This is a genomic window from Caballeronia hypogeia, from assembly GCF_001544875.2.
Taxonomy (GTDB): domain Bacteria; phylum Pseudomonadota; class Gammaproteobacteria; order Burkholderiales; family Burkholderiaceae; genus Caballeronia; species Caballeronia hypogeia.
Genome location: NZ_FCOA02000005.1, coordinates 1 through 230686 on the forward strand (window position 1 = coordinate 1; position 230686 = coordinate 230686).

Below are 230686 nucleotides of genomic sequence, written 5' to 3' on the forward strand. Positions count from 1 at the left end.
TACGGTGCTCGATGCTTGCCCATTTTGGCACCCCCTTTTTCCAAAGGATAGGTGTCCGTTTTGGCGGGTCAATCTCAAAGACAGGCGTCCGCACTCGCTTGAGTTCAGTGGTGGAAGACTTGGGCGATGAAGGTCGCACCCAGGAAGGTACCGGCGTTTGCGATAAGCGAAACGAGCACGATTCTCCAGCCGAGTTGGCGGAAAGCCGGGACGTCCTTTGCAATCGACAAGCCAGCGAACGTGAGCATCGGCGGTGTGGAGGCGAGGAAGTTGACTTTGCCAGTGATGGCAATCATCTGTGCCGCCCACGGACAAGCCGGGGACGTCAGAAACATCGCGATGAGCGAAATCCAACAGACGGCGGGCACCTTCCGGCCGGTGACACTGCTGAGGAATTGGCCGACTGCCACGCATGCGACGATGATGGCCATGCCGGGCAGAGCAACGAGCGGACTGGTCTTATAAAGAAGCAAGTCGCTGACGAGTGAGAGGGCCGCAACCACGAGCCATGCTCCCCAGCGTTCCATGCCGGAGAGCTCGCTATGCGACTCACCTACAGCCTCACTAGCAGGACCAGTCGCTGGCGCGGACGCTTTGGTGGTCCGCCCGAGAATCGGTTCCATCACCTTGTAGCCCCGCACCGCCAACGGCAGCGAGATAAACAAGGTGAAATACGTGCCGACCACCGAGGTGATGAGGTTACTCGCGGCGGCAAACGTCGCAACTGTCTTCGCAACTTCCGGGCTCTGCTGTGCCGCAATAGCCCCAGCTGCCGCAGCCATCATGCTGCCGGAGCCAACGCCCGCGCCCATTGCCAGCGCAATGGGGTCGAAGATGTTCAGACTGGTGACGAGACCGGCGAAGATTGCGATGAAAACTGCGCCGAAGACTGTGCCGGTCAGGTACTCGGCGAGCACGCCTCGGCCTTCTGGTGAATCCATTCCGTATTTCTCACCGATGATGGCAAGACTTGGCTCCCGACCGACCGAAAAGGTTGCACCGATGGCCTCGCGCTTGATACCCAAGAGCAGCGCGATGGGCAAGCCCATGAGAATCGTGCCCACAAAGTGGCCGAGTTCTTGGAAGCCCAGCGACCAGCCTGCACGCGCGATTTCAGGCAGCGAATTGCCCACAAGAAGACCAAGTTTCGCAATAAAGAGCATCAGCCCTGCCTGCAGCACAGCGGCCGACTTGAACTGGAGTGCGGTATCAAGTTTCAACGGACCGGGCATATAAGGTCTTGCCAGACCAACCGCTGCGCCCATGAGAATTGCCCATACCATCGGCAACAAGACGACTTTACCTGGTCCGAGTTTGAAGGACACAGAGCCAATGAGGCCGGCAACAACGATGATGACAAGGGCATAGAGGTACAGCTTTGCGTAGCCAGAAAGGGCGGTGCGCGTTGGCACAGAGGTCAGAGTCTCAGTAGTCATGCTCGCTCAGATTGAATTTGGTCGTGTGGAATCGCACCTCGGGCTTTTCCTGTCACCCTTAATTCAATCTTCACCGTGCCAAAAAGCCATGGCGTGAGTCCGGCTCGGAGAGTTGTTCTGATTTTTAGAACAGTTGTGCGGCAAATGTGTACGCCAGCCGTTTTTGGCGATGGCATTCTGTCTTTTGTTATACATGCGCTTAAAAGCGCGGCTCGACCACAACTAAACGCAAGTGAGACCTGCCTCATGACTTCCTTCGTGCCGTCCAGCTTCCCGGTCAACTACAGCACGGTGCACAAGCCGTCCGTCGTGTCGTCAAAGGGCATCGTTGCGAGTCAGGTCTACGACGCTTCCGCCGCTGGAGTCGCAATCCTCGCAGCGGGTGGCAACGCGGTCGACGCGGCGGTCGCCACTGCATTCGCGCTCGCCGTGGTCGAGCCATGGAATTCGGGACTGGGCGGGATTGGCTTCGCTCTCGTGCACCGCGTTGAGCAAGCTCGCGCATCGTCGATTCATTTTGGTCCGGTCGCTCCTATGGCCGTGTCGCCGGACCTTTTCCCGTTGACCGGGCGCCCCGGGAACGACATTTTTCCGTGGCCGCAGGTCGAAAACGACGCAAACGCTCATGGCCCCAAGTCTTTCTGTTTGCCTACAGCTGTCGCGGGTTACGGCACCATGCTGGAGCGTTTCGGCACGATGCCACTGAGGGACGTGTTGCAGCCGGCCATTGAACTGGCCAAGCGAGGTCTTGCGCTCGACTGGTTCACGACGTTGATGCTCGCGCAGGCGGCCCCGCTGCTTCGTAAGTACGAAACGAGTGCACAGCTTTTTCTGCGTGACGGGCTGCCTCCGGTGCCTCCATATCAGGGGGTTCCAGGCTTCCTGAAGCTTGGCAATTTGACGAGCACACTTGAGCGCATCGCCCAAGACGGATGGAGAGACTTCTATCAGGGTGGGCTAGCGGCGGACATCGTCGCAGACATCGCATCTATGGGCGGGGTCATCTCGAATGCGGAGTTGGCGAAGTACGAGCCTGAGATACGAGATTGCTTGAGCATCGATTGGAAGGGAAGCCAGATTCAGCTCTCGAGCGGCCTTACTGCAGGCCCAACCCTCGCGGATACGTTTGAGCGGTTGAAGGACGACAGACTTCCTGACGAGCGTGGCAATCCTTCGGGTGCTTGGTACCTCAAACTGGCCAAGGCGTTGAAGGCCGCTTACGCACAGCGCTTGGAGTCGGCCGGCGACGATGAGCCGAAGGGCTTGGGCTGCACGACTCACATCAGCGTCAGTGATGCCACCGGCAACATGGTCTCCATGACCAGCACGCTTCTGTCGTCCATGGGTAGCCGCGTGACGTTGCCGAAAACCGGGTTCGTCATGAATAACGGGCTCCTGTGGTTCGACCCTCGTCCCGGGAACGCCAACTCCGTAGGTCCGGCAAAGCGCCCGCTGACTAATATGTGCCCCGCCATCGTGGCGAGGGAAGGGAAGCCCATTATCGTTGGAGGCGCAGCTGGGGGGCGAAGAATCATGGCCTCGGTCGCGCAGCTTCTTCTTTTCGTTCATGACCTCGGTATGGATGTGGAGCGTGCCGGACACTGGCCGCGAATCGATGTGTCGGGACCAGACCTTGTCAGCATTGACCGTCGATTGCCGAGCAGTGTCGTTGAAGTCCTGTCCGAGCTCGGTGACACGGAGGTGGTTGACCACGATGTCTTGCCAATCAACTTCGCAAGGCCCAGCATCATTGATGGCAGAGACCTGACGCAGGCTGTGGGCATCAGCGACGTTCGCTCACCGTGGTCTGCGGCGCTGGCGCCGTCTGTCGAATAGACAGACGCGGCGCAACTGGGTTAGCTTGGGTTAGCCCAATTCGCTTGTCGCTCGGGTCCGCAATGCAACGTCGTCATCCATCGAAGGGAGCAGCTATGCATAACCCCATTGCGGCGACGATTGTCGACTCGAACCCCCGTCGTCCGTTCTGGGCGCTGTATGGCTGGGCGACCGTTGTCACAGTCGGCGCGAGCCTCATTGGGACTGTCACCATCGACCTCGGGATTGGAAAGGTGATGTTGCTCCCGATGGTGTGGGCAATCATCGCCGGGGGTGCGCTTGGACTTGCACGCCGGTATCTACCTCCTTTGCTGCAACTGAGCGATGACTTGCAGCATCTGGCAGCCGCGGTATTGCAGCCCTCGCTACTGCTCTTCGTCGCGAAGCTTGGCCTGATGGTGGGAGGGTCATTGCCAAAACTTGCCGCATCAGGATGGGCGCTGGTCTTCCAGGAGTTGGGCCATTTCGCAGGTACGGTTCTCCTTGGGCTTCCATTGGCGCTGATGCTTGGCATCAAAAGAGAAGCCATCGGCGCGACCTTCTCGGTAGGAAGGGAACCGAGCCTTGCGATTATCGGCGAACGCTATGGGATGGCTTCGCCGGAAGGCCGTGGGGTCTTAGCTGAGTACCTGACAGGAACGCTCTTCGGCGCGGTCTTCCTCACGATATTTGCCGGGGCACTGACGAGTCTGAATATATTCGACCCAAAAGCGCTGGCGATGGGTGCCGGAGTTGGGTCTAGCTCGATGATGGCGTCGGCGGCCGGCGCCATTGCCGCACAACAGACCCCCGATGTCGCCAAGGACGTTCTGACGTTTGCTGCAGCCAGCAATCTGCTCACAATCACGCTTGGAACGTTCTTTACCCTCTTCATTTCGTTGCCAATTGCGACGACTGCCTATCGGTACTTGGAACCAGTAATCGGACGGACGACTTCAGCAAGCGACAGTAATTCGAGCGTGGACAATGTCCGAGACTCTCTCGCGATGGTCCGCCTTACGGACCTTCAAAAGTACGTTTCGTGGATTGTGCTCGGAATTCTGACCTTGGCAACGAACCAAATCCTGCACGGGACGCCGCTTCTAAACGATGTCTTCGGGCTTGCACTCATCTTCGTCATCGTGGGTATTTGCGAGGTCGCATCACGATTTACGGGCGGCAAACTACCAGCGGTATGCACCGTGTCGCTGCTTGCAATGGCTTTGACATCACCTGCATCGCCATTGGCGGCTCAAGTCATTGGCGTGACGAACAACCTCGACTTTCTCGCCTTTGCACCACCGTTGCTCGCCTTCGCGGGATTGTCGCTGGCAAAGGATGTCCCCGCTTTCAGACGCCTTGGATGGCGAATCGTGCTCGTTTCATTTGTGGCGAACGCTGGAAGCTTTATTGGCGCGACCCTCATCGCGCACTTCATTGGTGGGCACTGACGCGACCGAATGTCATCTGCTCACAGGCGGGCCGGTCCATCTAGAACATGGGCAAGGCTGGTGAAGATTTCCAGACTAGATTTGCGAAGCGCTTCATTGTGCCCAACCAAACCAACGCACCGTTCGCGTATGACTCGGTGTACATCTTCGTGGACGCGATGAAACGCGAGAACTCAACCGACCCTGCGAAGGTTCTCTCAGCGATGCCGTCGCCGGACTATACCGGCGTGACGAGCGAGACACAGTTCGACGCTCACGGTGACCTTTTGCATGGCGTAGTCTCGATGTATGACTACAAGGCGGGCAAGAAGACGTTGGTAAGCAAGATTACGATGTGATGGCGACCGCCTCAGTTGTTGCAAAGTCGACGATGCGCAAGCATCGTGTAGGAGGTGGACTGGCTCCAGCCGGGTGGCTGCCTTGTCCTCGCCGCTGGGCCCTGTCCGCAATGGAGCCCAGTACATAGCACTTTCGCCTTGGAGTTGCATCCGTCTATGCGTCGGTCTAGCCTGACGAAGTATTACCGAAACCGCCTCACGTAGTCTTGCAGTTCTCGAAAATCGCGGGTTTCGCGAAGCGCAGGCTCTGAAGCCCCGATTACTTCAAGAACCGAGCCGAGGTCGGGCGGCGGATAGTATCGTTTGTCAGCCACGGCGTCGAGAAGCGCTAGCCCCTGCCTTGGGAATAGCCTTCCGATTTCTGCCGTTTTGAATTCCCTTATCACCTGATGCGGAGTGCGGATAGGAATCAGCCATCCTTTGACTAGCTCAAATGCCTCTGGAAAATGCGGACCTGCAGCGATTGCCACCCGAGCGAGAAGGCTCGAGATAGCTTCAGTAGCCAACCCAGTACTCTTCGGCCATATACGTTCGAGATAGGGTTTAGCACGGGTCATCCAGTATTCGCCGCGCTGCTCCGCAGCGCTTGTGAGAGCACGGAGGAGCGTACGAGCACATGCTTCGAGCCCTTCTTCCGGCAACGCTCGCGTCGCGGTTCGTAGTTCCACGCGAGTGAAGACGGCCGAAGGCTCAAGAGATGAGAGCGTCAGCAGCGACGCGTAGTTGACGCGACCCTCTCCAAGCTCCGCGAACTTAAGCGCGGTCTGCAAGAAGGACTTCTTCAATTTCAAGAGTAACGGAGCGAAAAGACGAGGTCTCCAAAGAAAGCCGACCCACGCTCTACGGGCTTCAGTCGCCGACACCTCCCAATCAAACAGCGGTAGTAAGTTCTCGGTGGTCCACGCTTCGTCGACACGCAACAGCGCGACAGCATGAGAAGCAAGAATCAGCCGGCCATGCCGAAATCGAACGTTTGAGGTGTCGCAGAGCATTCTCAGTAATCTTTCGAATGCAGATGGAAGCGTCTGTTTGTCTTCTGGCTTATTCGCAAACCACCAGTTGAACAGCGCAATCGTGACGTGTCCGACCGGGTGATTGATGGCCCTGAATACAGGGTCGTCGTCGTTCACAAGGTCTTTGTCGTCGGCCAGCAAGACGCATCGCTCGCAAACGCCGAAGAAGCGGTCTTGATGCACGCGCAAATCCTTGCCAATTTCCTGCAGCCACCACGTCACTTCATTCGCTAAGGCAGAAAGTGTGTCGCGAGGCATTGTTTCGACGCACCGCGCCAATTGCTTCCAAGAGCGATGGACGAAATCGGCAACACTCCAAACCTGGAGCGCCTCGGCCCAACGTTCGACGGGCCAGATATCACGCTTCGCGAGGTCGAGCAGAGATGCGATTGCAACGGGGAAATCGCTAACGCATACATTCTTCCAGTCGTCTTCGTTCAAGAAAGCCGAGTCAGGCTTCCTTTGAAGCCATTGGGTGAGTAGCTTCCGTTCGCGCGGAGCGCGCTTGATTTGACGTTCGGCCTCAAAATCGGGGTCCCCAGAGCCGCTCATCCAATGGACGAATTCCTCGCGCTCGTCTGGGCCGAACTCCCATTGCGGATATTGTTTTCGCAACGATTCTAAGCGTCGAGACGCCTCGTAAGAAAGCGTCGCGCCGCCGAATTCTAGTTTGGCCAGCCGAAGCCACTGGGTATGGTCAACAATTCGTGCCCACCGGTCTTCATCCAAGTCTTGTTTGTACATGCGTCGCGGCGGCCCCAGAAGAACCGCGTCTTGAAGACGTTGCGACGCGTGGTCGGAGAGTACTGCTGACTTCTTCACTAACAATCGCATCACTTCACGTTGGGTCTCGGATGACCACAGCCACCAGGCGTCATTGTCGCTTAACCACTCAACCCACTCGCCGGATTCCGTGAAAGTTTCGCTGACGGCTGCATGCAGCGCGAGTCGCTTGAACGTCGGATAGCGTTCACTTAGTAACGAGTAGAGCATCCAGCGCGCGCGTACCGGCTCTGCCTCTTGCATCGCTGACCAGGAGTCTCGAACCAACTCAATAAGAAGCGTCCACTCGTTGAAGTTCCTGTTCTGCCAGTGGTCCGATATCGATGGCATATGCCAGACTCCGAGGTCCTGCTTGCCGTCGGCTTGGCCGAGCTCGCTCATCAGGTCAAACACGTCGAGTAGCGCAGTTCGGAAAGTATCAAAAAGTTGCGGCAGAGCAATTTTCCATTCAGCCAACTCCCTCACGTCATCGAGCTGAGAGCGGACATGGTCTGACGCCAGCACGACCTCTGGATTTACCAGGTACTTTATTTTGTGCGGCCCCTCAATGTCTTGTGGCTCGCTATCCGACGTTCGAAACGGCTTGCGTAGTATCACGCGTGCCGACAACAGATTCATCAATTGATGCCTAAGCAGCATAGTCATGCCTTCCTGACGGAACTGCTGGACCCAATCAAACAACCGCAACCCCTCGCGCGCCGATTTGATGCGTCCCGACAACACTACGCTCCAAAGGGTACGCATTTCCGTACTTGGAATACCATTTGGCGAATGGGTCTTGAAGGCCCTGATTTCTTCGACGCTTTCGGATACTTCTAATTTCGCGGTCTCGAGCAGTCTGCTCCGTAGTTGCCGAGCAAAGGGGGAGGTTAGCCTGCCACCTCGGGCCGCAAGCCAAATGACCAGCGTCGGGTCGTCCAAGTGACGCAGGAGCCATTGCGACAGGTGGGACATGACGGGGTCCATGTCGCCTGCTGCTATTCCGTCATGAACCACCGACATTCTGGGGGAAAGTGAATACGGAGTTGGTCTGAAGGTGAGGCTGAATTTCAAAGTAGAGTCAACCGTGCTGTCAGGACTAACGCCGAAGCGAGGCAAATCCGCATGGGTGAATCTATCGTCGGAGAAGTGTTCCAGCCATGTCAAAGGCGGCGTCGGCGAATACTCCGCGAAAGCCTTCGCAGGCAAGCCGCCGGAGTCGCTAATGGCCCAAAGCATTCGGCCGACGTGGTCGTCCTGTTTCGTGCTTGAGACAGGGCCTGTCAGGACGCATTCAGTTACGATTCGCTCTTTCCCTCTCGACCCTGCGCCGTAGGTGTCGGCCCAACTGCGAATCGTTTTATGTAGAAGAGAATGGCCCCTTGTGTCTTTATAAAGAATAGGCGTCACGTTCTTCGCGCGCCATTCGCTTCGGACTCGCTCTTCTGCCTTTCCCTTGTAGGACGCGAACGCGAACATCTCTCGCTGCGCTTCGCCTCGCAGCCGGTCTGCAGCGAGAGCATCGGTCATATACCGTAAGACGGGGTCGTTCAGACTGTACCCGACGAAACAAACAACGTAGTTCCGAAAAAGTTCTCCGACGAAACGAGCCGCCCACCGTTCCGTCAAATAGGCGAGACCGAAGTCTCCACTGGAAATTACCAAGCGGTCCAAGTCCTCTCGAGTGGGCCTCTCCGTCAGAAGACCGTGCAGAAAGACTACGCCGTCCCAGCGGTTCTTCGGGACGGGTAGGAATGGTGCGCAGAAGGTCGAAAGGCTGGAACCACGCACTTCAGCCGCATGGTGAAAAAGCCTGTCGAAGTTTGTGGTGATGAGACGAGATGAGCCGCTTCTTGTCTGCGCAAGGGTCAAGAGAGCGTCATGAGTCGTCAGGGCATCCGGTCGACTTAGGTCTGGCTTCAGAAGCGTCTCGAGTTCTCTACGAACAATCTGTCGACTTCTCACTGATTCCTCGAGTAAGCCCACCGCGGTGTCATATTGCTTTGCGTCGAACGCGGCCTGTTGTACCGCTGTAGGCGTCTCTCCCACGGCCTGATACATTCTCTCAACCAGGTCGGCGAAGCCAGGGAGTCCGGCAGGGTATGAGATGCCCGCGCCGCAGAAAAACACCACCCGGCCTTCCTCGTGTGCTTGAAGAAGCGTCTCCGGCACGCTTGGACCATTCTTTATGAACTGCATATCGCCTCTCTCCTTATCGTTCGAGGTGATTCAGCACCGGTAGCGCAAGCGTGAAGGTGCTGTACCTAATAGTGCGATGATATCGACATGTCGTCGAGAAGTGGAGTGAGCGGTCATTTGCGTCGATTATTCGTCGAGGCGAATCTCGTGTGCCATGTTGCGGCGATAGCTATCAACGTTTCGGGGCGGCCGCCGGGTCTGCGACAGACGCGTCAGCGGCTACATATCAAATGCGTTGAAGCTTTGCGGGAGGATTGACGAGGGCGGGGGGGAATCAGACTTACTTTTCCCCCACAGTTCGACGCTCACGGTGTCCGCCTTTGCCGGCGTGGTCTCGATGTATGACTACAAGGCAGGCACGCCGTTTTAGGACACTCACGCGGCGCCCGTGCAGCAACGCCAATCTCACGGACTCTGCGCTCGCCGCTTCGCGCTGGCCTGACGTCGCGCGCGTTATCTTTCGTGTAGCGAATGTGCGAGCGGAATGCCTTTGTTGGAGAGACGGTCGCCTTTGTTTAGCTCTTCGTGGAGGCCTTTCGTCTCCCGCAGATTTCCTCGATGCGGCCGCCTTCTAGGAACCACCCATCTGGCTCGCAGGACGGACCTTCGATACGACCTTCGCCGTGTTCGATTTGCGAGTCGTCGACGCATCCGATGTGGAGGCAGGAGCTTCTTCACTCAGAAACTTGGTTCTGTCCTTTGCCGAGGCGAGCCACTTGGGAGCAGGGCCGCGGCCGGTCCACGTCGCCCCGGACTTGGGGTCACGATACTTTGCAGGCAGCGCGCTCTTTGATTGCACTCCGCGAGCAGGCTTTCCGGCGGACGCGGCGACCGTCTTCACTGCAGACGAGCTAGCAGAGCCATCGATGAGAAACTTCGTGCGGTCTTTCACGTTCTTAATCCAAGCAGGAGGTCGAGCATGGCCGCTCCACGTCTCGCCGGTTTTCGGATTTTGATACTTTGGAGGCAATCTTCCCTTGGTTGGACTCGACGCTTTGGCGCCCCCACTGACGGCAGTGCGACCGCTTCCCTTTGCGTCTCTCTTCGCTTTCGCCTTGGCTTCAATGTCTGCAGTAGTAAGCCCGTGCTTTAGTATCAACTCGCGTATTTGGTCCACCGCGGCCTGCGCTTGCCTCGCTAGAATCGCCTCCGCCTGCGCTTGGAGCTTCTTCATCCGTGCCTGAATTTTGTCGAGAGTAATCATGTTCTTCTCCGTTTGGTCACCCGAAGAACTAATGACATAACCTTCTTCAAAATAGTGCGAGAAGCACTTTTTCCGGAAGGAAAACTCAATAAGGTTATTTCCGAATTCGAGCGGGAGAGTGTCTGAGGGAGGTGAGCGGTCAAGAACGCGACTAGGATGGGGGTAACGAAATTCCCCCGCGGTAAATCGCAAAGCGATAGAGAAAGCGGACCCAAACCAGCTCGCACCCAACGGCCATCAGACCCGCCTTCTTCGGCTCAAGATTTATTTGCCAGCATCAGCCTCACACCCTTTCATGAACGACGTTTTGGCAGCACCGGCGAGGGGCTTGCCGTCTTTGCCCACGGCTTTGCTCGCACATGCGGCTGTGACACTGACCTTATTGCCGCTTTCGCATTTCTTGATGAAAGAGGTCTTGGCCGCGCCGGACAGCGGTTTGCCGTTCTTATCGATTGCTTGGGCGTCACAGCTCGAAGTTGCTGCCGCAGTCGGCGCAGGTTTGGCGGCGGACGTCGCAGCTGGAGCAGACGTTTGGGCGGACGCGATTCCGACCGAGAAGAATGTTGCCACAGTGACTGCAATAATCTTGTTCATATCTATTCTCCGGGAGAGATAAGGCCGAGCGCCTTGCCTCATTAACGTCCGGCAAGGTGTCACGTTGACGTTAGGCCACAAGAATCGTCGGTGCGGTGCCGTATCGGCCGAGTTGCCGCGGCTCCGCTTCATAGCCTCATCCAACCGAGGACTCAAGACCGGAGCACAAACGTGCTCCGAATGGGAGCGAAGCGACAACAAGTAGGGGTTTTCGCTAGCGTCCAAGCGCGGCTTATCAGAACGGCAGAACGGCGCCGTACACGCAAAGATAGAATCGTTCCATGTTCGCTGTGGCAATTGTCATTAAGACAGATGAGGCGCACCACGCGACGGCCAAGCAAAGGGGGACACCATGGTTTTGACGGCGGCAATCCGAGCGCTCATTCTGATTTGTCTGACTGCTTTCATATCTGCATGTACGGTCGCGCCTGTCGTCGCGACAAAGAAGCCCACCGAAGGAAGCGCGAGGGTTCGGGCAGAGATAGAAGCCGCGGTGGCGTCATCAGACTCGGAGCTGACAAAGGACACTTCGGCCTCCAACGGGCGCCGGCAAACAACCGTTCAGTGCGACGCGGTCGGTAGTATGTTCGTTTGCACGGATGGGCAGGCGATATGTTGGTGGAATCGTCGTACCGGCTACGGGTGCAACTGAAGGCAATTTGCGTCGAGAGGTATATTGCGAATACGCCGAGATGCCGACCCACAGACGTTCGTCGACCGCCGCTACTTTTATCGCCGACTTTTGAGCAGGCCATTTGGGCGTCGCGGCCGACGGGAGCTTCGAGTGGTGCGGCGGCACCCCGCTTGGATGAATAACTCGCTCCAGCCTCTACCTGGGGGCGGTCCGGCACAGCCACCCTACGTCGGAGCACATACCGCTGCACCCGCATCCGATATAAGCGTGAAGCTCAGGAAGAACCGATACGTTTGGTCGTCGACAGTTATCCGGTTGAGACCGCCTGAGTCAGCTCAAGTAGGTCTTCTGCGACCGCCTTTGAAATTGTCCAGCGGGCGACTTTAGACGGAGCTCTCGCTTCTCATCGTATAAAAGCCGCGACCTATCTTTTCAAAAAGAGTTGTCCAAGTTGGAGAGACTTGTTCAAAAACAAGAAAGAAGTCTCTTTACGGGAAAGGCTCCATCCAGGTGCCGAGCGCTGACAAATCGATTCATGCGAATGTGAGGGCTTTGGCGCTTCGCACTCTACACGCATACTCGAGCTCAAACGGAAGGACGGGAGGGCACCCCCGTCGTATTTGCGCGAAAGGGATTTCGAATGTCTGTATAAGTATGGACGCCTCTTGCCAAGAACGTCCTATCGAGCCTCGCGCACGCCAGACGGGCCACACTTAGAAGCCAGATGTTGTTCGGACACTGAAGCGGATGTGTCTTTGCCTTGGTCCGTGTTCCTATGGTAGTCGTCGCCGAAGTTCTTGACTAGCGATGTCGTCGATATGTCGGTAGGCGCTGGCCACTTTCTGACTTTCCCGAAGGTCGATGCCGAAACCGTCGAACGCGTCGCGCCACTGCCTGACGGCTTCCCAGACGTCTGCAATAAGGTCGCACGCGAGTGACATGGACAATTGAAATGCGTCCAGCCGGGTCAACGCGTTGTCCAGCGTTGCCAATCGTCCACTCTTCCCGACGCCGAGATGCTGAAAGCGTTCGCTCGCGAGACTCGGCTGCGGAAGGACATCGTACACCGGGCTTAGACGCCAGCCCTGAAGCTCTGCGTCCCACAAGAAGCCGATATTTCTCAGGTGGTCGTCGTTGTTGCTGACAAAAATATTGAAAATCATGCGCTTGAACAATTCCGCGACGCCGTCGTAGGCAAGCAGCCTTCGGCAGTACTTCCGCATGCAGGCAGCCACATCCGCGTAGGACATGCTCCGCGAATCCATCTCGTCACAGCCCACCAAAGTGAGCGCGCTGACGAAGGGGATGCGGTGCTCTCGCGCTCCCTCCGTGGCATGACCTTGGACGAATCGAATATCGCCTCTTGGCGTCCTGTCGCCGGGAAGGGACCCAAAGCGGTCGAACCGACGGCTGAGCAGTACGTGGCCGCCACATACGTCAATCAGTCGAATGGACGGCACACGGAGCCCAGCCTTGGCGGCAAGACGCAGAGTCGCGTACTCAACCGCTGGAACATCGAACCTGTCGCTGCGGCTCGAGAGCTTGGCAACGTGCAGCGTCCCATGCTCATCTCTGACGGAGGCTTTCGGCCGAGCTCCACCGAGAGACGCTCCCTGCACATATATGTTGCCAAGACCGGGTGGGACGGGCTGGCCGCGCTCAATCAGGTCAACAGCCTCCACGAGGTCGGGCAGCGTGTCCCACGAATCTTTGGCTACGAGCGGCGGTGCTGACGCATCGGAACGTACGTCGAGCGCACCGACGCGGACGCTTCCTGCATGCAAGAGGTATTGAGACTCGGGCAGTCCGTTCAGTGGCGCGCCCAGCTTGGCTTCGATGATTCGGCGACCCCATGCGTCGGGCGTGGGAATGGCGCCGAAATAGGGCAGCGGGTTCGCGGGCCGCTGAACCTTGCCGGCAATATCCTTTCTGTTTCCAAGACGCAAGCTCACCGGGTCGACGTCAGATGCGGTGCTACGCGTCAGATACGTTCGGTCGTATTCGAAATTGGATGAGACCAAATCCGGGACGTCTTCAGTGAGCGCAAGTCGAAGGCGAGTCTGCGCAGTCGGCGGCATTCGTGACTCGTTGGCTATGAAGCCGTCGGAACCGACCTATCGCAACGGGTACGGCCTATACGCCTATGCTTCTAGAGGCCTGTCCGTGAAGCAGAAGCGAAGAAGCCCGCACGAAGCGGGCTTCTGGGCAACACGCAAAGTGGGCGTTAGGCAGCTGCGTCTTTCAACTTCTTGAGAGCACGCACCTTCAGCTTTACGCTCGCCGGCTTGGCGTCAAACCAGCGGTCTTGACCCGTGAACGGGTCCTTGCCGAAACGCCGCTTCTTGGCTTCCACTTTCAGCACGTTGATTTTCAGCAGGCCGGAAAGCGTGAACTCGCCGAGGCCCTTCTTGTTCACAGAGCCCAGAATCGTATCCTCGAGCGCTGCCAACACAGCCTTCGCTTGCTTCGGCTCGACGCCGGCTTGCGCAGCCAGATGAGTGATGAGCGACGCCTTGGTGAACAGCGGTGGGACCGAGGGATTCAGCTGGAGGATTACGCTGCAACGCGCTCGATTGCCATCGCAATGCCTTGGCCCACGCCGATGCACATGGTGCAAAGCGCGAAGCGCCCACCGGTTCGTTCGAGCTGATACGTGGCCGTTGTAATCAAACGCGCTCCGCTCATGCCGAGCGGGTGCCCCAGGGCAATTGCGCCACCGTTGGGGTTGACTCTCTCGTCATCGGGTTCAAGGCCGAGCAGGCGCAACGTCGCAATACCTTGGGATGCGAAAGCCTCATTGAGTTCGATGATGTCGAAGTCCGACATCTGCATGCCAAGTTGCGCCAGCAGTTTCCGAGTAGCCGGCGCCGGGCCGATACCCATGATGCGTGGCGCCACACCCGCGGTTGCCATGCCTAGAATCCGCGCCTTTGACTTCAGGCCGTAACGAGATGCCGCTTCCGGGCTTGCCAATAGAAGTGCTGCTGCACCGTCATTCACGCCAGATGCATTGCCTGCCGTAACGGTGCCTTCCGGTTTGACGACGCCCTTCAATCGGCTGAGCGACTCTATGTTCGTCTCGCGCGGATGCTCGTCTTGACTTACAACCGTCGGTTCGCCTTTCTTCTGAGCGATTGAGACCGGTTCGATTTCACTTGCGAAGATGCCATTTGCCTGTGCACTCAGCGCCTTCTGCTGACTGCGAAGAGCAAAACGGTCCTGGTCTTCTCGACTCACGTGGAATTCTTCCGCGACGTTCTCAGCCGTCTCGGGCATCGAATCGACACCATACTGATTGCGCATCGCGTTGTTGATGAAGCGCCATCCGATGGTCGTGTCGTAGATTTGGGCGTCGCGCGAATACGGCGTTGCGCCCTTCGGAATGACGAAGGGTGCGCGACTCATGCTCTCCACTCCACCAGCGATGGCCAGTTGAGTTTCGCCGCATCGGATGCCTCGTGCGGCTGTGCCCATGGCATCCATGCCTGAGCCGCACAACCGGTTGATGGTGGCGCCAGGCACTGAGTCGGGTAAGCCTGCAAGCAGCGCGCTCATGCGGGCCACATTACGGTTGTCTTCACCCGCTTGATTCGCGCATCCGTAGATGACTTCGTCGACTTGGCTCCAGTCGACAGCCGGGTTGCGCTTGATAAGCGCGCGAATCGGCACCGCGCCCAAGTTGTCGGTGCGTACTGACGACAGAGCGCCGCCATATCTTCCGATGGGCGTGCGAATGGCGTCGCAGATGTACACGTCTTTCATGCGAATTTCCTTCTATTAGGCAACAGATGCGGCGACTGCGGGCACCAATTTGAATTTCCTAGCGAATGCGTCGACGAGATGCTCACCAATCGGTATAGCCGAGGTCGCTGCGGGCGACGGGGCGTTGCAGACATGCAGACTTCGTTTTGAAGGCTGGATGAGAAAGTCGTGGATGAGCGAGCCGTCGGACGACACCGCTTGCGCACGAACGCCGGCGGGGTAAGGTTGGAGGTCGGAAAGTTGCAACTCAGGACAATATTTCTGGCAAAGCTCTAGATAGCCCTTCTTCCAGAGCGAGTTACGCACTTCTGAGATGCCGGACGGACCATAGGTCTTGAGCATCTTCCAGAATCCACCGAACGACGCCATACCTGCCAAATCAGCGAAATTCACATCGCGCCACCTGTAACCCTCGCGCGCCATGGCGAGCACAGCATTCGGGCCGACGGTCACATAACCACCAATCATCCTGGTTAGATGGACACCGAGGAATGGCAGCGACGGGTCCGGCACCGGGTAGATGAGGTGCTTGACAATGTCGTTTTTGGATTCGGGCAGGCGATAGTACTCACCCCGGAAGGGTACGATGCGGAAGTCGGATTCGAGCTTGCACATCTTGGCGAGACGGTCTGCCATCAGGCCGGCACAGACAATCGCGTGCTTTGCCCGGAAGGTTCCGCTTTCCGTGTTCACAGTCACACCGTCGTTGTCCTCGCTCATTCCGACCACGCGCTGACCGAGCAAAATGGACACGCCGTTGTCCTGCGCTACGTCCGCCATCGCCCGCGTGACAGCCGGGTAATCAGCGATGCCGCTGGACGCAACCCGAATGGCGGCCTCGCCGACAATGCGAGGTTCCGCTGTCGTCAAGTCGCCGTGGTGCAACCATTCCGGTTGAAGCTTATTCTGCTTGCACCGTTCGAACAGGTCCTTGAGGCGCTTCACTTCGAGTTCGTTGGTCGCAACGATGAGCTTCCCGCATTGCTCGAAGCGAATGCCGTGTCGACGTGAGAACTCGTAGGTCGCGGCAGCGCCGCGTCGACAGAAGTCAGCCTTCAGGCTGCCAGGCGCGTAGTACACGCCGGCATGAATCACGCCGCTGTTGTGGCCGGATTGATGCACTGCGAGAGAGTCTTCCTTTTCGAGCAGGACAACCCTCATCCAGGGGAAGCGCTCGGTCAGTTGCATTGCGGTGGAGACGCCGACTATTCCACCACCAACGATGATGACATCTGCGTCAGCGCCGCGAAGAGGAATGCAAACAGGGACGCGTGCGTTCATTTTGCGAAGGTCCCGCGTTGGCGCATCAATTCGCGGTGCAACTCGGGGTGCTTCTTAAAGGGGGCACGCCCATGGAGCCAGAAGTAGTTGTTTGCTACGACGAGCTCGCCCGCCGGCAACGAGACTTCCTTCGTGGCAGATGACTTTTCCATCGAGGAGGACATGGCGTGCAGGAACTGCGCCTCAGTGATGGTTCGCGGCTGGACAAACTGGTCGATGAACGACATCGCAAGACCGAACTCGGAGTGGAAGAAGAGCGGCCGCTCGACCGGAGCGGCGACGTTCTTCGAACCCGGAGCCTTGTACAAAAACGGAAGCGCTCCCATCGGGTCCTGCGCGAAATTGTCACGCTCGCTCCAGTCGTCCAGGTGCATCAGGCGCGATTCACCACCGGTGGCATTGACCTCGTCAAACTTCATCATGAGCAGCCAGTGCGTTTCTTCTTCGACGTAGGTGCCGTCCGTGTGAAGCGTAAAGAGTCGATAAGCCTGACGCAGGTACGAATCGCTCGAGTCGGTGTCTTTCACGAGAAAGCGTGCGTAGTACGTGCCCGACATTGCGTCATGGTTGCTCGTGCCCAGCAGATGCGCGACGGCAGTGCCGAACTTCACGTAATCGTCGCTATCGGTCGTCACGCCCTGGACTCCCACCGTGAAACCGCCGCTGGCTCTGTCCCGTGCGATGTCGCAGATTGTTGTGCCGAACGTGCCACCAAGCGCCTGGTCGAGCTCGTGAGCGAGGATGTATCGCATGAAGGGGACGTACTGGAGATTCTGCACGTCGACGCTCTTCACTTTCGCGAAGAATCCAGCGAGCGCGTCTTCGCTGAGTTCAATCTTACGCAGCCGGCCGTGCTGGGCATGCGGCTGGATGCTGAAAAGCTGATGGGCAGCTTGTGCTTCGAAGGGGGCATTCATCTCCGACTCCATGTGTTTGTGTAGACGTCATTTCACGCCAACCTGGTGTTCGGATAAACTGGCAAAACTGGATTTTTTAATCGGGAAACACGAATAAATGGACAGCCGGCAGCTGAGAGTGTTCGTCGCTCTGGCAGAGGACCTGCACTTCGCGCGGACTGCGGACCGGCTCGGCGTGGCGCAGTCCGTCTTGAGCGAGCAGTTGAAAAAGCTCGAGACGGACCTCGGCGTCAAACTGCTTAATCGCAATAAGCGCGCAGCCGTCACATTGACCGACGCGGGCGAGCTTCTCCTTGTGGAAGCGACCATAGCCCTTCGCCAACTGGACCGTGCCGAGGCAGTGGGAAGGCTCGCGGCCCGAGGCGAAGTTGGAAACATCTCGCTGGGGTACGTCGGCTCCGCGGTGTCTACGGGCGTTCTCCCGGCGGCGCTCAAGACCTTCCGGAAAGCGAATCCGCAGGTCGAGATGCAAATCACCGCGATGGAAACCCCACGTCAGCTCGAGAGTCTGCGCGACGGACAACTCGATGTCGGGCTTCTGCGCTCGCGCTCGCAGTACCCGGAGGGGGTTGCGGCGACGGTTGTCATGCGGGAAGACCTCATGATTGCGCTGTCGGAGGACCATCCGCTCGCGAAATCTTCGTCCATCTCGGCTCGTGAGCTGCGCACTGAGGCGTTCATCGTTCCCCAGTTCAGCGAGAGCGAGGGGCTGGCAGAGAATCTGGCCAATTTGGGTCGGCGCGGTGGCTTCAATGCGGAGCCGCGGTATCGGGTAGCCGACTTCATGACGGCCCTGTGCATGACGACTGCTGGCTATGGGGTCGTCCTGGTGCCGCAATCGATGAAATCTTTGGCTCCCGCCGATATCGCCTTTCGAGCCATTGCCGATTTTCGGGACGAAATTGAGCTGGCGGTCGCGTATCGGACGCGCGAAGTCGCACCATGCGTTAAAAAGTTCGTGGACGCGACCATCGCCCGATTTCCTAAGCAAGCGACTGCCCGGCGTCGATAGCGAAATCTACTGCTGACCGCGCTCGAGCGCTTCGAGGAAGCTTTCAGTGAGTGCCATTTGGCCACCTGTTCGCGTCAGCCGCAGGATTTCAGAAGAGAAGGGATTGCGCTCCAGCGGAATAAAGACGGCTCGCTGGGACTGCGTCCGTGCAAGCGCCTGAGGCACCAGCGCCACCCCCATCCCGAACTCAACCATGGTGACGACGGTCTGCCACAGCCGAGCTTCATGCCTGATTTTTGGACTGAAGCCGGCCTCGACGCACGTGGCGATGATTTGGTCGTGGTAATGCGGTGAGACTGCCCGCGGGAAAAGTATGAAGGGTTCGTTTTGCAGATTGCGCAGGTCGATTCGCTTCTTCTTGGCGAGTTGGTGATTGACGGGGAGGCAGCATAGAAAGGCTTCGGACATCCATAGCTGCGTCTCAATCTCCGCCGGATAGTGACCCCAGTGGGCGAACCCCAAATCAATCTGGAGTTGCTGGAGCGCTCGCATCTGCTCGGCCGTGTTCATCTCCTTGAGCACAATCTCGACTGCCGGATGCTCGACCTCGAAGCGCTCGACCGCCTCGGGCAAACCCCGATAGAGCATCGAATTCACAAAACCAATTCGCAGGCGGCCCGCCAGCCCGTGCGCGGACTGCAACGTTACTTTGGCCACCTCGTCGGCTTGCTGCAATAGCCGTTGAGCTTCGCCGAGCAGGACCTGGCCGGCATTGGTTAGCGCCACCGACTTGCTGCTCCGTTCCAGGAGCTGCACGCCCATCTGCTCCTCAAAGCGCTTGATGTCGAAGCTCAACGCAGGTTGTGAGATGAACAGCCGGCGCGCTGCGCGCCCGAAATGCAGTTCTTCCGCGACCGCAACGAAGTATCTGAGTTGTCTGAGTTCCATCGCTCGCCGCTCCTCAACGATAAATACATGTTATCGCACATGCCATCGATTGTATTGGACGATTATCGATGCGACTCGTAATCTGAATTTAACGACGGCGGCGGACAGACGCGCCGCACTTAAATTAGGAGACACTCCATGGCCGAACAACGGCAAGAGCCCGCGACTTCGAACATCCCCGACAGCCACGGCATCAATTTCTTTACCAGCGACCCTTCGTTTGGCCCGTTGCTCAGGAGCTTCCTGGGTGAGAGCACGTACAACAACGTCAAAGACCGCCTGGTCGACCTGGGGCAGCGCGCGTCGGATGAGCTCGACGTTTGGGCCTCGAATGCCGACCACAATCCTCCGGTACTGAAGCAGCGGACTCGCCGCGGTGAAGCGCTCCAGAGCATCGAGAAACATCCGGACTACGTCGCGCTCGAACGCGTGGCATACAGCGAGCTCGGCCTTGCATCGATGAGCCACCGAGGCGATGCGCCGCCGCCGTTGGTGAAGTACGCCTTGACGTACCTCTTCGTGCAAGCTGAGTTCGGTCTCTGTTGTCCTGTGAGCATGACCGATTCGCTCACTCGCACGCTGCGAAAGTTCGGGTCGAAAGAACTGGTCGACCGCTATCTACCGATGCTTGCCTCGCAGGACTTCGACACACTATTCCAAGGTGCGATGTTCATGACGGAGCAAGCGGCAGGCTCCGACACTGGCCGCACGGTCACGCGCGCCACGCGCAGCGTCGATGCGAACGGCAAAGAAGTCTGGAAGCTGACTGGCGACAAGTGGTTCTGCTCAAACGCAGACGCCGACCTGGCGATGGTGCTGGCGCGGCCCGACGACGCGCCTGAAGGCATTAAGGGCCTCGCGTTGTTCCTGCTGCCGAAGGTGCTTGAAGACGGCACGCGCAACGCGTATCACATCGTCCGACTGAAGGACAAACTCGGCAGCCGTTCGATGGCCAGCGGCGAAATCGTTCTTGAAGGCGCTGAGGCTTATCTCATTGGAGAGGTCGGGCGCGGCTTCCACCAGATGGCGGACATGATTAACATGTCGCGCCTCTCAAATGGCGTGCGTGCCGCAGGGTTGATGCGCCGCGCACTCAACGAAGCACTTCACGTTGCGCGGAACCGCTCGGCATTTGGCCGCAAGCTCATCGAGATGCCTTTGATGCAACGGCAACTGATGAAGATGATGCTGCCCGCAGAACAGGCTCGCTCGATGTTCATGCAGATTGCGACGCTGCTTCCAAAGTCCGACCGTGGCGAAGCGCTCGCAGCCAAATGCGTTCGTATCCTCACCCCGTTAGTGAAATTCCGCGCGTGCCGTGATGCCAGAAAGGTAACGGGTGACGCGATGGAAGTTCGCGGTGGTGTTGGCTACATCGAAGAATGGGCTGACCCGCGGCTCGTGCGCGATTCCCACCTGGGCTCCATCTGGGAAGGAACAAGCAACATCGTCGCGCTCGACGTGGCACGCGCAACCCGCCGTGAAGGTTCTCTCGAATCGCTCGGGCAGTATCTCAATGCTCAACTTGACGAAGCCGCATTACCCGAAGAGTCGGTCGAGTTGCTCCGTGATGTCTTCAAGCGCGCGAGCGCTGCGATGGACAGCGTAGCGGAGTGCGGTCGGGATGAAAGCGTGCGTGAAGCAGCTAGCGCTGTCTACAACGCAACGAGCGCCATCTTCATGGCGACAGAAGCCGCACGCGTTGGTAACGATTTCCGTCGGTTGGCGCTTGCTCACCTCATCGTCAAGCACAAGCTCATGCCGCGCGACCCGTTGGCTCCTGCGAATGTCAGTGCCGATGCAGACGTCATTCGTAAGCTCGTCGACGAAGCACCGATGACGCTCGAGGAAGCAATGTCGCTCATGCCTGCGAGCCTGGAGACCGTGTGATGAGTGCAAATCAGGTTACGGGCGCGCTTCAGGGACTTCGCGTCATCGATTTGAGCCGCGTGCTGGGTGGACCGTACTGCACGCAGGCGTTGGCGGACCACGGCGCGCAAGTCATCAAGCTCGAGCCGCCCAGTGGAGACGAGACCCGCGGCTGGGGACCTCCGTTTGTCGGCGAGACTGCGTCGTACTTTGTGGGTGTGAATCGCAATAAGCAAGGCATCTGCGTCGACCTGTCTTCCGAAGAAGGCCGCAACATTCTCTGGCAACTGCTCGAAGGCGCTGACGTACTCGTTGAGAATTTCAAGCCCGGCACGCTCGAACGTTGGGGCATGGACTACGCTCGCCTATCGAAACGATTCCCGAAGCTGATTCATTGCGCAATTTCCGGCTTCGGGCCGGATGGCCCCCTCGGTGGGCTGCCTGGCTACGACGCAGCCATTCAAGCGATGGCAGGGTTGATGAGCGTGAACGGCGAGCTCGACGGTCCCGCGTTGCGCGTCGGGCTTCCAGTCGTCGATATGGTGACCGGCCTCAATGCGCTGGCTGGCATTCTTCTCGCCCTCGCGGAGCGGGAGAAGAGTGGTCGAGGTCAATCGCTCGATATCGCGCTGTACGACAGCGGCATCTCGCTCCTGCATCCGCATCTGCCGAACTACTTCGGCAACGGGCGCACGCCACAGCGTAGCGGGAACGCGCATCCGAATATCACGCCGTACGACAGCTATCGAACCGCGACCGCTCCCATCTTCCTTGCTGTGGGGAACGACCGGCAGTTCGCGAAGCTGGTTAGCCATCTCAGCGCGCCGGAACTCGCGCAAGACGCGCGCTTTGTCGACAACAAGAGCCGTTGCGCGCATCGCGGCGAGCTCAAAGAGGTGCTCGAATGCTTGATGCAGTCACTCGATTGCGAGTCGCTCGCCACCGAGCTTATTCGTGGTGGTGTGCCGTGTGGTCCGGTCCAAACGGTGGACGCCGTCGCCAACCATCCGCACACGCTTCACCGCGAACTGATTGTCGAAATCGGTTCGTATCGCGGTACGGGCACGCCAATCAAATTGTCCCGGACACCGGCCACGTATCGCTCGGCGCCACCTGCACTGGGCGGAGATACGCGTGCGGTGCTCGATGAACTCGGCATCGACGATGCGACACAACGGCGTCTGTTCGAGGCCGGAGTACTTAAAGGCTGACATCCAACAACACTCAAGCATTCGAACCAAACCGGCGCGCCCAGACCGGAAATCTTCAGGAGACAATCGATGCAAACCACCGTGCAAGGAAGTCCGACGCGCCAGCCTGGTCGCGCGGCCTTCGCCGCCTTTGTCGGCACCACCATTGAGTGGTACGACTTCTACATCTACGCGACGGCTTCGGCACTCGTGTTTGGCAAGCTGTTCTTCCCTCAGGGCGACTCGTTCTACAGTACGCTCGCTTCGTTCGGCACTTTCGCTGTAGGGTTCTTCGCACGACCCTTTGGAGGCCTCGTCTTCGGTCACCTGGGGGACCGAATCGGGCGAAAGAAGGCGCTCGTCGCGACACTTGCCATCATGGGCATTGGCACGGTTGGTATCGGCTTCCTGCCAACCTATGCTTCCGCCGGTGCGCTTGCTCCCGTCTTGCTCGTGTTGCTGCGCGTCGCACAGGGCATCGCAATCGGCGGCGAATGGGGTGGTGCGGTCCTGATGGCAGGCGAGCATGCGCCCAAGGCCAAGCGCACCTTCTTAGCGTCGTTCGCGCAACTGGGCAGCCCGGCCGGCCTGATTCTCGCACTGCTCGCGTTCCGAACGGTCGGGCATATGCCGAAAGAACAGCTGATGGATTGGGGGTGGCGCGTCCCATTCCTGCTCAGCGCGGTCTTGCTCATTGTGGGCATTTTCATCCGCTCGGGCGTCTCTGAGTCCCCTGAGTTCGCTGCTGCCGCCAAGCGCGAGAAACCTGCGCGTCTTCCCATCCTTGACGTACTGAGCAATGCATGGGGCAAAGTGCTCCTCTGCCTTGGTGCCAATGTGATTGGAGTTGCAGGTGCATGGTTCTGCAACACGTTCATGCTGAGTTTCACGACAGAAACGCTCGGAATCAGCCGCTCGCTCATGCTCGACTGCCTCTTCATCGTCGCTTTCGTGCACTTTTTCAACCAGCTTTTTTCGGGATGGCTCGCGCAGCGCGTTGGTGCGAAGAAGTTCCTTGCTTGGGCCGCGGGGCTGGCCATGCTGTCTCCGTATCCGATGTTCATCTTGGTGTCGACAGGCAAGCCACTCGCCATCGTAGTCGGAATCGCCATCACCGTGATGTGTATGTCGGGGTCATACGCCGTGATGGCTGGATTGATGACTGATGCCTTCGACGTGCGATACCGCTACTCGGCAATCTCACTGTCTTATCAGTCGTGCGCCGCGCTGGCGGGAGGCCTGACCCCAATCATCGGAACCGTGCTCGCGCATGCCTGGCCTGGACAGTGGTGGCCGCTGGCCGTCTTCTACAGTGCGCTTGCTGCGGTGTCTTTGCTCTGCTTGCTGGGCCTGCAGACGAACAAATCCGACGTTCGTTCGCCGGCTACGGTCGTAGTGCCGGAGTGACCAAGGCATCGGCGCGCAGAAGCATATGCGCGTCGATGCTTGGCCCCCCGTCGCCCGGCCGCAGCACACGAATCTTTCTCTGCATAGCATCAAGTTTTCGACCCTCATGCCCGACACCAATCTCGTCAGCAACGCCTCTTCCGACGCTGTTCTCACGCAAGTAATAGACGGAATTCTTATCGTCACCATCAACCACGCGCCGGTCAATGCGCTGAGCGTGCCTGTTCGGCAACGCCTGATGGCTGCAATCGAGCGCGCGAATTCTGACTCCGATGTGAGGGGCGTTGCTATTGTCGGCAGCGGCCGTGCGTTTTGTGGTGGCGCTGATATCCGCGAGTTCGGTAAGCCCGTTTCGCTGTGGACGCGACAGGTGTGTGCGGCTATCTCGGGCGTTCCCGAATCTGTGAAGATGACGGAATCAGGGGAGAAGACGTCGTAGTAGATGACGTTCGGCTGGTCCGTTTGCACGGCGACGCTTGGTTCTTCGCTGATTAGAAGCGACGCCAGAAGCTGTATTGAGCCTTTCATGCCCTTCGGGGTTTTGAAGACCCATACCCGCTTCGGCAAGCGATGTGACAGCTCGACACTCTTCGTGCTACTGGAGCCAATCAAACCGACCGACCCGTTCTTGACGTTCTGCTCGAAACTCTGCGAATGATAGAAAATATCCATCCGCGACTCATTCACCTCGTGGTTTGCAAAGCCATGCGACCAGGGTATGTTACCAACTTCGTCGCTGCGACTCAGTGACAACGGGGTTCAGGCAAACGTGCCCATGCCTGCCAGAAGTCGCGATAACGCTCATCGTGGGCGGCAGTCGTCTATCAACATCACGAGCGGTCCAAGGGGTACCCAGCTAGTGATGGGGGCATTTTCGACGCGTGTTGACCGCGCCGACAACCGCGCACCGAGAACCAAGCGATGCGCGGCATAAACGCTTAGTAGTTGATTACAGTACGAATCGATTCACCGTTGTGCATCAGGTCAAAGGCCTCGTTGATTCCGCTGAGCGGCCTGGTGTGCGTGACAAACGGTGCGAGCTGAATCTTGCCAGCCATCGCGTCCTCCACCATGCCCGGCAACTGCGAGCGACCCTTGACGCCACCAAACGCCGTGCCCAGCCAGCGTCGTCCTGTCACCAGCTGGAAGGGGCGCGTCGAGATTTCCTGACCAGCGCCAGCCACGCCGATGACGACGGATTGTCCCCAACCGCGATGAGCGCACTCCAATGCGGCACGCATCACGTTCACGTTGCCGATACATTCGAAGCTGTGGTCCACACCCCAAGTGGTCATCTCGACGATGACCTGCTGGATGGGCTTCTCATAGTCTTTCGGATTGACGCAGTCGGTCGCGCCGAAGGCACGTGCCAGTTCGAACTTCGCGGGATTGGTATCAACCGCGATGATGCGACCAGCCTCGGCGAGCTTGGCGCCTTGGATGACGGCAAGGCCAATGCCTCCAAGGCCGAAAACAGCGACGGAGTCGCCGGGCTGCACTTTCGCCGTGTTCTTCACGGCACCAAGGCCCGTGGTGACACCGCAACCCAGCAAGCAAACCTGCTCCGGATTCGCGTTCGGGTCAATCTTTGCGAGGGAGACTTCGGCGACAACGGTGTACTCAGAGAAGGTCGAGCAGCCCATGTAGTGATAGAGCGGCTGGCCGTTGTAGCTGAAGCGCGTAGTGCCGTCCGGCATCACACCCTTGCCCTGGGTGGCACGTACCGAGACGCACAGGTTCGTTTTCCCGCTCTTGCAGAACAGGCATTCGCCGCACTCCGCCGTGTAGAGAGGAATGACGTGGTCGCCCGGCTTGACACTGGTCACACCCTCGCCGACTTCGACGACGATTCCGGCACCCTCGTGCCCGAGCACGACCGGGAACAATCCCTCGGGGTCGTCTCCGGAGAGAGTGAACGCGTCGGTATGGCATACGCCCGTGTGGGTGATTTTGACGAGCACCTCGCCCTTACGGGGCGGCTCAACGTCAATCTCGACGATTTCGAGAGGTTTGCCCGGTGCGAAAGCAACTGCTGCTCGTGACTTCATAAAAAACTCCAAATAGCAATAACGACTACGAGTGACTTGCCCAGCGAAGATAGCAATACGCTGGCAGGTTCCGATAGGGATGGGCCTATGCAGCGGCGGAGTCGCGCCGCGCTGCGCCCTTGCGTGACGCCGCACGGCGGGCTTCGAACTTTGCTATGACGGCGCACGCAACACTGTTGCCGACCACGTTGGTGACGGTTCGGCCCATATCAATAAAGGTGTCGGCCGCCAACAGCAGTGCGATGCCATCCGCAGGGATTCCGAAAAGCGGCAGCGTCGCAGCAACGACCACAATCGACGCGCGCGGCACGCCGGCGATGCCTTTGCTCGACACGAGCATGACCAGCAGCATGCCGAGTTGCTGCTCAAACGACATGTGGATTCCGTAAACCTGGAGCAGGAAGACCGAGGCAAAGGCCTGGTACATCATCGACCCGTCGGCGTTGAACGAGTACGCCAGCGGGAGCACGAACGACGTAATCCGGTTCGAGATGCCGAACTTCTCCAACTGCTCGAGCATCTTCGGGAACGTCGCTTCGCTCGAAGACGTCGAGAACGCGATGAGCATCGGCTCCTTCACGAAGCCGAGCAGACGAAAGACCGCCTTTCCAAGAAAGAGGAAGCCAATCGCGACCAGCAATGCGCATAGGAGAATCATCCCGGCGTACACGCCGCTGATGAACTTCCCATATGTTCCGAGCACACTCAGACCCTGAACGGTAACGGTCGAAGCGACGGCGGCGAACACGCCGATGGGAGCAAAGCCCATGACAAAGTTGGTTACCTTCAACATGACCTTGAAGGCACCTTCGACGGCGATGAGCAGCGACCGAATGGCGGGCTCCTTATCACCGAATGCCGAAATTGCGAAACCGAAGAACAGTGCGAACAGGAGAATTGCGACGACATCGTTCTGAGCCATCGCAAGGAAGATGCTCTGCGGCACGATGTGCGACACGAAGTTTTTCAAACTAAATGCGGCTGTACTGACCTCGCCTGCCGCACCAGTGTGAGGCGGAGTTACGCCGACGCCAAGCGCCATATGATTCGAGAGGAACAGTCCGAGCAACAGCGACAGCACTGATGCGGCGACGAACCAGAGGATTGCCCGAATTCCGACTCGACCGACGTCTCCGGGGTTTTCGCTGTGACTCATACCCGCGACAACGCCAGTGAAGACGAGGGGCGCGATAATCATCTTGATGAGCCGCAAGAAGATGTCGGTCAACGTCGACAGGTATCCAGCAATCTGCTTGTTGAGTTCAGCGGAGCCCGTGGAGTTGTTGATGACGGCTCCCACCACGACGCCGGCGACCAGAGCGATAAGAATCCAGGTAGATAGTCGAATGCGCTTCATGGTGCGAATCCTGCGAAGATGAACAACCGGCCGCTTCCCGGCCCGAGGCACTGCTGCGTTAGATATATGCTCTTCGAAGACGAGGAAATGGCCGTGAGCGCACTGCGCTGAGACACCGGCATTCAACGAAAACTGCGCGGTGGTCAAAGCGAGGAACCGAACCAAGTACGTGGTCGTACTGGCGACGAAGAGCGCTCGGCGCCCCGACCGTGAGCCACTAGCGAAGATTACGGCATCTTCGCGGCACAGAAAGTTGTCGTCAAGACGCTACCGTTTTTCGGCATGCGATGATTTCCGACGATAAAATCAGCAAGCAATTGTTTTTATTGAATAAATTATCGTAAAACATACGTCGAGAACCGGGTTCCCGCAGGGAAAATACCTATAAATTCTCGTTTTATGGAACGTGACAGAACCGTTTTTCGGTTTTTATCATGTTTATCGCGCGTGCCACTGCGGCGAAGAGCTCGCAGGACTGCCGCAGAGCATCAAGCCGGTGAAGCCGGGCGATTCCCGTTGCCGGCATCCGCTCGCTTCGTGAGACGTTTCCCCCATTCGCGCAGTTCAAGTACCTAGCCCGAAATTTCTCCTTTTGCCTCGCCTCGCCACGATTGTCTCGCGGCCAGGAAGGACAAGTAGTTGTCGTTGATGCCGCTCTTTCCGAGGCGTAACGTTCGGACCCCCGAGGCGCGAGCAAGACAAGACCGTTCTCGTCCGAGCGAGCCAACGTCTCGCACAGGGGTACGACTGCTGTCCAGCCTCGGCGTTTAAAAGCGTTGAGGCCGGGACGCGCGTCGCGTCCATCATGCGGCCCTTCACCACTCGGCTATCGCGCTTCGTCGGCGAGCCTTTGCTGGGCTCTGCGCCCGCACGTACACGCACCGGCTTATCCGGTAGCACGGTTCACACGGTGCGCTGGAGCGGCTCCGTGCGCAAATTTCGCATTCGTACCAAAAATCGGTTCTTCGCGTTTCCACTAATCGGGATTGTGTTGACTTTAACTTTTTGTGGCCGTCTAATTTCCCAACGGTTTAGCACTGCTCCTGTAGCGGCCGCCGAAAAGTTGAAAAACTCGTTCTGATACTTGTGGGGTGACCAAATGTTGAAGAAGTACGTTGTGACAGCCTTGTTGGTAGCCATCTCGTGCGCGGCGTCTGCTACCGCTTTCGCCGGCGCGACATTGGACCAAATTAAGAGCAGCAAGGAAATCACCCTCGGGTACCGCGAGGCGTCGGTTCCATTTTCGTTTATCGACCAGAACCAGAAACCGGTAGGTTTTTCTCTCGACCTGTGCGCGCACGTGGTGGATGAGCTGAAGAAGACGCTCAACCTGCCGCAGCTCAACGTCAAATACCTCCCGGTCACTGGCGCCAACCGAATTCCCCTTATTCAGAACGGCACGGTGACCATCGAGTGCGGAGGCACCTCGAGCAGCGCTCAACGTCTCCAGCAGGTCGGCTTCTCGGTTGCGACGTTCGTTAGCCACTCGATGTGGCTGACCAAGGCGGACAGCGGCATCAGGAGCGCTGCAGACCTTAAAGGCAAGACCGTTGTGGTGACGCAGGGGTCGAACGCCGTTCAGCTTGCAAAGGAAGTGAGCGAGAAGAACGGGCTCGGTCTGAATGTCGTCCAGGCTCACGACCATGCTGAGTCGATGCTGATGCTCCAAGCGGGACGGGCCGCAGCGTTCATGGAAGACGACATTCTTCTGGCTGCCAAGAAGGCCGAAGCGCAAAACCCCGGCCAGTACAAGTTCTTGCCAGACTCGTACAACACGCTGGTCTACGGCTTGATGGTGCCGAAGAACGACCCAGAGTTCAAAGCCATCGTCGATAAGGCTTTGAGCAATCTGATGACGTCGGGCCAGTTCGTCCAGATTTACAACAAGTGGTTTGAAAAGCCGATTCCGCCGAACAATACGAATCTGAATTTCCCGGTCTCCACAGACCTGAAAGAGCGTATCGCGCATCCGAGCGACAAGCTCCCCGCCTGATTACCAGGTACTTCGATTTCGGGGAGAACGGGGACATGAACTTCCTCTTTGAACAAACCACAGACGGCAACACCTATTTCAGCTGGTTGATGTCCGGCTTGCTGTGGACGCTGGTGCTGTGGGTGACCGCCGGTATCGCTGCATTCATTATCGGTTTGGTTATTGGCTCGTTCCGCACAGCGCCATCGCTCATCCTGCAGGCAATTGGGCGCTGCTACGTGCAGATTTTCCGGAATATCCCGCTCATCGTTCAGGCGTTCCTCTGGTACTTCGTTTTCCCCGAAATCGTTCCGGCTTCGTTCGGCAACTACATCAAGTCGGTGCCACCGCCGTGGGCGAGCTTCGTCCCAGCGGTGATTGCACTGAGCCTCTACACCGCGTCGCGCGTTGCTGAGCAGATTCGTGCTGGCATCAAAGCGCTGCCGGACGGACAGCTCAAAGCAGGACACGCACTTGGCATGAGTACGTTTCAGTCGTATCGCATGGTGCTGATTCCTCAAGCGCTGCGAATCACGGTGCCGACTCTGACCAGCGAAGCTCTCGGTCTGCTGAAGAACACGTCCGTGGCGCTGACGATTGGGCTGCTCGAGCTAACCGCTCAAGCCCAACAAATCAACGAGTTCACCTTCAAGACATTCGGTGCATTTGGAAGCGCCACCGTCATTTACCTCGTGACGGCTTTGCTGGTCTACCAGGTGGCGGCGCTCATCGAGCGTCTCGTCGAGATTCCCGGCACCAGCACGACCGCGTCGCGTGGCTAAGGAGTAAGACATGCATTTCGATTTCCAAGCCATTGCGAGAGCGTTCCCTTTTCTGATGGACGGGCTCGCGTTCACGGTCGAACTGACCGCAGTTGCATGCATCGGCGGTCTCATTCTCGGAACCGGGATGGCCGTCATCCGTCAACTGCAAGTTCCGGTTGCATCAAAAATCATCAGCGCCTACGTGACGCTGATGCGTTGCATTCCGCTGATTCTGGTCCTTTTTTGGTTCTTCTTTCTCGTTCCACTTGTGCTGGGGCATCTGTCAGCAGCAGGACGGCCGATTCCGTTGGGCCCGAAGATGACTGCCTTCGTAACCTTCACGATGTTCGAAGCGGCGTACTACGCGGAAATCGTGCGCTCGGGCTTCAAGGCGATTAACAAGGGGCAATACGAAGGGGCGAAGGCGCTCGGATTGTCGACGGCCACGATGTACGGCTCGGTCATCATCCCTCAAGTGCTGCGCGCGACGGCCCCGATTATCGTCACCCAAACCATCATCCTGTTCCAGGACACCGCGCTCGTTTACGTGCTGTCGCTCAACGACTTCCTCGGGACGGCCGCGAAGATTGCGCAACGTGACGGAAAGCTGGTCGAGTTCTACACGTTCGTCGCGTTTGTCTACCTGATTCTTTGCTCTGTGGGCTCCGAACTCGCCGAGCGCCTTCGTCGCAAGACACCGGGAACGGTGCGCCGGGCGAAGTCCTTTCGCGCCCTTGGTCTTCCCCGTCCCTAAGTGAACCGTGTCTGCTGAGGTAATCATGCTTGAAGAAGCAACATCCAACGAAATCATTGTCACGGTCTCGGGACTGGAAAAGAGCTACGGCGACCATCGCGTACTGAACGGCGTGAACTTAAGCGTCACGCGCGGCGAGCGAATCGTGATTTGTGGCCCGTCCGGTTCAGGGAAGTCGACGTTCATCCGATGCATCAATGGCCTTGAGACGTTCGAGAGCGGGACGGTCGCAGTGAAGGACCTGAAAACCGGGGCGCAACTCACCAAACTCTCCGATATCCGTCGTGAAGTCGGCATGGTCTTTCAAAGCTTCAACCTGTTCCCGCACATGACTGTGTTGCAGAACTGTATGCTCGCGCAAATCAAGGTTCGCAAAGAGCATAAGGCCGCGGCCCGCGACCGAGCGATGCACTTCCTTCAAAAGGTCCGCATCGCCGAACAGGCGAACAAGCATCCAGGGCAGCTCTCGGGCGGCCAACAGCAGCGCGTAGCGATAGCCCGTGCCCTGTGCATGACCCCTTCCGTGATGCTGTTCGACGAGCCGACGTCGGCGCTCGACCCTGAAGTTGTTCAGGAAGTGCTGGACACGATGGTCGGTCTCGCGAAAGACGGCATGACGATGTTGTGCGTCACCCACGAAATGGGCTTCGCACAGGCGGTCGCCGACCGCGTCATCTTTATCGATGGCGGAAATATTGTCGAGGAGGCACCGCCTTCTGAGTTCTTCTACAAGCCCAAGCACGAACGCGTCCGCGCATTCCTGAGCCGAGTCCATGGCCACGGCGACAAAGTCGCCGCGTGACAGGTTCGGACAATTCGACCAAGAGAGACAAGCAAATGATTTCGACCGAAAAACTCGCCGCCGTTCGTGAACAATTTCCTGTGACCAGGCGCCAATTGTATCTGGACTCGGCACATCAGACGCCGTTATCCCTCAGCGTCCGTGACGCGCTGCACTCGTTCATCAACGAGGGGTACGAGATGGCTGGGCCGAAGCCGGTCTGGATTCGCCGGGCAGAGGAAACGCGCGCAAACGTCGCCCGCTTCTTTAACGCATCGCCGTCGGAAATCGCATTCACGAAAAACACATCGGAAGGCTTGAACATCGCCGCCAATGCAGTACCGCTGAAGGCAGGTGACAACGTGGTGCTCATCGAAGGAGACCACCCGAACAACGCCTACGCGTGGCTAAACCTGAAGGCCAAGGGCGTCGAAATTCGCTTCGTCCCTCTCAAAGACAACGAAGTCGCGACCGCAAAGACGTTCGAGCCGTTCATCGACGAGCGAACAAAGGTCATTACGCTCTCGCACGTCACTTTCCACGCAGGGCAGGTGCATGACGTAGCAAGCATCGGCAAGCTCTGCAAGGAGCGCAATATTTATTTGGTGGTCGATGCCATGCAGTCGGTTGGCGTCATCCCGCTTGACGTCAAAGCGTTGAATATCTCGGTACTAGCCGCTGGCACACACAAGGGACTGTTGGTGCCGCAAGGTCTCGGCGTTTTGTACGTTGCAGACGGCTTGGACGAACTGCGTCCGGCATACATCGCAATGTCAAGCATGCTGAACCCGCCAGCTGACTACATCGCTCGTTCCGAGGACATGGCGGTTCGCAAAGATGCGCAGCGCTTTGAGATGGGCAACCTGAATCTTCCTGACCTTCAAGCACTGGATGCAGCCATCAAGCTTATTGATAGCGTCGGTGTCGCGGATATTCAAAAGCACGTGAACGAGCTTGGTGACCTGCTTTTGAAGCACCTCGATGAGCTTGGTGTCAACGTCGTGGGTCCGCGCGAGCGCGGTCAGCGCAACCACATTTACGTGTTGGACCTGCCCGTTGAAAAGTGGGCAGACTACTTCTCGCGAAATGACGTTCGCGTTTCTCCGGAACGGGGTGGCATTCGCGTTTCGCTTGCGATGTTCAACACATCCGAGGACGTGGAGAGACTCGCCTCTGTCATTCGTAGCGGCCAAACCGAGAACGCGCCCGCCGTCACGATGCAACTCGACTGAGCAACCGACTAACAAACGACGCAAGGCATCAACCGTCCCTTTTAGGACGGTTTGCCTTCGCTCCGTTGATGTTGTCCTTCTGTTCAATCACGTGGTCGCAAAAATTCTTGACCAACGGTGGTAGGAGGCGTCCGGACATGGTCTGGATTTGAAACTCACGACGAGCCAGCACATCGTCCTTCAAGGGAATCGCGACGAACCCGTCTTCCATGAACCGCCCTGTCACTGAGAGCATTGCGGTGAACATCAATGCGCCGGTGCGCTTCGCAAACGCGTACATCGAATAGCTGTTGTTGCTCTCAAGTATTGGGTCCAGATGCAGGCCCGCGAGTTCAGCAGCGATTTCGACCAGTTCTCGGAGTGTCGTCCCTTGCTCCGGCAGCAAGAACTCACGACCAGCGAGGTCCACCAGCGCCAGATGGTGGCGCTTCGCCAACACGTCGTCTTGCCGCACAAGCACATGAATGAGCGCCGGCTCGCTGTATTCAATGTGAACCCCAGATGCCGGACGCAGACTGAAAGAAAGCGCGATGTCGGACTCTCCATCTCGCACACGCTGCGCTACGGCATTAGGCGAACCGACGTACAGCTGAAACTTCACCTTCGGATGTCCTTCACGAAACGACGCGATAACGGCGGGCATGAAGCTGTACGCGAATCCTTGCGTACATGCCACGCGGACCGTGCCCGTTTTGTCGAGCGCGATGCCACGGATGTCGTTTGCGACATGTTCCCCGTCGAGCATACTTCGCGACGCAAACGCCATCAGTTTTCGACCGCCTTCGGTCAATACCATTCCGCGGGCAAGCCGTTCGAAGAGCTGGCATTCGAGTTCCTCTTCGAGCTTCGCTATCTGTCGGCTGATTGCAGAAGTCGCGACATGCAGCGTGGCAGACGCATCAGTAAGGGAACCCGTGCGCGCGACTTCAACGAAGTAGCGAAGGCCAATGCCGTGAAGGGACGGTTTCATGTGCTTTGCCTTTTTGGCAATCGGTCGTTATTTTGATTCTAATTGTTGGCGGGCCAGTCGGTTCATAAACTGGGTAAAAAAGATGCAGACCTAACTTACATCGAACCAGTTCGGACACTGATTGGAGACAACAACTTGAGCCGTTCACAAGCCATCGCGCTAGCACGCGAACATTTCGATTCGGGGAGCTTCTTCGGCGACCTAGCTCGCCGCGTCGCTTACCAGTCTGAAAGTCAGGAGCCCGCGAAACGCCCGCAGTTGATTGCGTATCTGGAAGAGGAAATGCGTCCTGCTCTCGAACGCATGGGTTTCGTCGTTTCTCAGGTGCCTAATCCGATTGAAGATGCTGGTCCGTTCCTCGTGGCTGAACGCATCGAGTCAACTTCCTACCCGACGGTCTTGCTCTATGGGCACGGAGATGTTGTAAGGGGTATGGACGAGCGATGGAGAAGCAACCTTTCGCCATGGCAGCTCACCGAAGATGGCGACCGCTGGTATGGCCGCGGTACGGCGGACAACAAAGGGCAGCACTCCATTAACCTCGCTGCTCTCGACTGTGTCATCTCTGCTCGAAATGGCAAGGTCGGCTTCAACGTCAAGGTGCTTTTCGAAACCGGCGAAGAATGCGGGTCTCCTGGCCTCGACGAGTTCTGCGCAATCCACGCAGAGCGACTTGCGGCCGACGCACTTATCGCCTCCGATGGTCCTCGCCTCTCGGCTGCGCGCCCGACGGTGTTCTTTGGCTCGCGGGGCATCGTTAGCATTGGCTTGGAAGTGGACCTCCGCGAGGGCGCGCATCACTCCGGCAATTGGGGTGGTCTTCTGCGCAATCCTGCGACAACCCTGGTCGGCGCAATTGGAGAACTGGTCAACGGCCGCGGCGAGATTTTGCTCGGTTGCATGAAGCCTCGTGTGCTTCCTGAATCCGTGAAAGCAGCGCTCGCAGACATCGAGGTCGGCGGTGCACCAGACGACCCGACGGTAGATGAAGATTGGGGACAGCAAGGGCTCACGCCAGCGGAGCGACTGTTTGGATGGAACACGCTCGAGGTTTTGGCTATGTCATCGGCTGATGTCAACAAGCCAGTTGGCGCCATCCCGCCGAAGGCGACGGCTCATCTACAACTGCGTTATGTCGTAGGTACGCCCGTTGAGGAAATCGCGGACGGAATCCGACGGAGACTTGACGAATCCGGCTATCCGATGGTTCGCGTGAGCGTCAAGCTCGGCAGCTCGGCGACTCGACTCGACCCCGATGCGCCCTGGGCACAATGGGCCATTCGTTCCCTGGAAGAAACGGCGCAGCGGAAAGTCGCGGTGCTTCCAAACCTTGGCGGAACGCTTCCAAACAGTGTGTTCGTGCAGACACTCAGTCTGCCGACCATTTGGGTACCCCACTCGTATCCAGCCTGTTCCCAACACGCACCGAACGAGCATCTCGTGCCGAGTGTGGCTCGCGAAGGCTTGCAACTGATGGCTGGCCTGTTCTGGGACCTTGGGGAAACAGCGCCTAAGGCAGGTTGAGTCCTAAAAACGCGTCGTCATTCACAAAAGCAATTTTCCAGGAGACGCCATGAATAGTCATGCGCTCGAAGGTGTTCAGTCTGAAAAGAGGTCGTCGTCCTCACTGCGTCGTCTCATCGTCGCGTCGTCAATAGGTAACGCCCTCGAATGGTTCGATATCGTCGTTTACGGCTACTTCGCCGTATCCATCTCTAAGGCGTTCTTTCCGGCGGGCAACGCCGGTACATCTATCCTGCTGGCTTACGGGACGTTCGGCATCTCGTACATAGCGCGCCCCGTCGGCGCGCTGTGGCTCGGGGCTATAGCGGACCGGGTCGGCCGCAAACATTCCATGTTGCTATCCATCGGCATGATGATGGTGGGGACGTTGATGATTGCGACGATGCCGACCTACGCGCAAATCGGTCTCTTTGCTCCAGTCGGCATCCTCGTCGCTCGCTTGATTCAGGGTGTCTCGGCTGGAGGCGAGTTTGGAAGTTCCACTGCACTGCTTGTCGAGAACGACCCGAAGCGGCGAGGCTTTCTCGCGAGCTTCCAGTTCGCGAGCCAAGGCTTCATGACCGTAATGGCATCGCTTTTCGGGCTCGCGCTCTCATTGTCTCTCTCGCACGAGCAAGTCGACGCTTGGGGTTGGCGGATTCCTTTCTTTTTCGGGCTCCTCGTCGGCCCTGTCGGCCTCTATATCCGCAGGCATGTTGAGGAAGGCACCGAATTCAAAATCGCCAAGCGCGAAACTGCGCCTCTGAAAGAAATCGCTCTTCACCAGAAAGGCAATGTCGCGTTGGCAATTGGAACCCTCATCGTTTCTACGGTTGCGGCGCATGTGATTCTCTACATGCCGGTCTTTGCCGTGAAGCAGTTGCATTTGCCCAGTAGTTCCGCATTCTCGGCAAACCTCGTCGCAGGGCTGGTACTGACGTTCGGCACTCCATTCGTCGGCATTCTTTCGGACAAGTTGGGGCGAACAAGACTGATGGTAATTGGTGCTCTTGCCTTCGTGCTGACCGTCGTACCGGCGTTCTACATGCTCAAGATGTTCCCGGGCGTTGGAACCCTCATGTTGGTGATGTTCTGGCTTGCGCTGGTGAAGTCAGTGTATTTCGGTGCTCTGCCGGCGCTGATGGCAGAGGCATTCCCGCCGGAGACGCGCGCGACTGGAATGGCGCTGAGTTACAACATCGGCACCACGGTGTTTGGCGGATTTACCCCGTTCATCGTATCGGCAATCACGATTTTCACCGCAAGCGACTTGGCGCCGGCACTCTACCTTGTCCCTTGCGCCTTGCTGAGCCTTGCAGCGACTATCGTTCTTCGGCACAGGCTGGTTGCTGCCTGAGGTCCCAAAATCGATTTCTATTCTGACGTGATGAGCGCAATGATGGATGTCAAAAGAGCACTTCGGCCGATGAACATCGGCCGGTCGGGAGCGGTAGCCAGCAACCACCCAGTCGCGACACAGGCTGGACTTGATGTTTTGCGCGCTGGCGGGAACGCCGTCGACGCCGCAGTCGCGGTTTCCCTCGCGATTGGTGTCGTCGAACCGCATATGTCCGGGCTCGGTGGCGATGGCTTCTATCATTGCTTCTTCGCGGACACCGCTCAAGGTCTCGTGTACAACGGCTCCGGATTCGCGCCCCAAGCGGCAGTGACTCCAGGAATGTCGTCTTTGCCGCTTCGAGGTCCGGGTAGCGTCTCAGTGCCGGGGGGTGTCGGTGCCCTCGGCCTGATGCACTCGCAAAAGGGGAGAATACCGTGGGCGGAGTTAGTCGGTCCGGCGATTGATGCTGCAATCAACGGATTCGGTGTCACGCACGTCTACCAAAGATTCGCGTCCCGGTACGCAGACCAAGTCCGGCCGTACGCGTACTCTGCCAAATTATTTCTCCGGGACGGCGAAGCTCCGGCCATTGGAGGTTTCATCGTGCAGCCACATCTGGCGGCGTCTTTGGAGACTCTCGCAAGAGATGGAGCTGACTCGCTGTATCGAGGCGACCTCGCAGCGCTTGTGGCGGCGGACATGCGCGATGCGAATGTCTTAATCACAGCGGCCGAACTGGCGAGCTACGAGGCACAGGTCCAAACGCCCATCGCTGTCACATATCGAGGTTACGAGGTGCGTCAAACACCTCCAAACTCGACCGGGTTCGTCCTTCTTCAGGCTCTGAAGCTGGTCGAGGCAAGGTTGCCAAAAGACACTTCGGACTTCTTCTCCCCAGACGTAGTTCATACGCTCATCGAGGCCAAGAAATTGGCGTTTGTCGAGCGAGAGAAACTCGGGGCAGACCCGGAACACTTCGAGACACCGATGAGAACGATACTGGACTTCCGACGTCTCGAGGCGCTGGCTGAAAGCATCGACCCGCGAAAGAGCGCAATTCGCCCGGTGCGTCCGTCAGCAGGCGACGGCAACACGACCTATTTTTGCGTGGTCGACCGCTGGGGCAACGCCGTATCAGCGATTCAGAGCTTGAACAATTCGTTCGGCTCCGGAGTCACGCTCGAACGCACGGGCATCCTGCTGAACAACCGCATGAATTGCTGGCATCTGGATGACGCCCATCCGAACAAGCTGATGGCTGGCAAGCGCGTGCGACATACGATGAACGCGCCCATGGTCTTGAAAGACGGCAAGGTCTGGGCTGTGTTCGGGACGCCGGGAGCCGACGACCAGGTCCAGACGAATCTACAAGTTGCTGTCGGTCTCATCGATTTCAACCTAGACCCGCAGAGCTTGGCGGAAGCGCCGCGATGGAGCAGCTCCCAGGGTGGTCAAGGAGCCAACTGGCCCCACGGCGGTGATAACGCACTCACAATCGAAGACAGCTTCCCGGCGCAGGCGAAACAAGGCCTCAGGGACCGAGGGCATCATTTGGTCGAAGTTCCGTATCTTGATGGACCGTGCAGCGTGGCCTGTATCCGCGTCCTGGAGAACGGAGCGCGGGTCGCTGCGTCGGACCCGCGCAGAGACGGATGGGCTGCAGCTTACTGAGTGAAGAAAAACAAAGGGCGACCGCATAGGTCGCCCTTTTTGAGTTTCAAGACCGTTTGCGTCGTGGCGGCTTAACTTCAGGCTCGTCTTCGACGTCGTCCGAGCCAACGATGCTAAGAATCTTGGTGATGCGCAGCGCTGCCGCTTGCATCATCGGCACAAGCAGCGTGACCTCTTCGAGAGTCTTACGAGCTTTCGGAGCAGAAATACTCAGGCAGGCGATGATGCGACCATTTGGGCCGGCTATGGGGATTGCCGCGCCGACTACGCCAATAGCAAACTCGGAGTCGTTCGTCGCATAGCCCTGTTTGCGGACCTGGTCAATTTCAAGTCGCAGCCGGTCGGGGTCAACTATGGTGTACGGCGTGATGGGTTCCCACGGACCGCTCAACATGTAGGCGTCGAGCTGCTTCTTTTCCATATTGGCAAGAAACACGCGCCCACTAGACGTGCAGTGCGCCGGAGCCCGGTGTCCCTTCTGGAAGTTGAGCGTCAGCGCTGAGTTGCCGATGGCGCTGTCGATGTACACCACTTCCGAGCCACGCATTACGCCCAAACTGACCGTTTCTGCTGTCCGGCGCGACAGCTCCATCAAGAGCGCGTGTATCGGTCCGCGGGACGTTGAAGCAGCCAAAATATTGGTGGCGAGTTCGAGTAAGCGAGGGCCGACCTGATAGCGGCCGCGCTCAATTCCGTGCTCAAGGAAGCCAAAGTCTTCAAGGTTGCTCACCAGCCGGTGAGCAGTCGTCTTGGGAATACCAAGTGCGGTTACGATTTCTGACGTCGTCACGCGACCAAGCTGCGCCGTCATCTCGATGATATGAAATGCACGCTCAGTCGGAGAAACCTCCGGCTCAGGTGCGTCAGGAATCGGGATGTCGACCTTATGCATGACTTTCGTAGTTTCGTGCTCTGTAGACAAGCTGGGGCGCTGACTCCAGGCGATATGTACGGTGTGTGGACGCATAAGGATACCCGAAATTTTTAAGTGCCCGAGCGACCTGAAGGGTCGCCGGGCATTTTTTTAGGTTTATTGAACGGCCTTGGAAACCGGCAGGACGGCACCTTCGCTCGGCTCGCAGCTGACCGGGATTTCAGGCGTCAGCAAATATGAGCGAGGTTGGTTTTCCGGAACGGTGAGCGCCAGCGGGTCAAGGATTCGGTCGAGGTCCGTCTTCGACAGAAGACCTTGCGCCAAAACCAAGTCGTAGACTCGGGTTCCGGTTTCGAGCGCTTCGCGGGCAATTTTCGTCGCATTCGCGTAACCGATGTACGGGTTCAGCGCCGTGACCACGCCAATGGACCGCTCGACGCTGGCGCGCAGTTGCTCGTGGTTTGCCACGATGCCGCGTACGCACCGGTCGGCCAGCGTTTTGCAGCCCGCCGCAAGGTGCTGAATGCTCTTGAAGAGGCTGAACGCAATAATCGGTTCAAACGCGTTGAGCTGAAGTTGCCCGGCTTCAGCCGCCATCGTGACGGTCAAATCATTACCGATAACTTCAAATGCGATTTGGTTGACCACTTCCGGAATAACCGGGTTGACCTTGCCCGGCATGATGCTGGAGCCAGCTTGCATCGGCGGAAGCTGAATTTCCCCCAAGCCGCAGCGCGGACCGGAAGAGAGTAGTCGCAAGTCGTTGCACGTCTTCGAAAGTTTTACGGCGATGCGCTTGAGAACACCGGAGACCTGTACGAAAGCGCCGCAGTCTTGCGTTGCCTCGACAAGATTTCCGGCGGTAAGGAAAGCGTAACCTGTGTTGTCGCGAAGGTGACGGCAAACTCCTGCCGCGTAATCCGGGTGTGCGGTGATGCCTGTGCCAATGGCCGTGGCGCCTAGGTTGATTTCAAGAAGCAGCAGTCGAGCCTCGGCCAAACGTGCCTCGTCTTCCTCGAGCATGACGGCGTAGGTACTGAATTCTTGACCGAGCGTCATCGGGACCGCGTCCTGGAGCTGCGTGCGCCCCATCTTCAGCACGCCGGCAAATTCCTCAGCTTTGAGCTGAAAAGCCTCGCGGAGGTAGGCCATGGCGCTGAGCAACTCGTCGATGTAGAACTGCAGCGCAAGCTTGATGGCGGACGGATACACGTCATTGGTGCTCTGACCGATGTTGACGTGTTCGTTGGGATGCAGACGGTGATATTCACCCCGCCCTGCGCCCAGGATTTCGAGGGCGCGATTCGCAACCACCTCGTTCGCATTCATGTTGCTCGACGTACCTGCGCCACCTTGGATGACGTCGACGACAAAATGCTCATGATGCTTGCCGTCGATGATTTCCGTACAGGCCGCTGCAATCGCTTCCGTTCGCTCTCGGTCGATGAGCCCGAGTTCCGCATTCGTCTGAACCGCTGCTAGCTTAATCTCCGCGAGCGCCCGGACCAGGCCACCGTACTGGCTGATAGCGATGCCGCTGATTGGGAAGTTTTCCAGTGCCCGAAGAGTGTGAACGCCGTAAAGCGCCTCGCCGGGTACCTCGCGGTCGCCGAGCAGGTCGTGCTCCAGCCTAGTGGACTTAATTTGGGTCATCGCAAACTCTCTTGTGTGAAGTTACAAATCGCTCAACGCTCATCTTGAGGACAGTATATGCGATGTATTCCACAAAACGGAACTTCGTAGTTCCACTAATCCGGAGTGGTCGTAGGGATTATCCCTAGCGAACACCCGAACGACAAACGGCACATTTCGGCGCTCGCGCTTTGCCAGCGCGGCATTCCAGCCGCGGAAGTCTGCATTCTCCAGCGTTCGCAGAATTGATTAGTTCTTGACAGTGGGATTTTAAGAACCAAAAATTGGAACATGCAACGAGATTGCTGAACCAATGTTGGCTTGCTTCCACCCCAGAGGACTTAATGAACGCACGAGCAGCAGTTACGGTGAAGGGGGGGCTCGCGTCCCCGAAGCTTCGGTATGAATCTCGACCTCGTATCGAGCAGCCGCTGTTTCGACGGTACTCAGCGCGTCTACTCGCACAAATCCGAGACTCTGAAGTGCGACATGCGCTTCGCTGTTTATCTCCCGCCGGCAGCCGTCACCCATTCTGTCCCCGCGGTTTTTTGGCTTTCCGGTCTGACCTGCACCGAACAGAACTTCATTACCAAGGCCGGTGCGCAGCGAGCAGCTTCCGCGCTCGGCATTGCAATCATTGCCCCTGACACCAGTCCGCGCGGTGCCGACGTCCCGAACGATGACGCGTATGACTTCGGCCAAGGCGCCGGGTTCTATGTCGACGCGACCCAGGAACCTTGGTCGAAGAATTACCGGATGTACTCGTACATCGTGGACGAACTGCGCGAGCTGGTCGCATCGCAATTCGCAGTTGACGCGAAGCGCTTCGGCATTTCCGGACACTCGATGGGCGGCCATGGCGCGCTCACGATTGGTCTTCGCAATCCTTCGCTCTTCCGCACGATTTCGGCCTTTTCTCCAATTAGCGCCCCCACCCAATGTCCTTGGGGCGAAAAGGCGCTGACTGGGTATCTCGGTGATGACCGCGCGCAGTGGGCGAAGTTCGACGCGACGCAGCTCTTCGCAGAAAAAGGCTGGAGCGGTCCTGAAATTCTGGTCGACCAAGGCGAAGCCGACGAATTCCTCGAATCTCAATTGAAGCCGGACCTTTTGGTCGAAGCGGCCGCTCGAGGCGACGTTGAACTGCGACTGCGCCGTCGCGCCGGTTACGACCATAGCTACTTTTTCATTTCGACCTTCATCGCCTCACACCTTGAGCATCACGCGCGTCACTTGCTCGCGTGATTGAAAAGCGATGTTCTAACCAGGACTGAGAACCAGTCCGGTCGTAAGTTCTTCGGAGGAGACAACCATGAAGCGCATTCGACTTTCCACGTGGATTCTGATTGCACTCATCGCCGGCGTGGCGGTGGGTGCAGCCGTACACCACACCACGGGCTCGGCCGAGCTCAATAAGCAGATTGCAGGATACCTGTCGACACTGACCGACATCTTCCTGCGCCTCATCAAGATGATTATTGCCCCGCTTGTCTTCACGGGCGTAGTTGCGGGTATGAGCCATTGCGAGAACCCTGGCGACGTTGGTCGCGTAGGCATTCGAGCCATGCTCTGGTTTGTTGCTGCATCCGTTCTGTCGCTTATACTCGGCCTCGCGCTGTCTAACCATATGGCACTTGGCGTCGGCGTAACGCCGCCTCACGCCGATTCAGCGGTCGAAGTGAGCACCGCCGCGTTCAGTTTGAAGAACTTCATCGCGCACATCGTGCCGCAGAGCATCTTCTCTGCAATGGCGCAGAACGATGTGGTGGCAATTCTGGTGTTTGCGCTGTTCTTTGGTTTTGCCGTCTCTGCTTATGGCGACAAGGAACCGGCCATCCGTCGCTTGAACCACTCTATCGAAGGCGCGTTCAAGGTGATGTTGCGAGTGACCGACTTCGTGATGGGATTCGCCCCGGTCGGCGTCTTCGCGGCAGTCGCATCAGTCGTGACGGTGCAAGGCTTGGGCGTCCTCGGCACATACGGTAAGTTTATCGGTGGCGTGTACTCCGGCATGTTCTTGCTCTGCGCGTGTCTCGTCGCAATCGGCTTCCTGTTCCTCGGCAAAGCAGTCTTCCTCCTCCTCGGCATTGTGAAGGAGCCGATGCTTATCGCGTTCTCGACGTCGAGCAGCGAGGCAACCTTCCCGAAGATGCTTGAGCAACTGGAGAAATTCGGCATCTCCAACCGGATTACGTCTTTCGTGCTGCCGCTGGCGTATTCGTTCAACGCCGATGGCTCGATGATGTACCAGGCGTTCGCCTCTGTCTTCCTTCTGCAGGTTTATGGCATCCACATGTCGTTCGAACAGCAACTGGGCATGTTGCTGGTCATGCTGGTGTCGAGCAAAGGCATCGCAGGTGTACCGCGCGCCTCGATTGTGGTGGTGGCCGCGACCTTGCCGCTCTTCGGCATCCCGCCGGACGGCATCGCACTCTTGCTCGCCGCAGACACCTTCATTGATATGGGCCGTACCGTGACGAACGTTGTCGGCAACAGCATCGCGTGCGCCGTCATCGCCAAATTCGAAGCGAAGCGCGAAGCGAAGCGCGAGTTGCGGGCAACGACAACGCAGGAAATTCACGACCATGGCGACCCGGCCCACGTTTGAAGTCCCGCCTGTGCCGCACTTGCAACCGAATTCTGAAATCGACCACACGCCTCCTTCTGAGGCCACGTACTAACACTTTTTGAAGTGAGATAGAAAATGATTGCCACTGAAAAGCTTGCATCCGTCCGCGAACAGTTTCCCGTCACCAAGCGACAGCTGTACCTCGATTCGGCACACCAAACCCCGTTGTCGCTGCCCGTGCGCGATGCACTGTATTCGTTCCTGACCGAGGGTTACGAGATGGCCGGTCCGAAGCCGGTCTGGGTTCGCCGTGTCGAAGAAACGCGAGCAAACGTGGCGCGCTTCTTCAATGCCTCGCCGTCGGAAATCGCGTTCACGAAAAACACCTCGGAAGGCTTGAATATCGCCGCGAACGCTGTGCCGCTGGAAGCGGGTGACAACGTCGTCCTTATCGAGGGCGACCATCCGAACAACGCTTACGCATGGCTGAACCTGAAGCGCAAGGGTGTGGAAGTTCGTTTCGTCCCGCTGAAAGACAACGAAATCGCGGCGGCAAAGACGTTCGAGCCGTTCATCGACGAACGGACGAAGGTCGTTACGCTCTCGCACGTCACTTTCCACGCAGGTCAGGTGCACGACCTTGCCAGCATCGGCAAGCTGTGCAAGGAGCGCGGCATCTATTTGGTCGTCGATGCCATGCAGTCAGTCGGCGTCATTCCGGTCGACGTTAAGGCTCTCAACATCTCTGTGCTCGCCGCTGGTACGCACAAGGGTCTTCTGGTTCCGCAAGGCCTGGGCATTCTGTATGTGGCAGATGGCCTCGACGAGCTGCGCCCAGCGTATATCGCCATGTCCAGCATGTTGAACCCGCCGGCCGACTACATCGCGCGCGCGGAAGACATGGCTGTTCGGAAGGACGCGCTTCGGTTCGAGTTCGGGAACATCAACCTGCCCGATTTGCACGCGTTGGATGCGGCAATCAAGCTTATCGAGAGCGTGGGCGTGAGCAACATTCAGAAGCACGTGACGGCACTGGGAGACCAGTTGCTGAGCGAGCTCGATAAGCTCGACGTAAAGGTCGTCGGTCCGCGCGAGCGCGGTCAGCGCAATCATATCTACGTCTTGGACTTGCCGGTCCAAAAATGGGCGGACCACTTTGCACGTAACGATGTGCGCGTTTCGCCGGAGCGAGGCGGGATTCGGATTTCGCTGGCGGTGTTCAACACGGCGGACGACATCAAGCGCCTGGTCGATGTCATTCGCACGGGCCTTCGCGAGACCACGGCTGCCGCCGTCGCGCAGGTCGACTGAGCAGGTTAGAGGTTTAGCAGGCCGTTGAAATATCCGTCGTTGGCGCGCTAAGGCGCGTTGCGACGGATGCTGAACTCGCATTTCTGAAACGTACAAAAATCTTTGTGAGCGTTCGAGGCTGCTCGTGAGTCCACAAAACCGAACCTATCGATGCTTCCTTCCTCTCAAGCGGCAAGTGTTCGCATACGCGTCAGGTTGTAGCCAACCTGGGTCAGCACGAAGAGCTGGTCTACGCGTTCAAGTCTCCGACACATCGCTTGTCGAATTCGCCCGACCGTCTTGCCCCATCCAAACACCTGTTCAATCCGTTTACGTTTTTGCTGGCTCACCGCGTAGCCCGGCCAACGTGTAGTTCGCTCATCAATCGCTGAGCCTCCTGAGCGCCCTTCGTTTTGCGCCACATGAGGCGTGACGCGATTCGAGCGACAACTGGCTACGAAGCCGGCGGTGTCATAGTTCTTATCCGCGCCGACCGTGATGCCGCTCGGTGCGACACTCGCAGCATCAGCAAGCATCTGCGCCGCGCAGTCTCGCTCGGCGGTGCCGGTCGCCAGCGTCACCTGCGCGTTGACAACCAGTCCGTGTCGGTTATCGGTCAATACATGACCCATATAACAGAGCATCGCTCCCGTTCCCTTGCTCTTGCGAAACAGGCCCGCCTGCTCGTCCGTCGTGGATTGGTGCGTTTCGTTACTGCGTTTTTGCCCATGCCAATTGTCATTCGGTGCGGGCGGTTCGTCTGGAGGCGTATCGTCGTCGGGACTCGTCTTGGGCACGAAGCTCTTATGCCCGGCCCACGCCTGAATCAAAGTGCCATCGACGCTGAAGTGCTCGCCAGAGAGATAGCCTCGCTCGCGAGCCGTTTCGACCGTCTCGTTGAAGAGCAACACCAGTACATCGTGTTCGAGCAGGCGGTCGCGGTTCTTGCTGAACGTCGAATGGTCCCACACCGTTCCGTCCATCGGCAGACCGACGAACCAGCGGAACAACATGTTGTAGGAAATCTGTTCCATCAACATCCGTTCGCTGCGAATCGAGTACAACACCTGCAGCAACAGCGCGCGAACCAACTTCTCCGGTGCAATGCTTGGTCGGCCACCTCTCGCGTCTGCCTCGTACATTCGCGCGAACACATCATCCATGCGCTTGAGCGAGTCATTGAGCCATGTACGAATCGGACGCAACGGATGGTCTTTCGGCACGAAATCATCAAGCTTCAACACCGTGAACATCGACTCGGTAAAACTATCGCTGCCGCGCATCCGTTCCATCTCGCTCTCGTGAATGACATCAGATTCAACGTTCACCCTTTCATTCGGGATGACCGTTCGACGAAGTATTTCAACGAGCTGCTAGATTCGTTGCCGTCAGGCTTGTGCCTCGAGGTGTCCTCGACGTGCCCGTCATTGCCGGTACGCGTCCCCGCGTCGTTGCTGGAGGCGGAAGCGGCGGCACGCTCATTGCGCGCACGATAGGTCCTTATGCCGCTCGCTGCCCGACGCAGTCGTGAAACGAGCAGCCCTTCTTTGAGAAGGAAAAGAGCGGGCAACCTAATGGGAGACGTCAATCATGACAACAAGCAGCTTGACTGGTTCCGGCGCGGCGCAAGGCGGCGCGAACATGGTAGGCAGTGGAGTGGGTGACGGCCCCGGCCCTGATGTCATGGCAGCGTCCACGCTTGACAGCACTACGGTTATCACGTCGGACGGCGAGGACGTTGGAAAGATTAAAGACATCATGCTGGATGTGCGTAGCGGTCGCGTTGCGTACGCCGTTCTGACAAGCGGCGGCTTCCTCGGCATTGGGGGATACCCTCCGGGCGATACCTTGGAATGCATTGACGCTCGACACGGACCAAAAGGTGTTCCGAGTCGACATCACTGCCGACCGTATCAAAAGCGAGCCAGGCTTCGACAAAGACCACTGGCCGTCGATGGCTGACGTTGGCTGGGGAAGCTCCATGCATCAGTACTACAACCGTCAGCCGTACTGGTCGACCGCATCGGACCCGCTGAGCGGAAGCAGCGACCCTCTGACGGGAACTACCCCCGCCACCGGCAGCCGCGACCCGCTTGCGTAATCGCGGCCTTAGCAAATCGGGCGGTCCTCGTCGAGGGCTGCCCCGCTCGAGACCATCGTCTTGATGGTCCGAGATTGACGTCGTTCTCGCAATTGCAAATTTTGCGCTGAAACGCCTGACTTCGTCACGAGCGTGGACGGCCGGTCAGACTGTCGACGAACAATCTAGTTGAACACTGCCGTTGCCATCAGCGTACCCAAAATCGCGATGAGCACGAGGACTGAAAGCAAAACCGGGCAGCATGACTCCGGTTGAAGGCCGATATTGACGATGATAGTTCCATCAAGCCTCGCGCCTTCATGAGCGCTCCGATAGCCATGGCCTCACCGCGCCTACTAGGGTGGGGTCAATTGGTATGTCGGGCCGTGTGTTAAAGCGGGATTAAGTGGAGAACATCGGGAGCAAAAAGACGGCCACGAAGGGCTAAAGGGTCTGTGCAGCCGCTCGGCGAATGTGTCTCGCGGCGGCGCGACGCCTCAGCAGAACACCGCGTGGATGCCGTGCGTCCATCGCGAACGCGCCCAGGGCAATCAAGACTATTACAGCGGCCAGCACAGTCTGGGAAAGGGGCGTATTAGGGTCCAAGGTGTTGCAAGGCGAATCAGAATCCTTTGTCGGAAGAGCCTAATGAAGAGGCCGAAGCCGGCGGCGTCTCCCATAGCGGCGTGTGCACTCGACCAAGAGCCGCCGAAGCTCGCCTATACCGCGCGAATGCACCAGGCAGCGGAGTCGTCGACCGCGCCGGCGGTCAGCGCCAGTGTGTTCGGAGCGAGGTACCTGCGAGACCACGCTCGTGAATAATGCGCGCAAGCACCGGAAACGATGTGATGGCATTCGCGGCGCCGAGGAACAGCGACGCTTCGAACAATCGCGCTTTCACCGCAAAGAGACCGGGATTTGTGAGCAGTCACGGCGTCGACGCACCGCCGTGTACAGGATTAGGAATGCACGTTGCTGGTCATGTTGGGCCGACGCGCTCGTTTTTAAGCATATGCAATCGCTCCTGCTTGTCGAAGATAATTCCCGTGACCTCGACCTGGCACTTAGCGCTTTGGAGCCTTACCTTGATTCGTGCGCGGTCGAGACCGTTCCGGACGGCGTGGAGGCTCTCGCATACCTACGTCGAGAGGGCGTTTGGGAGGACCGTGTCGGCGACGACCCAGCACTGGTACTGATGGACCTTAAGCTCCCGAGGGTAAGCGGGCTCGAACTTCTAAGCGAGATTCGCCGCACGCCAAGAATCGCTGCAGTGCCAGTGGTAGCGTTGACGTCTTCTCGAGAACTGCGGGACGTTCGTCGCTGTTATGAACTCGGCATTAACGCGTTTCTGGTCAAACCAATCGGTTTCGAAGAACTGTCGGAACTGTTGTCGGTAGTGGCGACTTTCTGGTTGCGGTTAAATCGGCGTCCTTCCGGGATAAAAGCCGTTCGAGCGTAATTCCATGTCGTTACGGAGAGCGCGCTCCGGAGGCTGGTCTACGAATACCGGCTCGATGCCGTTCTTCAGGCACCGGGCTTGTTTGCCCCAAAACGGCCCCGACGCTGGCACCTCGAATGCGTCTCGACGTTGTTCATCGAAGAGATATGCTTTGCCTAAATATGAAAGCAGGCTGTCGGGAGGGGAAGGCGTCTCAGTGGCGCGCGTAGAGCGGTAGGAAGGGTCCTTGGAGCGCGGAGGGTCGGAAGCCGCTTGACGCGGCGATAGCGGATGGCAACGTGGCCGTCAAACCGTCGCAGTCCGACAGGGGTATAACTGACGCTGGTACGAGCTGCAAAAAATCTGTGTAGGAAACCACTGTTTGTGGGCGCCCGCCATGCACTCTGTCCTTCTCGTCGACGACGACGCTGACTCTCTCTCAGCACTCCAGTTCGTATTTGAAGTGCACGACTTCCGCGTTGCAGTGGCTGCAAACGGCAACTTGGCGATGGCAGAGGTAACGAAGCACTTACCGGATTTGGTCGTCACGGACATGGAGATGCCGGAAATGGACGGCATTGAGCTTTGCAAACGGCTGAGATGCCATCCCTCATTCGCCTCTGTTCCGGTCGTCCTCGTCTCAGGCGGCGAACCACCGATGCATGCGCCAGTCGTCTGGGATGCATTTATAGGCAAGCCTGTTGATTTCTATAAGCTTATGGAAGCTATGGAGCGGCTCCCGCTGATTCGGCTCGGCCTAGCAGGCCAGCCGCCTGCCCGCGAAGATGATACTTGATGACCGTCCAGCTAGAACCCGATTGCCTGCGCTGGTGAGTATTTCCGTGTGCGCCCAATCGCCTAATCGCTAATCGACGGTACCAGTCGCGCGTCGTGCCCGTTCGAGTAACGAGACAGGTCAATTCTGTTCGCGCTGCAGTCGGTGGCAAAGTCGCGAAGAGCCGCCGCCAAGCGACTGGGGGCGACAGTCGATTGCCCGGCTCATCGGCGCTGATGGTACTACGTTCGCGCTTTCAACCGTTACCTTTGTCGTCGCCGTCTATGTGGCCGCGAAGCCGCGTCGTCAGCACCTTGCGATAGTACTGAAGCGCGTCCAGACTATCTTCCAAGGTTGTGAGTGAGACGTCAGATGACAAGTGGTATTGATTTCTGTCTTTAGGGGAGCGTGCCGCATGCTCGGCAATCAGCTGCTTTGTCTTCCTGATGTTCAAGTCCAACTGCGCCAAACGCTCGGACGCACTCTTCGGCGTATCTTCCACGCGACGCTCCCTTCCGTCTTCAAATCGTACTGCCGTGGGACGGGTTCGGGCGAAAGCCTGCATTGACGAAACGCTGCCTATGCGAACACTGTCGTCACGGAACGTCGGCGCATTGAATACCGACCTTCGACGATGGCTCTCGGGCCCTGCGTCTGAGCCCGCGCGGCGCGGCTCGTACTCCAGGACGATGGGCTGCCGTCGCTCCGACGGCTCACCCTCCCAATGACGCAAATGACGAGAAACACGCGAATGGCGCAGCCCTGATTGCCGCCAATGCCTATGTCTAAGGCGCCGGATGCTCGATGAACTCGACCTTCGCCCCGTGCCGAAAGCATGCCATCGGTGCAACCGACCGGAACCGCCCGCTCAGCTCCTGAAACTTGCCGTCCGCACTTGAATAAACCCATCGCTCGCTTTACTGAGCGAGCAAGGAAAAGCTCCGGTCCCGCGTCCCGCCGAACGAAAGGATGGGCGACTGGACTCGAACCACTTTTCACCGAGCGCGCCCCGCGGATAGGACCGTCCGGCTCGACGCTGGGCGCGTCGACTCAGGCAGGCGCGAAGATATCGGCGCCTCGGTCCTCGAAGTACTTCAGACTCCGGATGAAATAATAGTGTCGACCTCCAATCTCTAACCGATTCCGTCCGGCTCTCGTGGAGCTTCGAATCGACGCAGCGACGCCAGCCGAAATGGTTCCGTAAACCGTCAGATGCCCCCGTCCTCCCGTGGCATTTCCGACGTAAATGCCGCAGAGCTCGTCGCATTGCTGCATTTCACCAGGCTGCCTCCGCTTCGAAGTGGTAGGTCAAGGAATTCCGCCAACAAGAGCAACGCTTCTGATGGCTCCTGTCGGCACGCGCGCGCTGAAGTCGTCGACATGTCTCCTCCTATGAATGCCGCGTTTGCCCGAATGCGGAACGCGGCGCACCTAGCATCGGAGCAGAGCAATCGCTGCAGCGTGGAGCGACGGTTGGCCATACGCACGCCACGGCGGCCTCGCTCGTCGTCTGGTCAAAGCTCGCATGTCGATTGCTGAAAGGAGGGGTGCCGCGATAGTGCGCGGCGATGTCGAATCGGTTTTCAAGGGAAGGTTGCGGCCTTCCTCCGAAATCGCGATTCGGCTCCCGATATCGACGAGGACACAAATGGCAACCGGTACAGTGAAGTGGTTCAACGACGAAAAAGGCTTTGGTTTCATAAGCCCCGACGACGGTGGCGAAGATTTGTTCGCTCACTTCTCGGAGATTAAAGCCGAGGGCTTCAAGTCGTTGCAAGATAATCAGAGGGTGACCTTCGACGTGAAAGAAGGTCCGAAAGGCAAGCAAGCTTCGAACATCAAACCCGCCTAATTAACCTTTCGACGCGCGACGTTCGTCACATCGGCCGGCGACGGCGGTACTTCAGCTTGGCCGAGTGGAGCACGCAGACGTGATGGCTACACGCGACGCAGGTGTTGTCGTGTAGGAAATCCGCGCGCCTCTCTCCCACAACCGGATTGGGAGGGGGCTTCGGGTGACGATTCGAAAGCTAATAGTAGAGAAAGCTATTAGTAGAGAATAAATCGTCCTTAAAGCGCCCCGAACGGGTCAGAGACATCTCTATCTGATATCGGCCGGGCCGAACGTCGTCTACCGTCCGCACTAAACGAATTGGGGTGCCCATCGGCGCGCTGCCTCGCAAAGTGGCGCAGCAGCGGCTATCCCTCACAATTGCGCACAGGAACTTCGGTGAGAGTCAATTGGAAGCTTTTCCCGGTCATCCACGCGTCGGCTCCTGGTTGTACCGGACCCGCAGACTTTGCCAAGTCGTCTCGGCTCGACCGCTCCTTGTCGGTGTTAATGCCAAGTTCTCGGTCGCGCCGTCGGATATTTTCGCGACCGAGTTGCCCATCTCGAGTGAATCCCATCATCAGTGCGGGGATGCCAAGAGGCAATGCCGAATCCCGGTCTACCTGCCACGTGTGCCAAGTCTTTCCGTATGTGTTCACGAGAGAAGCAATAGCCTCATGCTCAACGGGAGTCGGAATGCCTGGCATCACCAACTCGCCGGAGGTCGTCTCGTGACGATGGCTATGCCACAAACGCTTTTCTTCATCAGGCAACGTTTCGAACAACTCCTCGGAAACGATGTATTCGATGCCGATGAGGCGCGAGTCCGCTTTGTTGCCATCGTAGATAACGCACTGGAAGAAGTCAGCGGTTAAATGATGGCAGTAGTGGTGAGCTTCGACTTGACGGCCCATGTCGTCTGCATAGAAATGAAAGCCATTGAGATACATATTGATTGCGTTTATCGGAGCGTGACCTTGCAAGACATCGGCGCCGGCCGCAAGTATCTTTGCTTTCGCCGACTTCTGACCGCCGGGCACTGGGCCGCTGGCCGCCGCGTCACTTGCGAAGGCTTTGCTGATACCGGCGCAGCAGCATGATGCTGCGGCAAACGTGGAGCCCACGAATCCCAAAAATCCGCGGCGGTTGCTGCGTGAGCCCTCGTCCATTTGTACCTCCGTCGGTTTACTGTTCGAATTGCCTTGGCGTATAAAGCGTAGGTCGCGTCACTGATGCTTGTTGGCGTTGACTATTCAGGATGCAGGCGGTCGACTACCAACTGTCCGCAGGCTGCAACGGCGCCAGCAACGACCGGCACCATATGAGCAGGAACACACCATTCACCCGCCGTCTTGTCCTTAGTCAGCTGTTCGGAGAAGAGGTGAAACACCTCAGCGCATGACACCTCTGGCCGAGGGTCTTCGCTTCCATACTCGCGGCACAAGGTCGCGAACTGAAGGACGCATCGACTCAGTGCCGCGCTCGTCAACTGCGCCCAAGGGCAGCGTTCCTTGCCTTCCAAGCTCTGCTGCATGTCGTGCACGACGTCCCATAACACGCCAGATAACCGCTCGGGAACACCGAGATAAGCGTAACCGACACCGCCATTCTCCATCTCTGTCTCCTCGCAATGCGCGTCCTCGGTCAGGTCCGTATTGCGGCGCAATCGTCATGCCATTCATCTTTCTGGCGGCTCGAACCCGAGGGGTCGATTGAAAGCCCGCTGTTGCGAACCGCGTTGGTAACGGAACGGCGGACTCAGGCCGAACTAAGGGCGGCGTAGGTCGGGGCCGCCGCCGAATTACACTGACTCGTCGCAGGCTTAAGTTGGGCCGATGGTTGTCGTTATCAAGCTGTCACGCTGTGACCGCCGGCACTGACGTGCCGGCGAACGACAACTAGGAGCCACTAATGAAAAAAATCGCCGCTTTCATCGTCGCGCTGCTGTGCATCGCTAACGTCGCACACGCTTGCCCAAAGGGCGAGCATCCTCATGGCGGCACTGGGTCCCATCACAACGGCGGCTACTGCTCCTGACTTTCGCGTTGCTCTGGAGCCCGTTTACACGGGCTTTCTTGACGGCCAGTTGCCGGAAAACCGGCGCACTTCCCGCAGCAACCTCTGCTCACCGGCGAATAATCGCGACGTCTGCAAATGAGTACACTGCCGACCGTTCAAAGCTGTCTCGCTACGTCATTAAAAAGACCTCTTTCCCGAGCGTGAGTCTTCTCATAAATCCAAAAGAACGATTGTCACTTTCACGGGAAGAAGAGCCGGCGACATGTCGTCCGCCTGACCTTTTTCTGCTTCTGCGGTCAGGTTTCGAGCTGGAGCGGGTTGGCTGGCGCCGGCGTACTCACCATCGTGCGCTCCTGCGCCGCATATTTCGACGCTAGCATTTCAATCGACGCCGGCAATCGCTCGCACGAGAGCGAGGCGAAAAAGTAGTGGATGCGAACTCAATTTGTCGCGCTGACCGGCTATGTTGACCACGACGGACACGGTCCTGATGACGTATTCGACCATCTCTTCTCAAGCGGCCATCTGTTGAAGACCTCGCGGAGGTGCTTCCACGTCCCGCCTTTTCGGCGACGCTCGAAGCATTTTGCACCTTCTTGCGCAGAAATAAGCCTGCGGGCGCAGGCGCAATAAGTTACGGTGTGCGCGCTTACCCGTGATGAGCGTTCGAGTCCGTGACAGGACCCATAGCTTGGCTTTCGGCATCGGTGGTGCGCTCGTCATGCAACCCGAAGACCTCCATAGTTCGAACGGATGGACTTGAGGTTAAAACTCTGCGGTAGTACACAAGCGTGTCGAGGCTCTGTTCCTAAGTTGCGAGCAGCATTTGAGATGACGAACGTCCGAGGGCCAGACGGGACTTCTGCTCTTGAAGCAACTGGCTGGTCACGTCTATGTTGCGGTCGAGTTGCATCAAGCGCTCGTTTTCGGACGGCGCGTTCATTGGAGTCTCGCGGTTCCATTCATTTTACTGGGGCGGCCCGTCGCGGACCCGAGCTCCCGGAGACGCAAGGCAACCTATTCGAACTTAGATTCGCTAGTTCACGGTACGCCGATTGCTCAAGCAGTGTGGCGCGGTTCATTGTGGACGCGCTTTTCTCTTCTCGCACATGCCGAAGGCTACACCTCGCCGACCGAAGCTCGTTTTATTCCAGACGAAGACGGTTGTTGTTTCAAAGGCCGCCAAAAGCGAAAACGACTACGCGGTCTACGCGTCGTATCGTCCGCACCACAGCGGGAATTTCGTTGGTACGCTGAAAGTCGTTCGGCTGACGGATGGACGACTGCTATATCCCTTCGATGGTTCAGACGAGATAGGACCGTTCAGTTCGGCAAGTGCTGCAAGAAAGGCGGCGGAAGAGCGGGCCAAAGAAATCATAGGCGCGGACTTGAGATACCCTGAACTGTGAGCGAATCTTGGAAGCCAGCGGGCTTGCGCAAGCGCAGTCCAGGTCTGCGCCTACATTGGCTTGTTGACGGTCGCAGGATGGGACGGAGTTGTGGGCGATGTCGGATGCGGTGAATGAGCAGCGGCGCATCGCGTCGCTCGTCCGCTCATCTTCTTCACTGCACAGCAGACTTCGGACTGTCCACTTCAACGCGGCTTCTCCCGGAAGACTTGGCCAGATAAAGCGCCCGGTCGGCGCGGACGAGTAGGTCATCACGCGATTCGCCCACACGCGCTTCTGCAATCCCCGCCGAGAATGAAAGGCCGATTGTGACGTGGGCGGGAAGCCGAGCCGACACCAACGGAATAGACCCGAGCATTTGCTCCAGTATCAATTTCGCATCTTGAGAGTTCGTGCCTGGAAGCGCGACCAAGGACTCCTCTCCGCCCAAGCGTCCGAACAGGCCGCCGCTCGCAAGCGTTGAATCGCAGTGCTGTGCGAAGTGGCGCAGAGCGACGTCGCCGGTCTCGTGTCCGAATGTGTCATTGATATATTTAAAATAGTCGAGGTCTAACACGGCCACGCTGAGCGCGGGTCTCTCAGCGCAGCCTTCCCGGAGGAGGGCTTCCAAACGCGCAAGCACGAAGCGTCGATTGGGGACCCCGGTCAGCTCGTCAATTCCGCTGAGCCTCAACGCATCGTCGCGCTGTGCGGATATCAACCTCTCGGTTTCTTTGAGCGACGTGATGTCCGCTCCCGTCAGCACAATCCACTCATTCGGCATTAACGTTTCGGTGCACCAGTACCACTCGTCGTTGACAAAATCTACGGCGAAGGAACGTTGACGCGCCTCGCGCAAATGACCACGTCGTCTTCTCTGGGCGTCCGCAATGAAAGCAGCCGCGTCTTCAGCTTCGATTCTGACAGTTCGCCCGCTTTTCGCTGCGCTGAGAATAATGTCGGAAAACGTTGCAACCTGACCTACCTCGAGTCCAAACATGCTTAGGAAGCTATCGTTTGCGTACCGCAGATAATCGTTGTCGTCGTAGACGCCAAGAAACGCCTTCCCGCAGGAGAACGTGTGCAGGAGCACCACAAGCAACTCTGGCGTCTCATTGTCTGCATCCAAGCGAGCGATTCGCATGAGCCGGTCCTTTCGCAAGTTAGGGCTGTCTTTGCATGTCTGCGTGTACCCGCAGCCGGTTGACCAAAGCAAGCTGAGCGTCCCGTACTCGTGCGCGAGGCGCGGTGTGGAGCTGAGTGTCATAGACATCGAGCGCCGCTCTAAGGGCATGATATTCAGCTCCAGCGGCGCGCCAATACAAATCTGAGGTTGCCGTTCCGTCGAGCATGACTAGCGCAGCATGGCCTTCACGTACCGATTGCACGCGAGCGCTCTCGTATCCCGCTGCGCAGAGTTCTTCCGATACGAGAAGCTGTTGTGCCAGAAGGGTAAGCAGGCTCGTCGTTCCTCTGCCGCGATGTATCGCGTCCAACGCAATGTAGCTTTTTAGGAGATAGGAATTCGGGCTGGGCTCAAACGACGGAATGAGAGACGCTAACAGCGGAGAAATGGTCTTTCTCGCCGTCGTCCGATGGGTTTGCTGTTTCCTGCGCACTTTGATAAAGATTGGGTTGACGAAGGATATGGCGCGATGCTCATTTTAAGCGATGAACGCGTGCGTCGATGAGTAGCATCGACGTTTTTTGTCGTCTCGGGAACACATCTGTCGCGCGGTTCGTCAGCATTGGCCAGCGCGAAGCGACCGCGGAATCACTTGCACAACTCACGACGGCGCATCGCATAGTTCATATTCGGCGGGTTTCGAACGAATCCGGACGGTGACGGTAATTCGTATATCACCCGCGTGCTCGACTCAAATGAAGTCGTCTCCGAGTGATGAAGAGGGCGTCTGGATTGGACTGCATCATAGTTGCTGTGCTGGAGCCGTGTGGGGCGCCATACTGCGCGACATGGAGGTCCAAGCCTGCAGTTGCTGGCCGAAGATTTCGGTGCCCTGGCGAGCTGTGAATGGCGACAAAAGGCGAGACATTCGGACCGCGCTAATCAGAGCGTCGCCGACGCTGCCGTGAAACTACCGTGCAATTCTCGAATGTCCGACCCCGTGCGTTAGGGTCGTTAGCAGCTGAGAGAGTGTGTCGAGCACCTGTCCTTTTTGACAATATGCATCGAACTCACTTTCCGCAGCTCGTTGTCGCACGAAACCTTCGTCGTGCGCGGTGAGGGCGACGATGAAAGCGCCCGACGTTCGTGCATTGTCTCTGAGCGTTTTCGCAACCACGAAGCCATCAACTACAGGCATGGAGATGTCCAGGAGGACCACATCAGGTCTCCAACTGAGTGCTGTGGCGATGGCAGCGGCGCCGTCATATACAACCCTCACATCGAGACGGCTAAATCCTAGATAAACAGCAAGAGCGTCTGCCGCGTTACTGTTGTCATCAACGACCAGGACCCGAGGGGCGCGACCGTTGATGGACAAGGAGCGACTTGTCCATCTTCGCGGAATCAAAGCGAGCATAGTCATTCAAAACCATCGCTTTTAGAGACATTCTGGCAGCGTACTCCATTCGCCGACGACTAGGCCGGGTATCTCGGCCGTTCGGTAATGCAGTCTGTTCGCAGATTCACACTGAGCTACTGCGGCGTAAAGGTTGCCGCTGAGGCACCATGTTCAGTGCGCGGGACGCGGCAGCTAGAAATGCATCGACAGTCAACATGTTCGTGCAGGTGGCTTTGGCGAGAAGGCGAAGAGGTTCTAATAACGTCCCGAACTCGCCGATGGAGCGGCGACGCTTAAGTCCCGGAAGCTTTGCTATCACCTAAGACGACGCTTGCGACAGAAAGCCGTCTTGACCGATGGAAGCTTCCACAAGCGCAAGCTGAGTTGGATACTGTCGACCCGTCGCTCGTCGTGGTCGCACGACTAGACTAATTTTGTTCCAGCGTGCATCCCTCGTGACCAAGACTTTCGCAATGACTAGCTAGGTCGATACTTGTGCGGCGTGTAACGAACCAAGGTATGCCAGCGTAGCCTACCATCGGCCGCCTCACGCGATATTCGAACAGAGCCGGTCCGACGCGTTTGAACAGCACTGCATCATTCGAATGCTGTTTGGCGTACTCAGGAGTAACTAGACCGGCTTCTTCCGCCCGTGACATCGAGAAGGACCCGTCGGCCGCAGATTGGAAACTCAGGTTCGACAATGCGCAGTATCCGATAGAGATAACAATCACGGGCTTCACGACAATGCCCAAGAACGCCGGAAACCTGCCCATTCGCTTTTTCAATCGCACCGAACTTGCAAGCATCGAAAGCATGGCCTAAGTAATTACCCTATGCGCAAGATACTCTGTCGAAGCTTTGTCGACAAGCGAAACAAGCGCATAACGCGCATATTTTTTCAGCGGCCGGTAAAAGCGACTCACGGCTGCCGCCGTCGCCGCACGCGGACCGTTCCCAGAAGCAATGGCCCCTTGATGATGCGCTTTTCGTCAGTCGATTCCGTGCGGACTTGGTCTTGTTGCGGCGCACAATTTTTGCTACTTTGTCGACGTAAAACTGCGGGACAACTGCAGCCGTGGTGAGAATTAGGGAGCAAACATGAACGACGCGGAAGTCGCCGCCACGTTGCTGAACAGGTGGGAAACTGAAAATCGTGGACAGGACGCTGCCGGCGCGGTCGGCCTTTTACGTGAGGGCGGACTCGTGTTCAGCCACTATGTTGGCGTCAGTCACGATACGTCCGAAGAGTTCGCCGAAGGAGTGGAGATTGAATGCCTCACGTTTGGAGATGGCTCTCGCGCTTTTCGCCTGACACCACGGGGCATGGTTCGTGTCTCGATAAGCTGGGCCGCTGTCCCCGCTTTTTTAGAACCTGACCAAGCCAATCGCGAGGCTGAAGCGCAGGCTCGTTAACCTGAATCTCGACGAGCTTGCAAGGCGGTTGGGTGTGAGTCGGCCGCCTCCACGACGTGGCGCGTTCGAACACGCACCACTCGTCATCGTGCCAATCATGGGTTGCTCGGCTCAGTGAGGCGTTGGACGCGCAAATAGCGCCTCGGTGGCTTAAGGTGCGTCGCCGGCGAGAGGTGTTCGCCAATCTCGAATCTTTGCATCAACTTCTTTTCGGCGGCCTTCTTAACCGCTTGCTCAACTGTGGCTCTTTCGACTTCTGGTGGCAGTACTAAAGCACCTCCGGGCGGAAGTCGAAGCAAGAGTTCGCAGATTTCGTCCGAGTTCAAGGCTGGTCTCCCGATGGCGCGACTGGACCTACTTACGAGGCCACCGTTTCCCGAAGCAGGTGTAGCCAGCGTTGGTCAGTGGAGGCAATAGGAATCCGCCAGATTCTCAGGAGCGGAAGCGATTCTGCCCAGACTTCAAGTTATCCGCCTAGCGGTGGTCTTGTGTGAGCACAGCGCAATCAGCGCTCCAGGCGTCTTGCCTGTGACATGCGACCGGGCTAAGTCCCAGCGCATTACGCTTCGGTTTTCCGCCTGGCTGGCCTCCGTCTTGCTGATGACTGCGCGAGCCAGCGGAGGAATTGATGACTCAGTCATCCCTGTCTGTGACCGTGCAGCGAGAAGACCCTGCGTCTCGAGACGGCAGAATCCTATTGGACGAGGTCAGCGCATTCGTTTCCATGTTCGCGGGAAATGCGGAGAAAGGTAGGCTGTCCGTCAGCGACCTTGCGTCTTCCAACGGCGTCTTTCACATCGCCCGAACGATGTGCGGTACACCGCTGGGCTGCGGGGCGTTCTGGCATTTCGACAAGGAGACCGCAGAGGTCATTAGGCTTTACAGTCGTCCGAATGCATGCGGAGTGGGCCATCTAATACTTCAATGCATAGAGTCCGAAGCTACAGCTCGAGGATATCGAAGACTGCTGTTCGCGATGACAGCAGTGAACCTACGAGCAATACGCTTCTATGAGCGCAACGGCTTCACTCCCGTTCAGCGCTACGGAGCTTATGCAAACCGATTGGATGTGCAGTGCTTCCAAAAGGTACTGCGTCAGACACTGGATGATTAAGACCACGACTATTCCGTGGTTCCGCAGTTCGTTGTCGTTGGGCACCGACGCGCGCGCCGCTCAACGGTGCAGGCTGGAGTACCACCTGATGCGTTGAAGCCGCGTGAATCGAAGAAGAGTAACGTTCACACTTCTCACCTTTAGACAGGTGTCCGTCTTGGCCGGTTTGTCGTGGCCCGTGTTGGCTTCACCGGATGAGCATGCTGCTGGATGACGGTAGAGTCGATAACGCCGCTCAGCTTGATGCCATTGACAAGAAACACCCATGCGGGAGTACGGTCAACCATCATCGCAGTCAGGACGTCGAACTGAACATCTGCACCGTCTCTCGTCACGACGCCTCCCGATGTTAGAGGTATTTCCCGAGAGGAGTATGCGTCGCCCTTCATGCCCGCCCAGGCGCGGACTCAGGCAGGTAGACGCAGGACGGCGAACGCTGACCTCTGGACGAACGCAATATGGGCGTGCCGCAAGCGTTGGTCACGGCTTCCGACGCGACCGATGTCGAAGGCATCGTAATAAATCTATTTAGCGCGAGAGCAGCCGTCAATCAGCGAGCCACAATAATGCCGCCATCTCGCACAACCGATTGATTTATATGACTGCAGCGGCGGGACCATGCCAATTTTCGCTGCCAGCATTCTTTCAAGATGGAAGTCAGGGTTGGGCGCTTGGCCGCAAGGCAAACTGCTTTAAGACATGGCGAAAAACTGAAGGCGAAAGTCAAGCTGTAATTTGTCTATTTCGGGGTAAGCTGTGGTGAGACGAGGCGCGGAGGGACAAGCGATGAGAGTCTCAATGACCAGCCAGCTCATTACGCTTGTGATGACGCTGGCGGGCGCCGCCGCTTTCGGGCTCGCCGGGTATGCCGTCCTTAAATTTCTCTTGTCTCTGCTTCTCGTTCTCTATGGGGCCTACTGACGTAGGAAGCGGCGACTACAGCACGCGGACTCCGAGGGAGGCATCCAATCTTCGTCCGTACTCAGCCTTGGATGACCGTCTTCTCGCGCGGTTCGCGAAGACCCGCTTCGGCGGTATCGTGGAGACGGCAGACGTAGCTCGTTGGGACGTATCTTCTTCGGCCCTAGCCGCCGTTACTCATAGCGATGGTTTTGCTTGAAAATTCAAAATCAGGGTTTATACTTAATCGGTCTCCTCCATGTCCATCGATATGGATTAAGCCCGCCGACCGTGCGGGTTTTTCTTTTTCGAAGCTCGAGGGGATGCCCTGTCACTTGTCGACAAAGCTGACACCAACTATGAATCGTAATCGCCGGGCGCGGCAGCGATGATTGCGCGGACCATGGCGTCTAACGCCGTGCGATTTGACAATTCGCGTGCGAGTACCCGCGCGGTGGCGACAGTAACAGCGTCGAGGTGGGGTCCACCGTCTCTCATTTGCTTGAAAAAGGAAGCGGTGCGCTTCGCCATCGCCATCGGCCGCTGCTTCATGAGCCGTGATGGTGACTTTCATGACCGTACGAAAGCGTGCGTTTCGTACGGTCCAGCATTGAACGAACCTGCTGCAAAATAATACACACGGGCGATTACCGAACTGTTTTAGGGCCGGTACACCTGCGAGTTCTGGAAAACTAACTCGCGGACGTTGACCATCGAGTATTGGGTACGTCGATATGTTGACACCTGAGGGGGCCGACGAACGCGAAGTCATCGTGCGCCCTTGCGGCCTACACGTCTGGCATGTTGAAATTCGCGGCATGGCTGGAATTGCGGTGAGAGTAGCGCAGAACGAATGCGAGGCGGTTATGCTCGCTCGTGACCTGTGTCCCGGCGCGCAGGTGCGAGTGCTCCCGGCTGTCGAGTCTGCGGAGACGCTGCACGACGGTCTGTTTGCGGAGAACCGGACGACCTGAGGAACGCACGAATACGTCCTCCTTGCTTCTTCCTTGCATTCCGGCTGCCGTTCATAAAGCTGCTTATGCGTTGACGCAATCGCGGCATGTCTGGTGTCGCCCGACTCGCGGCTTCGCCTCTTATCTCATAGACTCTGAGTGACTATGCAATCGACTCTAACGGACGAAAGTATTCGAGAACGGGCGTATTACTTGTGGGAAGCGGACGGACGCCCTGAAGGTCGCGACCAGCACTACTGGCACTTGGCCTCGTCACAACTTCTCATGGAAACCGTGGTGCCAGCCCCGCAACTTGCTGCGGCGAACAGGCCCGCTAGCAAGCCGAAGACGGCAGCTCGAAGGGTCGCGACGGACGGCAAGCGCAGAGAAGCAGACAAAGCCGACAAAAAATCGCCGGTTGCAAAGCCGAAGAAGGTGACCGCAGCTTCTAAAGGTCTAGGCGCGACGAAAGTGGCCGAAGCGAAGTCTGGGGCGCCGGGAAAGAAGGCGGCAGACGGCCTCGCTTCAGGTGACCGGGTCGAACTGTAAGGGTCGGAAGGTCAGTGGTGGCGACTGCGCCGAGCGCGCGACAACTTCTGTGAGCGCGCTGGCGGGGGCACGCAGAGACTAGCGCTCATGCGCCTTGCGTCGAGCTTGTGGAAGCCGACGTCGGCGCGCGACTCGAACGTCATCCTCGTAACTGTCGTGCACGTACAGCGTCGGCCCGGGTAACCTCGCCCGCAGGCTGGCCCGACAAGTCCACTCGGGGCCCGCCTTCGACGAGGCAGCTCCAGTAACGCGTGCCTTTGCACCACACCTTGATTGCCGCTTTCAACTCAAGCTCGGACATGCGAAGGTCTGCCGCCCGCATTAGAAGGTCATCGAGAATGCCGACCTTCAGCGGAACCTTCGGCGCCGGCTTCTTAGGGAAAGCGCAAGGAAATTGCTTCTGGAGCCTGCCAATCGCACGGACGGCAGGGTCGACCGGTGCGGAAGTGGGCGGCGCTGTGGGTCGTTGCTCCTTGGGCGCTTCCTTCCTCGGAGCATTCTTAGCTTGTTGCGGGAGTTGCTGCTCCCAAGCAGCGAGTTGTTCGAAGCCCATTTCCGCATACCGTAAAATCCCAAGCACAGATTTTGGCAATCGCTCAAGTCAGGCATATTTCGTGGAAGGAACCATGGCATACCAAAGCGTAGAAATCGCGGAGCTTCGAGCGCAGCAGGAAGCGTTGGACAAGCAGATGTCCGAAATCAAAGAAAGGGAGACGAGCCATGTGCTACGTGAAATCGTGCTGAAGATGCGCGAGTATGGAATCTCCCTGAATGAGCTCATGGGCAGCAAGCCTGCGCAACTGCATTCCGAGCCGGCCGCAATGTACCGAGACCCGGTCAGCGGCGCGACGTGGAGCGGCCGTGGGCGGGCACCCTTTTGGATTGCCGGAAAGGACCGCAACCAGTTTCTGGCCGACCCGCGCGGCACTGCTCAAGTTATGGTGTAAGCGGCGCTTCTTCGCAGAGCAGCGTTGAAAGTCTCGAATCGGCAAGGCAGGAAAGCGTTGGGGAGGGTGGGGGCTGGTTGAAGTCGCGAACGACGTCGACTGCCGCGCGTGGCTGTCCCGCGAATAGTTTCCCGAGGTGCTTGGCTATCTGGTTGCGGAACCGACGCCATGCAATAAAGCCTGAAGGTCGTCGATATTGAATGGCTTGGACAGAATCGTTACGCCAGCCTTCTTCGCTCGTTCGAACTCATCTGCATACCCAGTCATGAGCGCAATAGCTTGCGTCGGCCACCTGCGCCGCACTTTTTCCGCGACGTCGATTCCGTTGTTTATGCCGGGCATCTGGATGTCCGAGAGGATGAGGTCGAACGTCTCGCCGTCGTCCAAGACACTCAGCGCTGCATCGCCCGTTAGCTCGTGCCGAGATTGCCAGCCAAAGACCTCTAGAACGGCCGAAAGCCCAGCGGCAACCTCCTCGTTGTCCTCAACCAGCAAAACGGAGCCTCGGATTGACTCCGTGACGGCTGGCGTTTGGACCGACACCACTGTCACCTGAGCATCGGCCTCTCCCAAACCGCGCGGGAGAAAGAGAGAAACAGTGGTGCCTTCGCCTTCTGCGCTCTCGATACGGGAGGTTCCGCCCGCCTGCTCACACATTGCCATAACCTGCGCAAGGCCGAGACCGGTTCCCGCACTAGCAGCTTTCGTCGTGAACAATGGCTCGAACGCGCGTTGCGCGACGGCGGGAGGCATGCCGACGCCGGAATCGGAGCAAGCGACAACGACATACTCTCCTGGCTTCAGACTTCCTCTCGCGGTGTCGAGCACGACGTTCTCACACCGAATCAAGAACTCACCGCCGTTAGGCATTGCATCTTTCGCATTAACGGCGAGGTTAATCAACGCTGATTGCAGTTCGGTCGGGTCAGCCTTCGTCGACCAGACTTCAGCCGGCGATGCGATTCGCAAGCGGACACGGTCGCCGAGCGACATCTGAATCAGCGATGCTTCTTGCTCGAGCCATTTTCTGACGTCAATCAGTTCCTCGTGCAGCGGCTGCTTCCGCGCGACACTAAGGAGCCGTCTTGCCAAAATCTCGGCCGTCGCAGATGCCCGCTCGACCGCGACGACTTCCTTCTCTAACCCATTGAAGTTCTTTCGACGCGCCAGCTCCATGTTCGCTTTGACGACCATGAGGAGGTTGTTGAAGTCATGGGCTACGTTTGCGACGAGATTGCCGAGCGCACCCATGCGCCGCATTTGTCGACTTGTCGTTTCAGCTGAGACGCGCATGCCAAATTCGGCTTTCCAACGCTCCCACGCGGTGCGTTCTCGTTTGAGGCGGCTCAAACTGAACAAGACCAAAATCCAAATGCCGACGCACGGCACCAATGTTGCGATGGCGATGAGCCCATCGTGCCTCAACCACCTATAAATCACCGTCGAAACAGGGATACCAGCGGTCACGTAAAGTGGATATGAGCCGACCTGCCGGTATACCAACAGCTTTTCAACGCCGTCGAGCGTAGAGAAAACCTTCAGCCGTCCACCTTGCGCATTGACGTGTATGGCTTCCGTCAGCGGTTGATTGTTCGTTGGCGCTCTTCGCGCGCTCGGTTCTGGGGTTCGAATCAGAGTGGTGCCGTCACTTCGAAAAAGCCCGACTGTCACAGCCCTGTCATGCGTGGTCAGGCGCCTGTAGAACGACTCAAAGTAACCACGACGAAGTGAGACGACCAAGACGCCGAGAACGCGTCCACTCGAGTCGTATCGGGGCAGGGTGACGTTGAAAACGTCGGCCCCAGGCTCGGAGATTTGCTCGGGCCGGGAAATGTGTTCGGGGGTTTCACGGTCGCGCCGTGCAAACGACAATGCGGCACGGTCGCCAATCGATTGAAGTCCGACGGGGAACGCGCTGCTGCTCGCCAGCAAGTTTCCGTTGCGCCCGAAAATCGCAACAGACGCAACAGACGGCAAACGCCGTGGGATGTCCGCCAAAAAATTGTGGATAGGCAATTGTCGGGCACGAATTTGCGCGTCATCGTCTTCGGCTAGAAGCGCCAGGACGCGCAGTGACATCTCCTGAGTGACATCCAGAACTTTTGCTGCCTGCTCCTCAGCTACCTTTGTCAAACGGTCGATTCCTTCAGATGAATCGGACATGCGAGTTTGATAGCCGAAGTAGCCGTAGGCAGTCAAGAACAGCAGGGGCGTTACGATTGAGGCGACAACAGCCGCGATGAGCATGCGGCGGGTCGACCCGAAGTCGCGCGGCGGCACGGGAATGTCCAAAGCTGAGCTTTCTGAAGCGGGCGGTTCCGGTTTTGTAAACATGGGGCCTGCATGGCGATTCGCGAACGCGAAGTCTATTCATATGTATGTTCGACGTCAAACCAGCATGTCGGGCCATCGGTTAATGCGAAGGTAGAAGGAACATAAAGGGAACGACCATTTTGGAAGCGTTTGATTCCGCATGTGCTGATGAACCGGCGCGCTGAATTCGTTCCTTCACCGAATCCGTCGAGAATGACGTGTCGCAGCAGTAATGCGACGTAAAGGCAATCCACACTTGCGACTGCTCATGAACTCTTATATGACCAGCAAAACTCAGCTCAGCGACGTACTAACGCTGGACGAGGTCCAGTCTCTTGCAGACATAAAGACATTCGCTCGTGGTAGGGCGTACTTCCATGACGGAGCTGTCTCACGACTCGACGAACGCGATGGAGTATTGCGCGCAAGCGTCAACGGCACTAGCGCCTACAGCGTCGAATTCAAAGTCGGTCGCGACGACGAACTCGCCTTTGCATGCGATTGTCCCGTAGGGCAGAAAGGCACCTTATGTAAGCACTTGGTCGCAGTCGCGTTGTCCTGGCTTGAGAGCTCCGACGCAGTGGTTTCTAATCTGGACGACATTGTGCCTATGAGGGCCGGAAAAAGGCGCAAGACGTCTGAGGAAGTTATCGGCGAGTACGTCGCGACGCTGAGCGACGAAGCCATGCGCGAACTGCTGCTCGATGCAGTCGAACGCGACATGGTGCTACGCGACAAGCTGCTCTTCGCGGCTCGAGCAGCCAGCGCCGACGACCTGCCGAGCATGAAAGCGGCCGTGAGGGATGCGACGAGAATCGGCCGGCCACTCGATTGGCGTGAGTCTGGTGCATACGGCGACGGACTATTTTCGCTCGCCGACGCGCTTCGCCAACGGCTCCAAGGGGCAGCAGCTTCGCAAGTCGTTGAGCTAGCCGAGTTGGCCATCGCCGGTGTGGAGAAAAGTCTCGAGCAAATTGACGACTCCAACGGCGGTGTGATGCCAGGCATTCTCCAACTGGCAGCAGTTCATCTCGAAGCGTGCAAGCAGACATCTCCGGACCCGGTAAAGCTCGCGGACCGCTTGTTCCGATATCAATCTGAGGGAGCGTGGGACACGTTCTACGACGTATTGCCGAAGTACGCCGAGCCGTTGGGCGAACGAGGAATGCGGCGCTATCGAGCGCTTGTGGAAGAGGCTTGGCGCCAATTTCCTAGCCTTTTGCCGAAGGATGGTTTGCGCCGGTCGTTTGACGGCAATCGAACTCGCATCGAACATGCGGCTATCAGCCTCGCCGAGTTCGACGGCGACCTGGACGAACAAGTTGCAATTCGACAGAAGGACCTCTCGGCACCGTATCGATATCTGCTTATTGCAGAGATTTGCGCCCAGAATGGACGATACGATGAAGGCCTTGACTGGGCTCGGCAAGGGCTCGCTGCTTTCAAAGAGCCGGACCGACGTCTGCTTGACTTTTGCGTCACAGAATACTTACGGCGCGGTGACTCGGTCGACGCGAACTTGTACGCCTGGGTGCGCTTCGAGCAGCGACTGGATGCAGAAGGATTCGCGGCCCTGATGGAGGTAGCGCGAGCCACGCACAGCGTCGACCAAGCGCGCGAGCGAGCTTTCTCTCTTCTTTGGGCGCTGGTGGAGAAGGAGGAAGCTTCGGCTGCTGCAAGTAAGTCGGTTTGGTACCACCCGAGGTCGCGCACCGCTATCGTCGAAATCTTCCTTGCCTCCAAAGATTACGAAAACGCTTGGCAGGCCTTCGCCGGCGGTGCGGTCGCGACGAATCTGTGGGCAACGATGGCATCAATCCGGGCGAAGACTCATCCTCGGGACGCAATCGCTCTTTATCACCGTTTGCTGCCAATCGCCGCTGACCAGGGTACGCGGAAAGCCCGTTACGACGAGGCGCTCAGCATTGTGCGCAAGATAAGAAGTCTGAGAACAGAACTGGGCGAGCAAATTGAGTTTGCGAAGGAGCTCGAGGTCATTCGAGACGCCTATAGCGCCAAAAGGAACTTCATGAAGCTGCTCGCTACTTTGTCGTGAGGCCATACGATAGTAACGCCCGAATAAGGCGCCCACTTCATTGCTTTCAACTGAACTGATTCAGCTAGCGCTGCTCCCTGGTGTTCGTGCCCGCGAAAGGACTTTCGCCGTCGTTTAGAGCATTGCTCTAGGCGCCGAACACGCAATACCTACTGCTCTTATGGCATAGTGCGTTCATTGTGACCGCGATAAGGGGAATGAAGTCATGGCTACGCTTGAAAGCATTGAGGCGAAGATTATGAAGTTGCAGGCGCAAGCCGACGCAATTACCAAAAAGCAGTCGACGAAAGTCATTGCCGAGATTCATGCCCTGATGTCGGAGCACGGGATAACCGTGGATGACCTCGGCACCCCGTCTGGCGCCAAGAAGCGTGGCACCACAATGGCTACCAATTCATCTTCGGACAACTCAGCCTCGAATGCGAAGTATCGTGACCCGAAGTCTGGGGCGACCTGGAGTGGGCACGGCCGCGCGCCTGGATGGATTGCGAGTGCAAAGAATCGCGACCGCTTTTTGATTGATGGCAGCTCGACGAGTACCAAAGGGGCCGCCAAGAGCATTTCGAAACCGGGGAACTACATTCGTGGGAAGCAGCCAGCGATGTATCGTGACCCGAAGTCGGGCGCAGAGTGGAGTGGGCGCGGGAAGGCTCCGGGCTGGCTGGCGAGTGCCAAGAATCGCGACAGGTTTTTGATTGATGGCAGTGCAACGACGACGCCGGCTGCCGACAAAAATTCTGTGAAGCCTGCCGGCAATTATGTTCGCGGACCTCAACCCGCAAAATATCGTGACCCCAAGAGCGGCGCGGAATGGAGCGGTCGTGGCAAAGCGCCAGGATGGCTTGCAGGCGCGAAGGACAGAACGAAGTTTCTGATTAACGGCGCTACGGCCACGGCTTCTGATGCCAAGGAGAGTGCACCGAAGGCAGTCGCGGCGAAGAAAGCAATCGCGAAGAAGGCGACCGCGACGGCATCGGCAAAGAAGGGCGCTGCGAAGAAAGCATCGCCGACGTCCGCGAAGACTTCTGCAGGCAAGAGAGCAACTACGAAAAATTCGGCGTCCGCGGCGAAGAAAGCACCGCAGGCTGGCAGCGAGAAGACTCCGGCGAAGAAGGTTGTCGCGAAGAAGGCTGGTCGCACCGCGACGCCAGATAAAGCTGCAGACTCGACGCCTCTGCTTCCTGCGACGCGCACAAGCGAAGTCGACGCCGTTGCTTCTGCCTAAAGCAGATGGCTCGATAGCTTCGGCGACGAGGCTGAATGACCGCCACTGCGCCCGGTAGGCGGAAGCAGTCGGCGGCTCTTCACTCATTCACATCGACGGGGTGTAAGGGCTGGCTGCAACGAGGGTTAGCTAGACTTAGTTGCTTCGTTATCGAGCCAGACAATATCTTCTTTCCACTGTTCGCTTCCGACGAACCGTTTCACTTTCTCTCGAAGCATCGCCATCCAATCGGTTGCAAACCTTGATGGTGAGTTTTCACGCAGGGTAGTTATTGCGACCGTCGACCGTATGGACGGGCGCGTAATAGCTTCCGCGACCAGCTCGCCCCTCGCCAGCTCGTCACGAATCGCGATTGACGTGAGTATGGAATACCCAACGCCCGTTTTCACGAGTTTTTTCGTAAGCGCAACACTGTCAACTTCGAGCTCCACGCGAAGACGAATGCCGTTCTGCACTGCGGCGTGTTCGATGACTCGCCGATTACTGTGCGGCATCCCGGGAAGAATGAGGGGGAGGCTGGCGAGGTCCCTTATCTGAAACCCATCCTTGGGAATCGGCGTTCCTGGCGGAGCGATTAGAATCATTGGCTCGCTGTAAAGCGGCCGAACCTGAAAGGCGTCCAAGGGTGGTTGGTTATAGACGACCGCTAAGTCGACACGGCGGTCGGCGACCCATTCTTGCAACGAACTGCTTTGCCCCTCTCGGATGTGAAGCGCGACACGCGGATACACTTCGCGAAAATCGCGCACGAGTTCAGCACCAATGAGGGCTCCCATCGTGGGCGGCAGTCCGACGGCTAGGTAGCCACGCTCCTCGTCGGCAGTCGCGCGGACGTGCTCACCGGTTTCACTCACCATGTTGGAAATCATTTCTGCTCGTTCGAGCAGACGAGCGCCGGCCGCCGTGAGCCGGACGCCTCGGCCGTGACGCGCCAGCAATTCGACCCCAATTTCCTCTTCCAGCTTCGCGATTTGCCTGCTCAACGCGGGCTGGGCGATGTACAACTCCGATGCCGCCCGGCTGAAACTGCCCGCGCGAGCAACATGGATGAAACTGCGCAGCTCCCGAATGTCCATGCTCATGTCCTATGCCATCCGGGCATAGCTTGGTATCAAAACTCGGCCTTTGTCAAGCAATCGCGCCTCACCTATGCTCTGGATTAACGAACAGAACTAGAAAAATTGAGCGGAGACGCGAGGGTAAACTCCCTCACCGGCGTGGCGACGTTGCTCTGTAGGCAGCTGAACCCGAACCGGCGTAGTTCGCGATGCGGCCGTATCGCCGGGTCTGTCACGGACTAGAACTTCTCCGCTTCTCACAGTTTCAGGACAGAACTTCGGTGTAGGTCCCAGGACAGATGTCGCGATAACGGGTCACTTCCAAGGGACATTCGATTCGAACTTAGGAGACGAGATGAGGCGGTTAAAGCAACTACATGTGCAAGTACTTATCGGCTTGGCTTGCGCAATTGTTTTAGGGATGGCAAAGCCTGACTGGGCGGTGGCAATGAAGCCTCTTGGAGTGGGGTTCATTGCCTTGCTCAAGATGATGCTGGCGCCCATCATTTTCTGCACCCTCGTCCAGGGCATCGCACACGTCAAAGACCTTCGCATGCTGGGACGGATGGGCGTCAAATCGCTCGTCTATTTCGAGGTGGTCAGCACCGTCGCAATGATTCTCGGATTTGTGATGGTGAACGTGTTCCAGCCGGGTGCAGGTCTCCATGCGACGAACATCGCGGAAAGCCAAGCAGCCGTTAAGGCAACCGCGAGCGCCGGCGGAATCTCTGCCGTCGACTATCTGCTGAGCCTGATTCCCCATACTCTGGTCGACGCGTTTGCAAAGGGCGACATCGTCCAGGTTCTCATCATTTCGCTGCTGGCAGGTCTCGCACTCAACATGGCGGTCGGTCCCGATTCGGTCCTTCTTCGAGGTATCGACGAAGCGCAATCGGTTCTCTTTCGCATGCTCGCGTTCATCATGAGACTTGCGCCGCTGGGAGCTTTTGGTGCAATGGCAGCAGCGATTGGTAGCTACGGTAGCGTGACGCTTATGTACCTTCTGAAGGTCATCGTGCTGTACTACGCCGCCTCCTTGCTGTTCGTATTCGGTGTCCTCGGCAGTATTAGCTGGATGATTGGTCTTCCGTTCTTTAGCATCCTGCGGCTTATTCGCGACGAACTGCTGCTGATTTTTGGGACGGCGTCCAGCGAAGTAGCACTGCCGCGACTTATCGAGAAATTGCAGCGCTCCGGTTGCGACGAGGCGGTGGTTGGCTTCGTTCTCCCGGCCGGCTACAGCTTCAACCTCGACGGTACGTCGATTTACATGGCGATTGCCATCGGGTTCATCGCTCAGGCAACCGACACCCCGTTCTCCCTGTGGCAGCAGCTTGGACTGCTGGCGATTCTGAGTCTGACCTCGAAGGGCGGTACGACTGTCGCAGGCGGTGCCTTCGTGAAGCTTGCGGCAACGCTTCAATCTGTCCGAACGCTCCCCCTGAGCGGGCTGGGTCTGCTGTTTGGCATCGACCGCGTGATGGCCACGGCAACTGCGCTAGTCAATGTGGTTGGTAACACGCTCGCGGTATTCACCATTGCTCGCTGGGAAGGTGCTTTCGACGCGAAGGCTTTCGAACAGGAGACTGGCGCAAGGCCCCGTCGGTTCTGCCTCCAGCAAGACAAGAGCGCTGCTGCCACTGCGACTGCCCAGTCTCACTGAACTACTGAGAATCGACCCAAATGACACGTCTTTCACCCATCGACCCGGCGCAACTTGACCCTGAGCAGCGCGCCGTCTACGACGCAATCGCAAATGGTCCACGAAAGGGCGTCAGAGGCCCGCTCGCAATCTGGCTGCATCGACCGCAACTTGCCGACCGCTCTCAAGCCTTGGGCCGCTATTGTCGGTATGACAGCAGCATCCCGGCCCGTCTCTCGGAGCTTGCCATCATGTTCATGGGCCGGTACTGGCTCGCGGAATACGAATGGGCCGCGCACAAGCCTTTCGCTCTCGAGGCCGGCGTTTCGAACGAAGTCATCGACGCAATCCGGGATGGAAAGGCGCCTCCCTTCGCGAAACGGGATGAGGAACTGGTGTTCGCCTTTCTCACCGAACTGCATGAACAGCGCAAAGTGCCCGACTCTCTATACCAAGAGCTGGTGAATGAAATCGGAAAGGATGGCGTAGTCGACCTCGTTGGCATTGCCGGCTACTACACGTTGATTTCGATGACCATCAAAGTGTTCGAAGTGCCGCCTCCGGAAGGCGCCACACCGGAACTCCCCCAAGAATCGAACTGAGGAACTTCAAGTGGAAACTTCGCAAAATCTCGTGAATGATGTGAATTCAGGACGCCTTAATGGAAAGGTCGCCATTGTCACTGGCGCAGGCTGCATCGGCTCTGGATGGGGAAACGGCCGCGCGGTTGCGGTGCTCTTCGCCCAGGCAGGCGCCCGCATCTTCGCTGTCGACAAAAATCCGGACGCGATGGAAGAAACCGTACGGCGCGTGCGCGAAGTCGGTGGCGACATCACGGCGTACGGTTGTGACGTCACGGACTCGGACGCAGTTAAGGATATGGTCGAGGCATGTCGCGAGAAGTACGGTCGCGTCGACGTTCTGGTGAACAACGTTGGCGGCTCGGCGGCCGGCGGACCCGTGGCCCTTTCTGAAGAGGCCTGGGACGCTCAGGTTGCCTTCAATCTCAAGAGTGTCTATCTCACTTGCAAGCACGTCCTTCCCGTTATGGAAGCGCAAGGCAGCGGTTCAATCGTCAACACCGCATCGACCTCCGGTATCCGCTGGACGGGCTCGGCGCAAGTTGCCTATGCAGCCTGCAAAGCTGGCGTGATTCAACTGGGCAAGGTGGTCGCAGTCGAGTACGCGAAGAAGGGCATCCGCGTCAACACCGTGGTCCCGGGGCAACTGCACACGCCGATGGTAGAAGCGCGGCTGGCGGGTCAGCGGACAGGCGGCGACGTGGAGAAGTTGTTGGAGACCCGGGTCGCGCGCATTCCGTTGGGCTTCATGGGTGACGGCCGCGATACGGCAAACGCCGCGTTGTTCCTTGCTTCCGACGAGGCTCGGTTTGTCACCGGCACGGAAATCATCGTAGATGGCGGCATGACGGCACGGTGCGACTGATGGACAGCCTCCACGTGAACGGTGGCCGGTGGGATTGCCACACACATATCTATGGACCGTGGGAAGATTTTCCGCTTCCAGAAGGCGCAGTGTATCGGCCCGCAGCGGCGCCGATGGCTGCACTTCTCGAAACGCATCGAAAGTTGGGCATTTCCCACGGTGTCTTGGTTCAAGCAGCCTGCTACGGGACAGACCATTCCGCGTTACTCGACGCGATTGCCGGCACGGGGGGGCGATATAAAGGCGTAGCGCTGCTCAACGGCTCGGAAAGCGACAGTCAGTTGGAGGCGCTCCACGCCGGGGGGGTGCGCGGTATCCGATTCAATTTCATGGGACACCTCGCCGAAGGGCAGAACATAAGCGAACTCAAGGCGCTGGCGGAGCGTGTGGGCTCAATAGGTTGGCACGTCCTGCTTCACGGCAAGCTCGGGCAGATTCTGCCCATTCTCGACAGTTGGCGGAGTTTGCGTACCACGTTGGTAATTGACCATATGTCACGTCCCGACCCTGCTCTCGAGATGGACAGAGATGGGCTTGTGGCTCTGCGCAGATACTTTGATAACGAGTGCCGTTGGATAAAGCTCTCCGGTATCGACCGCATGATGAGTGGGTCGAACGAGCCGTGGTCCCGAGCGCTTCCTCATGTTCGGGGGTTGCTCGCGGCAGCGCCGGAGCGGGCAATCTGGGGCAGTGACTGGCCGCATCCGAACATTCAAGGCGACGTGCCGGATGATTCAAAGCTCCTCGCCTTTGTCGAAGAGGTCTGCGGCGACCCCGAGGCGGCGGATGCGGTGCTTGTCCACAATCCGCGACGGCTTTATCTGTAAGGAACACCATGCGCACAACGACAATTACTCAGGAGACAGCGCGCAGCGTCGAGCAACTTGCGTGCAGGAAGGCGGCTCTGCGTATCGTTCCCTTGCTGGCGTTTGCCTACTTTATCAACTACCTGGACAGGACGAACGTCGGCTTCGCCGCGCTAGCGATGAATCGCGACCTCGGATTGACGGCGTCCCAATTCGGATTGGCTGCCGGTATCTTCTACGTCGGTTACTGCTTCTTCGAGGTTCCCAGCAATCTCGCGCTCTACCGGTTCGGTGCGCGGAGATGGCTGGCTCGAATCATGATTACGTGGGGGTTGTTCGCAGCTGCAACCAGCTTTGCGACCGGTGCGGTGAGTTACTCCCTGCTTCGCCTGCTCGCAGGCATCGGCGAGGCAGGATTCTTTCCCGGCGTCATCTTCTTCCTGACTCTGTGGTTTCCGGCGAGCTATCGCACGCAGATGATGGCGTGGTTCCTGGCAGCAGTGCCGCTGTCGTCGGTATTCAGCGGCCCGTTGTCCGTTTCGATGTTAAAGCTTGAGGGGTGGCTCGGACTGCATGGCTGGCAGTGGCTTTTCATCCTCCAGGGTCTTCCGGCGTGCGTGCTGGGCGTCCTTTGCCTCAAAGTTTTGAGGGACTCGCCGGACAAGGCGAAGTGGCTGACACCTGAAGAGCGTTTGGCTTTGCAGACCGCTGTCGAGCGAGAACGCCCGGCGAACGCAGAGAAGCACTTCATGCGCTCGCTGCTGGATTGGCGCGTGTGGCTGCTCACTGCCATCCTGTTCAGCTACATCATCGGAATTCTCGGCATTGGCGTATGGTTGCCGACGATTTTGAAGACACACCATCTCAGTGACACGCAAATCGGGTTGTTGACCGCACTTCCCTATGTTGTCGGGAGCGTGGGGATGCTTCTGTGGGGGAGGGTTTTGGCGCGCTCGCAACGCTACGTCAAGCATCTCGCCCTGACCTGCGGACTGGCTGCAATTGGCTTCTTCTGTTCAGTGGTCTCGGATGAACTGGTTCCTGCGATGGTCGGCTTGACCATTGCACTGATTGGCCTCTCATCGGTGCGTACGTGCTTCTACAGCATTCCGGCGACGTTTTTAGGAAAAGAAGCAGCAGCCGGAGGGCTGGCGTTCATCAATTCGGTCGGTAGCCTTGGCGGCCTGGTTGGCCCCTACATGGTCGGCTGGCTGAAGGACACCACGGGTTCTTTCAAGGCTGGTCTCATCGGAATGGGCGCGATGCTTGTCCTGGCGACCTTTCTGACTGTTGTTCTGCTGGTGATTATGAAGAGGAAGGACGCAAGATGAATACGTGGCAGCCAAGTTTGAGGACCCCCGACCCAGCAATTCGCATCCTGGACAAACGATTCGAACATTACCGCCTGGCGCATGCAAAGGTCGAGCGCCTGTGGACGGGGTGCCGCTGGGCAGAGGGACCCGTGTGGTTCGGTGACGCTGGCGTGCTCTACTGGACCGACCTGCCGAATGACCGAATCCTAAAGTGGGACGCCGCCACGCAAACGGTTTCGACGTGGCGGGCCCCGTCAAGCAAAGCGAACGGCATGACTCGCGACCGTCAAGGCCGACTCGTCGTATGTGAACATGGGACAAGGCGCGTCACTCGCACTGAATACGACTGCCGCGTCACCGTGCTCGCCGATACGTTCGAAGGGAAGCAGCTCAACTCGCCAAATGATGTCGTCGTGACACGTGACGGCTCCGTCTGGTTCACCGACCCACCGTTTGGCCTCGTGAGCGACTACATGGGGAAACCGGGGACGCCTGAGTTGCCGGCCTGTGTCTATCGGATTGACGCGCAGAGCGGTCAGGTTGAGTGTGTCGCAGACGACATCGAAGGTCCGAACGGGCTCGCTTTCTCGCCTGACGAGCGAACGCTGTATGTCGTCGCATCACGGGCTCGGCCGCGAACAATTATGGCGTTTGACGTTATTGATAACCGCAAGCTCGGGTTCGGCCGGGTCCTTATCGACGCGAAGGACGGCACTCCGGATGGCTTCAGAGTCGACGTCGACGGCAACCTCTGGTGCGGATGGGGTACCGGCAGCGATGAGCTTGACGGCGTACGAGTCTTCGCGCCCGACGGTACGGCCATCGGACACATTGCGCTGCCTGAGCGCTGCGCAAATCTATGCTTCGGCGGAAGAGACAACAATCGCCTGTTCATGGCATCGACGACCTCGGTGTACGCACTGTTCGTGAATACGCGTGGCGCCGTCTGAGCAGCATCGAATCGATAATCCACAAGGTAAGGAGACAAGCAATGGCAATCGAAACAAAAAAGTGGGCTATCCGTGCATCAATCCTAGCGCTGGCTTGCGCGGCGGCGTTGAGCGGTACAGCGCACGCCGAAGATATTCACGTGCTTGCAACGGGCGCACTCTCCGCCGCGTTCAAGCAACTCGTACCCGCATTCGAACGAGATACTGGGAATCACCTTCTAATCTCCTGGGGCCCTTCCTATGGGACCTCGCCTGACGCTCTACCCATGAGAATCAAGAGCGGCGAGTCGATGGATGTCTGCTTCATGATTGGCGCCGCGCTCGACGAGCAAATCAAACAGGGAGTGTTCGTTCCGGACACAAAAACTGATATTGCCGAATCAGCAGTCGGGGTCGCGGTACGTGCCGGCATTCCAAAGCCGGACGTATCGACGCCGGAGAAGCTGAAGCAGGCTCTGCTGTCGGCCAAGTCTGTCGCCTTTTCCGAGGGTGCGAGTGGAACCTACATTACGGGAACGCTCTTTCCAAAGCTCGGTATCGCTGAGCAGATGAAGCAGAAGAGCGTACTTATCAAAGGACGCGAACTTGTCGGGGCAGCGCTCCAGCGCGGCGACGCCGACCTGGGACTTCAGCAAATCAGCGAACTGAAAGCATTCAAGGAGATTCAGTTCGTCGGTCCGCTCCCGCGCGACGTTCAGAAGGTCAGTGTCATCTCTGCCGCAATTGCGAAGAACGCCCAACAGGCTGAAGCCGCAAAAGCCTTCATTGGGTATTTGAAGTCGAAGAATGCGGTGGCAATCTTCGACAGCACCGGACTTGAGCAACCACAGTCGCAAGCACAGGCAACGGCGAACTAGAGCGGCAGAGCAACGGGCCGTTGGAATCCACGTAACAAGATAAGTACAACTACTAGAAATAGGAGATAACATCATGAATGTAAGAGGGCATCTCATTGCTCTTGCGTGTACGTGTCTTGCATTCGGGTGCGCTTCTCACTTGCCGTCGAGCGCTGCACCCGAGCACCTGGTAACTAAGCACGGAACCGTAACAATTGAGACTATCCGTCAAGGTAAGGGGCCGGTAATTGTCCTTTTGCCGTCCCTTGGAAGGGGAGCGGCAGACTTTGATGAAGTCGCTGCATACCTCGAGCGTGACGGCTTTACGGTGTTGAGGCCTCAGCCCAGAGGTATCGGCGCGAGCGTAGGCCCTCTCACTAACGTCGATATGCACGACTTTGCTGCCGACGTCGCCTCAGTTCTGGATGAGCAAAAGACGGGCTCGGTCGTCGTCGTCGGGCATGCGTGGGGAAGTCAACCAGGCCGCATGTTGGCGGTGGACCGTCCGGACCTCGTTCGGGGATTGGTCATGGCGGCCGCGTCGGCTGGAAAACTACCTCCCGGTTCAAACGAGAAACCGTACGGAAGGCTTCGGGACGCGATTGACGGGTCCGGGAATCTCTCACTACCGGAGGCGCAGCGGCTGAAATATCTGCAGCAAGCGTTCTTCGCGCCGGGGCATGACGCTCGACCCTGGTTGAGGGGTTGGTACCCGGCAACTCATGAAGCCGAAGCGCATGCGAGAAATGTCACTCCGGTGGATGCGTATTTCGCAGGTGGGACGGTTCCGATTCTTGACCTCCAAGGTCAATACGACGCTGTTGTCGTCCCCAATGTTTTCAAGCCGATGTTGGGGGACCGCGTGACAGTGGAGGTGGTCGCGAACGCAGCCCATGCAATGGCTCCTGAGCAACCGCAGGCAATGAGCGACGCCATCGCGCGCTTTGCACACCAGATGTACAGGCAGTAGGCGGCAGCTGATACTAACGAATCAGCTTTGTGAAATAGGTCAAGGAATCGCTCTCATGAAATTCTCGAAAGGTGGTCTCGCAGCAATCATTCTCTCCGTGTCTGTAAGCGGCTTTGCGGCAGCCGGCGGTGCAAACATCACTGACGACGTTGTCAAACATGGAAGTGTTCAGATTGAGGTGCTGAGCCAAGGCAAGGGACCGACCATCGTTATGCTTCCATCCCTGGGACGCTCGGTGCGCGACTACGACCAGGTGGCGCAATATCTCGTCGCGGATGGGTTCCGTGTGCTGCGCCCGGAGCCTCGCGGTGTTGGCAAGAGCAAAGGACCGATGGAAAACCTCAGCGTTCACGATTTTGCGTCTGATGTCGCGATGGTCATCGATGAAAAGAAGGCTGGCCCGGTCGTCGTGGTCGGGCACGCGTGGGGTAATTTCGCCGCACGTCAATTGGCTGCCGACCGCCCAGACCTTGTGAAGGGGGGCGTGGTGGCGGCCGCCTCGGCAGGCAAAGTTCCGCCTGGTTCGACAGAAAAGCCTATCAACGCGGAAATGCGCAAGGCGATTGATGGTGCTGGAGACCTCGAGCTTCCCGAAGCACAACGGCTGCAGTATCTAAAGGAAGCCTTCTTCGCACCTGGGAACGACCCCAGCGTGTGGCTCGGCGGCTGGCATCCTGAGACCCACGAAGCAGAGGGACATGCGCGTAACACTACTCCTGTTGACGACTACTTCGCAGCCGGCGCTGCACCGATTCTCGACCTGCAAGGAGAGAACGACGCGGTGGCACCTCGCCGGTTCTCGCAAGTACTCAAGAACATGCTCGGAGACCGAGTGACTGTCGTGGTGTTACCCAACGCAGGTCATGCCATGGCGCCGGAGCAGCCGAAAGCGATGGCCGACGCCATTTCGACTTTTGCGAAGCGAGTCAACCAGTAATTGATTCCTTGATGTTCGGGCGGCGGAGCGTGCAGTGCGGCCGCTCCGTCCGCAAGCGCAGTCAACACCTTTTACGGCACAGACATGGATTCGAAGGTTTCAACGGCTGGTGACGCGTTTGATGCGCGGCGTCGGGCGCTCACATTAGCTTTGGCTGCTGGCGGCATGGTCAGCTGGTGGCGGACACCCGCTGCTCGGGCCGCAGAGAAGGTTTCATTCTCGAATTCAAGCGGCAGCGAGAATGCGTCATTGAAAGCGCCAACAATGGCATGCGACGCGCATATTCACATCTACGACGATAGGTTCCCAATCGTTAATGCGAACGCCACGCTTCCACGCCAGGCGACGGTTGACGATTACCGGAAGATTCAAAGCCGACTCGGCACGACGCGCACGGTAATCGTTCAGCCTGCAAACTACGGAACAGACAACCGCGTCACTTTGGACGCAATTTCAAAACTCGGGGCGGACAAGACACGTGGTATTGCCGTCGTTTCTTCCGACATCTCGGACGACGAACTTCTTGCGTTACATCAGGGCGGAATTCGCGGCGTTCGATTTTCCCTCTTCGAGCCCAAGAATGCTGTCACTCGGGCCGACATGATTGAACCAGTCGCACGAAGAATCCAGGACCTGGGTTGGCATATACAGCTCCAAATGCGCTCGGACCTCATTATCGAAAACGCCGAAATGTTGAATCGGTTGCCGTGTCCGGTAGTCTTTGACCACATGGCGCGGTTGCCGCGAACTGAGTCAGGGCGCGATGCATACAACGTCATCCGTGGGATGCTGGACCAGGGGCGTACGTGGGTGAAGGTGTCCGCCGCTTACCTGAATACAAAGGTTGGACCGCCGAGCTATGAAGACGCGAAGAACATGGCTCGGTCGTACATTGCGGTGGCTCCCGAACGGGTCGTCTGGGGCAGTGATTGGCCGCATCCAACCGAGAAGACGAGCAAACCGGACGACGCACAACTCCTCGATTTGCTGGCTGCATCCGCTCCCGATACCGCGACTCAACATCGCGTTCTTGTCGACAATCCCGCGACTCTCTACGGCTTCTGAGCGTTCAGCTCTACGGGAATGCAAAAACCGGCTCATACTTGTGTCATCACGCAACGTGACGACATCAGGAGGGCCAAGTCATGAGTAAGGCTGGCGGAAGCGGTGGCGGCAGGACTGCTGGCAGTAGTAGCAAATCCAGCGGAGGGCGCAGCGGGGCCTCGCAAAGCAGCTCAACCGGGCGAGGCAGACCATCGACCGGCTTCCCAGGAGGGAACCGGCCAAGCACGACCGGAAATCCCTCGGGCGGAGGCCGCGGCAACGCACCGGCGTCAGGCGGGAAGTAGGGAGTGGAGAATCGGCCGAGCATTTCGTCGCACGACCTCGAACACCAGATAGTTCGCGTCTTCCCGACGCGAACTGAAACAATCCCAGAAGCGGCCTATTCCCGCTCTTGGTGATTGTATTTCGCAGTTTGCGCGTCCCCGCATCTCGGCATCGCCCAAAGAACTGTCATCGCAAACGTGACCCAGGACGCCAGCACAATTTCATGGCAAGGCGCGTCGCAGGTCGGCGCTGGAAACGTCATCGATGTGCCGAAAAGCAGACTGAACAGCGTCGATATCGCGTTGGGCGACGCCTGAGCTTTCGAAAAGAGCCCGCCAATTGCGGACGGCTGCCCAGACGTCCGCTATCAGCTCGCAGGCACACGCTTCGGATACTTGGAACGCCTCGTGGTCACTTAACGCGTTATCGAGGGTCGCCAAGCGTCCGCTCTTGCCTACCGCGAGATGTTGAAAGCGCTCGCTTGCAATACCGGGCTGCGGTAGGACGTCATAGACTGGGCTTAGGCGCCAGCTCCTCAGCTCTGTGTCCCATAAAAAACCGAAGTTACGCAGATGGTCATCCGAGTTGCTTATGAAGATATTGAAAATCATGCGCTTGAATAGCTCGGCTTGTCCGTCGTATGCGACCAGCGTTCTGCAGTATCGCTGCAGACGCGAGCCCAACATCGCATACGACATGTTCCGAGATTCTGTCTCGTCGCATCCTGCGACCGTGAGGGCGCTGACGAACGGCACGCGGTGCTCAATTTCCCCTTTCGCTTTATCGCCGCGCACGAACCTGGAATCGCCGAGCCGGGTCGCGTTTCCGGAAACCGCCCAATAGCGGTCGAATCTCCGAACGAGCAGGACGTTGCGGTCGTTGACTCGCACCAACCGCACCGCCGGTACACGCAACCCAGCTCTTTCTGCAAGGCGCAGCGTCGCATGCTCCACAGCAGGGACGTCGAAACGGTCTCCCTCGCTCGCAAGCTTTGCGAGATGCAATCTTCCCTTCTCGTCGCGAATCGAAGCTTTCGGCCGAGCACCACCGAGCGATGCCGCCTGCACATATATGTTGTCAAGACTTGGCGGCACTGGCTGGCCGCGCTCAATGAGGTCAACCGCCTCCACGATGTCGGGCAGCGTGTCCCAAGTATCCTTTGCGACAACTGCCGGTGCGGACGCTTTGGGGCGCACGTCGAGCGCACCGACGCGGTCGCTTCCTGCATGCAAAAGGTACTGAGACTCGGGGAGTCCGTTCAGTGGCGCGCCCAATTTGGCTTCGATGATTCGGCGACCCCATGCGTCTGGGGTGGCGTCTCGAATGGCGCCAAAATAGGGCAGCGAGTTCGCGGGCCGCAGAACCTTGCCGGCAATATCCTTTCTGTTTCCAAGACGCAAGCTCACCGGGTCTACATCGAATGCGGCGCTTCGATTGAGATACGCTGGGTCGTACTCGAAACCGGATGCGACCAAATCCGTGGCATCTTCCGTGAGCGCAAGTTGCCCGCATGGCGTCCACGACGCATCCATGTTTGCGAACACGCACAGGCGGGAAATCTTGGACGTCATGGCAGTTGGGGAGTGAAGTCAGTCACCGGCAAGCGCCCGGGCGTAGCGCATTGCTGCACGAAAGCCGACTGCGCGGCGCATTACCTGCAGTAGGCTGCGGTTCCCGAGGCTCTCGAACTCGTAGACGAGTTCGAAACGCTTGTCCCATGCGTCGTCCATGGCTCTCATCGCTTGAGCAACTCGCGCCAGTCGAAAGCCGAGTCGGTCTGTGCGCAAAAAGAAGGCAGGGTAGTACGAGCTTCGGCCCATCTTGATTGCAAACAAGGTTCCGCGCCGTACACGCTTACGGAACTCACTTTGCGAGGTACCACTTCGAAGAGCGAATTCGGTTTTGCTCACGAGCTGCCCTTTGCGGACAAGTCGTCGTCGCGCGCGATGAAGAACGCGCATCCCTTCGCGTTCTTCGGGTTCGAGTTGACCGACATGAACTACTCGTGGTTCCATTTCGTGCGCGCTCAGGTCAGCTTTGCGAGCCTGCTGAAGACGGCGTCGCAAAGGTCGGTCACGCTCGGATGTTTCGCGGCCAACTTAAGCTTGTGAGCAGCGGCTGGCTCGTCGGCCCGGGCTATAGCCACCGTCAAACGCAGAGTTCGCCCGGCGAGCTCGCACATGAGTCGTGCCTCAAGGTCTTCACCGCTTTTACCGGCGGTGGCGCGCTCGACCATGATGAGCACCGTCGCCGGTGCCGGTGGAATTTCGTGTGGGAATCGGAATCCCGGCGAGTGAATTGCCTTCAATGCGCGTGTCCACAGCGGAACTCGCGGGTCGACTTCGACGGCACACGAGTAGAGAGGCTCAGCAATGGTCGGGGCGACGGGGCTGCTTGCGTCATAAACGTCTATGCATGTCCGACTGAATTCTCCCGCCCACGCGCGAGCGAATCTCAATAGCTCACGAAAGGCTTTGTCGTCGCCGAGCAGGTCGAGCGGAACTTCGTCGCCGAGCGCACCACATTGCCGTGTCAAGAGGTCCAACCGCAATACGGGCGGTGCTGGCACCAAAATAAGGGCGACTTTCCAGAGACGCTTCAGATTCAAGCGTGCGTCGCAGAGAAAGGCCGGAAATGCATTGTGGCCGTCGACATCGAGCGCAAACACGCGGCCGTCGCCGACCAACGCGGATAGCCTCCTTTTGCTTACCCCCAGCTTTTTCCGGAACGCCTCCTCTGACAGTAACTCTCCGCGTGCAAGCATGTCACGGTAATGCTGTACTTCCTTCGCGCGGAGGTCTTCCGTGGAGATGGTTCGACCTGCGAGGGCGAGCTCCGCGAGCGTATGCTCCAAGCTTTCTGCATCCGCGACGAGTATCACGACTCGCTCAAGGGAAGCGTCGTCAGTTGTCTCGTTGAAGCCCTCCGACCACTCGTCCGCCCTAGGATAAAAAAAATGGTCGACATGGCCATCCGCACGGCGTTGTCGCTCATGTACCCAAGGCTGGCCCGGACTAACAACCCCGCGGACCATGTCGCATTCGTCAGCGTCGCCACGTGCCGGAAGCAGGAGGACGGTAGCACCGTTCGGTGCTCGGCGTAGACGACGCATGAGTTGGTCGACGTTCATAGCGTGAGAAACCCGTACTGTTATAACCAGATGGCAACAGCAAAGTCTCATTGCCAGTCTTCGCTATGCCCCCACGGATGTACTGGCCGAGGCGGGAGTTCCTCCTTGCCCGCGAGCGCCATCGTTATCGCTCTTGCGACCAAGTCCCAGGTGCTGCCTGCGTGCCTCGGATAATCAGTTATGCTGGCCGTTCTAGTTGACTTTTCCCGGTTCTCCATGAGCTCGATAGAGTAGTTGCCATAAGCTGGGTCCCCTCCAACATTGATGATACGTATTTGTCCGAGGGTTCTACGCTGCTCTTCGCTACCACGCGGCAGGAGTTCAAGTGTCACTAAGAGCATGAGAACCTCCATCGTCATCTCGGTTTTCGCTGAGTTGCGGTCAGGCATGTGTGCCTGTCAGGGTTGTATCATCGCGAAGACACGCAGGACTCGCTCAAGCAACCAGATGGCATCGTCATCCTCTTTCATTGGAACTCACGCCCGCCACACGCGTTGCGTGGTTTCATCGATTGAATGCTCTGTTGCGAAGAGCAGTCCGTTGTCGGCGGCAGCGTCGATTCGATATAGAGGAAAGGCCAAACTGCGTTGATATCGCCCAATCGTGGCCGTCATGCGCCCGCTCGGCAGCGGCGTCGAGCTGCATCTCCCCGCGCATATTGCAAGCAACTTCGCCGCCTCTTCGAAGAGCGCAAGCCGAGGCTGATTGCAGCGGTCGACTCGGCCCTCCACCTTGCAAATTGATAGCAGACTTGGACGCGCGTCCGTTACGCTGCCTTCGAATATGTCGACTATGACGAGTGAAGGCGAATCAAACTCGTCGTCGTCCGGATTTGGGTAGTGTTCGGTGCGCGACGGGGGCTCTTCGGCGGACTCATCGAGCGGGGTTGTGAGCACGGCTTCCTCCGTCATTTCGATTACCAGCAACCAAGCGCCTTTAGATACATCCGCTCAGCAATGTCCCAAAGGACTAACTGCTCGCAGGGCAGCGCTTCTGGGAGAGCCGGTGAATAGCACCATCCCACGACCGCGAGCACCCTATCGATATCGTCAAGCGGCATCTTCGCGGCAGACATGGTCGCTCGAGCGACCTCTTTGTCGACGTCGTCGAGCGCATCCACTAGGAGACCCATGGGCGCGGCCAGCGCCATGCAACAGAGACAGATGCAATCCAATGCATGGAGCGCGCTCAAGATTGGCGGCATGCCGCGCCATTGTGGCGACAACAAGAGCGAGTGTGCCTGCAGCAAATGGGGCGAAACAGGGGGCGGTAGGATTCTTGCTGAGCTTGGGACCATAGCGTTGCCGGCGCGCGCAGAATAGATTTCTGAGCATTGGCTACAAGCGACGGCCGCGCTCTGTTGTGCATGCTTCTCGTCACCCACAAATTCGGCGAAATCGCCGTTCCGCGGATAGTGGCGAAGAATGTTCATCGCTACGGTGCGTACAAGAGACCACATCAACGGTTGCTCGGACCCGTACAGCGCCTCTAGCAAACGGCGCGCATCAGCGAGCGCTTTTTCCCTCTCGTGAAGATGCGTCATCGCTTGTTGCCTCCGTGGTCCGACATGAGCTCGCGGTTGCGGGAGCGTACTCCGCAGTGACGTTGGTCATTTGCGTCACACGATGCTTTTCGCACCAGTTGAGCAACAGGTAGGACATCTCTGAAGTCCAACCTGGGGGGCCAACGAGTTGATAGCAGCGGCCGGTTGACGTCACGCCCCGCATTGTCTTGCGGTCATAGTTTTTGATTGGCGAGCTGATGCGTGCATATCCCGCATCCTTTTTCATGCCAAGAAAATGCCGCTCGCCTCGCTCGGGCTCAGTCTCCAAGACCAACCACTCCTCCAGAACCAGTTGCGGCTCGATGGTGGCGGGAGTGGTGGACCAGATGGGCATGGCGACCTCCGTGAGACTTCGATGCAAGTACAGCAAAGTCGACCTCACGGCTGCCGACGCGAACTAGCCAAAATCTCTGGCAGTTTCTCTGTGGAAACGGATAGGTCGGAAGGATGCGGGCAAGGACGGAGTAGTCCGAATGCAGCCGACCGAATCAAATCGAACGGTCTTGATGTTGCGTCCATCGACCAAGGTTTCGAGAAAGCCTTGAGTCTCGGTGACTGCGTGGGTCCGCTCTTCTGGAGTGGTCAGGAGCCCTCCCGGTGAATTTTGGGGCTACGCAGGGCAGGCGGCGGCGAACGTATTCTCCAAGCAACTGCTTACTGTAAAACTGCGATTTATTTCGCGTTTTTAAAGATACTCGGTTTTGGCAGGGAGGCAAGCAGTAAGGGCGAAAATAAGGGAAAACCATTATGTTGCGCGGAGCTTACTTCTCCAGGTATGCGAGTGCAAGCAGGTCCTCAAAATCAATGTAATCGTCTAGGGACCGGGAATTGAGCGCCGTAATGCACTGAAGGAAGAGCGCGAGTGGCATTGTCCCCGAGACAATGTGCGAGTTCAGGGTCTGGGACGTGACAGGCGCGCCAAAGCTCGAAAGCCGACGCACGAGTTCCTTGGTGGTCACAATGGGCGGGCTATTGCCGTCTGCGCGCTGCGCCAGTTCAGCCTGAATGACCCGCTGGGCAATCGCGGACCAGTCTCCGCCTTCATTGATGGCTTGCAGCCAAAGGCGAGGCCGCCGATTACCTGCTGCGACGAGAATCTGGAGGAACATCGCCAGCCTAAGCGTGCCGCGGGATACCCTGGATACAAGGGCCCGTTCGCTGTCTGCAACGCCGATGGTCGCAAGGGCGTCCACCATAGAGGCATACGAGATGTCTTTGCGAGTAAGGGCTACGCGCGCTACGCGCGACGCAAGACTCGCCCAAGCCCCCTCGGCGTCAGTCACTGAGACCCCTTGCAAAGCTGATGCTCATCGAGTAAAGTAATAAAGCGAAAAAAATCGCACATTATATAAACTCCCCTGAGATGCCGATACGGTGCTCGGGGCGCTGCGCTTGCCCAAAACGGATAAGTATAACTGGGCGCTCAAGCGCACCGGACCTCGTCACGAGCGACGCCCAACAAGCTTCCCGCGCGGGTCGGGCTTTCAGAGAGGGCGGGCAAATTCCAATCGCACGGTGCGCGGATATGCCTCAAATGGTCACCGGAAATGAAACTAAGCGAGTGTGGGCGTAAGCGGGAGGCGAGGGCCGTATATCCTCAGTCTGGTCGCGACGATGCTGGCATACGTCGATACGAAACAGATTCAAATAGGTATGAAAAACCGAGCTAACGCGGTAAGCGCGTTAAGAGTTCCGCCACATTAAGGCCTCATAGGTGGCCACGCGCCGGCAAACAGAGATTGGGTGGTCATCGGCGCGGCAAAAAAAGCTTGAGACGAGCGCATCCATCGAGTATTGTATACTTGACACGGGCACAACTTCCCTCAGTACCTCAATTCTAAAATTTTTTGCGTGAGAATGCAAATTTTTTTTGCAGCCTATTCGGCGCCGCCTCCCGAAAATTTTAGATTGCTCTCTTCTTTTTAGATTCGCCGGACGATAGGGAAACGCTTGGTAGTCGCGCCGGAGGCAATGCGCAGGCAGTTCAAATTGAACCTGCCGTTTCGAACCGAACCGCTTGCGCCCACCCTTCAAAGCATCTGACAGAGGAACTTCACTCGGAGGGCCACTTGCCATGATTATTGCCAATCCGTTGCTTGAACCACTTCCGAGCTTGACTGGAGTGAACGCTATTTTTAACGCGCTCGCGTCGGACCCGCCTGACCGAAGCCCTGAGTTTTGGGCCGCTAGTGTCGACGCGAGGATTGACCATCTTCAGTCGTTGAACGGGGTCTATGTACCTGGTGAGCAAGGCCGAGAGCACTTCGATAAGCTTAGCAGCGTTCTTCGGGCTGGCTTGGCCCGACGAAATCCAAATGACCCAAAAACGATGAGGTTGATTCACGCGGCCGGCATCGCAGTAACGCAAAGGCGGCAAGGACTATCGAAGAAGCGAATTGCGTTTCTTCTTCCAGCCTTCGAAGCTTCCGGCTTATTCCTCGACGGACCCACCGGTGTGGGCAAGACAATGCTCATCAACCGATTTAGAGCGAGCCTGCCCGTGTATAACGAGATTTCTGAACTCGCAGCTGGCAAGTGTTCTATCCAGCAGGTCTTCTTGGTCCATGTGAGTTGTCCGAGTAACGGGACAGTAGTCGGACTCATGGTTTCGATTCTCTTCGAAATAGACCAAATAGTCGGTAGCAGTTATGCGGACACGGCGGTCCAAAAACGCCTCCCTCGAGATATCTGTGAAGCATACCTGATATCCTGTCTTTGGAAGCATTTCGTAGGCATCGTGTTTGTCGACGACATCCAGCATTTGCTCAAGCACCCGCATCTCTCGGACATACTTCTCCAAACACTCTGCACGCTTATGGAGCGCTCTCGCGTACCCATTGTCACAGCGGGGACCTATGCCGCCGAGCAAGTGATTGACACGAAGTCCGCGCTCGGGGCGAAGTTGACGGGCGAAGCCCACCTGAAATTGAAAGCTTGGGTCCAGGGCATAGATTGGACGCGACTCAACAAGACCTTCTGGCACCAACGCGTGTCTCAAGGAACATTGAACATGCCCATTTGGCTCCCTGAAGAGTCCCACTTCCACACATGCGGAATCCTCCGTTTGTACCGTATCCTGATGAAAACCTTCTTAAGAGGACTAGCAACTGGAGCGATTAGCGATGTGACGCCGGATAGTTTTGCAACCTGCGCAAAGGATAGCCTTGGCCCGTATCAGAAGTCTTTGAGCGTTCTAAGGCGTCACGAGGCAGGGGACGAACTTACCGACGAGGAAAAAAAAGAATACGAGGACTGGCTACCGCCAGACGACGACTACGTGTCGCCCAAGATTGAGAAGGCCGTTCTAAAAGAAATAGCGTCAAGGCGCAAGCGTTAATTTCTCAGACCAGACTCGACACTGTGTTGAGGTTAGATGGTGCGAGGCGCACATTCCAGATGCGGGGGGCAGCCCGACCATCCTAGCGAATCATGACAGCGTCGACGGGGTTCGGGGCGCTAAGCCCACCTCATTACACATAAGTCGTGACAGTGGCGCGCCGCGAAAAGTCGTTTACGGTCAATGACATAGCGGATGTGGTTGTAAACTCTTTCGGACTGGCGTTAACTCTTGCATTTTGGGCGGCACATGACGCAAGAGAAATCGAGCTGGGCGGCGGCAGAACTCAAGGGCATCGATTTGGGCGATGAACGCCTGAACAAGCGCGCCGTGCTACTGGCTGAGCGGCTGGCGGAGAAGCCGACGGCAAGCATCCCCAACGCATGCGGCGGCTGGGCGGAAACGGCGGCAGCGTATCGCTTCCTGGCGCAAGAGGAGCTGGACTGGCGCGACATCATGGCGCCACATTGGCAGAATTCGACCGAACGGATGCGGGCGTGCGAAGTAGTGCTATGTATTCAGGACACCACGCAGTTGGACTTTAACGGCCAGACCATCGCAGGCTTGGGTCCGCTGTCGTATGAAGCGCAACGCGGGCTGTATCTGCACCCGACTTACGCGGTGACGCCATCGCGCGAACCGCTGGGGGTGCTTGACGCGTACATGTGGGCGCGCGAGTCCAAGGGGGCGGATGGCGTGCGCCCCGGCATCAAGGAAAGCACCCGCTGGACCGAAGGATATGAGCGGGTTGCCGAACAAGCGGCCGCACTGCCTGCCACGCGACTGGTCTATGTGGCTGACCGGGAATCGGACATCATGGCGCTGATGGTCAAAGCAAAGGAGTTGGGCCACCCGGCGGATTGGTTACTGCGCTCGCAGCACAATCGCACCTTGCCTGACGGCGGCAAGCTGTGGGACCAAGTGACTTCGGGTGAGCCAGCGGGCAGGATTCACTTTACGCTGGCAGCCCGTCAGGCTCAGCCAGCGCGCGCGGTACGGCAGCAGGTGTGGGCGCAACGCGTCGCGTTGTCTGACGCTGCAGGCGGCGTGGTGAGCGCCACTTGCATCGTCGCCCGCGAAGTCGACCCGCCGGCAGGCGTCAAGCCGATTGAATGGCGACTGCTGAGTAATCGCGAGGTGAACGACCTTGACGCGGCCGCGCAGCTTATCGACTGGTACCGCGCGCGCTGGGAGGTGGAACTATTCTTTCATGTGCTCAAGAACGGCTGTCGGGTCGAGGCGTTGCAACTCGCATCGATGGCACGGCTTGAGCGTGCCTTGGCGCTGTTCATGGTGGTGGCATGGCGCATCGCTCGGTTGATGCGACTGGGTCGAACTTGCCCCGACCTGGATGCAGGACTGCTGTTCGAGCACGATGAATGGCGAGCGGCATTCATTCTCAACAAGAAGAAACCGCCGAAGAGCTCACCGCGTCTGAATGAGGTCGTGCGCTTGGTCGCCATGCTCGGCGGCTTCTTGGCGCGCAAAGGCGACGGCGAACCTGGAGTCAAGACTATCTGGCAAGGCCTGCAGCGAGTGACAGATTTCGCCGCCGGCCTCAGATACGCCCGAGAACTGGGCGACTGACTTATGTGTAATCAAATGCGCTAAGCCATCTCGTGGTAAATGCAATGTTTAGATTCAGGGGGGCGCTTTTATGCTACTTCCAATCCTTGCGGACGAGCACATCGCGGGGTGGTCACACCGAATGGCCACAGTCAATGGGCAACTCGCGCTGAAAGAAAAGGGAGGGACGCCCACTAATGGATGGTTCTTTCCCCGAGAACTTCAACAAACCGTGGCAAACGCTCGAGGTGTCCTTCCATCGGCAAATGAGGTCTTCTGGCATCACACATTCCTTCCCGTCGCCTTGCCATTCGTCACTCATGCTGAGAGGGATATCATCCGTGACATAATCAGAGGCGAACATGTCGAGGGTGCCTACGTTAGCTCCGGCTTACAGAGGGTGTTTGCGCGGGAGCGATTTGAACTGTCTTGGTGCCTCGAGTGTCTTGACGTAGACCTGAGCACAGGATGCGGGCATCCTTATTGGCATCTTCAACATCTAATCCCAGGCGTGGACCTCTGTACGTTCCATAAGTCACGTCTTGTGGCGCCATGCGGAAAATGCACATTCTCTAATCCGAACAGTCGGCTAGCTCGGCTTCCCTCTTATAGGTGCTGGTGCACGGCAAAACTGACCCTCAAATCAAAGTCGAGCGGAGAGGAAGCGCAGCAGCAAAGTCTTGAGCAACTTACAGCAGAGTTTGCTGTGCAACTGCTAGAGCGCCCATTCGCTCCTTACGTTAACTCAAAGGAATTTGGGCGCGTTCTCCGAAACGGATTCGACGGGCTCGTCGGCGCGCATAATGCAGTTACGAGTGAATGGCTCTCCGACTGGTTGGATGAACGACTACAAGTCGAGGACGTTGTCGAGCGATGCGGACTCAATGGATGGTCCAAGACCTGGCACATAACAGCGCTGCAGGGCGATAGAAGTGCCTCAACGTTACAGCAAAACGCGTGTCTAGTGCGTTCAATCTTCCCGAGTGAGCGGTCGTTCCGGCTAGCAGTCCAGGAGGTAGAAAAAAGCGCAGTCCATACCGAATCACTTTCGCCAGGTTCCGCACCCGCAGCGAAGCTTAAGTCTAAGCATCCCGTTGATTTGGACGAAAGAAGGGAGATGCGCGGGCGACTGGAGCGGTTTTTGAAAGCTAACCCGAAAGCGACTCGAACTGACTTCGGGAAGGCCGCTCCACGATGTACTTCACGGTGGTTAATCGAGAACGACTCCGAGTGGTACAACAGGAAGTTGCCCAAAAAGCCCCCCGGATTGCAGCCTCCTCAACAAGCCGCAGAGCAGCTTGAGCGAGACCGATTGTTGGACATCAAAATGTCTCGGCAGGTAATACAGCGATACGTCGAGATAATCGACCACCCCGGGCGGCCGACTATGATAACTGAGACAATGTTGCTCTCGCGAGTCACGCGCGGTCGAGATTGGTATTTGCTAAAACCTCGACTGCATAGAACACGCGCTTTGGTCTTCCAGTTCGTCGAGGACCCAGAAGCTTTTGCAAAGCGACTTTACGCGTGGGGTGAGGCGAATCCAGACTCGCATCGCTACCGGTCGACTTACCGACTACTGACGGCTTGTCTTAAGAGAAGATTGACGCCCGAGCAGATTCGCAACTGCATCGGACTTCATCTCCTCTAGAGATAGGATTCGAGGTGCTAAAGCATGAAGATTCGCGAATCAGTATCCCCGAGGCGCGTACAATCATCGGTCGATTTTCGACTTACCATCGAAACGTTGCTGACTCCGCAATACTACGGAACACAAGAGGTGCGCTTGCCGGCAGTGGATTGCAGGAATGTGGAACATGGAATCCTTTACGACCCTCTTCTCAAAGCCGGCATGCAGCGCATAGGAACCGGGTCGTCAAACGTCGGCGTAAAGCTAGCGCGCTGCGTGGAATGCTTGTCGGTGCTTGAGCGTGCAGTGTGGCTGGCCTTTGTCTTCAACCCAATCATCGTTGACATCCGGGAGCAGTATCCGATGGCCGACCCGGAGATTGTCCGACGTCGCGTTCAAGCTAACGAGTCGCTCCGGCGTGCAGATGTTCCGTCGCTCGATTTTGTCGTGACCCTTATACACCCGAATACCCATCGACTAATGTACGCAGGCATATCTGTAAAATTGTCGAAAGTGGTCTCAACCAAGAAGGTCAAGGCAAGAAACAAACGAGAGATGACGTTTTGTGCGGGTTTGGACTGGCCGTGGTTCATAATCACTGAACTCAACCTTGATGCTGTCCAGTGCAAGAACCGGCGCGTTCTACGCGAATATATTCGGCGGTCGAGAGTAGCTGACTTCGAAGACATCTTGGTGCCGTTTGCACACGAATTCCTCGGAACTGGACAATCCACTCCGTTGGACAGGCGCATAGAGCGAGTTGCGAGGCGCCTCGGACGAAGTCTGGACGACGGCTATCGCGCATTCAGCTTCGCGGTCATGATGGGATTGATTAGGCTGGATTGGACGCAACTAATCAATCAGTTTCAGCCACTGAAAATTCTCTAGGAGGCTGCCATGCTTGAGATTGAGAGCACTCGCCTTACCGACGGAAGCTATGACAGACCGTTGCCCTTACTGCAGGGAAAAGGAGACCACAAGAGAGGCAGGTATTATCGATACGTTGGTCACTGCCTTGAAAAACAAGTCATATATCTGCTAGTTGTGTTGAAACACGTTCGAGTCGGGAGCCGAGCACCGCGTGCCTTTACAGAAAGGGATGTGGATGCCTTGCACGTCGTCCCCGAAGAGATTGCCGACCCGCAGATGACCGGACTTCCGGAAGGACAGCTAAAGGAGTCTTGGAAGGCTGGGCGGGACAGGCGGTGGCCAGTGGTCCACGAGGTAATTTTGAACACGGCGCGCATTCTTGAGGATAAGACGTTCTTCGACGCGACAATTAGGGACGTTGCCGAGAAGCACAAGGTGTCTGTAAAAGACCTTCGCCGCTGGGTCCTGACTTACTACGCGAGGGGAAGCATAAAAAATGGATTGCTTGAGCGCGGCTGGGCTCAAGGGAAGTCAAGAACTGGTTCGCGAAGAGTGACCAAGAAGTTGGGACGGCCGAATCGGCTCGTCTACGAAGGGTTCGCGCATCTAGAGGGCGTCAACTCGAAGAGATTCGTGCCGGCGATTCGGAGGGCGCTGGAGACGTACTGGATTGGACAGAACGAGTCCCTGCGTCGAACTTGGAAATTGATGTGTGACAACGACCTTGCAAGGTCCACGAAAGTCAATGGAGAAAAAATAAGACGGCGGATTCGCCCTGAAAAAACGCTGACTGTTGGTCAATTCTTATACAGGGCTCGACAACTGATAGCGGCTGAACCTGAACTCACGCAACGTAAGGTTGGAGATGTAGAATTCCGGCAGAGATTCGAGGCTCTTTGCGGCGCCGCCTCAGACTTCGCGCTGTGGCCCGGAGATGTGGTGGACATAGATGCAACACCTTTCAACTGTGAGCTAGTGGCCGATTGGGACGCGTCAAGATGCATTGGGAAACCTTATGTCTTTCTTGCAGTAGACCGCTCAAGTAGTGCCATTGTCGGGTTCTTCATTTGGTATAAGGGTGAGAGTTGGAATGCGTACCGTCAACTCATTCTAATGGTTTGTTGTCCGAAGGACGACTTGCTGCGTAGACATGGGTTCGTGCCAGGCGAGAAAGGCGATTGGCCAATCTTCTTCGTTCCCGGAGCGTTCTTTCTCGATAATTGCCCTGCCGGTCAGAGCAAAAGAGCCAAAGCGGCAATAATCGACCGTCTCGGCACTGACATGATATACGCACCCGTGCGTCACGGGGAAGCCAAGCCCCAAGTTGAGAACCACATTGGCATAGTTGAGCGAGCCATTTCAAGCCATAACGGTGCCTGGAAGCGCGAAAAGTCTTTGCGCGATAGAGATAAACGGCGGCGCTCACGCGCGGATGCTACGTTGGTGCATCAGTCATTTGAGGGACATCTGTTAAATGAAATAATCGAATATAACAAATTCGCGCATCTTCCTCACTATCTGAATGACGATATGCGAGACGCAAACGTCAATCCAACGCCCGAAGAGATGTGCGTTTGGGGTTTGAAGCATAACCGTGGTGATGCCAATACGCATTGGGACGAAGCGACCACGCTGCGCAAGTTGCTGGACCGCAAGACAGTGACACTCGAGAACGGAACCGTTCATTTCAGCAAGCAAAGATATTGCTCGCACGAGACGAAAGAGCTATTCAGGAAATGGAAACGCTCGCCGGGCAAGAGAAGGGGAAGGGGGCCAAAAATTACGATTTGCCCATTGCCATTCACTTCGGACAAGATTTTATGGGCACATGACGACGGCAAATTTTCCGACATTGGGCGTGATGCTCGGTCTGTACGCGCTTACCCTGGACAAACCTGGTCACGGGTCGAGCGCCATCTCCAGAATGACTGCGCAACTGCAATCCTCACAGGTTTTAAGCGCAAACGTAAGGGTGTGCTCGGCAAGGCGACGACGGAGCGGCTTGCGCGGCAGGCGAAGATACCCGTTCCGAAGAAGCGAGGTAGTGTACGTTCGGCTCGGGGCTTCGCTCAAGCTGGGTTGGAACATGGGTTGGCGGAGCGGGACGAGCGCATCCTAGACGCGCCGCATACTGACTCGAAGTCAGTACGCCCATCATCAAGTGGCAATGAGGAAGCAGCGCCTAATCCCACGTCAGACGGCTTAGATGAGCTTTTCAAGGCGCATTTCTTGAGGTAGGAAGAGGTGACGTATCTCCCTGATTTGAATGAATAAATTATCATCAATTCGCACGGCGCGAAACCGAAAGCGTACGCCGCTATCCCGCCTGGAGAGACGGGGTTTCCTACCACCTCGAAACGCAAGCATCGGGGAATGTGCATATTGTTCAATGGCTTGCACGGCCAGTCAGCGTGTCGTTGAGCAGGAAATTGAGGGAACAATTCGACGCCCGCAGATCGCGCGCAGCAGATGCGCGGAACGGATCGTGCCGTCGATATCCTCGCGCGACGCGAGATTCCACGCTTCCTGCAGCACGCTCGCGAGCTGGATGGACAGCGCGGGCATGCCGCGCAGATTGCGTGGCACGCGGTCGATGGCGGCGAGCAGCGCGTTCCAGATCGCGTCGATATCGATCTCGTAGTGACGCAGGATCGCCGGAATGTCCCCGTCGCCGGCCTCGATCAGCTTCAGCAGCCAGTGCTCGACGCTGATTTCGTCGGCGAGGCGCGTCTGGCACAGGCTGGCGGCCGCCTCGAGCGTCCTCGCGCAGTGCGGGTTGAGCCGGCGAAGCAGATGAGTCGAGTCGCGCGATGTCATATGGAGTCCAGTGACGAGGGGAATGAAGTGTGAATCGGGAAGACGGGTGAACCGCGGACGTCGCCAGCCCGGCGACGCGGGCCGGCGATCGTGACGCGACGCATGGGCGCTCACGTCACGCAGGGAGCGCTCAGGCGCGCTCGTTCCACGTGTCCTTGTGGATGATGTTGCCGTCCTTGAACGACCAGGTGATCTGCTCGTAACGCAGTTCGACCTCTTCGAGATGGTTGTGCTTCTCGAAAGCCGGGTTCTTGATGTCGAGCATCTTCGGACGCACCGCGACGACCTTGACGTTGTCGAGCCTGGTATTGAAGTATTCCTTCTCCTTGCCCGCGTCGTCGATCTTGTACCACTTGATTTCGACGGACTTCAGCGTCTGGCCGCTTGTCACTGCCTTGTACAGATACGGCGTGGACGAGTCGGTTTCCTTCGTGAGCGTGACCGGCGCGTGCACGCGCGTGCCGGTCAGCTTACCGGTGTTGCCATCGGTCGGAATGTGCACGCCGTGGTCGAACGCGACGATCTCGACGCTGCCCTCGCGGCTTTGCACCGTGACGGAACCCTTGATGTCGGCGCCGCCGTCATCCTTGAGCCACATATAAGCGGGAATTGCCATCTTCTACTCCTATTTGTACAACTAAACAACGCCCGGAAAATTCTCCAGGCTACAGGATCCCGGAAGCAGAGCCTCCGGGGATTCGATTCTCGACTTCAGTCCGGCCGCGACGCCGTGTCGGGCACCAGGGTGATCTCGACGCGGCGGTTTTTCGCGCGGCCGTCCTCGGTGTCATTGCCGGCGATCGGGCGTGTATCGCCGTAGCCTTGCACCGCAAACTGCGTGGCGGGCAGGCCGGACGCTTCGATCAGCCAGTCGCGTAGCGCCGCGGCGCGCGCATTGGACAGCGCGAGATTGCCCGCGGCGCTGCCTGCGTTGTCGGTGTGACCCGCGACGAGAATGCGCTTGCCGTGATGCGCGCGGATCATGTCCAGCGCGGCGACGAGCTCGCGCGTCGATCCGGGCTTCAGCCGGGCGCTGCCGCTGTCGAACAGCGACATGCTGTCCAGCGTCACGACGGCCGGCGGAGGCAGCGGGGGCTGATAGCTTGCGATCGCGGTGTTAAGCGGGAGCAGCAGCCGATCGCCGCGATAGAGCCCTAGGGAAAGGCGCAGCGGCGCACCTGCGCGAGCGTAGCGGTCGAGTTCGTCGCGGTCGGCGACGAGCGCCTTCAGCGCATCGCGGCGCGCGGCATCCTGATCCGGTGTGAGCTGCGTGTAACGTGTGAGATCCGCGCTTACGCGCTCGATCAGATCGGCGTTGTGCCGTCCCGCGCCGAAGAACGCGACGGCCGCGGCCAGCGCCGCGATGCCGAGCGCGTGCCCGCACGCGGCCGCGCGCGGCGACGCCACACGGCGGCGCGGCAGCGCTTCGATCAGCGGTTGCGGCAGCGGCCAGGGCGCGGGGCTCGCATCTACGCGCGCCGGCGCGACGCAAGTCTGCCGCTGCACTTCCTGCTCCCACGGTTTGCCCGCGTCGCTCGCAGGTCCGCAGTCGATCCAGCCCGCGCCGTACAGCGGCCACGGCGTCGCCGGCTGACGCGGATCGGTGAGCGTGCCGAACACGACGCGCTGCGTCCAGCCGATGACCGAAGCCAGCGCCGCGGCGCGCGCGACGTGATCGTGATCCACGGCGTCGCCTTCCGCGTGGCGGATCACGGCTTCGAAGCGCTGCGCGTCGATGGGCGCCGCGTTCGTCGATACGCCGTGCCACTGCAGCGCGGCGCCCGCGTCCGACGCACGCCGCGTCAGTCGCTGATAAACGGCGACGTAGGCCGGCAGACGTGCGCCGGTCAGACGCGCGGCGTCCGCGCGCGCCTGACGCGCCACGCGCAGACGCTGCGCGAGCGCATCGGCGTCGACATGCAGCGCGGGCGCGACGCTCAGCACGACGCCGTCGGGGGGCTGGCCGTCGCGCCACTGCCGCATCGCCAGCGCGACTTCGGGCAGGTCCTGTGCGCGCTCCACGCGCAGCCAGATCGCGCCATCGCCGATGAAAACCAGACGCGCTTCGTCCGGCACGCGGTCGAAGAGGGCGGCCAGGGCGTCGCCGATCACGAGCACGAGCGGCATGCGCGTGCGCAGGTTCACCGGAATCTCGAGGGTCGCGGCATCGAGCGCGCCGAGCACAGCCGCGCTGCGCGCGCGTGCGCGGGACAGTTGCAGCGTGCGCCAGCCAACCAGGCCCGATGCGACGATCAGCACGCCGACGTAGCCGAGCCAGAGCCATTCCTTGCCGAATGGCTGCACGTATCCGTGCACCGCCATCGCGAGCGCTGCGGCGAACACGATCATCGTGCGTGAGGGATAGCCGAGTTTTTGCATCGCGTTCACTGCTTGATCGCGCCCGGAAGCAGGGCGGCCAGTTGCGCGTCGAGCGCGAGATGCCAGCCGAACCAGGTGACGAACGCGATGCAGCAGGCACCAGTCGCGAGCGCCCACGGCGAGGAGCGGCGGAGCCAGTCACCGATGAACCGGCCCGGCTGGTCCACGATGAAGGGACGCTCGCCTTCCGGGCGCAGTCGCGCGATCAGCGCGTTCAGCTCGCCGATGAGCGCCGCGCGCGGCGCCTCGCCCTCGATCGCGTACCGGCCGGTGAAACCGAGTCCGAGAATCGCTGCGTAGCATTCGAGCAGACCGACCTGCGGCGCACGCTCGCGCATGCGGGCATCCAGACGGACGAACACGCGCTCGCCGGTGTCGTGCTGCCTGAGGGTCTCGACTTGCAAGGGTTGCGCGGACCACTGCGGCCGCTCCTGTTCGGAAAGGTGACGCAGCGCTGTCTCGTCGAGCAGCGCGCACTGCGCCATCACGGCGTCGTCGCGCACGTCGGCGGCATAGCCACGGCGATCGAGCGCCGCGCCGAACTCGTCGATCATCTCCTTGCAGTGCTTGCGCAAGCTGGCGAAGTCCTCGGGCGCGCCGCCCGACGACAGATTCGCGACGAACAGCGCCGTGTCGCGAAGCAGGTCGCGCATGCCTTCGGGGAACGAGGGCGCAAAGCCTGCTGCGTGGTCGACGAGGGCCGCGCCGCCGGAGAAGGAAGGTATCCGGTTCATGAGCGCAGCACCGCGTAGAGTTCGAGCGAGACGTCCGGCACGGAGGTCGGCAGATAGATCTGGCAGGCGCGAACGGCCAGCATGCGCGCGTGCGCCGGGCTGGTCGCGTCGAGTGCGAAATACTGGTTGTCGAGGCGCACCGGAATTGCCGCGGGCACGCGCTGCACCGTCTTCAGCGCGATACCCGTGAGCGCCGAATTGACGATGTGATCGACTTCGTCGGGCGCGCCGATCTTGCATAGCCGCGGAATGCGTTCGACGAGTTCGAAGGCCGGCAGCGTCGAGTTGACCGACAGATACCAGTCGGCCGTGCCTTCGGCGATGCGCGCGTCGAGAATCTTGCCTCTCCAGGTCGTCGTATTGCCGCGCGTGAGATCGATCGGCACCACGCGCGAGGGGATGATCGTGTCCAGCAGGTTGCGGATCATCACCTCGAGTTGCGCGAAGACTTCGTCCGCGCGCTCATGATCGTACGAGGGCAGCTCCGAGAGCTGCGCGCCGGTGGAAAACGTCATCAGCGCACTCGCCAGCTCGGACAGCACCGCATACAGCCGCTCGGGCGGCAGACCCGGATTCGATGCGAGAAACCGCAGGCGCGGCCAGGCCGCGTGGATGCAGTGCAGCAGCCAGAACAACTGCACATCGGCGACGCCGTATTCGGCCACTTGCTCCATGCGCTCGCTGCGCCGCGCCCCGAGCGCGAGGCTCCTGGCCAACAGGATGTCGGCGATGCGGACAATCCGCTCCACATGCAGCGCGTGCGCGCCCAGCGCGAAGCACGGCGGCACGTAGCGCGGGTCGAGCTGGAACTGTCCGCTCGTCGTGCGCGTCAGGCGCGCGATGGCGCAGACGGTGTCGTCGGCGTGCGGCTCGAAGTCGAAGAGCAGGCGCACGGCGTGACGTTCGGTGGCGATCTCGGTTTCGTCCGTGCCGTTGAGGTCGACCACCTTGACGAACTCCCGATACGCGCGACGCGGCCGCGCGATCGCGGTTTCGTCCAGACGGCAGTTGCCGCCGTTGGCGTCAGGTAGCGCGAGCGCGGCGAGCACGGTCACGCTTTGCCGGTCGGCGTCGATGTCCCGCGAGAGATCGCGAGCCGGCGGCAGCGCGTGCGCGACGGTGGTATCGATCGGCGTGCCGTCGGGAAAGCGCAGCTTGAGCCGCGACAGCCTGAAGCGTCCGGCCGCGAGCGCTTCTTCGTCAACTTCGACGCCGAGCGTGCCCCACGGTTGCGCGAGCGCGGTCGTGGTGAACTGACGCAGCGCGAACTCGGTCCATCGCTCCTGCTGCTGAAAATGCTGCTGCGTGAGAATCAGGCCTTCGTGCCAGAGCGGTTTGTCGATCCGCATGGAGTATCTATGTTGTCTATTCGTTTGAGTCGGGGAGCAGATTCTATCGATGTCCAGTTATTTCGTATACCAAATCGATGCTTATTTGATAATGATCCGGTCGAAGTAAAGTCGGATTGATTCGATGCGGTGACATCGCCATCGTGAAATGGCGGACGGACTAAATTTGAGATATTTGCCGGCACGGGCGGCGATCTTTTTAAGTTGTCAATATTCTTCGCGCGGGGCGTCGAAAGAGGCGAGGCGCGGCTCGCGCCGAATGTCGAGGATTGCCGGAAGGTCTTTGTATTTGAAAAGGATTTGCGTCTTTGCGGGGAGCTGGATCTCCTGGATGATTAGGTTCCCATATGATTCTTTTTAAAAGACGGCAAACGTGATTTAATACCGCTCTTATGGCAGGCGGCTTCAAGGGCGCGGCGGATGGTGGTGTTTATCCGGGCTGCGTTAGATTCGGGTCGTCCAGCGAATCCTTCCCGGGTTTCGGGCGAAAAAACTAAAATCTATTTAGGATAATTGATGGATAGCTTCCAGCGGGAAATACCAAAAAGCCGTGTTTCGATCACGCTCGATCTGCACACCGGCGGCGCTCAGAAAAAGGTCGAGCTGCCGCTCAAGCTGCTTGTCGCGGGCGACTTCAGCGCGGGGCGCGAGCAGGCGCCGCTCGCCGAGCGCAAGAAGGTCAATATCAACAAGAATAACTTCGATGCCGTACTGGCCGACCATGCGCCGGATCTGCAGTTCGCCGCGGACAACACGCTCGCGAACGACGGCTCGGAGCTGCCGGTAAACCTGTCCTTCCGCGCGATGAAAGACTTCGAGCCGGAGCAGGTGGCGCGTCAGATTCCCGAATTGCAGGCGCTTCTGGCCGTGCGCAACCTGCTGCGCGACCTGAAATCGAATCTGCTCGACAACGGCGCCTTCCGTCGCGAATTCGAGAAGATCCTGAAGAACAAGGAACTCTCGGACAAGCTGCGCGCGGAACTCGCGCAAATCGCCACGGCGGCGGCGCAACCGGCGGGAAACGCCTGAGCGCCGCACGCTTGAACCGACCCGCATCCAGACAGGACAACGATAAATGAGTACAAGACAAGCCCGTGCGGGCGCGGCGGGCGAAACCGTCGTGCTCGACGCCCCGCAAGCAATTCATGGCGACAGCGTCTACGCCGCGCTGTGCAGCAAGATCAACCTGAGCACGGTGTCGCAGGCGCGCCCGCTCGAAGCCTTTCGCGACAGCGACATGCTCTCCGACGCATCCGCCGACGAACGGCTTGCGCGCGGCATGGGCGCGTTTCTCGACCTCGTCTCGCAGGCGAGCAAGCCGGTCGAACGGCTGGACAAATCGCTGCTCGATTTTTTCATCGGCCAGCTGGATCGCCAGATCGGCCGGCAGCTCGACGCCGTGATGCACAGCCTCGAGTTTCAGGCGCTCGAAGGCCGCTGGCGCGGGCTGAAAATGCTCGTGTCGCGCACGGACTTCCGCAAGAACGCGCGCATCGAAGTGCTCGACGTTTCGAAGGACGCGCTGGTCCGCGACTTCGAAGACGCGCCGGAGCTGATTCAGAGCGGCCTGTATCGCCTGACGTACATCGAGGAATACGACACGCCGGGCGGCCAGCCGATCAGCGCGATGATCAGCGATTTCGAATTCGCCAACTCGCCGCAGGACGTGGCCTTGCTGCGCAACATCTCGAAGGTCGCGGCGGCGGCGCATATGCCGTTCATCGGCTCGGTGGGCGCGGAATTCTTCGGCAAGAAGTCGATGGAAGAAGTCGCGGCCATTCAGGACATCGGCAATTACTTCGACCGGGCCGAGTACATCAAGTGGAAGAGCTTCCGCGATACGGACGACGCGCGTTACGTCGGTCTGGTCATGCCGCGCGTGCTCGGCCGCCTGCCGTACGGCAAGGACACCGCGCCCGTGCGCGCCTTCAACTACGAAGAGCAGGTCAAGGGTCCGGACCATGATCGCTATCTGTGGGTGAACGCATCGTTTGCATTCGCGGCGAACATGACGCGCAGCTTCGTCAACAACGGCTGGTGCGTGCAGATTCGCGGTCCGCAGGCGGGCGGCAAGGTCGAGGACCTGCCGGTGCATCTGTACGATCTGGGCACGGGCGTGCAGCCGAAAATCCCGACCGAAGTGCTGATTCCGGAGACGCGCGAGTTCGAATTCGCGAATCTCGGCTTCATTCCGCTGTCGTTCTACAAGAACCACGATTTCGCCTGCTTCTTCTCGGCGAACTCGTCGCAAAAGCCCGCGCTCTACGAGACCAAGGAAGCGACCGCGAACAGCCGCATCAATGCGCGCTTGCCGTATATTTTCCTGCTGTCGCGCATCGCGCACTATCTGAAGCTGATTCAGCGCGAGAACATCGGCACGACCAAGGATCGCCGTCTGCTCGAGCTCGAGCTGAACAACTGGATCAAGGGCCTCGTCACCGAGATGAAGGACCCGGGCGACGAGCTGCAGGCATCGCATCCGCTGCGCGAAGCGAAGGTGATGGTCGAGGACATCGAAGACAATCCGGGCTTCTTCCGCATCAAGCTGTTCATCGTTCCGCATTTCCAGGTGGAAGGCATGGATATCGGCTTGTCGCTGGTTTCGCAGATGCCGAAGGCGAAGAGCTGATTCGCCTTTTGTAACGGATAGCTTCGATTCGAACTGCCGGGGCAACCTCAACAGGTTGTTCCGGTTTTTTGTCTGGCAACATGTCATGACATGTTATATTGATATGAATCCGACATTCATTCGAGGCCGATCATGAGCATGGAATCGACCTTCTGGCTCTTCTGCGCGGGACTGGGCGCGAGCGCGGCGGGCGGCATGCTCGGCATGGCGAGCGGCCTGTTCATCGTGCCGATCCTGACCCTCTTCTTCCACACGGGCATGCATACGGCCGTCGGCGCGAGCATCGTCTCCGTCATCGCGTGTTCGTGCGGCGGCGCGGCGGCGTTTCTGCGCGGCGGGCTGACCAACGTGCGGCTCGCCGTGGTGCTCGAAACCGGCACGACGCTCGGCGCGCTGACGGGCGTGCTGCTCGCGGGCATCGTGCCGGTCGCGGCGCTTGATTTTCTGTTCGCCGGCGTGCTCGTGGTGTCCGCGTGGCAGATGTTCGTGCGGCGCGAGGAAGCGGCGGGCGCTCGTCCGCGCGCGCCGGCAAAAGGGCTCGCCACCACGCTCGGCCTGCACGCGAGTTATCCCGATACCCATCTGCGCCGCGAGATTCCTTACGAAGTGCGACGCGTGCCGGCCGGTCTCTCGTTGATGTATGTCGCCGGTCTGGTCTCGGCGCTGCTCGGCATCGGCAGCGGCATCCTCAAGATTCCGGCGATGGACCACGCGCTGCGTCTGCCGATCAAGGTATCCACCGCGACCTCGAATTTCATGATCGGCGTGACGGCCGCCGCGAGCGCGAGCGCCTATTTTCTGCGCGGCGAGATCGTGAGCGCGGTCGCGGGACCGGTCGCGCTCGGCTCGGTGATCGGTGCAATGGCGGGCGCGCGCGTGCTGATGAAAGTGCGCGGCGAGCGCCTGCGCGTGCTGTTTCTCTCGATGCTGCTGCTCGTCGCGTGTCAGATGGCATTGCAGGGCTTCGGCATCGATCTCATTGCGCGAGGCGGCCGATGACACCGCGCACATCCGCCGCGCTCGATCGTCTGCTCGCCGCTTTTCTGCAATTCGGCACATGGGCCGCGTGCGCGATAGTCGGCGCGGGCATGCTGCTCGACGCCCACGCGGCCGGTTCGGGCGCGGCCACGCTGTCGGCCGGCATCGCGCTGTTCATCCTGCTGCCCGTGCTGCGCCTCGTGCTGATGCTCGCTGTGTTCGCGCGGCAGCGCAACTTCGTCTATGTAACGATCGCGGCGACCGTGCTCGCGGTGATCGCGGCGGGCTGCGTGATCGGCGTGCGTCTCGGGCCGCTCGCCGGATGACGCGCAAGGCGCGGCACGCACACGCTTGCTCCGGTTATTCTCCCTGATGGCCATCGACATTCGTCGCGCCAAGGCATCCGCAGGATTTCCTCGGGAGAAAAACGCATCATGTTCGCCACGACAGATGTGCTGATCGCAGGTGCGGGCCCCGTCGGCCTGATGCTCGCCGCCGAACTGCGCCGCGATGGCGTGAAGACCTGCATCATCGACGCGCACGACGAGCGCACTTTCTTCGTGAAGGCGCTGGGCGTGACCGCGCGCACGCTGGAGATTTTCGAGGACGTGGGCATGGTGCGCGACGCGATCGACGCAGGCGTCTGGCTCACCTCCGCCGATACGTTTCAGGACGGCGCGCCTTCGTTCAGCATGCAGATTCCGCGCGACGGGATGCCTTATGGCGCGCTTTCGCTCGCGCAATTCGAGACCGAGCGCATTCTCGAAGGCCTGCTCGCGCGGCACGGCGGGCATGTTCAATACGGCGCGACGCTGCTCGATTTCACCGAATCGGCCGATGCCGTCGATGCGCGCATCCAGGACACGAGCGGCGACATCCGCACGGTGCGCTGCCGCTGGCTAGTGGGTTGCGACGGCGCGCGCAGCACGGTGCGGCGGCATCTGAACGTGGCTTTCGAAGGCGATCGATTTCCGCAGACCTTCATGCTCGCCGATCTCGACGTCGACTGGAATTTGCCGCGCGGCGCGATGTATCGCTTCAATGTGTCGGACGTGGACGGCGCGGGCGCGACTTCGCTCGCCGCGCTGCCGGTGCGCGGCTCGGCGCGCCGCTATCGCCTGTCGATGATCCTGCGTCCCGACGACGCCGCGCGTCACGCGCTCAATTCCACGCCGGACTTCGCCGAGGTCGAGCGCATCATGCTCCCGATCCTGCCGAAGGGCGCGCGGCTTTCGTCGATGCGCTGGTCGTCGGTGTATCGCGTGAGTCATCGCATTGCGCAGCACTATGCGCGGGGGCGCGTCTTTCTGGCCGGCGACGCGGCGCATATCCATCCGCCCGTCGGTGGCCAGGGCATGAACACGGGCCTGCAGGATGCCCACAATCTCGCGTGGAAACTCGTGCTCGCGGTGCGGGGCGCCGCGAGTGCGTCGCTGCTCGACAGTTACGAAGCGGAGCGCCGGCCGGTCGGGCTCGATGTGGTCGAATCGACCAGCCGCGCGATGAACACGGTGCTCGCGCACGGCGAAGTGCGGCCTGCGATGCGCGAGACGCAATTGCTGATCGGTTATCGCGGCAGCCCGATCGTCGCCGATGAATGCACCGGCATGGCGCCCGATTTGCCCGCGCCCGGCGATCGCGTGCCGCAGGTCGGCGGGCTCGTGCAGGCGTTCGTCGGGCATGCGCAGCGCCTGCAGGAGCATATCGGTCGCGGACGCCACACGCTCGTCACTTATATCGATGACGACACCGGCGGCGCGCGCACCGCCGCATTCGATGCCGCCGTCGAAGCGTGGCTTGCCGCACTCGGCGTGGGCGCGAGCGCGGTGCGCATCGTGTCGTCGGGCGTGGAGCCAAGCGCGGCGTTCGCGGCATCGGGCGAGGCGTATCGCACGCTCGTCGACCGGCAAGGTGAGTTCGCCGCCGCGTTCGGCGCGCGCAACGGCATGCTGTGGATCGTGCGGCCGGACGGGCATATCGGTTATCGAAGCGCGTCGTGTTCCGCGCGGGATTCGATCGCATGGCTCGATAGCGTGCTCGGGCGTTAGTGCACGCTCGTTCGCGCATCACCGTTACCCGATTATTCGCCAAACGCCTCAAGTCAATTCGCTCCGCGCGCCTTTATCGCCGCCGATGAGATGTCTACATTGACTGCACTCGGTCACGCCGGCTCCGGCCGGCATCGAACACTCTCTTCAAGGAACACATCATGAGCAAGCTGGCAGGCAAGGTCGCGGTCGTTACGGGCGCATCGAAGGGCATTGGCGCGGGCATCGCGAAGGCGCTCGCCGCGGAAGGCGCGGCGGTGGTCGTCAACTATTCGAGCAGCAAGGCAGGCGCGGATGCGGTCGTAGCGGAGATCACCGCCGCGAACGGACGCGCCATTGCCGTGGGCGGCGATGTGTCGAAGGCGGCGGATGCGCAGGGCATCGTGAGCGCGGCGATCGAAACGTATGGCCGGCTCGATATTCTCGTCAACAACTCGGGTGTCTACGAGTTCGCGCCGCTCGAAGAGATCACCGAAGAGCACTTCCATAAGCAGTTCAATATCAACGTGCTCGGCACGCTGCTGACCACGCAGGCCGCCGCGAAACATCTCGGCGAGGGCGCGAGCATCATCAACGTGAGTTCGGTCGTGACCCGCATCACGCCGCCGGCGAGCGCGGTCTACAGCGGCACGAAAGGCGCGGTCGATGCCATCACCGGGGTGCTCGCGCGCGAACTCGGTCCGCGCAAGATTCGCGTGAACTCGATCAATCCAGGCGTCGTCGTGACCGAGGGCACGCACAGTGCGGGCATCATCGGCTCCGAGTTCGACGCCGCCGCGCTCGCGCAAACGCCGCTTGGCCGGCTCGGCCAGCCGGACGACATCGCCTCCATCGCGGTATTTCTCGCCTCGGACGATGCACGCTGGATGACCGGCGAGAGCCTCGTCGCGAGCGGCGGCATGCGCTGATCCAGCAAAGCTGCGCGGCAAGTGTATCGACGGGCCGCGCGGCTTCTGTATCTGGCGTTGGCGCGCATCGCGGCGGAGAATCGGCCGGCCTCTTCCGACGGAAGTCCAACGATGCCTCACACGCCGCAACTGCTCGCCTTCGCCCTCGTCGCGCTCGGCATGGCGCTCACGCCGGGGCCGAACATGGTCTACCTGATCTCGCGCTCCATCTCCCAGGGCCGCACGGCCGGACTCATTTCGCTGGGCGGCGTCGCGCTCGGCTTCGTGTTCTACATGCTGTGCGCGGCTTTCGGCATCACGGCGCTGCTGATCGCGATTCCCTTCGCCTACGACACGTTGCGCTTCGGCGGCGCGCTCTATCTGCTCTATCTCGCATGGCAGGCGGTGAAACCAGGCGGACGTTCGCCGTTTCAGGTGCGCGATCTGCCCGTCGACAGCCCACGCAAGCTGTTCACCATGGGCTTCGTTACAAACCTCCTGAATCCGAAGATCGCGGTGCTGTATCTGTCGCTGTTGCCGCAGTTCATCGACCCGCACAGCGGCGGCGTGCTTGGCCAGTCGCTCGCGCTCGGCGTCGTGCAGATCGCGCTGAGCATCTGCGTGAACGCCACGGTCGCGCTCACGGCGGGCTCGATCGCCGTGTTTCTCGCGCGCCGGCCGACCTGGCTCGTGATCCAGCGCTGGCTGATGGGCACGGTGCTCGCGGGCCTCGCGTTCAGAATGGCGACCGAAGCGCGCCGCTGACGTTTTCCTGCTCCACGTCGCGCCACCGTTACTAGAATCGATGTAACGGTAGCCTCCGGCGACGACGATGGACATCGCACACTGGCTGGGCGAGCTGGGCCTCGCGCAATACGCACGGGCGTTCGCCGACAACCACATCGACGCGGCGATGCTGCCCGTGCTGACCGACGCGGATCTGAAGGAGCTCGGCGTCGTGTCGCTCGGACATCGCAAGCGGATTCTCATGGCGATCGAGGCCGGTTCCAGCGCGCCTGCCGTCGAAGCCGCTCCCGTCGACGAGCGCCGCCAGGTCACGATTCTCTTCGCCGACCTGTGCGGCTTCACGGCGCTTTCCCGAACCCTCGACGCCGAAGCCTTGCGCGAACTTATCGGGCGTTTCACGGCGCTCGTCGACGGCATCGTGCTCGCGTACGGCGGCACGATCGACAAGCACATAGGCGACGCGGTCATGGCGCTGTTCGGCGCGCCGCGCGCGCACGAGACCGATCCGTTGCGCGCCGCCCGCGCGGCCCTCGACATTCATGCGGCGCTTGCAGATCTCGACGCGACGGGCGCGCCGCCCTTGCGCGCGCATATCGGCATTGCCAGCGGCGCGGTGCTCGCGGGCGCGCTCGGCCGTGGCGGCGCGCAGGACTACACGGTGCATGGCGATTCGGTGAATCTCGCCGCGCGGCTGGTCGACGCCGCAGCCGCCGGCGAAACCCTGCTCTCCGATGCGGTCCGCCAGGCGCTCGCCGGCAGCGCCGTCTGCGAGGCGGCTGGCGACATGTGCTTCAAGGGGATCGAGACGCCCACGCGGGTATGGCGGCTCATCGGTGCGGCGCGCGATCCGGCATGCGCCAGGCACGGCCGTTTCGTCGGACGGCAGGCGGAGCTCGAGCAGTTCCGCGTGATCGCGCGGGTCTGCCTCGCCCGGCGCGACGGACATATCGTTCATGTGCGCGGCCCGGCGGGCATCGGCAAGACGCGGCTCGTCGAGGAGATGCGCGCGTTCGCGCAGACGCTCGGCTTCACCGCGCATCGCGGGCTCGTGCTCGACTTCGGCGTCGGCCGCGGGCAGGACCCGTTGCGCACGATCATCGACAGTCTCGTGGGTCTGCCCGCATCCGCCGGGCGCGACGAAATACAGGCCGTGGCCGATCGGCTCGTGCATGACCGGATCGTGATGCCGGACGCGCGCGTGTTCCTGCACGCGCTCCTCGATCTGCCGCAGACCGGCGAATGGCGTTCGCTCTACGAAGCGATGGACCACACCGCGCGCACGCGCGGCAAGGAGGCGGTCGTCGCCGCATTGACGGCCGATGCCTGCCGCCGCGCGCCCGCGATGATCATCGTCGAAGACCTGCATTGGGCCGATGCGCAGTTGCTCGGCTATGTCGCGGCGTTCGCGGCGGGTATCGCGGGCGCTGCGGGATTGCTCGTGATGACCGCGCGAGTCGACGGCGATCCGCTCGATGCCGCATGGCGCGCGCGCCTGCACGAGCGGCCGCTCGCCACCATCGACCTCGGGCCGCTGCGGCGAGACGAAGCGCTGTCGCTCGCGAGCCGTTTCGTCGATGCCTCGCAGCGCGTCGCGCTCGCGTGCATCGAACGCGCGGCCGGCAATCCGCTGTTTCTCGAACAACTGCTGCGCAATGTCGAGGAGGGTAGCGGCGAGATGATTCCGCCGTCGATCCAGAGTCTCGTGCTCGCGCGCATGGACCGGCTCGCGCCGCACGACCGGGCCGCGTTCCGGGCGGCGTCGGTGATCGGGCAGCGCTTCGATCTCGCGTTGCTGCGCTATCTGCTCGACGATCCCGCTTACGGCTGCGACGCGCTGATCGCCAGCGCGCTGATCGTGCCGGAGGGCGACAACTTCCTGTTCGCGCATGCGCTCCTGCAGGAGAGCGCCTATTCGACGCTGCTGCGCGCGCCCTGTCACGCGCTGCATCGCCGCGCCGCCGAGTGGTTCGCAGCGGACGATCCGGTGCTGTTCGCGCAGCATCTGGATCGCGCGGACGACGAACGCGCGCCGCGCGCCTTGCTCGATGCGGCTATCGCGCAGCGCGCGGCCCATCAGACGGAAGCGGCGCTGCGGCTGGCCGCGCGCGGGCTCGACATCGCCCGGACGCCGCGCGAGCGTCATGCGCTGACGTGTTTCCAGGGCGAGCTGCAACGCGATCTGGGCGATATCGCGGCATCGATCGCGACCTATCGCGCGGCCGTGGCCGGAGCCCCCGACGACGCCTGTCTGTGCGCCGCGCAACTCGGCCTCGCCGAAGGCCTGCGCGTGAGCGAGGGCCTCGACGAAGCGCTCGCGCTGCTCGACGCCGCGCAACGCAACGCACTGCGCGATGACCGCGCCAACGAGCTCGCGCAATTGCATCATCTGCGCGGCAATATCCTGTTTCCGCTGGGACGCATCGACGAATGTAAGCAGGAGCACGAGCGCGGTCTCGCCTATGCGAAGCGCCTCGGCTCGCCCGAGGCGCAGGCGCGCGCGCTCGGCGGCCTCGCCGACGCCGCGTATGCGCAAGGCCGCATGGGCACGGCCTTCGGGCATTTCAGCGAAGCCGTCGCGCTGGCGCGCGAGCACGGCTTCGGGCGCATTGAAGTCGCGAATCGCTCGATGATCGGCTTCAGCCGCATATTTCTGAACGAACTGCGCGAGGCTCGCGACGACGCCGCCGACGGCTCGCGCGAAGCCGGGCTCGTGAACCAGGCGCGCGCGCAGTTGCTGTGCGAAACGCTCGGCGTATTCGCGTGCTACGAACTCGGCGACGATATCGCGACGCAGCGCCATATCGACCGCGAGATGCAGCTGATCCGGCAACTGGGCGCGCGCCGCTTCGAGGCGCAGAACATGGAGATGCAGGGGCGTCTCGCACTGGGTCGCGGCGATCGCAGCGAGGCGCGTCGCGTGTTGCGCGCGTCGCTTGCGCTGTGTCGCGAGGTCGGCATGCAGTTCAGCGCGCCGAAGACGCTCGGCGCGCTCAGTCTCGCGGTGGACGCCGCGCCCGAGCGCGCGCGCCTGCTCGACGAAGGCGCGGAGTTGCTGCGGCGTGGCGCGGTCGGGCACAACCATCTGTGGTTTCATCGCGATGCCATCGACGCGCTGCTCCTGTCGGGCGATGCGGCCGGCGCGTTGCGTCACGTCGAAGCGCTGGAAGCCTATACGCGCGACGAGCCGCTGCCGTGGTCGCAAGCGTTCGCGATGCGCGGCCGGGCGCTCGCGGCCGCGCTCGACGGGCTTCCGGGCGAGTCCGTTGCGGCGGACCTCGCAAGCGTTCGCGACCTGCTGATGCAGGCGGGATTCACGCGCTATCTGCACGCCGTGGATGCCGCGCTCGCGCGCCTTTGATCCGACGGTCTGGCGCGGCGGCTGCTCCATGCGCGCGCAACGAAGCGCGCGCCGTCGCGTGCGATGTGCTCGCGTGCTTTTCTGCTTAATTGCCGGAATCAGGCGAAACAGCCGCGCGCATCCGGCGAACATCGCGCGTGGTGACGGGCGTCGCGTTGTTGCCCCACGCGGAGCGCACGAACGTGAGTACGCGCGCGATCTCGGTGTCGGTGAGCTTGTCGGCGAAAGCGGGCATCTTCTTCGGCTCCGGGCCCTCTTGCGTGGATGGCGGGCGTCCGCCCTGCAAGACGAGGCGGATGAGCGAATCGGGCTGCTCCGACAGCACCGCCGGGTTGCCCGCGAGGCGCGGATATTTGAGGCCTTCGCCCACGCCATCGCTCTTGTGGCAACGCGCGCACGCGCTCTGAAAAAGTCCTGCGCCGGGGCGCTGGTTGTCGCCGGTGCGCAGCGCGGCCACGGTCTGCTGCGCGGCCGTCGAGTGCGGCGCGTAAGCGCCACCGCTGCCGCCGGGCGGCAGGCTCTTCAGATAAGACGCGATGGCGTTGAGATCGGCGGCGTCGAGATACTGCGTGCTGTCTTCGACCACCTGCACCATGCTGCCGAAAGTAGCCAGCCCCGCGCCGTGTCCGTGCTTGAGGAACGCGGCGATATCGTCGGCGGAGATGCGGTCCAGTCCCGCGCCCGCGATGCCGGTGAGATTCGGCGCGTACCAGTGATCGTTGGTGCCGCCCGTGAGGTAGGCGCCCGACGATTGCGTATAACCGCGTTCGTTGTACGCCGGCCCGCGCGGCGTGTGACACGCGCCGCAATGCCCGAGCGATTGCACGAGATACGCGCCGCGATTCCATTGCGCTTCGCGCTTCGGATCGGCTTCGAAATGCTCCTTCGGCGCGAACGCGAGATTCCAGAACGTGAGCACCCAGCGCTGATTGAACGGAAAGGGCAGCTTCGTCTCCGGCGCGGCCTGCGCGACCGGTTCGACGCCATGCATGAAATACGCATAGAGCGCTCGCATGTCGTCGTCGCTGACCTTCGAGAACGACGGATAAGGCATGGCGGGATAAAGATGCCTGCCGCCGGGAGCCACGCCTTCGCGCAACACACGCGCGAAGTCCTCGTAGCTATAGCGGCCGATGCCGTGTTGCGAGTCCGGCGTGATGTTGCTGGACCAGATCGTGCCGAAGGGCGATCCCATCGGCAGGCCGCCCGCGAACGGCTGCGGCCGCGGTTTGCCGGGCACGGGCGGGGCGGTGTGACAGCCGGCGCAATCGGCCGCCTTCGCGAGATAGGCGCCGCGCGTGACGAGATCGGGCGAGTTCGTTTCCTGCGGCCACGCGTTGGCCATCCAGAGCGCGGCGAAGATGCAGAACGAGGCGCGACGAGAAATGTCCATGACGTTTCACCTTCCCCCGCAAGGCGAGATCATCATCCACGCGAGATCGGTGGCGATCAGCGCGAACACGAACAGCGCGCTTGCGAGCGCGCCCGCGCGTGCGATGAACACGTCGCGCGCGATATGGCGATCGATCGCGCCGTGCTCCCTCAGCGCCGACGCGAGCGCGCCGCTCTGCCGCCAGTTGCGCCACGCGGTGAGCGCACCCGCGAGGCCGAGCAGCAGCGCGCACACGGCGACGATCAGAAGACCGCGTTCGAGCCACGGCAGCGCCGGCGCATTCACCGGGTGTTCGTGCGGGAAGCATCCCCACGCGGCGAGCGTCTGCCCGAGGTCGGTCTGCACGATCCAGGCGGCCGGCGCGAGCAACAGGCCGACCACGAGCGCGAAGCCGCGCGGCCGCGTGGAATCCTTATGCGGGACGGTCGGCGTGTCGTTCATCTCATCTCGCCAGCACGTAGGGCGACAGATACAGCGTCGCGAAGATGAAGAGCCACACGACATCGACGAAATGCCAGTAAAGCCCGCCGATGGTCAGCGCGGCCGAGCGCGCCCAGTCGAAATAGCCGAGCGCGGTCCATAAGGTGAGGAAGGCGAGCACGACGAGTCCCACCAGCACGTGCATCATGTGAAAGCCGGTGATCGTGAAATACAGCGAGCCGTACAGATGCGTCGTCAGACCATACGGATGGTTGGCCCATTCCTTCATTTGAATGCCGATGAAAGTCGCGCCGAGCACGATCGCGATCACGAGCATCAGCACGCCCATGGCGCGTTTGCCCTTGCGCACGAAGCGCTCGCTCGCCCAGACGAACACGCTGCTCGACAGGAGGATGCACGTATTGCCGATGCCGAGACCGAGCTTCGGCAAGCCCTCGGGCGGCCATCGGTCGGTGGTCTGCGAGGCGAGATAGAGATACGAGAAGATCAGATAGCCGAACAGCGCGGCTTCGGTGGCGACGAGCGTGAGGCAGCCCCACCATCCGCCCGAGCGTTCGCCCGGACTGCCGATTGGAAGCCGCGCGCGCTCGGGTAATGCTTCCGCGATCTCGCTCATGACGCCACTCCCGATTCCTGCGGCTCCGCGCTGTCGTCGCGCTGCCCCAGTTCGCGGCGCGGCCACAACCATACGACGATGGCCGCGCCGCACCCAGCCAGCCCGAGCGCGGCGAGCCACCATGCGGTAAGCGCAAGCCCCGCGAAGAACACGAGCGAGGCGACGCCGAGCCAGAACGGCGCATACGAGTCGTCGGGCATCTTGAGGATCACGTCGGGGTCGCCGTCGAGCACGGTGGTGCCGAGCGCCTCGCGTCCCTTGTTGAGCACATAACCTTCGGTGAGCTGCGAGCGCATCTTGCCGGAGATGCGTTCTTCCCACAGCGGATGGCGGCTCGCGATGCGCGGCGCGACCGCGAAGTTATACGGCGGCGGCGGAGAGGAAGTGGACCATTCGAGCGTCGGCGCATCCCAGGGGTTGTTGCCCGCGACGGGACCCCGCCGCACGCTGTAGACCAGGTCCCACAGAAACACGAGCACACCGAGCGCGAACAGAAACGCGCCGATCGACGTAATCATGTTCACCGTGTTCCAGCCCATGTCGGGCGCGTAGGTGTAGATGCGTCGCGGCATGCCGAGCAGACCTGCTATGTGCATCGGAAAGAAGGCGACGTTGAAGCCCACGAACAGAATCCAGAAGCCGATGCGCCCGATCCTCTCGCTCATCATGCGTCCGGTGAACTTCGGAAACCAGAAGTAGATCCCGCCGATGACCGGAAACACGTTGATGCCGAGCAGCACGTAATGCAGATGCGCGACGACGAAGTAGGTGTCGGTGAGTTGCCAGTCGAGCGGCACGGCGGCGGTGAGCACGCCCGAGAGGCCGCCGATCACGAACAGGAAGACGAAGCCCGCGAAGTACAGGAAAGGCACGCGAAACACGGGCCTGCCGGTCCAGATGGTCGCGATCCACGCGAAGGTCGCGACCGCGCTCGGTATCGCGATCACCATGCTCGCCGCGCCGAAGAACGACAGCGCGAGCGCGGGAATGCCCGTGGCGAACATGTGGTGAATCCAGACGACGAAGCCGACAACCATCGTCGCGACTGTCGAGAGCGCAACCGGCAGATAGCCGACGAGCGGCCTTCGGCAGAACACCGGCAATGCATCGGAGACGATGCCCATGGCGGGCAGCACGACCGCGTAGACCCACGGATGCGCGAAGATCCAGAACAGGTGTTGCCAGAGCAGCGCGCGCCCGCCGTTCAAGACATCGAAGAAATGCGTGCCGATGCGTCTGTCGAGCCACAACAGGAAAAACGCGAGACTCACCGAAGGCACCGCCAGCAGATTGCCGCCCGATGCGGTGAGCGTGCCCCACACGAGCACCGGCACGCGATCGAGCGACATGCCCGGCGCGCGCATGCGCAGGAACGTGACGACGAAGTTCATCGAGCCCACGGTCGTCGAGATGCCGAGCAGGACCATGCCGAGCGCATAGACGTCGATGTTCGGTCCGGTGTCGTAGGTCAGCCCGGCGAGCGGCGCGTAGTTGAACCAGCCCGCGTTGGGCGCCTCGCCGAACGGAAAGCTCGCGTAGAGAAAGAGCCCCGCGAACAGGAAGACCCAGTAGGACAGCGCGTTGAGGCGCGGGAACGCCATGTCGCGCGCGCCGAGTATCAGCGGCCACAGATAGTTCGAGAAACCGGACAGCACGGGCAGCGCGTAGAGGAAGATCATCGTCACGCCGTGCATCGTGAAGAGCTGGTTGTATTGCTCGGGCGAGAGCACGTGCGCGTCGGGGCGCGCGAGCTGCACGCGCATGATGAGCGCCTCGATGCCGCCCGCGATCAGGAACGCGAAGGCCGTCACCAGATAGCGCAGGCCGATGCTCTTGTGATCGACCGTCGAGAGCCAGCCGCGCCAGCCGGGCGGCGCTTCCCATATGTCGCGCAGCGCGCGCTCTTCCGCGCTGCCCGGCTCGATGCGGCCGATTCTTGCCGCGCGTTGCAGCGGTGGTGGCGAAGAGGCGTGTTCGGTCATTGCAGTGTCCGGAGATAGTCGGCGAGCGCGCTCGCCTCGGATGCCGAGAGCGCGATGGACGGCATCATCGAATCGGGCTTGATGCGCTGCGCGTGACGAATCCAGTCGAGCTGGTTCGGCGCGGTGTTCGGCAGCAAGCCTGCCGCGATCAGCCGGCGCGAGTTCAGATGCGTGAGATCGGGCGCCTGCGCGCCGCTGGCATCCGTGCCGCGCACGCTGTGGCAGCCCGCGCATCGGTCGAGAAAGAGTCTGGCGCCCGCATGCACGCTCGCATCGGCTGCATGCGGCTGCGCCTGGCTCGCGTACCACGCGTCGAATTGCGGGCGCGGCTCGGCGATCACCTCGAACGCCATGTGCGCGTGCTGCGCGCCGCAAAACTGTGAGCACTGCCCGCGATACACGCCCGCGTGATCGGCCTCGATCCATTGCTCGTTGACGACGCCGGGGATCGTCTGGGTCTTGCCGGCAAGACGCGGCACCCAGAACGCGTGCACCACGTCCGCGCTGCGCAACTCGACCTTCACGGGCTCGCCCACGGGAATATGGATCTCGTTGGCGGTGGTCACGTCGGGCTTGCCGGCATCGGGGCGCACGTAATCGATCTTCCACCACCAGTCGTAAGCCGTGACCGAGATCGTCAGCGCGGGCGCACGGCGCGGCGATGCGACCGATTCGAGCGTGACGAGCACATACGCCAGCGCCGCGAGCAACGCCACCGACGACACACACGTGCCGATCCAGACCCAGTGCATGCCTCCGCCTTCGCCCTCGACATGAGACGCGTCGCGCGTGCTGGATGGCGGCCGCTTGCGCATGATCGCGCCGACGAGCAGCCCGCTGACGATCAGCGCCACCACGACGGCCAGCGCCGCGAGCGCCCAGCCCAGGCGCATGGTGGGCGTCGCGGCGGGACCATCGGCGTGAAGAAAGTAGTTGAGCGGCGCGTCCGCGCGGGCGCTGTGCTGACCCGCGAGCGCTACGAGCAAGGCGAGCGCCGCGCGAATGCTGCGTCTGGCATGGCCGGTCGTGTGCTGCTTTGCCAGCATGCGCTTTCGTCTCCGGAAAGTCGTGGACTGTAGTCATTCGGCGCGTGCTAGGTGCGGCCGAACATTTTCCCGATTCAAGCAATCCATGGTCCCAACGAAGGGCTTACGACGTGCGACTAATCCGAGAAACACATGGGCGCAGGTTTTTTCGTCAGTGGAATGAGACCTGGCCATCCGATGAGTATTTTTAAGCTAGCGCTTTAGAGCGCTTGAATAAGTCGATTAGAACGTTATGATCTACTAACGTAATTCGCTCCTTTGCTGAACTATTTGTTCAGAACATAGCGTTTAATCCCTAAACGCTTCGATTGTCATGCCTGGTTAAGTGTCCTGCCCGCCATCGCGAAATTCGCGCATCGGCGAGGCCCGATTGCACTTCGCTTTCGTCCGATTCGCGCCAGATGCGTCCGGCGGCGGCCTTTTCTCGTCGCATTGGCGAAATCGTTTCTCTTTCGGCAATGAAGCCGCAGCCGACATCGGAATTAATTTACTCATCATGCGCATGACAGAAAATAATTCATTCAGCTTTTTCAGCGTGAATTTTTTCAAGGGCTGCGTTCGAAAGAGTCTGAAATCCATTTCACTGCGACTGATTTTCCTGCCGCTCGTGCTCGCGGCCACTGTTTTCGTTGCGGCATGCGGCGGCGGCGGTGGCGACAGCGGTGCTGCGGCGAGCAGCGAGTCGAGCACGACTTCGCCTTCGGGCTCGGGCACTTCGTCGGGGGCATCGGAGGCATCGGGGGCATCGAGCCCCGCGCCGGCCAGCACGCCCACCGACACCGACACGGGCACGACATCGACTGGCGCAACGAGCCCCGCCGTTCCCGCGAGCGACGCCACCGGCGCCTCCGGCACCCCCGCCACGGTGATCGCCCCCGCGGGCAGCATCTTCTATGGCATGAACGGTCATATCAACCGCGTGGGCGCTTATCAGACCATTACGCCGCCGCAGCAGCTCGCGCAACTGAAGGACCTCAACGTGCAGCTCTATCGCAACGATGTGTCCTCCGTGGCCGACGCGCAGAAGCTGGCGAGCGTCGCGCAGATGATGGCCAAGTCGGGCGTCACGGTTTACCCGGTGATCCTTCAGCAACTCACTTTTCCCGACGAGAACAGCGCCTATCAGGCGAGTTATACGCTCGCTCAGCAGATCGTCGGCGTGCAGCACTACGCCTACTACGAAATTACCAACGAACTTGCGCCGCAGTGTCTCGTCGGCTGGGTCGATGGCGTGCGCAGCACCGAATATCGGAACGACTGTTTCCAGATTGCGCGCGGCGTGATTCGCGGATTGATCGCGGGCGTCAAGGCAGCCGATCCGGCGGGCAAGATCATCATCGGCGGCAATACGTGGATGCACTACGGCTTCGACGTGATGCTCGCGAACGGCACGCAACCCGATGGCACGAGCGGACATCCGCTCGTCACGTGGGACATCACCGCGTGGCACTGGTATTCGGAGCAGGGAGATATCACCCACGCGTGCGGCGGCACCGGTTGCTATAACGTGATCGGCACGCTGCAGAGCTTCGGCAAGCCGATATGGATCAACGAAGTGGGCATGCGGCCGCCGCCGTTTTTTTCCGGAACGCTGCAAGACGCCGCGACCTATCTGTCGAACAACATGCTGGGCGCGCTGCTCGCCATCGCGCCGCAATACAACATTCAGTCGCTACAGGTCTATGAACTCTACGATGATCCACCGGGCGGCGAGGGCGCATACGGCGTGATGCTCTACGATGGCAAGACGCCGAAGCCCGCCTACACGGCGGTGAAGAATTTCATCGCGACCCATCCGCGCTGAAGTTCCTTAGCTCCCGCCGATGTAACCCGGCAGCCCGGCGGCCGCATCGTTTCGTGCAAGTTCCGATGCGCGTGGTATCAGCGCGTCGAACTGCGCGTCGTCGTCGGGACGAGGCAAGCGGGCGCGGAAGAAGTCGGCCCAGCGAAAGTCCGCGAGCGGCACATCGGTCTTGTCGTAGCCACCTGCGTCGCGCACGAATGCGGCGAGGCTGCGGAACTCGTCATCGACCGCATCCCACATGTGTTCGGGCATATTCGAGAACGCGACGCGGCGGCCTTGTGCGTCGTAGGGATAGGTCCACGAACAGTTCTCGAGCGTAAGCCAGAACTGCGCATGCGAAAGGGAAGACAAGTCCGTGACCAGGACAAACGGCGCTTCCCTGACCTCGACGCGCCACAACGCGCAGGCCACGTGATGATGGTCGATGACATAGGGCGTGCGCTCGGGGCCGAGCACGACAGCGATCGGCTTTTCAGCAATCGCTTTCTCGAGTGCATGACGCGACAGAGCGCGATATGCCTCCGCCTTCTGATGTATCTGGCGCTCGCCGTGTGTCATCTGGGTCGGGCGCAGGCGCTCTATGCGCAGCGTGTTCATGGCCGGCTTCTCATCGAATCGAAAGACTGACATCGATGCCGAGGCAAGCCGCATTCCCGGCGTGGAACCGCTCGTGCTTACCCTCGGGAAGCCACGTATGAAGGCATGCGCGGGCTACGCGCGGCGCATGGCATCGTCGCGCACCAGCTGGCGTCGCGCTGAGCTACAGGGCATGCAACGAATGATCGGTGTCGTCGAAATAACAGGCCGCGTTGATCAGCGCGACATGCGATAGCACCTGCGGATAATTCCCGCACTGCCGCTTCTTTTCCGTGTCGTATTCCTCGGCCAGCAAGCCGAGATCGTTCTGAATGGAAAGCACGCGCTCGAACAATGTCCGCGCTTGCGTCTCGCGCCCTTGCATCTGCCTCACCTGCGCAAGCCAGCAACAGCACGCGATGAACGCGCCCTCGGGCCGCGCATCGTGCTGGTCCAGAAAGCGGAACACCAGACCATCGTGCATCAAACGTCTTTCGATGGCGTCGACCGTCGCGATCATTCGCAAATCGTCGGCGGGCAGAAAGCCGCGCAACGGCAGCAGCAACAGGCTCGCGTCGAGCCGGTCGCTGTCATAGCATTGCGTGAAGGCGTTCACGCCGCGATGAAAGCCATGCGTCATCACGCTGTGACGAATGACGTCCGCATCGTGCCGCCATTCGTCGACGGGCGCGTCATGTCCGAACCGTTCCGCGCACTTGATGCCGCGATCGAGCGCGAGCCATGCCATCACCTTCGAGAGCGTATGGTGGCGAGCCCCGCCGCGCGACTCCCACACGCCGTTGTCCGGCTGCCGCCAGATGCGCCGCACATGTTCGATGAGGTCGTGTTCGAGCTTCCAGATGTCGTCGTCGGGCGGCATGCCGTGGCAGCGCGAGACGTACAGCGCGTCGATGATCTCGCCATAGATATCGTGCTGCGACTGCGTGACCGCCGCATTGCCGAAGCGCACCGGGCGTGACGATTCATAACCGCGCAGCCAGTCGCAGCTCCATTCGGCGATGTGCGAATCGCCTTCCGTCGTGTAGATGGTCTGCGTATGCACGGGATCGCCCGCCAGCGCGCGCAGCAGCCAGTCGCGCCATGCCTGCGCTTCGCCGCGCATGCCGGTGCCCGCGAGCGCGAGCATCGTGAAGCTCGCATCGCGCAGCCAGCAATATCGATAATCCCAGTTCAGATCGCCGCCGATACGCTCGGGCAAAGAACTCGTCGCAGCCGCCGCGATGCCGCCCGTCAGCCGGTGCGTCAATCCTCGCAGCACGGCAAGCGAGCGTCGTATCGGCTCGATATAGCGCTGGTCCTTGAGTTCGAGGCGCGCCGACCACTGCGCCCAGTGATGCAAGGTCGCGTCGAGCAGGGCGCGCACATCGGGCGCCGCCGGCGGCGCATCCCAGGAGCGACAGCAGGTCAGCGCGAAGTCGCAGCATTCGCCTTCGGCGAGCGTGATCTCGTGACGCACGGCGTCTGCATCCAGCACGGGCTCCGAAGGCGTATCGAACCACAATGCGTGAGCGCCGCCGATCGCCGCGATGCGCTTGCCGAACGGGCGCAGCCATGGCCGCGTGCGCCCATGATCGAAGCGGATCGCGAACTCGCTCGCCATCGTGACGCGCCCCGATACACAATGCACGCGACGCACGAGACGCGCGGGCGTTTCGCCCCACGCGAGGCAGTCGGTGATTTCCACGCTGCCGCTCGCGGTATGCATCGTCGTCTGCAATACGAGCGAGGAGTCGAGATAGCGGCGCGTCACGCTTCGCACCGGTTCGACGGGCGCGATGCGCCAGTGCCCGTTCGATGCGTCGCCCAGCAATGCGGCAAAGCATGGCGCGGATTCGAACATGGGCCAGCAGAGCCAGTCGATCGAACCGTCCGTCGTGACGAGGGCGGAGGCTCGTCCGTCGCCGAGCAGCGCGTGGTCTTCGATACGCGGAGCCATGATCACCCGCGCCGCCGCAAGCCACGCACGATGCACGCGCCGAGCGTAAGGGCCGCGCCCGCGAGCAGCTTGCGATGCGTGTCGGCCCAGAACGATGCGCTTACGGGTTTGGCTTCCGACTCGAAGCGCCCGTGCACGCGATGCAGCCCGCCCACCGGCTCCCACAGATTGCCGGGGCCGTGATCGGCGGGCCACGACTTGTCCTGTTGCGCGCGATAACCCGTGCGGCCGAGATACGCATCGAGCCATCCGGGCACGATCTGGTTCGCGACGATCGCCTTGATCGACGAAGCGCCGACCCACAACTCGCGCCTGCGATGCAGCGCGGCCCAGCGGATCGCGCGCGCCGCGACCTCGGGTTCGTAGATCGGCGCGACGGGGCGCGGCGCATGCGGCATCGCGCATCTTGCCCAGTCGAACTGCGGCGTGTTGAGCGCGGGCATCTGCACCATCGTCACGTGGACGCGACTCTTCATGTGCCGCAGTTCGCAACGCAGGGAATCAGTGAAGCCGCGGATCGCGTGCTTCGCGCCGCAATATGCCGATTGCAGCGGAATCGAGCGATAGGCGAGCGCGGAGCCCACCTGCACGATCACGCCGCGATTGCGCGGCAGCATGTGCTTCAGCGCGGCCATCGTGCCCCACACGTAACCGAGATAAGTGACGTCGGTTACGCGGCGGAACTCGTCTTCGCTCATGTCGGTGAGCGCGGCGAACGTGGTGACCATCGCATCGTTGACCCATACGTCGATGGGGCCGAGCGTGGCTTCGATGCGCGTCGCGGCCTGATCCAGCGCGCCGCTCGTGCTGACGTCGAGCGCGATCGGCAAGGCCTTAACGCCAAGCTTGCGCACGTCGTCGGCGGCGTGTTCGAGTGCTTGCGCGTCGCGCGCGATCAACGCGACATGCGCGCCATGACGCGCGAATTCGAGCGCCGCCGCACGCCCCGCGCCCGCGCTCGCTCCCGTTACGACGACGACCCTGGGCTTTCTCATCTTGACAACTCCCCTCGCGCCGCAAGCGCTTCGATGCGATCCGCCGTGCGCAGCGCGATTGCCTGAATGGTCAGCGACGGGTTGACGCCGCCCACCGTCGGAAACACGGAGCCGTCGCAGATCCACAGATTATCGATATCCCAGCTTCGGCAATCGGCATTCACCACGCTGGTCGCGGGATCGTCGCCCATGCGCGCGGTGCCGTTCAGATGACAGGTGTCGTCGTCCTGACGCCAGACATCGCGTGCGCCGGCCGCCTCCAGCGCCACGCTCATGTAATCGAGCGAATGCCTGACGAGCCGCTTGTCGTTGTCGCACAGCGAATAGGTTACGCGCGCAACGGGCAGACCGTACTGATCCTTTTCATCGGCGAGCGTGACGCGGTTGCGCTCCTGCGGCATGGTTTCCCCGACAATCTTCAAGCCGGCCTGATGGTTGTACTTGCGCATCTCGTCCACGAGCGCCTGGCCCCACAGCCCGCGCCCGTTCTGCACGGCCGCCCATGCGACGGGCAATGGCCCCTGGCTCATGTAGCAATAGCCGCCGAAGAAGTCCTTGCCGCGGTCTTCGTAGTTCCAGTGCTCGGTCATCGAGAGCGAGGGCGGGCCCTTGTACCAGCGCACTTCCTCGTCCATCGTTCCCCAGACGGCCTGATTCAGCTGCACCATCAGATTCTTGCCGACGAGGCCCGAGCTGTTCGCGAGGCCATCGGGATAGCGGTCGGTCGCGGACATGAGCAGCAGGCGCGGTGTTTCGATCGCGTAACCCGCGACCACGACATTGCGCGCGCGCTGAAAGCGCCAGCGCCCCTCGCGAAAGTATTCGACGCCTTGCGCGCGGCCATCGTCACCGATGACGATGCGGCCGACCATCGAGAGATCGCGTATCTCCGCGCCCGCGCGCACCGCACGCGGTATCCATGTCACGAGCGCGCTCTGTTTCGCGTTCGTCGCACATCCCGACACGCAGAAGCCGCGATACACGCACGGATGCGACTCGCCGCGCGGTGCGGAGACGGTCGCGAGCGGCGTCGGCGTCCAGTCTATGCCGAGCGCCTCGCAGCCGCGCGCGAGCACCAGCGCCGCCGCATTCAGCTCATGCGGCCGATAGGGGTAACGAGGCCGTTTCGGTCCCCACGGATAGGTGACAGGCCCGGATATCTTCAGCGCGCTCTCCACTTCCGCGTAATAGCGCCACATCTCGCGCCAGTCGAGCGGCCAGTCCGCGCCGTAGCCGAGCACGCTTCTGGACTTGAACCATTCGGGCCGGAAGCGTAAGGACACCATCGCGAAATGCACGGTGCTGCCGCCCACTGCCTTGCCGCTGTTGTTGCTGCCCAGCCTGAGCGGACTTTCGCCGTCGCAGATGCGCTCGTCGGTCCAGAAGAGTTTCGACTGATGCGTTTCATCCGACGCGAATTCTTCGAGCGGACGCCACCACGCGCCGGCGTCGAAAGCGACCACCCGAAAGCCTTTTTCCGCGAGACGGCATGCAAGCGTGCCGCCGCCCGCGCCGGTGCCTACGATCGCGAAATCGACTGGGTCGTTCTCTTCATACGCCTGCATCGGCAGCCACGCGCCTCGATGAAAGACATCGGGCGCGCGTCCGTTCTTGCCGCGCGGCACGTGTTGAGCGTCATCGGACACGCAGGTTCTCCTTCCTCGCGGCGGCCTCTTCTCCAGGCTTCGCTTCGGCCGCATCCCACGGATCGCGCCTGCCGAACACCATGCGCACATAGCCGCGCGGGTTCGCCGGACCGCCGAAGCCCATCTCGCTCCATGCACGCGGATGCGAGTAATACGCGCCGCAGATGTCGTGCAGCACGCGCATCGAAAAGAACAGCGCCGCTGGCATGTCGCGCCATTCCGCGTGGTTCAGCTTGCCTTCCTGCATGTCGCGCAAGAGCGCGTGTTGCGCATCCCGGTCGATGGACGCGAACGGCAGTTCATGGCGCGCGCGGCTTTCGGCGTCGAGCGCGGCGAGGCCGATACGCCAGGCATCGCGCATTGATGGCAGGCGCGCGTCGCGATAGCCGTCGCCGGTATCCTTCACGAGCTTTGCATCGAGCAGAGCGGGCAGGGGTGCGGGATCGCGTTCGCGGTCCTGTGGCACGATGCACGCGCACAACGCGTTCAACGCGATCCATTGCACGGCGTCGAAGAAGCGCGGTTCCGTGGGCGTGGCAAGACGTGCGTCGATCACTTCGCGCGTGATCTCGTCCCACGAGGGCGTGTCGCGCTTCATCGTCACGTCATAGCCGGGGTAGCGAGGCAGCGTCATTTCTCCGTCTCCCGCAAACGCAGCGCGGCGAGGCCCGCGAGCGCGAGCGCCGAAAAGCTGGGCGGCGCGGGCAGCGGCGGGCCGTTGAAGAGGTTCTGGCTCCAGTTGCGCCAGCCGCCCTGATTACGCGCGACGCCACGCGCATGAAAGCCCACGCCGATGAAGCCGAGCGCCGTCGTCATGCGCAGCCAGAGCCGCGTGAACCAGCGCGGACGCGGCGTGGCGATGGCGGTATTCACGAGCAGCGCGGACGCAATCGGCGGAATCACGATGGGCGCGTACATGACCGGGTTCTGGAACGAGCCGCGAAAATGCAGCAGCGCGACTTCGCCGAGCGTGCCGGCGAGACCGGCGCTCGTGACGAGCGCGAGCGCCTGTCCGGCGGGCATGCCGAAGAGCCGCGGCTCGTGCATCGGTTCATCGCGCAGCCTTTCGGCGACCGCGCCGAGCGCGCCGGAAAGCAGCAGCGCCATCGGCGCGCCGATCGGCGCGGCGTAGAAGAGGTTGTGCCAGCTCCATCGGCCGGGACGCTTGGTGATGTTGTACAAGTGAAAACCCGTGCCGGCGACGCCCGCCAGCGCCGCGCCGACATACACCGAATTGCGCAGCGGATGACGCTGCGGTTCGTGGTCGCGTCCGCCATGCACGCCCGCGAGCAGCGACAGCGCGGAGACCACGAGCGGCGTGTACATCGCCGGGTTGTCGAAGGAGCCGCGATAGTGCTCCATCGCGCTGTCCGCGAGCACGGAGAGCGCGAGCAGCGCGGAGCTGCGGTTGAAGGTGCGCGCGGTGTCGATATGTGTCCGCACCGGCGCTTCACGCCGCTTTTCTCTCGTGCCGATAAATGCCGCGCCAGCCAGAGCAAGCCCGCATGCGACCGCGATATTCCCTGCGCTTGGTTGTTTCATCGTCTGGTCCGTTCTTTTCTACACCGCGTATTGCTGCGCATCCGCGTGCTTGAAGTCGAGCCCGCAGCCGGGCCGCGACATATCCGGCGCCATCGCGCCATCGACGACGTGCGGCGCGCCGTCGAACAGCATCTGCTCGATGCGCACGTGATCGTGGAACCATTCCTGATGCCTCAGACGCGGCGCGGCGCACGCGACATGCAGATGCATCGTGGGCGCGCAATGCGCCGACAGCGGAATATGAAACGCATCGCATAACGCCGCCACGCGCATGAAACCGGTAATGCCGCCGCAACGCGTGACATCGGCCTGAAGGACATCGACGGCTTCGTTCGCGAGCAGCGCGCGAAAGTCGTCCTGCGTGTAGCCGTATTCGCCCGCGGCCAGTTCCATGCGCGCGGGCAGCGCGTTTCTTAACTTCGCCAACCCCGCGATGTCATCCGAAGACACGGGTTCTTCGAACCACATCACGTTCTGTTCCGCGAAGACCTGCGCGTAATGCAGCGCCTGCTTGCGATCCAGCGCGCCGTTGGCGTCGACAAAAAGCCCCGCGTCGCCGCCGATCACTTCACGCGCCACGCGCACGCGATGCGGATCGCGCGAAGGCTCGCTGCCGATCTTGATCTTGACCCAGCGGCAGCCGTTCTCATGCACCCAGTGCGCCAGCTGATCGCGCATGTCGTCGTCGGTGTAGGTGGTGAAGCCGCCGCTGCCATACAGCGGCACGCGCGTGCGCATGACGCCGAGCAAACGCGCGAGCGGCATGTCGAGCAGACGCGCCTTCACATCCCACAGCGCGCAGTCGAGCGCCGATATGGCGGTCGCCGCGACGCCCGAGCGGCCGATGTTGCGCACGCGCTGCTGCATGCGTTGCCATAGCGCGTCGATACTCCACGCGTCCTCGCCGATGAGCATCGGCGCAAGGGTCGCGTCGATCAGCTTCGCCACACACGCGTCGTTATACGTGCAGCCGATGCCGGTCTTGCCCGCCGCGACGACTTCGGTGACGACGAGCGTGGTCGAGTTCCACGCGAAAGTGCCGTCGGCCTCGGGCTTGTCGGTGGGAATGGTATAGGCGCGCGTGCGAATCGCTTCAATCGGCGCCTCGCGTTTCGAGAGATGCATGAGCCTGCTTGCCCCCTGCCTGTTTGCTACTTGTCCTTGTGTCCCGGCAGCACCGCGCCGAGCACCTGCCTGGCCGTATCGACGATCATGTGCCCCTGGCCCGGATCGCCCTTCATGAGCGTGGTCGCGAACGCCTTCGCCTGCGCCAACGTGATGTGCGGCGGCAGCGGCGGCACGTTCGGGTCGGCCTTCACTTCGATCACGACCGGCCGGTCCGATGCGAATGCTTCGTCCCACACGGCGGCCATGCGCTCGGCATCATCGACGTAAAAGCCTCTCAGGCCGATCAGCTCCGCGAACTTGTGATAAGGCACGGAAGGGATGTCCTGCGATGCCTCGAACTTCGGATCGCCTTCCATCACGCGCTGTTCCCACGTGACCTGATTGAGGTCCTCGTTATTGAGCACCATGCAGATCCAGCGTGGATCGGTCCATTGCTTCCAGTACTTCGCGACCGTGATGAGTTCGGCCATGTTGTTCATCTGCATCGCGCCGTCACCCACCAGCGCGACGACGGGTCGCTCGGGATGCGCGAACTTGGCCGCGATCGCGTAGGGCACGGCGGCGCCCATCGACGCGAGGCCGCCCGACAACGAGCACAGCATGCCGCGCTTCACCTTGAGATCGCGCGCGTACCAGTTGGCGACCGAACCCGAATCGCTCGTGACGATGGCATTCGCGGGCACGCGCGGCGACAGCTCCCACACCGTGCGTTGCGGATTCACGCCGGCTTTCGCGGGTTCTATCGCGCGCTTCTCCAGCGTCTTCCACCAGTCGGCCATCCATCCTTCGATGTCGTTGCGCCAGCCGCGCTCGGTCTTCTGCTGCAACAGGGGCAAAAGTGCCCGCAAGGTCTCGGCGCTGTCGCCGACGAGATTCACTTCCATCGGATAACGGATGGACAGCATGTCGGCCTTGATGTCGATCTGTACGCCGCGCGCCGCGCCTTCCTTCGGCAGGAATTCGGAGTAGGGAAAGCCCGAGCCGATCATGAGCAGCGTGTCGCATCCGGTCATCAGCTTGTAGCTCGGCTCGGTGCCGAGCAGTCCGATGGAGCCGGTCACGAAGGGCAGATCGTCGGGCAGCGCGCCCTTGCCGAGCAGCGCTTTCGCGACGCCCGCGCCGAGCTTTTCGGCGATCGCGATCACTTCGTCGGTCGCCTGCAGCGCGCCCGCGCCGACGAGAATCGCGACCTTCTTGCCCGCATTGAGCACGTCGGCGGCGCGTTGCAGGTCATCGGCATAAGGGACCATCTTCGGCGCGCGATAGCCGACGCCCGAATGCAGCGTGCCGTGCTTTCTGCCCGGCGGCTCGTAATCGAGGTCCTGCAGGTCGTTCGGCAGGATGAGCGCGGTGACCCGGCGTTCCGCCAGCGCGATGCGCACCGCGCGATCGACCAGATGACGAATCTGCGAGGGCACGCTCGCCTGCTGCACGAACGCGCCGGCAACATCCTTGAACATCGCGGCGAGATCGACTTCCTGCTGATAGTGACCGCCGAGCGCGGCGCGCGCCTGCTGACCGGTGATCGCGAGCACCGGCATGTGATCGAGGCGCGCGTCGTAGAGACCAGTGATGAGGTGCGCCGCGCCCGGTCCCGAAGTCGCGATGCATACGCCGAGCTCACCGGTGAATTTCGCGTGCGCGGAGGCCATGAAGGCAGCCATCTCTTCATGACGCGCCTGAATGAATTCGATCTTTCCTTTCGCGCGATTGAGCGCACCGAACACACCGTTGATGCCATCGCCGGGATAGCCATAAATGCGACGCACGCCCCAGGCATGCAGGCGGTCGATCAGAAAATCGCCGACGGTGGTAGTCATGATGAAAGTCTCCGGATTGCAGATCGAAAGACGAAGCCGCGATCTCGTTGCAAGATCGGTGAAGCATCGGCGATGCACATCTGGCTCGTGCGCAAACGACATGCCGCTTCCCCTCGACGAGCCGCATGAGCGCGTGCATGCGCGTTCCGCATGACCGGGCTCGACGATTGCTATACATGGAGGGCGCATGAGTGGCGCAGACCTTGATCGATTGCCCGGGAAACACGTGACATGGCGCTCATGCCTCTCACACTCGAATGGACCGACGTAGGCGTGCGACTCGCGCTCGCGGCGCTGGCAGGAGTGCTGATCGGACTGAACCGTGGCGAGTCGGGCAAGGTGGCGGGATTGAGAACGACGCTGCTCGTCTGCCTCGCGGCGTGTCTCGCGATGTTGCAGGCCAACGCGTTGCTGGCTCAGTCGGGAAAGACGCCGGGTTCGTTCGCGACGCTGGATCTGATGCGCCTGCCGCTCGGCATACTGTCGGGCGTCGGCTTCATTGGCGCTGGCGCGATCCTGCGCAAGGACGGTCTCGTCAAGGGCGTGACGACCGCCGCGACGTTGTGGTTCGTGACGGTCGTCGGGCTATGCTTCGGCGGCGGTCAACTGGGGCTCGGCGTGCTGGGGCTCGTGCTGGGTATCGTCGTGCTGTGGTTTTTGAAGGCAGTCGAGGCACGCATCCCGCGTGAGAACGAGGCCGAGCTTCGCATAACGTATCGCCGCGGCCGCTTCTCGCGCGAAGCGCTCGTTGATGCAATGCGCGCCTCCGGTTGCCGGCTCACGATCGTCGCTGGATCCACGAAGGGAAGGATGCCCGCATCGGTGCAGGGCGAGCATGTGGAAGAGCGGTTCGAGGTTCGCTGGCACGGGCCGCCGGATGTCGGGATCACGCCGCCCTTCAATGAGTCGGCGATTGCGGCCGGTGCGTGCGAATCGGAATGGACTATCGTGCGTTAAACGAAGGAGGACCCGTTATCCAATCAGTACATAGTGCAAAAAGGCGCGCGCAAGGCATGGGTAATGAACCATTGGATGCACGTCTTTTTTGACATATAAATGATTCTGTATCTATAGTGAATTCGGGAGTGCACATGCTTATCCGCTGCGCGGCTTGCAACAAGCTGATTTATACCGATGATGCACTCAAAGACGAGGAATGCCCGGCCTGCGGGTCGACCAACACCGAGCAAATCGCAATGGGCTTCATCTTCGACCAGGGGGTCGACGTACCGGTAAAGCCGGGCATGGCGCTGGAACGCGGCGACCGGCCCGACCTGCTTCACAGGAAACCTTGAGTACCGTTGGTTGAAACGCGTACTTCTTTCGCGCGGTCGAGGTTCGCGCAAACCAGGTTGTTCAAAATGCGCTTCGATCCCCTCTCGAGAGCGCATTCTTGCCCGCCCTGACCGGCGGGCTTTTCTTTTGTAGGGCGTCCTTGCTTACTGAGACAGTACGACCTGCGCGATCACGCCCGACGCCACCGCGACCAGCAGATAATCCGCGCCTACGCCGACCCATTGATATCCGCGCGGCGGCTGACGCAGACCGTGGCCATGCCAGTCGTCGACTACATACTCGTGATTGCGGTACTCGGACTGGAGACGTTCGCCTTTGCGCCAGTCGGGATGACGCGGCGCTTCGTTCGCATGCTGCGGGGGACGCGGTGCATCGTGGCCATGCATGTCCTGACCGTGCATGTCCTGGCCGTGCACGTCGGGACCACGCATGTCGGGGCCGTGGCCGGGACCGCCGGGCGCGCCGCGCATGTCGCGATTCTGGTCGGGGCCGCCCGGCGCGGGCTGGGCGAAGGCCGCACCCGTCGTCAGTCCGATGGTGGCGCACAACAGCGCGGCGACGATTCGATTCTTTTTCATGGTGTCCTCTTCGAAGTTGCAATGAGCTGATTTCACGGCGGCGGCCCGCGTGGGGCTGCGCGCTTCGTTGGCGGGACTTTACGCAACGGCGCCGAAAAAGGACGTGAGCATGTGTAAGCAACGCTTACCTACGATTACGAGCGTCGCAAAACGAAAGCACCATTCAGACGCCGAACGGAAAGGTCTCGGGCGTCTCGTGCATGTCCTGCGATGTCCCGATCGCGCTGACCGCGCGGGTCGTATCCATGATCGGTTCCACAAAGGAACCCGACCTTTCCAGAGGCAGCAAGCGAGGGTCCCGCATGCATTTCGAGCCTTGGCGGAACGGCACTTGCTACGCGCTCGACACCACACACTTCCGGATCACGCACGCGTCGGATGACTTCGACTTCCAGCGATGCTCGCGAGCATCACGCACCGCATCACGAGCTTCAGGCGGCGGCCGCGCCAAAACAGAAGGCGTTGTCGGGGCTCATGCTGGGCGCGCTCGGCGTGGTGTTCGGCGATATCGGCACGAGTCCGATCTACGCGTTGCGGCAGGGCGTGAGCGAGGCGGGCACGCTCGACCCGGCTGTCGTCATGGGCATCCTCTCGATGATCGTGTGGGCCGTCGTCATCGTCGTGATGGGCAAGTACGTCTGCTATGTCATGCGCGCGGACAACGAAGGCGAAGGTGGCATCGTCGCATTGACTGCGCTGGTGCGCTCGGGCTACGAGCAGAAGGGCCAGCGCGTGCCGCATGTGCTGCTGATGGCGGGACTGTTCGGCGCGGCCATGTTCTACGGCGATTCGATGATCACGCCCGCCGTTTCCGTGCTCTCGGCCGTGGAAGGCCTGCGGCAGGTGAGCGCGAAGTTCGATCCGGTCGTCGTGCCGCTCGCGGCGGCCATTCTCGTCGCGCTGTTCATGTTCCAGCGGCGCGGCACCGCGGTCGTCGGCAAGTCGTTCGGGCCGGTGATGTCGATCTGGTTCGTCTATCTGGCCGCGGTCGGCATCTATCGCATCGCGCAGCATCCGGACGTGCTGCGCGCGCTCTCGCCCATGTATGCGTGGGCGCTCGTTCACACGCATGCGGCGCTCGCGTTCACCATACTCGGCGCGGTGATTCTCGCGCTGACCGGCGCCGAGGCGCTCTATGCCGACATCGGTCACTTCGGCCGCCGCGCGATCCGGCTCGCGTGGCTGTTCGTCGTGTTTCCGGCGATCATCATCGGCTACTTCGGGCAGGCCGCGACGATACTTCATCAACCGGGCTCGGCTAAGCAGCCGTTCTTTTTCGCGGCGCCCGACTGGGCGTTGATACCGACCGTGCTGATCGCGCTGCTAGCCACCGTGATCGCATCGCAGGCCGTGATCTCGGGCGCGTTCTCGATGACGAGTCAGGCCATCGAGCTTGGTTTTCTGCCGCGTCTGCGCGTGATCGAAACCTCGCCGTCGCAGCGCGGCCAGGTCTATGTGCCCGCCGTGAACGCGCTGCTGTTCGCCGCGGTGATCTTCCTCGTGCTCGCGTTTCGCAGCTCCGACAAGCTGACTTCCGCTTACGGCATCGCGGTCGGTCTCACGATGCTCATCACCACCGTGCAGATGGTGAGTCTCGCGCGCAACGTCTGGCGCTGGCCGTGGCTCGCCGTTGCGGCGCTCAGCGCGCCGCTCATCGCGATCGATGCGTTGCTCGTCGCCGCGAACATCCACAAGATTCCGCAGGGCGGCTGGTTCCCCGTCGCGGCGGGCATCGTGCTGTTCGTGCTGATGTCGACGTGGCATCGCGGTCTCGAACTCGCGCAGCGCCATGCGTCGCGCGCGCAGCCGCTCGACGAGTTTCTGCATGGAGCGCTCGACGCCAGCGACCCGCCCGCGCGTGTGCCCGGCACCGCCGTCTACCCGGGCAGCACGCCGGGCGCGACGCCTTCCGCGCTCACCAGCAACGTGCGCCACAACCGCGTGCTGCATCAGACGACGGTGATCTTCGCGAACCGCCCGGAATCGGCGCCGCGCGTGGACGAGCACACGCGCATCGAAGTGCGCGATCTCGGCGCGGGCTGCTATGAAGTCATTTCGCGCCACGGCTTCGTCGAGCGGCCTAATCTGCCGCGCCTGCTCGCATCGCTGGACGGCCAGCTCGGCGACTGGCGTTTCGACCCGAAGCACACGACCTTCTTCCTGCCGCGCGACGAGGCCATGCCCGGCTGCTCGCACGGGCAGATGACGCGCTGGCGCGAGCGGCTGTTCGGAGAGATGTCGTTTCATTCGGCGTCGAGCGCGGAGTATTTCGGGCTTCGAAGCGAAGATGTCGTCGAGCTCGGCGTGCAGGTCGTGCTCTGAAGCCTGTTCACCCACAAGACGGCCTGGCCATGAAGAACGTGAAGCCCACCGTCCCGCTGCTCGCCGTGAGCTTTTTCGCGGCCGATATCCAGGCCGGCGTCGGGCCCTTTCTCGGCATCTATCTGCAGGCGCACGGCTGGACGCCGGACCGCATCGGCACGGTGCTGACCATTGGCGGCATCGTCGGCATGCTGGTCACGACGCCCGCCGGCGCGCTCGTCGATGCGACCGCGTACCGCCGCACCGTTGTCGCGGCAGCGAGTGCGCTGTCGATCGTCGCGGCGATCGTCATCTGGTTCTTTCAGGGCTTCTGGCCCGTCACGCTCTCGCAGATCGCCACCGCGATCGCCGGCGCGACGATGGGCCCGGCGCTCGCCGGGCTCACGCTAGGCATGGTCGGCAGGCACAACTTCGACCGGCAGTACGGACGCAATCAGGTGGCGAACCACGCGGGCAACATCGCGGCGGCGGCGTTGTCGGGCTGGCTCGGCGCGTGGCTCGGCATTCCCTATGTGTTCGCGCTGAGCGCGGCGTTCGGCGTGGGCTGCGTGATCGCGGCGCTGTGGATTCCGGCGCGCTCGGTGCACCGGCATTTCGCGCGCGGCCTTGCGAAGCAGGATGACGACGAAGCCTCCGAGATCCGCGCAGACAGCGTGCACGTGCTGTTGCGCAATCGCCCGCTGCTGGTGCTGGCCGCCGCGCTCGCGGCCTTCAATCTCGGCAATTCGGCGATGCTGCCGCTCTACAGCCTGGCCGTCGCGGCGACGCATACGGCGGACCCGAGCCATGTGACGGCCGCCAACATCGTCATCTCTCAAGTGGTCATGCTGGTCGTCGCGGCCTGCGCGAGCCGCGCGATCCGCCGCTGGGGCTTCTGGTGGATCATCCTCGTCACGCTCGCGACGCTGCCGCTGCGGGCCGTCACGGCGGCCTTCGTCGCGCCTCCATCGGGCATCGTGCCGGTGCAGGTCTTCGATGGCCTGGGCGCGGGCTTGCAGAGCGTCGCGGTGCCCGCGCTCGTCGTGCATCTGCTGCATGGAAGCGGTCGCGTGAATCTGGGACAGGGCGCAGTGCAGGGCGTTCAGGCGGCGGGCGCGTGCTTCAGTCCGATGCTGGGCGGCTGGCTCGCGCATCTCTATGGCTATCCGGTGGCGTTTCTCGCGCTGGGAAGTCTCTCGACCCTGGCCTTCGTGATCTGGATCGGCTACGGGCGACAAGTGCGCGGCGCATGCGATACACGGCGTGACGAACTCACGAAACTCGCCGATCTCGACTCGTCGACGCTCCTGCCATGACCAACGGGCGCGGCACGCGGAATGCGGGAGGAGCTGGCGCCCACACATGAGGGAGACCAGGATGGTTCAGACGCGCTTCGAGATTCAGGCGGACGAGCGGATGCATATTCCGACACCCGACGACATGCCCACACCCGATGCCGATCCCGACCCGCCGACGCCGCCCGACGGCGACCCCATGCCCCCGAACGGCACGCCGCAGCCGATCGGCGATCCGCCGAACCGCACGCCGCCGGAGCGCGTGCTGTGACGTCGGTTCGAATCAGGCGCGCGGCTTGTCGGCTGTCATCGGGGCTTCCTGCACGAAACTCGCGATGACCATCGCGCCGAGCTTGATCGGCGCGGGTTGCGTGTAGATCGCGTGGCCGCGATTGATGATTCTGACGCTCAGCGCGCACGCGCCCGGGGTCCGCGCGCGCGAGGCCATCCACACCTGCGCGCCGACAGCCTTTCAATAATGGTGATCGCAACCGTCCCGCGCTGATAGCGATAGTCTGCGGGCATGGTTCCATGCGCGCGAATCGTCTCGATGCTCGAACTGAAAGGCCTTCATTGGTACTCCGGTCGATTCGCGCAGCCATGCGCATTCACTGCGTCGCGCTGCCTGCGTCCAGCGCGTCCGCTTTCGCGTTGGCGTGATGCTTCGCGCCTTCCATCGCGGCTTCGAAGCTTTCGAGCGGGCGATCGCGCATTTCGGTGTAGCCGTCCGCGTCGATCGTGTAGGCCCACGTGTGCTGTCCCGTCGGATCGTGATCAATGCTGATCTCGACGGTGTGTCCGTTGCGAACGTAAGTCTCGGTAGACATGTTGAATCTCCGGTATTCATTCTGCGGAAATCGTCTGACCGGGCTGAAGCGGGCAAACCATTGCGGCGGCTGGACGAAGAGGGCGGGTTCCGGTCTCGCGTCACGATGCGGTCGAATCGGGGGGCACCGGATTCTTGTCCTGCGAAGAGGGCAGTTCGTTCTCCGATGTCTCGTGAGTGCGCTTGTCGCGCTCGTCGAGCTTGCGCTGCCCGGTGTCGCCAGTGGCTGGGTTCGCCGGTTCGTCACGTCCGACGGGCTCGTCCATGTCGTCGGCGGTGGCGTGGGGCACGCGCGGGTTTTGAGCCATGATGGCCTCCGTGTGGTTTCGTACTGCGTTCGATCATCCCGACCTCGGCGAAGCAATCGGCGGACCCGTGCGAACGTCGGCGTCGGCGGGTTCGCCGCTTGCTGCCAGTCATCGCATGGCTTTTGGCGTTGCAAAAGGAGAGGTTCATGAAAGCGATGGATCACGCCCAGCGCGTGGAGGAATTGCAACTGGCGCTATCGCGCACCTTCGGTTCGACCAAGACGCCGGCCGTCGGCATGCTCGACGACGGCGACGACGTGGTGCTGACCGTATCGTGGGTCGTCGAGACCGGGCGCGATACGACGCTCGATGCGCGCTGCAGCGCATCCGTGCGCTTCGCCGGGCGCGACGTCGACCGATACGCGGCCCTGGATACGGTTCAACGCAGAACGGTTCAGGATCGCATGATCGCGCACTTGAAAGATGCGTTCGACCAGTCGCGCGCGGGCCAGCCGAACGCCGACGAATGCTCGCTCGCAATCCGCGCCGATTCGAGCTGGCTCGACGTGCCCGATACGCTGTGAGGCTTCAGGAGCGCTGAGCGCTGTCGTGGTCGCCCCCTATGTGCCAGCCGACCGCCAGCGCGACTAGCGCGAGCACGACGGAAACCGCCGCGAAAGCAGCATCGGCCCAGAGATGCCCGACGCGCCTCGACAGCAGCGCGATGCCGACGGCGGGCAGCGAATTGCCCGTGTAACAGCACAGCAGATACGCCGACAACACTTCGGCGCGCTGATCTTCGGGCGCGATGCGATTCACTTCCTGCAGGCTGCCGCGAAAGCCGAGGGCGGTCGCCAGGCCGCATAGCGCCGTCGCGCATAACAGCCAGACGATCGAGCCGTCCATCTGCGCCCACAGCAGCAACGCGAGGCTGGGCGGCAGCAGCCAGAGCCCGGCGAACATGGCGGTGCGCGCGGAGAGCATCGGCGTGGCGATGACGGTGATCGTGCTCGCGATGAACAGTTCCGCGACGATCGCGCCGCTCAACGCCGGACTGTGCAGGTTCATGCTGTTCGCGAGCAGATTGGGCAGCAAGGCCGCATAGAAGCCGAGCAGCGCGAAGGTGGCGAAGGCGGTGACGGCGGGCGCGATGAACGCCATGCGCAATTCCGACGGAATCCCGATGCGCGGCGCGAACGACAGCGCCGCGAGCGAGCGTTCGGGCGCATCGACGGTTTCGCGGGTCCGCGCCGCGAGCGCCGCCGTGACGGCGAGCACCACGAAATAAACAACGAACACCGTATGCAGCGGCCCCGCCGCGAACTGCGCGAGCAGTCCCGCGGCCAGCACGCCCAGGGCGAGGCCGGCGAGATTGACGGCGGCGGCCAGACGGCTCGCTGGCGCCTTGTCGGCGGCGGGATGCAATTCGGCGATCCACGCCGTGGCCGTCGCGGCGCCGACGCCGATCGCAAGCCCGCTCGTGCCGCGCGCGACGAACAGCAGCGCCGGATGCACGGCGAACAGGAACAGCAGGGTGCTCACCATGGCGAGCGCGAGCACGATCAGGCTGACGAAGCGGCGCCCCGCCTGATCGGAGATGCGGCCGAATGCGAGCAGCGCGGCGACGTTGCCGACGACATAGGTGGCGTAGACCAGCGTGATCGTGAGATCGGAGAGGCCGAATGCGCGCTGATACAGCGGATAGAGCGGCGTGACGAGCGTACTGCCCGCGTAGATCGCGCCGAGCACGAGAGCTGCCGCGAACAGCGACGCGCGGCCGCCTGGTTTGGCATGCTGCATGGCTGCACCCGAAGGGCCATTTTCCTTCAAGGGCCGGCGCTCATTCGAGCCCTTCGTGCTCGAACGCCAGCTTCACGGCGGGCCGCTCGCGCATGCGATCGTAGTAGGCCTGGAGTTCAGCCGGCATCTCGACGTTCATCTTGCGCGCCCATGTCAGCATCGTGAAAAGGTACGCATCGGCCACGCTCACCTGGTTGCCGAACAGATAGTCGCCCTTCATCATCTTCGCGACGAGCGCGAAGCGCTGGCCGATCTTCTCGCGCGCGGCGGCCGATTCCGCATCCGATGTCGGCCGGAATACGCGGCCGAACTGCTTGTGAATCTCGGTCGAGATGAACGCGAGCATTTCGAGCAGGCGCAGGCTGCCTTCGTCGCCCGAGGGCGCGAGCGCGGGCGTCTTTTGCGCGACCCACGAGAGAATCGCGATGTTCTCTGTCAAGCGTCTGCCATCGTCGAATTCGACGACCGGCACGTAGCCCTTCGGGTTGATCTCGTTGAACGGCTTGCCGTCCTCGGTCTGCTTGGTCTTCAAATCGACCTTCACGCGATCGAACTTAATGCCTGCTTCGTGCATTGCGATGTGATCGGCGAGACTGCATGCGCCGGGCGCGAAATAAAGTTTCATGATGCGCGGCTCCTTTTCGTGGGTCACGGGTGCGGGATGTGCTACGGGTGTGCTGCGGGGATGCACTGCGGGCGAGCAAGGCCTATGCCGCGAATCATCCGCGTGCGTGCCGATTTCCCCAATGTGCCGCTTCGTGCCGGTTTCGCGGCGAAAGTAGCGCGCCTGTAAGATACGGCGGTTTGCCGCGAATGCACGCGCGCGTGGCGGGCTTTTCCATGTTCCACACACCTGACACAGCAACCCTACGCCTTTGCAGCGTGCTGGCGAGCACGGCGTTCGGGCTCGTCTTCGCGCTGGTCCGCTTCGGCCGGCCCATCGAGCGGCAGTTCATTCACTGGTCGGCGAGCGCGTTTCTTTACGCGGCCGTGCTGATCGGTTTCGAAGCCGTGCGCGGCAATCTGCTTCTGATCGGCCTGATGCTCGGCGCACTCGCCGCAACCAACATGCTGATCGTTTCGGGTCTGCGCGCGTTCGACGGCAAGCGGCCGTTTCGCGCGTGGATGCTCGCGCCCGTCGCGGGCTGCGTCGCCGCGCACGTCTTGCCGACGCTGATCGGCGGTCCCGGTCCGATGACCTCGGCATGGACGCACGCGGCCGATACGATCGGCGTCGCAATTTCGGCCGGCATCACGGGCGGGGTGCTCTGGGCCAGCGGCAGGCGCGAGAAGAGCCGCGCGCGCGCCATCGCGGGCTTCGCGATGCTCGGCTATCTGCCGGGCTATGCGATCACGCTCGCGGCCTACGCATGGAGCGCGCCGGGCATCAACTACCTCGCGCTGATTCCGACGCTCTCGGATCAACTGCTCCTCGGCGTGCTCAATCTCGGCCTGCTGGCGATTCCGGCCGAACGCGCGCAGCAGCGCCTGCGCGACGCCGCCCGCCGCGACCCGTTGACCGGCGTCTGGAACCGCGCCGGTTTCGAGCGGCACGCGCGGCGGCTGATCGAGCCGGGCGCGGTCCTGCTCGCCATCGACATCGATCACTTCAAGCAGATCAACGACCTGCACGGCCACCTCGCGGGCGACAACGTGCTGACGGAGCTCGCGCGGCGCGCGGGCGCCGAAGTGGCCTTGCTCGGCGGTGAATTCGGGCGGCTCGGCGGCGACGAGTTCGTCGCGATCCTGCCGGCCTCCCGAGCGGCCAATGCGCAGGCGTGCGCGAACCAGATCCATGCGGCGTGCCGCAAGTACGCCAAAGGCATGCCGGAATGGACGACGAGCATCGGCGTGTCGCAGATCGGCGCCAACGAACCGGGCTTCCAGGACGCGCTGCAACGAGCCGATGTCGCGCTCTATCGCGCGAAGCTGGCGGGACGCAACACGCTCACGGCGTGATTCGACACGCGCTCGCCTCAGGCGCGCGCAGCTCAGGGATTCCACTTAATTCCATAAGCGTTGACGAAAAACGGTATCGAAGATATCGTAAATCGGCAGAAAACTTGCGCATGTAGAAAGCGTAGTTGCGATTTCATTCGTCACAAAGGTATCCCTGGAGAAGCAGATGAGCGAGAGCGGCAGCCGCATCAGGAGCGTCGAGGTCATTCCGGTTGGTTTGCGCTACACGCACGACGGACCGCCGACCGGATTCGGCGGCGCGCAATGGACCACGCTGCGCTACGCGCTCGTCAAGGTATGCACGGACGACGGCCTCGTGGGCTGGGGCGAGGCGTTCGGCTATAACGTGCTGTCCGCGACGGTGCAAGTGATCCGCGATACGCTCGCGCCGCTCGCCGTGGGCCGCGACGCCGCCGATATCGCCGGCCTGATGGGATCGCTCAAGCACACCTTGCATCTGTTCGGACGTGGCGGGCCGACGCAATACGCGCTCGGCGGTCTCGACATCGCGCTGTGGGATCTGGCCGGCAAGCGCGCCGGCACGAGCGTCGCGGCGCTGCTCGGCGGCATGCGAAGGCGCGAGATTCCCGCCTATTCGAGCCTGATGCGCATGCCCGACCCGGCGGGCGTGGCGCGTGCCTGCGAGAAAGTGCTCGCGCGCGGCTTCACGCAGGTGAAGCTGCATGAGCACACGGTCGAAGCGGTGGCCGCGGCGCGCGGCGCGATCGGCGAGGATGCCGAACTGATGCTCGACGTGAACTGCGCGTGGACGCCGGGCGAGGCGGAACGCATCGTCGAGCAGCTTGTGCCGTATCGGCTGAAATGGGTCGAGGAGCCGATTTATCCGCCCGAGGATTTCGAAGCGCTCGCGCGCTTGCGCCAGCGCGTGCCGGTGCCCCTCGCGGCCGGCGAGAATCTGGCCAACGCGTGGTCGTTCAAGGCGGCGATCGCGTCCGGCGCGCTCGACTTCCTGCAGCCGAGCGTCACGAAAACGGGCGGCATCAGCGAGTTGCGCACCATCCTGACGATGGCGGAGATGCACGGCTGCGCGGTCGCGCCGCATTCGCCGTACTTCGGGCCGGGGCTGCTCGCCACGCTGCAGCTCGCCGCGCATTCGCCGCTCATCGGCCAGATCGAAAGCTTCGGCGTGCGGCTGGAGACGCCGCTGTTCGGGCCGGTCGGCTTGCCGGACGCCAGAGGCGTGATCCATCTGCCGGACGGTCCGGGTCTCGGTGCGGACCCCGATCCGGAAGTCATCGAAGCGTGCCGGATCGCCTGAAGGGTGCGCCGTCATGGATCTCGGACTGCAGGGCAAGACCGCGCTCGTCTGCGGCGCGAGCCGTGGTTTGGGCTACGCCTGCGCGTCGGCGCTCGTGGCCGAAGGCGTGGACGCGGTGATCGTCGCACGCGAGCCGCGCGCGCTAGACCAGGCTGCGCACACGCTGAACGAGCAAGGCGCGGGACGCGTGATCGCAGTCGCGGCGGACATCGCCGCCGAGGAAGGACGCGTGCGCGCGCTGGCCGCCGCGCGAGAATTGCGCGATGCCGCCGCCGATGCCGGCTTCGACATCGTCGTCACCAACGCCGGCGGTCCGCCCGCGGGCAACTTCCGCGACTGGAGCACAGAAGACTGGATGCGCGCGCTGAACGTCAACATGCTGAGCGCGATCGAGCTGATGCGCGCGACCATCGACGGCATGATCGCGCGAGGCTTCGGGCGCATCGTCAATATCACGAGCACGGCGGTCAAGGCGCCGAGCAGTTATCTGGGTCTGTCGAACGGCGCGCGCTGCGGTCTGACGGGCTTCGTCGCGGGCGTGGCGCGGGAGGTCGCGCCACATGGCGTGACGATCAACAATCTGCTGCCCGGCACCTTCGACACGGCGCGTCTCGCCGCCAACTTCCAGGCGGTCGCGGACCGCGATGGCGTGCCCGTCGAAAGCATCCGGGACAAGCGCCGCGAAGCCAGCGCGACGCGCCGCTTCGGCACGCCCGAGGAGTTCGGCGCAATGTGCGCGTTCATGTGCAGCGTGCATGCGGGCTATCTGAACGCGCAGAACATCCTGCTCGATGGCGGGACGTATCCGGGCACGTTCTGAAGCGGGCGGCGCGAGCGGCTGGCATCGAAGGCATTTGCCTTAAAATACTGGGCCGCCGATTCCGGCCCGGTCTGCATCAGGGATGTCATGAAAAAAGCCAAGGACAAAGTCGAAAGCGCCCCCGCCATGGATACGGCCGAGTTCTCGCCGCAGGACGACGCGCAGCGCGAAGGTCCGGTCGGCACGCTGGCGCGCGGCCTGAGCATTCTCGATGTGCTGGTCGGCGCGCCGCATCCGCTCGGTCTCGCGGAAGTGGCGAACGCGGTGGGACTGGAGCAGAGCACGACGCTGCGCCTGTTGCGCGCGCTGGAGGACAGCCGCTATATCGTGCGCAGCGCGGAATCGAAGAAATACTCGCTGTCGCCGAAGGCGTTGCGGCCGCTGCCGCTCTTGCATCCGCTCGAACAGTTGAGGCGCGAGATCGCCACGCCCCTGCGCGAGCTCGCGTGGCGCATCGACAAGACCGTGCTGCTCGCGCTCTATGTGGCGGGCGAACGCATGGTGATCGATATCGCGCAGGGCGCGAACACGATTCACGCGTACTACGACACATGGCTCACCGGCCCGGTGCACGGCACGGCGGCGGGCAAGGCCTATCTCATGGCGCTCGACGCGCAGCATCGCCGTGCGCTGCTCGGCGACGAACCGCTCGCGCGTTTCACGCCTTCGACGCTTACCGACTACGCGTCGCTCGAAGCCGACATGGCGCTTTCGCAGGCGCGCGGCTATGCGGTGGCGCGCGAGGAAAGCCGCATTGGCATTGGCGCGCTCGCTGCCAACGTCAAATCGTGGAAGGGCGATGCGGTCGGCTGCGTCGTCGCGACCGGTCATGCGCGCGACTTCGGCGAGTCGAATGCCGAGCGCATCGGCGAGGAAGTGAAGCACGCGGCCGATCTGCTGCGCATGCAGGCGCCGTCGCTGGTGGCGGCGGCGCAGTATTGCGGAAGCTGAGCCTCAGCGTGCGGGATTCTCGAAGTCGGGCGTTCGTTTTTCGATGAACGCCGTCACCGCCTCGCGATGCTCCGGCGACTTGTGCGCGAGCGCCTGCATCACGGCGGACATTTCCAGCACGGTGTCGAGCCGGCTGTCCTGACTTTCGCGCAACAGGCGCTTGGTCATGCGTAGCGTCGGTCCCGGCTGACGCGCGATTTTCGATGCCAGTTCGCGCGCTTCATCGATCAGCCGTTCGGCCGGCACGACGCGCGACACGAGACCGAGCGCCAGCGCTTCCTGCGCGCCGATCATCTCGCCGGTGAAGGCCATCTCCGCGGCGCGCGCGCGTCCGATGGTGCGCGTGAGCAGCCACGCGCCGCCATCGCCGGGAACGATGCCCACCTTGATGAAGCTCTCCGCGAACGCCGCCTTGTCCGACGCGATGCGCATGTCGCACATGCAAGCCAGGTCGCAGCCCGCGCCGATCGCGGGACCGCCGACCGCCGCGATTGCCGGCACGTCGAGGCCGTAGATCGCGCGTGTGAGTTTCTGAATGCCGCCGCGATACTCGCTCGCGATCTGCGCCTGCGTGAGCGCGTCGTCGAAATAGCGGCGCATGTCCTTCAGATTGCCTCCCGAGCAGAACATGCCGTCATAGCCCGTGATGATCACCGCCTTCACCGAGAGGTCGGCGTTCACCTGATCGCATGCGTCGATGAATTCGGCGATCGCCGTGTTGCCCGTGAGCGCGTTGCGCACTTCGGGCGCGTTCATCGCGAACGTGACGATTGCGCCTTCGCGCGAGACTTGCAGAAATTGAGCCATATGTCGTTCCTCGTGAGCGCTCATGCGGATGCGGGATACAGTGCGCCGCGCATGAAGTCGAGCGCGGATGCATCGCCCGCGAGCCATGCCGCGCCGATCTGTTCGTGCCATTGCGACTCCGCGCCGAATGCGCGCCGCCACGCGTGCAGCCTGCGCGTGTACAGGTTCAGGTCGTGCTCGGTCGTGATGCCGATCGCGCCGTGCACCGCATGCGCGATCCCCGCCGCCTGCGATGCGACCTGACTCACGTAGCCTTTCGCCGCCGCCGCGCCTTGCAAGGGCGGCGCGAAACCCGAAGCCGGGCACGCGAGATTCGCCGCCATGCGGGCGGAGAACACGAGTTCGGCCAGCACGCTGATCTGCTGCTGAATCGCCTGGAATTTGCCGATGGGACGCCCGAACTGCGTGCGTTCGTTGGCCCACGCGATGGTCATGTCGAGAATCTTTTCGAGCGCGCCGGTCATCAGCAGCGCGGTGATCGCCGCGCCCGCCACGCGCGCCGATTCCGGCGTCAGGTCCAGCCGCAGGGAACGCGGCGCTTCATGCCAGATCAGCGTGGCGTCGAGACTCGCATGGATGCCGTCCGGCGCGCGCGTGGCCGAATCGGCAGACCAGAGTTCGCAATGCGCGTCGCGTTGCACCAGCACCCAGTCGCTCACCGCGCCGAAGGGCACGTTGTCGCAGCGAAGGGCTGTCGCGGAGCATTGCGGCGCGATCGTGACCGGGCCTTGCACGTCCGCGCGGGCACTCGCGGGAAGCACGGCGCGCACGAGCATCGTGTAGGCGAGCGGCAGCGGCAGCGCATGGCGCCCGCAGGCGGCGATGAGAGGCGCGGCGCCGAGCAGCGAAAGGCCTGCGCCGTCCTCGCTTTCGGGCACGAGAACATCCGCGAAACCCGCGCTCGCGATGGCGTCCCACAGCGCGCCCGCCTGTTCCCCGGCTTCGATGCGCCGTACCGTCGCGGCGTCGCAAACGCCTGCGAGCAGGCGCTCGAAGGCATCGATGAAAATATCGTCCATGAAGTGTCCCCGATCGTGTCAGCGCAGGCCGAGCCCGCGCGCGATCATGCCGCGCAGAATCTCGCGCGTGCCGCCGCGCAACGAGAACGACGGCGCGATATGCGTGATGTAGGCGAGCGTGCGCAGCAGTTCGGCGGGCGGCGCGTGGTCACCTGCCTCGCTGGCGAGCAGGTCGGCGAGCACGTCCGGCAGCGTCTGCTCGAAGGTCGTGCCGAGATCCTTGGTGAGCGCGGCGACGGTCGCGGGACTCTCGCCCGCTTCGAGCTTCGCGACAATCGCGAGCGACATGGCCCGCAGTGTCGCGAGCGTCGCGATCAGGCGTCCCGCCGCGATGCGTTCGGCCTGCGTGAACGCGCCGCGCGCGCGCAGATGCCGCGCCCATTCGTTGAGCAGCACCACGCTCGAATAGATGCGTTCCGGCCCGCTGCGCTCGAAGGCGAGTTCGGCCGTGACCTGCTTCCATCCATCGCCTTCCTGGCCGATGATCGCGTCCTCGGGCAGTTGCACGTCGTCGAAGAAGACTTCGCAGAAGTGGTGGTCGCCGGTGAGATCCTCGATCGGCCGGATCGTCACGCCCGGCAGCGACAGGTCGACGATCACTTGCGACAAGCCCTTGTGACGATCCTCCGCCGTGCCCGACGTGCGCACCAGCGCGATCATGTAATGCGAGCGATACGCCTGCGTGGTCCAGATTTTCTGTCCGGTGAGGCTCCAGCCGTTCGCGTTGCGGCGCGCCTGCGTGCGCACGCTCGCGAGATCGGAGCCGGAATTCGGCTCGCTCATGCCGATGCAGAAAAACGCCTCGCCCCGGCAGATGCGCGGCAGATAGAACTGCCGTTGCGCGTCGCTGCCATAGCCGAGAATGAGCGGGCCGCTTTGCCGGTCCGCGATCCAGTGCGCGCCCACCGGCGCACCCGCGTTCAGCAGCTCCTCGATGATGACGAAGCGCGCGAACGGCCCGAGCGCCGCGCCGCCGTAGTCGCGCGGCAGCGTAAGGCCGAGCCAGCCGCGTTGGCCGAGCGCGCGGCTGAATTCGGCATCGAAGCCGATCCACGAGCGCGCGCGTTCGCTCGCCGGCAGGTCGGGGAGACGTTCGGCGAGAAAGGCGCGCACGTCCTGGCGCAGCGCTTCCGCCGTGGGGGGAATGCTCACGTAGTCGAGAGAGTCGATCATCGAAAGTTGGCTATGCGCTTGTGGTTCAGATGACGCGTTCGGCGGCGAGGCGTTCGATCGCGGCGTCGTCGAGACGCAAAAGGTCTTGCAGCACCGCGCGCGTGTGCTCGCCCAGCACCGGCGGCGGATAGCGATATTCCACCGGCGTCCCGGAAAGCCGCATGGGGCTCGCAACGAGCGGCACGCTGCCCGCCACCGGATGCTCCATCGCGATGCGCACGTTGCGCGCGATCACCTGAGGGTCGCGGAACACGCGTTCCAGATCGTTGATCGGCCCGCACGGCACGCTCGCGGCCTCCAGCCGCGCGACCCAGTCGTCGGTGGTGCGTTGTGTGGTCAGGCCGCGCAGGGTCTGGATCAGCGAGTCGCGGTTGTGCACGCGTGCTTCGTTGCTCGCGTAGCGCGGGTCCGTGCCGAGTTCGGGCCGGCCGAGCGCTGCGCACAGGCGCGCGAACTGGCCATCGTTGCCGACGGCGATGATCATGTCGCCATCGGCGGTCGGGAAATCCTGATACGGCACGACGTTCGGATGCGCGTTGCCCATGCGCTTCGGCGCGACGCCTGTGTGCAGATAGTTCATCGCCTGATTGGCGAGACACGCGACGCCCACGTCGAGCAGGCTCATGTCGATATGCTGGCCTTCGCCGTGCTCGCCCCGATGCGAGATCGCCGCCAGAATCGCGATGGCCGCGTAGAGGCCCGTCATCACATCGGTGAGCGCGACGCCGACCTTGAGCGGTCCCTCGCCGTCTTCGCCGTCGCGCCGGCCCGTCACGCTCATCAGGCCGCCGAGTCCCTGAATCAGGAAGTCGTAGCCCGCGCGTTGCGCATACGGACCGGTCTGCCCGAAGCCGGTGATCGAGCAATACACGAGACGCGGATTCACCTCGCGCAGCGTCGCGTAATCGAGGCCGTATTGCTTCAGGCCATCGACCTTGAAGTTTTCGATGAGCACGTCGGAATTGCGCGCGAGTTCGCGCACGAGCGCCTGGCCTTCGGGCTGCGTGAAATCGATCGTCACCGATTTCTTGTTGCGGTTCGTGCACATGAAGTACGCGGATTCGCGCGTCGCGTCGCCCTGCGCGTTTTTCACGTAGGGCGGCGCCCAGGTGCGCGTGTCGTCGCCCGCGCCGGGACGCTCGACCTTGATGACGTCCGCGCCGAGGTCGCCCAGAATCTGCGAGGCCCAGGGCCCGGCGAGCACGCGCGACAAATCCAGCACGCGAAGTTGCGATAACGATCCAGCCATGTTCAGGCGTCTCCGTGTTGCATGCTTCCCGCGCTCAAAGCTCGCAGCGGGTATAGGCGGTTTTTGTCGTGGTGTAGAAGTCGAGCGCGTCGTGTCCCTGTTCGCGCGGGCCATACGATGAATTGCTTAAGCCCCCGAACGGCACGTGATAGTCGAGCCCGCTCGTGCCCAGGTTGACCTTGACGACGCCCGCGTGTGCGTTGCGCCGGAAGTGATTCGCATGCTTCAGGTTGTTCGTGCAGATGCCGGCGGTCAGGCCGAACTCGGTGTCGTTCGAGAGCGCGAGCGCTTCGTCGTAATCGCGCGCGGCCTGCACGACCGCCACCGGCCCGAAGATTTCCTCGCGCGCAATGCGCATGCCGGGCGTCACGTCCGTGAACAGCGCGGGCTGCAGATAATGGCCGGGCGTCGCGCGTTCGAGCGCCGCGCCGCCGAAGCGAAGACGCGCGCCTTCGCGCTTTCCGATATCGATGTAATCGAGATCCTTCTGCCATTGCGCGGCGCTCACCACCGGACCGATGTCCGTGCCATCGGCGAGCGCATGACCGATCTTCAGACGTTCTAACCGCTCGATCAGACGCGCGACGAAACGCTCGCGAATGCCATCGGTGACGATCAGTCGCGACGAAGCCGTGCAACGCTGACCCGTCGAATAGAACGCGCCGTTGAGCGCGCATTCGACGGCGAGTTCGAGGTCGGCGTCATCGAGCACGACGAGCGGGTTCTTGCCGCCGAGTTCGAGTTGCAGCTTTTTCATCGGCGTCGAGGCGATGCCCGCCATGCCCACCTTGCGGCCCGTATCCAGCGACCCGGTGAACGACAGCGCCGCGACATCCGCATGGCCGGCGAGCGCGCCGCCCGCCGCGCCGGCGCCGATCACGAGATTGAGCACGCCCTTCGGCAAACCCGCGCGCTGCAGGATATCGACGAGCATCCACGCCGAGCCGGGCACGAGCTCCGATGGCTTGAACACCACCGTATTGCCCGCCGCGAGCGCTGGCGCGATCTTCCACGCGGGAATGGCGATCGGGAAATTCCACGGCGTGACGATGCCCACGACGCCGAGCGGCTCGCGCGTCACGTCGATCTCGCTGTCGCCGGCGAGTCCCGCGAACTTCCGGCCATCGAGACGCAGCGCTTCGGCCGCCGTGAACGCGAGCACCTGCGCCGCGCGTCCGACTTCGCCGATGGCTTCCGGCAAGGTCTTGCCTTCCTCGCTCGCAAGCAGATGGCCGAGTTCGGTCTTGCGCGCGAATACTTCATCGCTCGCGCGCCGCAGGATGTCGTGACGCAGTTGCGGCGCGCTCTTCGACCACGCGGGGAACGCGGCGCGCGCGGCGGCGACGGCGTCGTTCACATCCGTTGCATCGCCGAACGCGTATTCGCCGATACGCTCGCGCGTGTCCGAAGGATTGATGTTGTCGAGCCACGATCGAGTCGTGACTTCCTCGCCGCCGATCCAGTGTCCGAAGCGCGTTTTCATCGGCTTGGCTCCGCTTTCGCGGCATCCGCCGCCGCCAGCGCGGTCGCGCGGAGCGTGGCGAGCGATGCATTCGGCGTGATGGCTTCGGGGTCGATCAGGCAATGCAGGATCGCGGGCCGTCCCGACGCCAGCGCGCGCTCGAACGCGGGCGCGAACTGCGCGGTGCTCTCGACGCGTTCGCCGTATCCGCCGAACGCGGTGGCATAGGCGGCGAAGTCCGGATTGCGCAGCATGGTCGCGGCGACGCGCCCCGGATAGGTCTTCTCCTGATGCATGCGGATGGTGCCGTACATGCCGTTATCGACCACCACGACGATGATCGGCAGATCGTATTGCACGGCGGTGGCGAATTCCTGGCCGTTCATCAGGAAGCAGCCGTCGCCGGCGAACGCGACGACCGTGCGTTGCGGATAGAGCCGTTTCGCGGCCACCGCGGCGGGCGTGCCGTAGCCCATCGAGCCGGAGGTCGGCGCGAGTTGCGTGCCGAACTGGCGGAAACGGAAGAAGCGATGCAGCCACGTCGCGTAATTGCCCGCGCCGTTGCAGAGAATCGCGTCGGCGGGAAGCTGCGCCTGGAGCCACGCGACGACGTGCGCCATCTGCAACGCGCCGGGCGATTCGATCGCTTGCGGATCGCTCCATTTTTCGTAGGCGGCGCGGGCTTCGCGCGTGATATCCGTCCACGCTGCTGGCGCCGATGGTTCGAGCCGCGCGGCCGCCTCGGCGAAGCGCGTGACCGATGCGTGGATCGCGAGATCGGGCTGATACACGCGGCCGAGTTCGCCCGCATCGGCGTGAACGTGCACGAGCTTCTGCACCGGATCGGGCATGCGCAGCAGCGTGTAGCCCTGGCTCGCGACTTCGGAAAGACGCGCGCCGACGAGCAGGATCAGATCGGCGTCGGTGAAGCGTTGCAGCAGCTTCGGATTCGGCCCGAGCCCGAGATCGCCGATGAAGTTCGGATGATCGGCGGGAAACAGCATCTGCCGTCTGAATGACACCGCGACCGGCAAGTCGAAGCGCTCGGCGAACCGTACAAAATCGCTCACCGCCTGCGCGTCCCAGCCGCTTCCGCCCAGCAGCGCGACGGGCCGCGTCGCGCTGGCCAGCATGCTTCGGAGCGCGGCCATGTCGTGCGCGCCGGGATGCGTGACGAGCGGCTCGAAGGGGCGCGCGTCGTGCGCGTCGGCGAGTTCGACCAGCATGTCTTCCGGCAGCGCGATCACGACAGGCCCGGGACGTCCGGAGGTCGCCACATGGAACGCGCGCTGCACGATTTCCGGAATGCGTTGTGCGTCGTCGATTTCGGTGGCCCACTTCGCCATGGTGCCGAACACCGCGCGATAGTCGAGTTCCTGAAACGCGTCGCGACCCCGCGCGCTGCGCTCTATCTGGCCGACGAACAGGATCATCGGCGTCGAATCCTGCTGCGCGATGTGCACGCCATGCGACGCGTTGGTCGCGCCCGGCCCGCGCGTGACGAAGCACACGCCCGGCCGTCCGGTGAGCTTGCCGTGCGCTTCGGCCATCATCGCGGCGCCGCCTTCCTGACGGCACACCGTCACTTCGATGGGCGCGTCGTGGAGCGCGTCGAGCGCGGCGAGAAAGCTCTCGCCCGGCACGCAGAACACATGCTTCACGCCGTGCAGCGCGAGTTGATCGACGAGAATCTGCCCGCCGGTGCGGCGCTTGATCTGAATATCCTGCATGGCGCGCCTATCGCTTTTCGTCCGTGGAAGGGGCCGCGCTCGACGGCCCGCTCTTGACCTTGCCCGCGGCCGCGAAGTGACGCGGCGGCACTTCGTAGATCATGATGCGCACGCTTTCGCGCGGCGTCGACGTGGTGCGATGAATCGCTTCGGTTACCTCATGGAACATCGCTTCTTTCTGTTCGTCGCTGCGGCCTTCGATCATCGTGATCTGGACGATGGGCATGGTCTGAGTCCTCGAAGAATGGCAAAGAGATGAGTCAATGGCCGCAGAACTGCGCGGCCGCGCCGAGTGAGGGCGCCTGATACAGAAGCAGGTTCGCGGCGTCGCGGACTTTCTCGCCGCATTCGCTCGTGCGCGCTTCGTCGAAATCGCGCGTGAGGCCGGTCATCACGAGACAGCCCGCGTGCGTGCCGGTCCAGGTCCCGACCGGCGCGCCGATCGCCGTGATGCCCACGCGCTGTTCGTCGCGCCCGACCACATAGCCGCGTTCGGCCGAGCGTTCGAGGTCCGCGCGCAAGTCGCTCCATGCGCTCAGCGTGTGCGGCGTCCATGCGGCATACGGTTCGGGGCCGAGCAGCGCGCGCCGTTCGTCGTCGGTGAGACCGAGCAGCAGGGACTTGCCCGCGCCGCTGCCGTGGAGCGGTCCGCGCAGCCAGGTGCCGTAGAACGGGCTGAGCGAGCCCGGCGTCTGCGCGATCTCGACCACCATCCGCTCCGCGCCGATGAACAGAATGAACACCACGGTCTGTTGCAACTCATTGGCCAGTTCGCGCAGCACCGGCGAAGTTTCGCGCCGCAACTGCTCGACCGGATGCAGCAGCGCGAGCGGATGAATCGCCTTGGGCGAGGGCGAGTAGCGCCTGGCGAGCGCGTGGCGCACGATGAAGCCGCCTTCCTCCAGCGCGCGCAGCAGCCTGAGCGTGGTGCTCTGGTCGAGATGAGAAAGGCCCGCGATCTCCGCGAGCGTGAGCGGCACGCGCGCGGCGAGCATCGTGTCGAGCACGGCGAAGCCGCGCGCGAGGGTGCCGACGAGCGCATCGCGGGGCGGCTCGACCGGACTCGGGTCGGCGCTCGCGCGAGTGCGGGCGGGAAGGGTCTGGACCGTTCGGTTCACGAAGGGCTCGGCGCAGGAAGGCTCAGTTGCGTTCGTCGAGCACGGGCGAGCCGACGCGCATCGACTCGAGCCTGTCCCAGTCGAATTCGAAGCCGACGCCCGGGCCCGTGGGCATGGGGGCGTGGCCCTTTTCGTCGAGCGTCACCTTCTGACGGAACAGCGGCTCGAACCACGGGAACGACTCGCAATACATGCCGTGACGCGACGAAGCGACGATATGCATGCTGTGCTCGGTGAAGATGTGCGGCGACACCGGGACGTCACGCGCGGCGAGATAGTCGGTGGCCTTGCGCATTTCCGTATAGCCGCCCATGCGCTGCAGGTCCGGCATCATGATGTCGGCGGCGCGCGCCTCCACCATGCGGCGCACGCCATAGCGCGTGTATTCGGTCTCGCCGCTCGCGATGGCTGTATCGAGCGCGGCCGCGAGCGCCGCGTTGCCCGCGTCGTCCCAGGTGGGCAGCGGCTCCTCGAACCACACCAGGTTGAAGCGTTCCAGCTCGCGCCCGAGGCGAATCGCCTTGTCCGGCGTGAGTCCCTGATTCGCATCGACCATCAGCGCGATGTCGTCGCCGATCGCCGCGCGCACGCATTCGACGCGCTTCACGTCGTCCTGCCAGCGCGCCGAACCCAGGCGCAGTTTCATCGCCTTGAAGCCTTGTTCGAGGAACGCGCGCGCCTCGGCTTCCAGTTCGGCCTGCGTGTGCGACAGCCACAGGCCGCCGCTCGCGTAGATCGGCACGCTCGAGCGGCACGCGCCGAACAGTTGATAGAGCGGCCGGTTCGCGGCCTTGCCGATCACGTCCCAGCAGGCGACATCGAACGGCGTCAGCGAGATCACCGCGATGCCGGCCTGCCCGTAGAAGTTGAGCGAGCGGAACGCCTCGGCCCACAGCGCTTCGACATCGTGCGGGTCGCGTCCCACGTAATGCGACTTGAGCGAGCGCGCGAGCGCGGCGATGGACTGCATGCGCTCGATGTCGAAGCAGAACGCATAGCCTTCGCCGCTCACGCCCGCATCCGTATGCACCGTGACCAGCAACGCCGCGACGTGATCGAAACGATGAATGGCCGTGGCCTGCGGGCGCTCGAGGGGCAGCTTGACGACAGCCAGGTCGATGTCGGTAATGCGCATGGCGGGGTTCGGCACAGCGGCTTCCTCCTGAGTGGTTGCATTCAGTATCGACTTCAAATTCGGCGATAGCAATAAAAATTTCATTGGTCGAAAGTAAGTATTTTCCCGTCGCGATAAACACGCTATATGGAGCGAACCCGCCTTTCAGGGATTTCACGGATTCGCTCAGTGATTGACATTAGGCAACTGCATACATATCGTTCAGTGCAAGAAAAGTTGCAAAAGACAAAAGCGGAGTCACCGACATCGGCAGTAAAGACATCAAGGAGACAGCATGTCCGGACGGGATCAGTGGCAGGCAGGAGTGCGGCGCGCGTTGGTGGGCGCCGTGCTGGGATGCGGCGCGTTGAGCATGAGCGCCTTCGCGGCGGATTCGGGCCCGATCAAGATCGGCTGGCTCTCGTCGCTCACGGGGCCGCTTTCTTCGGCGGCGAGCGCGGAGAATCAGGGCGTGCAGTTCGCCGTCGAGCAGATCAACGCGGCGGGCGGCATCAACGGGCGCAAGATCGAGCTGATTACGCGCGACACGGCGGGCGATCCGACCAAGGCCGTGAACTATGCGAACCAGTTGATCTTCAGCGAGAAAGTGGCGTTCGTGATCGGGCCGGTGAACTCGGGCGAATCGCTCGCGACAGTGCCGGTGGTGGCGCGCTCGGGCACGCCTAATCTCGTCATCAGCACGGTCGATGAGCTGACCGATCCGAAGAAGTACCCGCGCGCGTTCCGCGTCATCAATACCAACGAACAGTGGCTCAACGCCGCGAACGACTACGCGCTCAACACGCTCAAGAAGAAGAAAGTCGCGATCATCGGCGACACCAGCGGCTATGGCACCAGCACGGCCAAGCGCGCGACGCAACTGCTCGCGGCGCGCGGCATCACGCCGGTGTACAGCGTGCTGGTCGATCCGAACCAGACGAGCCTGAATGACGAGATGAGCAAGGCGCGCGCGGCGGGGGCCGATGTGGTCATGCCGTGGTCGGCGGCGACCGGGCTGCTCGCGCGCATTCTCAACGCGCGCGGCGATCTCGGCTGGAACGTGCCGGTGGTGGGCCATCCGGCGATCATGGGCACGCCCATCCGCGCGCTGCTCAACAAACCCGAATACTGGACCAACACCTATTCGGTCGGCTATGCGTCGACGACCTATGACACGGGCGGCAAGCTTCCGCCCGCCACCACGAAGCTGATGCAGGAGATCACGCCGCGTCTGGGCGGCAAGATCGACTTCACGTTCTGGTGGGTCGCGATGGGCTACGACACCGTGAAGCTCGCCGAGCAGGCCATCAAGAAGGCCGGTTCCACGGATCCGGCCGCGCTGCAAAAGGCGCTCGAAGGCCTGAGCAACTATCCGGGCGTCTATGCGAGCTACACCTACGGCCCGGCGCAGCGCAACGGATTCCCGGACGCGGGCATCGAGATGACGAAGGCGGACACGTTCAAGGACGGCAGCTTCCAGCGCGCGCCCAACTGAAGCGCGCTCAAGCGAACAGGAACCGGGACAGGAGACAGATGAGGAGATGGAAACCGTTCTGATGACCGGCCTCGCGATGGGCGCGCTGTATGGCGCCGCCGCACTGGCCTACAACGTGATGTTCTCGACCTCGAAAGTGCTGAGCGTGACCACGGGCCACCTTTTCATGCTGGCCGCGATCGCCGGCGCGTTCTTCGTCGGAAAGCTCGGACTGCCGGTGTGGCTCGGCTTCGTGGGCTCGGTCGCGGTATCGATCGTGGCGGGCATGCTGACTGAAGTCATCGCGATCCGCCGCGTGCTCGCGCGCTCCACCGATCACCTGTGGCTGCTCAGCACGCTCGCGCTCGGCACGGTCATGCAGCAGGGCGTCGGCTTGTGGTGGGGCACGGAGCCGACGCCGTTTCCGCGCGTGTTCGAGCAGAGCTTTCAGGCCAACGCGCTCGACCAGAAGTTCTGGCTGCCGATTCTCGCGGTGCTGCTGCTCGCGCTCGGGCTCGAGCTGTTCTATCGGCGCACGCTGTTCGGCAAGGTGTTTCTCGCCGTGGCCGAAGATCCGCTCGCGGCGACCGCGCGCGCCGTCAACACGTCGCGCGTGCGCATGCTCTCGTATGGCATGGCGGGGCTGATCGGCGGCGTGGCGGGTTTCGCGGCGGGGCAGCTGACCTTCGCGTATTTCGCCACGGGACTCACGCTCACGCTCAACGGCTTCATCGCGATCGCGGTGGGCGGGCTCGGCAGCAATCTGGGCGCGCTGATCGGCGGGCTCGCGCTCGGTCTGTTGAGCGCGTTCACCACGTATTTCCTCGGCGGCCAGTATCAGCAGACCATCGCGGTCGGCTTGCTGATGGCCTTTCTTCTGATCCGGCCGGAGGGTCTCTTCGGCGCCAAGCTGAGTCGTCAGGTATGAACGCCATTCCTAAACGCAGGGCCGGCATGGGGGCCTCGCTTGCGGCCGCGCTCATCGCGCTCAGTCTGCCGCTGTGGGCGCCCAATCCGTATCTCGTGCATCTGGCGACGCTGATCGCGGTGTACTGGATTCTCATCGCCGGGCTCGATCTGGTGGTCGGCTACATGGGGCTGCTTTCGGTCGGACACGTCGGGTTGCTGGCGATCGGCGCGTATGGCTACGCGATTCTCGCGGGCACCGTCGGACTCGATCCGATGCTCACGCTCGTCGCGGTGTGCGTGCTCGGCGGCGTGTGCGGCTTTCTGCTCGGCCTGCCCGCGCTGCGCCTGCCCGGCTTCTACTTCGCGATGGCGACGCTCGCGTTCTCGCTGATGGTCGGCGAATTTTCGCTCGCCCAGGGCGATCTGACGGGCGGCGGCGCAGGCATCTCGGCGCCGATGTTCGGCGCGCCCTTCGATACGCCCGATGGCTTCTACTGGTTCACGGCGGGCGTGGCGATCGTCGTCACGTGGGTGACCTGGAACGTGGTGCGCACGATGTGGGGCCGCGGCATGATCGCGCTGCGCGACAGCGAGGTGGCGGCGGCCGCGTGCGGCGTGCCGATGTATCGCGTGCGCCTGATCGTGTTCACCTTCAGCGGCGTGACGGCGGGCCTCGCGGGCGCGCTCTTCGCGACGCTGCAAAGCTACATCACGCCGGAAACCTTCGTGTTCGAGCTGGGCCTGTTCTTTTTCATCTGCATCGTGATCGGCGGACGCGGTTCGATCGCGGGGCCGCTGTTCGGCACGGTCGTCCTGACGGCCTTGCCGGAACTGGTCGCGCCGCTCGCGCGCTTCGGACAGCTTTTCTACGGCCTGCTGCTGCTCGCGATCGTGCTGTTGCTGCCCGAAGGGCTCGGTCAACTGCACGCGGTGTTCTCGAAGAAGCGCAAGGAAAAGCACGCGCACGCGGCCCTTACGCCCGATCTCGACGTGCTCAAAGCGGCCATTCTGGCCAACCGGGAGGCTGCATGATGAAGACGCGCAGCGGCGCGGCGCAACTCGAACTGGGCGCGTTGCCGCAACAGGACCGTGTCAGTGACGGCGCGGCGGCGGGGCGTGCGTCGTCGCAAGTGGACATGTTGCGCGCGCGCGGCGCGGTGAAGCGCTTCGGTGGCATCGCCGCGGTCGATGACGTCACGCTCGAACTGACGAGCGGCGAGATTCACGGTCTGATCGGCCCCAACGGCAGCGGCAAGACAACGATGCTCAACCTGCTGTCGGGCTATTACCCGCTCGATGGCGGCGAGATCACGCTCAACGGCGCGAACGTCACGCAATCGACGGTGCAGGCGCGCACGCGGCTCGGCCTCGCGCGCACCTTCCAGAAGCCGCGTCTTCTGGAAACGCTCTCGGTGCTCGACAACGCCACGCTCGGCTCATGGAACGACGCGAAGCCCGGCTTCATCGGCACGGCGCTCGCGTGGCCCGCGCAGTCGCGGCGCGATGCGGTGTTGCGCGAGCGCGCGCGGCAACTGCTCATCGGCGTCGGGCTCGGCGCGATCGCAGACAAGCGCGCGAATCTGCTCGATCACGCGCAACAACGCTTTCTGGAGATTGCCCGCGCGCTGGCCATGCGTCCACGCTTCATCCTGCTCGATGAGCCGGCGGGCGGACTGACCGAGCGCGAAATCGAAATGCTCGGCGACATCCTGCTGGCGGTGCGCGAATGCGGCATCGGCGTGCTGGTGGTGGAGCATCACACCGACTTCGTGTTCCGCGTCTGCGATCGCGTGAGTGTGCTGAATCTCGGCAGGACGCTCGCGAGCGGCGCGCCGGGCGCCGTGCGCAACGACCCCGAAGTGATCCGCGTCTATCTGGGAGCCTGAATGAACGCTGTCATCGACCGAGCTGTGAGCGCGCGCACCTCGCAGGCGCCGTTGCTCGAAGTGAAGGGATTGAGCGTCGCGTATGGCAAGGCGCAGGTCGTGCACGAAGTGGGTTTCGAAGTGCGGCGCGGCGAATTCGCGGTGCTGCTCGGCCGCAACGGCGCGGGCAAGACGACCATCCTGCAGGCGATCTCGGCGTTGCTGCCGCGACGCGGCGGACAGTTGCGCTTCGACGGCGCCGATGTGAGCGCGAAGGACGCGCCCGAGATCGTGCGGGCCGGCATGATCCATGTGCTCGAAGGGCATCGGGTGTTCACGACGCTGTCGGTCGAGGACAACCTGTTGCTTGGCACGTTCGCGAAGAACCGGCGCGGCGATCGCGCGAAGCTCGCGCGCATCTACGATCTGTTTCCGATTCTCGGCGAAAAGCGGCATTTGCCGGCGTCGAAGTTGTCGGGCGGGCAGCAGCAGATCCTGGCGGTCGCGCAAGGCGTGATAGGCGAGCCGCAATTGCTGATTCTCGATGAACCGTCGCGCGGGCTCGCGCCGATCGTCGTCGATCAGATACTGCAGGTGGCGCGGCAGTTGTGCGATACGGGCATTGCGGTGCTGCTCGTCGAGCAACTCGTGCACGAAGCGCTCAAGCACGCGGACTATTGTTATCTGCTCGATACGGGGCGGATCACGGGCGAGGGCACGTCGTCCGAGGTGCGAAGCGGCAGCATGCTGCAACGCGCGTTTCTCGGGCATTGAAGGCCGACATGCCGTGGCGCGCTACCGTGTGCGGTACGCGATGCTCGCCATAGCGTGCGAAGCTGACGTCAGAATACAGGCCGCGCGAACGGATCACCAAAACGGCACGAGCGACCACAATGGGTCGCTCGCGAAGTCATGCTCGTTATAGCAGGATCAGACCTGCGACTTACATCGGGTGGCCGGCCACGAAGTTCTTGTACGCGTAGTAGGCGGCCTTGGGCGTCTGACCGTCCGACTTCATCAGGCCGAAGTTGCCTTCGCTGTCGTCATAGAGTTCGAACGCCTGGATCGACTGGATGTTGTACTTCGACGCGACGGCCTGAAACTGCGTCATCATCAGGTTGCCCGACAAGTAGTTCGCGATCTGCTGGTCGGTGCCGTAGTTCGGGCGCACGCCGAATTCGTTGATCCAGACCGGCTTGCCGAACGAATGAAGAATCGCCAGCATGTCGTAGCAACCCGTGCCGCCGCATGCGTGCGTCATGTCGCCCTGATTCGAATACCAGTGCCATGCGGTGATGTCCCAGTTGACGGTCGGATGGCCGTGCGTGCCGTCCGGCTGCGAGCCGTCCATCAGCATCTGGAAGAACGAGTAGTGCAGCCACGTGCCGTTCACGATGATCTTGGCCGAGCCGTCCACCGACTTGACGCCGGCGATCAGGCCGCGCAGCACGCCGCGCGCGAGCACGAAGGGCTGATTGTTGTAGTGCTTCCAGTTCGTGCCGTCGACGTTGCCGTTGAGCGCACCCGCTTCGAGCTCGTTGGCGACTTCGTAGTACTTGTACTTGTAGGTGCCCGCGACCTGCTGGCCGAGCGTGTAGCCCGCGTTGTAGGCGTTCTGCTCGCTGCTGAATCCCGTGCCCAGCATGATGACCGGATACACGGTCACGCCGCCGGCGGCCATGGTCTGAGCCATCTTCGCGACGACTTTCGCCGACGCCAGGTTGTACACGTCGTTACGGTAGATCTTGGCGCCCAGGTCCTGCAGTTGAGCGAGTTGCGTCGCAACGGCGGTGCCGTCGTACGCGCCGCCGTTCGTGTTGCGGCCGTTCGCGCCGTAGAAGATCGACGTGCTGGTCGAGGCCTTCGCGGTCGAGTCGGGCAGTTCGCTCTTGGCGGTCGAGTCGAGGGCGCTTTCGCCGCCGCCGCCGCACGCGGCGAGCAGCACGCTCGTGAGCAGTGCGGTGGCGAGTGCGGTGGCCTTGCGGACCGAGAAAACATTGAACGGGCGAAGATTGGTGTGTTTGCGATTCGTCATTGTAATTAGCATGGCTAATCTATGAGCGAAATGCTCGTCAATGACGCTATGGACCTTCTTCGCGATGCGCTATCCAACGAATGGGGTTGGCATCGCATTTATCCGCGCCTTTCTTCGGAATGACGCTGATTAGTCATCCGAACGACATGTTTCAGGCAAGCCCGGCTGCATGACGCCCGAGTCAGGCGTTGAAGAGGCAACCAGAGCAAAACGGATTTGCTAGCGAAGGTCCAGCGCGCAAACGGCACAGCGCTCTGGATGGCGGAGTCGAGCAAACGATTGCGTTCGCCCGTATGAACCTGCGAACCGAAAAGTCAGCCCGGTTCGAAGGTCGGCGTCGAAGGAACCCTGCAAGGGTATGAATGCGGTCAATAATTCCGAGTTTTCGGGCATCGACTGCGTCTTCGGCAACCCTTGCCGAAATCTTGATCAACGGCAGCAAGGTTATCGTCTTATGAGATGAATGTAAACGATTGTCGCAGTAGAAAAATCCACTGTTGTAAAAAGAGGCAGAAAAATTTGCTGGCCTAATCGGGGTAGGATGCGTCTTCATTGCGCGGATCGTGTTCAGTTCCCCGTATATACGGGCAGCGACGCGACGTGCAGGAAAAATGCCCGCATGCAGAGTGCTCAATGTCGATCGTTTTTATTCCTATACGACGTCGAGCTGAACAAAGACGGGACATACGCGGGCCGTCGAGGCGACGCGTACGTCGAAGTTGCGACTGATCTTGCTCTACGCCTGGCTGTGGCAGGCGAACACCTGATCGTAAAGCTCGAAAGCGATATCTTCGGTGGCGAGCGAGTGATTGATTTCGGTGATCGCATCGTCGAGCGACGCGTAGTCGAGCGCTTCGATCACGACGAGCCCTGAGAAAGCGCCTTCCTGACCGCGGCGCATGGATTTTTCCTTCGTCGAGATGGCGGTGGAGTCCGTCTGCACGCTCATGAGCCGGACCTTGACGATCCAGTCCAGCGACGCGAGCGTATCGACTCGGTCGCGGGCGGCGGAACCCGCGAACTGCTCCGGCAGCGCTCCTTCGAATCGCGCGATAGCAACGTGACTGCCATGGCCGCCGCGCTGTCCTCCTTCGATATTCACCGTTCCGCCGCCGCGACGGAATCGCATCAGCCTGGGCATGACGCGCTGGGTCCACGGCGTGGGATCGTTGAGTCTCGAAAGATAGCCATCGCTGGACATGACGCTCGCGTCGTCCAGTTCGTAGAGCATCAGATATTCCGAAGGCCGGCTTTCGCGCCGCCTGAATACCCTGCCCGAACGGAAACCGGGCACGCCCACACGTTCGAACACGTGTTCGCGCGTGAGCCAGTGAAGGTAGTCGGTTTCGACTTCGGGGTCGATGGTGCTCCAGATAGCCAGTAATCCGTCATGTCGGTCGGTCATTGATTTTCTCGCTATGGTTCGATTGAGTTCGATCGTGCGCCTGATCAGTAAGTCGCCTGGCGCGCGTTCGTATCGCTCTCGCCGACGACATCGCCGGCGGAATCGATACGGTTCATGTCGATGCCTGCCGTTTCCGGTCCGATCGCGATCATGCAGAACGAGAGCACATTCAGCGCGGCGACCAGCGCGACCAAAACAGCGCTGTCGGTCCGCAGAAGAACAGCATCATCCGGATGATGGTCTTGTAGTGCAGGCGAAAGGCGTCCCTGAGCGGGCTGCCGACCGTCGCGACCACGGACTGCTGCATTTTCACGAATGCGGGCGTTTCGGAAACGCGCAGCCGGATGTAGATGCCCACCAGCACGAGCAGGAAACTCATCACGAAGGGAATGCGCCAGCCATAACTCGCGAAGGCGTCGGCGCTCATGGTCGCGGACAACAACAGCAGCACGGCGTTGGCGAGGATCTGGCTCAGCGGCGCGCACATGCCGATGAGGCCGGAATACTTGCCGCGCCGGTCGGCGGGCGCGTGTTCCAGCGCCATCAACTGGCCGCCGGTGGATTCGCCGCCGAGCGCGAAGCCCTGGATGATGCGCAGCGCGACCAGCAGTATGGGCGCGAGCATGCCGATCTGCGCGTAAGCGGGCAGCAGTCCCATGAGCACCGAGGTAATGCCCATCACCGATACGGTGCCGAGCATCAGGTTGCGACGGCCGAGCTTGTCGCCGAAATATCCGCAAATGATCGCGCCGAGCGGGCGCGCGGCAAGCCCCACGCTGAAGGTGGCCAGCGACGCGAGCAGCGCGGAGCCCGGCTCCATCGCGGGAAAGAACAGCTTGGGCAATACCGTGGCGGCGACCGACCCATAAAGTGTGAAGTCGAACCACTCCAGCGCAGTGCCGAGCGTCGCCGCGCTGACTGCGCGATGGGCCATCGAGCGATCTGTTTCCAATTGTCTCCTCCTGTGCGGCAGGTTATGTGTAGCTGATAAAAATATAAGACATCCTAATCAATAGGTCGATGATTGCGACGCACGCGAGGACACGAGGCGTGGTCTATTCGGAAATGCTGACTGCGTAGTTGGGGCCTTTGATCGCCCGACGAAGCATGGGCGACACGCCGCTCGCTTCCGACAGCTCCGCCGCAGTCGCCTTGAGCGATGGCACGAGCGCGCTCATGCGCTCGTCGGTGAGTCTCGACATCGGGCCCGCGATGATCAGGATGCCGCGCACGTCGCCACTGGAAGCGCGCACGGGCGTCGCCATCGAACTCATTGCCGGAAGGAACATGTCGTGCGTGGTGGCGTATCCGTTCGCCCGCGCGATTTCGATCAGCGGCATCAGCGCCTTGAAGGTGGTCGGCGCGCGCGGGCCGAAGTCGGCGGGCATGCCGAAGCCCTGTTTCGAAACCAGGCGCATGGCTTCTTCATCGGTTTTTCCGGCGAGCCAGATCATGCCCGCGGCGCTGCATGAAAGCGTCACGGGGCGCCCCATTTCGGGGTCGTAGCGAATGCCCTGCGTCGCCCCCTGCGCCTTGGCGACGTAGATCAACTGCTCGCCATCGACGATGGCCAGCCGGACCAGTTCTCCGGATGTTGCCGCGAGACGTTCGAGTATGGGCTGGGCGACATCGACCACGCCGCCAGCGCTCAGGAAGCGCAGTCCGAGCGAAGGCAGTTTCATCGTCAGGGAGAATTCGCCGCGCCGCTCGTCCTTGCGCACGTAGTCCTGCTCCATCAGGTCGGCGAGCAGGCGATGCGTGGCGCTCACCGGCATGTCCAGCGCGCTCGCGAGTTCGGACAGCGTCCTGCCTTCCGGTGAATTGGCGAGTTCCTCCAGTACGCGAAGGATGCGTTCCGCTACGGCGCTCATCGGCGACCCCTGGTTTGTCTCTGAAGCGGTTCTGGACCGCGTGAGCGCATTGTATTGGAAAAACCTTGCGTTTTGCAAAGACTTTCCAAAATTGAGGAGGGACGCCTTTGAGGGGAGTTCCGAAACGTTAAAGGCGAACGATTCGGCCTGTCCAGAGGTGGCCGGATCGTTCGCCCGAATGCCGGTTGATGCGGTGAAATACTAAACGGCGCTCTCGCCCAGATAAATCTTGTGAACGTTGCCGGGATAAACCCAGTCGCGAGCGTTGAGCTGAACCAGGTCCATCAATTTTGGCGGGCCGCTGCAATAGATTTGCGCGTTGGCGCCGCTGGGACTGAGCGCGTGCGCGACCACGCGGGCGATTTCGTCGAAACCCAGTCCGACGCGATGACGAATCGCGCCGAAAGGCTCGAGCGCCCGCAATTCGTCACGGAACAACGAGCGCTCGGCAGATTGCGAGAAATGATGCAGTTCGAACGACTTCCTCGCCTCCACCAGACGCTCCGCAATGCCGACGATGGTCGCGATGCCCACTCCGCCCGCGAACAGGACGTAGCGCGCGCGTTCATCGATGGCGAGAGGCGGGCTCTCCGGTGGACGAACGAGCAGACGCCTGCCGGGATGAAAAAGGGTGTCGTCCGTGCCGCGAGCGCTTTCCGTCGCCATGCGCACGCCTACCACATAGGTTCCCTGTCCCGAGGCGCTGCGATGCAGCGGCTGTCTTCTGCTGCGGTTCGCGTGCGCGTCCAGCACGACGTCGAGGACAGCGCCCTCGTCGAAGGGCGGAAGGGTGGTATCCGTTTGCGCCTGCAATTCGACCGCGCGATATCCCGTGGCCAGTTGCCACGTGCGCGAGACGGTAACCTCAATCAAGCCGTCGTGCATGTCTCCTCCAATGCTCTGCAATAGACCGGAATGGCTGTTCGGGCGATGGGCCGCCGCGCGAAAACGCGACGCGCGACGATGCAGTCCAGAGTATGAGAGGCGCGCGATCGAGACAATCCGCGCTGGCTGTATGTCCGGCATACGGGGGCGGCGATGAAATCGATTCAACGCCCGCCATCAGTGACCGGCGGGCATCACCTGCAACAACGGTTCCGGCCGCACGGAAATGGAGCCCGTGAGATTCAGGTCCGGCGAAGCCCGCGTCGCGAACCGTTCCTGCGCTGCTTGCAGAAGATGATCACGCAGACGATCAGGCACATCGCCGTATTGCCCGCGTTGAGCCAGAACATCGCCTCGGGCGAGCCGGCGTTGCGTTCCAGCAGCATCAGCGCGAATGTGCCGTTGCTCAGGACCCAGCACGTCCATGTGAGCAGGCTGTGACTGCGCGCATCCGTGGGCGTCGTCAGCAGTTTGAAGATGGTCGGAACGTAGGTCAGCACGCGCGCGCCGTTCCAGAACAGAAACATGGCCGTGAGGATATCGATGTAACGATCATGGCCCATTGTGAATACTCCCTGGCTGCGGACGATCGTCGATGGCGCTGCTCGCCGCGAAATTCGCGTGGCGCGGAAGAAGGACGTTGTCCAGGGGAAATCGCTGGTGTCGCCGCTATCTGTCCTTTAGCGGGAACAGTCTGCGGGAATGGCCGGGGCTCAGGCGCGCGCGCCTCGTGCCGGCCTCTCACCGGGAAGAACGAATCAACGGGCGCGCAATTGAAAGCACGGAATTGAGGCGCAAAAAAAGAAAGGCAGCGTCAGCGCTGCCTTTCTCAGTGGAATCGAATGCAAATTGATTGCAACTCAGATCTGCGCCTGCCCGCCGTCGACGAACAGTTCGGCGCCGTTCACGAAGCTCGCATCGTCCGATGCGAGGAACAGCGCGGCGCCCGCGATCTCCTCGGGCTCGCCCACGCGCCCCATCGGGATGCGCGAAGCGAGATAGTCGAGCAGTCCTTGCTGTTGCGCCTCATCGGGGCCTGCGAGTTCCACGAGACCGGGCGTTCTGGTAGCGCCCGGGCTGATCGTGTTGACGCGAATGTTGCGGTCCTTCAGATCGAGAATCCAGCTGCGCGCGAAGGCGCGGATCGCGGCTTTCGATGCCGAATAGACGCTGAAGGCCGCCGTGCCCTCGATAGTCGTGGTCGATCCCGCGAGAATCACCGAAGCGCCTTTCGCAAGCAGCGGCAGCGCCTTCTGCACCGTGAAGAGCGTGCCCTTCACATTGCGGTCGAAAGTGTCGTGATAGTGCGCCTCGGTGATTTCGCCGAGCGGCAGCATGGTGCCGCCGCCCGCGTTGGCGAAGAGCACATCGAGCCGGCCCTTTTCGCCGCGAATCTGCTCATACAGCATGTCGAGCTGCTCGGGCTTCGACGAATCGACGCGCACGCCGGTCGCGCTCCCCACTGCGTTCACCGCGGCGACCGCCGCATCGAGCTCGGCCTGGCGGCGGCCGGTGATATAAACGTGCGCGCCTTCCGCTGCGAAGCGCTTCGCGGTAGCGAGTCCAATGCCGCTGGTTGCGCCGGTAACCAGTGCGATCTTGCCTTCGAGTCTGCGTGCCATGATCTTTCTCCGTTGCCAGATTGATTTTGCGTTCGGAATTGAATGAAGCGGTGAGAGGAGAATATCGACGGCCATGGCTTTTCGAAATAGAATCGCCTGCAAACCATCATTGCAAAAATGAAATGACGAAGCTGCCCGACTTCGAAGGCCTGGCGATGTTCGCCAAAGTGGCGCAGGAAGGTTCGTTCGCGGCGGCGGCGCGCGCGACGGGCTTGTCGGTCGCAACGGTGTCGCGAGGTGTCGCGCGGCTCGAGGAGCGGCTCGGCGCGAGGCTGTTCAACCGCACGTCGCGGCAACTGGCGTTGACGGAGTTCGGCTGCACCATCGCGGAGCGCGCGGGCGACATCTACCGGCAAGCGGAAGCCGCCGAAAACGCCGCGCGCGAGATGTCGGTGCAGCCGCGCGGTCTCGTGCGTCTCGCCGTGCCCATGTCTTTCGGTCTGCGCTGGGTCGCGCCGCTTTTGCCCGGCTTCTTTCGACGCTATCCCGAGGTCTCCGTCGATCTGCATTTATCGGATGCAACCGTCGATATCGTTGCCGAGGGATTCGACGCGGCGCTGCGCATCGCCGCGTTGCCGGACTCGTCGCTGGTCGCGCGCCGGCTGTGTCCGGTTTCGCAGCTCGTCGTGGCATCGCCCCAATATCTGGAACGGCACGGCCGCCCCGGCCATCCGCGCGAGTTGAACGGCCGCGCGTGTCTCTCTTACGCGTATCGCGCGCGCAGCGATGTCTGGCGCTTCACGAACGACGCGGGCGAGGAGGAATCGGTCACACCGGCGGGCCCGCTGCGCGTGACCAATGCCGACGCGCTGTTGCCCACCTTGCTCGAAGGCCTCGCGATTGCCGAGCTGCCCGAATTCATCGCCGGGGATTATCTTGCCGATGGACGCCTCGAAGCGATCCTCACCGGCTGGCATCTGACGCGCGGCGGCCTGTACTTCGTCACGCCGTCGGCGCGCGCGCGTCCGGCAAAGGTCACGGCGCTGGCGGATTACTTCGCGGAGCACCTGTCGGAGCCGGTCTGGTATCGGCCACGGTGAGGGCCACAATGAGGGCGTGACACGCTTTCTGTGCGTTTTTTATTTATTCCGTACAGTGCGCTACTGCAACGATGCTTTGCATGCGGCGCTATTCCGCCGCAAGGCGGGTCTCCGTATTCTCCCCGTACTGCCTGTTTGACGTGACTTCGGTGTCTTCTGTAACACGGGCGCCGGATGATGATGCTTTGCCAACGCTCGATCAACCCATAAGGAAAGGACCATGCCGTACGTGACCACGAAAGACAATGTCGAGATCTTCTACAAGGACTGGGGCCCGAAGGACGCCCAGCCGATCGTCTTCCATCATGGCTGGCCTCTGTCGTCCGACGACTGGGACGCGCAACTGCTGTTCTTCGTGCAGAAGGGTTATCGCGTGGTCGCGCATGACCGTCGCGGCCATGGCCGTTCGTCGCAAGTCGCGGACGGGCACGACATGGACCACTACGCCGCCGATGCCTTCGCCGTCGTCGAAGCTCTGGATTTGCGCAACGCCGTGCACATCGGCCATTCGACGGGCGGCGGCGAGGTGGCCCGCTATGTCGCGAAACACGGTCAGCCGGCCGGACGCGTCGCGAAGGCCGTGCTGGTCAGCGCGGTGCCTCCGCTCATGCTGAAGACCGAGGGCAACCCGGAAGGCTTGCCGATCGAAGTGTTCGACGGCTTTCGCCGTGCGCTCGCCGACAACCGCGCGCAGTTCTTCGTCGATGTTCCCGCAGGTCCGTTCTACGGCTTCAATCGCGCCGGCGCGACCGTTCATCAGGGCGTGATCCAGAACTGGTGGCGGCAGGGCATGATGGGCAGCGCGAAGGCGCATTACGAAGGCATCAAGGCGTTCTCGGAAACGGACCAGACGGAAGACCTTCGCGCGATCACGGTGCCGACGCTCGTGCTGCATGGCGAAGACGATCAGATCGTGCCGATCGCCGACGCCGCCCTCAAGTCCATCAAGCTGCTCGCGAACGGGACGCTCAAGACGTATCCCGGTTTTTCGCACGGCATGCTGACGGTCAACGCCGACGTGCTCAACGCTGACCTGCTCGCGTTCGTGCAGGGCTGATATCGGTGATGAGAGCCTGCCGCGGCGGGCTCTCGTTCTCCGTCTGGATCACGCGGACTGTCGCAGGCTCCGCGCGGCCGCGACCATGTTCCTGAGCGCGGGAATCACTTCTTCCCACTGACGCGTCTTGAGCCCGCAATCCGGATTCACCCACAGACGTTCGGCGGGAATCCGCTCCGCCGCCTTCCTCATCAGATCGACGATGTGCTCCTGGCTCGGGATGTTCGGCGAGTGAATGTCGTACACGCCCGGCCCGATCTGGTTCGGATAGTTGAAGTCGTCGAACGCGTCGAGCAGTTCCATGTCCGAGCGCGACGTTTCGATGGTGATGACATCGGCATCCATCCCGGCGATCGACGCGATGATGTCGTTGAACTCCGAGTAGCACATGTGCGTGTGGATCTGCGTGTCGTCGCGCACGCCGTTCGCGGTGATTCGAAACGATTCCACCGCCCAGCGCAGATACTCGCCCCACTGCGAGCGGCGCAGCGGCAGGCCTTCGCGCAGCGCCGCTTCGTCGATCTGAATCACGCGCACGCCGGCCTTCTCCAGATCGAGCACTTCCTCGCGGATCGCGAGCGCGAGCTGATTGCACGACACGGAGCGCGGTTGATCGTCGCGCACGAACGACCAGTTGAGGATCGTGACCGGACCGGTCAGCATGCCTTTCATCGGCTTGCTGGTCTGCGCCGCCGCGTAGGCGATCCACTCGACGGTCATCGCTTTCGGGCGGCTGATGTCGCCGAACAGGATCGGCGGCTTCACGCAACGCGAGCCGTACGACTGCACCCAGCCGAACTGGCTGAACGCATAGCCATCGAGCTGTTCGCCGAAGTATTCGACCATGTCGTTACGTTCGGCTTCGCCATGCACGAGCACGTCCAGGCCCAGCGCTTCCTGTTCCCGCACGGCGCGCGTGATTTCGCGCTCCATCGCGGCGCGATAGCCGGCGGCATCGAGCTCGCCGCTCTTGAAGCGGCTGCGCGCGTGGCGAATCTCACCCGTTTGCGGGAACGAGCCGATGGTCGTCGTCGGAAACGCGGGCAGGCCGAGAATGGCCGCCTGTGCGCTTGCGCGTGTTTCGTAGCTGCTCTTTCGCTGACCCAGCGACGCATCGATGCGCGCGATGGCCGCCTTCACCGCCGCGCTATGCACGCGCGTCGACGCGCGGCGGCTTTCGATGGCGGCGGCGTTCGCGGCGAGCGCATCGGCAACGGATGCGCGACCGTGGTTCAGCGCATCGGCGAGCACACGGAGTTCATCGAGTTTTTGCAGCGCGAAGGCGAGCCAGGATTTGATTTCAGCGTCGAGGTTCGCTTCGCTCGTCAGATCGACCGGAACGTGCAGCAGCGAGCAGGACGGCGCGATCCAGAGACGCGAGCCGAGTTGGCCGTGCAGAGCCTCGAGCCATTCCAGCGTGGCGTTCAGATCGCTCTTCCAGATGTTGCGGCCGTTGATCGCGCCCACCGACAGCACCGCCGTGTCCGGCAGATGCGCGACGGCATCGCCGATTTCATCGCGTGCGTTGATCGCGTCGATGTGCAGGCCATCGACCGGCAGCTTGCAGGCGAGCGCGAGATTGTCCTGCAACTGCCCGAAGTACGTCGCGAGCAGCAGGCGCACGCGACGGGCCGAGAGCGCGTCGTAGGCGGTCACGAACGCATCGCGCCACTCGGCGTCGAGTTCGGTGACGAGCGCGGGTTCGTCGATCTGCACCCAGTCCACGCCTTGCGCCGCGAAGTGATCGAGCAAGGCTGCGTACACCGGCAGAAGGCGCGGCAACAGCGCGAGCTTGTCGGAGTCGTCCTTGGCCTTGCCGAGCCACAGATACGTCACCGGACCGATGATCACCGGCTTCGCGTTCACGCCGAGCGCGCGCGCCTCGCCGATCTGTTCGACCAGACGCGAGACATCGAGCGTGAACTGCGTGTTCGCGTCGAACTCGGGGACGATGTAGTGATAGTTCGTATCGAACCACTTGGTCATCTCGCCCGCGGCCACGCCGCCGCAGCACGCGGCGTGTTGTTCTCCGTGCGTGGCCGAGCGGCCGCGCGCGACGCGGAAGTAGTTGTCGAGCGCATCGCCATGAAAGTCGCGCACGCGCTGGGGCAGGTTGCCCAGCGTGAAGCTCATGTCGAGCACCTGATCGTAGAACGCGAAATCGCCCGCGGGCACGTAGTCGAGCCGCGCCTGATCGTTCCAGTGACGCGCGCGCAGCGCCGCTCCCGCGGCCTTCAGTTGCTCGCGCGACGATTCGCCTTTCCAGTATTCTTCGAGCGCGAATTTCAGTTCGCGGCGGGCGCCAATGCGCGGGAATCCGAGATTGTGTGTGGTGGCCATCGTGCGTTCTTGTCCATTGAAGATGATTCACCGTCGATGATAGGATTTTCGATGTATGAATAAAAATGGTATGTTTTCATATATCGATTAACTTTGTTCATGGTGGCGGATCATGCTGGAACGCAGTCATCTCATGGTCGTGCGTGAAGTCGAGAAGCAGGGGTCGCTCACCGCGGCGGCCGAGGCGCTGAATCTTACGCAGTCGGCCCTGAGCCACACGGTCAGAAAGCTGGAGCAGCAATTGGGCACGGCGGTCTGGACGCGCGAAGGGCGCAGCATGCGTCTCACGCAGGCGGGGCGCTATCTGCTCGGTCTCGCGAACCGCCTGTTGCCGCAGTTCGAACTGGCGGAATTGCGCATGAAGCAGTACGCGCAGGGCGAGCGCGGCACGTTGCGCATCGGCATGGAATGTCATCCGTGCTATCAGTGGCTGCTCAAGGTGGTGTCGCCTTATCTCGCGCGCTGGCCCGACGTCGATGTCGATGTGAAGCAGCGCTTCCAGTTCGGCGGCATCGGCGCGCTTTTCGGTTTCGATATCGACGTGCTCGTCACGCCCGATCCGCTCAAGAAAGCGGGCTTGCGCTTCGAGCCCGTGTTCGATTACGAGCAGGTGCTGGTCGTGGCCGACGCGCATGCGCTGGCGAGCGTGCCTCATGTCGTGCCGGAGCAGCTTGCGTCGGAAGTGCTCATCACTTATCCGGTCGAGACGGATCGGCTGGACATCTTCACGCGATTCCTCACGCCGGCCAATGTCGTGCCGAAACGTCAGAAGGTGATCGAAACGACCGACATCATGATGCAGATGGTCGCGAGCGGCCGGGGCGTCGCGGCATTGCCGCGCTGGCTCGCGGAAGAGTACGCGGACCGCATGCCGATCACGCCGGTCAAGCTCGGCAAGAAGGGCATCGCGAAGAAGATATATCTCGGCATGCGCGAGTCGGACAGGAGCATCGACTATCTCGCGGCGTTCGTCGCTCTGGCGCGCGACGCTGACTGGGCGCGTTCGCGCGTGACTATGCGGTGATCTCGATGCGCGTGCCGTCCGGTGCGGCGATCACGGCCTCATAGAAACCATCGCCGGTGGTGCGCGGGGCGGAAACCAGCAAGCCGTCGGCGTGGCAGCGCGCGGCCATTTCATCGACCGCGGCGCGGCTTCCCAGCGAGATCGCGAGATGGTCCCAGCCGGCGTGTTCCGTTGCGGACGCGTCAGCGATCCACGGCGCGCTCATCAGTTCGATGCTGGCGCGCTCGCCGGGCACGGTGACGAAGCAGGAAACGAAGCCTGGCCGTCGCGCGCTTCGATACGTGTCGCCAATCTCCGCGTGGAAATATCGACGCCAGAATTCGGCGGCGGCGATCAGATCGCGGGTCCACACTGCGATATGAGCGATGTGCATGAGCATTGCCCTCAGGATCGTTCCGTCGTCACCGCGCGGGCGCAGACCGGAACGAGACAGAGCAGCGCCGCGAGCAGCCAGAATGCGCCCGGCAAACCCACACCTTTTGCGATGAAACCCACGCCCGCCGGGCCCACGAGATGTCCCGCATAGCCGGTCGTCGTGATCGCGGCGACGGCGAGCGTAGATGGCATCGCGCGTTGCGAGCCCGCGCGCCGGAACAGCACCGGCACGACGTTCGATGCGCCGAGGCCGATCAGCAGGAACCCGCCCAGCGCGATCGGGGCGCCCGGCGCGGTGAGCAGGACGACGAAGCCGGCAATTGCGAGCACGCCTCCCCAGAACATGGTCGAGCGATCGCCGATGCGCGCGGTCAGCGCGTCGCCGCCGAGACGTCCCGCGGTCATCGCGATGGAGAAGAACATGTAGCCGAGCCCGCCCTGCGCGGACGCGACCAGACCGGTGCTGGTCAGCAGCAGCGCGCCCCAGTCGAGCAGCGCGCCTTCGACGAGAAAGGTGATCGCGGCGAGCCCGGCCAGCATCAGCACGATGCCGCGTGGCCACGCGAACAGCGGAGCGTCGCTGGCCTGCGCCGTTTCGATCAGGCGCCCGCGCGCGACGGCGATCGCGCCGAGCATCGGCGCGGCGCAGAGCGCGGTGCTCGCGAGCGCTTCGATGTGCATCGAAAGAAGGAAGGTCATCGAGGTCGCGCCCGCGAAGCCGCCGACGCTGAACAGCGCATGAAAGCCCGACATCAGCGGCCGGCCTTCGGCGCGCTCGACCTCGACCGCGTGAATGTTCATCGCGACATCGAGCGAGCCGAGAAACGCGCCGAACGCGAGCAGCGCGACGCCCAGCGTGAGCGGCGTGGCCGCCACCGTCAAAAGCGGCAGGATCAGGGCGAGCCCGCATCCGCCCGCGACGATGATCGGCCTGCTGCCGAAGCGCGCGCTGAGCGCGCCGGTGAGCGTCATCGCGATCACCGAGCCTACGCCGATGCACAGCAGCAGGAGGCCGAGCGTGCCTTCATCGACGCCCAGCCGCTCCTTGGCGAAGGGCACGAGCGGAGCCCAGCACGAGACGCCGAAGCCCGCCACGAGGAACGCGAGGCGCGTGGCGAAGCGCGCGCCCGGCTGGGCGGATGCCGTCGCGGGCGGCTTTGCGGGAATCGAGCGGGCGCTCATGAGCTGACCGGCGCCTGAGCCGTCAAAATCGATGGGCCGGCTTTCGACAAGGCCGCACGCGCCGCGTCCGGCAGGTCCGATTCGACCACCACGCTTTCGATCGACCTGATCGCGGCAACGCGATGCGGCGCGCGGGCGTCGAACTTGTCGCTCAGGGCGAGCACCACGCTGTGCTCGCTCGCGGCGAGGGCCGCGCGTTTGAAGCTGGCGTCGGCGAGACCGAATGCGCCGATGCCATTCTTCGACGAGATCGCGCAAGAGCCGATGAAGCATCGGTCGATATTCAGTTGCGCGACGCTCTGCACGGCGCTCGCATCGACGCAGCCGCCCACGGCCGGATCGACTGCGCCGCCGATCATGATGAGTTGCAGGTCGGAGCGGTGCAGCACGGCCGCGGCGATGTCGATGGAGTTGGTCGCCACGGTGAGTTCGGCGTCCTCGGGCAGCAGATCGACGAGCGCGAGATTGGTGCTGCCGCTGTCGAGGAACAGGAGTTCGCCGCGGCCGACGAGGGGGACCGCCGCGCGCGCCAACGCCGCCTTGCGTTCGCGCGCCAGGTCCATGCGGCGTGCCATGGGCGCGGAGGCGGGCGTGATCGGCAGCGCCCCGCCATAGACGCGGCGGCAGCGTCCTTCGGCGGCCAGCGCGCGCAGATCGCGGCGGATGGCGTCTTCCGAAATATTGAATTCGATGGCGAGCGCAGCAGCGACCACGGACTGGCCTTGCGCGAGCCGGCTCGCTATTTCGTCGCGGCGGGCGAGGGGGATGTCGTCGTTCATCTGCACAGCATATCGCGCATGAACAAGAATGTAAACGTGCACAAATGTGCATTGCCGCTGGTGTTGCGGTCGCTATACAGCCGCTTTTGGTCCGTTCACACTGTGCCGGATTTTCATCAAAGTGGTATATTTGAAACCACATTGCCCAACGTCTCGACACCCGCATCATGGCCTCCGCCCGCCACGACTTCCCCCGCGATTTCCGCCCGCTTCAGATATACGAGCAGGTGTCGGACAAGATCCGCGAAGAAATCCGCACGGGCCGCTTCCTGCCCGACGCGCGCCTGCCGTCCGAGCGTGACCTGGCTGCGCTGTTCGGCGTAGGACGGCCTGCGGTGCGCGAGGCGATCGGCTCGTTGCAGAACGAAGGACTCGTCGTGACGCGGCGCAACTCGGGCACCTACGTCTGTCCGAACGCGCCGCAAATCCTCGCCAGCGCCGCCGCATCGGCCGAACTGCCCGCCGACTTCAGCCCGTCCGCGACGCTCGACGTGCGCCTGATCCTGGAGCCTGCCATCGCGCGCCGCGCCGCCGCCCGCAAGCAGCGCGACGAACTCGCGGAGCACTACCTCGCGCAGATGGAAACGCTCACCAATGTCGCCGATGCGGACGAACTCGCGTTATGGAACAACAGCGACCGGCTCTTTCACCGGCAGCTTGCCGTCATGACCGGCGACGCGCTGCTCGCGAAACTCGCGGACGAGATCGCGCAGACCATGGACCAGTCGCTGTGGAAGCGCGTGAAGGACGACGGCATTCATGATCCGGGCCGCATCAGGCTCTATGTCGCCGAGCATCGGCTGATCTATGAAGCCATCGTGTGCGGCGACGCGGACGCTGCGGCGTTCTACGTCGAGCAACACATTCATCGTGTGAAGCGCGACGTGACGCCGAGCTGAACGCGCCCTATCGGACGAGGAAGCCGTACGACAGCGGATCGCGTTCGTCGATGATCCAGTTCGCGAAGCCGCAGATATACGCGTTGCCTTCTATTTCCGGAATGACAGCGGGAATGTCGTGCACCGTGGTTTCCTTCAGCACACGTCCCTTGAAGATCGTTCCGACGATCGACTCGTTCACGAGCGTCTCGTTCGCGCCGAGCTCGCCACGCAGATAAAGCTGCGCGACGCGCCCGCCCGTGCCCGAGCCGGTGGGCGAGCGGTCGACCTCGCGATCGGCGAACACGCAGCAGTTCGCCTGCGTCGATCCCGGGTGGCGCGGCGCGTTCGCGATGATCGTGCCGTAGATGTGATTGATCTCGGGAATGTCCGGATGCGCGACCGGATACGCCTTGTTGGCCGCTTCCTTCACTTCGGCGCCGAAGCGGATCAGCTTCTCCACGGATGCTTCGCGCACCGGCAGATCGTGCGGCGCGCCATCGGCATAAAAATAAAACGCGCCGCCATACGCGATATCGCCCGTCACTTTACCGAAGCTCGGCGTGTCCACCGTCACGTCGCGCTTCCAGATGAACGACGGCACGTTCACGAAGCGCACGCCGCCCGCGTGATCGCCATCCCACTTTACGAACGCTTCGATGAAGCCGCACGGCGCGTCGATGCCCACGCGCGTTTCCGGGCTCGTGCGCTGCACCCAGCCCAGCTCGACGGCCGCCGTCGCGAGCGCGATCACGCCGTGTCCGCAATGATCGCTATAGCCCTCGTTGTGCAGGAAGATGATGCCGAAGTCCGCGCCCGGCGATACCGGCTCGGTGAGATAGCCGCCGTACATGTCGGCGTGGCCGCGCGGCTCGAACATCAGCGCGCGGCGAATGTCGTCGGCGTTTTCCTTCAGCCATGCGCGGCGCTGCACGATGGTGTCGCCGGGCAGGCGCGGCAGGCCGCTCGTCACGATGCGGAACGGCTCGCCGCCGGTGTGGACTTCGACTGTCGAGATGGATCGGGTGAGTTTCATCGCTATCCGGTTTATTGAGCGTAGGGCACGGGCAGGCCGTTGCGGATCATGTACACGGTCGTAGGCGCCCCTTGCAGGTCGCCGTTGGCATCGAACGAATAGGTGCCCGCCACGCCCTTGTATTTCTCCTTCGCGAGCTGCGCGATGAGCTTGGCCTTGTCGGTCGTGGTGTCGGCCTTGACCATGGCGTCGGCGAGCATCTTGACGCCGTCGTAGTAATTGACGCCGTAGACCTGCGTGTCGGTGTGATACGCGTCGTGATACTTCTTCAGGAACTCGCGGCCTTCGGCGGTCTTGTCGAGCGCTACGCCGCCCTGTGCGCAATACACGATGGAAGCCGCCTCGCCCGCGACCTTGCCCATGTCGGCCGAGCAGATCCCGTCGCCGCCGAGCAGCTTCGCGCGAATGCCGCGCTGCTTCATCTGCTTGGCCATCGGCGCGCCCTGCGATGCATAGCCGCCGAAGAAGATCACGTCCGGATTCTTCGCCTTGATCGCCGTGAGAATGCCGAGGAAGTCGGTGGCCTGCGAGTTCGTGAACTGCTGGTCGACGATCTGGATGCCGTTCGCCTTCGCTTGCTTCGTGAACTGCTCCGCGACGCCCTGGCCGTACGCGGTGCGGTCGTCGATGACGGCGGCGGTCTTCGCCTTCAGCGTCTTCGCGGCGAATTCGCCCATGGTGCCGCCGAGCTGCTCGTCGCTCGCGCCGATACGGAATATGTTCTTGAAACCCTGCTTCGTCAGCGCGGGGTTCGACGCGACCGGCAGCAGCGGAATGCCCGCGTTGTTGTAGATGCGCGAGGCCGGAATCGCCACGCCGGAGTTATACGGGCCAAGCACGGCGAGCACGTTGTGATCGGCGAGATTCTGCGCGACCTGCACGCCGACCTTCGGGTCCGCCTGATCATCCTGCGAATCCAGCTTGAAGGTGACGCTCTTGCCGCCGATCTTGATGCCCTGTTTGTTCAGTTCTTCGATGGCCAGTTTGGCGCCATTCTCGTTGTCCTTGCCATTCGGCGCCTGCGGGCCGGTAAGCGGCGCGGAGTGACCGAAGGTGACGACTTCCTGCGCGCCTACCGATGCGGCGGCGCCGAACGCCGCTGCGGCGGCGATCGCAATGACGGGATAACGCATGAGTGGCCTCCTGACTGGTTTTTAAAAATACCAATGTAAAAGAATTCTGGTTTCCAAACAAGCAATGAAAAATACCTACGATGACTTCAGGTCGAGAGGGAAAACCAGAAGAGCGGGCCGGTAGAATCTGCTGTCGCACTCCGCGTCAACGATAGAAGCTGCTGACGCCCAGGGCAAGAAAAGTTCTGGTTGCCGTGCGCCCTCCCTACACTGTGAACTCCAATCCGACCAAGACAGGAGCGACCGTGGAACTCACCGACTTCGACACACTGACTTTCGACTGCTACGGCACCTTGATCGACTGGGAGTCCGGCATCTTCGAAGGGCTGCGGCCCCTGCTTGCGCGCGTCGAGCCCGGGATCACGCGCGATCAGGTGCTGGAAGCGCATGCGCGGCATGAGTCGTCGCAGCAGCGCTATACGCCGTTCAAGCGTTATCAGGATCTGCTGCCCATCGTGTACAAGCGGCTGGCGGAAGAGTGGCGCGTGTCGCATACGCATGAGGAATGTGTCGCGTACGGCCGTTCAATTCGCAACTGGCCCGCCTTCGAGGACTCGGCAAGCTCGCTGCAATACCTGAAGAAGCACTACAAGCTGGTGATTCTGTCGAACGTGGACAACGAGAGCTTCGCGTATAGCAACGCAAAGCTGCAAGTCGAGTTCGATGCGATCTATACGGCGGAGGATGTCGGTTCGTACAAGCCGTCGCCGCGCAACTTCGAATACATGATCGGCAAGCTCGGCGAACGCGGCATCACGAAAGACAAGATTCTGCATACCGCCGAAAGCCTTTTTCATGATCACAAGCCCGCGAACGAATTCGGCCTGGCTTCGTGCTGGATCTTTCGCCGGCACGCACAGCAGGGTTTCGGCGCGACCATGGATCCCGGCGCGCAGCCGAAGATCGACTTCCGCTTCAACAGCATGGCGGATCTGGTGCGCGCGCATCAGGAGGCGCTCGCGAAGCGCTCGGGCTCATGAGACTGACCGGGTTCAAGGCGCTCACCTTCGATTGCTATGGCACGCTGATCGACTGGGAGGCCGGGATCGCCGCCGGCCTCGCCTCGCTGACGGCGCGGCTCGATCCATCGATCACGCGCGACGAGGTGCTCGAAGCGCATGCGCGGCACGAAGCGCATCAGCAGCGGATGACACCCGAGATGCCATACGACCGGCTGCTTGCCGTGGTGTACAAACGGCTCGCGGAAGAGTGGCGTGTAGCGCATACGTCGGACGAGGCAGTCGCCTACGGGCAAACGGTGGGCGACTGGCCCGCGTTCCCCGACTCCGCGAGCACGCTTCAATACCTGAAGAAGTATTTCAGGCTCGTGGTCGTTTCCAATGTCGACAATGCCAGCTTCATGCGCAGCAATGAAAAGCTGGCAGTAGAATTCGATGCCGTCGTGACGGCGGAGGACGTCGGCTCGTACAAGCCGTCGCGCCGCAACTTCGATTACTTGTTCGAGGTGCTGTCCGCGCTCGGCATCGACAAGGCAGAGACGCTGCACATCGCCGACAGCAACTATCACGATCATCAGCCCGCGGCGCAATTCGGGCTGCGTTCCTGCTGGATCTTCCGGCGCTTCGAGCAGCGCGGCTTCGGCGCGACCGTGAGGACGTTCACGGAACCCGCCGTCGATTTCAAGTTCACGAGCATGGCTCAACTGGTTCAGGCGCATCACGAAGAACTCGCCCGTGGATGACACGGCAGCGCAATCGATCACGCTATGAATAACCGACAGAAGCTGGACCGCATCGACATCCGGATACTTGCCGAGCTTCAGAAGAACGGCAACATGACGAACGCGAATCTCGCCGGACTCGTCGGGCTGTCCGCAAGCCCCTGTCTGCAGCGCGTGAAGCGTCTTGAAGCGGCGGGCATCATCTCGGGTTATGGCGCGCATCTCAATCTCGCGAAGCTGACCAGCACCGTGACGGTCTTCACCGAGATCATGCTGCACGATCACCGGCGCGAGGACTTCATAAGGTTCGAAGCGAATCTGCGCGACCTCGACGAAGTCACCGAATGTCATCTCGTGAGCGGTGGTTACGACTACCTGCTGAAGTTTCTCGTCAAGGACATCGGGCACTATCAGGAAGTGATCGAGAAGCTCGTCGATCGCAATGTCGGGATCGAGAAATACTTCAGCTATATCGTGATCCGCACGCCGTTCGTGAAGCTTACGGTGCCGATCGAGTCCTTGCTGGAGGATGACAGTTGAATCGGATATCTAACTAAAATTTCGCAAACGATAACACGCAACTAACCGTCGAACCCACGCGCCTCGGCAAATAGCTTTGCCATTCACCCCGGCATTCAATCCTGCGGCTATCCCGCAAGCTGCCCCTTGATCCAGCGATGAAACTGCGCGATGGCCGCCTCGCGCGGATGTCCGTCGCGCCACGTGAAGTAGTAGTCGAGCGAGGCGGGCACGCGCACCGAACCGAGTTGCACCAGTTCCCCGCGTTCGATGAAGTCGCGCGCCAACTGCATGCGCGCGGTCGCGACTCCCTGGCCGCTGATGGCCGCCCGCAGCAACAGGCCCGCGTCGTCGAAGATCGGGCCGCGTTCGGGCTCCGTCCCGTTCACGCCCGCCGCCTCGAAAAAATCCCGCCAGCCGCGCCGCGAAAAGCGCAGCAGCGGCATGCTGGCCAGCATCTCGGGACGGAAGTCCGGATAGCGCGCGAGCAACGCCGGACTGCACACGGCGACGACCTGATCGTCGAGCAGCTTGCGAATCTGAAAGCCGGGCGCTTCCACGCGCCGATGCCAGATGCCAATGTCGAACGGATAGGGATCAGGCGGCGTCACGGCGGCATGCGTATGCAGCGAGAGGTCGACATCGGGATAGCGTTCGTGAAAGTCGGGCAGGCGCGGAATCAGCCACACCGATGCGAAGTCGGACATGACGCTCAACTCCAGGCGCGTCACGCCATTGACGCCGGGGCGCGTGGCGTCGAGCGCGTCGCGCAGGTCCTCGAGGCTGCGGCGTACGCGGTCCGCGAGCTGCGCGCCCGCCGCCGTGGGGATCATCTGGCTGCCGACGCGCTTGAACAAATCGACGCCCAGCTCGGCCTCGAGCGCGCGCAAATGATGACTCACCGCGCTGTGCGTCAAATGCAATTCTTCAGCGGCTCGACTGAAGCTGCGCCGTCGCGCGGCGGCTTCTAGCGCGCGTAGCGCCTGCAATGGAGGAATGGACCGGGACATGACGTCAAATTCTACTCACAATCGCGTCGTAAATCTCTCGTTGGCATGGTCGGGCGGTTTTCGCCAATAATTGCCTACTTAGGTACGTTCCGCTTTTTACGCATCGCCCGCACCATGACCGCACTCAGACTTCGCGTACTGGCCGTTTTCGCGCTCGGCTATTTCATCTCCTACCTCTTTCGCGGCGTCAATCTCGGCTTCGCGCCGTTCCTGTCACGCGAGCTGGGCTTCACGGCGACCGATCTCGGCACGCTCACGAGCGTCTATTTCCTGGGCTTCGCCGGGGCGCAGATTCCGGCGGGCGTGCTGCTCGACCATTTCGGCGCGCGTCGCGTGACCGCGTGCATGCTGCTGTTCGCGGCGGCGGGCTCGCTGCTCTTCGGGCTTTCGCACGGCATGGCGGGTTTGACGGCTGGACGTCTGCTGGTCGGCGTGGGCGTTTCGGTCTGTCTCGGCGGCGCGTTCAAGGCGACGGCGCAGCACTTTCCCATCGCGCAACTGACCTTCGTCAACGGCATCGTGATGGCGCTGGGCGGGCTCGGCGGCGTGGCCGTCGGCGCGCCGCTGTCGTGGCTGCTGACGATCGCGCCGTGGCGCGCGGTGAGCATCGGTCTCGCGGTCGTCACGACAGGCGTCGCCGCGATCATCTGGCTAGGCGCGCCGACGGTGCGCTCGGCCGAGTCGAAGGCGAGCGTGCTCGATCAGTTCAAGGGCACGCTCCATATCCTGCGCAGCCGCGCGTTCTGGAAGACCGCGACGTTCTCCGGGCTCACGCAGGCCGTGTTCTTCGCGATGCAGTCGCTGTGGATCGGCGCGTTCCTGCGCGACGTGGCGCCCGCCGGCACGGGCGATGTCGCGGCGCGCGCCGGCCTGATGGTGTCGGTGCTCGGCGGCGCGTTCATCGTCGGCAATCTGTGCTTCGGTGCGCTCGCGCGCGTGTTCGAGCGGCGCGGAGTGAGCGTGCAGTTGTTCTCCGGCGTGACCATGGTCCTGTACGTGATCGTGCAGGCGTTGCTCGCCGCGCGCGTGCCGTTGCCGCAGCCGCTGCTGTGGGCCGCGTACGGCGCGTTCGGCAGCACCGGCATCCTGACCTATGCGGTGCTCGCGGAGTACTTCCCGGCCCGCCTGATCGGACGCGTCAATACGACCTTCACGCTCGTGATCTTCGCGGGCATCTTCGTCGCGCAGATCGCCATCGGTGCGGTGCTCGCGCGATGGCCCGCAGTGGACGGGCACTATCCGGCGATCGCGCATCAGGTCGTGTGGATGGGACTGGTCGTGATGCAGGCGCTTGCGGCCGTGTGGTATTTCATGCCGTCCCGGCGCGCGGGCGTCGGCACGCGCGCGGTCGAGTCCTGACGCGCGACGATCCGTCTCGTCAGGCGCGAGTCTCAGCATACGGAACTGTCAATTGCCGCCGAGGGTAATCCCTCGGCTGGCGTCGCATCCGCGTGTTCCTAAGATGCACTCACCCGAAACGCGCGCCGCTCGTTGCGAGCGTGTTGTGTGTTCTTCGGTGCGGTTTTCAGTGCGTTCGCCGAACGAACACGACACATGCAGGAGACGGATGTGCCCAATCGAACGAGCAAGTACCGGACAGTGATTCTCGTCATGCTGCTATTGGCGATTGTGATCAACTACATCGACCGTGCAGCGTTGTCCATCGCGATGCCATTCATGTCGCGCGATTTTCATCTGAGCGCCGCAGATAAAGGATTGATCTTCGCGTCCTTTTCGGTCGGCTATGCGCTCTTCAATTTTCTCGGCGGATATTTTTCGGATCGTTTTGGCTCGAAAAAAGTGCTCGTCTGCTCGATGAGCTTCTGGTCCGTCATGTGCGCGATGACGGCATTGGTTTCGGGCTTCTGGTCGCTGTTCGCGGTGCGCATCTTCTTCGGCGCGGGCGAAGGCCCCAACTCCGCGACCGCCAACAAGGTCGTCATCACCTGGTTTCCCACTTATCTCGTCGATGCGAAAGGCATCAGCCTCAAGGACATGAGTCTGGTCTCGTCACTGCCGTGGATTTTCGGCGCGCTCGGCTTTCTCGGCGGCGGCTTTCTGGTCGATGCGATTTTCCGCAAGACCGGCAAGCAGTTCTTTTCGCGCAAGGTCGTGCTGGTCAGTTCGCTCTTGATCGCGGCGGTCTGCATCGGTTTCACCGGCACGGCCGACAGCGTGACATCGGCGGTCAGCCTGATGACGGTCGCCATCGGCTTTCTGATGCTCGCCGCGCCCGCCTACTGGGCGATCATTCAGGACAGCGTGCCGCGCCATCAGGTCGGCACCGCGAGCGGCTTCATGCACGGACTCGCGAACGTCTCGGGCATCGTCGGCCCGGCGGTCACGGGCTTTCTGATCCAGGGCACAGGCAGCTATGCGAGCGCGTTCGTGCTGGCGGGCTCGCTCGGTGTAGTCGGCGCGTTCATTCTCGCGATCTTCGTCGGGCCGCGCAGCGAGGCGCGCGCGCTGACCGCGGCAGTCTGACCAAACAATTCGATGTACGCATAGAGGATTTCATGAAGATTCGATCTGTTCAGGTTCGCGTGGTCGAGATTCCGTTCGAGGACGGCGGACCTGCGAAAACGATCACGCCGCTCACGTGGCATTCGCTGGAAACGGTGCTCGTGCGCGTCGAAGATACGGATGGCAATGTCGGCTGGGGCGAGGCGTTCGGCTATTTCATCGCGGATGCGACGGCTTCGGTGATCGAGGCGCGCATCAAGCCGCTGCTCGAAGGCGCGGAGATCGCATCCATCGAGGAATGGAATCGTCGCACGCAGCAACAACTGCATCTGTTCGGCCGCTATGGCATCACGACATTCGCGATCTCTGGCGTCGACATGGCGCTGTGGGATCTGCTCGCCAAACGTCGGCGCGTTCCGCTTTTTAGTGTCTTCGGCGCCAGCAATAAAAGGACGCTGACCACGTATGCGAGTCTCGTGCGATACGGGACGCCGGAGATGGCTTCGTCGATCTGCGCGCAGGCGCTTGATGAAGGCTATGAGGACATCAAGCTGCACGAGGCCGACATGCGAGTGATCGATGCGTGCCATCGCACGGTGGCGGGCCGCGCCGGTATCTCCATCGATGTGAATTGTGGCTGGGAGCGCGACGTCGCGCGCGCCAACGTCGATGCGCTGGCCAAGCACGATCGCATCACATGGGTCGAGGAGCCGATTTTTCCGCCGGAGGATTTCGCCGCGCTCGCGTCCTTGCGTGCGCGGGGCGTGCCGATCGCGGCAGGCGAAAACTGGTGCACCGAGGTCCAGTTCAGACACGCGATGGATGCGGGCGCGGTCGACTACATTCAGCCCAGCGTGAGCAAGGTCGGCGGCGTGACGGAATTCGTCAATATCGCGCGAGAAGCACAAAAGCGCGACGTCGGCGTGTTGCCGCACTCGCCGTATTTCGGTCCGGGCTTTCTTGCGACGCTGCATCTCGCTATCGCGTTTTCCACATTGCAACTGGAATATCTGTATGTGAAGCCGGCGGCGGAGTTGATCGACCTCTCGTCGATTCGCCGCGGCCCCGCGTTCGATCTTCTCGATGAGCCCGGCATCGGCTTGTCGCCGGACGAAGCTGTCGTCACACGATTCGTGCGCGCGCGATAGGGGGAAACGAATGCACAAAGCGGAGCGGATCGTTCTGGAAAATGACGTGCTGCGGCTGGAAGTCGTGCCGCAATGGGGCGGGCGTGTTGCGTGTCTGCGCGCCGACGATGTGGACATTCTCGTGCCGCTTCGCGATCGTGAGTTCGATCCGCTCGCGTGGCCGCGCGCCGGTGCGTAACCCCTGGTGCCTTATTCGAACAGAATCGAAAACGCGCGTCTGAGCTTCGGTAACGCGATCTTCGATTTGCCCGCGCATCCGAACGCTAAGCCGCATACGCTACACGGCGTGTCGCATGCGTTGCCTTGGAGCGTGGTAGACGCGAATCGGGAAAACATTGCGATTGCGGTCGAGTATAGCGGGCCGGAGTGGCCGTGGGCGTCGGCATCTATCAGCATGCGTCGGGCACGGACTCGCGCAACGTGAAGGCGGTCGCGGCGATCTATGGTTTCACGCCTTCTTCGACATCGAATCAGCTCGGTCTGACCATGGGCATAAGACACGCGTTTTGAACGGCGTCAGGCGCCAGCGGACACAGCCCTTTCGGTGTCAGCGGCGCTTCCAGCCACCGACGTTTTCACCTTCAGCAAATAACCCGACCAGGGCGCGGTGCCCAGCGATTCGATAGGCTGAAGATGACGGTCCGTCGTGATGTAGAGCGCCGGTTCGTTTTTCAGTCGCGCGAAAGCGATGCCGGTCGGCGCGGCGACCGGCAGGCTCACGATCCTGTCGAGATTGCCTTCCGCCGAGAAGCGCACGACGCTCCAGCCTTCCTGCAGCGCGGTCCAGAGGCCGCCTTCGTCGTCGAATGCGAGACCGCACAGACGGCCTGCACCCTTGGGCATGGACGCAAAACGCCGCACCGACGACGATTGCGCCGTCATCGTGAAGATCGTGCCCGAATCGGGTGCGATCGCGAAGGCGACTTCACCGCTCGCGTCCCAGGTCATCGCGGTGATGGGTTCGTGGAAGGTCCAGCGTGTCTCGAAGCGGCCTTGTTCGGTGATGGTGCCGACGAGGGTCTGCTGCTCGCGCATCTGAGCCGCCCATACATCGCGGTTGTGATCCATGCAAAGCGGCGCGATGGCAACGTCGTCCCATGCGGTGCCCGCGCGGAGCGCGTGCCAGCCTTCGCGGGGCGTATAGCGCCCATGCCGGTCGCCCTGCGCGACGATCAGACCCTCGGCGCTGTCCTGCATCGCGGTGACGGGCGCGTCGAGCGTCGCGACGATGCGGTCCTTCTCACCATCGAAGCAATGGATCGCGGGCGCGAGTGTGTCGGCCCAATACAGACAACCCGTCTCCTGAGACCAGTTGGGGAACGCGCCATGAAAGGCCCAGCCGTCGCTGACGGGCGCGACTTCGTCGCTGTCGCGCGCCACTTGCGTCGCGGTCAGTTGAGCGCCGACCCGCCGGGCTGCGTCGGCAAGCTCGGGACCGAGCAGTTCGAGCCGCGCCATCGTTAGCCGATACGCGGGCCCCGCGACGCTCAGCGCACCGCGCACGCGGCCGAGCGGATCGACGATCGGCGCGGCCACGCAGCGCACGCCCAGAACGATTTCTTCATCGTCGATCGCATAGCCGCGTGCGGCCGTGATGCCGATCTCGATCTGCAGTCCGCGACGGTCGGTGATCGTGCGCGGCGTCAGCGGATCGAGGGTGATCGTTTTCAGCAGCGCGTCGCGTTCCTCGCGCGGCAGACGCGACATGATCGCCTTGCCTTGACCCGTGCAATGCAGCGGCTTGCTCTGGCCGAGACTCGCTGAGGAGCGGTACGAATGCGCGCCATCGCAGCGGTCGAGCGACAGCACCGAGCGGCCGTCGAGTATCGCGAGATAGGCGGTCTCGCCGGTGAGATCGCGCAACGCACGCAGTTCGCTGCTGGCCGCGCCGACGAGATCGGGCATCAGATAGGCATTGCGCACGAGTTCGATATAGCGAAAGCCGAGGCGATACACGCGATTGACCGCGTCGCGCCGGATCAGCCTGCGCTCGACCAGCGTGGCCAGGATGCGATAGAGCGTCGTCTTCGGCAGCCCGGCCTGTTCGAGCAGCGCGGCGTTGCTGATGCCGCTCGATGCGCTGCCGATCAGATCGAGAACGGTCAGCGCCTTGTCGAGCGATGCGGTTCCTTCGCCTGTGCTCATGGTTCCATCCCCTGGTATCGCAGTTTCGATGATAGGCCTATAAACGGATAAGGGAGCGGCTCCAGACCGCTCCCTTATCCCGACGAGTTCCAGATGATGGAACTGCGCGTTACCTCAGCAGGCGTTGCGTGTCGCCTTCGTACTCGGACTGCGAAAAAGCGCCCCCGAGCGTCAGTTCCGCCGCGCTCTTTGCGGCATCGCTCCCGGCGGGCGGAACCGGATCTTCGCGCAGCACGCGCGCTTCAGCGTCGGCGTCATGGCCGCCGTCCTCCGGGCGATATCCGAGTGAGAACGCGGCGCTGTTGTCATAATGACGGCCAGTGGAATCGGAGATGCCGTACACGACCGAGAACACTACGTCCGGATGCTCGATGCCGATCGACACGAGCTGCCCGAGATCGCGCCAGCTCAACCAGCTTCCGAGCCTGCGCCGGTCGATGGCCTGCGTGTTGACGTTGCCAATGCGGATCGCCATCACCTGCATGCCGTACTTGTACGCATACAACGCGCCAATCGACTCACCAAACGCCTTGCCGACCGCGTAACGGCTGTCGGGCCGCAACTGGCTGTGCGTGTCCATCACGGGGCCGTGCGGCTGGCGCGGATGCAGGCCCACGACATGATGCGAGCTTGCATAGACGACACGCCGCACGCCCGCATCGCGCGCGGCGTCGAAGAGACTGATTGCGCCTTCGACACTCAGCTTCACCTGCTGGTCCCACGGCGCATCGGTCGTGCAGGCCGCGAGATGCACGACCGCGTCGCACTCGCGCAGCAGCGCGGTCAGCGCGGCCTGATCGCAGATATCGATCACGGCGGATTGTTCGCGTTCGGCGCAACCGGTGATCGGTTTGATATCGAGCGCGAGCACTTCATAGCCGCGTTCGAGCAGTTGTTTCCTCAAGCCCGTGCCGACCAGACCGGCCGCGCCCGTGATGGCGATTCGTTTGCTCATGTGCGTTCCTTCAGTGTGAAATCAGCGCGCCGCCTTGCGGCCGACCGCTTCATCGACCATGTCGAAAAGCGAATACTTCGGCACGAAGCCGAGCAGCGCGCGCGCCTTCGCCGCGCTGCCATGCGTTCGTCCGAGCTCGACGGGAATATGCGCCTCCACATAACGCCGGCCCGTGGCTTCCGCGAGATACGGGATGAATTCGGCGAGACTCACGGGCGTCGCTGGCGCGAGATTGAACGTCTCGCCAATCGCCTCGGGCTTGTCGTGGATCAGCATCAGGCCATGCACGATATCGCGCACGTCGACGAGTTCCTGCGTGTGCGGGCGGCCTTGCTGATCGTAGGTGATGAGTAGCGGTTCGTCGTCGGCCACCAGCGGTTCGAGTATGTCGAGCATGGCGCGCAGCTCGTCGTTGCTCGTGGCGCCCGCATGATGGGTGCTCGCAGCCTTGAGGCTGCGCACGCGGCCATTCACATAGAACGCGGCGCTCGAATATTCGCCGTTCGGATCGATCAGTTCATGCGCCGCCTCGATATGCGAGAACACCGCGATGCTCACATCGAGATTCGGTTCCGAGCGCGCGTAGAAGCGCGCCATGTCCTCGCCGAGCAGCTTGCTCATGCCATAGAACGAATACGGCTCGCGCGGATGCATTTCATCGGTCGGACGATAACGTGCGAAACGCGTCGGATAGACCTGATCGCTCGATGCGAAGATCAGGCGCACGCGCTTTCTCGCAGTCTGATCGGCGGCGGCACGCAGCACGTTGTATGTGCCGACGACATTGGCGTTCCAGATGGCGTCGCGTGCCTGTGGCTGGAACGAGATCACGGCGGCCATGTGAAACACAGAGTCCGCGCCTTCGATGGCCTGCTTCACCGCGCCGTAATCCGCGAGATTGCCGACGATGCATTCAACGCCCAGCGCGCGCGTCGCTTCGAGATTGCGGTCCTCGGGCAGGGCGATGGTGCGGACCGTGTGCCCCTGCCCGATCAGCAGTTTCGAAAGCGATCCGCCCACGCGGCCCGTGGCGCCGGAGACAAACACTTGCATGGTTATTCCTCTTGCGATTGAGATGGCGCCCGATAAAAAGAAGTCATGCGGCGCATTGCATTGGTGCATTGGTGCATTGGTGCACGACTCTAAGCTTGCGCGGTTAGAATTGAAATTGAAGAAATTTCAGATTCTGATAAGCAATGGTTATCAGCAACAAGGCAGGCGCGGATCACGAAGAGCGGCTCGGGCTGCAACTGCTCGGCAGATTGCGGATCAAGCATCTGCGCCTGATCGAAGCCCTCGACCGGCAGCAAAGCCTGCGCAAAGCCGCGCAGGAGCTGAACATCTCGCAACCGGCTGCAACCAAAATTCTTCAGGATCTGGAAGACGTCACGGGCGTGCGTCTGTTCGAGCGTCGCGCGCGCGCGCTGAAGATCAACGAGTTCGGGCGCTTCGTCGCGATCTATGCGCGGCGCATTCTCGGCGAGACCGAGCGCTTCGGCGCGAACCTTCATACGCTCGTGAGCACGGGTCACGGCACGCTGTCCATCGGCGCGATCATGGTGACCGCTGCCGAACTCATGCCGGCGGCCGTGCTCGCGCTCAAGCAGTCGCGTCCCGGCACGACCGTTCGTCTCGTCGAATCGTCGAGCGACAGATTGCTCGTCGATCTCGCCAAGAACGAGTACGACTTTGTTATCGGCCGTCTGGTCAGTCCGCAGGACACGGTTCATTTCGACCTGATTCCGCTGAGCGACGAGCCGCTGTGCGTCTTCACCTCGCGCGACACGGAGCTTCCGCCGCGCGTGCGCAGCCTCGCCGATCTCCACGGCATGCAGTGGGTCATGCAGGATTCGCCGACGCCCGCACGACTTTTGATCGAAGAGGCTTTCGCGCACGAGCGTCTGCCGCTGCCGCCGCACGTCGTGCAGACGCAGTCGGTGTACGCGATGCTCAACCTCGTGTCGAAGGCCGGGCTCATCGGTGTCTTGCCGGTCACGATGGTGCGCAACGAAGGCGAGCGCTTCCAGATCCTGCCGATCCAACTGCATGGCAAGTTACCGCCATACGGGATCATCGTGCGCCGGGGCGTGGAGCAAAGTCCCGAGTGCCAGGAGATGATTGCGATCCTGATCGGGCTTGCGCGGCATGCTTCCAGCTAATTCGGGGTCTTGCGCCGTGTCGGGTTAACCCCGTGCGCTACGTTCCCACGCTATGGAACTACGCACCTCGCGCGAGTATTAGCCCGCTTCCGGGACGATGCCTGCCTTCCTAAGATGGCAACCGTCAGCATCGAATCTCTGAATCGGCATCATGAAAACGAAATACCGCTGGGTCGTGGGCGCGCTGCTTTTCGCAGCGGGCGCACTCAATTATCTCGATCGCGCCGCGATGTCGGTGGCCGCGCCCTTCATCAAGCGTGACCTGGGCCTCGACGATGCACAGATGGGCGTGCTCTTCAGCGTCTTCTTCGTCGGCTATTGTGTGTCGTGTCTGCTGGGCGGCTGGTGCGCCGACCGCTTCGGCCCTCGACGCGTCTTCGCCTGGGCCGGCGGCCTCTGGTCGGTGTTCTGCGCCGCGACTGCGGGCATGTCGCAATTCGGCTCTCTGCTCGGCGTGCGCGCGCTGTTTGGCCTGGGCGAAGGCCCGATGGGCACGACCATCAACAAGGCCATCAACAACTGGTTTCCGCGCGGCGAGGTGGGTCGGGCGGTCGGTGTGATCGCGACCGGGCAACCGCTTGGCGCGGCACTCGCGGCGCCTGTCATCGGCCTCATGGCGGTGGCGTGGGGCTGGCGTGTCGCCTTCGTCGCGACCGGCGTGCTGGGGCTGATCTGGGTTGCAATCTGGCTGCGGCTTTTTCGCGATTCTCCGGCCGATCATCCGAAGGTCAGCACGCAGGAACTCGCGCTGATCCAGCAACATCGTCGCCATGAAACGCATGAGTCGGCGGCAATCTCGCGAAGCACGCGTCATTACATCTTTTCGCGTCCCGTGCTCGGCGTCGCGCTCGCGTTCTTCAGCTTCAACTATGTGCTGTATTTCCTGCTGTCGTGGCTGCCGAGCTATCTCGTCGATTATCAGCATCTGAATGTGCGCAGCATGGCGATCGTCGGTGCCTTGCCGTGGCTTGGCGCGACCATCGGCCTCGTGACCGGCGGCACGCTTGCCGATCTGCTCGCGCGCAAGATCGGCAACGCGCTGTTCGCGCACAAGCTGATCATCTGCGTCGGCCTGCTCGGCGCGGCGCTGTGCATTCTCGCGGCGAGTCGCGTGACGAGCGTGTCGTTTGCCGTTGCGTTGATCGCCGGCGCGAGCCTGCTCGCGTTTCTCACACCGCAGACGTGCTGGGTGCTCGTGCAGGACATCGTGCCCGCCGATCGCGTAGGCACGGCGGGCGGTTTCGTTCACTTCCTCGCCAATCTCGCGGGCATTGCATCGCCCAGCGTCACCGGCTACATCGTCCAGTACGGCGGCGGCTACACGGTCGCCTTCGCGTTCGCGGCAGGCCTCGCCGCGCTCGGCGCGGCCTGCGTGATGCTGCTCATTCGCGGCGGTCACGACTCGCGTGATGAACCGTGCTCGCAGCCCACGCATTAAAAGATGCAGGACCACACCACTATGACCGAATCAATCAGCCAGTCCGTTTTCATGGGATATCCGCGCGCGAACGGCAACGCCGGCACGCGCAACTATCTCGGCGTCGTGATCGTCGGCAATTGCGCCGCAACCGCTGCGCGTCAGGTTGCGCGCGCCTTCACGGCGAAGCGCCTGGCCGCGTATGCGAACGTCGATGGTGTCGTGCCGTTCGTGCATGAACTCGGCTGCGGGATGGAGAAAAGCGGCGAGCCGATGGATCTCCTGCGCCGCACGCTAGGAGGCAGCATCCGCAATCCGAATCTCGCGGGGGCGCTGGTGCTCGCGCTCGGATGCGAGCGCAACAATATCTATGGCTTTCTCGAACAGGAACGGCTTGCACACGGACCGATGCTGAAGTCGGTCGTGCTGCAGGAAGTGGGCGGCACAGCGGCGGCGATCGAGCAGGGCGTCATTGCGATCGAAAGCATGCTCGACGAAGCGAATCGCTCGAAGCGCGTGCCGGTGTCGCTCGAACATCTCGTGATCGGCCTGCAAGCCGATGACGAAAGCCGCGACGAACGCGTGCATCGCGCGATGGGTCTCGCCGTCGACAAGCTTGTCGCGGCGGGCGGCACGGCCATCGCAACCGATACGCGCGGTAGCGCGCGCAGCCTGATGACGCGCACCGATACACCGGCGCTGCGGGAGCTACTGGAACAGCGCATCGAATGGTGGGGCGAGCACACGGCGGGACGCGACACGCGCGCGGCTCGTCAACGCGAGATCGCAGGATCGGCGCACATTGGATCGTCATCGCTCCAGGCGGTGTTCGGCTATGCGCATCCGGCGCCTCGGAGAGGCCTCGTCTTCATGGATTCGCCCCGTCACGAAGCGGTCTGCTCGTCGGGACTCGTCGCGGCGGGCGCGAACCTTGTCAGCATCGCGTCGCGCGATACCAGCACCTTCGGCGCGACCGCTGCGCCCACCGTCAAGCTCGCGCTCGATGCCGAACACGACGCGCAATTCAACGGAGACCTCGACATTCACGCCGATGACGGAAGTATCGAACGTCACGGCGATCTGATTCTCAGCCGCTGGATTGCCCATGCGTCGGGTGACCCGACGCGCAGCGAGGAACTCGGCGTCGGCGAAGCCGAATTCGCGCCGTGGCATATCGGCGTGCTCGCATAACCGGAGTCTGACATACATGACCGCAACAACCGTCGGGCCGAAGGCGCTCAACATCACGTCGAAGATCAAGCCTGCCGAGCAGGCGCTACGCAATCCGTTCATCCGTCTCGATGCGGAAGACAATGTCGTCGTCGCTCGCATCGACGTGCCGGCTGGCGTCGCCGCCAAGAGTGGCAACTTCGTTACGCAGCAGCCGGTTCCCGCTGGCCATAAAGTGGCGACGCGGGATATAAAACGCGGCGAGCGCATTCTCAAATACAACACGACGATAGGCTTCGCGAGCGAGGACGTGCCAGCCGGAACGTGGATGCACAGCCATAACATCAGCTTCGGCGATCTCGTGAAGGACTATCGGCACGGCGAGGCGTACGTCGCGACGAAGCTTGTGCCGCGCGAGCAACGTCTGCAGTTCATGGGTATCGTGCGCGCCGATGGACGTGTGGCGACGCGCAATTACATCGGCGTGTTTGCGCTGAGTCATCGCGGCGCGACGGTGGCGCGCAGGATCGCCGAGCACTTCGATGAAGACGCGCTCGCGGAGTATCCGCGCATCGACGGCGTCGCGCCTTTCACGCACGAGCAAGGCGCGGGCATGGAACTGAGCGGCGAGCCGATGCAGATGTTGCGCAGAACGATCGGCGGCTATATCTCGAACGCGAACACGGCGGCGGCGCTGATCGTCTCGGCCGTGGGCGAAGACAACGAATTGAACGCGTTCCTCGAAGATCAGCATCTCGCGGAAGGTGCGCGCATCAGGACGCTGAATATCGGCGCGGCGGGCGGCACGCGTTCGGCGATCGCGCGTGGCATCGAGATCGTGCGTGATCTGTTGCCCGATGCGAATCGCGCAGAGCGTGAGCCGGTTTCAGTCGAGCATATCGTCGTCGGCCTGCAATGCGGCGGGTCGGATGGCTTCTCGGGCCTGTCCGCGAACCCGGCCCTGGGTGTCGCGATGGAACTGCTGATCGAGCAGGGCGGCACGGCGATTCTCTCCGAGACGTCGGAAATCTACGGCGTCGAGCATACGTTGACCGCCCGCGCATGCACGGCCGAGGTCGGCCGCAAGCTCGTTGCGCGCATCGACTGGTGGCTCGAGTACAACAAGGGCCGCGACACGCAGATCAACGGCCAGGTGAGTCCGGGCAACAACGCGGGCGGACTCGCCAACGTACTTGAGAAATCGCTCGGCGGCGCGAAGAAGGGCGGCAACGCGCCGCTGATGGAAGTGTATGAATACGCGGAACGCGTGACGCAACACGGCCTCGTGTTCATGGACACGCCCGGCTACGATCCCGTCTCGGCGACGGGACAGATCGCGGGCGGCGCGAACATGGTGTGCTTCACGACGGGACGCGGCTCGTGCTTCGGTTCCGTCCCTGCGCCGACGATGAAGCTTGCCAGCAACACGCCGATGTTCGCGCGCATGGAAGCGGACATGGACATCAACTGCGGCCCGGTCATCGACGGCGATGCAACCGTCGCGGAAATGGGACGCGCGATCTTCGAGCAGATCGTGCGCCACGCATCGGGCGAACCGACGAAAAGCGAGGCGCTGGGCGTTGGCGCGAGCGAATTCGTGCCGTGGCCGCTCGGCGTGACGGTCTGAGTTCGCGCGCGACAGTCCCAACCTGTGGAACTGCGTGGCGAAAATGAGGAAGTCCCCTGTTCTGAACGGTCGTCATAGCGAATAGCATTTGAAGTGTGCCCTGCAGACGAATCCGGATTCCCGGATTCCGTGCCTGAACGATTAGTCATCCGAATATTCAAGGATAGAACGTGAAGAATCACCACTACTCCGACTCGCTTGAAACCGCGATCGATAAAGAAACCAAGGTAAGCGACGAGACGCTCGCGAAACTGGCAAAGGTAAGCAGCGGCTCGCTGACGACTCAGCTTTTCAAGCATGGTTATCGTCAGCCGGCGCTGGTTGGCTTGCGCGCGCTCAACAAGGACGTGAAGCCGTGGGCGGGCCGCGCGTTCACGATGCGTTTCATTCCGGCTCGCGAAGGCATCGACACGTACGGCACGATGACGACCAAGCCCAACGCCGATAACCTGCAATGGCAAGGCGTCGAGCAGGTCAAGCCGGGCGACGTTCTCGTGATCGACAGCCGCAACGATCCGCGCGCGGCTTCCGCGGGCAACATTCTCGTCACGCGTCTGCTCGCGCGTGGCGCGCGCGCGATCATCACCGACGGCGCGCTGCGCGACGGCACGGAGATCGCCGGTCTGCCGCTGCCCGCGTATTGCCGCGAAGTGACGGCGACGACGCGCATCTCCTATCACCACGTCGCGGATCTTCAGGTGCCGATCGGTTGCGCGGGCGTGGCGGTTTATCCGGGCGATATCCTCGTAGGCGATGCGGACGGCATTACTGTCGTGCCGCCGCATCTCGCTGAAGAACTCGCGGAGTTCTGCACGCGTCAGGACGATATCGAAGGTTATCTGGCGAAGCGCATCGCGGCGGGCGAGGCGTTGTGGGGTGTTTATCCGCCGAACGCGGAGACTTACGCGGACTACGAGAAGTGGGTGGAGGCGGGCCGTCCCGAGATTGCGTCGATCATCGGCAAGCAGGGAGACTAATCATGGCGAACATCGATCAGGCCAAATACGCCGCATTGATTCGAAAATACTTCGACGCGTGCAACGAAGCCGATTACGACAAGCTCGTCTCGTGTTTCACGCCGGATGCCGTGCATTACTTTCCGTCGGGCCTTCCCGACATTCCGTGGCGCACGGCCGACACGATCGCGAAGAAATGGATCTGGTGCGTGGAGACGCTCGGCTCGCAATGGACCATCGAAAAGATTCTCGTGAGCCACGACAGTCACGAAGCCGTGATCGAATGGACGCACTGGAAGAGCAGGGTCGGCACCGCGCTGCGCGGCGACGAATGGTATGTGTTCGATGAAAAGACCGGCCTGATCCGCGAAATCCGCGCCTATTACGCCTCGCCCGCGCAGAAGGAAGTGCCGATCAACGAACTGGTGGACTTCGATTACGAGGGGCGCGGTTATCACCTGAATGCGGCGAACGCGCCGGCGGGAGCTGAATCGAAATGATGAAGCACATCGTCATGTTCAAGCGTCTCGCGCATGTCGAACACCATGCCGGGCGTGAGGCGGAACTCGTCGCGTGGATGCGCCGTCTCGATTGCGAGATTCCGTTTATTCGCGAATGGCGCGTATCGGCCAACGAACTCGATCGGCCGATCTGCTGGGACTACGTGCTTGAATCGAGTTTCGATGATCGTGATGCGGTCGAGCGCTATCTGCCGCATCCGAAACATGTCGAGTTGATTCAGGCGCTCAAAACCTATTTCGAATGGGTCGCGTGCGACTACACCGTCGCCAATTAAAAAAACAGCACGCGTAAAAAATCAGGAGACAGTCATGTCCGAACCAGACCGTTGCGTCGCCACGGCGGCGTCGATGGCCGATGCGCTCAATCCCGCGCGCGCCACGACGACCACGCAGACGCGTTTTCGCTTCGTCACGCTCGCGCTGATCACGCTCGTTCTCGCGCTCAGCACCGGAGATCGCGCCGCGTTGTCGGTAGCGGGGTCGGGAATGGCGAAGGAACTCGGCGTCACGTCGGTCGAGATGGGTTATCTGTTTTCAGCGTATAGCTGGGCCTATGTGATCTTCCTGATTCCGTCCGGCTGGCTCACCGACCGTCTCGGCTCGAAGCTCACGATGATGCTCGCCATCGTCATCTGGTCTGCCTTCACGATCTGCATGGGACTGGTTCATTACGTCGGTCTCGTCGTGCCGCTGCTGCTCGCACTGCGCTTTCTGCTCGGCGTGGCTGAATCGCCTGTAGGTCCCGCGTCGGGGCGCGTGATCGCCGCATGGTTTCCTTCGTCGGAGCGCGGCGTCGCGGGCGCGATCTTCAACAGCGCGCAGTATCTGTCGATCGCGCTCTTCACTCCGTTGATGGGATGGCTCAGTCACGCATTCGGCTGGCAATACGTGTTCATCGTGATGGGCGCGATCGGCTTCGGCATCGCGGCAATCTGGTGGAAGCATTACTTCCTGCCGGTGCGTCATCCGAAGATGAATCGCGCGGAGCTCGATTTTCTTCGCGCGGGCGACGCGCTGGTCGATCTCGAAACGCGGCCCTCGGGTGGGCAGGAAAGCAAGCTCGAAAAGCCGCGTGGCAGCGTGCTTCAGTTGTTCAGAAGCCGCATGCTGGCAGGCATCTTCATCGGGCAGTATTGCATTACGGCGATCACCTGGTTTTTCATGACGTGGTTTCCCATCTACCTCGTCAAGGACCGCGGTTTCGATATTCTTCAGGCCGGTTTCGTCGCGATGGTGCCCGCGCTGTTCGGCCTGCTCGGCGGCGTATCGAGCGGCTTCGTGTCGGATCATCTGTTGCGCAGCGGGCGCTCGCTGAGTCTCGCGCGCAAGATTCCGATCACCATCGGCCTTCTGATGAGCGCGAGCATCATCCTCTGCAATTACGTCGCTTCGCCGTGGCTCGTCGTCGCGCTGATGAGCGCCGCGTTTTTCGGCAAGGGCTTCGGATCGCTCGGATGGGCCATCGTCGCGGATACCGCGCCGCGCGAGATGATCGGCATGACGGGCGGCGTGTTCAATGCGATCGGCAACTGCGCGGGCATCGTCACGCCGGTGGTGATCGGCTATCTGCTGCAGTCGAGCGGCTCGTTCAGCTCCGCGCTGGTTTTCGTCGGCACGCACGGGATCGTGGCCGTGTTGAGTTACTGGTTCATCGTCGGCCGCATCGAACGGCTGAAGCTGGCGGCTTGATGCGATGACGCGTCACGGACGCATGTCACACGAAATAACGAACGTTTGTGCTATGCGATTGTGACAGTATCGTGTCACTCCCGAATGGTCCGGTCGAGATTGGCTATCCTGATGATTTCAAGTATTCCTGCGCTAACGCTGGGCGCCGACTAGAATGCAACGTGCCGTCACGACAATCAGGCCCTCAAGACACGGGAGCGAACGATGAAAAAGATCCATGTGCTCAAACTCGCAGGTGCTGCGTTGGTGGTCGTCTCATCGGTGAATGCATGGTCGCAAACGAGCGACACGGCCGCGACCGGCCAGACCGCCGCGCCCGCGGCCAGTTCGGCGCCGCCCTCGAAGTCGGCAATGCGAAAGGCCAACCGGGCGCTCAGCAAAAAGGTCTTGCAGGCGTTGCAGAAAGGCGGCATCGATGTCATCGGCATGAACGTGATCGCGAAGAACGGCGCCATTACGCTGGCAGGTCACGCTGCCGACGCAACCGAGATCGACAAGGCTGCCTCCATCGCGAAGGGTGTGGATGGCGTCACGTCGGTCAAGAATGTTCTGACGATTCAGGAAGGCGGGCAGTAACTCGGGCGCTCATGCACGCAGGGTGTGCGTGGCGTCACGCGGGAGCATGACATGAGGTCGTTCGTCGCCGCGCACGATCCTGAGCGGCAGGTGTTGCCGTTTCGCGAGTCGCTGCTCGCGATGCTCGGCATAGCCTTCGTCACGATGCTGATCGCGCTGGATCAGACCATCGTCAGCACGGCGATGCCGCGCATTGTTGCCGAGTTGAAGGGCTTCGACCTGTATGCGTGGGTCGCGACCTCGTACATGCTCGCCTCGGTCATCACGATTCCGATCTTCGGGCGTCTGGGCGACCTGTTCGGACGCAAGCCGTTTCTGGTGGCGGCCATCGTCCTCTTCACATCGGCTTCCGTGCTGTGCGGGCTCGCGAACAGCATGATGTTTCTCGTGTTCGCGCGCGGCGTGCAGGGCATTGGCGGCGGCATCCTGCTCGGCACGGTGTTCGCAACCGTCGCCGATCTCTTTCCCGACCCGAGGCTGCGATTGCGCTGGCTCGTGCTGGTCACGTCGTCATTCGGCGTGGCGAACGTGATCGGCCCGACGCTCGGCGGCATGCTCACGCAAATGCACGGCTGGCGTCTCGTGTTCTTCGTCAACGTGCCCGTGGGTATCGTCTCGCTGATGTTCGTCCGGCTGTTCGTGCCGAACCTGCATCATGCGCGCAAGCGCGGGCGCATACAGCTCGACTGGCTCGGTGCGTGCGTCGTCGCCGTGACCTTCGGCGCGCTGCAGCTGCTGATTGAGCTGCTGCCGAAGCAGGGCGTGAGCGGCACGACACTCCTGCTCGCCGCGATCACGCTCGGCTGCGGCGTGACGCTGTACTTCTGGGAAAAGCGCATGGGTTATCCGGTCGTGCCCGTCGATGTCCTGTTCGACCGCAAACTCGTCGCGCTCTTCGCGATTTCGGTGCTGGGCGGCTTTGCGCTCTTCTCTATGGCGTTCTACATTCCGCTGCTGTTTCAGGGCGGCTACGGCATGTCGCCGCACGATTCGGGCATGCTGATCACGCCGCTTCTGCTCGGCACGACCGTCGGCAGCGTGCTCAACAATCGGATCGTCACGCGTATCCGTCGGGCGAATCTCCTCATGCATGTGGGCTTTGCATTGAGCGTGATCGGCTGCCTCGCGCTCGTTTCGCTCGACGGCCATGAGGCGCACGCGGTGTGGATGGCATGCATGGGCGCGAGCGGCATGGGGCTCGGCCTCGTCGCGACGAATCTGACCATCTGCTCTCAACAGATCGTCGCGCGCGATCAACTCGGCGCGGTAACCGCGTTGCTGCAATCGCTGCGCATTTTCGGCGGCATGCTGGGCACCGCGATCACGGGCGCATTGCTCGGGCATCTCTATGCGCGCAGCGTCGATCGCTCGCTCGATTCATATCAGGCGACGCAATGGCTCAAATCGTTCGCGAGCCCCGATCTGTTGATCGATCGCGCCGAGCAATCCGCGCTGATCGAGCGCCTCGTGAACGCGGGCCCGATGGGCGACGCGATGATGCACGCGGCGCGCACTGCGCTCGTGGCGTCGATTCATGTCGGACTCGTGGTGGCCGCGCTGGCGGCGTTCGTCGGCTTGTGTCTCGCGTGGTTCGTGCCGGCGGTGCAGGTCGCATATCGCGACGCGAAAGGGCGCATCGCTTGACACGTGCGCCGGAAGACGCGGGCGCTGCCGCCAGCGGGTCATGCAGGCGGAGGCCGAAGCCGGCCTGCCCGAACCGGGCAAGCGCATCATTCTGCTGAGCGTCTAGAACAATTCGCCCGTTATTTTCCTCGTCCGCCGCCGAGCGCTTTCACGATGGATTTCGTCGGTGTGTTGGTGGCAAGGCGTGAAACATCCGCAACATTCACCCAACGGCATCGCGAAATTTCATTGCTGGCGCGCGGCTTGGCGCGCTTGGGAACGTCGCACAAAAAAACGTGGTGATGCTTTTGCCGGCCGCGATGTTGAAAGAGGAACTTGGCCGATTTGCCTGACAGGCGGGTCTCCTCCTTGAGTTCCCTTAGCGCCGCGGCTGAAAGATGCTCTCCGCGCTTCAGCATGCCTCCGGGCAGCGCCCATTTGGAACGTCGCGCCACGAGCAGAATCCGGTTGCCTCTGCGGCAGATGACAGTAGCTCGTTTCCTCAAACCGACTCCGAATATAGTTCTATTTTGTTTGCGCCGTCCTGGTGCGCGCAGGCTCCGCGCTGCGGCTGCCGAGTAGTGTATCCAACCCGAGTTTTGTTGTGGAGCGTTGAATGACGCAATTTGTGTGCACCTCGGTCGGGTACGCATATTGCGTCTAATGACACTCACGAACGGAACACGATCATGCCGTCGAGCAGGGCCAGAAACGCGACATCCGACACTGCCGAATCCCGCTTCGGCCAACTGGCGTCACCACTGATAGACGAGGCGACGACACACGCTGCCGCCCTCGATGAGCATAGCGATCCCGAAGTGCTGCACAAGATGCGCGTCGCGTTGCGGCGCTTGCGGACCTTGTTCTGGGCATACAGGCCGCTGCTCGACGATGATTTCGACACGCGGCAGCGCGCGCTTTTCAAATATCTCGCGAACTCGGCGGGCAGCACGCGCGACTGGGACATCCTGCGCGAGCTGCTGAACGAACTCGACCTCGACGACCTCGACGAGCAACTGGAGGCGCGCCGCGCGGCCGTGCTCTCGTCCAGCATCGAAACCATATCGAATGCCGATGTGAAGCACGTGTTGGTCACGGCGCTCAAGGAGGCTAATCGCGAGCTCAATACCGGGCGGCGTCGCGTGTCGATGAAACGGTTCGCGCGCAGGCGCGTGGGCGACGCACAGGATCAGTTGAAGAGGCGCATCAAAAAGGCTTTGCGCGCGAAGCGCTCCGACTATGCGGCGTATCACGAAGTGCGGAAGGCGGGCAAGAAAGTGCGCTATCTGATCGAGTTTTTCGACGCAGATCTTTCGTCGAAGAAGCGTGGCGATCTGAAGGCGTTGAAGCGCTTGCAAAAGCGCTTCGGCGCATTGAACGATGTGGTCGCAAGCCGCAATCTGCTGTCGAATTGCGAAGGCGAGTTGCCCGATGGCGGCGACGTCGGTCGCGCGTTGAGGGCGTTGAAGGCCGAGCAGAAGCAGCGCTTCAAAGCGGCGCGGAAGGCGCTGGGCTGAGCGGGCCGCTCAGCCCCCACGCGACAGGACCGGCACGCCGTCCACGGCGAGTCTGACCTGTCCGCGTCCCGCGTGAATCAGCCGCACGGGCAGATTCTTTTCATCGAGTCGACGCCGCAGCAGGAGCAGGCGCGTTTCGAGATTGTCCTTGATGTCGGGCAGCTTGAGCGTGTCGGCGAGACGTATCTCGCGATTCGTGAAATCGCATCTTCCTTCGTCGATCAGCGTGCGCAGCATGAACGCCAGCAGTCGACCCGCGACGCCCTTGATTACATAGACGTTGTCGATGAACACGCTGTCGTCGTACGGATGATGGGTGACCTGAATCGTGCGTGCGCTGCGTGATGCGGGCGCAGCTGCGACGTATTCCGGACGCGAGTCAGGTGCGAGCGCCTCGCACAGCGCGAGCGAGGCCGCGCATTGTGCCGCCAACATGTCCAGCGCGATTTCATGATTCCCTGTGAAGGCGAGCCTGTCGCGGCTTTCCGCGAACAGCACGCCTCGCACGACGCCTTGCGCGAGCAGCGGTGTTGCGAGCTGGCTCATCGCATCCGGCAGGCCCGGCAGCGCGATGGTCCGCGTCAGGTTCTCGTCGGCGTCGGATGTCGAACCGATGGCCGCGCTCATTCTGCGGACCCGGCTCATATCGTTGATCTTCACGGCGCGCCGGCTCGCGGCGGCGACGCCGCCGAGACCGTCGTCGAAGGCGATCTCGGAGCCTATGCCCGAGCGCGCATAGCCACGGCTCGCGACGGTCGTGAGCAGGCGGCGCGCGTTATCGGCGAGCAGTACAAGCGCGTGACCGAAGCCGAGTGCATTGCATGCATCGAGGGTTGCGCGGAGCACGTGCTCGGTGTCGGTTTGTGCGCCGATCGCCTTGATCGCGTCCGCGAGGATGGCGAGATCGGACGTCGGCGACGCATGCTCCGCTTCGGCCTGTGCGACAGCCGGCTGCACGGCTGCGATCGCGTCGACGCGAAAGATATCGATCGCCCGCAGCCGCATGATCCCGGCCATGCCCACCTGCGCACTGCTGGCGCGCAATTGATCGGACACGCGATCGAACAGCGGGCCTTCATCGCGTGACGAAAGCCATGTGACATCGAGCCGGTATTGCGCGCCATGACGCGCGCTCACCAGCAGCAGTGACGCGTGTGGATTCGCGCGGATATTCGCCGCGGTCTTGGCGAAGAACTGATTGGAGATCGCGACATGCGCGTCGTCCACGCGCACGACGTGCGAGAGATAGGAGATGTTCGGCGTGCCGTCGCCGGCGACGGTCGCAATGATCGAGGGAATCACGCCTTCGAAACAATCGTCGAGATCGCTCAGCCGTATCATGCGCCGCCCGTCCCGGCCGCGGTGCCGGCCTTCGGGCCCGGTGTCTGCACGTAAGCCTCGCGCACGAACAAGCGCAGCACCGTCAGGTCGCGCTCCGAGATCCACTGCGAAACGAGTGCCGCAGGCAGGCCCAGACTGTCGAAGAGCGCACGGATTCGCGCCTGATAGGCACGCGACGCTTCGATGTCCTGCGTCTGCGCCGCGCGCAGGCGCCCCGTGCCTTTCAATTGATATGAAACATAGTCGGAAGGGCGGGCGAAGGTGATCGCGGCCTGTCCGTTGGCGCCGAGATTGGCGGACGTCTCAGGCCATTGCCATGCGGAAAAGAACAGATCGAGATTTTCTTCGTCGACGATATGCGCGCCGAGCGCGCGTCCGATCGACGGACGGTTCGCCTCGTCCCGAGTGCCGACGATGATCATGACCGGGCTCACGACAAAGCGCCCGATGTCCTCCGGGATTCGCATGTGCCCTCCTGCTCGGCAGGTTATGCGGCCTTCAGGAAACGCGACGATCTGCTTAGGCATTTTTTAGCGACGCCTTTCGCAGCGAAGAATTATAACTTGGGGGTCAATCACCAAGGAGCGCCGTAAATGAAGCATATGGAGAAGAATGCCGTCGCGGTCATCGGCGCCGGGCCTGGCGGACTGGTGTCGGCGCGCTGGCTCGCGCAACATGGATTCGAGCCGGTTCTGTTCGAGGCGGACGCTTCGCCCGGCGGCCAATGGAATCTCTCGCGCGCATCGAGCGCGACATGGCCGGGCATGCGCACCAACACGAGCCGTGTGATGTCGGCCTTCTCCGATCTGGATCATGCGGCGGACGTGTCGATCTACCCGCGACAGGATCAGATGCTCGCCTACCTCGAACGCTATGCGGCGAAATTCGATCTGACGCGACGAATCCGCTGTGGAACGCGGGTCGAGCGTCTGGAGGCCGCGCCCGGCGACGGCTGGTCGATCCGTTCGCGAACGAAGCACGGCATTGCCGAGGAAGTGTTCCGGCATGTCGTCGTCGCCACGGGCGCGCAGGCTCGGCCGCTGACACCGGACATTCCAGGCATCGAAAGCTTCAAGGGCGCGCTAGGCATTGCACATACCGCGCGGTACGAGGGCGCGGCGCGCTACAACGGACGGTCGGTCGTGGTCGCGGGATGTTCGATCAGTGCACTGGAGATCGCGTCCGATCTGGCATTCAGCGGTGCGCAGGTGACGTCTTCGTATCGGCGGCAACGCTACATCGTGCCCAAGCTGATCGCCGGCGTGCCGGCGGAACATGTGCTGTTCAATCGCGCGGCTGCACTTGCCGGCGAAACGTTGCCGCCCGAGGTGCTCGCAGAAGGGCTGAAAGCGGCCGTTATGAAGGCGGGCGGCAACCCCGCGCGCTTCGGCGCGCGCGAACCCGATGCGAACGTCTTCGCGGCCGGCGTCTCACAGTCGCAGAATTTCCTGCCGGCGGTGGCCGAGGGCCGCATCGTGGTTCGGCCGTGGATCGAGTGCATCGACGGCGAAGCGGTGCACTTCGCCGATGGCACGCATGCGAAGCCCGATGCGATTTTGTTCGGCACGGGCTACGGTCTGTCGATGCCGTGGCTCGCGGACGACATCGCGAAGGCGCTGGGCCACGACGGCAAGGGCATCGACCTTTTCGAGCACACGTTCCATCCCGACCTCGAAGGACTGGCGTTCGTCGGGCTCTACAATCTCGTCGGCCCGTATCTGCCGGTGCTGGAGTTGCAGGCACGCTGGATCGCCTACACGCTCGCCGGACACTGCACCAGAATCTCGCGAGCGCAGATGGAGCAGGGGATCGAAGCGTGCCGTGCGATGCGCGTACGGCATCAGCAGCCCGTGCTGCATGACCTCGCGGTGCGCCTTGCCCGTCACGCCGGCGTGGAACCGGACCCGGCGCGCTGGCCCGAGCTCGAGCGGGCGCTGCTGTTCGGCCCTTTGTCGCCTGCTTCCTTCAGGCTGCAGGGCGTCGACAGTCTCGATGACGCGCCCGCGCGAACGCGAGCCGCGGCGGCGGCATTCGGCGCGATCACCTGCGCCGACTTCATGCCGGAAGAATTGCAACTGCGCCGTCTGATCATGGAGAAAGATCAGTCCCTTGCGGCGTGATGTGCGCATTCACGCATCGCGCGCCTGAACGAGCAGCTTCGAGACGAGACGCTGAACGACTTCGCCGAATTCGTCCTGCGTCTCCGACATGACCGTCGCGATGCCTTGCGTTGGCTTCGACTTCGAGCGCTGAACCTGCTGTACGGTGCTGACGACCCGCAAGACGTCGCCGGGGCGCACCGGCTTGAGCCATGAGATCTCCACGCTCATGCCGATGATGCCGCCCGCGAGCGGCAATCCACCCGACGCGAGCAGACGCATCGTGATCGCGGCCGTGTGCCAGCCGCTCGCGGCGAGGCCGCCGAAAATCGAGGCTTTGGCGGCGGTTTCGTCGAGATGGAACGGCTGCGGATCGAATTCGGACGCGAAGCGCCGGATGTCGCCCTCGGTCACGGTAAAGGCAGGCGACTCCATTTGCATGCCCGGTTTCAGATCGTCCAGATACAGGGGCTCGGTCATCGCTTGCGCTCCGGTTGTCCGTGCAGAGAGTGATTCTGCATCGAAATCGCGCGGCTCGCACGAAACTCCACCTTGATACGGATATCGAACTAATTCGGTTTGCCGATGGGTCATTATCTTCAGATCAATTCGACCCAACTGGATTCGTTCTCTTTCGAGACATGATTTGTCTGCTTTGGTGCCTACAGTAAAGGTCATTCATAGAGTGCTCAGAACATGACCTTCACGCTTGAAAAGCCAAAACCCTCCGATCACGAGGACCTTTATGAACCGCCCGGCGATGCGCGCTTGCTGGTGCTCAACTGGACGCGACGCGCGCGCGAATCGCAACTGCGTCACTACACGATGGCTGACCGTCTGACCGCATATGGCAGGCGCCTGGGCCTCGCGGTGATCGGCATCACGGCCGCAACGGGAACGTCGGCGTTTCTATCGCTCGTGGCAACGGCGGCATCACCGGACTTGCGCATTCTGATCGGCATGACGAGCATCAGCGCTGCCGTGCTTGCCTCGCTGCAAACCTTCCTGCGTTACAGCGAGCGCGCCGAACTGCATCGCAGAGCGGGCGCTCAATACGGTGCGGTGCGGCGGCGGCTCGAAGCGATTCATGCGGGCGATCCTTACCTGCACGACATGCGCGACATCGCTCTTGTGCGTGACGAACTGGATCACATCGCGCAAAGTGCCCCGCATTTGCCGCGTCGCGCGTTCAGCCGCGCCATGCCGGCCTCGTACGGTGAGTGACGCGTCCGAAGATTCGTCGTCGACGCGAAAACTGTCACACAATACTCATCCAATGAACCCTCAACCCAGGAGGCTCATCATGGCGCAGAACGAGTACGTGCTGTTCAAGGGGACGGTGAAGCTCGGCGTTCCCTTTCTTGATGGTTACAGAGGCGATCCGCATTATGTGATCGTCAGCGAGGACGCGAACGGCCGCGAGTTTCGCATCGTCACCAACGTAAAGTCGGATAGCTCCCTGACCGGGCCGGCGGGTTATCTCGTGCTGTACGTGTGGAACCAGTACTTCCAGCATCCGATGATCGCCGATCTCACGAAGCTCGCACCGGGCGTCGCCTCATCGGATTTTCCGAAGCTCGACTACGTGCACGACACGCGTCTCGTCGATCTGAGCGCTATGCGTCCGATCCCGCTCGATACCGCGAACGAGCATAACGACATCAACGCGCTGCTCAACCAGATGCTGCAGCTCGATATATCGGGCGATGGCGTGGGCTACGTTTATCCGACTCCGGGCTACAGCGATGATCGTCGCGGGTGGATGCCGACGAAAGACGTGACCGTCTACGGCTTCGGCTTTCTGTTCGAGCCGGGCCAGGACGGCCTGCACGAAACCCATATGAATCAGGGCAATCCGAAACCCGCCCAAGGCAGCCACGTGAAGGACCACTCGAACGAGAACGGCGTGTTTCAGGACGGCGCGGTCATGGTGGAGGTGGACGGCAAGTTCGAGGCGCTGTTCGTCGCGTTCCAGACCCAGCTCGTGCCGACCGACAATCGCGGCCGGCCGATTCCGGGTACATCGCATCCGATACTTGGATAGGGGCGCGTGCATCAGTTCATCGGGGCGACGGATCATACGGTCGGGGATCTCGCCCACGGGGGGATTGTCGCGCGCCACGCCTACCGGATCATGGAGTCGGCTTCGATTAGCGGGGAGGCTCGCTCGAGAAAGGGCAGTGGGTCGCGGGCGCTATTGACTTACATCGTGCACGAGAAAGTAGTGCGGATGAAGACTTATCGATATTACGGCGGCGAGCGTGAATTCTTTAGCGCGTTGAGTTTCCAGAAGAAGGGCGGGCTTAGCACGTTGAGTCGATCATGACAAGCGTGTTCAGCGAGTTGGGTGTATTGAATTTCAGGATTCGGTAAAAGTTATCGTGTCTCGCCGTCTGCCGCTAATGATGTCAACGTGCTTATGTCGAAAACAAGATTATCAGGTTGATAAGTGTGATAAAGTGCGGCGCAGCTTGCGTTGGGGGCGAGGATCGTCATATTTTTCGCTTTTTAGGCGTGCTGTTTGTGCGGTCGTCGTTATTTACAGGTGTTGGAACACGGCAAACGTTTTGCATTGATCGCTTTAGTGCGATCAAAAGGCAATAGTGTGTCTGTGATCTTTTCGGGCTTTTCTCGAATCTCCTCTGCATTTCACCCTGGGCGTGTTCTGCAAATGACGGCAACCGCGACTGTGTACTTGCACAGTATTGATTGCCTTTAGTTTGCCATGCTTGTCGGTTCGGTAAGAGCGAACTCCTCCGCAAGTAACCTAGCACGAGCTATGTGGATTGAGTGTCCGATCAATCGTCGGAAATGCTCGATTGCCGAACCATGCTTCTTTCGATGACTATACAAAAAAGCGGTGTGCCGCACTGTGTATTGATCACTGGCGCGACCGGCGGCATTGGTTCCGCTCTGGCGCATGAATACGCTCGCGCGGGCTCGGCCGTGCTGATTCTGCACGGTCGCAACAAGGCATTACTTCAGGAGTTGGGCGACGCTTGCAGAGCGCTCGGGGCTCGCGTTGTCACCGCGGCATTCGATATCCGCGATCACGAGGCGGTGCGAGGCTGGATCAAAGACATCAGCGCAACTGAGGCTCCCGATCTGATCATCGCCAATGCCGGAGTGAATATCAATACTGGCACGGCTCATGAGGGCGAGGAGTGGAGTGAAATTCATCGTCTGCTGGAGGTGAATGTCAAAGCGGCGCTCGCCACGGTCCACGCTGCTTTGCCGGCCATGCGGGCACGTCGCGGTGGACAGGTTGCGCTTATCAGTTCGCTTGCTGCATGGCGTGGTCTGCCGGAAACGCCGAGTTACAGCGCAAGCAAGGCTGCGGTGAAGGCTTATGGAGAGGCCATGCGGGACGCGCTGGCGGGCGAGGGCGTGAGAGTCAATGTAATCATGCCCGGATATGTCGAATCGCAGATGTGTTTGGATATGCCTGGTCCCAAACCGTTCCTATGGAAGGCGCCGAAAGCGGCGCGGGTGATTCGCCTTGGTCTGCGAGCGAATCGGGCGCGTATTAGCTTTCCGTTTCCGTTGAACCTTGGATGCTTCCTGCTTGCGGGCTTGCACCCCGCGGTGGCGGGTTGGTTTCTGCGGCGGCTGGGTTACGAGTAAGCGTGCTCGGCGCGATGTACTTCCGGAACCGCTTGACGCGTGGACGCTGGCTGGGTGTCGGGGCGTGGGAGCAACCCTTGAGCCGCGACGCGCATCGCGTTAAGTCGGTCAGGGTTATCGGCAAGACTGCACAGAGCCCTGATCCAGCTATCAGGACCGTTGTCGAGCAACAGGCCATTTTCGTTGTGCCGGATAACTTCGCGATAGGGGCCGGAGGCAGCGTATAAGCCGGTCGCGCGACAGCGGGCGATATCGAATGCCTTGACATGCGCGCGCGCGGCGTTGAAGGTCGACGGCAGCAAGGGAGCAAGGCCGACGTGGCCGTCGAGCAAGCGGCAATGCGCGCGGTAATTGGCCCAGTCGAGCGGATGGACGATGCGCGTGCGCGGCAGGCCGCGATAGAGCTTGTTGACTTCGTGATCGCCGATCAGTTCGAAATGCACATTCGGGCAACGGGCGAGAACCTTCGTGATGATCGGATGCAGCCACGTTATCTCGGACTGGTGTGCTCCGCTGCCATGATAGAAGACCAGAATGGGTGAATGCCGCAAGCCGGCCTTCATGTCGGGGCTGCCGGTATCCTCCGCAAGCGTTTGCGGATGCACGAGCTTCGCGCGACGTTCGGGATAGCGATCGCGCAAGGCTTGAGTGGAAAACCAATAGTCAGTCGCGAGATGATGTATGTCCACCGTGTGAGCGCGACAGTACCTGTTCAGCTTCTTGACGTATGGACGCGGTAAGCCTCTCCAGGATTGTGGATGTAAAAGGTCGTCGTCCATGAAGTACACGATCTTCGGCAGGTTGGGACGATGCGCATAAAGTGCGCGTACCCATTTGTCGTTGAGATAGCGGATGATCACGACGCCTGTTCCTGGAGCAAGGTCCGCGGGCTGAGGCGTTGAGGCATCCAGCTCCTTATATATGACAGGAATCCCGAGTTGCCGCAGGCGAGGAAGTACGTAGTAGTCGGTGGACGGATTGTCACCTTGATGCAGAACCAGCCAACGTTGTACTACACCGTGGTGCTGGCGCTGCGAAAGACTCGACGTCGAACTTGAATGAAATAACCTGCGCAACATTGGAGGAGTCTGAGGGCGTGAAGGTCGTCGTCGAACGACTCACGCGATGCCGACGACATTCGTTATCAAAAGGATCATCATTCTAAAGATGTTCGACCAAGGATGTGCGACTATCACTGCGCTGCCAGATCTTTTTTTGATGACGTTTATGCCTTGATCCGGAGTCGTCGCAAGGAAATAAAGTTATCCGCGAGAGCATCGATAGCGGTCTCTATTCTGCGTTCCTGAGATACACTCGACCTCGAGCAATCATCCCTCCAAGGGAGGTTTGCAGCTTTACTTGTTGAGGCATACGTCTTTGAAGGACTTTTCTGTTGGCGAAAGCGAGGCCCGCCGGGACGCGAACGGTGGTCGGTTACCGCTTGTCTATAAGCTGTCGTCGGGTGTGCGTCGCATCGCGACGCTGTCGGCTTTGCTCGACGACTTCCAATTGCACGGCAGGCCGCCAGGTCGCCCGGCTGCTGGCGCAGGTGTCCTCGCGTGGGGGCGACGTCCGAGCGCTATCGCTGCGCAACGCTATGCGCGGCGGCACGGTCTCGCGCTCTATCACATCGAAGACGGCTTCCTGCGCTCCGTGGGTCTGGGAAAAGACGATCCGCCGCTCGCCATCGTCTTCGACGACATCGGTCTCTATTTCGACGCAAGCAAGCCGTCCAGATTGGAGTTGCTGGTCGGGCGACCACTCCACAAGGCTCAGGTGGTGCGGACGCGCGCGCTGATCACCGCCTGGCGCGAAGGGCGGGTGTCAAAGTACAACCACACGCGCGACCTGGACAAGCCGTTGCCGTCCGACTGCGTGTTGGTTGTGGATCAGACGCGCGGCGATGCATCCATATCTTGCGGTCTCGCCGACGCCGCCAGCTTTCGTCGCATGCTGGATACCGCGCTAAGGGAGCATCCCGAAAGTACCATTTTGCTAAAAGTGCATCCGGACGTGGTCTCTGGCCGCAAGCAAGGGCACTTCGATCTCGGCGCGGTGCGCGCGATGCCTCGCGTCCAGGTGCTGGCAGACAATGCGCATCCCGCGAGTGTGCTGTCCTCTGTACGCGCGGTCTATGCCGTCACGTCCCAGCTCGGTTTCGAGGCTCTGATGTGGGGGGTGCCGGTTCGGGTCTTCGGCATGCCGTTCTATGCGGGTTGGGGGTTGACGGCGGACGAATTGGCAGCGCCTCAGCGACGCGGTGTGGCGACGCTGGAACAACTCGTACATGCAACGCTCGTCGACTACTGTCGCTATGTCGATCCGGAAACGGGCAGGCGTTGCGAAGTGGAAACCGTGTTGGCATGGCTTGCATTGCAGCGTCGGATGCGTCAGCGTTTCCCGGCTGGAATCGATGCCCTCGGGTTCTCCGGCTGGAAGAAAGACTATGTGCGCCAATTCTTCGACGGAAATGAAGTGCGATTTCGTTGGCGAATGCCTCGGACCGGTGGCGGAGCTGTCGCGACCTGGGGTGCCAAGCTCGATCATCGACTCGCTCGAAGCTTGCCGATGGCGCGCGGGGTTATCCGCGTCGAGGATGGATTCGTGCGCTCCGTCGGTCTGGGCGCGGACCTGACCCGTCCCCTGTCCTGGGTGCAGGATGATCTGGGAATCTATTACGACGCGACGCGCCCCTCACGACTAGAGGAGTTGCTGGCGAAGACAACGTTTGCTTCCGATTTGATTGAACGTGCGGCAGAACTGCGTCGAGTGATCTGCGGTGCCGGAATTACCAAATACAACCTCGCCGGACAGAGGAGGTGGGTTCGTCCTCAGGGGCGGCACGTGATTCTTGTGCCGGGACAAGTGGAAACCGATGCGTCGATTCGCTACGGTTCATCGGGAATCCGCGCGAACATGGATCTATTGCGGGCTGTGCGCGCGGCAAATCCCGAAGCCTATCTTCTGTACAAGCCGCATCCTGACGTGGTGGCGGGCCTGCGCAAGGTGGGGCAGGGTGAAGATGATGCGGCGCAATGGTGTGACGAAGTTATCGGCTCGGTTCCCTTTCATCATCTGCTCGACAATGTCGACGAAGTACATGTGCTGACTTCGTTGTCTGGCTTCGAAGCCTTGTTGCGGGGCGTGAGGGTAGTGACGTACGGCCAGCCGTTTTATGCGGGATGGGGCGTAACGCAAGATTTCGGTTTAACGGAAAGCCTGCGTCACAGGCGCGCCCGCGTACTCGAGCTCGACGAGCTCGTAGCGGGCGCGCTAATTCTGTATCCCACTTACGTGAGTCGCATAACCGGTCGTTTCACTACCCCGGAGCGAGCGCTCCAAGAAGTTATCGAATGGCGGGCTACGCCACAGATTCCACGTTGGCGGCATTGGATCGCGCGGATATTTCGCGAGGCATAGTCTTGGTGTCTTTGGCCGACGCGGGTTCCACGCCGCTGCCGCGCAACGACCTGAAAATAGGGACTCCGGACGCCAGCGCGCGTTCGAGTCGTGGCGGCGGCTGGACAAACGCGCCCTGGTCATTGACCTGGTCGCTCAGCACGCGGCGCACAATCGCAATGCAGGCAGCCTTGCGACCGGCCGCGTGATAGAACGAACCTTGAATCTGGATAGTGGCGGCGATGGCGGATACGAAATCTCTCAGAAGAGCTTTGTTGATGCGCTGAGGCTTCGTCCAGAAGGTCTCTAACGAATCCTGATGCGTAAGTCCCGCGATGTCGTACATGGCCATGCCGAGCACTTTTACCGGGCAATTCGCGCGTAACGCGTGCAGTCCTACGGTCGAATTCACGGTAACGACACCCAGACTGCGCTTGATGGTGCGTTTGAGATCGCAGTCCGATACTGCAATGACACGCGAGGCGACGCCGTGACGCCTGGCAGTGCGGGCGACGTACCGCTCCCAACGCTCCATGCCGTTATCCAGAGGGTGAAGCTTGACGACGAGCGAGCCGTCCTGCGGCGCATGTTGCGCAAAGGAAGAGATGACTTGTTCGATAACCTGACGTTGGCCGTCATAAGCCGAATTTGCGCGCAACTGATAGTCGGCTTGCATTTGCAAGGCGAGCATCCAATAGCGCTTCCCAGAGTGGCGCAGAGCGTCCGCTGCTGCAACACGGGCGGGCTCACGCAGGCGCTGAAGAGCCATTCGAGGAAGCCAGTTCAAGTAGTCGATCAGCGGGAGGTAAAACTTGTCCGTCCGATATAGCGGAAAGAAATATGGAACCAGCGATGTGAGCAGGTTATAGAAGACTTCATTGAAGGCTTCTTGACCGAAAGTGTGCGAGTACTGAGGCGTTCCCGACTTGAGCGGTCCGACGCGACGGGCAATAGCGCGGATAGCATCAGGATCGTTGGGAAAGTGCGAGAGCGTACCCATTCCGCCACGCTCGAGGGTCAGCCAGGCGGGACGCAGATAACCGAACTCTACCGCGTAAGTGCGGACGCCAAGCGATTCAGCTACTTCACGCGCGACCGCGTGATAAGGCAGTCGGTCGGCGTAGTAAAGGATATCCGTGATCTTGTGGCGAACAAGATAGTCACGCAGGAAATCGGCCCAACGACTGAATCGACCCCGATAGTTGACGGCGCCCGGCTTGCGCCAGTAAGCCCAATCTCCCAGGGAAAAATTGATTCGATGAGTTGGAATTTCCGCCGATTCGAAGTGTTCGCTGAGCTGGCGCCAGAAGAGTGATGGTGGGCCTTGCAGGAATAAGATTGTTCGGCGCATTTGAGACACTTTTTTGAGTTTTGCTGACCTTCCGGCGTGGCCTGAATTATAATCTTAGACTGTTATCGCGTTGTAGCTAAAAAAGCAGGGAATGAGAAGTGGCGGCTGAGAGTGTTCAGGGGCGGAGTTCGCGTGCGAGGATGGTCTGGCTTGTAGAGGGTCGCATTTCAGGCCATTCCAAAGCATGCGTTGCGACGCTCGTGCTGGAGATGGATGAAGGCCGCTCGCAGGCCTTAAAGATTCTAATAAGCAGCAAGGGTCGAGTGCAGGAGTTGGTAAGAACGCCCGCATCTGTGCGAGCCATCCGTCTTGCGGCGGGCGATGAAGACCAGTCCGTCAGTGTCCCTGCACTTCGATTCCGCCGCCTGACGACTGCCGAATATCGACTGCGGCAGCTCTGGCGGACGGGGCGCACCCTGCATAAACAACCGTCGCATCGCAGCGCCCGTGCTGGTCTTACGCTAACTTCAATGTTATGCGACCTTGATCACGCGTACGACATCGCCTGTCGCTTTCGTGCGAACGTTTATGCCGAAGGCTATGATGGCTGGTACAGGGAGTTCTACTCCGTCACTCCCACCGATCGCGCTTTGATGGATCGATGCGTCAGAAAATGGAAGAACGCACCGAACTTTCATATTACGCTTCAGGTGAGTCCACAAACAACTCAAGCCGAGATTAGCGCCACGCGTGAGAGTTTGCGGGCCCAGACATATCAGCAATTCGGCATCGAGCTTTGGGGCGGAGCGTCAGGTGACTGGCCTGGTTTGATCTATCGTCCGCGTCGTGACAATGACTGGCGTCTCTTATTGCGCGCTGGAACAACGCTCTCCGAGCAGGCGTTGTTCTGTTTGGCGGATGCTGCGGTCAAGACGCCGGATGCCGCGCTAATTTATGTCGATCACGACGTGTTGGGGATGGATGGGCGCCTTTGCGATCCCGTGTTCCATCCAGACTGGTCGCCTGAAATGCTGCGCGCCACTAATTACATTGGCGAGGCCTTCGCCTGGAACGGTCAGTATGCAGATCGTCTTCCGGATCTCCGTGCAGATGTGCGCGGAACGAATTTCGCGCATGCATTGTCGCTGGCCTTGAGCGAGACGGGCGCGCCGATGGTGCACGTGCCCGCACCGCTCTGGCATCTTGCAGAAAGAGGCGAGCGAGCTGACGAAGGGGATACGACTCTGGCGGTGAGCGGACATTTGCGACGCATGAAGATGTCGGCGGACGTCGAGGAAAGAGGCGCGGGCTATTGTCAGGTCCGATATTCCGTGCCGACCCCCCGGCCTTTGGTGAGTATCGTGATTCCGACTCGCGATGGTCTTTCGTACCTCCGCCGTTGCATTACCAGCTTGATCGAGAAGACCCAATACGGCCCGTACGAGATTGTAGTAGTAGACAACCAGAGCACGGATCCCGATACGCTTCGCTATATGCGGAGCCTTGAGCAATGCGAATCCAATCTGCGAGTGCTGTCCTTTGATGAGCCGTTCAATTACTCGCGCATCAACAACTTCGCCGCCGCTCAGGCAAAGGGCGAATTGTTGTGCTTGCTCAACAACGATACGGAAGTTATCTCGCCGGATTGGCTGTGTGAGATGGTGGGTCTGCTGTCGAGCGACAGTGTAGGAGTAGTGGGAGCCAAACTGCTGTATGGAAATGGCACGGTTCAGCATGCCGGCGATACGGTAGGTCCTGGCGGATGCGCCGATCATCTGCATAACGGGATCGCGAGAGATGACCCGGGTTATGCAGGACGAGCGAGGATTGCGCAAGATTTGTCCGCTGTGACCGCGGCTTGCCTCTTAACCAAGAAGTCGATCTTCGAGGCCCTCAATGGCCTCGACGAAATCAATCTAAAGGTCGCATTCAACGACGTAGATTATTGCTTGCGCGTCCGGGACTCAGGCTTTCGCGTGGTTTGGACTCCACACGCGTTGCTCTACCACCATGAATCGGTGTCTCGGGGCAAGGACGAGTCGCCCGCGAAAGAACGCCGTTTCAGAGGTGAGGTGAATTATATGCGCCGGCGCTGGGCGCATCTCATGCATTGCGATCCTTTTTACAACCCCAACTGCAATTATCTGCAACCAAATTTTTCACCGAGCGCAACGCCTTCCGTCTGGCAGCCTTGGCGTACTCGAGCGGATAAAAGGCCAGACAGGCATTCAAGCAGATTAAATTCCGATTCACGCGCAGTAAAGTGATTTGATCGATTTTAGTATTAATGCAGAAACGACGACAAGATGATAATCAAGGCCATTAAAGGAAACAGGCTCTTCTGGGGTATCGTAATCGTTCCAATGCTTTTGGCAATCGTCTATTTCGGAGTCGTCGCCAAGGACCGTTACGTCAGTACATCGGAAGTAGTGGTTCAGAAAGTCAGCTCTGATGGCGCTGCCTCGAGTGCTTCCCAGATCCCGGGTTTGGCGGTTCTCATGGGAGGCGGGGGCTTGGCGGATGGCACGGCCGCGGAAACCCTCTATGTAAGGGAGTTCATTACTTCGCAGGATATGCTGGATGTCTTGGAGGAGAAGCTGCATTGGAGTCGACACTACGCTAACCATGTGGCCGACCCGTGGTACCACCTGTCGCCTGGCGCCTCGAAGGAAGAGTTGCTCAAGTATTTCCAGAAAATGGTGTCGGCGCAGTTCAACGAAACGACCGGGCTTTTGACTGTCCAGGTGGAAGCCTTCGACAGCGATTTCGCCAAGAAGACCTTGGCGACGGTGATCTCGGAAAGCGACCGGTTCGTAAACGACATATCGCATCGTTTGGCCAGCGAACAAGTGAACTTTGCAGAAGGAGAACTGGATCGGGCGCGCCGCAATTACGAAGAGCGGCAAGATGCGCTTCTGCATTTTCAGGGCGAGCACAACGTCTTGGATGCCCGTCAATCTGCGATGGCCAAGAACGATGTCATCACAGGGTTGCAGGCCGAGCTCATCAAGCAAAATACGTCCCTTCGCGCAATGCATGCGATGCTCAGCGATGACAGTCCACAGGTCCGGCAGCAGAAGATTCAGATCGCCGCCCTGCAACAGCAAATCGATGCGGAAGAGAAGAAGCTGGTTGCCACGAATGCGAACAATCGAATGAACGTCGTGGCCTCCAGATACGAGACCTTGCAATTGAACGCCGGGATAGCGCAGGAGACGTACAAGGCATCGGTCGCCTCACTGCAAAGCGCCCGAATTGACGCGACCCGAAAGCTGCGAAGCCTCGTGGTGGTCATCAATCCGAATATGCCGGACGAGGCGCTGTTCCCTCGTCGTGTGTATAGCTTGTTTACCACGCTGGTGATTCTGCTCCTGATCTTTGGGGTTGTCCATTTCGTAATCGCCACGATCAACGATCACAAAGACTGAAGAGTGCTGCATGTTGAGTATGTATAAAAGCCAAAAATTCGTTGATTCTGGCGTGAAGTCGTTGCGCTTCGCATGCGGCGCTACTTTGCTTCTCGGCTTGCTGTCCTTGGGCGGCTGTGGTGTGCTGTCTGCCGCCGGCCCTCAGATTTCCAGCGTCACCTCGTCGACTAATGCACAGAATCCGGATTTTCCGTATCAGCTGATCGACCTTTCGCCTGGCAACATCGCGCCTTTCATGCGTCCGTCCGAGAGCGCGCTTGTGAATCACGTTGCACCGCCACGAGAGCCAGATGTGCGCCTCATGCCGGGAGACGTCCTGAGGGTATTGATTTCGGATGACAGCGGAGCCGATAAGACCGTGTTTGCGCCATTGGCCCAAGGCGGAACCGTTTTTGGGCAGGTGCGTGTGGACGCGGAAGGACGAATCTCGCTTCCCTACATGGGAATGAAAAACGTGCGCGGGGCCACTTTGGTGGAGGCCGAAAATACGATACGGCGAGGGGTACAAGGGCGGGCCAGCGAACCGCAGGTCCACGTCGAATTGGTGAGCGACCTGTCCCGTTCAGTTCTGGTCGCCGGAGCTGTGAAGAGTCCTGGTCGATTTTCAGCATCGCAGGGTCCGTTGACTATTCTGGATGCAATCAATCAGGCAGGTGGACCGGTTCTTGAGCCCTATCTGAGTAACGTGGTGTTGCGTACTGGGCGAACGGTACAGACCTACAATTATCAGGATTTGCTCTCCGGAGGAAATATCAACGTTCCTCCTAATTCTGAAATCGTTCTTGAGCGGGCACGCAAGCGCTTTGTCGCAATGGGAGCGGTGGGTCAACCCGGGCTGCGTGATTTTCCGTCTTCTTCGCCCAGCCTTCTGGAAGTATTGGGATCCGTAGGCTGGCTGAACGAACGTACCGCGAATCCAGGTGGCGTATTCGTATTCCGTCTTGCAGATGGCCACGACGGAAGCAAACCGGTCGCTCAGGTATTCCGCCTGAATATGCATGAGCCCGTTTCCATGTTCCTCGCCAAAAGGTTCCTAATTCAGCCTGACGACACTGTCTATGTGACAAACGCCCCGGTCTATGAGATGCAGAAAATCATCGCTCCGATCGTGCAGATTCTGCTCTTAGGCACGTACGCGAATTCATATTAAAGGGCACAGTCATGTCGGAACTCGAGTCGCCGTTCAAGGCTAATCGCTCATCGCTAAGTATCGTACGTTCAGTGCTGTTTGCGCTTTTTCTAAGAGAGATGCAAACGCGATTCGGCGCAAGGCGAATGGGGTTTGTCTGGGTTATCCTGGAGCCTCTGGCGATTCTGGTCATCGTTCTGGTCTTCCATGCACTGCTCAAGGCCACAAGGATGCAAAGCCTTGATTACGTTATGTTCCTGGTCAGCGGAATCGTACCGTTCCACATGATGCGCAGTATCGTGTGGCGATTGACCGACGCGATCCAGGCCAATCAAGGGCTCTTTGCGTATCGTCAGGTCGCGCCTTTTGATACCTTCGTTGCCCGCTTGATCGTTGAGCTGTGCACGTATTCGTGCGCTTATATAATCATATGTGCCTTTCTGGGCTTCTGGTTTCAGCACGATGTATTGATCAGCAATCCGCTTGAATGGCTCGGCGCGCTCGCGGTAGGTGTGTTTTTGTCATTTTGGTTAGGTGTGGCGTATGCAATGATTAGTCATTCCATCCCAGGCGCGGCCAGGGTGTGCAAAATGACGCTCATTCCCTTGTATCTCACGTCCGGCATCCTCTTTCCAGTGTGGAATTTGCCAGAGCGGCAGGTATCTTTCTTTTCCTGGAATCCGTACGTTGACGTAATAGATAATGTTCGCGCCGCTGTATTTGACAATTACCCGGTGACCAAAGGGCTGAACTACGGTTATCCGCTGGTTTTTTCGGTCGTCCTGGCGTTCCTCGTCATGGTTGCCTACAGGCGTCAGCGGCAGCTTCTTCGCTCAGCCCCGGTGTGACCCATGATTGAATTACATAAACTGAGCAAGTCGTATGTGACAAAGCAAGGTCGCAAGCACGTTTTTCGTGACCTTTCGTTTGTCGTGCCTCCTGACAAGAATATCGCCCTGATCGGAAAGAACGGCGCCGGCAAAAGTACGCTGATGCGGCTGTTGTGCGGAACCGAAGTGCCCGATAGTGGGCGCATCATTACCGATAAAAGAATCTCCTGGCCCGTGGGGCTCGGAGGGGGATTTCAGGGATCGCTCACGGGAAGGCAGAACGTCAAGTTTATCTGCCGATCCCTGGGGGCCGTCGGTGAGGAAATGGATCGCGTCATCGCCTACGTAGAGGATTTTGCGGAGCTGGGAGATTACTTCAATCAGCCCATGAAAACATACTCATCCGGGATGAACGCTCGTCTTCGATTCGGCATGAGTCTCGCGTTCGACTTCGACTACTATATGGTCGACGAGGCGATGTCGGTCGGAGATGCGCACTTTCGAGAGAAGGCTGCAGCCGAATTCAAGCGCCGCGTAGGACGGACCAATTTGATTCTGGTGACACACGGCATGGGCCAGGTTCGAACGCTATGCGACATCGTTCTTTTGTTGAAGAACGGCAAGGTGGAAGTGTACGAGGACGTCGAAGAAGGCATTGGCCAGTATATGAAGCTATAGAAGTCGGCCGGCGGATAGTTCCGTGCGATTTTCTTGATTGAAAGTTTGCTCTTTCTTTGAAATCCGTCTTTTTTACCGTTTGTCATAGCGAGAAGATTTTGAGAATTGGTATTGCGGCCATCTTCAAGAACGAATGCGAATCCATTGTTGAGTGGATTGCGTTTCACCGGGCCGTCGGCGTCGACTATTTTATTATTTCAGATAATGAAAGCACGGATGGCTCTCGCGAGCTTTTGAAGCGCCTTGACAGGGCAGGGTTGATCAAAGTAAAAGATTTTCCCACTCAGCCCGGTCAGCGACCACAGTTGCCAGCCTATGACAATATGCTGACCGTCTGCCCGCAGACGGTCGATTTGCTGGCATTCATCGATGCGGATGAATTCATCTATCCGACCAACGGCGAGGAGACGATTCGTCCATTATTTGAAAAAATATTCTCGAATCAGACAGTGAGCGCGTTGGCTCTGAATTGGTCTATTTTCGGTTCGTCGGGGCATATTTTCCTGAAAGAAGGACTGGTGATCGACCGTTTCAAGAAGATGGCCGTGAAGGACTTTAGTGTCAACAACCACTACAAGAGTGTGGTGAGGCCCGCGCACGTCGCATCGTTCGAGAACCCTCATCACGCGAACTTAAAAAGCGGTCGTTACGTTAATTCGAAAGGGGAAGATCTGGTCTATCACCCGGATCACGGTCATGGATTAAGTCATGATGTCGGCTGGGACGGCGCTCGGATTAACCATTACGCTGTGAAGTCCCTTGAAGAGTTTCTTGTAGGAAAGAGCCGGAAGGGAAGCGCGAGCCGAGAGTCGCGCGTGAAGCACGAGACGTATTTTCGCCGCCACGACAAGAACGACCTTGACTTCGAAATGCCGAAATCGTTACGTGAAAAGGTCCTGACGGAGATTGCTTCGATTCAGGAGAAGCTCAGCAGCGTTGCGGCTTTGGAAGTTGCTGAAGAGGTAATCGAAGGCAAGACCACCTTCTGGCGAAAATTGAAGGATTCAATCGGACGTCCGGCGTGATACTTCGTCTCGCGACTTTCCGTAATCGTGCCCGGCTAGTCGCGGGGTACATCATCGCACCATGCTTTGCTTGTGAGACCGAGCATGGTGCGGCAATCGAACGGGTTGCCATGGTTTGCCGATATGCGCAACTGCCGCTGTGTGTTATTGAGGCGGGAAAACACGGACTCGTCTGAATAAGGTCGCGGCCCCTGAAGGATTGTCAGGAGGTTTTTGACCCCACGGAACTATCGCATTGGAAAGATGGATCTCAGCCGGCGCTTTGATGGAGCCATTCGTCTTGAGTGCGACGTAGGGCTCGCCATCAATCGAAAAGACCACTTCATCTTCGCTCCACAGGACACCATAGTCATGAAATCCCTCGGAAAGATTCTTCTGGAGGCTTATGCGGCTCGACACCATCGTGTGTGATCGTCCCTTGGGTGGGTGCCACTGATGGACCGCGGAAGTGGACGCATTCGGATAGAAGGTCTCTGTAACGTCGATTTCGTACCCATCGCGCGTAACCAACCAGAACGCGTTATCCACGCCGGGAATCGCGGCGATCTTCATCGACGCTTCGAAATAGCCAAATTTATAAGTAGCCTTACTTATGATTTGCCCGGTTGACCATTTCGCCTGGCAGTCGGTGACCGGTTTGATTTGAAGCATCAATCCGCTTGCGGTGGTCGAGGTGCTCTGAGGCCGAACGCACGAGATGAGTTTCGTATTTTCGCGGGATGGCAACGTCCAGTCGCTCAGGTCGTCCGGGTTGTTGAATCGGGCCTCGAAGACCGGTGATACCGCGCCGGACCGATATCGCGCAATCGTTTCCCTATCCTTGTCGGAAATAGTGCGGCGAAACGCGTAGTCTTGATCCGGCGTCGTCTCACGCATGGGTCCGGCATAGATCGCGGGATGAGGGTTATTCCACGTTTGCGCATGAGCCAGGCCGCAAACTGCGATCAGCGCCGTGCCGAAAGCACGGATTCCCCGCGTCGCCACACATCGAATCGAGAAAGCGTTCGTCATTTCGTTTTCTGTTGTGGCAAGAAGCCGTTGAATTATTCTGTGAGCAGATCGCCGAAGCAGGCCTGCCGGCTTTAGTGCGTTTCGATCAAGCATCCTGCGTCTTCGAGGATCGTATAGATTTTCTCTGTGTTCTTCACCTTGAGATGGTTGAACCTCGCAGCGTCGAACACGACTTTCCCGAGTATGTCGGTGAGCGACTCTGCCGTTTCCACCTCTTCGACATGGACGTAGGGATATCCCATGGTGCTCGCCAGCTCGAGCGTGCGGCTGTCAAATGCGACGCATACCCCTAGCTTTCCGCTCTGGATGGCGGCGACAGCACCGTGAATCCGCATGCCGATGACAAGATCGAACCTGGACATTGAATCGATCCATGTTCTCGCGTCCGAATAAAATCGCCCATTGTTGATGACATATTGAACGTACTGGTCCAGATTCAGCGACGGGTGAAGCACTCCGCGAAGCCAATCGAAGAAGTTACGATCTTCCTCATCAAGGAATTGACGCGAATGGATCAGATTCAGGATTTTTTTATCTGTCTGATAAACGGTTACATGATCGTGTTCCCCGATCAGACGGGACAGTACTTTCTCCGCCGCCCTGGTTTCCGCCTCCATCGTGCCGAACACATGGGCGATCTTCGGGTGCTCGATTTCAGAGTACCCATCCAGTAGTCTCTGAATATTCCTTCCGGATGCATCCGGATTGATCGTCTGCGAGGGACAGCCCGTCACCACCACATTCGTGATGCCCATTTGCTCGAGAACGTTGGCCGTGAAGTTGCCCCGGACGCCAATGGCCTTGCAGCGTTCCGACAGAACCTTGGCGAACCTAATCGTGCCCGGCTTGAGATTCGTTATCTCGGTCTCGTTTTTTCCAGTCTGTGCGCCGAGGCCGACGCACGCCACGGGCAAATCGCAGGATTCAATAAACTCTGCCCATCCACCCAGGTCCCACGCGGGGTTGATCTGGTTGGCCGCCGGAATGACCAGGACGTCGGCTCTTTCCCGGACTTCTTCGGCCTTCAGTTTGCTCGGATGGACGAATATCTTGGGGTTGGATATCTTCCTCGACAGGGCGAACTGGAACAGCGCGTTACCGACATTTTCGCCAATTTCGTTCAGCCCACGCACCAGATTCGGTGCGAGCAAACTGCCACCGTTGGTTCCTAGAATCGCGACCCTTTTGATCATCTGTGCCTCGTGTATGTATGTCGTCTCGATCTGCAATCTTGACCGGGAGCACAAGCTCATCGCCTGCGCCCCTCTCGCTTTCCATGAAGAATATAGTGCTGGAATCCGGACGCGCACCGTCCAAGGTCCACAGCATTAGCCACGTCCGAATTCTTCTTCAGATAGCCTTGCTCATCGAAGTTTTGCGGAGGAGGAATGATGATCTTCCTCTGCCTCAAAACTTCGCCGATTTCCTGCCAGCTCGAATTGGCGGTGATCGGAGAGTAGCCGCTTTTCCTGAAGAGATTTCTTCGGGGTTGCGCCTTGTTGATGTTCAGGATGACCCATTTGCGATCGGCATCATCGTGTGGATCATGCGACGCGGGAGAGTTCGGTGACACCTGGTGCTGGTGCTGGTGCTTGCCATGAATTCCGCCAATCCTGTTTCGAATGTCGGTGATGTAGTAGCCGAACACCGCGGTCAATGCACCGTAATCGCTCTTTCCATATTGGCGAACGAATTCATTGCGCGCGACGGCCGCGAATTCTTCGTGTTTGGAAATTCCTCCGACGACCGAATTGGTGTAGGCCGTCTGGGACCCTCTGTCCCGGTGATGATAATTCGCCAGTGGTTCCGTGATGACCGCAATATCTCCCTGCAGAAGGAACGCCATGTTGAAATACCAGTCGCCCAACACCGGAAGCTTTTCGTTGTATCCGCCGACGGCGTTCCAGTAGACGCGCTTGTACAGAAACGCGATCGGCGGAAATATGTTTCCGGCCGCCATTTCGGCAATTTGCACGTTCCGAACCCAATCCATGTAGGGCTGACGGCGGTGTTCGATAACCGTGTTGTCGCGTATTTCCTCGGAAACGTACGTGGTCTGAGTAATCACGCCACCATATCGGTTTCCTGGCGCGGACGCCATGAATGATACCGTCTTTTCGAGGAAGGCCGATTCCCAACTGTCGTCATCGTCATGAATGACGATGTAGTCGGATTTCGAATGCGAAATTCCAGCGTTCGACGCTGCCTCCATTCCAAGGCTCGTCTCATTATGAACAAGAACGATCTTTCTCCTGTCAACGAGGGACTCCTCGATGACATTCAGAACTGGAAGAAGATCACCACCGTCGTTCACGATAACCCAGATGTAGTCTGCATAGCTCTGGTTTGCTACGCTCAGGGCGGCACGCTTAAGAAGCAGCGGTCTGTTCTTCGTTCTGGTAATAATGGCTACCGAAGGCCTTTCCGCACAGGTCGGTTGCAGCTCTTCTTCTGGCCCGCTGGCTTTCGGGTCGAAATAGGAGGCAATGGTCTCTTGACCCGATGCCTGGGCCTGAAGTTCACGGGCCATTGCTCCTTCGTATTCGAGCGCGATTTGCCCTTCCTGCCACAAGGCGTGCTTGATGCGTGCCTCGGAAGAAGGAAGCTCGGAGTCGGCGGGCAGTCGCAAAACCGGAACCGTGACGCTCTTGCCGAAATCGGCGGATCGCGCCTTGCCGAGCAGGGCCATGGCTTCATCGCGCGACGGGTGAACGATGATTCGGGCGGCTTCCTTGATTGCGCTGTCGTAGTTCGCGATGATTTGAGTGATCGAGGCGTTCTTTCCAGTCGTGGACAGATAGTCCATCGCACACTCGAAAAGTTCGTCATGCTCTGCATAGGTTTCGTGGACATTCTTGTCGATCAGCGCATTCGCGACAGACGAGAATTCGCCGAAAGGAACTTCCTCGATCGAAGGCGCGTTGGGTTCGACCAGCGCCTCGATCATATGCCGGTGTCTCACGAACGCGGTGGCATAATCACCGGACCGGTATTTTTCGCTTTGAAAGAGAATCCCGATGACATCGTCGGCAATCTTGTGATCGAACCCGGGCATCGGGATGCGACCAAAGTACAGGCCTTTCCAAGCAATGCCGGGATAAGCCTGGCTGAGCATGGATTGCATGCTGCCTTGCCAGCCGCTATCGATCAGAACGGCTCTGGTGCAGTCGCCTAGTGTTTCCTCGAGGTAGCCGTCAAACGCTTCGCTGGAGCGTTTCAGGTAGTCCTGCATGCTGACCGAAGCGGGCGTAGGTCCCTGAATCCAGCCCGGAAAGTTGAAGCCGTGCGCCATGTACTCGCTCAGCCCGAGGTCCAGGTCGGCGAGTCGGGACGGATGGTGCCGGAATACTCCCTCGATCAGGTTCCGGATAGGCTCGTTCGCGTACTCCTTGGAAATGATCTTCGTGGCCACGTCCGGCTTGTGGCGATATACGCCCTTGGCGACGGAGATTCGCGACACCCAGAACATTCCACGATTGCTGCTGTCGTGAAAGTTCTCATTTTCGAGGAATTTTTCATACAGTTTCTTGATTCGGACGCCGGCTCGGGCGCAGAACAGAAACTTGGTTTCCGGTCCGTCAAGGTAGTTGATGTATTGGTTGATACCCAGCATCCATCGCTGAATGATGGGGCCGACTACCGTGTACCCGATTTCTTTCGTCAAATTCATTTCTAAGGCACTGCTTTTTAAGTTATTCATGTTCTAGCGCTGTCCCTTCACTTGCGGCTCACCGGGGTGGGGCAATGTCCACGGAAACCGAAAACTTGTCCTCGATCAACTCCGAGATCAGGACATGGTCAGCGAGTCTCTGGTCTATTTCTGTACGGCTGATCGGCAGATGCAGTGCGAGCCAGCCAGCGGCCCTGGCTTTCACGAAATCGCCTTTGAGGCTATCGCCGATGTGAATGAACCGATCGGAGGATTCTTGAAGCTGTTCTTCGATAGCATGAAAGATCTTCCCCGAGGCCTTTGATATTTTCGTGTCAGCGCTAGAGACGATCAGGTCGAACAAGTAGACATCGAGGCCCAGTCTCCTGAGCAGCGCCTTTATGTGTTCGGAGTGCATGTACATATCGCTGGTCAGGATGACTTTGCCACCCTTTTCCTTGTGTCGTTTTGCGTACGAGAGGAGCGCGTCGTTGATCGTCAAGCGCTCGACTTCGTAAGATAGTTCGATGTCGATGAAGTCATCTTTGAGCCGCTCAGTTCCGTCGAGCAACTTGCTGGCCGTGCTGTGAATTTCCTTGAGCGAACCCTCGCCATGACCCGAGACTTTTTGTCCCGCGCGATAGGTGGCCTTCGTGCCGAGATGACGAGCGAAGAATGCGTCCATGTCACGCATCGAGAGTTCGTTGACGAGGATTTGCGGGCTCTGATCTTCTGGTTGTTCCCAAGACGACCCTGCAACGAATGCCGACATCCTTTGGCCGATTTCCAGGAATCGCCGCAGTTCGCTTTTTTGATCTCGCAATAGAAGTGTGTCGAACACGTCCAGGGAGAGAACGAACTCTCCCGCGGGCGCGAGGTGGTCTATTTTTCTGAACAACTTTGCCTTGAACTCGTCATTGCCAAACAGGCGAAGGCGAGAGCCACAATTCTCTACCTCTGACTCTACAGCGTCGAATCGGTGTACGGTGGTAACGTTTGAGTTTTTCATATTGCTACGAGAACGCGTAATCGCGATCCGAAATTAAGATTCTGAAATTTTTGGACTCAGTTTGTATTCGCTGCTCGACATCGGGGTCGGCCGCGAAACCTAGCGTGGCATCCGTTGCATGCTCGCAATGACTTCGTCGATCTCCCTCTCACCATGCGTGCAAGCAATAAAAAACCGCAACCGCGCCGACTGCTCCGGCACGGCGGGGTAGAGAATAGGCTGGACGTTGAACCCTTCTTCAAACAGCAAACCCGACCACCGCGTAGCGCGCAGCGAACTCCCCAGAATCGCCGGAACGACCGCAATCCCCGCGCTGGTCCCTGTATCGATTCCCGCAGCCTTGGCACGCTCGAGAAAATACTTTCCGCGCGCCTGCAACGTCTCCACTCGTTCCGGCAGTTCAAGCATCCGCTTGAGCGCAGCTAGCGAAGCCGCCGCGACCGGCGGCGGCATCCCGACGCTATATAGAAAACCCGGCGCGAGAAATTTCAGATGCTCGATCAGCGCGGTTTCCCCGGCGATATACCCGCCGCACCCGGCCAGCGTTTTGCTGAGCGTTCCCATCCAGATATCGACCGCGTCGCCACTCATGCCAAAGTGCTCGCGAATCCCACGCCCGGTCTTGCCCATGACGCCCAGCGAATGCGCCTCATCCACCATCAAGAACGCCTGATGCCGTCGCTTGATATCCACGAGCCGGGGCAAATCCGGAAAGTCCCCGTCCATGCTGTAGATTCCTTCCACAACAATCAGCACGCGTTCGAACTGGTGACGTTGTTCGAGAAGCAATGCATCGAGCGCATCCGCATCGTTGTGTGCGAAGGACAGGCGCTTCGCTCCCGCTAGCTGAATGCCCTGCAGAACGCTGTTGTGAATCAGCTCATCGTGCACGACCAGATCGCGCGGGCCGAACAGGTAGCCGATCGTCGTCACATTGGCGGCGTGACCGCTGACAAACGTGATTGCATCGTCCACGCCATATAGCTCGGCCAGTGCGCTTTCCAGTTCGCGATGAATCGGCCGCTCGCCAGACACCAGCCGGCTCGCCGACACCGACGTTCCATAACGGTCGATCGCATCCTTGGCCGCCTGCGTCACGACCGGGTCACCCGACATGCCCAGATAGTTGTAGCTGGCGAAATTGACGTAGCTGCGCCCGCCAATGGACGTATCCGCTCCAGCCGTCCCCTCGTGCAGCTTGAAGAACGGACTGCGCACGCCCAGGCGCGCGGCGCCGTCGTTCATGATGCGCAACTGACGATAGCCCGGATACTGATCGAAGCGCGTGAAGGCCTCCGGAACAGCACCTTTCTTCTGGCCGACCAGCGGCGCACGCTCGTGCGTCTGCCCCGCCTGACGCAGCTTGCGCTCCAGCGTCTGCTGAATGAGTTTGTTCTTCAACGCCGAGGTCAGACCCGGCAGCCCCGAACCTTTGGATTCGCTCATGTTGCGCTTATCGAACTTATTGAATCATGCGTTGAGCGGGACCCTGCTCATCGGCCTTGAGCTCTTCGGCGAATTCCGCGATGGCGTCCTGCGAAATTCCCTGAGCGTGTTGCGCGACGACGTGAGCAACCTGCTGGGTGACGGCGTCGGACTCGTCGGTGGCGGAGCCGCGCAGCGTCTGGATCAGACGCGTCGCGAGCCGCGACATGGTCGGGCTTTCCGAGAGCGCCATGACCGGCAGGCGAATGCCGAAGCGATTCTCCAGCGCGACGACGAGCTCGACGCCCATCAGCGAGTCGAGTCCCATGTCGTAGACCGAACGATCCGCGTCGATCTTCTCGACCGGCACGCGCAGGATCTCGCTGACTTCGCTCTTGAGCATGTCGACGACCACCGGATGCAACTCTGCGTCATCCAGCGTCTCGAGCAACTGGGCGAAGCCGCCGGCGTCATCGTCATCTTGTGGTCCGGCCGCGGCCGTGCGCGCCACCCAGTCGAATTTGGGCGAGTCCGCGCTCGGCAGGAAGCGCGCGAGCGCACGCCAGTCCAGCTCCAGCACACCGAGATCGCCGGCGTCGGCCAGCAACATCGCTTCCAGCACGCGCAACGCCTCTGCGGCGGGCAGGGCGTTGCCACCCATGCGGCCTTGCAGCGCATCGCGGACCTTCGTGTTGCGCGCGAGAAAACCGGCGTCGGCGATTGCGCCCCAGCGCGGACTCGTCGCGGGCAGACCACGCGCGCGCCGCTGACGCGCCAGCGCTTCCAGCCAGCCATTGGCGGCGACGTAATTCGACTGGCCCGGATTGCCGAACAGCGTCGTGCCGGATGAGTGGAACACGAAGAAGTCGAGCGGCAGATCGCGCGATAGCTCATCCAGATGCAGCGCGCCGAGCACCTTGGGCGCCATCGCGCGTTCTATCTGCTGAGCTGTCGCATTTCGGATCAGGCCGTCGTCGATGACCATCGCGGCGTGCACGATGCCGCGAATCGGCGGCATGGTGCCGGCAGCTTCCGCGAACAATGCAGCGAGCGCCACGCGATCGGTGACGTCGCACGCGGCCGCGCGCACCGCGACGCCACGTTCACGCAGCGCCTCGATCGCCTGCTGCGCTTCATCGGTCGCCGGTCCCCTGCGGCCGATCAGAATCAGATGTCGCGCGCCCTTGTCCGCCAGCCATTCGCCGGTGCGCAAGCCGAAGCCCGACAGGCCGCCCGTCACGAGATAGCTCGCGTGCCCGGGAAGCTGCAACTGCTTGCGAGTGACGGTTTTGGCATGTGCGCTCACGTCGGCGCGAATGCCGCGACGATACGTGACGACGATCTTCCCGATCTGCCGCGCCTGCTGCATATGACGGAACGCATCGACGATGTCGTTGGCGTCGAACGCTCGGTAAGGCAGCGGATGCAGCACGCCTTGCTCGAACAGCGCCATCATCTCGCCGAACAGCCGGCGCGTGAGCTCGGGACGCTCGGACATCAGCTGATCGGCATCGATGCCGAAGTAACTGATATTGTTCCGGAACGGACGCAGCCCGATACGCGTGTTCTCGTAGAAGTCGCGCTTGCCGAGTTCGAGGAAGCGGCCGAAGGGCTTGAGCACACGCAGATTGCGGTTAATGGCTTCGCCGGCGAGCGAGTTCAGCACGACATCGACGCCCCGTCCATCCGTGTCCGCCAGAATCTGGTCGGCGAAATCGAGCGAGCGCGAATCGTAGATATGCTGCACGCCCATGAGGCGCAGGAAGTCGCGCTTCTCTTCCGAACCGGCGGTGGCGTAGATCTCCGCGCCGATCCATTGCGCGAACTGGATCGCCGCGATGCCGACGCCGCCCGCCGCGCCGTGAATCAGCAGCCTCTCGCCCGCCTCGATCTGCGCGAGCTTGCGCAGCGCGTAGTACACGGTGAAGAACGTGCTCGGAATGGTGGCCGCCGCCTCGAACGACATGCCGCGCGGCACGTGCGAGATCGCATTGGGTTGCGTGACGACGCGATCGCCGAAGCTGGCCGGCCCGAAGCCGACGACGGCATCGCCCGGCGCGTAGCCGCTCACGTCGCTGCCGACGCGTTCGACCACGCCCGCGAATTCGAGACCCAGGGTCGGGCCCGCGAAGCCATTCTCGATCGCTTCATCGGAAAGCAGACCGAGCGTGTACATCACGTCGCGGAAATTCAGGCCCGTTGCCTGCACGCGAATGTCGAGTTCATGCGCGCCCAGCTCGGGCGGCGCATAGCTTTCCCAGCGCAGGTTGCGCAACTGGCCGGGCATATCGAAGCCGAGTCGCAGCGCGGTTGCGCCATTCTGCGCACGGTCTTCGCGCGGTTGCGGCCGCGGGTTCTTGCGCAGGCGCGGCGCGTGACGCTCGCCGTGATTGCCGAGCGCGATTTCCTGCTCGTCGTCGGGGAGGAGCAGTTCGCGCATCAGCGCATCGAAGGGCAAGGGGCCGTTCGACGGCAGGTCGACGAGACGAACGTCGAAGCCGGCCGCCTCGTTGATCAGCGTGCGGCCGTAATGCCACAGCGATGCATCGTTGAGCGCGTCGTTGCCTGCTCGGGGCGTGGCCGAAATAAACGGAGCCGCGCCTGCCGTGAGAAGCCACAGCGTGGTTTTCACGCCAGTGCGCTCGCAGGCTTTCACGAGCTCGGCAGCGAGGTGACAGCGCTGCACCTGCTTCTTCAGCAGCGCTTGCGCGTCGAACTGCGGCGCATGCTCACGCGGATCACGCGCAAGCCCGGCCAGATGCACGATGCCGCGCAAACCGCCCGGCCGCGCACGCGCGTCGTCGATCAGTGCATCGAGTTCGTCGGGTGTGACATCGGCGTCGCATACGAGCGGCACGCCGTCGGGGCCGGACAGGCGCGCGGCGAGGTCGAGGCAGAGGTCATCGGTCTGCGCGTTGAGCGAGTCGGCCAGAATCAGCCAGCCCGCGCCGTTCGCCGGAAGTGCATCGACTTTCGCGGTCGCTGCGGGGCGCGCGGCCACCAGCAAGTACGGGCCGCTCGCCATCTGCGCCGCAAACGCGAGCGGCTCGCCACATTCCATGCGATGTTCGCGCAGCAGGCTCTGCCAGTGGCTCGCGGCCCGCTGGAGGGAATGCCGCGCGCCGTTCGCGTCTTCGCTCCACCATGCGCTTTGCGCGCCGAGCACGAAGTCCATCCAGACGGTGGGCTGCGTGCCATGCACGAGCAGCGTGGCGCCCGGCTTCATGCTGGCAATCGCGAAGCGCAGCGCATCGTGCAGCGCTGTCTCGCTGTCGAAATCGCTGTGGAGCAACACGAGATCGGCGCGTTGCGCGGACATCGGCCGATCCGCGCCGATAGCCTGAACGCGCAGTTCCGCGTGCTTTTCCTGGAGACGCGCGGCGGCATCCAGCGCTTCACCGGCCGGGCTCGCGAAGGTGTAATCCGCGACGGCGATGTCGAGTCCGTCGCATAGCGCCGACGCGAATGCAGGCCCCGCGCCGCCGATTTCGACGATGCCAACGCGCTGACCGGACGGGCGTCGCTCCAAGGCTTCGGCGAGTGTCGTGCGCAAGGCGTCCGCCACGCGCCGACGCGCGGCATCGCCGACGACGGTTCGCTGCAGACCTGCGAAATCGGACTCCTGCGGGCACACGTCCGCCAGCGCCGTCTTGCCCTGAAGCAGGTCGGGCAGATGCGTGCCCACGCGTCCGGCGGCGTGCACGAGCGCGAAGTAGTCCGGGTACTCGCGCACCAGGCTGTTCCAGATGTCGGTGGTGCTGGCGTCTTCCGCGTGCGGCGGGATCACGCGCCAGCCCGAGCCGTCCTCCGCGGGTTCGGCGCAGCGACTCAGCAGCCAGTCGAGCAGCGCGGCCGCTTCAGGCACGGCGCTTCGAAGCGCATCGAGCGCGACGCCACTCAGATGACCGTCGTCCGATATTGCGTGGAGCGCCTGCGCCGCAAAGGCGTCGCACAAGGTTTCCAGCAGCGGGTCCACTTCCTCCGTGTAGCGCGCGAGCAGCGCGTCTTCGCCGATGGACGCGGCAGCCGCTCCGAGCGCGGTCTGAAGCGCATCGGCCGTCAACGCGGGATTCGGCTCGAAAGCCGTTGCGGGATGCGGACTCGGCGTGGCGGCGTAGTCCAGATAAGACAGTGAATCGCCATGCGTTTTCGCGAGGCGGACGCTGCGAAAACGCGCGTCTTCGACGGAGGCGATGTGCCGGCCTTCTTCATCGAACAGGGAGAATTCGGCCGTGAGCGAATGCGGCGCGCGCGCGATCAGACGCGCGCGCACGAGATGCGGCGCGCCCCGGCCCGCGATCCATCGCAGCCGGCCGATCTTCGCCGGCACGAACGCGATGCCTTGCCCCAGTGCGTCGTCGTCCTTGAGCATCTGGATGATCAACTGGAACGTGCAGTCGAGCAGCGCAGGGTGCAGCAGGCTCTGCGACAGACTGTCGGTCAGCGCGTCGGGGGTCTGGAACACGGCCAGCACGCTGCCCGGCGCTTCGATCCAGCCATGCGACACGGCCTGGAACGCCGCGCCATAGGCGAGTTCCGCAGCCTGCGTCAGCGCGAGATGGCTCGCGCCGGTGAAGTCGGGAAGACGCTCCGGCAGGGCCGGCGCTTGCTTGTTCAGCGGGGCCGCGCTGGCGCTCGACAGCACCCGCCCGCTAGCATGCAGCGCCCACGGATCGCGACCGCCGAGCTCCTTCGCGCGCAGCCAGAAGCGCCCATCGTTTTCATCGAGCGACAGGCGCGTCAGCTTGCTCGGAGACGCGGCGAGCAGCAGCGGCGCGTGAATCTCGAGTTCCTCGACATCGCAGCTTTCGCCTGCTTGCCATTGCTGCGCGGCGGCCAGTGCGATCTCGGCGAAACCGGAACCGGGGAACACCGTGGCGTTGCCTACGACGTGATCCGCGAGCCAGGGATGAAGCTTGGTGTCGAGATGGTTTTCCCAGACCGGCTGCGACTGCTGCTGCAGGCGATAGCCCAGCAGCGGATGCACGCGCCGGCGCTCGAGCGAATTCGGCGATTCGGCGGTGACCGGGTGCCAGTAGCGTTCCCGCTGCCAGGAGTACGCGGGCAACGACACGTGTTGCCCGCTCCGCGGAAAAATCTGCGCCCAGTCGATCGCACCGCCGCCGACGATCACCTGCGCGACGGCGGCCTGCACGCGATCCGGACCGTCATCACCTCGCCGACCGGTCGCGATGACCTGTCCAGCTTTCTCCGCGTGCTTGAGCGTGCCGTTGAGATAGCTGCGCAGCACCGGCGCAGGACCGATCTCCAGCAGCACGTTGTTGCCATCGCCGACGAGCCCGCTCAACGCCTGCTCGAAGCGGACCGGAACACGGATGTTGTTCCACCAGTAATCGGCGTTCAGCGCGGTGCCGTCAAGCAGTCCGCCTGTTACCGTCGAATGGAAGGGCACGTCCGCGCGTTGCGGCCGGATGTCGCCCAGCGCGGCCTTGAGCGCGTGCTCGATCGGGTCCATCGCGGCGCTATGGAATGCGTAGTCGAGGTCGAGCTGCCTGTAGAACACGTCGCGCCCGGCCAGAGCCTCGCCGACCTTTTCCAGCGCGGAGGGCGCTCCAGCCAGAGTAGCGCCGTTGACGCTGTTGTATCCGGCGACGCACAACACCTCATGCAGATGCAGTTCGTCGAGCAGCGCCGCAGCGGCGATTCCGTCCATGCCGATGGCCGCCATGCGGCCGCGTCCCTTGGTAAGTCCCTGTTGCTGGCTGCGATGGAAGATGACCTTGACCGCATCCCCCAGGCTCAGAGCGCCGCACGCCCACGCCGCCGCCACTTCGCCGACGCTGTGACCGACGACCGCCGCAGGATGCACGCCCTGTTGAGCCAGCATGCGCGTGATGCCGACCTGCACCGCGAACAGCGCGGGCTGCGCGATTTCCGTGCGCTCGTAGAAGCCCGGCGCGGCGGGACGGCGAAGCAACTCGACGAGCGACCAGCCGGCGAGACTCGCGAACAGCGAATCGATCTCGGCGACCGAATCCGCGAACACGGGATCCCCGAGCAGCCTGCCGCCCATGCCTGCCCACTGCGAGCCATTGCCCGAATAGACGAACACCGGACCCTGCGCCGCCGCGACGCGTGTGCCCGTATGTACGAGAGGGCCCGGCGCATCGTCTCCGCCGAGCTGTTCCAGCAGCGTCGCGATGCTGTCGCCGTCCGCGCCGACGACCACGCCGCGATGCTCGTGCCGCTCACGGCGCAGCGCCGCGTGATACGCGACGTCGTAGAGTTGCGCCGCGGACTGGCCGCGCACGATACCGGCGAGCCGGCGCGCGTTCGCTTTCAGCGCCGCGTCGCTGCGGCCGCTGACGATCATCGGAACGACCGCCGGATTCGCCAGCCGGGTGGCGCGCGCCGTGTCGGCTTCGTCGGGAGTCTGCAGAATCACGTGCGCATTCGCGCCGCCGAAGCCGAACGAATTCACGCCGATCGTCAGCGTGCCTGTGGCGCGCATCGGCAGCGGCTTCGTGACGACCTGAATGTTCCAGTCGTCGAAGCGGATGTTGGGATTGAACTCCTTGATGCCGACGGTCGCCGGCACCACCCGATGCCTGAGGCTGTAAATGGCCTTCACGAGGCCCGCCACGCCGGAGGCCGCCTCCAGGTGGCCGAGATTGCTCTTGACCGAGCCGATGGGCAACGGGGCGTTCGCGCCGCGGGCCTGCCCGAGCGCCCGTCCGATGGCGCGGGTCTCGATCGGGTCGCCTACCGGCGTGCCGGTGCCGTGTGCCTCGAGATAGTCGATGTCCGCGGCCGCAATGCCGGCCTGTTCGTACACCTGGCGCATCAGCGCGCTCTGCGAATCGGCGCTGGGCACGGTGAGTCCCGACTTGCGGCCATCGGTGTTGACGGCGGTGCCCGCCACCACGGCGAGAATGCGGTCGCCGTCGGCTACGGCCTGGTCGTAGTCCTTCAGCAGGAAAAGGCCGCCGCCTTCGGAGCGCACGTAACCGTCGCCGGAAGCGTCGAACGCGCGGCAACGCCCGTTCGGCGACAACATCGACGCCTTGGAAAAAGTGATGAAGCCATACGGATGCAGGTGCAGGCTGACGCCGCCAGCGATAGCCTGACTGATCTCACCCGTGGCAATGGCGCGGCAGGCCTGATGGAACGCCACCATCGCCGATGAACACGCCGTGTCGACGGCCATGCTCGGGCCGCGCAAGTCGAATACGTAGGACAGCCGGTTGGCCGCGATGCTTGCGGTGTTGCCCGTGGCCATGGAAGCGTCCACGGCCGCGAGATCGTCCGCCATGCGATACGAATAGTCTGCGCTCGCGATGCCGATATACACGCCGCAATCGCTGCCGCGCAGAGAAGAAGGCTTGATGCCCGCGTGCTCGATGCTTTCCCAGCACAACTCCAGCAACAACCGTTGCTGCGGGTCCATCAACGATGCTTCGCGCGGAGAAATGCCGAAGAAGTCGGCGTCGAATCCGGAGACGTCGCCGATCGAACCCGCGGCGAAAGTGTAAGCCGTGCCCGGATGTTCCTTGGCGGGATGCAGATAGGCATCCGGAGACCATCGGCCCGGCTCCACCTCGGTGACTAGGTCCTTGCCCTCGAGCAAGTCGGCCCAGTAATGCTGTGTATCTGTACCCGGAAACCTGAAAGCCAGTCCGACAACGGCAACGCGCTTTAGCATTTCTTCATTCTTCGTTACTGGCTGGCTCGCTGACTCCCCGAAAACGCGCTTTGAAACGCAAAGGGCACGACGGTTGACTGAGGCTGCAATGACGGTATATGTGTCTGCCAGCCGTCAGACACAAAAGCGAGCGGCGATTCTATCTCGAAAACATTCCTGAAAGTAACGATATGCTTAATTGTTAGTCATTGTTTTGAGCCGCTGTGGTAAAAACTGCGCTAGTTTTAGCTGCGCGGAGGCTTCGGTGGAGTGCATTTCCCGCGCGCTTCATAAGATTTAAAGCTTGTCAAGTTGCGAAGGAATTTTTTCACGAGCTAATGCCCGATGCGGGATCGCGACCGTCAAATTATTCGTTCAGGTTGCTGTGCGGCGCACGTGCGAGTGTTATCGGAGGTCTTGATCGGCATTGGTTATTGTTTTAATCAATGCATCACGTTCGCTAACGTTTGCGTGCGTGCGCGTGCGCGACGACGCAAAGCTATCCGCCGGGTGCTGGAGTCGTTCGATCAGGCGCAGGTGCTGGTCGAGATCGCCGCCTTTAGCATCAACATGGAGATGCGAGGCGCAGTTATCGCCGGGTGGGCCGATGCGCTGGGCAAAATGCTGCCGAACGTGCTTTTCACTGGACGTATCGAGCGCGAAATCCGGGTTTGTGAATGCCGGAAGGACGACCAGCGATAGTCCGAACTGCGTGCCGAAGTCAGACGGCGGCAATTGCGCGGCCAATAACCATAAGATCGTGAAGCAAGTCTACGAGGGTGTGAATTTGTTATCCGTAGTTGCAGCCGTTTTCGCCAAGGCACGGATAATTTCGGCTGAAGATCGGAAACACCGCGATCGGACGTGCCTGCGCGGGCGGATTGAAGTACCACGCGGCTGTGAAGCGTTATTCGCGGGGCGTTGAAAGCAATCGCCGCGAAGTTCGAGCGGACATTGTGAACGAGGCACGCCGTTTCCAGCGGTGCAAGTGTCGGCCCCCGCTGCCTGCGGGAGCCTTTACCTCATCTCAGCCGATCACCAGCGGCGGAAGCGATTTGACGAGCTCATCGATCGCCTTGACTTGTGCCAGATACGGCTCGATCTGCGCGAGCGGCAGCGCGCTCGGGCCATCGCACAGGGCGCGGTCAGGGTCGGGATGCGCTTCGAGAAACAGTCCCGCGAGACCGAGCGCCATGCCCGCGCGTGCGAGCTCCGCGCTTTGCACGCGACGGCCGCCCGATGCCGCGCTGCCCTGTTCGCGCTGCTGGAGCGCGTGCGTGACATCGAAAATGATCGGGGCGTCGTCGCAGGTGCGTTTCATCACGCCGAAGCCCAGCATGTCGACCACGAGGTTGTCGTAACCGAAGCACGCGCCCCGGTCGCACAGAATGAGCTGATCGTTGCCTGCCTCGCGAAACTTCTCGACGATGTGCCGCATCTGCGACGGGCTCAGGAATTGTGGCTTCTTGATGTTGATGGTCTTGCCGGTTTTCGCGAGCGCCACGACAAGGTCGGTCTGACGCGCCAGGAAGGCGGGCAACTGCAGCACGTCCACGACTTGCGCGACCGACTCGGCCTGCCAGGGCTCGTGCACGTCGGTGATGACAGGCACGCCGAACTCGCTCTTGACCTTCTCGAAGATGCGCAGGCCTTCTTCGAGACCGGGGCCGCGATAAGAGTGG

199 protein-coding genes and 4 pseudogenes (1 of these 203 cut by a window edge) are annotated in these 230686 nt (G+C 61.1%); 105 read left to right on the plus strand and 98 right to left on the minus strand.

Annotation, left to right across the window (positions count from 1 at the left end; all coding sequences use genetic code 11):
• Positions 1-104: 104 nt before the first annotated feature.
• Entirely contained in the window at positions 105-1436 is a 1332-nt protein-coding gene (locus AWB79_RS10590) for a DUF3100 domain-containing protein (RefSeq protein WP_061167384.1), read from the minus strand.
• Between the two features lie 246 nt (positions 1437-1682).
• On the opposite strand from AWB79_RS10590, the gene AWB79_RS10595 reads away from it, so the two are divergent.
• The 3 genes from AWB79_RS10595 to AWB79_RS10605 all read left to right on the plus strand — a co-directional run bounded on the left by AWB79_RS10595 (position 1683) and on the right by AWB79_RS10605 (position 5040).
• A complete protein-coding gene (locus AWB79_RS10595) occupies positions 1683-3272 on the plus strand; it encodes a gamma-glutamyltransferase (protein ID WP_061167385.1) in 1590 nt (529 codons plus the stop codon).
• A gap of 95 nt (positions 3273-3367) precedes the next feature.
• Positions 3368-4702 (plus strand): DUF3100 domain-containing protein, encoded by a 1335-nt coding sequence (locus tag AWB79_RS10600; protein WP_061167386.1) that lies wholly within the window; start codon positions 3368-3370, stop codon positions 4700-4702.
• Positions 4703-4749: 47 nt separating this feature from the next.
• Positions 4750-5040, plus strand: coding sequence for an ABC transporter substrate-binding protein (locus AWB79_RS10605; protein ID WP_061167387.1), 291 nt, complete (start codon positions 4750-4752; stop codon positions 5038-5040).
• 182 nt (positions 5041-5222) lie between these two features.
• On the opposite strand, the gene dsr1 is transcribed toward AWB79_RS10605, so the two are convergent.
• The 8 genes and pseudogenes from dsr1 to glaH all read right to left on the minus strand — a co-directional run bounded on the left by dsr1 (position 5223) and on the right by glaH (position 17406).
• On the minus strand, positions 5223-9014 hold the full coding sequence (gene dsr1 / locus AWB79_RS10610; protein WP_061167388.1) for an anti-phage defense-associated sirtuin Dsr1: 3792 nt from the start codon (positions 9012-9014) through the stop codon (positions 5223-5225).
• A gap of 571 nt (positions 9015-9585) precedes the next feature.
• On the minus strand, positions 9586-10218 hold the full coding sequence (locus AWB79_RS10615) for an H-NS family nucleoid-associated regulatory protein (protein ID WP_061167389.1): 633 nt from the start codon (positions 10216-10218) through the stop codon (positions 9586-9588).
• 264 nt (positions 10219-10482) lie between these two features.
• Positions 10483-10812 carry a hypothetical protein gene (locus tag AWB79_RS38150; RefSeq protein ID WP_074169353.1) on the minus strand — a complete coding sequence of 110 codons (330 nt, stop codon included), beginning with the start codon at positions 10810-10812 and terminating at the stop codon, positions 10483-10485.
• Positions 10813-12219: 1407 nt separating this feature from the next.
• Positions 12220-13524, minus strand: a complete 1305-nt coding sequence (locus AWB79_RS10625; protein ID WP_061167391.1) for a type II toxin-antitoxin system HipA family toxin — start codon at positions 13522-13524, stop codon at positions 12220-12222.
• Positions 13525-13670: 146 nt separating this feature from the next.
• Positions 13671-13967: pseudogene (locus AWB79_RS10630) on the minus strand (HU family DNA-binding protein); the annotation flags it as partial.
• A gap of 32 nt (positions 13968-13999) precedes the next feature.
• The gene (pcaF, locus tag AWB79_RS10635) at positions 14000-15208 is read right to left on the minus strand and encodes a 3-oxoadipyl-CoA thiolase (RefSeq protein ID WP_061167392.1); all 1209 of its coding nucleotides are present in this window, start codon (positions 15206-15208) and stop codon (positions 14000-14002) included.
• A 15-nt stretch (positions 15209-15223) separates the two neighbouring features.
• Positions 15224-16489, minus strand: a complete 1266-nt coding sequence (lhgD, locus tag AWB79_RS10640; RefSeq protein ID WP_061167393.1) for an L-2-hydroxyglutarate dehydrogenase — start codon at positions 16487-16489, stop codon at positions 15224-15226.
• Positions 16486-17406, minus strand: a complete 921-nt coding sequence (glaH, locus tag AWB79_RS10645) for a glutarate dioxygenase GlaH (RefSeq protein ID WP_061167578.1) — start codon at positions 17404-17406, stop codon at positions 16486-16488. The genes lhgD and glaH overlap by 4 nt, the downstream gene beginning before the upstream one ends.
• 97 nt (positions 17407-17503) lie before the next feature.
• Here glaH and AWB79_RS10650 point away from each other — a divergent pair, with 97 nt between their 5' ends.
• Complete coding sequence (locus AWB79_RS10650; protein ID WP_061167394.1) at positions 17504-18418, plus strand: LysR substrate-binding domain-containing protein; 915 nt, start codon at positions 17504-17506, stop codon at positions 18416-18418.
• A gap of 6 nt (positions 18419-18424) precedes the next feature.
• On the opposite strand, the gene AWB79_RS10655 is transcribed toward AWB79_RS10650, so the two are convergent.
• The gene (locus AWB79_RS10655; RefSeq protein WP_061167395.1) at positions 18425-19306 is read right to left on the minus strand and encodes a LysR family transcriptional regulator; all 882 of its coding nucleotides are present in this window, start codon (positions 19304-19306) and stop codon (positions 18425-18427) included.
• 138 nt (positions 19307-19444) lie between these two features.
• Between AWB79_RS10655 and AWB79_RS10660 the strand changes: the two genes are divergently transcribed.
• From AWB79_RS10660 to AWB79_RS10675, 4 genes are all read left to right on the plus strand, one after another.
• Positions 19445-21196, plus strand: a complete 1752-nt coding sequence (locus AWB79_RS10660) for an acyl-CoA dehydrogenase family protein (RefSeq protein ID WP_061167396.1) — start codon at positions 19445-19447, stop codon at positions 21194-21196.
• Complete coding sequence (locus tag AWB79_RS10665) at positions 21196-22386, plus strand: CaiB/BaiF CoA transferase family protein (protein WP_061167397.1); 1191 nt, start codon at positions 21196-21198, stop codon at positions 22384-22386. Before AWB79_RS10660 ends, AWB79_RS10665 begins: the two co-directional genes overlap by 1 nt.
• Before the next feature lie 69 nt (positions 22387-22455).
• Entirely contained in the window at positions 22456-23772 is a 1317-nt protein-coding gene (locus tag AWB79_RS10670) for an MFS transporter (protein ID WP_061167398.1), read from the plus strand.
• Positions 23773-23878: 106 nt separating this feature from the next.
• The gene (locus tag AWB79_RS10675; RefSeq protein WP_082862335.1) at positions 23879-24211 is read left to right on the plus strand and encodes an enoyl-CoA hydratase/isomerase family protein; all 333 of its coding nucleotides are present in this window, start codon (positions 23879-23881) and stop codon (positions 24209-24211) included.
• A 499-nt stretch (positions 24212-24710) separates the two neighbouring features.
• Here AWB79_RS10675 and AWB79_RS10680 read toward each other — a convergent pair whose 3' ends face one another.
• Together AWB79_RS10680 and AWB79_RS10685 are read right to left on the minus strand one after the other, a co-directional pair.
• On the minus strand, positions 24711-25820 hold the full coding sequence (locus AWB79_RS10680; RefSeq protein WP_061167400.1) for an S-(hydroxymethyl)glutathione dehydrogenase/class III alcohol dehydrogenase: 1110 nt from the start codon (positions 25818-25820) through the stop codon (positions 24711-24713).
• Between the two features lie 85 nt (positions 25821-25905).
• Positions 25906-27177, minus strand: coding sequence for a dicarboxylate/amino acid:cation symporter (locus tag AWB79_RS10685; RefSeq protein WP_096031525.1), 1272 nt, complete (start codon positions 27175-27177; stop codon positions 25906-25908).
• Positions 27178-28276: 1099 nt separating this feature from the next.
• Here AWB79_RS10685 and AWB79_RS10690 point away from each other — a divergent pair.
• Genes AWB79_RS10690 through AWB79_RS10710 form a run of 5 tightly spaced genes read left to right on the plus strand, consistent with a single transcriptional unit; the run spans position 28277 to position 32680 of the window.
• The gene (locus AWB79_RS10690; RefSeq protein WP_061167401.1) at positions 28277-29170 is read left to right on the plus strand and encodes an amino acid ABC transporter substrate-binding protein; all 894 of its coding nucleotides are present in this window, start codon (positions 28277-28279) and stop codon (positions 29168-29170) included.
• Positions 29171-29205: 35 nt separating this feature from the next.
• Complete coding sequence (locus tag AWB79_RS10695; RefSeq protein WP_061167402.1) at positions 29206-29931, plus strand: amino acid ABC transporter permease; 726 nt, start codon at positions 29206-29208, stop codon at positions 29929-29931.
• A gap of 10 nt (positions 29932-29941) precedes the next feature.
• Positions 29942-30667: an amino acid ABC transporter permease gene (locus AWB79_RS10700; protein WP_061167403.1), complete on the plus strand. Its 726-nt coding sequence runs from the start codon at positions 29942-29944 to the stop codon at positions 30665-30667.
• A 25-nt stretch (positions 30668-30692) separates the two neighbouring features.
• Positions 30693-31469 carry an amino acid ABC transporter ATP-binding protein gene (locus AWB79_RS10705; protein WP_061167579.1) on the plus strand — a complete coding sequence of 259 codons (777 nt, stop codon included), beginning with the start codon at positions 30693-30695 and terminating at the stop codon, positions 31467-31469.
• Positions 31470-31504: 35 nt separating this feature from the next.
• Positions 31505-32680: an aminotransferase class V-fold PLP-dependent enzyme gene (locus AWB79_RS10710; protein ID WP_061167404.1), complete on the plus strand. Its 1176-nt coding sequence runs from the start codon at positions 31505-31507 to the stop codon at positions 32678-32680.
• 28 nt (positions 32681-32708) lie between these two features.
• Here the strand turns inward: AWB79_RS10710 and AWB79_RS10715 are convergent, their stop codons facing one another.
• Entirely contained in the window at positions 32709-33650 is a 942-nt protein-coding gene (locus AWB79_RS10715) for a LysR family transcriptional regulator (protein ID WP_061167405.1), read from the minus strand.
• 135 nt (positions 33651-33785) lie between these two features.
• Here AWB79_RS10715 and AWB79_RS10720 point away from each other — a divergent pair, with 135 nt between their 5' ends.
• From AWB79_RS10720 to ggt, 3 genes are read left to right on the plus strand one after another with little or no spacing between them, the layout of a single operon-like run.
• Positions 33786-35174, plus strand: a complete 1389-nt coding sequence (locus AWB79_RS10720) for a M20 family metallopeptidase (RefSeq protein WP_061167580.1) — start codon at positions 33786-33788, stop codon at positions 35172-35174.
• Positions 35175-35223: 49 nt separating this feature from the next.
• Entirely contained in the window at positions 35224-36510 is a 1287-nt protein-coding gene (locus AWB79_RS10725) for an MFS transporter (RefSeq protein WP_061167406.1), read from the plus strand.
• A 39-nt stretch (positions 36511-36549) separates the two neighbouring features.
• A complete protein-coding gene (ggt, locus tag AWB79_RS10730) occupies positions 36550-38163 on the plus strand; it encodes a gamma-glutamyltransferase (protein WP_157695736.1) in 1614 nt (537 codons plus the stop codon).
• Between the two features lie 46 nt (positions 38164-38209).
• Here ggt and AWB79_RS10735 read toward each other — a convergent pair whose 3' ends face one another.
• Together AWB79_RS10735 and AWB79_RS10740 are read right to left on the minus strand one after the other, a co-directional pair.
• On the minus strand, positions 38210-39055 hold the full coding sequence (locus AWB79_RS10735; protein ID WP_198399005.1) for an IclR family transcriptional regulator: 846 nt from the start codon (positions 39053-39055) through the stop codon (positions 38210-38212).
• A 138-nt stretch (positions 39056-39193) separates the two neighbouring features.
• The gene (locus AWB79_RS10740) at positions 39194-40690 is read right to left on the minus strand and encodes an aspartate ammonia-lyase (RefSeq protein WP_082862324.1); all 1497 of its coding nucleotides are present in this window, start codon (positions 40688-40690) and stop codon (positions 39194-39196) included.
• Between the two features lie 381 nt (positions 40691-41071).
• Here AWB79_RS10740 and fghA point away from each other — a divergent pair, with 381 nt between their 5' ends.
• The 3 genes from fghA (at position 41072) to AWB79_RS10755 (ending at position 44549) form a co-directional block, all read left to right on the plus strand.
• Positions 41072-41914: an S-formylglutathione hydrolase gene (gene fghA / locus AWB79_RS10745; protein ID WP_061167409.1), complete on the plus strand. Its 843-nt coding sequence runs from the start codon at positions 41072-41074 to the stop codon at positions 41912-41914.
• A gap of 67 nt (positions 41915-41981) precedes the next feature.
• Complete coding sequence (locus tag AWB79_RS10750; protein WP_074169354.1) at positions 41982-43277, plus strand: dicarboxylate/amino acid:cation symporter; 1296 nt, start codon at positions 41982-41984, stop codon at positions 43275-43277.
• Positions 43278-43373: 96 nt separating this feature from the next.
• Positions 43374-44549 (plus strand): aminotransferase class V-fold PLP-dependent enzyme, encoded by a 1176-nt coding sequence (locus tag AWB79_RS10755; RefSeq protein ID WP_061167410.1) that lies wholly within the window; start codon positions 43374-43376, stop codon positions 44547-44549.
• A 164-nt stretch (positions 44550-44713) separates the two neighbouring features.
• Here AWB79_RS10755 and AWB79_RS10760 read toward each other — a convergent pair whose 3' ends face one another.
• Positions 44714-45811 carry an IS5 family transposase gene (locus AWB79_RS10760; RefSeq protein ID WP_061167581.1) on the minus strand — a complete coding sequence of 366 codons (1098 nt, stop codon included), beginning with the start codon at positions 45809-45811 and terminating at the stop codon, positions 44714-44716.
• 307 nt (positions 45812-46118) lie between these two features.
• On the opposite strand from AWB79_RS10760, the pseudogene AWB79_RS10765 reads away from it, so the two are divergent.
• The 3 genes and pseudogenes from AWB79_RS10765 (at position 46119) to AWB79_RS10775 (ending at position 48842) form a co-directional block, all read left to right on the plus strand.
• A pseudogene (locus AWB79_RS10765) lies at positions 46119-46629 on the plus strand (PRC-barrel domain-containing protein).
• A 991-nt stretch (positions 46630-47620) separates the two neighbouring features.
• Positions 47621-48067 carry a response regulator gene (locus AWB79_RS41020; protein WP_061167411.1) on the plus strand — a complete coding sequence of 149 codons (447 nt, stop codon included), beginning with the start codon at positions 47621-47623 and terminating at the stop codon, positions 48065-48067.
• Positions 48068-48443: 376 nt separating this feature from the next.
• A complete protein-coding gene (locus tag AWB79_RS10775) occupies positions 48444-48842 on the plus strand; it encodes a response regulator (protein ID WP_061167412.1) in 399 nt (132 codons plus the stop codon).
• 235 nt (positions 48843-49077) lie between these two features.
• On the opposite strand, the gene AWB79_RS10780 is transcribed toward AWB79_RS10775, so the two are convergent.
• Positions 49078-49323, minus strand: coding sequence for a hypothetical protein (locus AWB79_RS10780; protein WP_157695738.1), 246 nt, complete (start codon positions 49321-49323; stop codon positions 49078-49080).
• Positions 49324-50469: 1146 nt separating this feature from the next.
• On the opposite strand from AWB79_RS10780, the gene AWB79_RS10790 reads away from it, so the two are divergent.
• Entirely contained in the window at positions 50470-50673 is a 204-nt protein-coding gene (locus AWB79_RS10790; protein WP_061167414.1) for a cold-shock protein, read from the plus strand.
• Between the two features lie 347 nt (positions 50674-51020).
• On the opposite strand, the gene AWB79_RS10795 is transcribed toward AWB79_RS10790, so the two are convergent.
• Complete coding sequence (locus tag AWB79_RS10795) at positions 51021-51821, minus strand: OBAP family protein (RefSeq protein WP_082862325.1); 801 nt, start codon at positions 51819-51821, stop codon at positions 51021-51023.
• Positions 51822-51901: 80 nt separating this feature from the next.
• Complete coding sequence (locus AWB79_RS10800) at positions 51902-52267, minus strand: hypothetical protein (protein ID WP_157695739.1); 366 nt, start codon at positions 52265-52267, stop codon at positions 51902-51904.
• A 296-nt stretch (positions 52268-52563) separates the two neighbouring features.
• Here AWB79_RS10800 and AWB79_RS40780 point away from each other — a divergent pair, with 296 nt between their 5' ends.
• Positions 52564-52689, plus strand: coding sequence for a hypothetical protein (locus tag AWB79_RS40780; RefSeq protein WP_269767924.1), 126 nt, complete (start codon positions 52564-52566; stop codon positions 52687-52689).
• 790 nt (positions 52690-53479) lie between these two features.
• Here the strand turns inward: AWB79_RS40780 and AWB79_RS40785 are convergent.
• Positions 53480-53614: a hypothetical protein gene (locus AWB79_RS40785; protein ID WP_269767925.1), complete on the minus strand. Its 135-nt coding sequence runs from the start codon at positions 53612-53614 to the stop codon at positions 53480-53482.
• Between the two features lie 166 nt (positions 53615-53780).
• On the opposite strand from AWB79_RS40785, the gene AWB79_RS40935 reads away from it, so the two are divergent.
• Positions 53781-54080, plus strand: coding sequence for a DUF6723 family protein (locus AWB79_RS40935; protein WP_074169355.1), 300 nt, complete (start codon positions 53781-53783; stop codon positions 54078-54080).
• Between the two features lie 154 nt (positions 54081-54234).
• Here the strand turns inward: AWB79_RS40935 and AWB79_RS10805 are convergent, their stop codons facing one another.
• Entirely contained in the window at positions 54235-55203 is a 969-nt protein-coding gene (locus AWB79_RS10805; protein WP_157695740.1) for a sensor domain-containing diguanylate cyclase, read from the minus strand.
• A gap of 952 nt (positions 55204-56155) precedes the next feature.
• On the minus strand, positions 56156-56608 hold the full coding sequence (locus AWB79_RS41025) for a response regulator (RefSeq protein ID WP_061167417.1): 453 nt from the start codon (positions 56606-56608) through the stop codon (positions 56156-56158).
• Positions 56609-57685: 1077 nt separating this feature from the next.
• Between AWB79_RS41025 and AWB79_RS10820 the strand changes: the two genes are divergently transcribed.
• From AWB79_RS10820 to AWB79_RS10835, 4 genes are all read left to right on the plus strand, one after another.
• Complete coding sequence (locus AWB79_RS10820) at positions 57686-58000, plus strand: hypothetical protein (RefSeq protein WP_061167419.1); 315 nt, start codon at positions 57686-57688, stop codon at positions 57998-58000.
• A 724-nt stretch (positions 58001-58724) separates the two neighbouring features.
• Positions 58725-59114 carry a GNAT family N-acetyltransferase gene (locus AWB79_RS41030; protein WP_374728538.1) on the plus strand — a complete coding sequence of 130 codons (390 nt, stop codon included), beginning with the start codon at positions 58725-58727 and terminating at the stop codon, positions 59112-59114.
• Between the two features lie 798 nt (positions 59115-59912).
• Positions 59913-60035: a hypothetical protein gene (locus AWB79_RS40790; protein ID WP_269767926.1), complete on the plus strand. Its 123-nt coding sequence runs from the start codon at positions 59913-59915 to the stop codon at positions 60033-60035.
• Between the two features lie 1097 nt (positions 60036-61132).
• The gene (locus AWB79_RS10835; RefSeq protein WP_061167422.1) at positions 61133-61516 is read left to right on the plus strand and encodes a DUF2934 domain-containing protein; all 384 of its coding nucleotides are present in this window, start codon (positions 61133-61135) and stop codon (positions 61514-61516) included.
• A 139-nt stretch (positions 61517-61655) separates the two neighbouring features.
• On the opposite strand, the gene AWB79_RS10840 is transcribed toward AWB79_RS10835, so the two are convergent.
• Positions 61656-62069 carry a ProQ/FinO family protein gene (locus AWB79_RS10840; protein ID WP_063963474.1) on the minus strand — a complete coding sequence of 138 codons (414 nt, stop codon included), beginning with the start codon at positions 62067-62069 and terminating at the stop codon, positions 61656-61658.
• A gap of 73 nt (positions 62070-62142) precedes the next feature.
• Between AWB79_RS10840 and AWB79_RS10845 the strand changes: the two genes are divergently transcribed.
• Complete coding sequence (locus tag AWB79_RS10845; protein WP_061167423.1) at positions 62143-62463, plus strand: H-NS histone family protein; 321 nt, start codon at positions 62143-62145, stop codon at positions 62461-62463.
• A 144-nt stretch (positions 62464-62607) separates the two neighbouring features.
• Here the strand turns inward: AWB79_RS10845 and AWB79_RS10850 are convergent, their stop codons facing one another.
• Positions 62608-64797 (minus strand): hybrid sensor histidine kinase/response regulator family protein, encoded by a 2190-nt coding sequence (locus tag AWB79_RS10850; protein WP_061167424.1) that lies wholly within the window; start codon positions 64795-64797, stop codon positions 62608-62610.
• A gap of 259 nt (positions 64798-65056) precedes the next feature.
• Here AWB79_RS10850 and AWB79_RS10855 point away from each other — a divergent pair, with 259 nt between their 5' ends.
• Both AWB79_RS10855 and AWB79_RS40385 read left to right on the plus strand, forming a co-directional pair.
• On the plus strand, positions 65057-66832 hold the full coding sequence (locus tag AWB79_RS10855; RefSeq protein ID WP_061167583.1) for an SWIM zinc finger family protein: 1776 nt from the start codon (positions 65057-65059) through the stop codon (positions 66830-66832).
• Positions 66833-67037: 205 nt separating this feature from the next.
• Positions 67038-68057: an H-NS family nucleoid-associated regulatory protein gene (locus tag AWB79_RS40385; RefSeq protein ID WP_063963475.1), complete on the plus strand. Its 1020-nt coding sequence runs from the start codon at positions 67038-67040 to the stop codon at positions 68055-68057.
• Between the two features lie 125 nt (positions 68058-68182).
• Here the strand turns inward: AWB79_RS40385 and AWB79_RS10865 are convergent, their stop codons facing one another.
• On the minus strand, positions 68183-69139 hold the full coding sequence (locus AWB79_RS10865; RefSeq protein WP_232470869.1) for a LysR family transcriptional regulator: 957 nt from the start codon (positions 69137-69139) through the stop codon (positions 68183-68185).
• A 331-nt stretch (positions 69140-69470) separates the two neighbouring features.
• Between AWB79_RS10865 and AWB79_RS10870 the strand changes: the two genes are divergently transcribed.
• From AWB79_RS10870 to AWB79_RS10915, 10 genes are all read left to right on the plus strand, one after another.
• The gene (locus AWB79_RS10870) at positions 69471-70778 is read left to right on the plus strand and encodes a cation:dicarboxylate symporter family transporter (protein ID WP_061167425.1); all 1308 of its coding nucleotides are present in this window, start codon (positions 69471-69473) and stop codon (positions 70776-70778) included.
• Between the two features lie 20 nt (positions 70779-70798).
• Complete coding sequence (locus AWB79_RS10875; protein ID WP_061167426.1) at positions 70799-71359, plus strand: carboxymuconolactone decarboxylase family protein; 561 nt, start codon at positions 70799-70801, stop codon at positions 71357-71359.
• Between the two features lie 10 nt (positions 71360-71369).
• Positions 71370-72203, plus strand: coding sequence for an SDR family NAD(P)-dependent oxidoreductase (locus AWB79_RS10880; RefSeq protein WP_232470870.1), 834 nt, complete (start codon positions 71370-71372; stop codon positions 72201-72203).
• Positions 72203-73030 (plus strand): amidohydrolase family protein, encoded by an 828-nt coding sequence (locus AWB79_RS10885; RefSeq protein ID WP_061167427.1) that lies wholly within the window; start codon positions 72203-72205, stop codon positions 73028-73030. The genes AWB79_RS10880 and AWB79_RS10885 overlap by 1 nt, the downstream gene beginning before the upstream one ends.
• 8 nt (positions 73031-73038) lie before the next feature.
• A complete protein-coding gene (locus tag AWB79_RS10890) occupies positions 73039-74340 on the plus strand; it encodes an MFS transporter (protein ID WP_061167428.1) in 1302 nt (433 codons plus the stop codon).
• The gene (locus tag AWB79_RS10895; RefSeq protein WP_061167429.1) at positions 74337-75272 is read left to right on the plus strand and encodes an SMP-30/gluconolactonase/LRE family protein; all 936 of its coding nucleotides are present in this window, start codon (positions 74337-74339) and stop codon (positions 75270-75272) included. Before AWB79_RS10890 ends, AWB79_RS10895 begins: the two co-directional genes overlap by 4 nt.
• Before the next feature lie 41 nt (positions 75273-75313).
• Entirely contained in the window at positions 75314-76129 is an 816-nt protein-coding gene (locus AWB79_RS10900) for a substrate-binding domain-containing protein (protein ID WP_061167430.1), read from the plus strand.
• 73 nt (positions 76130-76202) lie between these two features.
• The gene (locus AWB79_RS10905; protein ID WP_061167431.1) at positions 76203-77078 is read left to right on the plus strand and encodes an alpha/beta fold hydrolase; all 876 of its coding nucleotides are present in this window, start codon (positions 76203-76205) and stop codon (positions 77076-77078) included.
• Between the two features lie 55 nt (positions 77079-77133).
• Positions 77134-78015 (plus strand): alpha/beta fold hydrolase, encoded by an 882-nt coding sequence (locus AWB79_RS10910; RefSeq protein WP_061167432.1) that lies wholly within the window; start codon positions 77134-77136, stop codon positions 78013-78015.
• An 84-nt stretch (positions 78016-78099) separates the two neighbouring features.
• On the plus strand, positions 78100-79080 hold the full coding sequence (locus AWB79_RS10915) for an amidohydrolase family protein (RefSeq protein WP_232470871.1): 981 nt from the start codon (positions 78100-78102) through the stop codon (positions 79078-79080).
• A gap of 485 nt (positions 79081-79565) precedes the next feature.
• On the opposite strand, the gene AWB79_RS10920 is transcribed toward AWB79_RS10915, so the two are convergent.
• The 7 genes from AWB79_RS10920 to AWB79_RS10950 all read right to left on the minus strand — a co-directional run bounded on the left by AWB79_RS10920 (position 79566) and on the right by AWB79_RS10950 (position 85321).
• Complete coding sequence (locus AWB79_RS10920; protein ID WP_061167434.1) at positions 79566-80915, minus strand: type II toxin-antitoxin system HipA family toxin; 1350 nt, start codon at positions 80913-80915, stop codon at positions 79566-79568.
• Positions 80916-80933: 18 nt separating this feature from the next.
• Positions 80934-81074, minus strand: coding sequence for a hypothetical protein (locus AWB79_RS39430; RefSeq protein ID WP_157695743.1), 141 nt, complete (start codon positions 81072-81074; stop codon positions 80934-80936).
• A gap of 296 nt (positions 81075-81370) precedes the next feature.
• Entirely contained in the window at positions 81371-82225 is an 855-nt protein-coding gene (locus AWB79_RS10925) for a hypothetical protein (protein ID WP_157695744.1), read from the minus strand.
• A gap of 725 nt (positions 82226-82950) precedes the next feature.
• The gene (locus AWB79_RS10935) at positions 82951-83400 is read right to left on the minus strand and encodes a hypothetical protein (RefSeq protein ID WP_157695745.1); all 450 of its coding nucleotides are present in this window, start codon (positions 83398-83400) and stop codon (positions 82951-82953) included.
• On the minus strand, positions 83391-84017 hold the full coding sequence (locus AWB79_RS10940) for a BPSL0761 family protein (protein WP_157695746.1): 627 nt from the start codon (positions 84015-84017) through the stop codon (positions 83391-83393). Before AWB79_RS10940 ends, AWB79_RS10935 begins: the two co-directional genes overlap by 10 nt.
• Positions 83980-84372 carry a hypothetical protein gene (locus tag AWB79_RS40040; protein WP_061167438.1) on the minus strand — a complete coding sequence of 131 codons (393 nt, stop codon included), beginning with the start codon at positions 84370-84372 and terminating at the stop codon, positions 83980-83982. The genes AWB79_RS10940 and AWB79_RS40040 overlap by 38 nt, the downstream gene beginning before the upstream one ends.
• Before the next feature lie 427 nt (positions 84373-84799).
• The gene (locus tag AWB79_RS10950) at positions 84800-85321 is read right to left on the minus strand and encodes a DUF6471 domain-containing protein (protein ID WP_232470872.1); all 522 of its coding nucleotides are present in this window, start codon (positions 85319-85321) and stop codon (positions 84800-84802) included.
• A gap of 791 nt (positions 85322-86112) precedes the next feature.
• Here AWB79_RS10950 and AWB79_RS10955 point away from each other — a divergent pair.
• The 4 genes from AWB79_RS10955 to AWB79_RS10970 all read left to right on the plus strand — a co-directional run bounded on the left by AWB79_RS10955 (position 86113) and on the right by AWB79_RS10970 (position 93679).
• The gene (locus AWB79_RS10955) at positions 86113-87375 is read left to right on the plus strand and encodes an ATP-binding protein (RefSeq protein ID WP_061167440.1); all 1263 of its coding nucleotides are present in this window, start codon (positions 86113-86115) and stop codon (positions 87373-87375) included.
• Between the two features lie 249 nt (positions 87376-87624).
• A complete protein-coding gene (locus AWB79_RS10960) occupies positions 87625-88962 on the plus strand; it encodes an IS4 family transposase (RefSeq protein WP_061167441.1) in 1338 nt (445 codons plus the stop codon).
• Between the two features lie 1654 nt (positions 88963-90616).
• On the plus strand, positions 90617-91459 hold the full coding sequence (locus tag AWB79_RS10965; RefSeq protein WP_061167442.1) for a PDDEXK family nuclease: 843 nt from the start codon (positions 90617-90619) through the stop codon (positions 91457-91459).
• A gap of 9 nt (positions 91460-91468) precedes the next feature.
• Entirely contained in the window at positions 91469-93679 is a 2211-nt protein-coding gene (locus tag AWB79_RS10970) for a TnsB C-terminal domain-containing protein (protein WP_061167443.1), read from the plus strand.
• 216 nt (positions 93680-93895) lie between these two features.
• On the opposite strand, the pseudogene AWB79_RS10975 reads toward AWB79_RS10970, so the two are convergent.
• The 5 genes and pseudogenes from AWB79_RS10975 to tssK all read right to left on the minus strand — a co-directional run.
• Positions 93896-94258, minus strand: a pseudogene (locus AWB79_RS10975) (Clp protease N-terminal domain-containing protein); the annotation flags it as partial.
• A 130-nt stretch (positions 94259-94388) separates the two neighbouring features.
• Positions 94389-94874: an Hcp family type VI secretion system effector gene (locus AWB79_RS10980; protein WP_061167445.1), complete on the minus strand. Its 486-nt coding sequence runs from the start codon at positions 94872-94874 to the stop codon at positions 94389-94391.
• Between the two features lie 95 nt (positions 94875-94969).
• The gene (locus AWB79_RS10985) at positions 94970-96637 is read right to left on the minus strand and encodes an OmpA family protein (protein WP_061167587.1); all 1668 of its coding nucleotides are present in this window, start codon (positions 96635-96637) and stop codon (positions 94970-94972) included.
• Positions 96638-96642: 5 nt separating this feature from the next.
• Positions 96643-97371 (minus strand): DotU family type IV/VI secretion system protein, encoded by a 729-nt coding sequence (locus tag AWB79_RS10990; protein ID WP_061167446.1) that lies wholly within the window; start codon positions 97369-97371, stop codon positions 96643-96645.
• A complete protein-coding gene (tssK, locus tag AWB79_RS10995; RefSeq protein WP_061167447.1) occupies positions 97368-98720 on the minus strand; it encodes a type VI secretion system baseplate subunit TssK in 1353 nt (450 codons plus the stop codon). Before tssK ends, AWB79_RS10990 begins: the two co-directional genes overlap by 4 nt.
• 516 nt (positions 98721-99236) lie before the next feature.
• Between tssK and tssB the strand changes: the two genes are divergently transcribed.
• From tssB to AWB79_RS11035, 8 genes are all read left to right on the plus strand, one after another.
• Entirely contained in the window at positions 99237-99749 is a 513-nt protein-coding gene (gene tssB, locus AWB79_RS11000) for a type VI secretion system contractile sheath small subunit (protein WP_061167448.1), read from the plus strand.
• A 46-nt stretch (positions 99750-99795) separates the two neighbouring features.
• Positions 99796-101349 (plus strand): type VI secretion system contractile sheath large subunit, encoded by a 1554-nt coding sequence (gene tssC / locus AWB79_RS11005; protein ID WP_061167449.1) that lies wholly within the window; start codon positions 99796-99798, stop codon positions 101347-101349.
• 132 nt (positions 101350-101481) lie between these two features.
• Positions 101482-102348: a sulfite exporter TauE/SafE family protein gene (locus AWB79_RS11010; RefSeq protein WP_061167450.1), complete on the plus strand. Its 867-nt coding sequence runs from the start codon at positions 101482-101484 to the stop codon at positions 102346-102348.
• Positions 102345-102653: a DUF1634 domain-containing protein gene (locus AWB79_RS11015; RefSeq protein ID WP_061167451.1), complete on the plus strand. Its 309-nt coding sequence runs from the start codon at positions 102345-102347 to the stop codon at positions 102651-102653. Before AWB79_RS11010 ends, AWB79_RS11015 begins: the two co-directional genes overlap by 4 nt.
• A gap of 108 nt (positions 102654-102761) precedes the next feature.
• On the plus strand, positions 102762-104375 hold the full coding sequence (locus tag AWB79_RS11020) for an FAD-dependent monooxygenase (RefSeq protein WP_061167452.1): 1614 nt from the start codon (positions 102762-102764) through the stop codon (positions 104373-104375).
• 161 nt (positions 104376-104536) lie between these two features.
• Positions 104537-105283, plus strand: a complete 747-nt coding sequence (locus AWB79_RS11025; protein ID WP_061167453.1) for a glucose 1-dehydrogenase — start codon at positions 104537-104539, stop codon at positions 105281-105283.
• A gap of 111 nt (positions 105284-105394) precedes the next feature.
• Entirely contained in the window at positions 105395-106027 is a 633-nt protein-coding gene (locus tag AWB79_RS11030) for a LysE family translocator (RefSeq protein WP_061167588.1), read from the plus strand.
• Between the two features lie 67 nt (positions 106028-106094).
• Entirely contained in the window at positions 106095-109367 is a 3273-nt protein-coding gene (locus AWB79_RS11035) for an adenylate/guanylate cyclase domain-containing protein (RefSeq protein ID WP_061167454.1), read from the plus strand.
• Positions 109368-109452: 85 nt separating this feature from the next.
• Here AWB79_RS11035 and AWB79_RS11040 read toward each other — a convergent pair whose 3' ends face one another.
• The 6 genes from AWB79_RS11040 to AWB79_RS11065 all read right to left on the minus strand — a co-directional run bounded on the left by AWB79_RS11040 (position 109453) and on the right by AWB79_RS11065 (position 115685).
• Positions 109453-110760, minus strand: a complete 1308-nt coding sequence (locus tag AWB79_RS11040; protein WP_061167455.1) for a c-type cytochrome — start codon at positions 110758-110760, stop codon at positions 109453-109455.
• Between the two features lie 6 nt (positions 110761-110766).
• Positions 110767-111201, minus strand: coding sequence for a hypothetical protein (locus tag AWB79_RS11045; RefSeq protein WP_061167456.1), 435 nt, complete (start codon positions 111199-111201; stop codon positions 110767-110769).
• Between the two features lies 1 nt (position 111202).
• On the minus strand, positions 111203-111817 hold the full coding sequence (locus AWB79_RS11050) for a cytochrome c oxidase subunit 3 (RefSeq protein WP_061167457.1): 615 nt from the start codon (positions 111815-111817) through the stop codon (positions 111203-111205).
• Complete coding sequence (gene ctaD, locus AWB79_RS11055; RefSeq protein ID WP_061167458.1) at positions 111814-113799, minus strand: cytochrome c oxidase subunit I; 1986 nt, start codon at positions 113797-113799, stop codon at positions 111814-111816. Before ctaD ends, AWB79_RS11050 begins: the two co-directional genes overlap by 4 nt.
• Positions 113796-114845, minus strand: coding sequence for a cytochrome c oxidase subunit II (gene coxB, locus AWB79_RS11060; RefSeq protein WP_061167459.1), 1050 nt, complete (start codon positions 114843-114845; stop codon positions 113796-113798). Before coxB ends, ctaD begins: the two co-directional genes overlap by 4 nt.
• A 321-nt stretch (positions 114846-115166) precedes the next feature.
• Positions 115167-115685: a hypothetical protein gene (locus tag AWB79_RS11065; RefSeq protein ID WP_157695748.1), complete on the minus strand. Its 519-nt coding sequence runs from the start codon at positions 115683-115685 to the stop codon at positions 115167-115169.
• A 25-nt stretch (positions 115686-115710) separates the two neighbouring features.
• On the opposite strand from AWB79_RS11065, the gene AWB79_RS11070 reads away from it, so the two are divergent.
• Positions 115711-116649 (plus strand): lipopolysaccharide biosynthesis protein, encoded by a 939-nt coding sequence (locus AWB79_RS11070; protein WP_232470873.1) that lies wholly within the window; start codon positions 115711-115713, stop codon positions 116647-116649.
• Between the two features lie 6 nt (positions 116650-116655).
• On the opposite strand, the gene AWB79_RS11075 is transcribed toward AWB79_RS11070, so the two are convergent.
• From AWB79_RS11075 to AWB79_RS11110, 8 genes are all read right to left on the minus strand, one after another.
• Positions 116656-117246, minus strand: coding sequence for a ParB-like protein (locus AWB79_RS11075; protein ID WP_061167461.1), 591 nt, complete (start codon positions 117244-117246; stop codon positions 116656-116658).
• Between the two features lie 163 nt (positions 117247-117409).
• Positions 117410-119182 (minus strand): glycoside hydrolase family 15 protein, encoded by a 1773-nt coding sequence (locus AWB79_RS11080; RefSeq protein WP_061167462.1) that lies wholly within the window; start codon positions 119180-119182, stop codon positions 117410-117412.
• A gap of 2 nt (positions 119183-119184) precedes the next feature.
• Entirely contained in the window at positions 119185-120177 is a 993-nt protein-coding gene (locus tag AWB79_RS11085; protein ID WP_061167463.1) for an SDR family oxidoreductase, read from the minus strand.
• Positions 120174-121823, minus strand: a complete 1650-nt coding sequence (locus AWB79_RS11090) for a GMC family oxidoreductase (protein WP_061167464.1) — start codon at positions 121821-121823, stop codon at positions 120174-120176. Before AWB79_RS11090 ends, AWB79_RS11085 begins: the two co-directional genes overlap by 4 nt.
• A complete protein-coding gene (locus tag AWB79_RS11095; protein ID WP_061167465.1) occupies positions 121813-122457 on the minus strand; it encodes a gluconate 2-dehydrogenase subunit 3 family protein in 645 nt (214 codons plus the stop codon). Before AWB79_RS11095 ends, AWB79_RS11090 begins: the two co-directional genes overlap by 11 nt.
• Positions 122454-123365, minus strand: coding sequence for a hypothetical protein (locus AWB79_RS11100; RefSeq protein WP_061167466.1), 912 nt, complete (start codon positions 123363-123365; stop codon positions 122454-122456). Before AWB79_RS11100 ends, AWB79_RS11095 begins: the two co-directional genes overlap by 4 nt.
• 18 nt (positions 123366-123383) lie before the next feature.
• A complete protein-coding gene (locus AWB79_RS11105; RefSeq protein ID WP_061167467.1) occupies positions 123384-124490 on the minus strand; it encodes an enolase C-terminal domain-like protein in 1107 nt (368 codons plus the stop codon).
• A gap of 26 nt (positions 124491-124516) precedes the next feature.
• Positions 124517-126313 (minus strand): thiamine pyrophosphate-requiring protein, encoded by a 1797-nt coding sequence (locus AWB79_RS11110; protein ID WP_061167468.1) that lies wholly within the window; start codon positions 126311-126313, stop codon positions 124517-124519.
• Between the two features lie 231 nt (positions 126314-126544).
• On the opposite strand from AWB79_RS11110, the gene AWB79_RS11115 reads away from it, so the two are divergent.
• Positions 126545-127270, plus strand: coding sequence for an MgtC/SapB family protein (locus tag AWB79_RS11115; protein ID WP_061167469.1), 726 nt, complete (start codon positions 126545-126547; stop codon positions 127268-127270).
• A 134-nt stretch (positions 127271-127404) separates the two neighbouring features.
• Entirely contained in the window at positions 127405-127608 is a 204-nt protein-coding gene (locus AWB79_RS11120) for a hypothetical protein (RefSeq protein WP_061167470.1), read from the plus strand.
• A 144-nt stretch (positions 127609-127752) separates the two neighbouring features.
• Here the strand turns inward: AWB79_RS11120 and AWB79_RS11125 are convergent, their stop codons facing one another.
• On the minus strand, positions 127753-128187 hold the full coding sequence (locus AWB79_RS11125) for an RcnB family protein (protein ID WP_061167471.1): 435 nt from the start codon (positions 128185-128187) through the stop codon (positions 127753-127755).
• A gap of 378 nt (positions 128188-128565) precedes the next feature.
• On the opposite strand from AWB79_RS11125, the gene AWB79_RS11130 reads away from it, so the two are divergent.
• From AWB79_RS11130 to AWB79_RS11140, 3 genes are read left to right on the plus strand one after another with little or no spacing between them, the layout of a single operon-like run.
• A complete protein-coding gene (locus AWB79_RS11130; protein WP_061167472.1) occupies positions 128566-130509 on the plus strand; it encodes a potassium transporter Kup in 1944 nt (647 codons plus the stop codon).
• 29 nt (positions 130510-130538) lie between these two features.
• Positions 130539-131804: an MFS transporter gene (locus tag AWB79_RS11135; RefSeq protein ID WP_061167473.1), complete on the plus strand. Its 1266-nt coding sequence runs from the start codon at positions 130539-130541 to the stop codon at positions 131802-131804.
• Positions 131805-131850: 46 nt separating this feature from the next.
• A complete protein-coding gene (locus tag AWB79_RS11140) occupies positions 131851-132054 on the plus strand; it encodes a hypothetical protein (RefSeq protein ID WP_232470874.1) in 204 nt (67 codons plus the stop codon).
• A 12-nt stretch (positions 132055-132066) separates the two neighbouring features.
• Here AWB79_RS11140 and AWB79_RS38165 read toward each other — a convergent pair whose 3' ends face one another.
• The 3 genes from AWB79_RS38165 to AWB79_RS11150 form a co-directional block, all read right to left on the minus strand.
• Positions 132067-132231, minus strand: a complete 165-nt coding sequence (locus AWB79_RS38165; RefSeq protein ID WP_082862328.1) for a DUF3331 domain-containing protein — start codon at positions 132229-132231, stop codon at positions 132067-132069.
• Between the two features lie 160 nt (positions 132232-132391).
• Entirely contained in the window at positions 132392-132610 is a 219-nt protein-coding gene (locus AWB79_RS11145; RefSeq protein WP_061167475.1) for a hypothetical protein, read from the minus strand.
• Between the two features lie 100 nt (positions 132611-132710).
• On the minus strand, positions 132711-132917 hold the full coding sequence (locus AWB79_RS11150) for a hypothetical protein (RefSeq protein ID WP_061167476.1): 207 nt from the start codon (positions 132915-132917) through the stop codon (positions 132711-132713).
• Positions 132918-133063: 146 nt separating this feature from the next.
• On the opposite strand from AWB79_RS11150, the gene AWB79_RS11155 reads away from it, so the two are divergent.
• The gene (locus AWB79_RS11155) at positions 133064-133441 is read left to right on the plus strand and encodes a DUF3022 domain-containing protein (protein ID WP_061167477.1); all 378 of its coding nucleotides are present in this window, start codon (positions 133064-133066) and stop codon (positions 133439-133441) included.
• Between the two features lie 4 nt (positions 133442-133445).
• On the opposite strand, the gene AWB79_RS11160 is transcribed toward AWB79_RS11155, so the two are convergent.
• Together AWB79_RS11160 and AWB79_RS11165 are read right to left on the minus strand one after the other, a co-directional pair.
• Positions 133446-134657, minus strand: coding sequence for an MFS transporter (locus AWB79_RS11160; protein ID WP_061167478.1), 1212 nt, complete (start codon positions 134655-134657; stop codon positions 133446-133448).
• A 40-nt stretch (positions 134658-134697) separates the two neighbouring features.
• Positions 134698-135282, minus strand: a complete 585-nt coding sequence (locus tag AWB79_RS11165) for a glutathione binding-like protein (protein WP_061167590.1) — start codon at positions 135280-135282, stop codon at positions 134698-134700.
• 215 nt (positions 135283-135497) lie between these two features.
• Between AWB79_RS11165 and AWB79_RS11170 the strand changes: the two genes are divergently transcribed.
• From AWB79_RS11170 to AWB79_RS11185, 4 genes are all read left to right on the plus strand, one after another.
• Positions 135498-136616, plus strand: a complete 1119-nt coding sequence (locus tag AWB79_RS11170; RefSeq protein WP_063963481.1) for a GGDEF domain-containing protein — start codon at positions 135498-135500, stop codon at positions 136614-136616.
• A gap of 166 nt (positions 136617-136782) precedes the next feature.
• A complete protein-coding gene (locus tag AWB79_RS11175; RefSeq protein ID WP_061167480.1) occupies positions 136783-137895 on the plus strand; it encodes a mandelate racemase/muconate lactonizing enzyme family protein in 1113 nt (370 codons plus the stop codon).
• Positions 137896-137908: 13 nt separating this feature from the next.
• Entirely contained in the window at positions 137909-138715 is an 807-nt protein-coding gene (locus AWB79_RS11180; RefSeq protein ID WP_061167481.1) for an SDR family NAD(P)-dependent oxidoreductase, read from the plus strand.
• 87 nt (positions 138716-138802) lie between these two features.
• Positions 138803-139666: an IclR family transcriptional regulator gene (locus AWB79_RS11185; protein WP_061167482.1), complete on the plus strand. Its 864-nt coding sequence runs from the start codon at positions 138803-138805 to the stop codon at positions 139664-139666.
• A gap of 3 nt (positions 139667-139669) precedes the next feature.
• On the opposite strand, the gene AWB79_RS11190 is transcribed toward AWB79_RS11185, so the two are convergent.
• The 9 genes from AWB79_RS11190 to AWB79_RS11230 are packed head-to-tail and all read right to left on the minus strand — an operon-like array spanning position 139670 to position 149359.
• On the minus strand, positions 139670-140473 hold the full coding sequence (locus AWB79_RS11190) for a crotonase/enoyl-CoA hydratase family protein (RefSeq protein WP_061167483.1): 804 nt from the start codon (positions 140471-140473) through the stop codon (positions 139670-139672).
• Between the two features lie 20 nt (positions 140474-140493).
• Positions 140494-141492 carry an acyl-CoA dehydrogenase family protein gene (locus AWB79_RS11195; protein ID WP_061167484.1) on the minus strand — a complete coding sequence of 333 codons (999 nt, stop codon included), beginning with the start codon at positions 141490-141492 and terminating at the stop codon, positions 140494-140496.
• 18 nt (positions 141493-141510) lie between these two features.
• Positions 141511-142665 (minus strand): acyl-CoA dehydrogenase family protein, encoded by a 1155-nt coding sequence (locus AWB79_RS11200; protein WP_061167485.1) that lies wholly within the window; start codon positions 142663-142665, stop codon positions 141511-141513.
• Positions 142666-142690: 25 nt separating this feature from the next.
• Positions 142691-143914 carry a CaiB/BaiF CoA transferase family protein gene (locus AWB79_RS11205; protein WP_061167486.1) on the minus strand — a complete coding sequence of 408 codons (1224 nt, stop codon included), beginning with the start codon at positions 143912-143914 and terminating at the stop codon, positions 142691-142693.
• A gap of 34 nt (positions 143915-143948) precedes the next feature.
• Entirely contained in the window at positions 143949-145397 is a 1449-nt protein-coding gene (locus AWB79_RS11210) for an aldehyde dehydrogenase family protein (RefSeq protein WP_061167487.1), read from the minus strand.
• On the minus strand, positions 145394-147106 hold the full coding sequence (locus AWB79_RS11215) for a thiamine pyrophosphate-binding protein (protein ID WP_061167488.1): 1713 nt from the start codon (positions 147104-147106) through the stop codon (positions 145394-145396). Before AWB79_RS11215 ends, AWB79_RS11210 begins: the two co-directional genes overlap by 4 nt.
• Positions 147107-147113: 7 nt before the next feature.
• A complete protein-coding gene (thmT, locus tag AWB79_RS11220; protein WP_061167489.1) occupies positions 147114-147332 on the minus strand; it encodes a 2-hydroxymuconate tautomerase in 219 nt (72 codons plus the stop codon).
• Positions 147333-147366: 34 nt separating this feature from the next.
• A complete protein-coding gene (locus AWB79_RS11225) occupies positions 147367-148224 on the minus strand; it encodes an IclR family transcriptional regulator (protein ID WP_061167490.1) in 858 nt (285 codons plus the stop codon).
• 22 nt (positions 148225-148246) lie between these two features.
• Positions 148247-149359, minus strand: a complete 1113-nt coding sequence (locus AWB79_RS11230) for a mandelate racemase/muconate lactonizing enzyme family protein (RefSeq protein ID WP_063963483.1) — start codon at positions 149357-149359, stop codon at positions 148247-148249.
• A 274-nt stretch (positions 149360-149633) separates the two neighbouring features.
• On the opposite strand from AWB79_RS11230, the gene AWB79_RS11235 reads away from it, so the two are divergent.
• The 5 genes from AWB79_RS11235 to AWB79_RS11255 are packed head-to-tail and all read left to right on the plus strand — an operon-like array spanning position 149634 to position 154360.
• Positions 149634-150833, plus strand: coding sequence for an ABC transporter substrate-binding protein (locus AWB79_RS11235; protein WP_232470875.1), 1200 nt, complete (start codon positions 149634-149636; stop codon positions 150831-150833).
• 46 nt (positions 150834-150879) lie between these two features.
• Entirely contained in the window at positions 150880-151740 is an 861-nt protein-coding gene (locus tag AWB79_RS11240; protein WP_061167491.1) for a branched-chain amino acid ABC transporter permease, read from the plus strand.
• On the plus strand, positions 151737-152753 hold the full coding sequence (locus AWB79_RS11245) for a branched-chain amino acid ABC transporter permease (protein ID WP_061167492.1): 1017 nt from the start codon (positions 151737-151739) through the stop codon (positions 152751-152753). Before AWB79_RS11240 ends, AWB79_RS11245 begins: the two co-directional genes overlap by 4 nt.
• Complete coding sequence (locus tag AWB79_RS11250) at positions 152750-153607, plus strand: ABC transporter ATP-binding protein (RefSeq protein ID WP_232470876.1); 858 nt, start codon at positions 152750-152752, stop codon at positions 153605-153607. The genes AWB79_RS11245 and AWB79_RS11250 overlap by 4 nt, the downstream gene beginning before the upstream one ends.
• Entirely contained in the window at positions 153608-154360 is a 753-nt protein-coding gene (locus AWB79_RS11255) for an ABC transporter ATP-binding protein (RefSeq protein ID WP_061167493.1), read from the plus strand. It abuts the gene before it with no gap.
• A gap of 169 nt (positions 154361-154529) precedes the next feature.
• Here the strand turns inward: AWB79_RS11255 and AWB79_RS11260 are convergent, their stop codons facing one another.
• From AWB79_RS11260 to AWB79_RS11290, 8 genes and pseudogenes are all read right to left on the minus strand, one after another.
• Positions 154530-155621 carry a glycoside hydrolase family protein gene (locus AWB79_RS11260; RefSeq protein WP_061167494.1) on the minus strand — a complete coding sequence of 364 codons (1092 nt, stop codon included), beginning with the start codon at positions 155619-155621 and terminating at the stop codon, positions 154530-154532.
• Positions 155622-156357: 736 nt separating this feature from the next.
• A complete protein-coding gene (locus AWB79_RS11265) occupies positions 156358-157026 on the minus strand; it encodes a DUF4286 family protein (RefSeq protein ID WP_061167495.1) in 669 nt (222 codons plus the stop codon).
• A 44-nt stretch (positions 157027-157070) separates the two neighbouring features.
• Positions 157071-157220 carry a hypothetical protein gene (locus AWB79_RS41035; RefSeq protein WP_374728537.1) on the minus strand — a complete coding sequence of 50 codons (150 nt, stop codon included), beginning with the start codon at positions 157218-157220 and terminating at the stop codon, positions 157071-157073.
• Positions 157217-157960 (minus strand): annotated as a pseudogene (locus AWB79_RS11270) (MFS transporter); the annotation flags it as partial. The gene AWB79_RS41035 and the pseudogene AWB79_RS11270, both read right to left, overlap by 4 nt.
• 121 nt (positions 157961-158081) lie before the next feature.
• Positions 158082-158897, minus strand: a complete 816-nt coding sequence (locus AWB79_RS11275) for an IclR family transcriptional regulator (protein ID WP_061167496.1) — start codon at positions 158895-158897, stop codon at positions 158082-158084.
• A gap of 201 nt (positions 158898-159098) precedes the next feature.
• Positions 159099-159782: a ferredoxin reductase domain-containing protein gene (locus AWB79_RS11280; protein WP_061167497.1), complete on the minus strand. Its 684-nt coding sequence runs from the start codon at positions 159780-159782 to the stop codon at positions 159099-159101.
• A gap of 242 nt (positions 159783-160024) precedes the next feature.
• A complete protein-coding gene (locus AWB79_RS11285) occupies positions 160025-160345 on the minus strand; it encodes a hypothetical protein (protein ID WP_061167498.1) in 321 nt (106 codons plus the stop codon).
• 297 nt (positions 160346-160642) lie between these two features.
• A complete protein-coding gene (locus tag AWB79_RS11290) occupies positions 160643-161404 on the minus strand; it encodes an SDR family NAD(P)-dependent oxidoreductase (RefSeq protein ID WP_061167499.1) in 762 nt (253 codons plus the stop codon).
• A 122-nt stretch (positions 161405-161526) separates the two neighbouring features.
• Between AWB79_RS11290 and AWB79_RS11295 the strand changes: the two genes are divergently transcribed.
• Together AWB79_RS11295 and AWB79_RS11300 are read left to right on the plus strand one after the other, a co-directional pair.
• A complete protein-coding gene (locus tag AWB79_RS11295) occupies positions 161527-162444 on the plus strand; it encodes a LysR family transcriptional regulator (protein WP_061167500.1) in 918 nt (305 codons plus the stop codon).
• A gap of 220 nt (positions 162445-162664) precedes the next feature.
• Positions 162665-163501, plus strand: a complete 837-nt coding sequence (locus AWB79_RS11300; RefSeq protein WP_061167501.1) for an alpha/beta fold hydrolase — start codon at positions 162665-162667, stop codon at positions 163499-163501.
• A 48-nt stretch (positions 163502-163549) separates the two neighbouring features.
• Here the strand turns inward: AWB79_RS11300 and metE are convergent, their stop codons facing one another.
• Complete coding sequence (gene metE / locus AWB79_RS11305; RefSeq protein WP_061167502.1) at positions 163550-165841, minus strand: 5-methyltetrahydropteroyltriglutamate--homocysteine S-methyltransferase; 2292 nt, start codon at positions 165839-165841, stop codon at positions 163550-163552.
• A 112-nt stretch (positions 165842-165953) separates the two neighbouring features.
• Here metE and AWB79_RS11310 point away from each other — a divergent pair, with 112 nt between their 5' ends.
• Positions 165954-166865: a LysR family transcriptional regulator gene (locus AWB79_RS11310; protein WP_061167503.1), complete on the plus strand. Its 912-nt coding sequence runs from the start codon at positions 165954-165956 to the stop codon at positions 166863-166865.
• Here the strand turns inward: AWB79_RS11310 and AWB79_RS11315 are convergent.
• Genes AWB79_RS11315 through AWB79_RS11325 form a run of 3 tightly spaced genes read right to left on the minus strand, consistent with a single transcriptional unit; the run spans position 166855 to position 169201 of the window.
• The gene (locus AWB79_RS11315; RefSeq protein ID WP_061167594.1) at positions 166855-167238 is read right to left on the minus strand and encodes a VOC family protein; all 384 of its coding nucleotides are present in this window, start codon (positions 167236-167238) and stop codon (positions 166855-166857) included. The genes AWB79_RS11310 and AWB79_RS11315 overlap by 11 nt on opposite strands.
• 11 nt (positions 167239-167249) lie before the next feature.
• Positions 167250-168422, minus strand: a complete 1173-nt coding sequence (locus AWB79_RS11320) for an MFS transporter (RefSeq protein ID WP_061167504.1) — start codon at positions 168420-168422, stop codon at positions 167250-167252.
• Positions 168419-169201 carry a DeoR/GlpR family DNA-binding transcription regulator gene (locus AWB79_RS11325; protein ID WP_061167505.1) on the minus strand — a complete coding sequence of 261 codons (783 nt, stop codon included), beginning with the start codon at positions 169199-169201 and terminating at the stop codon, positions 168419-168421. Before AWB79_RS11325 ends, AWB79_RS11320 begins: the two co-directional genes overlap by 4 nt.
• A gap of 167 nt (positions 169202-169368) precedes the next feature.
• On the opposite strand from AWB79_RS11325, the gene AWB79_RS11330 reads away from it, so the two are divergent.
• On the plus strand, positions 169369-170100 hold the full coding sequence (locus AWB79_RS11330) for a FadR/GntR family transcriptional regulator (protein ID WP_061167506.1): 732 nt from the start codon (positions 169369-169371) through the stop codon (positions 170098-170100).
• 7 nt (positions 170101-170107) lie between these two features.
• Here the strand turns inward: AWB79_RS11330 and lhpH are convergent, their stop codons facing one another.
• A complete protein-coding gene (lhpH, locus tag AWB79_RS11335) occupies positions 170108-171115 on the minus strand; it encodes a trans-3-hydroxy-L-proline dehydratase (RefSeq protein ID WP_061167507.1) in 1008 nt (335 codons plus the stop codon).
• A gap of 11 nt (positions 171116-171126) precedes the next feature.
• Positions 171127-172248, minus strand: a complete 1122-nt coding sequence (locus tag AWB79_RS11340) for a branched-chain amino acid ABC transporter substrate-binding protein (RefSeq protein ID WP_061167508.1) — start codon at positions 172246-172248, stop codon at positions 171127-171129.
• Between the two features lie 245 nt (positions 172249-172493).
• Between AWB79_RS11340 and AWB79_RS11345 the strand changes: the two genes are divergently transcribed.
• From AWB79_RS11345 to AWB79_RS11355, 3 genes are read left to right on the plus strand one after another with little or no spacing between them, the layout of a single operon-like run.
• A complete protein-coding gene (locus AWB79_RS11345) occupies positions 172494-173228 on the plus strand; it encodes a haloacid dehalogenase type II (RefSeq protein ID WP_061167509.1) in 735 nt (244 codons plus the stop codon).
• Entirely contained in the window at positions 173225-173950 is a 726-nt protein-coding gene (locus AWB79_RS11350) for a haloacid dehalogenase type II (RefSeq protein WP_061167510.1), read from the plus strand. The genes AWB79_RS11345 and AWB79_RS11350 overlap by 4 nt, the downstream gene beginning before the upstream one ends.
• A gap of 24 nt (positions 173951-173974) precedes the next feature.
• Positions 173975-174469, plus strand: a complete 495-nt coding sequence (locus AWB79_RS11355) for an Lrp/AsnC family transcriptional regulator (RefSeq protein WP_061167511.1) — start codon at positions 173975-173977, stop codon at positions 174467-174469.
• A 107-nt stretch (positions 174470-174576) separates the two neighbouring features.
• Here AWB79_RS11355 and AWB79_RS11360 read toward each other — a convergent pair whose 3' ends face one another.
• Positions 174577-175458: a LysR substrate-binding domain-containing protein gene (locus AWB79_RS11360; protein ID WP_061167512.1), complete on the minus strand. Its 882-nt coding sequence runs from the start codon at positions 175456-175458 to the stop codon at positions 174577-174579.
• 114 nt (positions 175459-175572) lie between these two features.
• On the opposite strand from AWB79_RS11360, the gene AWB79_RS11365 reads away from it, so the two are divergent.
• The 5 genes from AWB79_RS11365 (at position 175573) to AWB79_RS40045 (ending at position 179579) form a co-directional block, all read left to right on the plus strand.
• On the plus strand, positions 175573-176817 hold the full coding sequence (locus AWB79_RS11365; protein WP_061167513.1) for an MFS transporter: 1245 nt from the start codon (positions 175573-175575) through the stop codon (positions 176815-176817).
• Positions 176818-176964: 147 nt separating this feature from the next.
• A complete protein-coding gene (locus tag AWB79_RS11370; protein WP_269767928.1) occupies positions 176965-177942 on the plus strand; it encodes an MFS transporter in 978 nt (325 codons plus the stop codon).
• Positions 177943-177974: 32 nt separating this feature from the next.
• Positions 177975-179069: a mandelate racemase/muconate lactonizing enzyme family protein gene (locus tag AWB79_RS11375; protein WP_061167515.1), complete on the plus strand. Its 1095-nt coding sequence runs from the start codon at positions 177975-177977 to the stop codon at positions 179067-179069.
• Positions 179070-179079: 10 nt separating this feature from the next.
• Entirely contained in the window at positions 179080-179247 is a 168-nt protein-coding gene (locus tag AWB79_RS39435) for a hypothetical protein (protein WP_157695749.1), read from the plus strand.
• Between the two features lie 194 nt (positions 179248-179441).
• The gene (locus tag AWB79_RS40045; RefSeq protein ID WP_198399011.1) at positions 179442-179579 is read left to right on the plus strand and encodes a hypothetical protein; all 138 of its coding nucleotides are present in this window, start codon (positions 179442-179444) and stop codon (positions 179577-179579) included.
• A gap of 6 nt (positions 179580-179585) precedes the next feature.
• Here the strand turns inward: AWB79_RS40045 and AWB79_RS11380 are convergent, their stop codons facing one another.
• The 3 genes from AWB79_RS11380 to AWB79_RS11390 form a co-directional block, all read right to left on the minus strand.
• Positions 179586-181214 carry an IclR family transcriptional regulator domain-containing protein gene (locus tag AWB79_RS11380; protein ID WP_061167516.1) on the minus strand — a complete coding sequence of 543 codons (1629 nt, stop codon included), beginning with the start codon at positions 181212-181214 and terminating at the stop codon, positions 179586-179588.
• Positions 181215-181323: 109 nt separating this feature from the next.
• Positions 181324-182169: an NAD-dependent epimerase/dehydratase family protein gene (locus tag AWB79_RS11385; RefSeq protein ID WP_061167517.1), complete on the minus strand. Its 846-nt coding sequence runs from the start codon at positions 182167-182169 to the stop codon at positions 181324-181326.
• Positions 182170-182190: 21 nt separating this feature from the next.
• Positions 182191-183222 (minus strand): NAD-dependent epimerase/dehydratase family protein, encoded by a 1032-nt coding sequence (locus tag AWB79_RS11390; RefSeq protein WP_061167518.1) that lies wholly within the window; start codon positions 183220-183222, stop codon positions 182191-182193.
• 143 nt (positions 183223-183365) lie between these two features.
• On the opposite strand from AWB79_RS11390, the gene AWB79_RS11395 reads away from it, so the two are divergent.
• The 10 genes from AWB79_RS11395 to AWB79_RS11440 all read left to right on the plus strand — a co-directional run bounded on the left by AWB79_RS11395 (position 183366) and on the right by AWB79_RS11440 (position 193928).
• A complete protein-coding gene (locus AWB79_RS11395; protein WP_061167519.1) occupies positions 183366-184328 on the plus strand; it encodes a LysR substrate-binding domain-containing protein in 963 nt (320 codons plus the stop codon).
• Between the two features lie 151 nt (positions 184329-184479).
• Entirely contained in the window at positions 184480-185766 is a 1287-nt protein-coding gene (locus AWB79_RS11400) for an MFS transporter (protein ID WP_061167520.1), read from the plus strand.
• 21 nt (positions 185767-185787) lie between these two features.
• Complete coding sequence (locus AWB79_RS11405) at positions 185788-186936, plus strand: UxaA family hydrolase (protein ID WP_198399006.1); 1149 nt, start codon at positions 185788-185790, stop codon at positions 186934-186936.
• Positions 186937-186952: 16 nt separating this feature from the next.
• Positions 186953-188542, plus strand: coding sequence for a D-arabinonate dehydratase (locus AWB79_RS11410; RefSeq protein ID WP_082862333.1), 1590 nt, complete (start codon positions 186953-186955; stop codon positions 188540-188542).
• Positions 188543-188712: 170 nt separating this feature from the next.
• On the plus strand, positions 188713-189519 hold the full coding sequence (locus tag AWB79_RS11415; RefSeq protein WP_232470878.1) for an RraA family protein: 807 nt from the start codon (positions 188713-188715) through the stop codon (positions 189517-189519).
• A 2-nt stretch (positions 189520-189521) separates the two neighbouring features.
• On the plus strand, positions 189522-189998 hold the full coding sequence (locus tag AWB79_RS11420; protein WP_061167522.1) for a nuclear transport factor 2 family protein: 477 nt from the start codon (positions 189522-189524) through the stop codon (positions 189996-189998).
• Positions 189995-190294, plus strand: coding sequence for a Dabb family protein (locus tag AWB79_RS11425; protein WP_061167523.1), 300 nt, complete (start codon positions 189995-189997; stop codon positions 190292-190294). Before AWB79_RS11420 ends, AWB79_RS11425 begins: the two co-directional genes overlap by 4 nt.
• Positions 190295-190328: 34 nt before the next feature.
• On the plus strand, positions 190329-191708 hold the full coding sequence (locus tag AWB79_RS11430; RefSeq protein ID WP_269767929.1) for an MFS transporter: 1380 nt from the start codon (positions 190329-190331) through the stop codon (positions 191706-191708).
• A gap of 204 nt (positions 191709-191912) precedes the next feature.
• Positions 191913-192284, plus strand: a complete 372-nt coding sequence (locus tag AWB79_RS11435; protein WP_061167524.1) for a BON domain-containing protein — start codon at positions 191913-191915, stop codon at positions 192282-192284.
• A 51-nt stretch (positions 192285-192335) separates the two neighbouring features.
• Positions 192336-193928 carry an MFS transporter gene (locus AWB79_RS11440; RefSeq protein WP_061167525.1) on the plus strand — a complete coding sequence of 531 codons (1593 nt, stop codon included), beginning with the start codon at positions 192336-192338 and terminating at the stop codon, positions 193926-193928.
• 119 nt (positions 193929-194047) lie between these two features.
• Here the strand turns inward: AWB79_RS11440 and AWB79_RS38170 are convergent, their stop codons facing one another.
• Entirely contained in the window at positions 194048-194413 is a 366-nt protein-coding gene (locus tag AWB79_RS38170) for an NUDIX hydrolase (RefSeq protein WP_074169358.1), read from the minus strand.
• Between the two features lie 183 nt (positions 194414-194596).
• Here AWB79_RS38170 and AWB79_RS11445 point away from each other — a divergent pair, with 183 nt between their 5' ends.
• On the plus strand, positions 194597-195424 hold the full coding sequence (locus tag AWB79_RS11445) for a CHAD domain-containing protein (protein ID WP_061167526.1): 828 nt from the start codon (positions 194597-194599) through the stop codon (positions 195422-195424).
• 9 nt (positions 195425-195433) lie between these two features.
• Here AWB79_RS11445 and AWB79_RS11450 read toward each other — a convergent pair whose 3' ends face one another.
• Positions 195434-196765: a pyridoxamine 5'-phosphate oxidase family protein gene (locus AWB79_RS11450; protein ID WP_061167527.1), complete on the minus strand. Its 1332-nt coding sequence runs from the start codon at positions 196763-196765 to the stop codon at positions 195434-195436.
• Positions 196762-197232: a pyridoxamine 5'-phosphate oxidase family protein gene (locus tag AWB79_RS11455; protein ID WP_061167528.1), complete on the minus strand. Its 471-nt coding sequence runs from the start codon at positions 197230-197232 to the stop codon at positions 196762-196764. Before AWB79_RS11455 ends, AWB79_RS11450 begins: the two co-directional genes overlap by 4 nt.
• Positions 197233-197358: 126 nt before the next feature.
• Here AWB79_RS11455 and AWB79_RS11460 point away from each other — a divergent pair, with 126 nt between their 5' ends.
• A complete protein-coding gene (locus AWB79_RS11460; RefSeq protein ID WP_061167529.1) occupies positions 197359-198885 on the plus strand; it encodes a flavin-containing monooxygenase in 1527 nt (508 codons plus the stop codon).
• 9 nt (positions 198886-198894) lie between these two features.
• Here AWB79_RS11460 and AWB79_RS11465 read toward each other — a convergent pair whose 3' ends face one another.
• Entirely contained in the window at positions 198895-199344 is a 450-nt protein-coding gene (locus tag AWB79_RS11465) for a MaoC family dehydratase (protein WP_061167530.1), read from the minus strand.
• A 216-nt stretch (positions 199345-199560) separates the two neighbouring features.
• Between AWB79_RS11465 and AWB79_RS11470 the strand changes: the two genes are divergently transcribed.
• The 4 genes from AWB79_RS11470 to AWB79_RS11485 all read left to right on the plus strand — a co-directional run bounded on the left by AWB79_RS11470 (position 199561) and on the right by AWB79_RS11485 (position 202488).
• The gene (locus AWB79_RS11470) at positions 199561-200088 is read left to right on the plus strand and encodes an SLATT domain-containing protein (RefSeq protein ID WP_061167531.1); all 528 of its coding nucleotides are present in this window, start codon (positions 199561-199563) and stop codon (positions 200086-200088) included.
• Between the two features lie 79 nt (positions 200089-200167).
• A complete protein-coding gene (locus tag AWB79_RS11475) occupies positions 200168-200908 on the plus strand; it encodes a DUF2278 family protein (RefSeq protein WP_061167532.1) in 741 nt (246 codons plus the stop codon).
• A gap of 6 nt (positions 200909-200914) precedes the next feature.
• Positions 200915-201190: a hypothetical protein gene (locus AWB79_RS11480; protein ID WP_061167533.1), complete on the plus strand. Its 276-nt coding sequence runs from the start codon at positions 200915-200917 to the stop codon at positions 201188-201190.
• 515 nt (positions 201191-201705) lie between these two features.
• A complete protein-coding gene (locus AWB79_RS11485; RefSeq protein ID WP_061167598.1) occupies positions 201706-202488 on the plus strand; it encodes an SDR family NAD(P)-dependent oxidoreductase in 783 nt (260 codons plus the stop codon).
• Here the strand turns inward: AWB79_RS11485 and AWB79_RS11490 are convergent.
• A complete protein-coding gene (locus AWB79_RS11490; protein ID WP_157695751.1) occupies positions 202479-203348 on the minus strand; it encodes a glycosyltransferase family protein in 870 nt (289 codons plus the stop codon). The two genes, AWB79_RS11485 and AWB79_RS11490, sit on opposite strands and share 10 nt — an antisense overlap.
• Positions 203349-203865: 517 nt before the next feature.
• On the opposite strand from AWB79_RS11490, the gene AWB79_RS11495 reads away from it, so the two are divergent.
• Positions 203866-205908 carry a capsule polysaccharide biogenesis protein gene (locus tag AWB79_RS11495; protein ID WP_082862341.1) on the plus strand — a complete coding sequence of 681 codons (2043 nt, stop codon included), beginning with the start codon at positions 203866-203868 and terminating at the stop codon, positions 205906-205908.
• On the opposite strand, the gene AWB79_RS38175 is transcribed toward AWB79_RS11495, so the two are convergent.
• Entirely contained in the window at positions 205850-207238 is a 1389-nt protein-coding gene (locus AWB79_RS38175) for a capsule polysaccharide biogenesis protein (RefSeq protein ID WP_074169359.1), read from the minus strand. The two genes, AWB79_RS11495 and AWB79_RS38175, sit on opposite strands and share 59 nt — an antisense overlap.
• Positions 207239-207378: 140 nt before the next feature.
• On the opposite strand from AWB79_RS38175, the gene AWB79_RS11510 reads away from it, so the two are divergent.
• Genes AWB79_RS11510 through AWB79_RS11535 form a run of 6 tightly spaced genes read left to right on the plus strand, consistent with a single transcriptional unit; the run spans position 207379 to position 214268 of the window.
• Positions 207379-209445, plus strand: a complete 2067-nt coding sequence (locus AWB79_RS11510; protein WP_232470879.1) for a glycosyltransferase family 2 protein — start codon at positions 207379-207381, stop codon at positions 209443-209445.
• A 39-nt stretch (positions 209446-209484) separates the two neighbouring features.
• A complete protein-coding gene (locus AWB79_RS11515; RefSeq protein WP_061167537.1) occupies positions 209485-210606 on the plus strand; it encodes a KpsE/RkpR family capsule polysaccharide export protein in 1122 nt (373 codons plus the stop codon).
• Between the two features lie 10 nt (positions 210607-210616).
• On the plus strand, positions 210617-211756 hold the full coding sequence (locus AWB79_RS11520; RefSeq protein WP_232470880.1) for a polysaccharide biosynthesis/export family protein: 1140 nt from the start codon (positions 210617-210619) through the stop codon (positions 211754-211756).
• Positions 211757-211767: 11 nt separating this feature from the next.
• Positions 211768-212583 (plus strand): ABC transporter permease, encoded by an 816-nt coding sequence (locus tag AWB79_RS11525; protein WP_061167538.1) that lies wholly within the window; start codon positions 211768-211770, stop codon positions 212581-212583.
• Between the two features lie 3 nt (positions 212584-212586).
• A complete protein-coding gene (locus tag AWB79_RS11530) occupies positions 212587-213243 on the plus strand; it encodes an ABC transporter ATP-binding protein (RefSeq protein ID WP_061167539.1) in 657 nt (218 codons plus the stop codon).
• A gap of 56 nt (positions 213244-213299) precedes the next feature.
• On the plus strand, positions 213300-214268 hold the full coding sequence (locus AWB79_RS11535; protein ID WP_198399007.1) for a glycosyltransferase family 2 protein: 969 nt from the start codon (positions 213300-213302) through the stop codon (positions 214266-214268).
• Between the two features lie 144 nt (positions 214269-214412).
• Here AWB79_RS11535 and AWB79_RS11540 read toward each other — a convergent pair whose 3' ends face one another.
• From AWB79_RS11540 to kdsA, 8 genes are all read right to left on the minus strand, one after another.
• Positions 214413-215279, minus strand: a complete 867-nt coding sequence (locus AWB79_RS11540; protein ID WP_061167540.1) for a glycoside hydrolase family 16 protein — start codon at positions 215277-215279, stop codon at positions 214413-214415.
• Positions 215280-215350: 71 nt separating this feature from the next.
• Entirely contained in the window at positions 215351-216472 is a 1122-nt protein-coding gene (locus tag AWB79_RS11545) for a polysaccharide pyruvyl transferase family protein (RefSeq protein ID WP_061167601.1), read from the minus strand.
• A gap of 56 nt (positions 216473-216528) precedes the next feature.
• Complete coding sequence (locus AWB79_RS11550) at positions 216529-218979, minus strand: glycosyltransferase family 2 protein (protein WP_061167541.1); 2451 nt, start codon at positions 218977-218979, stop codon at positions 216529-216531.
• Between the two features lie 28 nt (positions 218980-219007).
• Positions 219008-219937, minus strand: a complete 930-nt coding sequence (locus AWB79_RS11555) for an HAD family hydrolase (protein WP_061167542.1) — start codon at positions 219935-219937, stop codon at positions 219008-219010.
• Positions 219938-220036: 99 nt separating this feature from the next.
• Positions 220037-221383, minus strand: coding sequence for an aminotransferase class I/II-fold pyridoxal phosphate-dependent enzyme (locus AWB79_RS11560; RefSeq protein ID WP_061167543.1), 1347 nt, complete (start codon positions 221381-221383; stop codon positions 220037-220039).
• 16 nt (positions 221384-221399) lie between these two features.
• Positions 221400-229025 carry a type I polyketide synthase gene (locus AWB79_RS11565; protein ID WP_061167544.1) on the minus strand — a complete coding sequence of 2542 codons (7626 nt, stop codon included), beginning with the start codon at positions 229023-229025 and terminating at the stop codon, positions 221400-221402.
• Positions 229026-229409: 384 nt separating this feature from the next.
• Positions 229410-229751 carry a hypothetical protein gene (locus AWB79_RS39445; RefSeq protein WP_157695752.1) on the minus strand — a complete coding sequence of 114 codons (342 nt, stop codon included), beginning with the start codon at positions 229749-229751 and terminating at the stop codon, positions 229410-229412.
• A 280-nt stretch (positions 229752-230031) separates the two neighbouring features.
• Positions 230032-230686, minus strand: partial view of a 3-deoxy-8-phosphooctulonate synthase gene (gene kdsA, locus AWB79_RS11575; protein WP_061167546.1) — the 3' portion only. Its footprint extends 200 nt past the window's final position; the window shows 655 of its 855 coding nt (coding positions 201-855); the start codon falls outside the window, past its right edge; its stop codon occupies positions 230032-230034.

Bases quoted from the DNA above. Each gene is read 5' to 3' on its own strand.
- AWB79_RS10685 (WP_096031525.1), bottom strand. From the start codon at position 27,177: ATGAAGCGCATTCGACTATCTACCTGGATTCTTATCGCTCTGGTCGCC.
- AWB79_RS40790 (WP_269767926.1), top strand. From the start codon at position 59,913: ATGACCAGCCAGCTCATTACGCTTGTGATGACGCTGGCGGGCGCCGCC.
- AWB79_RS11475 (WP_061167532.1), top strand. From the start codon at position 200,168: ATGGCGCAGAACGAGTACGTGCTGTTCAAGGGGACGGTGAAGCTCGGC.
- AWB79_RS10960 (WP_061167441.1), top strand. From the start codon at position 87,625: ATGACGCAAGAGAAATCGAGCTGGGCGGCGGCAGAACTCAAGGGCATC.
- AWB79_RS10845 (WP_061167423.1), top strand. From the start codon at position 62,143: ATGGCATACCAAAGCGTAGAAATCGCGGAGCTTCGAGCGCAGCAGGAA.
- AWB79_RS10775 (WP_061167412.1), top strand. From the start codon at position 48,444: ATGCACTCTGTCCTTCTCGTCGACGACGACGCTGACTCTCTCTCAGCA.
- AWB79_RS11405 (WP_198399006.1), top strand. From the start codon at position 185,788: ATGACCGAATCAATCAGCCAGTCCGTTTTCATGGGATATCCGCGCGCG.
- AWB79_RS10990 (WP_061167446.1), bottom strand. From the start codon at position 97,371: ATGAACCGGATACCTTCCTTCTCCGGCGGCGCGGCCCTCGTCGACCAC.
- AWB79_RS11350 (WP_061167510.1), top strand. From the start codon at position 173,225: ATGAGACTGACCGGGTTCAAGGCGCTCACCTTCGATTGCTATGGCACG.
- AWB79_RS11395 (WP_061167519.1), top strand. From the start codon at position 183,366: ATGGTTATCAGCAACAAGGCAGGCGCGGATCACGAAGAGCGGCTCGGG.
- AWB79_RS10890 (WP_061167428.1), top strand. From the start codon at position 73,039: ATGCGCACAACGACAATTACTCAGGAGACAGCGCGCAGCGTCGAGCAA.
- AWB79_RS11030 (WP_061167588.1), top strand. From the start codon at position 105,395: ATGCCTCACACGCCGCAACTGCTCGCCTTCGCCCTCGTCGCGCTCGGC.
- AWB79_RS10970 (WP_061167443.1), top strand. From the start codon at position 91,469: ATGCTTGAGATTGAGAGCACTCGCCTTACCGACGGAAGCTATGACAGA.
- AWB79_RS38165 (WP_082862328.1), bottom strand. From the start codon at position 132,231: ATGGCCTCGCGCGCGCGGACCCCGGGCGCGTGCGCGCTGAGCGTCAGA.
- AWB79_RS11280 (WP_061167497.1), bottom strand. From the start codon at position 159,782: ATGCACGACGGCTTGATTGAGGTTACCGTCTCGCGCACGTGGCAACTG.
- AWB79_RS39435 (WP_157695749.1), top strand. From the start codon at position 179,080: ATGCACAAAGCGGAGCGGATCGTTCTGGAAAATGACGTGCTGCGGCTG.
- AWB79_RS11035 (WP_061167454.1), top strand. From the start codon at position 106,095: ATGGACATCGCACACTGGCTGGGCGAGCTGGGCCTCGCGCAATACGCA.
- AWB79_RS10875 (WP_061167426.1), top strand. From the start codon at position 70,799: ATGACACGTCTTTCACCCATCGACCCGGCGCAACTTGACCCTGAGCAG.
- AWB79_RS11010 (WP_061167450.1), top strand. From the start codon at position 101,482: ATGAGCATGGAATCGACCTTCTGGCTCTTCTGCGCGGGACTGGGCGCG.
- AWB79_RS10595 (WP_061167385.1), top strand. From the start codon at position 1,683: ATGACTTCCTTCGTGCCGTCCAGCTTCCCGGTCAACTACAGCACGGTG.
- AWB79_RS11210 (WP_061167487.1), bottom strand. From the start codon at position 145,397: ATGAAAACGCGCTTCGGACACTGGATCGGCGGCGAGGAAGTCACGACT.
- fghA (WP_061167409.1), top strand. From the start codon at position 41,072: ATGAATCTCGACCTCGTATCGAGCAGCCGCTGTTTCGACGGTACTCAG.
- AWB79_RS11420 (WP_061167522.1), top strand. From the start codon at position 189,522: ATGGCGAACATCGATCAGGCCAAATACGCCGCATTGATTCGAAAATAC.
- AWB79_RS11130 (WP_061167472.1), top strand. From the start codon at position 128,566: ATGACTTCGACTTCCAGCGATGCTCGCGAGCATCACGCACCGCATCAC.
- AWB79_RS11435 (WP_061167524.1), top strand. From the start codon at position 191,913: ATGAAAAAGATCCATGTGCTCAAACTCGCAGGTGCTGCGTTGGTGGTC.
- AWB79_RS11215 (WP_061167488.1), bottom strand. From the start codon at position 147,106: ATGCAGGATATTCAGATCAAGCGCCGCACCGGCGGGCAGATTCTCGTC.
- AWB79_RS11180 (WP_061167481.1), top strand. From the start codon at position 137,909: ATGGATCTCGGACTGCAGGGCAAGACCGCGCTCGTCTGCGGCGCGAGC.
- AWB79_RS10790 (WP_061167414.1), top strand. From the start codon at position 50,470: ATGGCAACCGGTACAGTGAAGTGGTTCAACGACGAAAAAGGCTTTGGT.
- metE (WP_061167502.1), bottom strand. From the start codon at position 165,841: ATGGCCACCACACACAATCTCGGATTCCCGCGCATTGGCGCCCGCCGC.
- AWB79_RS11460 (WP_061167529.1), top strand. From the start codon at position 197,359: ATGAAGCATATGGAGAAGAATGCCGTCGCGGTCATCGGCGCCGGGCCT.
- AWB79_RS10965 (WP_061167442.1), top strand. From the start codon at position 90,617: ATGAAGATTCGCGAATCAGTATCCCCGAGGCGCGTACAATCATCGGTC.
- AWB79_RS10660 (WP_061167396.1), top strand. From the start codon at position 19,445: ATGGCCGAACAACGGCAAGAGCCCGCGACTTCGAACATCCCCGACAGC.
- AWB79_RS11295 (WP_061167500.1), top strand. From the start codon at position 161,527: ATGACGAAGCTGCCCGACTTCGAAGGCCTGGCGATGTTCGCCAAAGTG.
- AWB79_RS11040 (WP_061167455.1), bottom strand. From the start codon at position 110,760: ATGGACATTTCTCGTCGCGCCTCGTTCTGCATCTTCGCCGCGCTCTGG.
- AWB79_RS10905 (WP_061167431.1), top strand. From the start codon at position 76,203: ATGAATGTAAGAGGGCATCTCATTGCTCTTGCGTGTACGTGTCTTGCA.
- AWB79_RS11375 (WP_061167515.1), top strand. From the start codon at position 177,975: ATGAAGATTCGATCTGTTCAGGTTCGCGTGGTCGAGATTCCGTTCGAG.
- AWB79_RS11245 (WP_061167492.1), top strand. From the start codon at position 151,737: ATGAACGCCATTCCTAAACGCAGGGCCGGCATGGGGGCCTCGCTTGCG.
- AWB79_RS11205 (WP_061167486.1), bottom strand. From the start codon at position 143,914: ATGGCTGGATCGTTATCGCAACTTCGCGTGCTGGATTTGTCGCGCGTG.
- AWB79_RS11145 (WP_061167475.1), bottom strand. From the start codon at position 132,610: ATGTCTACCGAGACTTACGTTCGCAACGGACACACCGTCGAGATCAGC.
- AWB79_RS40785 (WP_269767925.1), bottom strand. From the start codon at position 53,614: ATGAACGCGCCGTCCGAAAACGAGCGCTTGATGCAACTCGACCGCAAC.
- AWB79_RS11275 (WP_061167496.1), bottom strand. From the start codon at position 158,897: ATGAGCGCCGTAGCGGAACGCATCCTTCGCGTACTGGAGGAACTCGCC.
- AWB79_RS10705 (WP_061167579.1), top strand. From the start codon at position 30,693: ATGCTTGAAGAAGCAACATCCAACGAAATCATTGTCACGGTCTCGGGA.
- AWB79_RS11565 (WP_061167544.1), bottom strand. From the start codon at position 229,025: ATGCTAAAGCGCGTTGCCGTTGTCGGACTGGCTTTCAGGTTTCCGGGT.
- AWB79_RS10715 (WP_061167405.1), bottom strand. From the start codon at position 33,650: ATGAAACCGTCCCTTCACGGCATTGGCCTTCGCTACTTCGTTGAAGTC.
- AWB79_RS11385 (WP_061167517.1), bottom strand. From the start codon at position 182,169: ATGAGCAAACGAATCGCCATCACGGGCGCGGCCGGTCTGGTCGGCACG.
- AWB79_RS11515 (WP_061167537.1), top strand. From the start codon at position 209,485: ATGATAATCAAGGCCATTAAAGGAAACAGGCTCTTCTGGGGTATCGTA.
- AWB79_RS11540 (WP_061167540.1), bottom strand. From the start codon at position 215,279: ATGACGAACGCTTTCTCGATTCGATGTGTGGCGACGCGGGGAATCCGT.
- AWB79_RS11315 (WP_061167594.1), bottom strand. From the start codon at position 167,238: ATGCACATCGCTCATATCGCAGTGTGGACCCGCGATCTGATCGCCGCC.
- tssC (WP_061167449.1), top strand. From the start codon at position 99,796: ATGAGTACAAGACAAGCCCGTGCGGGCGCGGCGGGCGAAACCGTCGTG.
- AWB79_RS11440 (WP_061167525.1), top strand. From the start codon at position 192,336: ATGAGGTCGTTCGTCGCCGCGCACGATCCTGAGCGGCAGGTGTTGCCG.
- AWB79_RS40935 (WP_074169355.1), top strand. From the start codon at position 53,781: ATGCCGAAGGCTACACCTCGCCGACCGAAGCTCGTTTTATTCCAGACG.
- AWB79_RS10915 (WP_232470871.1), top strand. From the start codon at position 78,100: ATGGATTCGAAGGTTTCAACGGCTGGTGACGCGTTTGATGCGCGGCGT.
- AWB79_RS10820 (WP_061167419.1), top strand. From the start codon at position 57,686: ATGAACGACGCGGAAGTCGCCGCCACGTTGCTGAACAGGTGGGAAACT.
- AWB79_RS10675 (WP_082862335.1), top strand. From the start codon at position 23,879: ATGCCCGACACCAATCTCGTCAGCAACGCCTCTTCCGACGCTGTTCTC.
- AWB79_RS10835 (WP_061167422.1), top strand. From the start codon at position 61,133: ATGCAATCGACTCTAACGGACGAAAGTATTCGAGAACGGGCGTATTAC.
- AWB79_RS11550 (WP_061167541.1), bottom strand. From the start codon at position 218,979: ATGAATAACTTAAAAAGCAGTGCCTTAGAAATGAATTTGACGAAAGAA.
- AWB79_RS11410 (WP_082862333.1), top strand. From the start codon at position 186,953: ATGACCGCAACAACCGTCGGGCCGAAGGCGCTCAACATCACGTCGAAG.
- AWB79_RS11525 (WP_061167538.1), top strand. From the start codon at position 211,768: ATGTCGGAACTCGAGTCGCCGTTCAAGGCTAATCGCTCATCGCTAAGT.
- AWB79_RS11095 (WP_061167465.1), bottom strand. From the start codon at position 122,457: ATGACGCTGCCTCGCTACCCCGGCTATGACGTGACGATGAAGCGCGAC.
- AWB79_RS11425 (WP_061167523.1), top strand. From the start codon at position 189,995: ATGATGAAGCACATCGTCATGTTCAAGCGTCTCGCGCATGTCGAACAC.
- AWB79_RS11530 (WP_061167539.1), top strand. From the start codon at position 212,587: ATGATTGAATTACATAAACTGAGCAAGTCGTATGTGACAAAGCAAGGT.
- AWB79_RS10940 (WP_157695746.1), bottom strand. From the start codon at position 84,017: ATGACGCATCTTCACGAGAGGGAAAAAGCGCTCGCTGATGCGCGCCGT.
- AWB79_RS11355 (WP_061167511.1), top strand. From the start codon at position 173,975: ATGAATAACCGACAGAAGCTGGACCGCATCGACATCCGGATACTTGCC.
- AWB79_RS10680 (WP_061167400.1), bottom strand. From the start codon at position 25,820: ATGAAGTCACGAGCAGCAGTTGCTTTCGCACCGGGCAAACCTCTCGAA.
- AWB79_RS11465 (WP_061167530.1), bottom strand. From the start codon at position 199,344: ATGACCGAGCCCCTGTATCTGGACGATCTGAAACCGGGCATGCAAATG.
- AWB79_RS11115 (WP_061167469.1), top strand. From the start codon at position 126,545: ATGGCGCTCATGCCTCTCACACTCGAATGGACCGACGTAGGCGTGCGA.
- ctaD (WP_061167458.1), bottom strand. From the start codon at position 113,799: ATGACCGAACACGCCTCTTCGCCACCACCGCTGCAACGCGCGGCAAGA.
- thmT (WP_061167489.1), bottom strand. From the start codon at position 147,332: ATGCCCATCGTCCAGATCACGATGATCGAAGGCCGCAGCGACGAACAG.
- AWB79_RS11400 (WP_061167520.1), top strand. From the start codon at position 184,480: ATGAAAACGAAATACCGCTGGGTCGTGGGCGCGCTGCTTTTCGCAGCG.
- AWB79_RS40780 (WP_269767924.1), top strand. From the start codon at position 52,564: ATGAAAAAAATCGCCGCTTTCATCGTCGCGCTGCTGTGCATCGCTAAC.
- AWB79_RS10750 (WP_074169354.1), top strand. From the start codon at position 41,982: ATGAAGCGCATTCGACTTTCCACGTGGATTCTGATTGCACTCATCGCC.
- AWB79_RS11265 (WP_061167495.1), bottom strand. From the start codon at position 157,026: ATGACCGACCGACATGACGGATTACTGGCTATCTGGAGCACCATCGAC.
- AWB79_RS10655 (WP_061167395.1), bottom strand. From the start codon at position 19,306: ATGGAACTCAGACAACTCAGATACTTCGTTGCGGTCGCGGAAGAACTG.
- AWB79_RS10795 (WP_082862325.1), bottom strand. From the start codon at position 51,821: ATGGACGAGGGCTCACGCAGCAACCGCCGCGGATTTTTGGGATTCGTG.
- AWB79_RS10865 (WP_232470869.1), bottom strand. From the start codon at position 69,139: ATGAGCATGGACATTCGGGAGCTGCGCAGTTTCATCCATGTTGCTCGC.
- AWB79_RS11255 (WP_061167493.1), top strand. From the start codon at position 153,608: ATGAACGCTGTCATCGACCGAGCTGTGAGCGCGCGCACCTCGCAGGCG.
- AWB79_RS10985 (WP_061167587.1), bottom strand. From the start codon at position 96,637: ATGCAAAAACTCGGCTATCCCTCACGCACGATGATCGTGTTCGCCGCA.
- AWB79_RS11075 (WP_061167461.1), bottom strand. From the start codon at position 117,246: ATGAACACGCTGCGCATAGAGCGCCTGCGCCCGACCCAGATGACACAC.
- AWB79_RS10695 (WP_061167402.1), top strand. From the start codon at position 29,206: ATGAACTTCCTCTTTGAACAAACCACAGACGGCAACACCTATTTCAGC.
- AWB79_RS10910 (WP_061167432.1), top strand. From the start codon at position 77,134: ATGAAATTCTCGAAAGGTGGTCTCGCAGCAATCATTCTCTCCGTGTCT.
- AWB79_RS11360 (WP_061167512.1), bottom strand. From the start codon at position 175,458: ATGTCCCGGTCCATTCCTCCATTGCAGGCGCTACGCGCGCTAGAAGCC.
- AWB79_RS10760 (WP_061167581.1), bottom strand. From the start codon at position 45,811: ATGCGCGGCAGCGATAGTTTTACCGAGTCGATGTTCACGGTGTTGAAG.
- AWB79_RS11430 (WP_269767929.1), top strand. From the start codon at position 190,329: ATGTCCGAACCAGACCGTTGCGTCGCCACGGCGGCGTCGATGGCCGAT.
- AWB79_RS10740 (WP_082862324.1), bottom strand. From the start codon at position 40,690: ATGACCCAAATTAAGTCCACTAGGCTGGAGCACGACCTGCTCGGCGAC.
- AWB79_RS10625 (WP_061167391.1), bottom strand. From the start codon at position 13,524: ATGCCGCCGACTGCGCAGACTCGCCTTCGACTTGCGCTCACTGAAGAC.
- AWB79_RS10755 (WP_061167410.1), top strand. From the start codon at position 43,374: ATGATTGCCACTGAAAAGCTTGCATCCGTCCGCGAACAGTTTCCCGTC.
- AWB79_RS11150 (WP_061167476.1), bottom strand. From the start codon at position 132,917: ATGGCTCAAAACCCGCGCGTGCCCCACGCCACCGCCGACGACATGGAC.
- AWB79_RS40040 (WP_061167438.1), bottom strand. From the start codon at position 84,372: ATGCCCATCTGGTCCACCACTCCCGCCACCATCGAGCCGCAACTGGTT.
- AWB79_RS11485 (WP_061167598.1), top strand. From the start codon at position 201,706: ATGACTATACAAAAAAGCGGTGTGCCGCACTGTGTATTGATCACTGGC.
- AWB79_RS41030 (WP_374728538.1), top strand. From the start codon at position 58,725: ATGTTCGCGGGAAATGCGGAGAAAGGTAGGCTGTCCGTCAGCGACCTT.
- AWB79_RS11160 (WP_061167478.1), bottom strand. From the start codon at position 134,657: ATGCAGCATGCCAAACCAGGCGGCCGCGCGTCGCTGTTCGCGGCAGCT.
- AWB79_RS11045 (WP_061167456.1), bottom strand. From the start codon at position 111,201: ATGAACGACACGCCGACCGTCCCGCATAAGGATTCCACGCGGCCGCGC.
- AWB79_RS11250 (WP_232470876.1), top strand. From the start codon at position 152,750: ATGATGAAGACGCGCAGCGGCGCGGCGCAACTCGAACTGGGCGCGTTG.
- AWB79_RS11135 (WP_061167473.1), top strand. From the start codon at position 130,539: ATGAAGAACGTGAAGCCCACCGTCCCGCTGCTCGCCGTGAGCTTTTTC.
- AWB79_RS11320 (WP_061167504.1), bottom strand. From the start codon at position 168,422: ATGAGCGCCCGCTCGATTCCCGCAAAGCCGCCCGCGACGGCATCCGCC.
- AWB79_RS10895 (WP_061167429.1), top strand. From the start codon at position 74,337: ATGAATACGTGGCAGCCAAGTTTGAGGACCCCCGACCCAGCAATTCGC.
- AWB79_RS11310 (WP_061167503.1), top strand. From the start codon at position 165,954: ATGCTGGAACGCAGTCATCTCATGGTCGTGCGTGAAGTCGAGAAGCAG.
- AWB79_RS10605 (WP_061167387.1), top strand. From the start codon at position 4,750: ATGGGCAAGGCTGGTGAAGATTTCCAGACTAGATTTGCGAAGCGCTTC.
- AWB79_RS11175 (WP_061167480.1), top strand. From the start codon at position 136,783: ATGAGCGAGAGCGGCAGCCGCATCAGGAGCGTCGAGGTCATTCCGGTT.
- AWB79_RS11235 (WP_232470875.1), top strand. From the start codon at position 149,634: ATGTCCGGACGGGATCAGTGGCAGGCAGGAGTGCGGCGCGCGTTGGTG.
- AWB79_RS11020 (WP_061167452.1), top strand. From the start codon at position 102,762: ATGTTCGCCACGACAGATGTGCTGATCGCAGGTGCGGGCCCCGTCGGC.
- AWB79_RS11230 (WP_063963483.1), bottom strand. From the start codon at position 149,359: ATGCGCATTACCGACATCGACCTGGCTGTCGTCAAGCTGCCCCTCGAG.
- AWB79_RS11125 (WP_061167471.1), bottom strand. From the start codon at position 128,187: ATGAAAAAGAATCGAATCGTCGCCGCGCTGTTGTGCGCCACCATCGGA.
- AWB79_RS10980 (WP_061167445.1), bottom strand. From the start codon at position 94,874: ATGGCAATTCCCGCTTATATGTGGCTCAAGGATGACGGCGGCGCCGAC.
- AWB79_RS11195 (WP_061167484.1), bottom strand. From the start codon at position 141,492: ATGGACGATATTTTCATCGATGCCTTCGAGCGCCTGCTCGCAGGCGTT.
- AWB79_RS10800 (WP_157695739.1), bottom strand. From the start codon at position 52,267: ATGGAGAATGGCGGTGTCGGTTACGCTTATCTCGGTGTTCCCGAGCGG.
- AWB79_RS11100 (WP_061167466.1), bottom strand. From the start codon at position 123,365: ATGAAACAACCAAGCGCAGGGAATATCGCGGTCGCATGCGGGCTTGCT.
- AWB79_RS11470 (WP_061167531.1), top strand. From the start codon at position 199,561: ATGACCTTCACGCTTGAAAAGCCAAAACCCTCCGATCACGAGGACCTT.
- coxB (WP_061167459.1), bottom strand. From the start codon at position 114,845: ATGCTGGCAAAGCAGCACACGACCGGCCATGCCAGACGCAGCATTCGC.
- tssK (WP_061167447.1), bottom strand. From the start codon at position 98,720: ATGCGGATCGACAAACCGCTCTGGCACGAAGGCCTGATTCTCACGCAG.
- AWB79_RS11200 (WP_061167485.1), bottom strand. From the start codon at position 142,665: ATGATCGACTCTCTCGACTACGTGAGCATTCCCCCCACGGCGGAAGCG.
- pcaF (WP_061167392.1), bottom strand. From the start codon at position 15,208: ATGAAAGACGTGTACATCTGCGACGCCATTCGCACGCCCATCGGAAGA.
- AWB79_RS11015 (WP_061167451.1), top strand. From the start codon at position 102,345: ATGACACCGCGCACATCCGCCGCGCTCGATCGTCTGCTCGCCGCTTTT.
- AWB79_RS11080 (WP_061167462.1), bottom strand. From the start codon at position 119,182: ATGGCTCCGCGTATCGAAGACCACGCGCTGCTCGGCGACGGACGAGCC.
- AWB79_RS40385 (WP_063963475.1), top strand. From the start codon at position 67,038: ATGGCTACGCTTGAAAGCATTGAGGCGAAGATTATGAAGTTGCAGGCG.
- glaH (WP_061167578.1), bottom strand. From the start codon at position 17,406: ATGAATGCCCCCTTCGAAGCACAAGCTGCCCATCAGCTTTTCAGCATC.
- dsr1 (WP_061167388.1), bottom strand. From the start codon at position 9,014: ATGCAGTTCATAAAGAATGGTCCAAGCGTGCCGGAGACGCTTCTTCAA.
- AWB79_RS10590 (WP_061167384.1), bottom strand. From the start codon at position 1,436: ATGACTACTGAGACTCTGACCTCTGTGCCAACGCGCACCGCCCTTTCT.
- AWB79_RS10670 (WP_061167398.1), top strand. From the start codon at position 22,456: ATGCAAACCACCGTGCAAGGAAGTCCGACGCGCCAGCCTGGTCGCGCG.
- AWB79_RS10900 (WP_061167430.1), top strand. From the start codon at position 75,314: ATGGCAATCGAAACAAAAAAGTGGGCTATCCGTGCATCAATCCTAGCG.
- AWB79_RS10725 (WP_061167406.1), top strand. From the start codon at position 35,224: ATGAATAGTCATGCGCTCGAAGGTGTTCAGTCTGAAAAGAGGTCGTCG.
- AWB79_RS11260 (WP_061167494.1), bottom strand. From the start codon at position 155,621: ATGACGAATCGCAAACACACCAATCTTCGCCCGTTCAATGTTTTCTCG.
- AWB79_RS11025 (WP_061167453.1), top strand. From the start codon at position 104,537: ATGAGCAAGCTGGCAGGCAAGGTCGCGGTCGTTACGGGCGCATCGAAG.
- AWB79_RS41025 (WP_061167417.1), bottom strand. From the start codon at position 56,608: ATGACTATGCTCGCTTTGATTCCGCGAAGATGGACAAGTCGCTCCTTG.
- AWB79_RS38175 (WP_074169359.1), bottom strand. From the start codon at position 207,238: ATGCGCCGAACAATCTTATTCCTGCAAGGCCCACCATCACTCTTCTGG.
- AWB79_RS11185 (WP_061167482.1), top strand. From the start codon at position 138,803: ATGAAAAAAGCCAAGGACAAAGTCGAAAGCGCCCCCGCCATGGATACG.
- AWB79_RS10710 (WP_061167404.1), top strand. From the start codon at position 31,505: ATGATTTCGACCGAAAAACTCGCCGCCGTTCGTGAACAATTTCCTGTG.
- AWB79_RS11105 (WP_061167467.1), bottom strand. From the start codon at position 124,490: ATGCATCTCTCGAAACGCGAGGCGCCGATTGAAGCGATTCGCACGCGC.
- AWB79_RS10665 (WP_061167397.1), top strand. From the start codon at position 21,196: ATGAGTGCAAATCAGGTTACGGGCGCGCTTCAGGGACTTCGCGTCATC.
- AWB79_RS11285 (WP_061167498.1), bottom strand. From the start codon at position 160,345: ATGGGCCATGATCGTTACATCGATATCCTCACGGCCATGTTTCTGTTC.
- AWB79_RS11155 (WP_061167477.1), top strand. From the start codon at position 133,064: ATGAAAGCGATGGATCACGCCCAGCGCGTGGAGGAATTGCAACTGGCG.
- AWB79_RS11455 (WP_061167528.1), bottom strand. From the start codon at position 197,232: ATGCGAATCCCGGAGGACATCGGGCGCTTTGTCGTGAGCCCGGTCATG.
- AWB79_RS11340 (WP_061167508.1), bottom strand. From the start codon at position 172,248: ATGCGTTATCCCGTCATTGCGATCGCCGCCGCAGCGGCGTTCGGCGCC.
- AWB79_RS11190 (WP_061167483.1), bottom strand. From the start codon at position 140,473: ATGGCTCAATTTCTGCAAGTCTCGCGCGAAGGCGCAATCGTCACGTTC.
- AWB79_RS11110 (WP_061167468.1), bottom strand. From the start codon at position 126,313: ATGACTACCACCGTCGGCGATTTTCTGATCGACCGCCTGCATGCCTGG.
- AWB79_RS11365 (WP_061167513.1), top strand. From the start codon at position 175,573: ATGACCGCACTCAGACTTCGCGTACTGGCCGTTTTCGCGCTCGGCTAT.
- AWB79_RS10850 (WP_061167424.1), bottom strand. From the start codon at position 64,797: ATGTTTACAAAACCGGAACCGCCCGCTTCAGAAAGCTCAGCTTTGGAC.
- AWB79_RS11290 (WP_061167499.1), bottom strand. From the start codon at position 161,404: ATGGCACGCAGACTCGAAGGCAAGATCGCACTGGTTACCGGCGCAACC.
- AWB79_RS10600 (WP_061167386.1), top strand. From the start codon at position 3,368: ATGCATAACCCCATTGCGGCGACGATTGTCGACTCGAACCCCCGTCGT.
- AWB79_RS11240 (WP_061167491.1), top strand. From the start codon at position 150,880: ATGGAAACCGTTCTGATGACCGGCCTCGCGATGGGCGCGCTGTATGGC.
- tssB (WP_061167448.1), top strand. From the start codon at position 99,237: ATGGATAGCTTCCAGCGGGAAATACCAAAAAGCCGTGTTTCGATCACG.
- AWB79_RS10920 (WP_061167434.1), bottom strand. From the start codon at position 80,915: ATGACGTCCAAGATTTCCCGCCTGTGCGTGTTCGCAAACATGGATGCG.
- AWB79_RS38150 (WP_074169353.1), bottom strand. From the start codon at position 10,812: ATGAACAAGATTATTGCAGTCACTGTGGCAACATTCTTCTCGGTCGGA.
- AWB79_RS11510 (WP_232470879.1), top strand. From the start codon at position 207,379: ATGGTCTGGCTTGTAGAGGGTCGCATTTCAGGCCATTCCAAAGCATGC.
- AWB79_RS11555 (WP_061167542.1), bottom strand. From the start codon at position 219,937: ATGAAAAACTCAAACGTTACCACCGTACACCGATTCGACGCTGTAGAG.
- AWB79_RS11120 (WP_061167470.1), top strand. From the start codon at position 127,405: ATGCTTATCCGCTGCGCGGCTTGCAACAAGCTGATTTATACCGATGAT.
- AWB79_RS11560 (WP_061167543.1), bottom strand. From the start codon at position 221,383: ATGAGCGAATCCAAAGGTTCGGGGCTGCCGGGTCTGACCTCGGCGTTG.
- AWB79_RS10615 (WP_061167389.1), bottom strand. From the start codon at position 10,218: ATGATTACTCTCGACAAAATTCAGGCACGGATGAAGAAGCTCCAAGCG.
- AWB79_RS11545 (WP_061167601.1), bottom strand. From the start codon at position 216,472: ATGATCAAAAGGGTCGCGATTCTAGGAACCAACGGTGGCAGTTTGCTC.
- ggt (WP_157695736.1), top strand. From the start codon at position 36,550: ATGATGGATGTCAAAAGAGCACTTCGGCCGATGAACATCGGCCGGTCG.
- lhpH (WP_061167507.1), bottom strand. From the start codon at position 171,115: ATGAAACTCACCCGATCCATCTCGACAGTCGAAGTCCACACCGGCGGC.
- AWB79_RS10805 (WP_157695740.1), bottom strand. From the start codon at position 55,203: ATGCGAATCGCTCGCTTGGATGCAGACAATGAGACGCCAGAGTTGCTT.
- AWB79_RS11170 (WP_063963481.1), top strand. From the start codon at position 135,498: ATGTTCCACACACCTGACACAGCAACCCTACGCCTTTGCAGCGTGCTG.
- AWB79_RS10700 (WP_061167403.1), top strand. From the start codon at position 29,942: ATGCATTTCGATTTCCAAGCCATTGCGAGAGCGTTCCCTTTTCTGATG.
- AWB79_RS11445 (WP_061167526.1), top strand. From the start codon at position 194,597: ATGCCGTCGAGCAGGGCCAGAAACGCGACATCCGACACTGCCGAATCC.
- AWB79_RS11140 (WP_232470874.1), top strand. From the start codon at position 131,851: ATGAGGGAGACCAGGATGGTTCAGACGCGCTTCGAGATTCAGGCGGAC.
- AWB79_RS11330 (WP_061167506.1), top strand. From the start codon at position 169,369: ATGGCCTCCGCCCGCCACGACTTCCCCCGCGATTTCCGCCCGCTTCAG.
- AWB79_RS11050 (WP_061167457.1), bottom strand. From the start codon at position 111,817: ATGAGCGAGATCGCGGAAGCATTACCCGAGCGCGCGCGGCTTCCAATC.
- AWB79_RS11450 (WP_061167527.1), bottom strand. From the start codon at position 196,765: ATGATACGGCTGAGCGATCTCGACGATTGTTTCGAAGGCGTGATTCCC.
- AWB79_RS11390 (WP_061167518.1), bottom strand. From the start codon at position 183,222: ATGCAAGTGTTTGTCTCCGGCGCCACGGGCCGCGTGGGCGGATCGCTT.
- AWB79_RS10855 (WP_061167583.1), top strand. From the start codon at position 65,057: ATGACCAGCAAAACTCAGCTCAGCGACGTACTAACGCTGGACGAGGTC.
- AWB79_RS10690 (WP_061167401.1), top strand. From the start codon at position 28,277: ATGTTGAAGAAGTACGTTGTGACAGCCTTGTTGGTAGCCATCTCGTGC.
- AWB79_RS41020 (WP_061167411.1), top strand. From the start codon at position 47,621: ATGCAATCGCTCCTGCTTGTCGAAGATAATTCCCGTGACCTCGACCTG.
- AWB79_RS11165 (WP_061167590.1), bottom strand. From the start codon at position 135,282: ATGAAACTTTATTTCGCGCCCGGCGCATGCAGTCTCGCCGATCACATC.
- AWB79_RS11325 (WP_061167505.1), bottom strand. From the start codon at position 169,201: ATGAACGACGACATCCCCCTCGCCCGCCGCGACGAAATAGCGAGCCGG.
- AWB79_RS11520 (WP_232470880.1), top strand. From the start codon at position 210,617: ATGTTGAGTATGTATAAAAGCCAAAAATTCGTTGATTCTGGCGTGAAG.
- AWB79_RS10735 (WP_198399005.1), bottom strand. From the start codon at position 39,055: ATGCATAAGGTCGACATCCCGATTCCTGACGCACCTGAGCCGGAGGTT.
- AWB79_RS39430 (WP_157695743.1), bottom strand. From the start codon at position 81,074: ATGGACGACGCATGGGACAAGCGTTTCGAACTCGTCTACGAGTTCGAG.
- lhgD (WP_061167393.1), bottom strand. From the start codon at position 16,489: ATGAACGCACGCGTCCCTGTTTGCATTCCTCTTCGCGGCGCTGACGCA.
- AWB79_RS11380 (WP_061167516.1), bottom strand. From the start codon at position 181,214: ATGAGCACAGGCGAAGGAACCGCATCGCTCGACAAGGCGCTGACCGTT.
- AWB79_RS10650 (WP_061167394.1), top strand. From the start codon at position 17,504: ATGGACAGCCGGCAGCTGAGAGTGTTCGTCGCTCTGGCAGAGGACCTG.
- AWB79_RS10885 (WP_061167427.1), top strand. From the start codon at position 72,203: ATGGACAGCCTCCACGTGAACGGTGGCCGGTGGGATTGCCACACACAT.
- AWB79_RS11085 (WP_061167463.1), bottom strand. From the start codon at position 120,177: ATGAGAAAGCCCAGGGTCGTCGTCGTAACGGGAGCGAGCGCGGGCGCG.
- AWB79_RS10840 (WP_063963474.1), bottom strand. From the start codon at position 62,069: ATGGGCTTCGAACAACTCGCTGCTTGGGAGCAGCAACTCCCGCAACAA.
- AWB79_RS11300 (WP_061167501.1), top strand. From the start codon at position 162,665: ATGCCGTACGTGACCACGAAAGACAATGTCGAGATCTTCTACAAGGAC.
- AWB79_RS10955 (WP_061167440.1), top strand. From the start codon at position 86,113: ATGATTATTGCCAATCCGTTGCTTGAACCACTTCCGAGCTTGACTGGA.
- AWB79_RS10870 (WP_061167425.1), top strand. From the start codon at position 69,471: ATGAGGCGGTTAAAGCAACTACATGTGCAAGTACTTATCGGCTTGGCT.